At 34.1% G+C, this 230,686-nt stretch carries 214 protein-coding genes, 4 tRNA genes, 2 pseudogenes and 1 riboswitch (1 of these 221 cut by a window edge); of the genes and pseudogenes, 100 read left to right on the forward strand and 120 right to left on the reverse strand.

The window, feature by feature from the left end; genetic code table 11:
- Window positions 1-191 precede the first annotated feature (191 nt).
- The 7 genes from ACP7AQ_RS09350 to ACP7AQ_RS09380 all read left to right on the forward strand — a co-directional run bounded on the left by ACP7AQ_RS09350 (window position 192) and on the right by ACP7AQ_RS09380 (window position 8,728).
- Complete coding sequence (locus ACP7AQ_RS09350) at window positions 192-2,000, forward strand: AAA family ATPase (RefSeq protein ID WP_426095275.1); 1,809 nt, start codon at window positions 192-194, stop codon at window positions 1,998-2,000.
- A 189-nt stretch (window positions 2,001-2,189) separates the two neighbouring features.
- A complete protein-coding gene (locus ACP7AQ_RS09355; protein WP_426095276.1) occupies window positions 2,190-2,780 on the forward strand; it encodes an RDD family protein in 591 nt (196 codons plus the stop codon).
- Between the two features lie 240 nt (window positions 2,781-3,020).
- Window positions 3,021-4,559 (forward strand): IS1182 family transposase, encoded by a 1,539-nt coding sequence (locus ACP7AQ_RS09360; protein ID WP_426095277.1) that lies wholly within the window; start codon window positions 3,021-3,023, stop codon window positions 4,557-4,559.
- A gap of 116 nt (window positions 4,560-4,675) precedes the next feature.
- Window positions 4,676-5,326: a tetratricopeptide repeat protein gene (locus tag ACP7AQ_RS09365; RefSeq protein WP_426065366.1), complete on the forward strand. Its 651-nt coding sequence runs from the start codon at window positions 4,676-4,678 to the stop codon at window positions 5,324-5,326.
- A gap of 637 nt (window positions 5,327-5,963) precedes the next feature.
- Window positions 5,964-6,386, forward strand: a complete 423-nt coding sequence (locus ACP7AQ_RS09370; protein ID WP_426095278.1) for a DUF6585 family protein — start codon at window positions 5,964-5,966, stop codon at window positions 6,384-6,386.
- A 220-nt stretch (window positions 6,387-6,606) separates the two neighbouring features.
- The gene (locus ACP7AQ_RS09375; RefSeq protein WP_426095279.1) at window positions 6,607-8,172 is read left to right on the forward strand and encodes an IS1182 family transposase; all 1,566 of its coding nucleotides are present in this window, start codon (window positions 6,607-6,609) and stop codon (window positions 8,170-8,172) included.
- A gap of 73 nt (window positions 8,173-8,245) precedes the next feature.
- On the forward strand, window positions 8,246-8,728 hold the full coding sequence (locus tag ACP7AQ_RS09380; RefSeq protein ID WP_426095280.1) for a hypothetical protein: 483 nt from the start codon (window positions 8,246-8,248) through the stop codon (window positions 8,726-8,728).
- 238 nt (window positions 8,729-8,966) lie between these two features.
- Here the strand turns inward: ACP7AQ_RS09380 and ACP7AQ_RS09385 are convergent.
- Window positions 8,967-9,551 (reverse strand): annotated as a pseudogene (locus tag ACP7AQ_RS09385) (IS91 family transposase); the annotation flags it as partial.
- A gap of 353 nt (window positions 9,552-9,904) precedes the next feature.
- On the opposite strand from ACP7AQ_RS09385, the gene ACP7AQ_RS09390 reads away from it, so the two are divergent.
- The 3 genes from ACP7AQ_RS09390 (at window position 9,905) to ACP7AQ_RS09400 (ending at window position 11,699) form a co-directional block, all read left to right on the forward strand.
- On the forward strand, window positions 9,905-10,465 hold the full coding sequence (locus ACP7AQ_RS09390; RefSeq protein WP_426095281.1) for a DUF4386 domain-containing protein: 561 nt from the start codon (window positions 9,905-9,907) through the stop codon (window positions 10,463-10,465).
- Between the two features lie 689 nt (window positions 10,466-11,154).
- Window positions 11,155-11,400, forward strand: coding sequence for a type II toxin-antitoxin system ParD family antitoxin (locus ACP7AQ_RS09395; protein WP_426095282.1), 246 nt, complete (start codon window positions 11,155-11,157; stop codon window positions 11,398-11,400).
- Entirely contained in the window at window positions 11,400-11,699 is a 300-nt protein-coding gene (locus ACP7AQ_RS09400) for a type II toxin-antitoxin system RelE/ParE family toxin (RefSeq protein ID WP_426095283.1), read from the forward strand. The genes ACP7AQ_RS09395 and ACP7AQ_RS09400 overlap by 1 nt, the downstream gene beginning before the upstream one ends.
- 391 nt (window positions 11,700-12,090) lie before the next feature.
- Here ACP7AQ_RS09400 and ACP7AQ_RS09405 read toward each other — a convergent pair whose 3' ends face one another.
- Window positions 12,091-12,303 (reverse strand): group II intron maturase-specific domain-containing protein, encoded by a 213-nt coding sequence (locus tag ACP7AQ_RS09405; protein ID WP_426095284.1) that lies wholly within the window; start codon window positions 12,301-12,303, stop codon window positions 12,091-12,093.
- 620 nt (window positions 12,304-12,923) lie between these two features.
- On the opposite strand from ACP7AQ_RS09405, the gene ACP7AQ_RS09410 reads away from it, so the two are divergent.
- The 7 genes from ACP7AQ_RS09410 (at window position 12,924) to ACP7AQ_RS09440 (ending at window position 18,588) form a co-directional block, all read left to right on the forward strand.
- The gene (locus ACP7AQ_RS09410; protein ID WP_426095285.1) at window positions 12,924-13,055 is read left to right on the forward strand and encodes a hypothetical protein; all 132 of its coding nucleotides are present in this window, start codon (window positions 12,924-12,926) and stop codon (window positions 13,053-13,055) included.
- Window positions 13,033-13,728, forward strand: a complete 696-nt coding sequence (locus ACP7AQ_RS09415; protein WP_426095286.1) for an SMUG2 DNA glycosylase family protein — start codon at window positions 13,033-13,035, stop codon at window positions 13,726-13,728. The genes ACP7AQ_RS09410 and ACP7AQ_RS09415 overlap by 23 nt, the downstream gene beginning before the upstream one ends.
- Complete coding sequence (locus ACP7AQ_RS09420; protein WP_426095287.1) at window positions 13,725-14,261, forward strand: DUF488 family protein; 537 nt, start codon at window positions 13,725-13,727, stop codon at window positions 14,259-14,261. The genes ACP7AQ_RS09415 and ACP7AQ_RS09420 overlap by 4 nt, the downstream gene beginning before the upstream one ends.
- Window positions 14,262-14,283: 22 nt before the next feature.
- Window positions 14,284-14,493: a DUF2945 domain-containing protein gene (locus ACP7AQ_RS09425; RefSeq protein WP_426095288.1), complete on the forward strand. Its 210-nt coding sequence runs from the start codon at window positions 14,284-14,286 to the stop codon at window positions 14,491-14,493.
- A 272-nt stretch (window positions 14,494-14,765) separates the two neighbouring features.
- Window positions 14,766-17,453 carry a cation-translocating P-type ATPase gene (locus ACP7AQ_RS09430; RefSeq protein ID WP_426095289.1) on the forward strand — a complete coding sequence of 896 codons (2,688 nt, stop codon included), beginning with the start codon at window positions 14,766-14,768 and terminating at the stop codon, window positions 17,451-17,453.
- 51 nt (window positions 17,454-17,504) lie between these two features.
- Window positions 17,505-17,636, forward strand: coding sequence for a hypothetical protein (locus ACP7AQ_RS09435; protein WP_426095290.1), 132 nt, complete (start codon window positions 17,505-17,507; stop codon window positions 17,634-17,636).
- 574 nt (window positions 17,637-18,210) lie between these two features.
- Window positions 18,211-18,588, forward strand: coding sequence for a DUF2809 domain-containing protein (locus ACP7AQ_RS09440; protein ID WP_426095291.1), 378 nt, complete (start codon window positions 18,211-18,213; stop codon window positions 18,586-18,588).
- A gap of 581 nt (window positions 18,589-19,169) precedes the next feature.
- On the opposite strand, the gene ACP7AQ_RS09445 is transcribed toward ACP7AQ_RS09440, so the two are convergent.
- The gene (locus tag ACP7AQ_RS09445) at window positions 19,170-20,009 is read right to left on the reverse strand and encodes an alpha/beta hydrolase (protein WP_426095292.1); all 840 of its coding nucleotides are present in this window, start codon (window positions 20,007-20,009) and stop codon (window positions 19,170-19,172) included.
- 179 nt (window positions 20,010-20,188) lie between these two features.
- Complete coding sequence (locus tag ACP7AQ_RS09450; protein ID WP_426063607.1) at window positions 20,189-20,566, reverse strand: hypothetical protein; 378 nt, start codon at window positions 20,564-20,566, stop codon at window positions 20,189-20,191.
- Window positions 20,567-20,972: 406 nt separating this feature from the next.
- Between ACP7AQ_RS09450 and ACP7AQ_RS09455 the strand changes: the two genes are divergently transcribed.
- Both ACP7AQ_RS09455 and ACP7AQ_RS09460 read left to right on the forward strand, forming a co-directional pair.
- A complete protein-coding gene (locus ACP7AQ_RS09455) occupies window positions 20,973-21,257 on the forward strand; it encodes a rhodanese-like domain-containing protein (protein ID WP_426063606.1) in 285 nt (94 codons plus the stop codon).
- Between the two features lies 1 nt (window position 21,258).
- Window positions 21,259-21,576, forward strand: coding sequence for a rhodanese-like domain-containing protein (locus tag ACP7AQ_RS09460; protein ID WP_426092656.1), 318 nt, complete (start codon window positions 21,259-21,261; stop codon window positions 21,574-21,576).
- Window positions 21,577-21,841: 265 nt separating this feature from the next.
- Here the strand turns inward: ACP7AQ_RS09460 and ACP7AQ_RS09465 are convergent, their stop codons facing one another.
- The 3 genes from ACP7AQ_RS09465 to ACP7AQ_RS09475 form a co-directional block, all read right to left on the reverse strand.
- Complete coding sequence (locus ACP7AQ_RS09465; RefSeq protein ID WP_426095293.1) at window positions 21,842-22,936, reverse strand: alkene reductase; 1,095 nt, start codon at window positions 22,934-22,936, stop codon at window positions 21,842-21,844.
- A gap of 26 nt (window positions 22,937-22,962) precedes the next feature.
- Window positions 22,963-23,469 carry a hypothetical protein gene (locus ACP7AQ_RS09470; protein WP_426095294.1) on the reverse strand — a complete coding sequence of 169 codons (507 nt, stop codon included), beginning with the start codon at window positions 23,467-23,469 and terminating at the stop codon, window positions 22,963-22,965.
- Window positions 23,470-23,561: 92 nt separating this feature from the next.
- Window positions 23,562-24,143 (reverse strand): Crp/Fnr family transcriptional regulator, encoded by a 582-nt coding sequence (locus ACP7AQ_RS09475; RefSeq protein WP_426095295.1) that lies wholly within the window; start codon window positions 24,141-24,143, stop codon window positions 23,562-23,564.
- 151 nt (window positions 24,144-24,294) lie between these two features.
- On the opposite strand from ACP7AQ_RS09475, the gene ACP7AQ_RS09480 reads away from it, so the two are divergent.
- Together ACP7AQ_RS09480 and ACP7AQ_RS09485 are read left to right on the forward strand one after the other, a co-directional pair.
- The gene (locus tag ACP7AQ_RS09480; protein WP_426095296.1) at window positions 24,295-25,146 is read left to right on the forward strand and encodes a transketolase; all 852 of its coding nucleotides are present in this window, start codon (window positions 24,295-24,297) and stop codon (window positions 25,144-25,146) included.
- Between the two features lie 75 nt (window positions 25,147-25,221).
- A complete protein-coding gene (locus ACP7AQ_RS09485; RefSeq protein WP_426063599.1) occupies window positions 25,222-26,175 on the forward strand; it encodes a transketolase family protein in 954 nt (317 codons plus the stop codon).
- Window positions 26,176-26,245: 70 nt separating this feature from the next.
- On the opposite strand, the gene ACP7AQ_RS09490 is transcribed toward ACP7AQ_RS09485, so the two are convergent.
- Window positions 26,246-27,241: an FKBP-type peptidyl-prolyl cis-trans isomerase gene (locus tag ACP7AQ_RS09490; RefSeq protein WP_426095297.1), complete on the reverse strand. Its 996-nt coding sequence runs from the start codon at window positions 27,239-27,241 to the stop codon at window positions 26,246-26,248.
- Between the two features lie 79 nt (window positions 27,242-27,320).
- Here ACP7AQ_RS09490 and ACP7AQ_RS09495 point away from each other — a divergent pair, with 79 nt between their 5' ends.
- A complete protein-coding gene (locus tag ACP7AQ_RS09495) occupies window positions 27,321-27,710 on the forward strand; it encodes an RNA-binding S4 domain-containing protein (protein ID WP_426063597.1) in 390 nt (129 codons plus the stop codon).
- Between the two features lie 59 nt (window positions 27,711-27,769).
- Window positions 27,770-28,270, forward strand: coding sequence for a phosphoribosyltransferase family protein (locus ACP7AQ_RS09500; RefSeq protein ID WP_426063596.1), 501 nt, complete (start codon window positions 27,770-27,772; stop codon window positions 28,268-28,270).
- On the opposite strand, the gene ACP7AQ_RS09505 is transcribed toward ACP7AQ_RS09500, so the two are convergent.
- The gene (locus ACP7AQ_RS09505; protein WP_426095298.1) at window positions 28,262-28,780 is read right to left on the reverse strand and encodes a shikimate kinase; all 519 of its coding nucleotides are present in this window, start codon (window positions 28,778-28,780) and stop codon (window positions 28,262-28,264) included. The two genes, ACP7AQ_RS09500 and ACP7AQ_RS09505, sit on opposite strands and share 9 nt — an antisense overlap.
- A gap of 127 nt (window positions 28,781-28,907) precedes the next feature.
- Here ACP7AQ_RS09505 and ACP7AQ_RS09510 point away from each other — a divergent pair.
- The 3 genes from ACP7AQ_RS09510 to ACP7AQ_RS09520 all read left to right on the forward strand — a co-directional run bounded on the left by ACP7AQ_RS09510 (window position 28,908) and on the right by ACP7AQ_RS09520 (window position 29,218).
- Window positions 28,908-28,980, forward strand: a tRNA-Lys gene (locus ACP7AQ_RS09510).
- 39 nt (window positions 28,981-29,019) lie between these two features.
- A tRNA-Lys gene (locus ACP7AQ_RS09515) sits at window positions 29,020-29,092 on the forward strand.
- A 43-nt stretch (window positions 29,093-29,135) separates the two neighbouring features.
- Window positions 29,136-29,218, forward strand: a tRNA-Leu gene (locus tag ACP7AQ_RS09520).
- A gap of 149 nt (window positions 29,219-29,367) precedes the next feature.
- Here the strand turns inward: ACP7AQ_RS09520 and ACP7AQ_RS09525 are convergent.
- Entirely contained in the window at window positions 29,368-29,505 is a 138-nt protein-coding gene (locus tag ACP7AQ_RS09525) for a hypothetical protein (protein WP_426095299.1), read from the reverse strand.
- A 254-nt stretch (window positions 29,506-29,759) separates the two neighbouring features.
- Between ACP7AQ_RS09525 and ACP7AQ_RS09530 the strand changes: the two genes are divergently transcribed.
- Window positions 29,760-30,272 carry a tetratricopeptide repeat protein gene (locus ACP7AQ_RS09530; RefSeq protein WP_426095300.1) on the forward strand — a complete coding sequence of 171 codons (513 nt, stop codon included), beginning with the start codon at window positions 29,760-29,762 and terminating at the stop codon, window positions 30,270-30,272.
- Window positions 30,273-30,358: 86 nt separating this feature from the next.
- Here the strand turns inward: ACP7AQ_RS09530 and ACP7AQ_RS09535 are convergent, their stop codons facing one another.
- The 4 genes from ACP7AQ_RS09535 to ACP7AQ_RS09550 all read right to left on the reverse strand — a co-directional run bounded on the left by ACP7AQ_RS09535 (window position 30,359) and on the right by ACP7AQ_RS09550 (window position 32,563).
- Window positions 30,359-30,892 (reverse strand): DUF4252 domain-containing protein, encoded by a 534-nt coding sequence (locus tag ACP7AQ_RS09535; RefSeq protein WP_426095301.1) that lies wholly within the window; start codon window positions 30,890-30,892, stop codon window positions 30,359-30,361.
- Between the two features lies 1 nt (window position 30,893).
- Window positions 30,894-31,496, reverse strand: a complete 603-nt coding sequence (locus ACP7AQ_RS09540; protein WP_426095302.1) for a DUF4252 domain-containing protein — start codon at window positions 31,494-31,496, stop codon at window positions 30,894-30,896.
- 73 nt (window positions 31,497-31,569) lie between these two features.
- On the reverse strand, window positions 31,570-32,067 hold the full coding sequence (locus ACP7AQ_RS09545; RefSeq protein WP_426095303.1) for a hypothetical protein: 498 nt from the start codon (window positions 32,065-32,067) through the stop codon (window positions 31,570-31,572).
- Window positions 32,054-32,563 carry an RNA polymerase sigma factor gene (locus ACP7AQ_RS09550; protein ID WP_426092643.1) on the reverse strand — a complete coding sequence of 170 codons (510 nt, stop codon included), beginning with the start codon at window positions 32,561-32,563 and terminating at the stop codon, window positions 32,054-32,056. Before ACP7AQ_RS09550 ends, ACP7AQ_RS09545 begins: the two co-directional genes overlap by 14 nt.
- A 119-nt stretch (window positions 32,564-32,682) precedes the next feature.
- Here ACP7AQ_RS09550 and ACP7AQ_RS09555 point away from each other — a divergent pair, with 119 nt between their 5' ends.
- Both ACP7AQ_RS09555 and ACP7AQ_RS09560 read left to right on the forward strand, forming a co-directional pair.
- Window positions 32,683-34,134, forward strand: a complete 1,452-nt coding sequence (locus ACP7AQ_RS09555) for a S41 family peptidase (protein WP_426095304.1) — start codon at window positions 32,683-32,685, stop codon at window positions 34,132-34,134.
- A gap of 69 nt (window positions 34,135-34,203) precedes the next feature.
- Window positions 34,204-34,824: an N-acetylmuramoyl-L-alanine amidase family protein gene (locus tag ACP7AQ_RS09560; RefSeq protein ID WP_426095305.1), complete on the forward strand. Its 621-nt coding sequence runs from the start codon at window positions 34,204-34,206 to the stop codon at window positions 34,822-34,824.
- A 66-nt stretch (window positions 34,825-34,890) separates the two neighbouring features.
- Here ACP7AQ_RS09560 and ACP7AQ_RS09565 read toward each other — a convergent pair whose 3' ends face one another.
- The gene (locus ACP7AQ_RS09565) at window positions 34,891-36,846 is read right to left on the reverse strand and encodes a TonB-dependent receptor plug domain-containing protein (protein ID WP_426095306.1); all 1,956 of its coding nucleotides are present in this window, start codon (window positions 36,844-36,846) and stop codon (window positions 34,891-34,893) included.
- Between the two features lie 99 nt (window positions 36,847-36,945).
- A riboswitch (cobalamin riboswitch) is annotated at window positions 36,946-37,281 on the reverse strand.
- A gap of 82 nt (window positions 37,282-37,363) precedes the next feature.
- Here ACP7AQ_RS09565 and ACP7AQ_RS09570 point away from each other — a divergent pair.
- From ACP7AQ_RS09570 to ACP7AQ_RS09585, 4 genes are all read left to right on the forward strand, one after another.
- Window positions 37,364-38,506, forward strand: a complete 1,143-nt coding sequence (locus ACP7AQ_RS09570; RefSeq protein ID WP_426095307.1) for an ABC transporter substrate-binding protein — start codon at window positions 37,364-37,366, stop codon at window positions 38,504-38,506.
- Between the two features lies 1 nt (window position 38,507).
- The gene (locus ACP7AQ_RS09575) at window positions 38,508-39,536 is read left to right on the forward strand and encodes a FecCD family ABC transporter permease (protein ID WP_426095308.1); all 1,029 of its coding nucleotides are present in this window, start codon (window positions 38,508-38,510) and stop codon (window positions 39,534-39,536) included.
- A 62-nt stretch (window positions 39,537-39,598) separates the two neighbouring features.
- On the forward strand, window positions 39,599-39,982 hold the full coding sequence (locus tag ACP7AQ_RS09580) for a GxxExxY protein (protein ID WP_426095309.1): 384 nt from the start codon (window positions 39,599-39,601) through the stop codon (window positions 39,980-39,982).
- An 84-nt stretch (window positions 39,983-40,066) separates the two neighbouring features.
- Window positions 40,067-40,849: an ABC transporter ATP-binding protein gene (locus tag ACP7AQ_RS09585; RefSeq protein ID WP_426095310.1), complete on the forward strand. Its 783-nt coding sequence runs from the start codon at window positions 40,067-40,069 to the stop codon at window positions 40,847-40,849.
- On the opposite strand, the gene ACP7AQ_RS09590 is transcribed toward ACP7AQ_RS09585, so the two are convergent.
- Complete coding sequence (locus tag ACP7AQ_RS09590; RefSeq protein ID WP_426095311.1) at window positions 40,846-41,301, reverse strand: tRNA (cytidine(34)-2'-O)-methyltransferase; 456 nt, start codon at window positions 41,299-41,301, stop codon at window positions 40,846-40,848. The two genes, ACP7AQ_RS09585 and ACP7AQ_RS09590, sit on opposite strands and share 4 nt — an antisense overlap.
- Window positions 41,302-41,325: 24 nt before the next feature.
- Window positions 41,326-41,910: a pseudouridine synthase gene (locus tag ACP7AQ_RS09595; RefSeq protein WP_426095312.1), complete on the reverse strand. Its 585-nt coding sequence runs from the start codon at window positions 41,908-41,910 to the stop codon at window positions 41,326-41,328.
- Window positions 41,911-42,081: 171 nt separating this feature from the next.
- On the opposite strand from ACP7AQ_RS09595, the gene ACP7AQ_RS09600 reads away from it, so the two are divergent.
- The 6 genes from ACP7AQ_RS09600 to ACP7AQ_RS09625 all read left to right on the forward strand — a co-directional run bounded on the left by ACP7AQ_RS09600 (window position 42,082) and on the right by ACP7AQ_RS09625 (window position 49,290).
- Window positions 42,082-42,447: a hypothetical protein gene (locus ACP7AQ_RS09600; RefSeq protein WP_091206768.1), complete on the forward strand. Its 366-nt coding sequence runs from the start codon at window positions 42,082-42,084 to the stop codon at window positions 42,445-42,447.
- 211 nt (window positions 42,448-42,658) lie between these two features.
- Window positions 42,659-46,072 (forward strand): T9SS type A sorting domain-containing protein, encoded by a 3,414-nt coding sequence (locus tag ACP7AQ_RS09605; protein WP_426095313.1) that lies wholly within the window; start codon window positions 42,659-42,661, stop codon window positions 46,070-46,072.
- A 201-nt stretch (window positions 46,073-46,273) separates the two neighbouring features.
- Window positions 46,274-47,644, forward strand: a complete 1,371-nt coding sequence (gene rmuC / locus ACP7AQ_RS09610; RefSeq protein WP_426095314.1) for a DNA recombination protein RmuC — start codon at window positions 46,274-46,276, stop codon at window positions 47,642-47,644.
- A gap of 5 nt (window positions 47,645-47,649) precedes the next feature.
- Window positions 47,650-48,015 carry a 6-phosphogluconate dehydrogenase gene (locus ACP7AQ_RS09615; protein WP_426063572.1) on the forward strand — a complete coding sequence of 122 codons (366 nt, stop codon included), beginning with the start codon at window positions 47,650-47,652 and terminating at the stop codon, window positions 48,013-48,015.
- Window positions 48,016-48,561 carry an acyl-CoA thioesterase gene (locus ACP7AQ_RS09620; protein WP_426095315.1) on the forward strand — a complete coding sequence of 182 codons (546 nt, stop codon included), beginning with the start codon at window positions 48,016-48,018 and terminating at the stop codon, window positions 48,559-48,561. It abuts the gene before it with no gap.
- Window positions 48,562-48,750: 189 nt separating this feature from the next.
- The gene (locus tag ACP7AQ_RS09625) at window positions 48,751-49,290 is read left to right on the forward strand and encodes a YceI family protein (RefSeq protein ID WP_426095316.1); all 540 of its coding nucleotides are present in this window, start codon (window positions 48,751-48,753) and stop codon (window positions 49,288-49,290) included.
- A 2-nt stretch (window positions 49,291-49,292) separates the two neighbouring features.
- On the opposite strand, the gene ACP7AQ_RS09630 is transcribed toward ACP7AQ_RS09625, so the two are convergent.
- Complete coding sequence (locus ACP7AQ_RS09630; RefSeq protein ID WP_426095317.1) at window positions 49,293-50,207, reverse strand: TIGR01777 family oxidoreductase; 915 nt, start codon at window positions 50,205-50,207, stop codon at window positions 49,293-49,295.
- Window positions 50,208-50,324: 117 nt separating this feature from the next.
- Here ACP7AQ_RS09630 and ACP7AQ_RS09635 point away from each other — a divergent pair, with 117 nt between their 5' ends.
- From ACP7AQ_RS09635 to ACP7AQ_RS09675, 9 genes are all read left to right on the forward strand, one after another.
- Window positions 50,325-50,984, forward strand: coding sequence for a TetR family transcriptional regulator C-terminal domain-containing protein (locus ACP7AQ_RS09635; RefSeq protein ID WP_426095318.1), 660 nt, complete (start codon window positions 50,325-50,327; stop codon window positions 50,982-50,984).
- Entirely contained in the window at window positions 50,984-52,291 is a 1,308-nt protein-coding gene (locus ACP7AQ_RS09640; protein WP_426063563.1) for an ABC1 kinase family protein, read from the forward strand. The genes ACP7AQ_RS09635 and ACP7AQ_RS09640 overlap by 1 nt, the downstream gene beginning before the upstream one ends.
- A complete protein-coding gene (locus ACP7AQ_RS09645) occupies window positions 52,291-52,425 on the forward strand; it encodes a DUF2256 domain-containing protein (RefSeq protein WP_091206734.1) in 135 nt (44 codons plus the stop codon). Before ACP7AQ_RS09640 ends, ACP7AQ_RS09645 begins: the two co-directional genes overlap by 1 nt.
- Window positions 52,401-53,705: a DASH family cryptochrome gene (locus ACP7AQ_RS09650; protein WP_426063562.1), complete on the forward strand. Its 1,305-nt coding sequence runs from the start codon at window positions 52,401-52,403 to the stop codon at window positions 53,703-53,705. The genes ACP7AQ_RS09645 and ACP7AQ_RS09650 overlap by 25 nt, the downstream gene beginning before the upstream one ends.
- Before the next feature lie 7 nt (window positions 53,706-53,712).
- On the forward strand, window positions 53,713-55,197 hold the full coding sequence (locus ACP7AQ_RS09655; RefSeq protein ID WP_426095319.1) for a deoxyribodipyrimidine photo-lyase/cryptochrome family protein: 1,485 nt from the start codon (window positions 53,713-53,715) through the stop codon (window positions 55,195-55,197).
- Between the two features lie 40 nt (window positions 55,198-55,237).
- Window positions 55,238-55,522 (forward strand): TIGR03643 family protein, encoded by a 285-nt coding sequence (locus ACP7AQ_RS09660; protein WP_426063560.1) that lies wholly within the window; start codon window positions 55,238-55,240, stop codon window positions 55,520-55,522.
- A gap of 50 nt (window positions 55,523-55,572) precedes the next feature.
- Window positions 55,573-56,256, forward strand: a complete 684-nt coding sequence (locus tag ACP7AQ_RS09665; RefSeq protein WP_426095320.1) for an SDR family NAD(P)-dependent oxidoreductase — start codon at window positions 55,573-55,575, stop codon at window positions 56,254-56,256.
- 143 nt (window positions 56,257-56,399) lie between these two features.
- Window positions 56,400-57,011: a GTP cyclohydrolase I FolE gene (gene folE / locus ACP7AQ_RS09670; protein ID WP_244281805.1), complete on the forward strand. Its 612-nt coding sequence runs from the start codon at window positions 56,400-56,402 to the stop codon at window positions 57,009-57,011.
- Between the two features lie 139 nt (window positions 57,012-57,150).
- Window positions 57,151-58,569 carry an SDR family oxidoreductase gene (locus ACP7AQ_RS09675; RefSeq protein WP_426095321.1) on the forward strand — a complete coding sequence of 473 codons (1,419 nt, stop codon included), beginning with the start codon at window positions 57,151-57,153 and terminating at the stop codon, window positions 58,567-58,569.
- 79 nt (window positions 58,570-58,648) lie between these two features.
- Here the strand turns inward: ACP7AQ_RS09675 and ACP7AQ_RS09680 are convergent, their stop codons facing one another.
- From ACP7AQ_RS09680 to ACP7AQ_RS09710, 7 genes are all read right to left on the reverse strand, one after another.
- Window positions 58,649-59,944, reverse strand: coding sequence for a cryptochrome/photolyase family protein (locus tag ACP7AQ_RS09680; protein WP_426095322.1), 1,296 nt, complete (start codon window positions 59,942-59,944; stop codon window positions 58,649-58,651).
- The gene (locus ACP7AQ_RS09685; protein ID WP_426095323.1) at window positions 59,944-60,405 is read right to left on the reverse strand and encodes an SRPBCC family protein; all 462 of its coding nucleotides are present in this window, start codon (window positions 60,403-60,405) and stop codon (window positions 59,944-59,946) included. The genes ACP7AQ_RS09680 and ACP7AQ_RS09685 overlap by 1 nt, the downstream gene beginning before the upstream one ends.
- Before the next feature lie 186 nt (window positions 60,406-60,591).
- The gene (locus ACP7AQ_RS09690; RefSeq protein WP_426063555.1) at window positions 60,592-61,032 is read right to left on the reverse strand and encodes a sterol desaturase family protein; all 441 of its coding nucleotides are present in this window, start codon (window positions 61,030-61,032) and stop codon (window positions 60,592-60,594) included.
- 46 nt (window positions 61,033-61,078) lie between these two features.
- A complete protein-coding gene (locus ACP7AQ_RS09695; protein WP_426095324.1) occupies window positions 61,079-61,918 on the reverse strand; it encodes a phytoene/squalene synthase family protein in 840 nt (279 codons plus the stop codon).
- 1 nt (window position 61,919) lies between these two features.
- Entirely contained in the window at window positions 61,920-63,395 is a 1,476-nt protein-coding gene (locus ACP7AQ_RS09700; protein WP_426095325.1) for a phytoene desaturase family protein, read from the reverse strand.
- A 38-nt stretch (window positions 63,396-63,433) separates the two neighbouring features.
- Window positions 63,434-64,330: a MerR family transcriptional regulator gene (locus ACP7AQ_RS09705; protein WP_426063552.1), complete on the reverse strand. Its 897-nt coding sequence runs from the start codon at window positions 64,328-64,330 to the stop codon at window positions 63,434-63,436.
- Window positions 64,331-64,409: 79 nt separating this feature from the next.
- The gene (locus ACP7AQ_RS09710; protein WP_426095326.1) at window positions 64,410-65,360 is read right to left on the reverse strand and encodes an ion channel; all 951 of its coding nucleotides are present in this window, start codon (window positions 65,358-65,360) and stop codon (window positions 64,410-64,412) included.
- 231 nt (window positions 65,361-65,591) lie between these two features.
- Between ACP7AQ_RS09710 and ACP7AQ_RS09715 the strand changes: the two genes are divergently transcribed.
- The gene (locus ACP7AQ_RS09715; RefSeq protein ID WP_426095327.1) at window positions 65,592-66,227 is read left to right on the forward strand and encodes a phosphoribosyltransferase; all 636 of its coding nucleotides are present in this window, start codon (window positions 65,592-65,594) and stop codon (window positions 66,225-66,227) included.
- A 340-nt stretch (window positions 66,228-66,567) separates the two neighbouring features.
- Here the strand turns inward: ACP7AQ_RS09715 and ACP7AQ_RS09720 are convergent, their stop codons facing one another.
- Complete coding sequence (locus ACP7AQ_RS09720) at window positions 66,568-66,753, reverse strand: hypothetical protein (protein WP_426095328.1); 186 nt, start codon at window positions 66,751-66,753, stop codon at window positions 66,568-66,570.
- Window positions 66,754-67,106: 353 nt separating this feature from the next.
- Here ACP7AQ_RS09720 and ACP7AQ_RS09725 point away from each other — a divergent pair, with 353 nt between their 5' ends.
- The 5 genes from ACP7AQ_RS09725 (at window position 67,107) to ACP7AQ_RS09745 (ending at window position 75,310) form a co-directional block, all read left to right on the forward strand.
- Entirely contained in the window at window positions 67,107-67,997 is an 891-nt protein-coding gene (locus tag ACP7AQ_RS09725; RefSeq protein ID WP_426095329.1) for a dienelactone hydrolase family protein, read from the forward strand.
- A 624-nt stretch (window positions 67,998-68,621) separates the two neighbouring features.
- Window positions 68,622-70,157 (forward strand): CHRD domain-containing protein, encoded by a 1,536-nt coding sequence (locus ACP7AQ_RS09730; RefSeq protein ID WP_426095330.1) that lies wholly within the window; start codon window positions 68,622-68,624, stop codon window positions 70,155-70,157.
- 771 nt (window positions 70,158-70,928) lie between these two features.
- Complete coding sequence (gene lgt, locus ACP7AQ_RS09735; RefSeq protein WP_426095331.1) at window positions 70,929-71,756, forward strand: prolipoprotein diacylglyceryl transferase; 828 nt, start codon at window positions 70,929-70,931, stop codon at window positions 71,754-71,756.
- Window positions 71,757-72,658: 902 nt separating this feature from the next.
- Window positions 72,659-74,122 (forward strand): M28 family peptidase, encoded by a 1,464-nt coding sequence (locus ACP7AQ_RS09740; RefSeq protein WP_426095332.1) that lies wholly within the window; start codon window positions 72,659-72,661, stop codon window positions 74,120-74,122.
- 105 nt (window positions 74,123-74,227) lie between these two features.
- The gene (locus ACP7AQ_RS09745) at window positions 74,228-75,310 is read left to right on the forward strand and encodes an ATP-grasp domain-containing protein (RefSeq protein WP_426095333.1); all 1,083 of its coding nucleotides are present in this window, start codon (window positions 74,228-74,230) and stop codon (window positions 75,308-75,310) included.
- 225 nt (window positions 75,311-75,535) lie between these two features.
- Here the strand turns inward: ACP7AQ_RS09745 and carB are convergent, their stop codons facing one another.
- Together carB and rpmH are read right to left on the reverse strand one after the other, a co-directional pair.
- Window positions 75,536-78,388, reverse strand: a complete 2,853-nt coding sequence (gene carB, locus ACP7AQ_RS09750; protein ID WP_426095334.1) for a carbamoyl-phosphate synthase large subunit — start codon at window positions 78,386-78,388, stop codon at window positions 75,536-75,538.
- Between the two features lie 157 nt (window positions 78,389-78,545).
- Window positions 78,546-78,707, reverse strand: coding sequence for a 50S ribosomal protein L34 (gene rpmH / locus ACP7AQ_RS09755; protein ID WP_007136275.1), 162 nt, complete (start codon window positions 78,705-78,707; stop codon window positions 78,546-78,548).
- Window positions 78,708-78,870: 163 nt separating this feature from the next.
- Here rpmH and ACP7AQ_RS09760 point away from each other — a divergent pair, with 163 nt between their 5' ends.
- Entirely contained in the window at window positions 78,871-79,386 is a 516-nt protein-coding gene (locus tag ACP7AQ_RS09760) for a DUF2892 domain-containing protein (RefSeq protein ID WP_426063542.1), read from the forward strand.
- A gap of 131 nt (window positions 79,387-79,517) precedes the next feature.
- Here the strand turns inward: ACP7AQ_RS09760 and ACP7AQ_RS09765 are convergent, their stop codons facing one another.
- Window positions 79,518-80,411 (reverse strand): lytic transglycosylase domain-containing protein, encoded by an 894-nt coding sequence (locus ACP7AQ_RS09765; protein WP_426095335.1) that lies wholly within the window; start codon window positions 80,409-80,411, stop codon window positions 79,518-79,520.
- 41 nt (window positions 80,412-80,452) lie between these two features.
- Window positions 80,453-81,121 (reverse strand): alpha/beta fold hydrolase, encoded by a 669-nt coding sequence (locus tag ACP7AQ_RS09770; RefSeq protein ID WP_426092608.1) that lies wholly within the window; start codon window positions 81,119-81,121, stop codon window positions 80,453-80,455.
- 113 nt (window positions 81,122-81,234) lie between these two features.
- On the opposite strand from ACP7AQ_RS09770, the gene ACP7AQ_RS09775 reads away from it, so the two are divergent.
- Together ACP7AQ_RS09775 and ACP7AQ_RS09780 are read left to right on the forward strand one after the other, a co-directional pair.
- Window positions 81,235-81,957 (forward strand): pirin family protein, encoded by a 723-nt coding sequence (locus ACP7AQ_RS09775; protein WP_426095336.1) that lies wholly within the window; start codon window positions 81,235-81,237, stop codon window positions 81,955-81,957.
- A 23-nt stretch (window positions 81,958-81,980) separates the two neighbouring features.
- Complete coding sequence (locus tag ACP7AQ_RS09780) at window positions 81,981-82,265, forward strand: GNAT family N-acetyltransferase (protein ID WP_091206953.1); 285 nt, start codon at window positions 81,981-81,983, stop codon at window positions 82,263-82,265.
- A gap of 61 nt (window positions 82,266-82,326) precedes the next feature.
- Here the strand turns inward: ACP7AQ_RS09780 and ACP7AQ_RS09785 are convergent, their stop codons facing one another.
- Window positions 82,327-83,961: an ABC-F family ATP-binding cassette domain-containing protein gene (locus tag ACP7AQ_RS09785; protein ID WP_426095337.1), complete on the reverse strand. Its 1,635-nt coding sequence runs from the start codon at window positions 83,959-83,961 to the stop codon at window positions 82,327-82,329.
- 259 nt (window positions 83,962-84,220) lie between these two features.
- Between ACP7AQ_RS09785 and ACP7AQ_RS09790 the strand changes: the two genes are divergently transcribed.
- Window positions 84,221-84,754, forward strand: coding sequence for a murein L,D-transpeptidase catalytic domain family protein (locus ACP7AQ_RS09790; protein ID WP_426095338.1), 534 nt, complete (start codon window positions 84,221-84,223; stop codon window positions 84,752-84,754).
- Between the two features lie 79 nt (window positions 84,755-84,833).
- On the opposite strand, the gene ACP7AQ_RS09795 is transcribed toward ACP7AQ_RS09790, so the two are convergent.
- Window positions 84,834-86,009 carry a GlmU family protein gene (locus ACP7AQ_RS09795; RefSeq protein ID WP_426095339.1) on the reverse strand — a complete coding sequence of 392 codons (1,176 nt, stop codon included), beginning with the start codon at window positions 86,007-86,009 and terminating at the stop codon, window positions 84,834-84,836.
- Window positions 86,010-86,172: 163 nt separating this feature from the next.
- Complete coding sequence (locus ACP7AQ_RS09800) at window positions 86,173-86,424, reverse strand: type B 50S ribosomal protein L31 (protein ID WP_039109118.1); 252 nt, start codon at window positions 86,422-86,424, stop codon at window positions 86,173-86,175.
- Between the two features lie 240 nt (window positions 86,425-86,664).
- Between ACP7AQ_RS09800 and ACP7AQ_RS09805 the strand changes: the two genes are divergently transcribed.
- From ACP7AQ_RS09805 to ACP7AQ_RS09825, 5 genes are all read left to right on the forward strand, one after another.
- Window positions 86,665-87,195: a DUF4199 domain-containing protein gene (locus ACP7AQ_RS09805; protein ID WP_426095340.1), complete on the forward strand. Its 531-nt coding sequence runs from the start codon at window positions 86,665-86,667 to the stop codon at window positions 87,193-87,195.
- A 6-nt stretch (window positions 87,196-87,201) separates the two neighbouring features.
- A complete protein-coding gene (locus ACP7AQ_RS09810; RefSeq protein ID WP_426095341.1) occupies window positions 87,202-88,161 on the forward strand; it encodes a glycosyltransferase family 2 protein in 960 nt (319 codons plus the stop codon).
- A 193-nt stretch (window positions 88,162-88,354) separates the two neighbouring features.
- On the forward strand, window positions 88,355-90,082 hold the full coding sequence (locus tag ACP7AQ_RS09815; protein WP_426095342.1) for a phospho-sugar mutase: 1,728 nt from the start codon (window positions 88,355-88,357) through the stop codon (window positions 90,080-90,082).
- The gene (locus ACP7AQ_RS09820) at window positions 90,082-91,911 is read left to right on the forward strand and encodes an ABC transporter ATP-binding protein (protein ID WP_426095343.1); all 1,830 of its coding nucleotides are present in this window, start codon (window positions 90,082-90,084) and stop codon (window positions 91,909-91,911) included. The genes ACP7AQ_RS09815 and ACP7AQ_RS09820 overlap by 1 nt, the downstream gene beginning before the upstream one ends.
- A 75-nt stretch (window positions 91,912-91,986) precedes the next feature.
- A complete protein-coding gene (locus ACP7AQ_RS09825) occupies window positions 91,987-92,688 on the forward strand; it encodes a hypothetical protein (RefSeq protein ID WP_426095344.1) in 702 nt (233 codons plus the stop codon).
- A gap of 11 nt (window positions 92,689-92,699) precedes the next feature.
- On the opposite strand, the gene ACP7AQ_RS09830 is transcribed toward ACP7AQ_RS09825, so the two are convergent.
- The 3 genes from ACP7AQ_RS09830 to ACP7AQ_RS09840 all read right to left on the reverse strand — a co-directional run bounded on the left by ACP7AQ_RS09830 (window position 92,700) and on the right by ACP7AQ_RS09840 (window position 97,710).
- Window positions 92,700-93,422, reverse strand: a complete 723-nt coding sequence (locus tag ACP7AQ_RS09830) for a hypothetical protein (protein WP_426092597.1) — start codon at window positions 93,420-93,422, stop codon at window positions 92,700-92,702.
- Between the two features lie 109 nt (window positions 93,423-93,531).
- A complete protein-coding gene (locus ACP7AQ_RS09835) occupies window positions 93,532-96,000 on the reverse strand; it encodes a TonB-dependent receptor (protein WP_426095345.1) in 2,469 nt (822 codons plus the stop codon).
- Window positions 96,001-96,012: 12 nt separating this feature from the next.
- Window positions 96,013-97,710: a M23 family metallopeptidase gene (locus ACP7AQ_RS09840; RefSeq protein WP_426095346.1), complete on the reverse strand. Its 1,698-nt coding sequence runs from the start codon at window positions 97,708-97,710 to the stop codon at window positions 96,013-96,015.
- Between the two features lie 174 nt (window positions 97,711-97,884).
- Between ACP7AQ_RS09840 and ACP7AQ_RS09845 the strand changes: the two genes are divergently transcribed.
- The 3 genes from ACP7AQ_RS09845 (at window position 97,885) to rny (ending at window position 100,251) form a co-directional block, all read left to right on the forward strand.
- Complete coding sequence (locus ACP7AQ_RS09845; protein ID WP_426063526.1) at window positions 97,885-98,175, forward strand: hypothetical protein; 291 nt, start codon at window positions 97,885-97,887, stop codon at window positions 98,173-98,175.
- An 8-nt stretch (window positions 98,176-98,183) separates the two neighbouring features.
- On the forward strand, window positions 98,184-98,477 hold the full coding sequence (locus ACP7AQ_RS09850; protein ID WP_091203538.1) for a cell division protein ZapA: 294 nt from the start codon (window positions 98,184-98,186) through the stop codon (window positions 98,475-98,477).
- Window positions 98,478-98,685: 208 nt separating this feature from the next.
- Window positions 98,686-100,251 (forward strand): ribonuclease Y, encoded by a 1,566-nt coding sequence (gene rny / locus ACP7AQ_RS09855; RefSeq protein WP_426095347.1) that lies wholly within the window; start codon window positions 98,686-98,688, stop codon window positions 100,249-100,251.
- 79 nt (window positions 100,252-100,330) lie between these two features.
- Here rny and xerA read toward each other — a convergent pair whose 3' ends face one another.
- Both xerA and ACP7AQ_RS09865 read right to left on the reverse strand, forming a co-directional pair.
- Window positions 100,331-101,242: a site-specific tyrosine recombinase/integron integrase gene (gene xerA, locus ACP7AQ_RS09860; protein ID WP_426095348.1), complete on the reverse strand. Its 912-nt coding sequence runs from the start codon at window positions 101,240-101,242 to the stop codon at window positions 100,331-100,333.
- 76 nt (window positions 101,243-101,318) lie between these two features.
- Complete coding sequence (locus tag ACP7AQ_RS09865; protein WP_426095349.1) at window positions 101,319-101,909, reverse strand: hypothetical protein; 591 nt, start codon at window positions 101,907-101,909, stop codon at window positions 101,319-101,321.
- 422 nt (window positions 101,910-102,331) lie between these two features.
- Between ACP7AQ_RS09865 and ACP7AQ_RS09870 the strand changes: the two genes are divergently transcribed.
- The 3 genes from ACP7AQ_RS09870 (at window position 102,332) to ACP7AQ_RS09880 (ending at window position 106,053) form a co-directional block, all read left to right on the forward strand.
- Window positions 102,332-102,895, forward strand: a complete 564-nt coding sequence (locus tag ACP7AQ_RS09870; protein ID WP_426063523.1) for a porin family protein — start codon at window positions 102,332-102,334, stop codon at window positions 102,893-102,895.
- Between the two features lie 163 nt (window positions 102,896-103,058).
- On the forward strand, window positions 103,059-103,472 hold the full coding sequence (gene aroQ, locus ACP7AQ_RS09875) for a type II 3-dehydroquinate dehydratase (protein WP_426095350.1): 414 nt from the start codon (window positions 103,059-103,061) through the stop codon (window positions 103,470-103,472).
- Window positions 103,473-103,566: 94 nt separating this feature from the next.
- Entirely contained in the window at window positions 103,567-106,053 is a 2,487-nt protein-coding gene (locus ACP7AQ_RS09880) for a DUF5686 and carboxypeptidase regulatory-like domain-containing protein (protein ID WP_426095351.1), read from the forward strand.
- 157 nt (window positions 106,054-106,210) lie between these two features.
- Here ACP7AQ_RS09880 and ACP7AQ_RS09885 read toward each other — a convergent pair whose 3' ends face one another.
- From ACP7AQ_RS09885 to ACP7AQ_RS09900, 4 genes are all read right to left on the reverse strand, one after another.
- Complete coding sequence (locus ACP7AQ_RS09885; protein ID WP_426063520.1) at window positions 106,211-107,080, reverse strand: cation diffusion facilitator family transporter; 870 nt, start codon at window positions 107,078-107,080, stop codon at window positions 106,211-106,213.
- Between the two features lie 113 nt (window positions 107,081-107,193).
- Window positions 107,194-108,504 carry a UDP-N-acetylglucosamine 1-carboxyvinyltransferase gene (murA, locus tag ACP7AQ_RS09890; protein ID WP_426095352.1) on the reverse strand — a complete coding sequence of 437 codons (1,311 nt, stop codon included), beginning with the start codon at window positions 108,502-108,504 and terminating at the stop codon, window positions 107,194-107,196.
- A gap of 109 nt (window positions 108,505-108,613) precedes the next feature.
- Complete coding sequence (locus ACP7AQ_RS09895) at window positions 108,614-109,339, reverse strand: DUF4290 domain-containing protein (protein WP_091203548.1); 726 nt, start codon at window positions 109,337-109,339, stop codon at window positions 108,614-108,616.
- Between the two features lie 88 nt (window positions 109,340-109,427).
- A complete protein-coding gene (locus ACP7AQ_RS09900; RefSeq protein WP_426092589.1) occupies window positions 109,428-109,712 on the reverse strand; it encodes a DUF493 family protein in 285 nt (94 codons plus the stop codon).
- A 147-nt stretch (window positions 109,713-109,859) separates the two neighbouring features.
- Here ACP7AQ_RS09900 and ACP7AQ_RS09905 point away from each other — a divergent pair, with 147 nt between their 5' ends.
- The 5 genes from ACP7AQ_RS09905 to ACP7AQ_RS09925 all read left to right on the forward strand — a co-directional run bounded on the left by ACP7AQ_RS09905 (window position 109,860) and on the right by ACP7AQ_RS09925 (window position 114,432).
- Entirely contained in the window at window positions 109,860-110,399 is a 540-nt protein-coding gene (locus ACP7AQ_RS09905; RefSeq protein ID WP_426095353.1) for an AAA family ATPase, read from the forward strand.
- 59 nt (window positions 110,400-110,458) lie between these two features.
- Window positions 110,459-112,354 (forward strand): RecQ family ATP-dependent DNA helicase, encoded by a 1,896-nt coding sequence (locus tag ACP7AQ_RS09910; RefSeq protein ID WP_426095354.1) that lies wholly within the window; start codon window positions 110,459-110,461, stop codon window positions 112,352-112,354.
- The gene (gene fmt, locus ACP7AQ_RS09915; RefSeq protein ID WP_426095355.1) at window positions 112,354-113,301 is read left to right on the forward strand and encodes a methionyl-tRNA formyltransferase; all 948 of its coding nucleotides are present in this window, start codon (window positions 112,354-112,356) and stop codon (window positions 113,299-113,301) included. Before ACP7AQ_RS09910 ends, fmt begins: the two co-directional genes overlap by 1 nt.
- A 179-nt stretch (window positions 113,302-113,480) precedes the next feature.
- Window positions 113,481-113,753, forward strand: a complete 273-nt coding sequence (locus ACP7AQ_RS09920) for an HU family DNA-binding protein (protein ID WP_073017033.1) — start codon at window positions 113,481-113,483, stop codon at window positions 113,751-113,753.
- A gap of 118 nt (window positions 113,754-113,871) precedes the next feature.
- The gene (locus ACP7AQ_RS09925) at window positions 113,872-114,432 is read left to right on the forward strand and encodes a YqgE/AlgH family protein (protein ID WP_426063513.1); all 561 of its coding nucleotides are present in this window, start codon (window positions 113,872-113,874) and stop codon (window positions 114,430-114,432) included.
- On the opposite strand, the gene ACP7AQ_RS09930 is transcribed toward ACP7AQ_RS09925, so the two are convergent.
- Window positions 114,429-115,268, reverse strand: coding sequence for an aminotransferase class IV (locus tag ACP7AQ_RS09930; RefSeq protein ID WP_426095356.1), 840 nt, complete (start codon window positions 115,266-115,268; stop codon window positions 114,429-114,431). The genes ACP7AQ_RS09925 and ACP7AQ_RS09930 overlap by 4 nt on opposite strands.
- Window positions 115,269-115,322: 54 nt before the next feature.
- Complete coding sequence (locus ACP7AQ_RS09935; protein WP_091203555.1) at window positions 115,323-115,715, reverse strand: START-like domain-containing protein; 393 nt, start codon at window positions 115,713-115,715, stop codon at window positions 115,323-115,325.
- A gap of 154 nt (window positions 115,716-115,869) precedes the next feature.
- Here ACP7AQ_RS09935 and ACP7AQ_RS09940 point away from each other — a divergent pair.
- The 13 genes from ACP7AQ_RS09940 (at window position 115,870) to ACP7AQ_RS10000 (ending at window position 129,984) form a co-directional block, all read left to right on the forward strand.
- Window positions 115,870-115,943 (forward strand) — tRNA-Met (locus tag ACP7AQ_RS09940).
- A 52-nt stretch (window positions 115,944-115,995) separates the two neighbouring features.
- Window positions 115,996-117,345, forward strand: a complete 1,350-nt coding sequence (locus ACP7AQ_RS09945) for a tyrosine-type recombinase/integrase (RefSeq protein ID WP_426095357.1) — start codon at window positions 115,996-115,998, stop codon at window positions 117,343-117,345.
- A gap of 177 nt (window positions 117,346-117,522) precedes the next feature.
- On the forward strand, window positions 117,523-121,122 hold the full coding sequence (locus ACP7AQ_RS09950; RefSeq protein ID WP_426095358.1) for a DUF7149 domain-containing protein: 3,600 nt from the start codon (window positions 117,523-117,525) through the stop codon (window positions 121,120-121,122).
- Between the two features lie 14 nt (window positions 121,123-121,136).
- Window positions 121,137-122,297: a leucine-rich repeat domain-containing protein gene (locus ACP7AQ_RS09955; RefSeq protein WP_426095359.1), complete on the forward strand. Its 1,161-nt coding sequence runs from the start codon at window positions 121,137-121,139 to the stop codon at window positions 122,295-122,297.
- A 286-nt stretch (window positions 122,298-122,583) separates the two neighbouring features.
- Window positions 122,584-124,608, forward strand: a complete 2,025-nt coding sequence (locus ACP7AQ_RS09960; protein WP_426095360.1) for a hypothetical protein — start codon at window positions 122,584-122,586, stop codon at window positions 124,606-124,608.
- Between the two features lie 208 nt (window positions 124,609-124,816).
- Window positions 124,817-125,143: a hypothetical protein gene (locus tag ACP7AQ_RS09965; RefSeq protein ID WP_426095361.1), complete on the forward strand. Its 327-nt coding sequence runs from the start codon at window positions 124,817-124,819 to the stop codon at window positions 125,141-125,143.
- 8 nt (window positions 125,144-125,151) lie between these two features.
- Window positions 125,152-125,709, forward strand: coding sequence for a hypothetical protein (locus tag ACP7AQ_RS09970; RefSeq protein WP_426095362.1), 558 nt, complete (start codon window positions 125,152-125,154; stop codon window positions 125,707-125,709).
- A gap of 176 nt (window positions 125,710-125,885) precedes the next feature.
- Window positions 125,886-126,632: a hypothetical protein gene (locus ACP7AQ_RS09975; protein WP_426095363.1), complete on the forward strand. Its 747-nt coding sequence runs from the start codon at window positions 125,886-125,888 to the stop codon at window positions 126,630-126,632.
- A gap of 150 nt (window positions 126,633-126,782) precedes the next feature.
- On the forward strand, window positions 126,783-127,079 hold the full coding sequence (locus ACP7AQ_RS09980) for a helix-turn-helix domain-containing protein (RefSeq protein WP_426095364.1): 297 nt from the start codon (window positions 126,783-126,785) through the stop codon (window positions 127,077-127,079).
- 2 nt (window positions 127,080-127,081) lie between these two features.
- Window positions 127,082-127,570, forward strand: a complete 489-nt coding sequence (locus tag ACP7AQ_RS09985) for a hypothetical protein (RefSeq protein WP_426095365.1) — start codon at window positions 127,082-127,084, stop codon at window positions 127,568-127,570.
- Between the two features lie 87 nt (window positions 127,571-127,657).
- Window positions 127,658-128,719, forward strand: a complete 1,062-nt coding sequence (locus ACP7AQ_RS09990; protein ID WP_426095366.1) for an AAA family ATPase — start codon at window positions 127,658-127,660, stop codon at window positions 128,717-128,719.
- Entirely contained in the window at window positions 128,719-128,919 is a 201-nt protein-coding gene (locus ACP7AQ_RS09995; RefSeq protein WP_426095367.1) for a hypothetical protein, read from the forward strand. The genes ACP7AQ_RS09990 and ACP7AQ_RS09995 overlap by 1 nt, the downstream gene beginning before the upstream one ends.
- A gap of 66 nt (window positions 128,920-128,985) precedes the next feature.
- A complete protein-coding gene (locus tag ACP7AQ_RS10000; protein ID WP_426095368.1) occupies window positions 128,986-129,984 on the forward strand; it encodes a DUF6371 domain-containing protein in 999 nt (332 codons plus the stop codon).
- A gap of 25 nt (window positions 129,985-130,009) precedes the next feature.
- Here ACP7AQ_RS10000 and ACP7AQ_RS10005 read toward each other — a convergent pair whose 3' ends face one another.
- The 3 genes from ACP7AQ_RS10005 to ACP7AQ_RS10015 are packed head-to-tail and all read right to left on the reverse strand — an operon-like array spanning window position 130,010 to window position 132,422.
- Window positions 130,010-130,690: an endonuclease/exonuclease/phosphatase family protein gene (locus tag ACP7AQ_RS10005; RefSeq protein ID WP_426095369.1), complete on the reverse strand. Its 681-nt coding sequence runs from the start codon at window positions 130,688-130,690 to the stop codon at window positions 130,010-130,012.
- A 35-nt stretch (window positions 130,691-130,725) separates the two neighbouring features.
- Window positions 130,726-131,703 carry a nucleotidyl transferase AbiEii/AbiGii toxin family protein gene (locus ACP7AQ_RS10010; protein ID WP_426095370.1) on the reverse strand — a complete coding sequence of 326 codons (978 nt, stop codon included), beginning with the start codon at window positions 131,701-131,703 and terminating at the stop codon, window positions 130,726-130,728.
- Window positions 131,700-132,422, reverse strand: coding sequence for a DUF6088 family protein (locus ACP7AQ_RS10015; RefSeq protein WP_426095371.1), 723 nt, complete (start codon window positions 132,420-132,422; stop codon window positions 131,700-131,702). Before ACP7AQ_RS10015 ends, ACP7AQ_RS10010 begins: the two co-directional genes overlap by 4 nt.
- A gap of 1,144 nt (window positions 132,423-133,566) precedes the next feature.
- On the opposite strand from ACP7AQ_RS10015, the gene ACP7AQ_RS10020 reads away from it, so the two are divergent.
- The 6 genes from ACP7AQ_RS10020 (at window position 133,567) to ACP7AQ_RS10045 (ending at window position 143,705) form a co-directional block, all read left to right on the forward strand.
- A complete protein-coding gene (locus ACP7AQ_RS10020; protein ID WP_426095372.1) occupies window positions 133,567-134,544 on the forward strand; it encodes a FecR family protein in 978 nt (325 codons plus the stop codon).
- On the forward strand, window positions 134,534-135,142 hold the full coding sequence (locus ACP7AQ_RS10025; RefSeq protein WP_426095373.1) for an RNA polymerase sigma factor: 609 nt from the start codon (window positions 134,534-134,536) through the stop codon (window positions 135,140-135,142). Before ACP7AQ_RS10020 ends, ACP7AQ_RS10025 begins: the two co-directional genes overlap by 11 nt.
- Window positions 135,143-135,218: 76 nt before the next feature.
- Window positions 135,219-138,620, forward strand: coding sequence for a SusC/RagA family TonB-linked outer membrane protein (locus tag ACP7AQ_RS10030; RefSeq protein WP_426095374.1), 3,402 nt, complete (start codon window positions 135,219-135,221; stop codon window positions 138,618-138,620).
- Window positions 138,621-138,631: 11 nt separating this feature from the next.
- Window positions 138,632-140,296: a RagB/SusD family nutrient uptake outer membrane protein gene (locus tag ACP7AQ_RS10035; RefSeq protein ID WP_426095375.1), complete on the forward strand. Its 1,665-nt coding sequence runs from the start codon at window positions 138,632-138,634 to the stop codon at window positions 140,294-140,296.
- Window positions 140,297-140,351: 55 nt separating this feature from the next.
- Window positions 140,352-141,614 (forward strand): YdcF family protein, encoded by a 1,263-nt coding sequence (locus ACP7AQ_RS10040; RefSeq protein ID WP_426095376.1) that lies wholly within the window; start codon window positions 140,352-140,354, stop codon window positions 141,612-141,614.
- Between the two features lie 9 nt (window positions 141,615-141,623).
- Complete coding sequence (locus ACP7AQ_RS10045; protein ID WP_426095377.1) at window positions 141,624-143,705, forward strand: glycoside hydrolase domain-containing protein; 2,082 nt, start codon at window positions 141,624-141,626, stop codon at window positions 143,703-143,705.
- 33 nt (window positions 143,706-143,738) lie between these two features.
- Here the strand turns inward: ACP7AQ_RS10045 and ACP7AQ_RS10050 are convergent.
- The 3 genes and pseudogenes from ACP7AQ_RS10050 to ACP7AQ_RS10060 form a co-directional block, all read right to left on the reverse strand.
- Window positions 143,739-144,580: pseudogene (locus ACP7AQ_RS10050) on the reverse strand (IS982 family transposase).
- A 278-nt stretch (window positions 144,581-144,858) separates the two neighbouring features.
- Window positions 144,859-145,230, reverse strand: coding sequence for a nucleotide excision repair endonuclease (locus ACP7AQ_RS10055; RefSeq protein WP_426095378.1), 372 nt, complete (start codon window positions 145,228-145,230; stop codon window positions 144,859-144,861).
- A gap of 29 nt (window positions 145,231-145,259) precedes the next feature.
- A complete protein-coding gene (locus ACP7AQ_RS10060; RefSeq protein WP_426095379.1) occupies window positions 145,260-145,628 on the reverse strand; it encodes a hypothetical protein in 369 nt (122 codons plus the stop codon).
- A gap of 511 nt (window positions 145,629-146,139) precedes the next feature.
- Between ACP7AQ_RS10060 and ACP7AQ_RS10065 the strand changes: the two genes are divergently transcribed.
- Window positions 146,140-146,700, forward strand: coding sequence for a DUF6642 family protein (locus ACP7AQ_RS10065; protein ID WP_426095380.1), 561 nt, complete (start codon window positions 146,140-146,142; stop codon window positions 146,698-146,700).
- 538 nt (window positions 146,701-147,238) lie between these two features.
- On the opposite strand, the gene ACP7AQ_RS10070 is transcribed toward ACP7AQ_RS10065, so the two are convergent.
- Window positions 147,239-148,405, reverse strand: coding sequence for an acyl-CoA dehydrogenase family protein (locus tag ACP7AQ_RS10070; RefSeq protein ID WP_426095381.1), 1,167 nt, complete (start codon window positions 148,403-148,405; stop codon window positions 147,239-147,241).
- A gap of 286 nt (window positions 148,406-148,691) precedes the next feature.
- Here ACP7AQ_RS10070 and ACP7AQ_RS10075 point away from each other — a divergent pair, with 286 nt between their 5' ends.
- Window positions 148,692-149,432: a tyrosine-protein phosphatase gene (locus ACP7AQ_RS10075; protein ID WP_426095382.1), complete on the forward strand. Its 741-nt coding sequence runs from the start codon at window positions 148,692-148,694 to the stop codon at window positions 149,430-149,432.
- Window positions 149,433-149,780: 348 nt separating this feature from the next.
- On the opposite strand, the gene ACP7AQ_RS10080 is transcribed toward ACP7AQ_RS10075, so the two are convergent.
- From ACP7AQ_RS10080 to recR, 55 genes are all read right to left on the reverse strand, one after another.
- Window positions 149,781-151,715: a polysaccharide biosynthesis protein gene (locus ACP7AQ_RS10080; protein WP_426095383.1), complete on the reverse strand. Its 1,935-nt coding sequence runs from the start codon at window positions 151,713-151,715 to the stop codon at window positions 149,781-149,783.
- Between the two features lie 228 nt (window positions 151,716-151,943).
- A complete protein-coding gene (locus tag ACP7AQ_RS10085; RefSeq protein WP_426095384.1) occupies window positions 151,944-152,897 on the reverse strand; it encodes a UDP-GlcNAc--UDP-phosphate GlcNAc-1-phosphate transferase in 954 nt (317 codons plus the stop codon).
- A gap of 110 nt (window positions 152,898-153,007) precedes the next feature.
- Window positions 153,008-153,874 (reverse strand): glucose-1-phosphate thymidylyltransferase RfbA, encoded by an 867-nt coding sequence (gene rfbA / locus ACP7AQ_RS10090; RefSeq protein WP_426095385.1) that lies wholly within the window; start codon window positions 153,872-153,874, stop codon window positions 153,008-153,010.
- 239 nt (window positions 153,875-154,113) lie between these two features.
- Window positions 154,114-155,160, reverse strand: coding sequence for a dTDP-glucose 4,6-dehydratase (gene rfbB, locus ACP7AQ_RS10095; RefSeq protein WP_426095386.1), 1,047 nt, complete (start codon window positions 155,158-155,160; stop codon window positions 154,114-154,116).
- Between the two features lie 357 nt (window positions 155,161-155,517).
- A complete protein-coding gene (locus ACP7AQ_RS10100; RefSeq protein ID WP_426095424.1) occupies window positions 155,518-155,901 on the reverse strand; it encodes an SDR family oxidoreductase in 384 nt (127 codons plus the stop codon).
- A complete protein-coding gene (locus ACP7AQ_RS10105; protein WP_426095387.1) occupies window positions 155,902-156,048 on the reverse strand; it encodes a sugar nucleotide-binding protein in 147 nt (48 codons plus the stop codon).
- 489 nt (window positions 156,049-156,537) lie between these two features.
- Complete coding sequence (gene rfbC / locus ACP7AQ_RS10110) at window positions 156,538-157,086, reverse strand: dTDP-4-dehydrorhamnose 3,5-epimerase (protein WP_426063497.1); 549 nt, start codon at window positions 157,084-157,086, stop codon at window positions 156,538-156,540.
- Window positions 157,087-157,202: 116 nt separating this feature from the next.
- Complete coding sequence (locus tag ACP7AQ_RS10115; protein WP_426095388.1) at window positions 157,203-158,102, reverse strand: NAD-dependent epimerase/dehydratase family protein; 900 nt, start codon at window positions 158,100-158,102, stop codon at window positions 157,203-157,205.
- The gene (locus ACP7AQ_RS10120) at window positions 158,102-159,208 is read right to left on the reverse strand and encodes a glycosyltransferase (protein WP_426063495.1); all 1,107 of its coding nucleotides are present in this window, start codon (window positions 159,206-159,208) and stop codon (window positions 158,102-158,104) included. Before ACP7AQ_RS10120 ends, ACP7AQ_RS10115 begins: the two co-directional genes overlap by 1 nt.
- Before the next feature lie 312 nt (window positions 159,209-159,520).
- Window positions 159,521-160,258, reverse strand: coding sequence for a glycosyltransferase family 2 protein (locus tag ACP7AQ_RS10125; protein WP_426063494.1), 738 nt, complete (start codon window positions 160,256-160,258; stop codon window positions 159,521-159,523).
- An 18-nt stretch (window positions 160,259-160,276) separates the two neighbouring features.
- Complete coding sequence (locus tag ACP7AQ_RS10130) at window positions 160,277-161,464, reverse strand: EpsG family protein (protein WP_426095389.1); 1,188 nt, start codon at window positions 161,462-161,464, stop codon at window positions 160,277-160,279.
- Window positions 161,465-162,634, reverse strand: a complete 1,170-nt coding sequence (locus tag ACP7AQ_RS10135; protein ID WP_426063492.1) for a glycosyltransferase family 4 protein — start codon at window positions 162,632-162,634, stop codon at window positions 161,465-161,467.
- A 187-nt stretch (window positions 162,635-162,821) separates the two neighbouring features.
- Window positions 162,822-163,745 (reverse strand): glycosyltransferase family 2 protein, encoded by a 924-nt coding sequence (locus ACP7AQ_RS10140; RefSeq protein ID WP_426063491.1) that lies wholly within the window; start codon window positions 163,743-163,745, stop codon window positions 162,822-162,824.
- 21 nt (window positions 163,746-163,766) lie between these two features.
- The gene (locus tag ACP7AQ_RS10145; RefSeq protein WP_426063490.1) at window positions 163,767-164,618 is read right to left on the reverse strand and encodes a hypothetical protein; all 852 of its coding nucleotides are present in this window, start codon (window positions 164,616-164,618) and stop codon (window positions 163,767-163,769) included.
- A gap of 232 nt (window positions 164,619-164,850) precedes the next feature.
- Window positions 164,851-165,480 carry an acyltransferase gene (locus ACP7AQ_RS10150; RefSeq protein ID WP_426063489.1) on the reverse strand — a complete coding sequence of 210 codons (630 nt, stop codon included), beginning with the start codon at window positions 165,478-165,480 and terminating at the stop codon, window positions 164,851-164,853.
- Between the two features lie 525 nt (window positions 165,481-166,005).
- Window positions 166,006-167,535, reverse strand: coding sequence for a hypothetical protein (locus ACP7AQ_RS10155; protein WP_426095390.1), 1,530 nt, complete (start codon window positions 167,533-167,535; stop codon window positions 166,006-166,008).
- 3 nt (window positions 167,536-167,538) lie between these two features.
- Window positions 167,539-168,996: an O-antigen translocase gene (locus tag ACP7AQ_RS10160; protein ID WP_426095391.1), complete on the reverse strand. Its 1,458-nt coding sequence runs from the start codon at window positions 168,994-168,996 to the stop codon at window positions 167,539-167,541.
- A 29-nt stretch (window positions 168,997-169,025) separates the two neighbouring features.
- Complete coding sequence (locus ACP7AQ_RS10165; RefSeq protein ID WP_426095392.1) at window positions 169,026-170,141, reverse strand: DegT/DnrJ/EryC1/StrS family aminotransferase; 1,116 nt, start codon at window positions 170,139-170,141, stop codon at window positions 169,026-169,028.
- On the reverse strand, window positions 170,138-171,070 hold the full coding sequence (locus ACP7AQ_RS10170; protein WP_426095393.1) for a hypothetical protein: 933 nt from the start codon (window positions 171,068-171,070) through the stop codon (window positions 170,138-170,140). The genes ACP7AQ_RS10165 and ACP7AQ_RS10170 overlap by 4 nt, the downstream gene beginning before the upstream one ends.
- On the reverse strand, window positions 171,067-171,753 hold the full coding sequence (locus ACP7AQ_RS10175; protein WP_426095394.1) for an SDR family NAD(P)-dependent oxidoreductase: 687 nt from the start codon (window positions 171,751-171,753) through the stop codon (window positions 171,067-171,069). The genes ACP7AQ_RS10170 and ACP7AQ_RS10175 overlap by 4 nt, the downstream gene beginning before the upstream one ends.
- A 15-nt stretch (window positions 171,754-171,768) precedes the next feature.
- Window positions 171,769-172,761, reverse strand: a complete 993-nt coding sequence (locus tag ACP7AQ_RS10180) for a 3-oxoacyl-ACP synthase III family protein (RefSeq protein ID WP_426063482.1) — start codon at window positions 172,759-172,761, stop codon at window positions 171,769-171,771.
- The gene (locus ACP7AQ_RS10185; RefSeq protein WP_426063481.1) at window positions 172,745-173,173 is read right to left on the reverse strand and encodes a sugar 3,4-ketoisomerase; all 429 of its coding nucleotides are present in this window, start codon (window positions 173,171-173,173) and stop codon (window positions 172,745-172,747) included. Before ACP7AQ_RS10185 ends, ACP7AQ_RS10180 begins: the two co-directional genes overlap by 17 nt.
- Window positions 173,163-173,567 (reverse strand): sugar 3,4-ketoisomerase, encoded by a 405-nt coding sequence (locus tag ACP7AQ_RS10190; RefSeq protein ID WP_426063480.1) that lies wholly within the window; start codon window positions 173,565-173,567, stop codon window positions 173,163-173,165. The genes ACP7AQ_RS10185 and ACP7AQ_RS10190 overlap by 11 nt, the downstream gene beginning before the upstream one ends.
- Before the next feature lie 159 nt (window positions 173,568-173,726).
- Window positions 173,727-174,788, reverse strand: coding sequence for a lipopolysaccharide biosynthesis protein (locus ACP7AQ_RS10195; RefSeq protein ID WP_426063479.1), 1,062 nt, complete (start codon window positions 174,786-174,788; stop codon window positions 173,727-173,729).
- Between the two features lie 169 nt (window positions 174,789-174,957).
- Complete coding sequence (locus ACP7AQ_RS10200) at window positions 174,958-177,384, reverse strand: SLBB domain-containing protein (RefSeq protein ID WP_426063478.1); 2,427 nt, start codon at window positions 177,382-177,384, stop codon at window positions 174,958-174,960.
- A 397-nt stretch (window positions 177,385-177,781) separates the two neighbouring features.
- Window positions 177,782-180,139, reverse strand: a complete 2,358-nt coding sequence (locus ACP7AQ_RS10205) for a GumC family protein (RefSeq protein ID WP_426095395.1) — start codon at window positions 180,137-180,139, stop codon at window positions 177,782-177,784.
- Window positions 180,140-180,148: 9 nt separating this feature from the next.
- Entirely contained in the window at window positions 180,149-180,940 is a 792-nt protein-coding gene (locus ACP7AQ_RS10210; RefSeq protein ID WP_426095396.1) for a polysaccharide biosynthesis/export family protein, read from the reverse strand.
- A gap of 742 nt (window positions 180,941-181,682) precedes the next feature.
- Window positions 181,683-183,587, reverse strand: coding sequence for a polysaccharide biosynthesis protein (locus ACP7AQ_RS10215; RefSeq protein WP_426063624.1), 1,905 nt, complete (start codon window positions 183,585-183,587; stop codon window positions 181,683-181,685).
- Window positions 183,588-184,135: 548 nt separating this feature from the next.
- Entirely contained in the window at window positions 184,136-185,287 is a 1,152-nt protein-coding gene (locus ACP7AQ_RS10220) for a DegT/DnrJ/EryC1/StrS family aminotransferase (protein WP_426095397.1), read from the reverse strand.
- Window positions 185,280-185,891, reverse strand: a complete 612-nt coding sequence (locus ACP7AQ_RS10225) for an acetyltransferase (protein ID WP_426063623.1) — start codon at window positions 185,889-185,891, stop codon at window positions 185,280-185,282. The genes ACP7AQ_RS10220 and ACP7AQ_RS10225 overlap by 8 nt, the downstream gene beginning before the upstream one ends.
- Before the next feature lies 1 nt (window position 185,892).
- Window positions 185,893-186,495, reverse strand: coding sequence for a sugar transferase (locus tag ACP7AQ_RS10230; protein ID WP_426063474.1), 603 nt, complete (start codon window positions 186,493-186,495; stop codon window positions 185,893-185,895).
- The gene (locus ACP7AQ_RS10235) at window positions 186,488-188,809 is read right to left on the reverse strand and encodes a glycosyltransferase family 4 protein (protein ID WP_426095398.1); all 2,322 of its coding nucleotides are present in this window, start codon (window positions 188,807-188,809) and stop codon (window positions 186,488-186,490) included. Before ACP7AQ_RS10235 ends, ACP7AQ_RS10230 begins: the two co-directional genes overlap by 8 nt.
- A gap of 35 nt (window positions 188,810-188,844) precedes the next feature.
- Window positions 188,845-190,161: a hypothetical protein gene (locus ACP7AQ_RS10240; protein WP_426063472.1), complete on the reverse strand. Its 1,317-nt coding sequence runs from the start codon at window positions 190,159-190,161 to the stop codon at window positions 188,845-188,847.
- Window positions 190,162-190,164: 3 nt separating this feature from the next.
- Window positions 190,165-191,172, reverse strand: a complete 1,008-nt coding sequence (locus tag ACP7AQ_RS10245; RefSeq protein ID WP_426063471.1) for a glycosyltransferase family 2 protein — start codon at window positions 191,170-191,172, stop codon at window positions 190,165-190,167.
- 279 nt (window positions 191,173-191,451) lie between these two features.
- Window positions 191,452-191,946 carry an acyltransferase gene (locus ACP7AQ_RS10250; RefSeq protein WP_426095399.1) on the reverse strand — a complete coding sequence of 165 codons (495 nt, stop codon included), beginning with the start codon at window positions 191,944-191,946 and terminating at the stop codon, window positions 191,452-191,454.
- 186 nt (window positions 191,947-192,132) lie between these two features.
- Window positions 192,133-193,650 carry a lipopolysaccharide biosynthesis protein gene (locus ACP7AQ_RS10255; RefSeq protein WP_426063469.1) on the reverse strand — a complete coding sequence of 506 codons (1,518 nt, stop codon included), beginning with the start codon at window positions 193,648-193,650 and terminating at the stop codon, window positions 192,133-192,135.
- Complete coding sequence (locus tag ACP7AQ_RS10260) at window positions 193,643-194,692, reverse strand: acyltransferase family protein (RefSeq protein ID WP_426095400.1); 1,050 nt, start codon at window positions 194,690-194,692, stop codon at window positions 193,643-193,645. The genes ACP7AQ_RS10255 and ACP7AQ_RS10260 overlap by 8 nt, the downstream gene beginning before the upstream one ends.
- The gene (locus ACP7AQ_RS10265; RefSeq protein ID WP_426063467.1) at window positions 194,682-195,695 is read right to left on the reverse strand and encodes a hypothetical protein; all 1,014 of its coding nucleotides are present in this window, start codon (window positions 195,693-195,695) and stop codon (window positions 194,682-194,684) included. Before ACP7AQ_RS10265 ends, ACP7AQ_RS10260 begins: the two co-directional genes overlap by 11 nt.
- A gap of 3 nt (window positions 195,696-195,698) precedes the next feature.
- A complete protein-coding gene (locus ACP7AQ_RS10270) occupies window positions 195,699-196,832 on the reverse strand; it encodes a hypothetical protein (RefSeq protein WP_426095401.1) in 1,134 nt (377 codons plus the stop codon).
- 7 nt (window positions 196,833-196,839) lie between these two features.
- On the reverse strand, window positions 196,840-197,958 hold the full coding sequence (locus ACP7AQ_RS10275; RefSeq protein WP_426063465.1) for an EpsG family protein: 1,119 nt from the start codon (window positions 197,956-197,958) through the stop codon (window positions 196,840-196,842).
- Window positions 197,955-199,166 carry a glycosyltransferase gene (locus ACP7AQ_RS10280; protein WP_426063464.1) on the reverse strand — a complete coding sequence of 404 codons (1,212 nt, stop codon included), beginning with the start codon at window positions 199,164-199,166 and terminating at the stop codon, window positions 197,955-197,957. Before ACP7AQ_RS10280 ends, ACP7AQ_RS10275 begins: the two co-directional genes overlap by 4 nt.
- 22 nt (window positions 199,167-199,188) lie before the next feature.
- Window positions 199,189-200,331 carry a non-hydrolyzing UDP-N-acetylglucosamine 2-epimerase gene (gene wecB, locus ACP7AQ_RS10285; RefSeq protein WP_426063463.1) on the reverse strand — a complete coding sequence of 381 codons (1,143 nt, stop codon included), beginning with the start codon at window positions 200,329-200,331 and terminating at the stop codon, window positions 199,189-199,191.
- Between the two features lie 34 nt (window positions 200,332-200,365).
- On the reverse strand, window positions 200,366-201,484 hold the full coding sequence (locus ACP7AQ_RS10290; protein ID WP_426095402.1) for an NAD-dependent epimerase/dehydratase family protein: 1,119 nt from the start codon (window positions 201,482-201,484) through the stop codon (window positions 200,366-200,368).
- A gap of 3 nt (window positions 201,485-201,487) precedes the next feature.
- On the reverse strand, window positions 201,488-201,898 hold the full coding sequence (locus ACP7AQ_RS10295) for a WxcM-like domain-containing protein (protein WP_426095403.1): 411 nt from the start codon (window positions 201,896-201,898) through the stop codon (window positions 201,488-201,490).
- 25 nt (window positions 201,899-201,923) lie between these two features.
- The gene (locus tag ACP7AQ_RS10300; RefSeq protein WP_426095404.1) at window positions 201,924-202,955 is read right to left on the reverse strand and encodes a polysaccharide biosynthesis protein; all 1,032 of its coding nucleotides are present in this window, start codon (window positions 202,953-202,955) and stop codon (window positions 201,924-201,926) included.
- Between the two features lie 230 nt (window positions 202,956-203,185).
- On the reverse strand, window positions 203,186-204,361 hold the full coding sequence (gmd, locus tag ACP7AQ_RS10305) for a GDP-mannose 4,6-dehydratase (RefSeq protein ID WP_426095405.1): 1,176 nt from the start codon (window positions 204,359-204,361) through the stop codon (window positions 203,186-203,188).
- Window positions 204,362-204,411: 50 nt separating this feature from the next.
- Window positions 204,412-205,371 carry a GDP-L-fucose synthase family protein gene (locus tag ACP7AQ_RS10310; RefSeq protein ID WP_426095406.1) on the reverse strand — a complete coding sequence of 320 codons (960 nt, stop codon included), beginning with the start codon at window positions 205,369-205,371 and terminating at the stop codon, window positions 204,412-204,414.
- A complete protein-coding gene (locus ACP7AQ_RS10315; protein ID WP_426063457.1) occupies window positions 205,372-206,379 on the reverse strand; it encodes a mannose-1-phosphate guanylyltransferase in 1,008 nt (335 codons plus the stop codon).
- Window positions 206,380-206,420: 41 nt separating this feature from the next.
- Window positions 206,421-207,704 carry a nucleotide sugar dehydrogenase gene (locus tag ACP7AQ_RS10320; protein ID WP_426063456.1) on the reverse strand — a complete coding sequence of 428 codons (1,284 nt, stop codon included), beginning with the start codon at window positions 207,702-207,704 and terminating at the stop codon, window positions 206,421-206,423.
- 409 nt (window positions 207,705-208,113) lie between these two features.
- Window positions 208,114-208,581, reverse strand: a complete 468-nt coding sequence (locus tag ACP7AQ_RS10325; protein WP_426095407.1) for a UpxY family transcription antiterminator — start codon at window positions 208,579-208,581, stop codon at window positions 208,114-208,116.
- Window positions 208,582-208,831: 250 nt separating this feature from the next.
- Complete coding sequence (locus ACP7AQ_RS10330) at window positions 208,832-210,223, reverse strand: UDP-glucose 6-dehydrogenase (protein ID WP_426095408.1); 1,392 nt, start codon at window positions 210,221-210,223, stop codon at window positions 208,832-208,834.
- 120 nt (window positions 210,224-210,343) lie between these two features.
- Window positions 210,344-211,339 (reverse strand): SDR family oxidoreductase, encoded by a 996-nt coding sequence (locus ACP7AQ_RS10335; RefSeq protein ID WP_426095409.1) that lies wholly within the window; start codon window positions 211,337-211,339, stop codon window positions 210,344-210,346.
- 25 nt (window positions 211,340-211,364) lie between these two features.
- A complete protein-coding gene (locus ACP7AQ_RS10340) occupies window positions 211,365-213,833 on the reverse strand; it encodes a polysaccharide biosynthesis tyrosine autokinase (protein ID WP_426095410.1) in 2,469 nt (822 codons plus the stop codon).
- A gap of 16 nt (window positions 213,834-213,849) precedes the next feature.
- Window positions 213,850-214,641, reverse strand: a complete 792-nt coding sequence (locus ACP7AQ_RS10345) for a polysaccharide biosynthesis/export family protein (RefSeq protein WP_426095411.1) — start codon at window positions 214,639-214,641, stop codon at window positions 213,850-213,852.
- Between the two features lie 73 nt (window positions 214,642-214,714).
- Entirely contained in the window at window positions 214,715-215,335 is a 621-nt protein-coding gene (gene recR, locus ACP7AQ_RS10350) for a recombination mediator RecR (RefSeq protein ID WP_426095412.1), read from the reverse strand.
- A gap of 100 nt (window positions 215,336-215,435) precedes the next feature.
- Here recR and ACP7AQ_RS10355 point away from each other — a divergent pair, with 100 nt between their 5' ends.
- Window positions 215,436-216,944: a sodium:solute symporter gene (locus ACP7AQ_RS10355; RefSeq protein WP_426095413.1), complete on the forward strand. Its 1,509-nt coding sequence runs from the start codon at window positions 215,436-215,438 to the stop codon at window positions 216,942-216,944.
- Window positions 216,945-217,139: 195 nt separating this feature from the next.
- Here the strand turns inward: ACP7AQ_RS10355 and ACP7AQ_RS10360 are convergent, their stop codons facing one another.
- A complete protein-coding gene (locus ACP7AQ_RS10360; RefSeq protein ID WP_091173917.1) occupies window positions 217,140-217,505 on the reverse strand; it encodes a CoA-binding protein in 366 nt (121 codons plus the stop codon).
- 146 nt (window positions 217,506-217,651) lie between these two features.
- Between ACP7AQ_RS10360 and ACP7AQ_RS10365 the strand changes: the two genes are divergently transcribed.
- Entirely contained in the window at window positions 217,652-218,281 is a 630-nt protein-coding gene (locus ACP7AQ_RS10365; protein ID WP_091203649.1) for a MarC family NAAT transporter, read from the forward strand.
- 51 nt (window positions 218,282-218,332) lie between these two features.
- Here the strand turns inward: ACP7AQ_RS10365 and ctlX are convergent, their stop codons facing one another.
- From ctlX to eno, 4 genes are all read right to left on the reverse strand, one after another.
- Window positions 218,333-219,268, reverse strand: coding sequence for a citrulline utilization hydrolase CtlX (gene ctlX / locus ACP7AQ_RS10370; protein WP_426095414.1), 936 nt, complete (start codon window positions 219,266-219,268; stop codon window positions 218,333-218,335).
- Between the two features lie 68 nt (window positions 219,269-219,336).
- Entirely contained in the window at window positions 219,337-220,251 is a 915-nt protein-coding gene (locus ACP7AQ_RS10375; RefSeq protein ID WP_426095415.1) for a dimethylarginine dimethylaminohydrolase family protein, read from the reverse strand.
- 64 nt (window positions 220,252-220,315) lie between these two features.
- Complete coding sequence (locus ACP7AQ_RS10380) at window positions 220,316-221,599, reverse strand: citrate synthase (protein ID WP_426091876.1); 1,284 nt, start codon at window positions 221,597-221,599, stop codon at window positions 220,316-220,318.
- 156 nt (window positions 221,600-221,755) lie between these two features.
- Window positions 221,756-223,048, reverse strand: coding sequence for a phosphopyruvate hydratase (eno, locus tag ACP7AQ_RS10385; RefSeq protein ID WP_426063444.1), 1,293 nt, complete (start codon window positions 223,046-223,048; stop codon window positions 221,756-221,758).
- 385 nt (window positions 223,049-223,433) lie between these two features.
- Here eno and ACP7AQ_RS10390 point away from each other — a divergent pair, with 385 nt between their 5' ends.
- The 3 genes from ACP7AQ_RS10390 to ACP7AQ_RS10400 all read left to right on the forward strand — a co-directional run bounded on the left by ACP7AQ_RS10390 (window position 223,434) and on the right by ACP7AQ_RS10400 (window position 224,770).
- On the forward strand, window positions 223,434-223,646 hold the full coding sequence (locus tag ACP7AQ_RS10390) for a hypothetical protein (RefSeq protein WP_426095416.1): 213 nt from the start codon (window positions 223,434-223,436) through the stop codon (window positions 223,644-223,646).
- Between the two features lie 323 nt (window positions 223,647-223,969).
- Entirely contained in the window at window positions 223,970-224,137 is a 168-nt protein-coding gene (locus tag ACP7AQ_RS10395) for a hypothetical protein (protein ID WP_426095417.1), read from the forward strand.
- Window positions 224,138-224,443: 306 nt separating this feature from the next.
- On the forward strand, window positions 224,444-224,770 hold the full coding sequence (locus ACP7AQ_RS10400) for an erythromycin esterase family protein (protein ID WP_426095418.1): 327 nt from the start codon (window positions 224,444-224,446) through the stop codon (window positions 224,768-224,770).
- Window positions 224,771-224,847: 77 nt separating this feature from the next.
- Here ACP7AQ_RS10400 and carA read toward each other — a convergent pair whose 3' ends face one another.
- From carA to secY, 9 genes are all read right to left on the reverse strand, one after another.
- A complete protein-coding gene (gene carA / locus ACP7AQ_RS10405) occupies window positions 224,848-225,951 on the reverse strand; it encodes a glutamine-hydrolyzing carbamoyl-phosphate synthase small subunit (protein ID WP_426095419.1) in 1,104 nt (367 codons plus the stop codon).
- 343 nt (window positions 225,952-226,294) lie between these two features.
- Window positions 226,295-226,780: a 50S ribosomal protein L17 gene (gene rplQ / locus ACP7AQ_RS10410; RefSeq protein ID WP_131909663.1), complete on the reverse strand. Its 486-nt coding sequence runs from the start codon at window positions 226,778-226,780 to the stop codon at window positions 226,295-226,297.
- A gap of 31 nt (window positions 226,781-226,811) precedes the next feature.
- Window positions 226,812-227,804 (reverse strand): DNA-directed RNA polymerase subunit alpha, encoded by a 993-nt coding sequence (locus ACP7AQ_RS10415; protein ID WP_091203658.1) that lies wholly within the window; start codon window positions 227,802-227,804, stop codon window positions 226,812-226,814.
- Window positions 227,805-227,825: 21 nt separating this feature from the next.
- Window positions 227,826-228,431 carry a 30S ribosomal protein S4 gene (rpsD, locus tag ACP7AQ_RS10420; protein WP_426063440.1) on the reverse strand — a complete coding sequence of 202 codons (606 nt, stop codon included), beginning with the start codon at window positions 228,429-228,431 and terminating at the stop codon, window positions 227,826-227,828.
- A gap of 87 nt (window positions 228,432-228,518) precedes the next feature.
- A complete protein-coding gene (gene rpsK, locus ACP7AQ_RS10425; RefSeq protein WP_024981527.1) occupies window positions 228,519-228,902 on the reverse strand; it encodes a 30S ribosomal protein S11 in 384 nt (127 codons plus the stop codon).
- Window positions 228,903-228,910: 8 nt separating this feature from the next.
- On the reverse strand, window positions 228,911-229,285 hold the full coding sequence (rpsM, locus tag ACP7AQ_RS10430; RefSeq protein WP_091203660.1) for a 30S ribosomal protein S13: 375 nt from the start codon (window positions 229,283-229,285) through the stop codon (window positions 228,911-228,913).
- Window positions 229,286-229,287: 2 nt separating this feature from the next.
- Entirely contained in the window at window positions 229,288-229,404 is a 117-nt protein-coding gene (ykgO, locus tag ACP7AQ_RS10435; protein ID WP_008992256.1) for a type B 50S ribosomal protein L36, read from the reverse strand.
- 12 nt (window positions 229,405-229,416) lie between these two features.
- A complete protein-coding gene (gene infA, locus ACP7AQ_RS10440; RefSeq protein WP_007136545.1) occupies window positions 229,417-229,632 on the reverse strand; it encodes a translation initiation factor IF-1 in 216 nt (71 codons plus the stop codon).
- Window positions 229,633-229,636: 4 nt separating this feature from the next.
- Window positions 229,637-230,686, reverse strand: partial view of a preprotein translocase subunit SecY gene (secY, locus tag ACP7AQ_RS10445; protein ID WP_426063439.1) — the 3' portion only. It continues 297 nt past the right edge of the window; only the last 1,050 of its 1,347 coding nucleotides appear in the window; the start codon falls outside the window, past its right edge — the gene reads right to left on this strand; the stop codon is at window positions 229,637-229,639.

Consider the following 230,686-nt stretch of genomic DNA (forward strand, 5'->3'; position numbering starts at 1 on the left):
AAAGCTTTTTACGGACTGTTTTATTTTGATAATCCTAAACCGACTTTTCCCAGAAAGAATTTTAATTGTAGTTTAAATCACATATATTTACTCACTGATTAACAAAATACTGTTCGTTTAGAGGTTTTTAGACGAACTGACGTTGTAGGCAATGCAACCAATGCGCATAAAATCACTAAATCGATTAAACAATGAATTTAGAATCAATCAAACTCAAAAATTTCAGAGGTTATGCTGATGAAATTACAATACCTATTTCAAACTTGACAGCTTTCATTGGTAAAAATGATGCTGGAAAATCTACTATTCTCGAAGCGCTTGAGATCTTCTTTAATAATAAAATTGTGGTTTGTGAAAGAGAAGATTTGAGCAAAAATGCAGTTGGAAATAATATCGAAATCACCTGCATATTTAATGATTTTCCAGCTGAAATAATTATCGACGCAGCAGCACCAACAACCTTAGCAGCAGAACACCTATTAAATGTTGAAGGAAAATTAGAAATAAAAAAAGTTTTTCCAGCTACAGCTGCTAAACCTAAAGAAAAAATCTACATAGTTTGTAATCATCCTTCTGCTGCAAATGCTAACGATTTGTTGGAATTAAAAAAAGCAGAATTGAAGGCTCGAGCAAATAATTTGGGAATAGTTGCTGCTGCTTACAATGGGAATATTAACTCTTCAATAAGAGAAGCGATTTGGCAACATATTGGAGTTTTAAATTTAGCATCAACAGAATTGCTAATAGATAAAGAAGATTCTAAAAAAGTATATACTGCAATAGAAAATTACTTACCAATATATGCACTTTTTCAATCCGATCGACAAAGTAATGACGATGACAAAGAAGTGACCGATCCAATGAAAATTGCTGTGCAACAAGCACTTCAAGAATTAGAGGCAGAATTGACTTATATAAAAGAGCAAGTTCGTAATAAAGCAATTGAAACTGCTAACCGAACTTTAGTAAAATTAAAAGAAATGGCGCCAGATTTAGCCGACGAATTAATTCCTGAATTTAAAACAGACCCAAAGTTTGATACACAATTTAAACTTACAATTAAAGCAGAAGACGATATACCAATTAACAAACGTGGAAGCGGTGTCAGAAGATTGATATTGTTAAACTTTTTTAGAGCTGAAGCTGAAAAAAGAAGGCTAGGAAATGTGGGAGATAGAATAATATATGCATTCGAAGAACCTGAAACATCACAACATCCTAATCATCAAGAAATGCTAATAAAAGCATTTATAGAATTATCGAATGCGCCAAACACTCAAATCATTCTTACAACTCATACTCCAAGCTTAGCGGGACTTTTACCATTACCAAGTTTAAGATTTATAAATAAGGTTGGTATGGTAAGAACTGTAGAATCAGGAACTGATGAAGTTTTTCAAAAGATTGCTGATACATTGGGTCTTTTGCCTGATCCAATTTCTAAATCTGCAAAAGCAATATTATTAGTAGAAGGCAAATCCGATGTGAGCTTTGTAAATCATACTTCACAAACATTAAAAGATGCAGGACACTTGACGCATACTTTTTTAGAAAAAGAAATCGCAATTGTTCCAATTGGTGGCTGCGGAAATTTAAAGCATTGGAGAACTTTACAATTAGCAGAGCAATTTAATATTCCTTGGTGTATTCTTTTAGATTCTGACAAAGGAACAGTGGAAGAAGTAATAAATACTACTGCAGTAAATGATCTAAAAGCGCAAGGTATAAAAGCTTATGTTACTCGAAAACGAGAGCCGGAAAATTATTTACATTTATCAACTCTAGCTTTGCCTGCTGGTAGTACATTTACATTTAATGAGACAGACGATGCTAAACATTTAATTAGTGTTCAAAAATCGAAGAAAAAAGATCACGTGCTTGATACATATTGGCCTAATATGACTGCTGATTTAATTAGAAAAGTTGAAACTTACGACGATAATGGAACTGAAAGATATGAATTTACAGAAATGTTCACAGATTATATTAGTATTTGTTAAATGCACTGCCTACAACCGCTAGTAAGCAATAGTCGGGGATTTTTGATTATTGAAAGTTGATTTTGTACTTGGAAAATAGTGATTATCCGAAGTATTTGGATTATTAGCCCCGACCATCGCCTACTAGCAAGACGTTAGTGGCTATATTCCACCGAAAAAGGAGACAAATTTTAAAGAACAAAATACAGAATGGAAAATAATTTTACAAAAATAATGTCAAGCCGAACTGACGAAGAATTAATCAAAATTGTAACTGTTGATAGCGGAAAATATCAAGAACTAGCAGTTGAAATTGCTAAAAAAGAAATTGAATTGCGAAATATTGACGAAACTAAATTTAAAGCAATTTCTGAAAAAGTCGAAGTGCAAAAACAGAAACTTGAAAATGTTGAAAATAATTCTGTAAGTTCACTCATTAGATTTGTAAATTTCTTGTTTGACTTTATAGTAATATTTATTCTTTATGGAATGATTGTCTCTAATTTTGAACAATTTTTAAATCTAACAAGTAAAACTGAATTGATAATATACCGAATGGGAGGTTTAGTATTATTTTTTGCCATTTATTATATTCCGCTTGAGCACAAATATCAAAAAACTCTTGGAAAAATTATAACGAAAACTAAAGTTGTAAATTTAAAAGGAGAAAAAGCAGAACTTGGAGATATTATTAGCCGAACATTTTGCAGACTAATTCCATTTGATAGATTTTCATTCTTTTTTACAAGAAATGGGTTTCACGATGCAATATCAAAAACAAAAGTGATAAAAGACAACTAAATAATAAATACAGCCACTAACAGCCGTTACACGAGATTTGGGCATTAGGTTGAATTTAAAGATAGTTTTATACTTGGGAAATTTGTGTTTAACCGAAAAACCTCGCCTCTTTAATCCCAAACCTCGTGTAGCGCCAGAACGTCAAACTGTCTAATAACCTCTCTTCTTCCCATTAATTTATTTGTATGAAAAATAGGTCAAATAACTTGTGTAACTCGTTGGTTTTATGTAAATTTAGGAATGAAATTCATCAACGGAACCAACAGAAACCAACTCCCGCTTTTTGCTTCATCGATTGATGATGCCATTGCGCAAGACAATGAAATCAGGCTCATTGACCTTTTTGTAGACAGTCTTAAACTCGCTGATTTTGGATTTACTTTCGATTTTGTCGAAAACGGAAGACCTGCTTATCATCCTTCGGATTTACTCAAACTCTTTATTTACGGCTATCTCAATCGCATGCGTTCCTCCAGAACTTTGGAGAAAGAGTGCAATCGCAACATTGAACTCATTTGGCTTTTGAAAGGTTTGGTTCCTGACCACAACACCATTGCTAATTTTCGTAAAAACAATCCCAAAGCCATTGCGCGCGTTTTTCGGGCAACGGTAAAACTCGCCGCTCACTTTGAACTCATTGGCGGAAGCCTTGTTGCTGGTGATAGTACCAAACTCAGAGCACAAAACTCCAAGAAAAACAATTTTAATCCCAATAAAATAGAGCGTCACATTGCTTATATCGATGCTAGACTCGAAGAATATAACTTGGCTTTAGCTAAAGAAGATGATGATGTTCTGGAAAAACAAATTATTGAAAAGAAGATAAAAAAACACAGTATTCAAAAGCAAAAATACATCGGGTATCAAAACACCATCGATACTACAGCGGTTACCCAAATTTCGACTTCGGATCCAGATAGTCGCCAAATAATGACGCGAAACAACATCTCGGAAGTCGCCTATACGGTACAAACTACAGTGGATGCGCTGCATAACATTCCCATTGATTTCAAGGTGACCAATGAAAACGATTCCAAAGCCATGGGCGGCATGTTGCGCCGAAGCAAAACCATTTTGGGTCATGCTAATTTTATAGCCGTTTATGACAAAGGCTATCACACCGGCAGCGAATTTGACTACGCTAACCGTCTTGGTGTCGATGTTTTAGTCGCTATTCCTGGCGTATCTGCACACGCACCTGATTTGGCTTTTGATGTAGAATATTTTAAATACAACATAACCACCGATTCCTATACCTGTCCTGCCAATGAAACCCTAACGACCAACGGAAATTGGTACGCCAAAAAGAACGGCAAATCAATAACCCAGATGAAGCATTACAAAACTAATGCGTGTTTGACTTGTCAACTTTATAAAAAATGTACCAAAAATGTCAAAGGCAGACTCATTGAACGCTCCCAATACGCTGATTTAATTTTTCAAAATAAAGTACGAATCGAAAATAATTATGAAGTCTATCGCAGAAGGCAAGCCATAGTGGAACATCCATACGGTGTCATTAAAAGACAATGGGATTTTTATTATATCATGACCAAAAAAACCATCAAACGCGCCTCAGCCGATGTAGGATTGATTTTCTGTGCCTACAATCTGCGCCGAATTTTTAACCTGATTGACCACAGTCTATTAAAACAATATCTAAAAGTATTGGCTTTGTATTTTGGGGTTTTAACAGCAGTTTTTAACGCTTTTTACGGATTGTTTTGTTTTAAGAATGAAGAATGCTTTTTTCCAAAAAGAGTTTCAATTGTAGTTTAAATCATATATATTTACTTACTGATTAACTAAAATGAGTTCGTTTAAAGGTTTTTAGACGAACTGACGTTGGCATACATTTAAAAAAAACAGAAGGAGAAATCAAAATCTAAAATAGAATGAAGAAAATATTATTTTTAATACTTTTAAGTCAACTGAGTTGCAAATCACAAACAGATTGTCCCGAAGGAATAAATTTACTCCCAATGTATGGAGAAGTAAAAAAATGTGAACAACAGATTGAATTAGATAACGAATTTATTTTAGAATCTGAAAAACAATTCAAAGACAGAAAAAAAGCATCTGAATACTACGTGTCAAAAGGCTGGGAATATTTCTATAAAGATGATAATGATACATCTATGAAACGATTTAATCAGGCTTGGCTTTTAGATAAAACAAATCCACAAGTATATTGGGGTTTTGGAAACTTACTAGGCAAAAAAACCGAATTCGAGAAATCGGTCCAATACTTACAAAAATCAATCAAATTAGAACCAAACAACGCAAAAGTTTACGAATGTATATCAACGAGTTACGGCCAAATATTTTTCAAAACAAAAGATATTAAATATTTAAACCTAACAATTGAGAACTTAAAAAAAGCAATAAAAATTGAACCCAAAAATGGAAGAGCATTTGGACAATTAGCGAGTTCGTATGCTTATTTAATGCAGAAAGACAGTTTAGTTAAATACATAAAAAAAACTGATGAAATTGACTCTAAATTTGTTAATCCTGAAGTAAGAGAAATTGCGAAAAAGAAATAAACGTCTGCCAACAGCTGTTTTGAGCTAGCTGGAGTTCAGTGGAATTACCGTTTCGCATTAAGTTATCGTTAAGCCGAAAACTGAGCGTTTACGAACTTCCAGCCATCTCAAAGCAGCGAAACGTTATGTGCAATTGAGCGCTCGAGATCTGATAAATAGCCGTAAATTTGATTGAAAAGAGATAGAGTTTAGAAGCGGAAAAAAGAATTTATTTTTTCGTCAAGCCTTGCAAAAGAGATTTGCTGAAAATTTATTTTCAAAGCGAAGACGCTAAAAGGCTTGCTAAAGTTATAAGAAAAAAATCAGAAAATCAAGTGTTTTTTTTATTGTAACTGTTTAAACTCTAGATTTTTGCAAATTTTTGACTGAGATTTGAAAAAACTGCACCTATCCGACCAAAAGGATAAGATCAATATTTTTAAATCATTTATCTAGTTTTCTTTACCGCTCAACTGTTCCTGCTTTTCTTATCTCAATAGAGAAGAAAACAGCACATAACACGGGCTAAGCCCAATACTGCCCCAAAAGGCAGTACTAGGGCCTAGCCCGAGACCGTTATGCCTCATGCGGTAAGCAACGGAATAAATAAAATCAAATGGTAATTGAATCAAAATTTAGAAAATTGTTTTGCATCAGAATGGGAATTGGACTTTTCCTTTTTTTATTAATTTTTTCTTTTTGCTTAAATGGATTGAGAAATCCTGACGAAACCACAAAACAATCTTTAACTCTAGCATTTGTTGCGTTATCTTTTATAATATATCTTTCAATAGATTTATTTAAAGATTTTACTTTGAAAATTATGGAAAATGGTATTGAAAAAACTTCTCTAATATTCCGAACAAAACAATTTATTGCTTTTGATTCTATTTCAAGTGTAGATAGACAAAAAACAAGATTAAGAAGTACACGCGGAATCAATATATCTGATGGATATCATTATAGTATTTTGCAACTTAAAAATGGTAAAACTTTAATTATTTCTCCAGATAATTTTGAAAATTATACTGAAATCATAGAAGCTATAAAAAGTAGGATTGAATTGATGCACGTTGCATAACAGCTACTACAACGGATTTGGGCAATTGGCTTAATGGGAAGATTGTTTTGTGTTTGGAATATTAGTGATAATCCGAAATAATTTGCTTTATTTAGCCCGACCATCGCCTACTAGCAGGACGTCAAACTGTCTAATAACCTCCTTTCTCCCTGTTAAATAAATTGTATTAAAAATCGCTCAAATAACTTGCGCAACTCGTTGATTTTTTGTACATTTAAGTATGAAATTCATCAACGGAACCAATAGAAACCAACTCCCGCTTTTTGCCTCATCGATAGATGATGCCATTGCGCAAGACAATGAAATCAGGCTCATAGACCTTTTTGTAGACAGTCTTAAACTCGCTGATTTTGGATTTACTTTCGATTTTGTCGAAAACGGAAGACCTGCTTATCATCCTTCGGATTTACTCAAACTCTTTATTTACGGCTATCTCAATCGCATGCGTTCCTCCAGAACTTTGGAGAAAGAGTGCAATCGCAACATTGAACTCATTTGGCTTTTGAAAGGTTTGGTTCCTGACCACAACACCATTGCTAATTTTCGTAAAAACAATCCCAAAGCCATTGCGCGCGTTTTTCGGGCAACGGTAAAACTAGCCTCCCATTTTGAACTCATTGGCGGAAGCCTTGTTGCTGGTGATAGTACCAAACTCAGAGCACAAAACTCCAAGAAAAACAATTTTAATCCCAATAAAATAGAGCGTCACATTGCCTATATCGATGCTAGACTGCAAGAATATAACTTGGCTTTAGCTAAAGAAGAAGATGATGTTTTAGAAAAACAAATTATTGAAAAGAAGATAAAGAAACACAGTATTCAAAAGCAAAAATACATCGGGTATCAAAACACAATTGATGCTACTGGCGTTACCCAAATCTCGACATCGGATCCCGACAGTCGCCAAATCATGACTCGAAATAACATCTCGGAAGTGGCCTACACGGTACAAACTACAGTGGATGCGCTGCATAACATTCCAATTGATTTCAAGGTGACCAATGAAAACGATTCCAAAGCCATGGGCGGCATGTTGCGCCGAAGCAAAACCATTTTAGGTCATGCTAATTTTATAGCCGTTTATGACAAAGGCTATCACACCGGCAGCGAATTTGACTACGCTAACCGTCTTGGTGTCGATGTTTTAGTGGCTATTCCTGGCGTGTCTGCACACGCACCTGATACCGCTTTTGATGTAGAATATTTTAAATACAACAAAACTGCCCATTCTTATACCTGCCCTGCCCAGGAAACTCTGACCACCAACGGAAATTGGTACGCCAAAAAGAACGGCAAATCAATAACCAAAATGAAGCATTACAAAACCAATGCTTGTTTGAATTGCAAACTCTTTACAAAATGCACTAAAAATGCCAAAGGCAGACTTATTGAACGCTCCCAATACGCAGATTTGATTTATCAAAATAAAGTACGAATCGAAAACAATTATGAAACCTACCGCAGACGCCAAGCCATAGTGGAACATCCCTACGGTGTTATAAAACGCCAATGGGATTTTTATTATATCATGACCAAAAAAACCATCAAACGCGCCTCAGCCGATGTAGGATTAATTTTCTGTGCCTACAATCTGCGCCGAATTTTTAACCTGATTGACCACAGTCTATTAAAACAATATTTAAAAGTATTGGCTTTATATTTTGGGACTCTAAGAGCAATTTTTAAAGCTTTTTACGGACTGTTTTATTTTGATAATCCTAAACCGACTTTTCCCAGAAAGAATTTTAATTGTAGTTTAAATCACATATATTTACTCACTGATTAACAAAATACTGTTCGTTTAGAGGTTTTTAGACGAACTGACGTTAGCAGCAATTATAAACTACATTTTCGTAAATATGAACAAAGTATATTATTTCTTAATTGCATTCTTAATTTTAAGTTGTAATAGAAAGCCATCAGAAACCAAAAACACCAACAAAGTTGCCGAATTTGAAAATATTGTTGGAGTAGGTTATTTAAAACTGACAGCAGATTATGATGAATGTGGAGAATGGGGCGGACATCACGAAGAGATAAAAATTGTTCGTGCAGAAAAAAAACTTTTTGCCGAAATAACAAAAGATAGCGTTGACTGCAAAAATTTAACAAGCCGAAAAATTATCGAGAAAAAAAGAGTTGCTTTGAATGAAAATCATAAAAAAGCTATTTCTGATTATTTGCATGAACTTCTGAATAAAAGTTTAGAAGAACAAATTCCATATCATGCTGGTCAATGGTATTCCGCTGAAACAATCGATTCTACTTTAGTTTTAAATTATCACGACGCTGGAAATAATTGGAAAGGATTTATGAAACTAAAAGTAGAATTGTCTAAATAACTGCTGCTAACAGTTAGGGTTTCGTTGCGTGCGCAGCACCAACAATGAAACTCGTGTTGAACAGCCTGTCCCGTTTTTACGGGAGAACCGAGTACCTGCCGTCAACACTATGGAGTTATCGTAAAGATTGTAGCGGTATTTTCAAGAGGATTTTGTTCCTCTTTTTTTGCGGAGTGGTTTCAGCTAGTTTTTTCGTGTTTTCCTTCACTTTTGAGCATACGTCCCCCTGCCCATAAAATTAGCTTTTACAGAAACTTGAACTTTGGCTTCCGCCAAGATAACAAGCAGGCGGACCGCGCTGGTCAAAAACTGCTATTCGGTGTAAATTGCCTGTTTTACAACAAGGACACTTGGGTAAAAAGGGCTTCTTTTCTGCTTTTTCTAAAACTTTTACCTTAAGTTTTTCCTGTAAAAGTTTCAGCTTTTGACGCTTCCAAGTGCTGCTCAAAAAACCATAATGACGGATTTTCACACCCGAGCCCAAAGGGCGACCTGATGAAGTAAACCGTTTGGGCAAAATATGCAACGAAAACCGCCTGATAAATTCCTGATGAGTTAGTGTCATTTGTTTTTTAAAGCGCGCTACTCGGTAATCCTTGTAATCAAAAGTCACGTTCTGCTCGTCGATACTCTTAATTCTATTATTGCTGATGGCGATTTTATGGGTGTATCTTCCCAAATATTCCACCACCGACTTTGGACTTCCAAAAGGTTTCTTAGCAAATACTACCCATGGTTTTTGCCATAATCCCTGCCGGATTTGTTCGTATTGGATAGGCAATTTCGCCTTGAGTTTTTCGCAATATTTAGCTCTAAAAGCCTTTTACAACCCCGCGGCTGATGTTGGTTTGATTTGTTCAGTCTACAACCTGCGACGAATATTTAATTTAATCGACCAAAATCTATTAAAACAATATCTAAAAGTATTGGCTTTGTATTTTGGGGTTCTGACACCCTTTTTTAATGTTTTTTACGGATTGTTTTATTTTAAGAATGAAGAATGCTTTTTTTTAAAAAGAATTTTAATTGTAGTTTAACGCACATATATTTACTTGCTGATTAACTATAATGAGTTCGTATTGAGGTTTTTATACGAACTATTGTTATCGGTCATTGTAAAATCAGACCAATCCTAAAATGGGACAATAATGTAAACAATTATAATTGACAAATAAAATGAAAAACAATAACATTCAAATTGAAATAAAAAATGCAAAAATTATAGGTGCTTTTTTCCTATTTATATTTTTAGCATATGGTTTTGGACAATACTATTTTAAAAGTGATGTACTCTTTATAAAATATATTGGAGCTATACTCATACTACTGAACTCAACAATGGTTCTCTTAATTGGCATACTATTTAGAAAAACTTTACTACAATACAATGCCACAGTCGGAAATGTTTACTTATTTACAAGAATATTTGAAGCAATAGCCCTTGCAATTGTGGTTTTAAAATTATTTTTTAAAGTTAATATTTCAGATGATTTTGGATATTTCCTAGCGATGTTAGTTTTAGGTGTAGGTAGTATTCCAATGTGTTTAACTCTTTACAAACATCAAATTTCACCAACTTGGCTGGCACTTTGGGGAGTAATTGGATACACAATATTTGCTTTTGGTTTTCTAATGGAACTGTTTAATAAAGAATGGAGTATGTATCTTCTAATATTTGCTGGTTTGTGGGAAATAACTTTTGGTTTGTGGTTATTAATAAGAAAGAGAAAAAATTGAGAGGTAAAACAACTAACCGCTGAAAGCGGGTTTAAGAAAATGGCGGCTCAGTGGTTAATTAAACATAGGTGCTTCGTATTAAGTTTAGTGGTGGCAGACAGTTTAGTGCTTAGAAATCGCCAACTTCTCAAAGCGCCAAGACGTCAAACTATCTAATAACCTTTTTTTGATTCCTTGTGTTTTTTGTAATTAAAATCTTTCACATATTTTTTTTACTTGTTGATTTTTTGTATATCTAAATATCAAATTTATCAACGGAACCAACAGAAACCAACTCCCGCTTTTCGCCTCATCGATATATGATGCCATTGCGCAAGACAACGAAAACCGGCTCATTGACCTTTTTGTAGACAATCTTATACTTTCTGATTTTGACTTTACTTTCGATTTTGCCAAAAATAAACCAAAATCTATTAAAACGATATTTAAAAGTATTGGCTATGTATTTTTGGCTTTTAAAGCAAGTTTATTAACGCTTTTTACGGATTGTTTTGTTTTAAAAATGAAAAATACTTTTTTCCAAAAAGAATATTAATTGTAGTTTAAATCATATATATTTACTCACTGATTAACTAAAATGAGTTCGTTTGAAGGTTTTCAGACGAACTGACATTATCAGTAACTTTGTCAAAAAACTTAAAAAAAATTGTTTTTAATACCAATAATTGGTATTTTTGATAAAAAAAATCATGGCACGCAATACATCCATTTTACTAGGCGAATATTTTGAGAAATTCATAAACGAACAAATTGCTACAGGAAAATATAGTTCTGTCAGTGAAGTGGTTAGAACTGCTTTAAGAATATTTGAGTATGAAGAAACTAAGGCAAATTCTCTAATTAATGAACTGAAAATTGGAGAAAAAAGTACTAACCTTAAAAATTTTGACCGCAGTACGAATCTAGAAATGCTCAAAGCTAATTTTCAAAAATAATGTCAGAATATATCATTAGTGAAAAAGCATTGGAAGATATTAATAATATTTGGATTTACAACGCCGAAAATTGGTCTTTTGAACAAGCCGACAGATATTATAACGCAATAATTGATGAAATCGAATTTATCGTCCAAAAATTTGAATTGGCTAGTGACTTTGGAAAAATTAGAAAATCCTATAAATATTCAAAGGTAAAATCACATTTAATTTTCTTTAAAAAAAACATAAGTAATGAAATTGAAGTTGTTAGAGTTTTGCATGAAAGAATGGCTATAGAACACAGATTAAACGAGTAAATAAAAAAACTACTGTTAATCAAGTAGACGGCTCCGCCAGAAACTGACTGAGTGCGCCTCTCACACCGCCGTCCATAAGGGTCTCGTATACGGTGGTTCGCAAAGTGATGGGTTGAGTTCCATATAAATTTCCAACATTGATTGATAGCCTTTCTTCTTGAGCCGCAGTAGGGTAATTGAAGTGGTAAGAATTGGACTTTGAGCCATTCGCCATCCTCCTTTTACTCACGATTTATTATTATATTTTTGATATTCATGAATGCGGAGCATTTCTCGTTCTTCTCCGAGGATAAGCATGGTATTTGTCAATCTATAGTCGTAAGATTTTTCCTTTTGCGTTCGGGTTTAGCACATGGTTTATTTATTATTTTTTGGTATTCGTGATTTCCGCTTAGCTACAATTTTTCCAATGCGTCCAAATGCAGTAGCGCAGTCTATTGCGCAACCATCCATCAATATCTCGAAACTTTCCTTGAATACTCGTCCCGCGAAAATAGTTCAACCATCCTCGTTGGATTTGCTTCGCCAGTTCGCCTTTTAGGCTCAGGTCATTGATTTTTCGGATGAATTCCTCGAAACTTTTAGGTGCGATTTTGCGCGTCACCTATTTTAGACTCTTTTTAAGTTTTACCCACGCTTTGTCACCTACCGTTAATTGACCCAAGCCTGAAAGGCGAACTGGCGAAGCATACCTGCCCTTAAACCTTTATCATAGTTCGATGCAAACGAAAATCCCAGTATCGTGAACTGAATGGGTTTTCTAATCCCGCTCTTTTCCAGATTGATGGTCAGTTTCAGCTTGTCTCTCAGAAATAGAAAGATTGCGTTTCCAATAGAAAATGAATTATATAAAGAATTAAAAAAATTCTACAACACAGGATTATTTAATAATTCTATATACGTTGGATTCCCAGTATTTGACATATAACTGTGTGAAAAATGTAAATCTGAATACACAACTTACTCTGAAGTAAGATAATATTACAACTCATTATATTATGTAATTCTAAATGGAATTTTGAGAGAAAAATAAAAACGAACGCACAGTAGCGGTTTTGCCGGATTTGGGTTTTCGGCTTAATACTAAAATGGTTTTGTACTTGAATTAATAGTGTTTAATGAGAAGAAAATCTTAACTTAGACACAAACCTCTTGCAACAAAATAATATACCGGTCATTGTAAGTCAACATACTTGAATGTACCCAATCGACAACTCTAAAAAGATGGAATCAAACAGCAAAAACTTATATGCTACAATGGGAACTTTGCATCTTTCTACTTCGATAAATATATTGAAAGAGTTTGCAGGATATAAAAATAAAATAAATCATAATGACAAAAACCTTTGCAGATAAAGTGATTGATTTCAACCGCCATTTGAACTATTCAGGCAAATTACCAGAGGATTTTCAGGTGCTGAATCCTTACTTGGATAATCTTGAAACAATGGAAGTAATGCAACAGTTTTATCATAAATATTATAACGATTCACAACGCCGAAGATTTATTATTGGTATTAACCCGGGCCGTCACGGAGCTGGGATAACGGGTGTGCCATTTACGGATACCAAACGACTGGAAAGTGCCTGTGATATCAAAATGCAATCGGCGAATACGCACGAAATTTCTTCTGTTTTTATTTATGAGATGATTGCCGAATATGGTGGAGTAAAAAACTTCTACAAAGATTTTTACATCAACTCCCCTTTTCCTTTAGCAATTATCCGTCAAACAAAAGACGGCAAATGGCTTAATGCCAATTATTATGACGATCCTGTTCTTTTTGAAATGGTGAAAGATTTTATGATTATGTCCTTGAAAAAACATATCAGTCTGGGATTAGATACTTCGGAAGTTTTTGTGCTGGGGAAAAAAAATGCAGAATTTATCCAAAAGCTAAACAAAGAAGTAAAGTTATTTGACAATTTAAAAATTCTTGAACATCCGCGATATATCCAGCAATATAAATCCAAAGAAAAACAACAATATATTGACAAATATATTTTAGCATTGAACAATTCCAAATGATTAAATTAGAGACACATACCATCTATACCATAGGGCATTCTACTCATAGTCTGGATGAATTTTTAAATATGCTGCGGTCTTTTGACATTAAAATTCTTGCCGACATACGAAGTTTACCGGGCTCTCGCAGGTGTCCACAATTCGACATGGAAAACATAAAAATATCCTTAGAAGAAACCGGAATACAATATATACATCTGGCCGATTTGGGAGGAAGAAGGAAAATGAAAAAAGACTCAAAAAACAATCGGTGGAATAATGACTCTTTCAGAGGTTATGCCGATTATATGGAAACCAAAGAATTTGAAAATGCAATTGTGAAATTGGAAAATATCGCTTTGGAACAGCCCACGGCTTATATGTGCTCAGAAGCGGTTTGGTGGAGATGCCATCGTTCGATGGTGTCCGATTATTTAAAAGCAAAAGGTTGGGCGGTATTACATATTATGGCAACAGGGAAAGTTCAGGGACATAAATTCACTTCACCGGCAAGAATAGTTGATGGTAATGTATTTTATTATGATGAAAATTAGATTTACATTTAAAAATAAGTTCATGGAAACAAAATTTAAAATAAGCGACAAAGTAAGCTGGAATTCCGAAGCGGGGAGAGTTTCAGGAACTATCATTAGAATACATACCAAAGATTTCGATTACAAAGGTTATACACACCACGCTACGGAAGAAGAGCCTCAATATGAAATAAAAAGCATTAAGACGGATCATGTGGCAGCTCATAAAGGTTCTGCCCTTACTAAACTCTGAGAAAAATAATCAGAGAAACAAATTAAAAAAACAACGAACCGCCACTTTCAACTAAAACGGATTTGCAAAATTGGCTTAATAAAAAGTTGGTTTTGTAATTGGGATGATTTGCTTCGCCGATTCGCTATCGCTCGGGTGGAAGATCCGAAAATAGGGCTTAATTTAATCCAAAACCCGCTTTAGTACCAGAACATTATGCTGAATTGTTCCTTTAACGAGTAACAAACAACAACATAAAGGAAAACGACATTTCGAATCCTCAAACTCCACAAATGAAAATTAAATATCCGCAATCGTATCCTCATTCCTTCTCCGTAGAAGAAGTTGTGATCGCATTCCAAACTGATTCTGAATCAGGGTTAAGCCAACCCGAAGCAGAGAAAAGAACAAGAGAGTTTGGTCCGAATATTTATCAAGCTCAAAAGCAAAAAAGTATTTGGCTTATGATGCTTTTGCAATTTAAGAGCCCAATTGTCTATTTGTTATTCTTTGCTGTTGCTGTTACTTTTTATTTTCAAAATGTTATTGAAGCAATAGCCATTCTTGTGGTAATAATGGTAAATGCTGCAATAGGATTTTTAATGGAGTTGCAAGCACGCAATTCGATGAATGCGTTGAAGGAAATGGATGTAATACATTCGAAAGTTATCCGTGATGGAAAAGTTCAAGAGATTCCATCTGAAAAAATAGTTCCGGGAGATATAATAGTGTTGGAAGCTGGTGATGTAATTCCAGGTGATGCACATCTGATAGAATCCAATCAATTGCAGTGCGAGGAATCTTCTCTAACAGGAGAGTCACTTCCTACAGAAAAGAATACAGACAAACTTGCGAAAGATATTGCCCTTGGAGACCAATTCAACATGGTATTCAAAGGCACATCTGTTACAAATGGAAGCGGGAAAGCCGTTATAACAGGAATTGCCCAACATACTCAATTAGGCACCATCACTTCTTTAGTTGAAAGTTCTAAAGAAAAAGAAACACCGCTTGATAAAAAGATAGGAGCGTTAAGTAAAAAGTTAATATGGATTACGTTGGCAATGACAGGCATTTTTGCAATCACAGGAATTATTCAAGGCAAAGACTGGGTTCTGATTTTAGAGACTTCCATCGCTTTATCGGTTGCGGCTTTTCCAGAAGGGCTTCCTATTGTTGCCACAGTAGCTTTGGCTTATGGAATGCTTTTGATGGCAAAGCGAAATGCTATCGTTAAAAAATTATCGGCTGTAGAAACATTAGGAAGTAGCAATGTGATATTGACCGATAAGACAGGAACTTTAACAGAAAATAAAATATATGTAGATACTTTTTCTTTTCCCAATGAAAAAATAAAAGTTTCAATTAAAAACAATGTGCTGAGTTTTGCAGAAGGGAATATTAAAAAAAGTGAAGCTGAATTTCAAAAATTAATATTGATAGGTGCGTTATGTAACAATGCTTCACCAAAGAACGGAGATGACAAAACTGAATTGATAGGTGACCCGATAGAAATTGCTCTGGTACACCTCGCAGACGCATCAGGTTCTGCCACTGAAGAACTGAAACTACAATATGAAAGAACTGGTGAAATACCTTTTAGTTCTGACACAAAAATCATGGGTACTTTGCACAAAAATTCAAACGGATATTTTATAGCAGCTAAAGGTTCTGTAGAACATTTGTTGATAAAATGTAGTAAGATACAGACTGGAAACACCATACAAAACCTGAGCGAGGAAGAGCGAAAAAATATTTTGGCGCAATCTGAAGAGATGGCTGCCGATGGTTTGCGGGTACTGGCTTTTGCCTTTAACGAGGAAGGAGAAATTAATAAAGATGATTTTTTAAATTCATTAGTGTATGTAGCGATGATTGGATTCTTAGACCCTCCCCGATTGGATATTAAAGAAGCCATGTTGACTTGTCGTAAAGCAGGTATCAAGATTGTAATGATTACAGGCGATCATCCTTTAACAGCTCTTAATATTGCCAAAAAAGTAGGATTGGTAGATGAAAACGAACAAAATGCAATTACTGGAATAGATATGCCCGATATGGAATCGCTTTCAGATGAATGGAATAAAAAGATACTTTCCACGGCCGTATTTGCTCGTACCACTCCTAAACAAAAACTTGACATTGTAGCTACTTATCAAAAAGCAGGTAACATTGTAGCAATGACAGGTGATGGAGTAAATGATGCGCCTGCGCTTAAAAAATCAGACATTGGTATTGCTATGGGATTGAGAGGTACACAAGTGGCTAAAGAGACTGCCAGCATTATTCTTAAAGACGATTCGTTTAAATCCATTACACAGGCAGTATCACATGGAAGAGAGATATTCCAGAACATACAAAAGTTTGTGATATATCTCGTCTCATGTAATTTAAGTGAAATATTTATTGTGACTACTTTAGGTTTCGTTGTTCCTACCTCTACTTTACTTCCATTGCAAATCCTGTTCTTAAATATGGTAACGGATGTATTTCCGGCACTCGCACTCGGTTTAGGAAAAGGAGATAAAACCGTTATGGAACGACCACCAAGAGATCCTAAACTCCTTATTATATCTAATAGAGACTGGATTACTATTTCTTTATATGCTGCTGCCATGACCTTAGCAGTAATTATTGCTGTGGTTTATTGCAAACAAATTATTTCAACTGATTCCAAAATTATAAATAATGTCGCATTTATTACGCTTGCCTTTGCCCAACTGTTTCATGTATTCAATATGTCTTCCCCACATTCAAATTTTTTTGTGAATGAGATCACCAAAAATAAATTTGTATGGATAGCTCTTTTAATTTGCACCGCTCTAATGGTATTGGTTTTTGCTATACCTCAGATGCGTTCAGTACTCCGCTTGGACGTGCTGCCTGCTCAAGTGTGGCTAGTGTCAATTTTAGCTGGATTGATTCCATTGTTGTCAGTTCAGGTATATAAATTTATTTGGGAGAGAAGAAGTTCAAAATAAACCAACAACTAAAGTGGATTTCTAAAACATAGCTTATAACGCCAATTCAAAATGACAAAACAAGTTGAAAACAAAAAAACGCCGGCCTTTCACAGTTGTTTGGCAAAAGTGGCGGTTCATTGCTTCGTAAAAACATTTGTGGTTAATCAAACATTAGTTTCTCCGTATCAACATTTGTGGTAAAATCCGTCACCTTCACCAAGCCGCAACATGTTAATGGCAACCGGCACGCAACGAAAAAATGAATATACAGGAACTACGTAGTATAAATGTGCAGATTGAAACTTATCAATCAATTTTTTTGATACTAAAATGTGATCAAAAAATAGATTGTTTTGACATTTTCGGCAAATAAGAATTTGGATTGAAAAAAGGCACAATTGGAGAACTTAAATGTTTTGAAACTCAGCCGTTATTGATTAATTATGCAGAGAATAAAATTGTAAAGTTGCCAGCAGATTATTATTGCGGTTCCACAAGAAATTATGCTGCATTAAAAATGAAGTACAGGTAACTTGATTAGATTTACTTTAGTTGGCAATTGGAATGGACACAGTTTGCAAAACTGCGCTAACGATTATGGTAAATTCGGATAGCTGTTTCCAAATATTTACGGCGATGGCAAATAGCTTGAATATTGAGAAAATCAACAAAAATATTGATCCGAAATCTATGTGAAAATGCTGTTAAAAAAATTAAATGAAGTTTAAATTAAACAAATTTATACTCTGACTGACCAAATCGTTAAACTAAAAACATGTTTCAATTCAACCGCAACTATTTTGCGCTCACCATTTTGCTTTTTGTGATGGAAATTGCAATTGGTTTGTATGTGCACGACAACTTTATAAGACCTTATTTTGGCGATTTTTTAGTAGTGATTCTACTCTATTGTTTTCTGAAATCCTTTGTAAAAGTATCCGTTTGGGTAGCCGCAGCTCTTGTTTTACTTTTTTCATTTGCTATCGAAAGCGCACAATATTTAAATTTGGTTGAAAAATTAGGATTACAGCATTCAAAAATAGCTAAAGTTGTTCTTGGAAATTCTTTTGCGTGGATGGATTTGCTTGCATATACGTTGGGTATTTTGGCTGTGATTATCATGGAGAAAATTTTATTTAAAATGAAAGGCTAGAAAGCAATAATTACTTCGAGCTCATATTAAAAGAATCAAATTCTTGTAAAAATAAAGTACGTTTTTAAGAACCAATACTAAAAACTTTAAAAATATGATTCAAAAATTATTATCCCCAGCTTCTTAGTCTGCTCATGTAACGGATTGAAATTCGCGTTTTGCAAGACTACCATTTGGTTTATTGATGTTGGTCACGGTATTCCAAAAATGATGAAGCAAATCAATAACACAAAGTAATTTAGTGATCCAATTGGCATCATAGTGCCCGACTCATTGGCTTTAACTGTTTTTGCCGAAGATTTGTGCTCCGTAATAATTGTAAGATGATTTTGGACCAGACTGGCTTTAATTCCACTTATTATTACGATGGCAGTTGCCGTGTATAATGTTCAGATCAATGATGGACTAGAAACTATTGACTTAGCACCACTCTATTTTCTGTACTATTGCGCTCTGCTTTTTATGAGAAAGTGGTCAATATTCTGTTGATGCAATTTTGAAAAGAAAATCATAAACCAACTATTCTTGAAATTTTAATAGTACAACCTTAGTCATGCTGTTTTTAAGGTATATTTAAAGTTTTACTTTTTGTGCAATTTCATAAAAGCAATAATCTCATCAAAGCGTTTGCTCCAAGGCGAGAAATACTGAAGCACCATCGGGACATGCCTTTTGTTTAATTTAATTGGCTCCACATCAGGTTGGAAGGTTTGTAAAGCAACTAAAAAACGGCTATTGGCAATTTTTATGGAATTATAAGTTTTATCTCCTACATAAATTAAAAAGGGAGGCGCGTTTTTGTTTAAAAAATAGATTGGCGAAGCGTCTTTCCATTGCTCAGGATTTGCGGTCCAAGTGGTGAGATAATCGTCTTTTGCCGTTGGCGGATTTTCTTCCAAATAATTTTTCATATCTAATCCTGCCGCATCGTTGAGGATGATTCCAGCAATAGTTCCGGAAGCAATTCCGAACTTTGGATTCATAACCGCCAAAGCACCAAGATGCCCACCTGCAGAATGACCGTTAATATAAATCATATTGGGATTACCATTGTACTGGCTGATGTTCTTTTTTGTCCACTGGATTACGGACACAATCTGCCGTGCCATTTCATCATACGTAGCGTCAGGGCTTAACGTATAATCCGGGATAACAGTAATGACTCCTTTGCTGGCAAAATTCCTGCCCAGTAAATCATACGTTCCTTTCCTTCCACTATTCCAATTTCCTCCGTGCACAAAAATTAAAACAGGGACTTGCGCTGCACTTGATTTTCGCGGCACAAAAACATTCAGTCTGGGTACTTTTGAGCTATTTTTATCCACAGATTCTAAATACAAAATATCAGTACTTTTTTTCGCAGCGCAATTGACTAACATAAAAGCACTTAATAAAACGATAGTGAAGTAGGAGAAACGCATATTTTTTTTTACAAATATAAAATTAAAAAAAGTAGTCTGACACCGCTCATTCTACAAACACAAAACAAAAATCAATCAAAAAATACAAATACTTTTCTTATTTGACTTTTAAAACGCTGTGGTTCTAAACAAAAGAAGCTGCCTTTTGAGACAGCTTCTTCGTATTTATCTGTAATTGATTAGTTAAATTGTGAAGCCACATATTCAATTAAGCTTTCATCATTCATTTTATTAGAAGTACTTTGTTTAGTCTCTACATTTTTGTATTGTGGAGTTTCACCCAAATATTTAATGAATTGTTCCTGAGCTGTTCCAGGACCTGTTACATGTAATTCATCAACATTTTGCATGTGAGCAGTAATGCTTTTGAATAATTTATGAAGTGAATCTCTTTCAGCATTATTAGCTGCATTTTCATTTGAGTTACCACCCTGACCTTCTTCTTTTTCGTGTCCTAAAACTACGAAATCTCCAGAATCTACATTTTCTTTACCTACAATAATTGCATGATGTGAATCCATCCAAACTCCAAATTGTTTTTTACTTTTCTCTGACATTATTTTTTATTTATTTGTTTAATACTTTGTTTTTAAATCGTCAAAAAGTATGCCGTGAAAGCTTAAATACTTTTTCTTTTAAAAACAAGAAATTATTGTCAGTTATTCAGGCTCTGCCTTTAACAAAAAATTTAAGATTGACAGAAATAAATTGTAGGTAAAAATTAATGAAATATAGCTACCTTTATTATCGTCCTGTAATAAAAAATTGCTAACCAAAATATTCTGAAAGTAATGGATTTCTAAAATCATTATTTCTTTATTTTTTAATTTATTAATGGCGACTTAAAATAAAAAACTCAACATCTTTTTGTGTGACAAATGACACCAAAAACCAACTCTGTAATTGTAATTTTGTACCATGCAAACAGCTGTAAAAACGCGCAAATATCTTAAAAATAAAACTATGGAAGTATCAAAAATAATCAAAGAAAAACTGGGGACCATTGTCGATGTGCGCTCCTATGATGAATTTATGGGTGGCCATGTTGCAGGTTCATTCAATATTCCGTTGAATGAAATTCCGCATAGAATGCACGAAATACAGGAACTCAAAGCGCCTTTGATACTGTGTTGCGCCTCTGGAAATAGAAGTGGTCAGGCGCAAGTGTTTCTGACCGCACATGGTGTCGAGTGTTATAACGGCGGTTCGTGGCTGGATGTGAATTACCTTCAATCTCAATCTGAATAAAATGATAGAAAGACTCAAAAAATTATTCGGACTTGGTTCCAAAGTGAACTATCCGGAATTAGTGCAAAACGGAGCCATTATCGTTGATGTGCGCAGCAAAGCGGAATATTCCACGGGGCATATAAAAGATTCTATTAATATTCCTGTTGATGCGCTACGCAATAATCTCTACAAACTGAAAGATAAAAACCAACCTATAATTACGTGTTGCGCTTCAGGAATGCGAAGTGCTTCGGCAAAAAGTATTTTGAAATCAAATGGATATACAACAATTTATAATGGTGGTGGATGGAGCAGTCTCAGAAATAAAATAAGCTAAATAAAAAACTAATTTGTTAGCGATGAAGCTTGATGAAAAGAAAAAAAAAATGCAACATCGACAGGAATTGTAATGTCGACTATCAACAAACAAGCCTGCATAGCGTATACAATTACAAATATTAAATGATAATTTTAATATCAAAACAGCATTACTAACTGTTTTCCAATAAGTAAGAAGCCCGCTAAATGCGGGCTTCTTTGTGAATTATAATCTGACTTGAATAAAAATGTATTGTATTTTTTCAGCTAACGAAAAATTTCTATTATTCAGCCATGGCCGGATAATCAGTATATCCTTTCACTGTGTCAGTGTAAAACGTACTTTGGTCTGGTGTGTTTAATGGCGCATCAGCTTCAAAACGAGCCACTAAATCCGGATTCGCAATAAAGGGAACTCCATAAGCAACAAGATCAGCGTAACCGTCCTCGATAACTTTGATACCCGTTTCTTTATTAAAACTTTTATTGATGATTAAAGTTCCTTTATAAAACGGTCTGAAATGTTTGGCCACTTCAGTAACTGCAAAAGGTACATCATCCACTGGCGTAAAAGGCTCCGTTAAATGCACATACGCTAAACCATAATCATTTAAACGGTTTACAATATATTCATGCGTTGGAATTGTCTCTTTGTCCAGCATCATTCCCTGCGAATTGTGCAATGTAGGATTCAATCGAACGCCAACTTTGGAATAATCAATAACACCTTTTAAAGCGTCAAGAATATCAAATAGGATTCGGGATTTATTTTCAATTGAACCGCCGTATTCATCGATACGATGATTGGAATAACCATTAAAAAACTGTTGCAACAAATACCCGTTGGCAGCGTGCAATTCGATTCCGTCAAAACCTGCAGTCATCGCATTTTTTGCTCCGTTTTTAAAATCTAGAACGGTCTGTTTAATGTCTTCAATCGTCATTTCTTTTGGAGTCACCGTATCTACAAAACCATCTTTGGTGTAGGCTTTTGCATGAGGATTCAGCGCTGAAGGTGCGTGTGGTAATTCGCCATTATGTAAATCCGGATGCGACAATCGTCCCGTGTGCCACAATTGCGCGAATATAGTTCCTCCTTTTTCGTGTACTGATTTTGTAACCAGTTTCCAACCTTCAGTTTGTCCTGCACTGTAAATTCCAGGCACATTGATAAAACCAACTGCTTTTGTGCTTACAAACGTTCCCTCAGAAACAATTAAACCTGCTGTAGTTCTTTGCGCATAATATTCTGCTGTAAGCGCTGTAGCAACATTTCCTTCATTATTAGAACGGCTTCGCGTCATTGGCGCCATCACCATTCTGTTTTTTAAAGTACGGCTTCCTAATGTATAGGGTTGAAATAAAATTGATTTACTCATTTGATTTTTTGTTAAAAATTAGTAGTTTATGTATATGCAATACTGGCTTTCAAACCAATACTTGTAAAAAGAGTCCAAATAGTTTTTAAGGTTTCTTCATCATTTCCTTTTAAAAGAACGGAATTTTCTACTTCATCCATTGATTCGAAACTCTGAATAACTTTAGAAAAAGGAAATAAAAGCTGTAATTTGTCAAGAGTACTTTCAAAATCAATCGTATTCTTTTCGTTCACCAAAACAAGTACGATTTTACCCGTAGCGACTCTTTTGATTTTTTTAGTAAAATTATCATCAGTTGCCGCATCATTTGAAAGTATTATAATATCCGCCTCCCAGCTTGCATTAGTTGGACAAATCATCATCTCCGCATTTGCCTTTGGAAACTCTAAAAGTATTTGGGCATAAACATTATTCAGCACAACAGCATCATAATCAAACAACAAAACGGAATTGGTTTTGGCAATTTGCTTCGCTAAAAAAATACTTTTGGTTTCTGAAACTCCGAGGACTGCAAATGTTCTTCTATTTGACATGAACTTTTATTTTCAGGACAAATTTAAGGCTGTACGGCTTAAATAACAGTTGATGTAAAACAAGAAATTCTATTGATCTAAATCAATTTTAATTAACTCCGATTGTTAATTTGTTTGCGAACCCGACTCAATGTTTCGGGTTTAAGTCCAAGGTAGGAAGCGATCATGTGTTGGGGAACACGATTTACAATTCCGGGATAAGCAATTCCTAAATTGATATATTTTTCTTCGGCGGTTTCTGTTAAGGCTGAATTTATTCTGGCTTGATTTGCGATATAAGCATTTTGCAATAACAAGCGTTGGTATCTTTCGAACATGGGAATTTTATCCATCAAAGCTTCTCTGGCAGCTGTTGTCAGCAAAAGTAGTTCAGAATCTTCAAGTGCTTCAATGGTATAAATAGAGTTACTGTTGGTCAAAAAACTGGACAAATCAGTAATCCACCAGCCTTCAATTGCAAATTGTACGATGTGTTCATTTCCTTTTTCATCCATGGAAAAAGAGCGAAGAATTCCTTTTTCAATAAAGGCATTGTAGACGCAAATATCTCCTTCCTGCAACAAAGTCTGTTTTTTGCGCAACTTTTTAGGGATAAAAAAAGTTTTACACAACTCCATTTCTACTTGAGTCAGTATCACTTTTTCCTGAATGCTTTTGAATAATTGTTCAAACATGGCTGCAAGGTACTAAATACTCAATTATCCATGAAAAATTTTATTGTTGCTAAATTTATAATCTTTGATAACTATTAACAAATCTAAAAATGGAACCTTTTATTAATCAAATTATCTGATTATATTTGCGCAGTCTAATTTTAATACACAAATGAAACCGAACACACAACAATTAAACGATTTAACAATCCAAGTCAGAAGAGATATTCTTCGAATGGTACACGCAGTCAACTCAGGCCACCCAGGTGGTTCTTTAGGTTGCGCTGAATTTCTTGTAGTCTTATACCAAAATATAATGGAACGCAAAGAAGGTTTTGATATGAATGGTATTGAAGAAGATCTTTTCTTCCTTTCGAACGGGCATATTTCACCAGTGTTTTATAGCGTTTTGGCAAGAAGTGGTTATTTTCCGGTTTCAGAACTGGCTACTTTCCGTTTGATCAATTCGAGGTTACAAGGTCATCCAACTACACATGACGGATTACCTGGAATTCGTATTGCGTCTGGTTCTCTTGGACAAGGATTATCAGTAGGGATTGGAGCTGCTCAAGCAAAAAAATTAAATGGTGACAATCATATTATTTACACGCTTCACGGCGATGGTGAATTGCAGGAAGGTCAAAACTGGGAAGCAATCATGTATGCTTCTGCAAAAAAAGTGGACAACCTTATCGCTACAATCGATTTAAACGGAAAACAAATTGATGGTTCTACTGACGAAGTTTTAGCTATGGGAAGTGTCCGTGCTAAATTTGAAGCTTTTGATTGGGATGTTTTAGAAATTGAAAAAGGAAACGATATAGAAGCTATTATTGCTGGTATGAACGACGCCAAATCAAGAACTGGAAAAGGAAAACCAGTTTGTGTATTGTTGCACACTGAAATGGGTAATGGTGTAGATTTTATGATGTACAGTCACGCTTGGCACGGTAAAGCGCCTAATGATACGCAACTTGAAATTGCTTTAGGTCAAAATTACATTGGAGGAGAAAGCGACTATTAAATAATTATGAATTATAAATTATAAATTGTGAGTTCTCATAATCGTTTGATTTATAAATTATTCAATTAAGAAAAAATGAAGAAATATACAAATACAGGAAGTAAAGATACGCGTTCAGGTTTTGGAGCGGGAATGACTGAATTAGGTCAAAAAAACGAAAATGTTGTGGCACTTTGTGCAGATTTGATAGGCTCCTTAAAATTTGATGATTTCAAGAAAAACCATCCGGAGCGTTTTTTCCAAATTGGAATCGCGGAAGCCAACATGATTGGAATTGCCGCAGGTTTAACCATAGGAGGAAAAATTCCTTTTACCGGAACTTTCGCTAACTTTTCTACAGGAAGAGTGTACGATCAAATTCGTCAGTCGGTTGCGTATTCAGAGAAAAATGTGAAAATTTGTGCTTCACATGCCGGGTTAACTTTAGGAGAAGACGGTGCAACACACCAAATCCTTGAAGATATTGGTTTAATGAAAATGTTGCCGGGAATGACTGTGATTAATACGTGTGATTACAACCAGACAAAAGCAGCTACATTAGCTATTGCAGATCACCACGGTCCTGTTTATTTGCGTTTTGGTCGTCCGGTGGTGCCAAACTTTATGCCCGCTGATGAGCCTTTCGAAATAGGAAAAGCAATTGTTTTAACTGAAGGTTCTGATGTAACTATTGTAGCTACAGGACATTTAGTTTGGGAGGCGTTAATCGCGGCTGAAGCATTAGAAGCACAAGGAATTTCGGCTGAAGTAATCAATATTCATACGATCAAACCATTGGATGAAGAAGCTATTTTGAATTCATTGGCTAAAACAAAATGTATTGTTACCGCTGAGGAACATAATATTCTTGGTGGTCTTGGCGAAAGCATTTCCAGAGTCTTAGCCTTGAACAGTCCGTTACCGCAAGAATTTGTGGCGGTGAACGACAGCTTTGGAGAATCCGGAACACCAGAACAATTAATGGACAAATACAAATTGAACAATCAAGCGATTGTTGAAGCTGTAGAAAGAGTGATGAAAAGAAAATAATCTCTTCATTTAGTACCAAAAAAAAACAGTTCAATTTAGATTGAACTGTTTTTTTTTTAAATTGTATTTTTTAGTTACATTTCACTAAATGTCTTTTTATCCTTGCGGGATCGGTCGTGTTTCCGTTACATGCAGGAATAGCTTCAAAAGGAATCAAAACACCATTAGCATTTGTGATTTCAGTTTTGGTGCTCACACCATCACCATCATCATCCGTATCTAAAAAATTAGGAATTCCATCTTTATCAGTATCATCCGGATTTGCGACACCAGTTGCAAAAACACTCATATAACCATCTCCATCCAAATCCTCTTGAAAATTTTTAATTCCATCACCATCCGAATCAACTCTTCTAATTTCATATAATTTAATACTAAAAACCAATGGCGCATAAGCTGGAATAGAGCCATTTCCTGTATTATAATAACCTAATCCCGAAGGTATAAAAAGAACTCCCGCTCCAAAATCTTTGTAAGAAATGGTACCATCAGTATTAGATGAATATGTTCCTGATTTAAATTCCGGAAAAGATTGCTCCCAACCTTTAATAAGAGGGTCATTAGGATTATATAAGTAAAAAAACTGCTGCGGACTCTTAGCTTCTTCGAAAAAAGTAGCTGTTAACGTTTCAACTTCGGCAACTTTTTGACGGGACAAATAATCTCCTTTATAAGAAGTTAGTATCCCGTCCGTATTTGTAGGTGAGATTCCTGTTCCTTCTCTTAAAACCAAGTAATACAATGTATACGTAATGTCGTGAAGTTTTACAGGTCTACTCAAAAGTTTAGGATATGTAGGACTCTTCAAATAAGAATAGATAGAAGGTTGCGTTCCACCTGTTGCAATCTTAGTAAACGTAACATCTTGATCGTCTTGAAAACCGGCGTGGTTCACAACGGTAAAATAATATGTTTTTAAATACTCTTCAATATCCGTTAAATCAGTTGCATATTGCACTGCATAGTCTCTTGGTGGGGTGATTTCTGCTGGGGCATCATCCTTTGAACATGAAAATAAAGAGACGGTTGTAATTAATAGAATAAAATAATACTTAAATTTGTTCATTATAGCTAATTTTTTAAGTGCGCAAGATACAATATTGATTGATTTTTGTAAACTATTTAACTCCGATTTTAGAAAATTTATGAGAATAGATAAATATTTATGGTGCATGCGGTACTACAAAACCAGAAACATGGTTACCGAAGCCTGTAAGAAGAATCACGTAACGGTAAACGGTCTAGTTGCCAAACCTTCAAAGGAAGTTTTCCCTACTGATAAAATTACATTTAGAAAAGACCAAATTACCCAAATCATTACGGTTTTGGACATTCCTGAAAACCGTGTCGGGGCAAAATTAGTTGATATTTACAGGCGAAACGATACGCCGGCAGAAGCGTATCAACATCTTGAACTTTTAAAATTATCGAAAGAACACTATCGAAAAAATGGAACTGGAAGACCAACTAAAAAAGACCGAAGAGACATTGATGAATTTGGTAATGAAATAATTACTGACGACAGCACCGAATAAAAAACAGGACATAATCTAAGATCTCAATTGGCGGTAACTTTAAACAATAAACTAAAATAATGAGCAGAAATATCATCTTAACGAAACAAGAAATAGAGCATAAAATAAAAAGAATTGCGTACCAAATCTATGAAACCTTTGTAGACGAAGAAGAAATTGTAATTGCCGGAATTGCCACTAACGGTTTTATTTTTGCAAAAAAAATCGCATTGGTTCTGGAATCCATATCACCCATTAAAGTTTCGCTTTGCGAAGTACAAATCAACAAACAAAATCCGCAGTTGCCCATTTACACTTCCTTACTAAAAGAACAATACGCTAATAAAGGCTTAATTCTGGTTGACGATGTATTGAATTCAGGAACAACACTAATTTACGCAGTAAGGCATTTTATTGACGTTCCGTTGAAAAAATTCAAAACAGCGGTTCTCGTTGACAGAAACCACAAAAAGTATCCGGTAAAAGCAGATTTTAAGGGAATATCGCTTTCTACCTCATTACTGGAACATGTGCATGTTATTTTTGATCAAGACAATGATGATTGTGCGTATTTAAGCTAAAATAGCAACAATATCTAAAACCGTCTGATCAATGGTTTTATTATCAACTACCACTTTGTATTGCGCCTGATTGTAATAAAAGCTTCGATCAAAAAGATGTTTTGCAATAAACTCTTTCATTTCGTCCTCGCTTTTAGCGGCTATAAGAGGACGTTTGCTTTTATTAAGCTTCAATCTATTAAATAAAGTCTGAATTGACGCTTTAAGATAAATAGAAACAACATTATCGCCTTTTAACAACTCATGGTTATTGGCATAACACGGCGTACCTCCGCCCAATCCTACAATTAATTGCTCTGGCGAATTCAATAATTCGACAAAAACTTCATGTTCTAACTTTCTAAAATATATTTCTCCATGTTTCTCAAAAATGGTATTTATGGATAAATTTGCTCTCTCTTCAATTTTTTTATCCAAATCCACAAAAGGAATTCCGATATTTTTGGACAGATTATTTGCAATTGTGGACTTACCACAACCCATATAACCCAATAATATAATTTTTTTCATCTGAATAAAACCTTACAAATTAAGGTGTTGAGTAATTTTGTTTAAAAAAGACAAATTTATAATAAAATTGCTTTGAAAACTCCAAAATAAGTCCTTATATTTGCACCCGCGTTCAAGGAAAGAATATGACTCGATAGCTCAGTTGGTAGAGCACATCACTTTTAATGATGGGGTCCTGGGTTCGAGCCCCAGTCGGGTCACAATTTTAGTGATCAACACATAATTTTCTTGAAAGCATTGACTCGATAGCTCAGTTGGTAGAGCACATCACTTTTAATGATGGGGTCCTGGGTTCGAGCCCCAGTCGGGTCACAAAAAGGTCGAGTAATTTATTACTGGACCTTTTCTTTTTTAAGGCCACGTGGAGAAACGGTAGACTTGCCAGCTTGAGGGGCTGGTGCTCGCAAGGGCGTGCGGGTTCAAATCCCGCCGTGGTCACAAAGCAAAATGCTTCTAAAACAATCAAGTACACTTGAAGGTTTCAGAAGCATTTTGCTTTTTACAAAAAATCATTTTATGAAAAATAATCAGACGATATTCATAAGCAATTGTTTTTTTTCAATTTTAAAAAATATTTCCTAACGCATTTAAAAAAAAATAACCATCAAAATTCCCACGGACAGGCTTCCTGCAAAAAAGAAGAAAGTACCAATGTATAAAAATGTTGTATTGTTTTTTACTTTCATAGGTTTACTGCTTTGTCTTTCTGGTACTGTGTTTCCCATCTTTAGTGCTGTTTTAATTCGATAAATAATGATTCAATTTAAAATCTCAACTTATGCAAAATTACGGGTATAAAAAAGGTTCCACAATACCAACTTTTAGTGATTTTTTAATTGAATCTAAGATTGATAAAGGCTATTCAAAATAAAACTCATTTCTATTCGTTAACTAAATAACTAAAAAACAATTGTACCTTTATATAATTGTCACCCATTAATAATTAAAGAAATTCCCCCAATTTCAAACCTTAAATTTTATGAGAAAATTAGTCCTACTAGCATTATTATTATTATTAACTTCCTTATCGGGATGGAGTCAAAATCCAATCGCTTATGACTTATTTGACAAAGCGTTAAAGAAAGCAGAAGTGGGAAACAACAAAGGCGCCATCGATGATTACAGTAAAGCAATTCGAATTGATCCTTTATTCGCCTCGGCTTACCTAAACAGAGCTCTTTTGAAACAAAAATTAGGTGACATTAAAGGTGCTTTAAACGATGTAGACACAACAATAAAAGTAGAACCTAAAAGAAGTGATGCTTACACCACAAGAGCCGACATTAACTATAAAGCGAAGGATTACAAAAGTACGATCGAAGATTGCACCATGTCTATTAGTTTAAACGAAAAGGATTATATCGCGTATAATTTAAGAGGCCTTTCTAATTTTCATTCTAAAAACAAGAAAAATGCCTGTGCCGATTTTACCAAAGCAATCCAATTAGGCAGTCAGAGTGCCATAAAAAACAAAAAAATGTTTTGTAAATAAAAGGTTGACACAAATTATTTAAAATTTACTCCATAAAAAAAGCGTCTTGAAACTATCAAGACGCTTTTCATTAGCTGTAAACCCATTTATTTCATTAATTGCTGTAATGGTTTCAATTGTTCTAAATCGATGTTGGATTGTTGTAACACACTCATCATAGTCATTACACTGGTGGGGTTCATATCTTTGCCCAAAATTCTCACCACTGCAAAACCATTTTCTTTTTTATTGGCATAAAAAACAAATTCCTCGATATGTTCATCGGAACCAACAAAGCTAACCGAAGCACCTTCTTTGCCTGAACCAAATTTCATCAGTTGCTGATACTTTTTGTCTTGTAAAATCAAGTCAACTTTGGCGCGTTCCGTTTCAAACTCCGCCTTGTTGGTACCATTTAATTTGAAAGCCAGCACATTAATTTTGTCAAAGGATTTCAAAGCATCAATTTGTGCCACTGACAATTTTGTTTTATCCACATTCAAAATATCGGGAGAAACATCAAGTGCAACAAAATTTTTGTTTTCGGTGTTTTCAACAAAATACTTTTGCAAGGTTGGCTCCGAGCTGCAACTAATCAGGAACATACTGAAAATTAGTGCAATTCCATAGATCATTTTCATCTTATTTTTTACCTTTAGTTGCTTTCTTCAGGTCCTCGCCTCCAGGAATTCTCATCTTATCGGTAAGAATCGAAATTTCATTCAAATCGAAAGTACCGGTCAGAGACATCAGAACCGTATCGTCATTTTTAGCCCCTTCAATAAACATAAGTAATTCTTTTATTTGTGAATCAGTTGAACCTGATTTCACCAAAATTTTTATGTTTCTGCCATTCTCATTTACGCGCATCAACTCTTCCAAGCCGGCTGATTTGATGTACTTGTCGGCAACTAATTTCATTTCTCCCTCTACCCGAGTGCTTTTGGTAGTGAAAACTTTTAAATTATCAAGCTTTTTTATTAACGCCAAGTATTGTTGGGTTTCTTTGTCAGAAGCGTCAACTTTTACTTTACTCATCAAGTCAAACATTTTTTTATTGACAATAATTGAGGTTACATCATCTTGTCCGTCAAATTTATCGAAGGCTGTTTGCGCAAAAATTGGACTCGCAATAAAAACCAGTAATACGATGATTAAAAACTTTTTAGATGAACTTAGACGTGAGTTCTTTTGAATCTGTTTTGCTGGTATGCAAAAACTTGGATTGGGATTGATTGATTTCATTTTTTTAATTTGTTTACGATTATTTTAATTGATTGTAGCGTTTTACGCCGTGATTAATATTTTTCGGAAGATATTAAATGCCCCCGGATTTATTTTTTTGTTTTCTGAACACTTTATTTTTAGCAATTTGATACTCTTCAATATACTTTACACTTTCTATGCCAACGTTTACGTTATTCGACAATAAATACAACGCTTTTTGAGTCGCTTTGAAAGCTAGTTCAGGATCATCGTAAGTTCCCAAATCTTTACTTTTAGTCACCGTTTCCGAATCATAAAACATATACGTTCCTACTCCCATCAAAACAACAACCGAAGCCGCAATAGAGAACCAAGCTAAATTCCTTTTTTTATACTTGTTTTCTACCTTATGAATTTCGAATGCTGGAATTTCCTGCTTGTACTGCTGCCCTTTTGCAACAGCAAAATGTTTAAATAACGATGCATATTGTTGTAAATGTGGAGCAACCTCAGGTGACGCAAAATAATCCTGCAATTCTTGCTCGTCATTAATCGTGGTTTCCCCTTCAAAATATTTTTTTAGTAACGTTTCTGCTTTATATAATTCCATAATTGTGTGTTTTCGTCATGTATTCTCGTATCGTTTTTCGTGCTCTGGACAGTGAAACTCTAATGGCACTCTCCGTCATATCAAGCATTTTAGCCATTTCTTCAAATTCATATTGCTCAATGTCCCGGAGTTGAATGATCATTCGCTGCTGCTCCGGCAATTGACTTATACTTCTTTCAACCCAATTCAAACTATCATTATCTTCCAGTTTCTTGTCCAAAGCAGGAGCTGAATCTGTATAGTTACTAGAAACAATTTTCAGATTATCTGCTCGCTTGGATTTCAATTGATCTAAACAATAATTTTTTGTAATGGTCATCGCAAATGCCTCAATACTGCTATAACTGGAAAGCCCGCCATTCTTGCTCCATAATTTCACCAAAACTTCTTGAGTCGCATCTTCGGCTTCCTCGGTACTCACCAGCAATCGCTTGGCCAACCTGAAGACTTTGTCTTTGAAAGGAGCCACAATTAGCACAAACTCATTTTGGTTCATAAAAATTAGGTATTAAACTGATTATAGAATTAAGACGATTCAAATTTATTTTTGCAACATCGAACATAAAATAAAACTAAAGTTAGTATTTTTACGTTTATTAAGATTAAAACAAATATATGAGAACTGCATTCAAATTTACACTTTTATTATTCATCGCTACATTTGCATTCCAAAGTTGTCAGGACAATGATGATATTGCACCTCCAGCCAGTTTAGAAATCCAGGATTTCATCTGGAAAGGCATGAACCAATACTATTTATGGCAAGCTGATGTTCCAAATTTAGCAGATAACCGTTTTGCAGATCAAACTGCATTAAACACTTTTCTAAGAGGCTATCCGGTTTCTGAGGATTTATTTGCTGCTTTAAGAGTGAGTCCGTCTATTGATAAATTCAGTTGGATTGTAAGTGATTATTTGGAGCTCGAAGGAACTCTTCAAGGAACAACAAAAAACAACGGAATCGATTTTGGTTTAAGCTTTAAACCAGGAAGTACTACCGAAATATTTGGTTATGTTCGTTATGTTATTGCAAATTCAGATGCTTCTACTAAAAATATTAAGCGTGGTGATTTTTTTACGGCTGTAAATGGAACGCAACTGACGGTCAGCAATTATAAATCACTACTTTTTGGCGCCAACGAAAGTTACATGCTAAATCTTGCGGAATTCAACGGAACTACAATTGTTGGGAATGAAAAATCAGTCTCATTAACAAAAACAGTGCTTTCTGAAAATCCAATTTTAATCAATAAAGTAATCACTTCTGGTGCTCACAAAATAGGATATTTGATGTACAATGGTTTTTATGCCAATTATGACAAGCAGTTAAACGATGCTTTTGCTGCTCTAAAATCACAAGGAGTTACTGAATTAGTATTAGATTTAAGATACAATGGTGGTGGTTCCGTACAATCTGCGACACGATTGGCAAGTATGATTACAGGACAATTTACAGGAAAAGTTTTTGCAAAACAACAATGGAATGCGAAAATCAATGCCTATTTCGAAGCCGAAAATCCAAGTGCTTTATTCAATTATTTTACAGATAAAATTGAGTCAACAGCCATAAACAGTTTGAACTTGACAAAAGTTTACATCTTAACTAGTGCAAGTTCAGCATCAGCAAGCGAACTTGTAATTAATGGATTAGAACCTCACATTAACGTAATACAAATTGGTGATGTAACGGTAGGAAAAAATGTTGGATCTGTTACTCTTTATGATTCTCCAAGTTTTGGTTCAGAAAATAGAAATCCAAACCATAGATATGCGATGCAGCCTATTGTATTAAAAATTGTCAACTCTGTTGGGTTTGGAGATTATTTCAAAGGATTGCAACCTGATTTTTTAGTAAAAGAGACTTTGAGCACATTGGGCGTTCTTGGTGATACAGCTGAACCTTTATTAAACACAGCTATCGGAAAAATAACCGGGACATCACGTATGGCACGACAAAACCCAGGAAAAGAATTTGACTTTTTCACTGATGCAAAATCGATAAAAGGAATGCAAAACCAAATGTATATTGAGAAAGCACCAGAAGGACTTTTGAAAGCTTTGGAATAAAAATACAGTTACACAATAAATCTTACTTTTTGTAAGTTATTATTGAATAACCATTTAAGACAAAACCAAATGAAAAAAGCAATTCCGTTCTTTCTGACTTTTGCGACCATCATATCTTTTGCATTCGTAACAACACATACTGGAAAATCCAAACATATCAATGTTGTTATTGATGCTGGGCATGGCGGATCCGATTTTGGAGCTACTTCGAGCAGCAGCAATGAAAAACGAATTGTAGCCCAAATCACGGATAAAATCAAATTTTTGAATAAAAACGAAAATGTTACTATTCACCTCACGAGAATTGGAGATCAATTTCTTTCTTTGAGCGACCGTTCTGCACTGATTAATAAGATCAAACCTGATTTAGTTTTGTCATTGCATATCAATCAAAATTCAAATGTAGCAAAATCAGGAATGGAATTTTATGTTGCTACAGAGTCGATTGCGAACGAAAAGTCAAATGAAATTGCGGTTGAACTTCGCAACAAATTTATCCGCAATACTACTATAAAATCATCTGAAGTAAAGAAAGCTCCCTTTTATATTTTAAAAAAATCGGAAGTGCCGGCAGTACTTATTGAATTGGGTTATATGTCTAATCTTGACGACAGAGAATATTTAACAAATGATTTGCAACAAAACAAAATTGCAGCAACTATCGTAGCATTCATTTCAGAGTTGAAATAACAATACGTTACAAACAAGAAAAGGCTTTCATCACTGAAAGCCTTTTCTTGTTTACATAGATTCGAATTACAATTTGATATTCATACCTAATTTAAAATTTCTTCCTAAAGTATTATAGCCTACATTTTCAACAAAATCAGCGTTCAACATATTGCTTACCGCACCAAAAACGGACAATCTGTTTTTTACCAATTCATAACGAACAGAGGAATTTATTAACTGATACGAACCTAACACAATTTTTGTTGTAGCAAAGCTGTTCCCATCAAAAAAAGCATCATTTCTACTGTCTACATATTGATAATCTAGGTTCAAAAACAACCTGTTATTGATTTGAAAATCCAATGCTGAATTCACTTTATGTTTGGGAATCAATCGATCCAGTGCGCTATCCACTTGCGTAAAAGTATAATTTGAATTCCAGTGGATTTTTTCGCTCAAGGCAAAAGAGGCTTCGATTTCTACTCCTTTCGCTTTATTCAATCCGTCAATGTTAATGTAGTTCGAATCAAAAGTTACCGGATTAAAATAAAATCCGATAAAATTAGTTTGCTCACGGTAAAAAGCAACTGCATTCAGTTTTATTTTTTTATTCGATAGTAGCGTCTCAAAACCTGCCTCCAAAGTCCTGTTTTTCTCTGGTGTCAAATTGGAATTTCCATATTCAGAATACAATTGATACAAACTTGGCGTTACAAAAGCAGTGCTGTAAGATGCTAAAATCTTCAATGGAATGGTTTTAAAATCATACGATGGATTTACATTATAAACCAATTGATTGCCATATTGACTGTGAATATTCAACCGCGCTCCAGCATTCAAATTCAATCCAAAATCCGTGGTAAAAACACCCGTGACATAAGGATCAATCATGTTGAATTTAGTAGCTTCCTTCAAAATTCCACCGTAAGGAGTAATGCTGTTCATGTCATGAAACTGATATTGGGCTCCGGCAACTAGGAAAAACGATTCTGAAAATTCATATTTGTTATAACCATCTACGTTGACACTTCTAGATTCATACTCCGAAAATCCTGGCGTATTTGAATAAAAATCGAAGTCGTTATACGTTCGTACGATTTTGTTGAAGCTGGAGTTCATAACAAATTCCCCTTTGGAATATTTGTATTTTGGTAAAAAACCAAAACGAAATTGTTCCGATTCTGTGGAATTCAAATCGGTATCATTTGTACCAGTGTTATCAAAAGAAGCATCATAATCAGAGCCTACTTTATCATAATTACCGAAGAAATCTAATGTTAATTTTTCTGTAGCTTTATATCCTAACTTTGCAAGATAATTGATTCTGGAAAAACGGTCCTCTTCGTAATTGTCAGATGGATTTACAGGAGCAATCTGTGACATTCCACTTATTTCAGTGCTATTTAAAGACACAAAATAATTCACCTTGTTAGCATTTCCGTTGACCGAAAAACCTTGATTGTAATTTTGTAAGCTGGTTTTATCAGTATTTGCAGTATTATTGGTTCCCACATTTACATACGCATTCCCCTCAATAGATTTCTTGCCTGATTTTTTCAAGGTAATATTTATTACTCCAGTTGCAGCACCTGAACCATACAACGTGCTCGCTGCACCTTTCATAATTTCAACGCTTTCCACCTGCTCCACCGGAAGCAAACGCAAATCATATTCAAAACTAATTCCGGACGCATCATTCACCGGAATTCCATCAATAAGAATCAACACTTGATTGTTTTTTCCACCCCGAATGTAGTACCCTAAATTTTTGCCGGCAGCACTTTGGTTCCCGTTAATTTCTAATCCTGCTACAGAGCTTAAAATGTTTGCCAGGCTTTGTCCGGCTTTGTTTTTTAAATCCTCAGCTGTAATTTTAGTAATAACTTTTCCTGATTTTTCTTTTGCCAAAGCAAATTTGGAGTCGGAAACCACCACTTCTTTCAATTCACCTTCAGAAGAGATAGTTTGATTTTGTTGCGCAAAAGCACAAGTTGTCATTAGTACGAATAACGCACTAATACGAACGATTTTTTTGTTCATTTTATAAAACATAAAGTAACAGCTATTTTCTGCTACGTGACTAAAAATGGGGAGAAAAGCATAGAATTACCCATACCCAAACCTTTTTTCCCGAAAGTTTGATACTCGATGTAGTAGGCAGGTCTCCTGGCTTGCGTCTTGTTGTTTACCTTCTCATTCTTGATTTAGGGTTGTCGATTTTTCCTTTAGGATTTTTCAATCCCAATTCCCAAATCATAACTTCTTAAATTTTCGAACAATGGTTTTGTAGATAACAACAAGCTTGATAGCTTACAGTTGCGGGTACAGCCCAGGATTTTAAATTCTTTATTTAGGATTCTTGTTTTAGGATTTAACTCCTAAAATCTGAATCCTGAAATCTGTAATCTTTCACCTGATTCCCTTTTAATGCTGGTTTGAAAAATCAAAACAGCAACCTCATAACGGGTGCAAATATAGCTTTATGATTGGAATAAAAAATAAAATTTGATTTTTAAAACGGATTAAATATACCTTTGCAGTTCTTGAAAATTATTTTATGAACTCATATTTGTTAAAATTTACGCTCTTTTTATTTGTCGTCACTTTCGGTGGATGCAAACAAAATGACAAGACTTCCACTGTTGCAATTAAAACCTCAACTAATGAAGTTCAGTACGCGGAGGGTTTGGAAATCTATAAATACCAAGGCTACACAATTGTAAAAGTCACCCGACCTTGGCCAGAAGCCAAAGAAAATTTTACTTATGTTTTACAGGAAAAAAACGGCATTATTCCGGATAGTTTAAAAGAATTTTCCATCATTCCAATTCCAATACAATCGATTGTTGTTACCTCGACCACTCACATTCCGGCACTTGAAATGTTAGGCGTCGAAAATACTTTGGTTGGTTTCCCGAACACCAATTATATTTCATCTGAGAAAACCAGAAAACGCATTGATTCCGGAAAAGTAAAAGAAGTAGGAACCAATGAAACTTTAAACACCGAAGTTTTGATAGATATGGCTCCAAATGCCATCGTCAGTTTTGGTTTGAATGACAGTAATCCAACGCTCGATAATCTTCAAAAAAGCGGTTTGAAAGTACTGTTAAATGGCGATTGGGCAGAACAATCACCACTTGGAAAAGCGGAATGGATCAAGTTTTTTGGGGCCTTGTACGGATTAGATTCCAAAGCAAATACTATCTTTTCCGAAATTGAAAAGGAATACACAAACACTTTGGCTTTAGCCAAAAAAACAACATCAAAACCTACCGTTTTAAGTGGTGCAATGTTTCAGGATCAGTGGTATGTGCCTCAAGGTGACAGTTGGGCAGCATTGTTTTTAAAAGACGCATATTCAAATTATTTGTGGGCTGACTCAAAGGGAACTGGTAGTTTGCCTTTGCCTTTTGAAAAAATTTTAGAAAAAGCTAAAAATGCCGAATATTGGATTGCTCCCGGAGATTTTTCTTCGTTAAAACAAATGAGCGACAGTAATCCGCATTACAGTGAATTTACCTCTTTTAAAAATAAAAAAGTATATTCGTACGGCATAAACAAAGGTGCAAAAGGTGGAATTTTATATTTCGAATGGTCTCCTACCCGACCTGATTGGGTCCTGAAAGATTTGATTAAAATTTTTCATCCAGAGTTGCTACCAAATCACAAACTTTTTTTCTTTCAGAAATTAGAATAAATTGACCAGAACCAACCGAAATACAGTACTTTTTATCTTCCTGACCATCGGGATGTTTTTTTTATTTATCATAAACATCAGTTTAGGATCCGTTTCTATTCCTGTAAAAGATGTTTTTAGGAGTCTAACCGGTGAAAATGCGAGCAAAGAAACCTGGGAATATATCATAATTAATTACCGCTTACCAAAAGCCACTGCCGCTATTCTTGTTGGAATGGGATTATCCATCAGCGGCTTATTAATGCAAACACTATTTAGAAATCCATTGGCTGGGCCTTACGTACTTGGATTGAGTTCCGGTGCCAGTTTAGGTGTTGCAATCGTTATTTTAGGAGCAACACTGTTACCGCCATTTTTAGCGACAATTTTACTTTCTTCTTACGGGATTATTTTGGCATCAAGTCTGGGTAGTTTTACAGTTTTACTGGCTGTTTTAGCCGTTTCCCATCGGTTGCGAGATACCATGGCCATTTTAATTGTTGGACTAATGTTTGGAAGTTTGACTAGCGCCATTGTTGGAACGCTGACGTATTTTAGCACTGCAGAACAATTGCAGAAATTTACATTCTGGTCTTTAGGAAATCTTGGCAATTTGTCTTGGACCTCCATTTCTCTTTTGTCCATCTGTGTGGCCATTGGATTATTGCTAAGTTTATTCAGCATCAAACCTTTAAATTCCTTACTTCTGGGAGAAAATTATGCCAAAAGTTTAGGTTTAAATTATAAAAAATCACGACTGATTATCATTTTTGCCACAAGTATTTTGGCGGGTAGCATTACTGCTTTTGCAGGGCCAATTGCCTTTATAGGATTAGCTGTGCCACATATTGCAAAATTGGTTTTTCAGACCAGTAATCACACTATTTTATTTTGGAGCAGCATACTTTTCGGAGCGATTATCATGCTTATTTGCGACAGTATTTCGCAACTTCCCGGCAGTGATTTTACGTTGCCAATTAATGCTGTGACTTCCATATTTGGCGCACCGATTGTAATTTGGCTGTTAATTAGAAGAAAAACTTTTATTTAAACCATTTACTGTGAAATTTTTTAAACACATAGAAACATAGTAATTCAACTAAAAAAAATCAAATGTATACTAAAAAATATTTAGATGAATTAACTTATGAAATAATTGGTGCCGCTATCGAAGTTCATAAAACTATGGGTAAAGGATTGCTTGAGAGTGTTTATCATCAATGTATGAAAGAAGAATTATCACATAGAAAAATTAATTTTTTAACAGAGATGAAAGTCCCAATCATTTATAAAAACAAAGAACTAACAACCGATTTCCGATGTGATCTATTTATTGAAGATTGTTTAGTCGTTGAATTAAAATCTGTTTTAGAAATGAATTCTATATTTGAAGCGCAGCTTCTAACCTATATAAAACTCTTAAAAGCACCTAAAGGAATTATAATAAATTTTAACTGCTTCAATATTTTTAAAGAAGGACAAAAAAACTTACGTTAACGAGTATTTCAATCTTTTATCGTAAAAAATACAATTCTATGTTTCTATGTGTTTAAAATTTTATGAAGGAACTATCCAAATATAATGGAAAATAAAATCATCTTACAGGCTTCCCAAATCAGCATTGGTTATTCTCACAAAAAAGAAAATACCATTGTTGCTTCGAACATTAATTTGTCTTTAGAAAAAGGTAAACTGATTGCATTAATTGGTGCAAACGGAATTGGTAAATCAACGCTTTTACGAACTATAACCGGTATTCAAAAAACGATTTCAGGAACCGTTATGTTCAATGGGACAAACATTTATGAAATAGACGCTTTAACTTTAGCCCAAAATCTGAGTGTGGTTCTAACTGAAAAATTGCCTCCCAGTAATCTTACAGTTTTTGAATTGATTGCTTTGGGAAGACAGCCCTACACGAATTGGATTGGAAAATTAACCGCTGAAGATATCGTGAAAGTGAATGAAGCGATGGAATTGACGCAAATCAGTCATTTAGCGGCCAAAAGGCATTACGAAATTAGTGATGGGCAACTGCAAATAGTTTTAATTGCACGAGCTTTGGCGCAAGATACACCATTAATTATTTTAGATGAACCTACAACTCACTTGGATTTACTGCATAAAGTGGTATTGTTTAAACTCTTGAAAAAACTTACTCAGGAAACTCAAAAATGCATCCTTTTTTCTACTCATGATATCGACATGGCGATACAATTAAGTGACGAAATGATCATTATGACTCCGGAAAACATAGTTCAAGATCAACCTTGTAATTTTATTCTAAAAGGTACTTTTAATACCCTTTTCAAAGACGAGCATATTGTTTTTGATGCTGATAAAGGGAAATTTATAATTTCTTAAAACTTTAAACTAAGTTGTCTTTTTGCTTCGCCAATGACAAAGGCCACCGAATTTGCGATGTTGAAACTTCTGATCAATGAAGACATAGGAATCGTAAGATGATTCGGGAATTCGTTTAGAACAGCTTCACTCAAACCTTTGCTTTCTTTTCCAAAAACCAACCAGTCTCCATCCTGAAAATCAGTCTCCAAATACGATTTTTCAGCATGGGAACTCATCAGGAAAACTCGGGACAAATCAGGAATCTGGGCTTTCCATTCCGCTACATTTTGATATTCGGTTACATCCAGATGCACCCAATAATCCAAACCGGAACGTTTTAAGTTTTTATCATTAATAACAAATCCAAAAGGGTGAATTAAGTGTAAACGGCTTTCGGTGCCAACGCACAATCGGCCAATATTTCCAGTATTATTTGGTATTTCGGGTTCTACTAAAACGATATTTAACATTGTAATTATTGTTATTTCTTATTATTACTTCTCATTCAAATCGACTGCAAAATCAGGCACTTCTAAAACCTCTCCAGCCTGTAAATCATGGAGATGTACATTTCCTATTCGGACTCTAACTAAACGCAACGTAGGAAAACCAACAGCTGCGGTCATTTTTCGGACTTGACGAAACTTCCCTTCATAAACCGTTATTGATGCCCAGGAAGTTGGACCGTGACGTTCATCACGTATTTTTTTTCCTCTGGCTCCAAAAGCGGGGATTTCATTTATTAATGACGCTTTACAAGGTTTCGTTATATATTTCGTGCCATTAAAACCTATTTCGACACCTTTTTGCAATTGCTCAATCGCTTCCTGATTGATAATCCCATCGACTTGGACATAGTATTCCTTATCGACTTTCTTGCTCCGAATAATTTCGCTCATCATCCCATCAGTAGTCAGCAACAATAATCCTTCGGAATCTTCGTCAAGACGGCCTATTGCCATTGTTCCTTTGGGAAAATCATACAGTTCTCCCAGCAGTTTCTTTTTCCTTTTTAACTCGTAAATAAACTGACTTAAATATCCGTAAGGCTTGTGAATGATGAAGTGCAAATGGGACATTTTATTAAATTATTTGTGCGTGCAAAGATAGTTTTGTTTTCGCTGGATTAAAAACTGTGACACCATACATTTATTGGTTTAAACAAAACGCTATGTTAAATAATTCGATTATCTCGCAATAATGACGTACTATTATCAAAATTATTAGAATTAATTTTAAAATTACAGATTATGGAAAGCAACGATCTAGGTTCAAAGAAAACAAATAACAAGCAAAATACAAACGAGGGATTTAGTGGTCAGAATCTAGCCCAAAATACGAATCCTGAAGTATCTCATTTAAAATCAGAAGTGGAAACTGATTCACATGGAAATCAAAAAATTGTACAAAGAGCACGAAATATAGAAGGAACTTTAGAACAAAATGAGGATACTACTCCCAAAAATTTAAGTTCTGATACCGCAAATGTTTCTGAAGAACAAGCTAAAAAAATGGTAGAAAATAAAGATCATAATTCGGATATCACTCCTAATCGTTATCCAAATGAACATCCAGATAATAAGGAAGACAGAGGGAATATTAAACTGGATGATTAAAAATTGATTTTTTTTAAAAAGGCCAATATGAAAATCGATTCATATTGGCCTTTTTAATTTTTAAATATTTTAAAAAAGTAAAATAAGTGGATTTTATTAAGCTGTTATTTATGGATAACCTCTTTTACTTACGGTTTTTACTTGGTTAATTTTATAATATTCTCTTAACGTAAGATATATTATTTTTACCGCTTAATCCAATTGTAAAACTATGAAACACAATTACTATTTTAGGCATTTAGTAGCTTTTTTAAGTTTTTTTTGTTGCTTTTCGGCCTCCGTTTTTGCACAAGCAACATCTCCTGTAACCCAAGATTTACCTTTTTTTCAGAATTTTTTAACTTTAGATGCGGCCTCTGCTGCCTATCCCACAGGATTTCAAGGTTGGACAGCCAGTATAATACCGGGAAGCTCGTTTAACACCACAGCTACACAAGTTGCAGACAGAACATTAGTTGCCAGCAGTACAGCTGGAACAACGAGTGGAAACATCCACAATTATAACGGAAAAATTGGTTTTCTGAATACTGGTTCGTTAGATTTAGCTTTAGGATTTGCTTTCAAAACAGTTGATAGATCCAGAATTGCCGTAGAATATGATGCCATGGTAATTCGTAATCCCTATAACGGAACTACAAATTCTCGTATCAATGAATTAGTACTTCAATACAGAGTTGGTACTACCGATGTTTTTAGTACTTTATTACCAACTGTGTACTCTAGCGGTATAACTTCACAAACTGCGGGTACAACAGGACTAAACATTCAAAAAATCAAAGTTGTTCTGCCAACGGAATGCGACAATAAAGAAGTAGTTCAAATTCGATGGATATCAAGACAAGTTTCCGGTGGTGGTTCCCGCCCTTCGTTTGCCGTTGACAACATCAGTGTAAATAATGATGTTACGCCTGCTGTAAATGCGGATGGATTTCCAAAAATTAGCAACATCCTGTCTGATGGATTTGATTTTTCAACTCAATTAAACGAAACTGGAAAAACTTATTTTGTTGTATTACCATCAGGAAGTGCGGCCCCAGGCGCAGCACAGATAAAAGCAGGAACAAATGCTACTGATGCAGCGGCTTTACAAGCAGGTGTAATCGAAATTACATATGCTACTGTTGCGTATGTAAAAAACATCACGGGATTAACTTTGTCCACTGCTTATGTAGTGTATTCTATATCTGAAGATGCCAGTAGTAACATTCAAACTGAAAGCAACAAACTGAATGTAGTAACTTCCAGCGTCGTAGTTCCATCTTTATCAACTACTAAAACTGCTTTAGATTTTAGTTTTATTGAACAAAATTTCAGTTCAACTGCATTAAATTATCAGATTGAGGCGTTTAATATTACTGGAGCGGTAACCTTGACAGCATCCGGGAACTTTACAATTTCTAAGAATGAAACTACCAATTTTCAATCGGTATTGGTTTTTCCTGTACAAGATTTCAATAACAATAAAACTCCTGCCGTTTATGTGCGATTTACACCCTCTACAACTGGTGTATCTGCAGGACAAATCATTCATGAATCTACTGGCGCTTCCACAAAGACAGTGGCTTTATCAGGAACAGGAATTAATCCGTATATACAAGATTTTAATGATTCAAAGGTCCTAACAAACAGTGGTTGGACAGAATATAGTGTGGCCGGTGATAAGATTAAATGGGTGAGCACAAATACCCGCTTTAACAGTTCACCAGCTGCTGTACAAATGAATGGCTATTCAGAAACTGGAGTTAGTAAAGATTGGTTAATTTCTCCTAATTTACGTTTAGACACTTTTGACAAATTCCCATTATTGTCTTTTTATTCGCGTAAATTTTTTGCAGGAACACCACTTAAATTGATGGTTTCTGTTGATTATGATGGAAAAAGCAATCCGGAAACAGCAACTTGGACCGCTCTTGAAGGAGATTTTCCAACTACTACAGGAACATTCAAACAATCTCAATACATCAACCTACAAGCTTATAAAACCAATCATACTTATGTGGCTTGGATATATGAAACTATCGTTTCTAGCGGTTCTGATATTGCTGAATGGACAGTTGATGATGTAAAAATCTCTAATGAAGCCTCATTTTTAGCTTCAAATCCTAATTTTAATTTTGGAGAAGTAGCACCAAATACCGCTTCAACAAGCCAGTCGTTTGTTTTCATGGCTGGTGGTTACGGCGATATTGCAGTTACGGCTCCCGCTGATTACCAGTTGTCTGTTGACAACAGTAATTTTCAATCCAGTGTTGCGATTTCAGCTGCTGACGGAGTTGCTGGCAAAATAATTTATGCTCGTTTTTTCCCTTCGTCAAAAGCATTGAGTATTTCAGGGGCTTTGACAGTTGTTGGAACAGGATTGAACCAAGAAATAGGATCTTTCAAGGGTTCTTCATTTCCTAAAACAGAAACATTTGATATCGTAACCTACAACTTAGAATTTTTTGGAAGCAATGTAATCGGTTCAACGGGAACTGAATTTGGTCCAACTGATGATGCGTTACAAATTGAAAATGTAGCAAAAGTCATGAATACTTTAAATGCTGATGTTTATTCCGTTCAAGAGGTTTCGGATGATGCCGCTTTAGAGACATTAATACAAAAAATAAGCATCAACGGGAAAACTTTTGACAAAGTGATTTCTCCTGCTTGGTCCTATTCTTTCAATGCTCCTACACCTGACTTCCCTGCTCAAAAATTAGTAGTTCTTTACAATACTAAAACAACAACCGTAAAAAAGAGTCGAGTAATGTTCAGCAAACTTTTTGATGATATTCGTGCAGGAAATGCAACTTTACCCAATTACCCGGGCGGAAATAGTGCTAGTTTTTACTCCTCTGGTCGCTTACCGCAAATGGTTGAAATTGAAACTAATATTGACGGTGTGAAAAAAGACATAAAAATCATCAACATTCACGCCAGAGCAAATAGTGGCAGCGATATCGCAAGATACAATATGAGGAAATATGACGCTGAATTATTGAAAGACAGTTTAGACGTTCATTGCGCTGACGCCAATTTGATAATTTTAGGTGATTATAATGATGATGTGGATGCATCTGTAATTGCAGGAAACCCTTCTTCATACCAGAAAATGATTGAAGATGCAGCACGTTATAACCCTTTGACTTTAGAAATCAGTAAAGCAGGAGCTTTTAGCTTTTTGTCTTCAGGTGGCTTCTTAGATCACATTACAATTTCAAATGAGTTAACGACGGATTATGTTGCAAATTCAACTTCTGTTTACGACCCTCGGTTGGATGTGGCAAATTATGTCAATACCACTTCTGATCATGGTCCGGTGATCTCACGTTTTCAACTTAAAGCAGCTGCAGCCTTATCAACAAATGACTTTATTGCAACCAACGGATTGTCTGTAGTTACGTATCCAAATCCAGCTTCAGAATCGTTCAGTGTCGTAATTATTTCAGAAAATGCACACGACTTAAAGCTTAACATTTATGATGTTTCAGGCAGATCGATGGGACATACAATTAAATTAAAAGGCGTTAACAGCGAAAATGCAACTCGAATAGACATTGCTAAATTGCCAGCTGGAATATATATTTACACCCTTTCCAATGGTAATAAAGTCGTTTTCAAAGACAAAATAGTAAAAAAATAAAATATCAGTTTTAGCATTCAAAAAGAGCCAGATTTCAAAAATGAAATCTGGCTTTTTTATTTAATATGTTTTAAAATTCAGCCGGCTTGAGTCATCGCAATTAATACCTTTCTATAAAAAAAACTTACATTAGTATTTTGATTTCCGAAAGGAAACTAGGAAACTTTTGTTTATTTTTACAAGCTTACAAAAAGAAATTCTATGTCAAATATGTTTCCGTTTTTATTAATTTTTATTGTTGCGCTAGCCGTAGGTGTTTTCATTGGCAAACTGATTTTCTCTGCTCGATTCCAATCGGAAAAAATCAGTTTAGAAGAAAAACTGATTGCATTTACTTCCCAATTCAATCAACTGAAAGAACAGATTACAGCTGATAAAACCACTTTCGAAAAGCGATTAGAAAACACCAATGCTGAGAAAGAAAGCATTCGAAGTGAAAAAGACAGTTTAGCCATTCAACTTTCAAAAAAAGAAGTTGATTTTGAGAATCTTTGGGAACGCAACAAAGAGCAAAAAGAAGAAGTGGAAAAACTACAAGAAAAATTCACCAAGGAATTTGAGAATCTTGCCAATAAAATATTAGAAGAAAAGTCTAATAAATTTACGGAACAGAACAAGGAAAACATGAAGAATATCTTGACACCTTTGCAGGATAAAATTCAATTGTTCGAAAAGAAAGTTGAAGATACTCATAAAGAAAGCATTGATTATCATGCGGCTTTGCGCCAACAAATTCTGGGCTTACGAGAAATGAATATCCAGATGAGCAAGGAAACCATTAATCTGACTAAGGCATTGAAGGGCGACAGCAAGATGCAGGGAAATTGGGGAGAATTAGTTTTGGAACGCGTTCTTGAAAAATCAGGACTGGAAAAAGGCCGTGAATATGAAGTGCAACAGGCCTTCACAACCGAAGATGGCAACCGTGTTTTTCCTGACGTTGTCATTAATCTGCCTGATGGCAAAAAGATGATTGTCGATTCTAAAGTTTCTTTGACCGCTTATGAAAAATACATCAATGAAGAAGATGATATTTTAAAAATCAATTATTTAAAAGAGCACGTTACTTCCATCAAACGCCACGTAGAACAATTGGGCAGTAAAAATTACCACGATTTATACCAAATAGAAAGTCCGGATTTTGTCTTATTATTTATTCCTATTGAACCCGCGTTTGCGATGGCGCTAAATGAAGATACGAATTTGTACAATAAAGCATTTGAAAAAAACATTGTAATTGTTACACCTGCGACTTTATTGGCGACTTTACGGACTATTGACAGCATGTGGACCAATCAGAAACAACAGGAAAACGCATTCGAAATTGCACGACAAGCGGGCGCTTTGTACGATAAATTTGAAGGTTTTGTGGCAGATTTAATCAAAATTGGTAAAAAAATAGACGAGAGCAAAATAGAATACAGCGGCGCGATGAATAAACTCGTGGAAGGAAAAGGAAACTTGATTGTCAGTGTTGAAAAATTAAAAAAAATGGGAGCAAAAGCAAAGAAAGCGCTTCCAGAAAGCATATTAAACCGAGCAGAAAAAGACGAAAATCAATTATTAAACTAAACAAAATGAGAAAATTTTTAATGATTACCACCGTAGTAATAGTACTTTTTATTGTAGGTTACTTTACTTTTTTATATTATGCCACGTACAGCGAAGGAGTTCGTTCTGGCGAATTAATAAAGGTGAGCAATAAAGGAGTGGCTTTCAAAACATGGGAAGGGGAACTAAGCCAGGGAATTTCCGGCGCACAAATATTTTCTTTTTCAGTACTGGACAGCGAGAAAAAAGTAATTGCCGATTTACAGGAATATGAAGGACAGTATGTACAGGTAAATTATGTAGAACGTTACCGAACATTTCCGTGGTGGGGCGATACGCGCTATTTTATCACAGAAGTCAAAAAAGTAAATTCTCCATTTAAAATAAAATAGATGAATCGAACCTTTAAAACAGTAGCTTCCTCAGACATTAGTATTTCAGAATTAATGTTGCCTTCGCATACTAATTTTAGCGGCAAAATTCACGGAGGCTATATCTTATCCCTGCTGGATCAGATCGCTTTTGCTTGTGCTTCTAAATTTTCAGGAAATTATTGCGTAACCGCATCGGTAGATACCGTAAATTTCTTGAAACCTATAGAAGTGGGAGAACTTGTAACAATGAAAGCCAGTGTTAATTATGTTGGGACCAGTTCGATGATTATTGGGATTCGGGTAGAAGCAGAAAATATACAGACCGGAAAAATCAAACATTGCAATTCGTCATATTTTACGATGGTTGCCAAAGATAATGATGGTAAAAGTATGCTGGTTCCAGGCTTAATCCTGTTAAATATGAATGATGTTCGTCGCTTTTTTAATTGCATCAAACAAATAGCGCTAAAAAAGGAAAGAGACCTCCACGAGGAAGAATTTGATTATAACTCAAAAGAAGCCTTAGAAAGTTTAAAAAAATATAATATTAAGTTGGAATTCTAACAAACCAATCTTTGTTATTAAAGCAGTTTAAAGTTAAAATCTTTTAAATTTAAACTTAGAATTTTATTAAAATTTCTGATTAAAAAAAGTTGGTATAATTTAAGTCATTGCACAGATATTTTAGTGGTTGAATGCTTTTATTTCATCTGCTTTTTTTGTAATTTTAAGTAATGTAATTCATAAATCGTTATGAAAAAAATTACACTAATAGTACTTCTCATCATTACAATTGCAACTTCTGCTCAAGAAAAAATGGTCTCATACATGGGAATCACAAACTTTGAGGCCTCCATTCCTTTATTTGAAGAAGTAAAAGCCGTAAATGATAAAACAACCTGTATTTTAATAACAAAAACAGGTGAAATAGCTTGTTGGGTGAATATTAAAGACTTTAAATTTAAAAGAGATTTGATGCGCGAGCATTTCAACAAAAATTACATGGAAAGCAATCGTTTTCCCAGGGCTGTTTTTAAAGGTAAAATTGATAAATTTGATCTAAAAAGCCTTACCTCAGAATCCAATCCCTGTCAAATTTCAGGTAAAATAACCCTTCGCGGGCGAACTAAAAAAATTGTAATTAACGGCACCCTAAAAAAAGTAGCTACGGGAATTGAACTTTATTCCGCATTTCCATTGAATACAGATGATTTCAACATTGAAATTCCATTTATAGTGCGCAGCAAAATCTCAAAAAACGTCAACACACAACTTATTTGTGTCTTACAATAAAGCTATTTCGTTAAACAATTCCTTAAAGCTTCTTCTAAATTTTTAAATTTAAATTCGAAACCAGTTTGTTGAATTTTCCCTGAAGAAATTCTTCTTCCAGTTAAGACAATAACAGCCATTTCTCCCATAACTAATTTTAAAACATAAGCCGGAACATTGGGCAACCAAATAGAATAGCCAAAAATACCCGCTAATGTTGTAGAAAAAAGAGTGTTGGTGGTATTATCCGTTATGGCAGCGTTGTACGGCCCTTCCATACTTGGATCTGAAACTGCTTGCAGGTAGATGTTACATAAATCGTCTACATGAATCCATGGCATGTATTGCTGTCCGGAACCCAATGCAGAACCCAATCGAAACTTAAATAAGGGAATAAGTTTTTTCAAAAAGCCATCATCTTTTCCTAACACTAGTCCAGTGCGAATCTTGACGGTACGGATACTTAGATTTTCGATAAAATCCAGAGAATCTTCCCATTTTTGACACGTATAACCTAAGAAATCATTTGCAGGCGGCATGTCTTCCGCACAAATCTCATCTCCGTTTACAGCGCCATAAATTCCAACTGCAGAAGCTGAGATAAAGGCGTCCAGTTTTTTATTGTTCTTTTTCAAAACGGAGAACAACAATTGAGTTGATTTTTCCCGACTATCGATAATTGCTGCTTTTCGTTTGGCTGTCCACCTTTTCGCGGCAATATTTTCCCCTGCCAAGTGAATGATGTAATCCGCGTTCAAAACTGCCTGTTCATCTATAGTCTGCTTCGTAACATCCCATTTATAATAAAAAACATCTCCTTTATTTTGTTGTTCACCCCGACTTAATATGGAAACAGAATAACCTTTAGCTACCAATAAAGCAGTCAAATTTCTTCCAATAAATCCCGAACCACCGCTTATTAATACATTTTTTTTCATGATATTGTAAAACTAATGATTTATAATGATATAAAATTATATTAAATTTTGTTTAACTTTATTAATATATCGTTAAACATTTTGTACCTTTATACTTTAATTTGAAAAACACTAAGAATGGCTATTAAGAAAACGACAATAACAAAAGACAAAATAGTTTCAATGTACATGAATTATGTACTTGATCATAGCGAAAAACCCAAGTCAGTCTATCATTTTACAAAAGTGAATAATTTTATCGAAGCGGAATTCTATGCATTTTTTGGAACTATAGAAAGTATTGAGAAAGAAATTTTCAAAATGTTTACTGAAAAAACAATCGAGTTACTAAATAAGAATAAAGAATACGAGATGTATGACATGAAAAGCAAAATGCTTAGTTTTTACTTTACCTTTTTCGAAATATTGACTGCCAATAGAAGCTACGTCGTTTTTGTTCTAAAAGAGCACAACAATCAGTTGAAAAAACTAATGCAATTATCTGGACTCAGAAACAGCTTCAAAAACTTTCTGACTGAAATCATTTCTGATGACTTTAGAACGCAACAAGAAAAGCTCCAAAATTTCCAAGAGAAAACATTTCAGGAAACATCATGGATTCAACTTTTATTGACATTGAAATTTTGGCTGGATGATTCTTCACCTTCGTTCGAAAAAACAGACATTTATATTGAAAAATCGGTGAAAGTGACTTTTGAATTAATGAACATTGCTCCTATTGACAGCTTAATCGATTTTGGAAAATTTATTTTCAAAGAAAAAATTTACAACAAGTAATGAAAACAATAGACTACATCCCTACATCAAAAATTGAAAGAGCGACAAAACTGGTGCAAACCGGTGCAAAAGTTGGTGTAAACTACCTCAAATACTACGGAGAAAAAATGGTTAATTCTGATTTGACCCGTGATAAATTAAATGAAGACAATGCCGAAGATATTTATGACGGATTAAAGAGTTTAAAAGGAAGCGCGCTCAAAGTTGCACAAATGTTGAGCATGGACAAAAGTTTTTTGCCTCAGGCTTACGTGGAGAAATTTTCACTTTCGCAATTTTCAGTTCCACCACTATCGGCGCCATTGGTACTGAAAACATTCAAGACAAATTTTGGTAAAACTCCTTATGAAATCTTTGATGAATTTAACGCCAATTCTAAGAATGCTGCAAGCATTGGGCAAGTTCATGTCGCAGTAAAAGATGGTAAAAAACTCGCGGTAAAAATTCAATATCCCGGAGTTGCCAACAGTATTTCTTCGGATTTAGCGATGGTAAAACCCATCGCAGTGAGAATGTTTAACCTTCAGGGGAAAGATTCTGATAAATATTTTAAGGAAGTCGAGGACAAATTGATTGAGGAAACCAATTATTTATTGGAATTAAAACAAAGCCAAGAAGTAGTTGCTGCCTGTAAAAAAATTCAAAATTTAGTGTTTCCAAATTACTATCCTGAATTCTCCTCAGAGAAAATTATCACAATGGACTGGATGAGCGGCAAGCACCTTTCAGAATTTACAAAAATAAATACCGATCAGGAAGTAGCCAATAGAATTGGTCAAGCATTATGGGATTTTTACATGTACCAAATTCATGTTTTGAAAAAGGTACACGCTGATCCGCATCCGGGAAATTTCTTGGTGAATGAAGAAAATCAATTAGTGGCACTGGATTTTGGTTGCATGAAACAAATTCCAAATGACTTTTACACTCCTTATTTTGAATTGATTGACAAAAAAGTAATAAATAGTCCTAAACTGTTCAATGCAAAGTTGTTTGAATTGGAAATTTTACGTGTGGATGATTCGAAAGAAGAAGTGGCTTATTTCACGGAATTATTTTATGATTTGTTATCACTGTTTACAAAACCTTTTCAAGAAGAAACATTCGATTTTTCGGATGAGACTTTTTTTGAAAGCATAGCGGCTTTAGGTGAACGTTTTTCAAAAGATACCAATCTACGAAAAATGAACGGCAATCGAGGTTCTAAACATTTTATTTACATGAACCGAACGTTTTTTGGGTTGTATAATTTGATGTTTGATTTAAAAGCGAAAATCGTTGTCAATGAATTTGAAAAATATAAATAGTGAAAAAGGAGCATCTTCCTTCAAAAATGTGTTTGGTATGTAACCGACCATTTACTTGGCGGAAAAAATGGGAAAAAGTTTGGGACGAAGTAAAATATTGTAGCGAAAAATGCAAAAGAAACAAAAAGGGTTAGTTTGGTTTAGAAATGATTTAAGAGTTCACGATAACGAATCGTTGACGAATGCTATTAGTGAAAATAATACTGTGCTTGCAGTGTATTGTTTCGATCCAAGGCATTTTGAAAAGACAGGTTTTGGATTCAAAAAAACAGAAAAGTTTCGCGCAAAATTCCTGATTGAATCTGTAAAGGAATTGAAACAAAATCTGGAAAAATTGAATATTCCGCTTTTGGTTTATCACCAAAAACCGGAAGATGTTATTCCGAAAATTATCGCTCTAAATGAAATTAGTGCTGTTTATTTTCAAGAGGAATGGACGAGTGAAGAAATGGAAGTTTTAGAGAATATTAAAGCTAAAGTTCCAGATTCAGTATCTTTCAAGAGCACTTACAATCAATTCTTGTTTCATCCAGATGCGATTCCGTTCGATATTCAAAAGATTCCAAATGTTTTTACACAATTCAGGAACCAATGTGAGAAATCGACGAAAATCCGACCTGAATTTAAAGTGCAAACGCTGTCTAAAGAAAATTGGATTACAAACACAACAGCAATTCCTACAATGGAAATACTGGGATTTACTGATTTTGAAACAGATTCCAGAACCGCATTCCCTTTTGCTGGCGGTGAAGACGAAGCGCAAAAACGCTTGCAGAATTATTTTTGGGAAACCAAAAAATTAAGCGTTTATAAATTGACCCGCAACGGATTAATTGGAACTGATTTTAGTTCGAAGTTTTCTCCTTGGTTGGCAAACGGTTCCATTTCGGCGAAAACTATTTATTGGGAAATTATAAAATATGAACAACAAATTGGGAAAAATGATTCGACTTACTGGCTGATATTCGAACTGATTTGGAGGGATTATTTTAAATACATTTCGTTGAAAAATGGCAATTCTATTTTTAAAATTGGAGGAATTTTAGATAAAAATTACGATTGGAAAAATAATACATCTGCCATAAACAATTGGATCAACGGTACCACACATGAGCCGTTTGTTAATGCCAATATGATTGAACTGCGGGAAACAGGCTGGATGAGCAATCGCGGCAGACAAAATGTAGGTTCCTATTTTGCAAAGAATCTGTTGTTAGACTGGCGTATCGGAGCTGCGTATTTTGAAGCAATGCTCATTGATTACGATGTTCACAGCAATTACGGAAACTGGATGTATGTTTCAGGAGTAGGCAACGATCCTAGAGATCGAAAATTTAATATAAAATTACAAGCCGAAAATTACGACGGACAATCAAAGTTCCAAAAATTATGGCTGCAACAACAATTATTTTAAAAAGTAAATGAATACAAACAAGAAACATATCAATGTGGTTTGGTTTAAGAGAGACCTTCGTTTAGCGGATAACGAAGCAATTTTTAATGCAACAAGAACAGATATACCCACTTTGTTGCTTTACGTATTCGAAAAATCTTTAGAAAACGATTCACATTACAGTTCAAGACATTGGAATTTCATCAAGCAATCACTTGTTGACATCAACAAACAATTGGAACAATCAAACACGCAAGTATTAGCAGTGTCTTCGGAGGTGCTTCAGGTTTTTAATATACTCGAAGAAACATACAAAATTGAAACGGTGTATTCACATCAGGAAACCGGTTTGAAAATTACGTACGAAAGGGACAAAACCTTTAAACGTTTTTGTAAAAACAATCAAATCAATTGGGTTGAAAACACCAATAACGGTATATTCAGGGCTTTAAGAAACAGGACAAACTGGGTTTCAAAATGGGAAAAATACATGAATGAACCGCAATTTATTTTTGATTCCAAAGCAGAAAATTTCCTTGATACAGAAGCGATTAGTGAACTGGAAAAAGTATTTGAAAAGACGAATCTAGAAACTGTTCCGGATACTATTTTCCAAAAGGGAGGCAGCACCATGGCTGGTAAATATTTACAAAACTTCTTTGAAGAACGCTACCTCAATTACAGTTCGCATATTTCAAAACCTTTATTGGCTCGAAAAAGCTGCAGCAGATTATCACCATACATAGCTTGGGGAAATTTATCTTCCAGACAAGTTTTGCAAAAATCGGCAACCTTCAGATTGACGTCTAACCATAAAAAGCAAATCGATTCATTTGTTTCAAGACTTACTTGGCAGGCACATTTCATCCAAAAATTCGAAATGGAAGAAGTTATGGAGTTTGAAAGTGTCAATAAAGGTTTCCATTCGTTAAAAAAGAAAGTGAATGAAAATTATATTGAAGCTTGGAAAACAGGACAAACAGGCTTCCCATTAATTGATGCTTGCATGCGCTGTTTGAATGAAACGGGCTATTTAAACTTTAGAATGCGTGCCATGTTAGTATCTTTTTTCACGCATAATTTATGGCAGCCTTGGCAAGAAGCTACACAACATTTATCACAAATGTTTTTGGATTTTGAGCCCGGAATACATTTTCCGCAGTTGCAAATGCAGGCTGGTGAAACCGGAATCAATATGTTACGTATCTACAATCCAATTAAAAATAGTTACGAACACGATCCTGATGGTGAATTTATAAAAAAATGGGTGCCCGAATTGCGCAATTTACCACGTGCATTTGTACATGAACCTTATAAAATGACCTATTTAGACCAAAGGTTTAATGACTTTGAAGTGGGTATCAATTATCCGAAACCAATTGTAAATATGGAACGAACGAGAAAATTTGCCAGTGATTTTTTATGGAAAATGAAAAAAAATCCATTGGTAAAAGAGGAAAGTTTCCGCATCCTAAAGTTACACACCATGGCTGATATAGGCGACAGCGAATAATTTTAAGAAATCAATAGCAATATCAAATAAACAAAATACCGTGACTATAAAAAAAGAACTTACTGATTTAGACAAAGACCGAATCATAGAAATGGCTTGGGAAGACCGAACTACTTTTGATGCTATCTTATTGCAATTTGGATTAAAAGAACAAGAAGTGATCGACTTGATGCGTACCGAAATGAAACCATCTAGTTTTAAAATGTGGCGTGAAAGAGTACAAGGTCGCAAAACAAAGCATGAAAAGTTAAGAGATTTTCGAGAAGGTCGGTTTAAGTGTACGATGCAAAGACAAATTAACAATAACAAGATTTCCAAGCGATAGAGCTTAGTGTTCAATGAGCAGTAATCTGTTAAAATAATAACATATAAAAAATGAAAAATATAGTAATCATTGGCGGTAGTAAAGGAATTGGTAGTGCTATTTTGTTGCAACAATTAGAGACAAACTTGGTTTACAACATCAGCAGAAACGCACCTGTTATCACACATCCCAACCTAAAACATTTTTCCGTGGATGTTTTAAAAGATACACTTCCAGATATAGAAGCTGTAGATACCTTAATTTATTGTCCGGGTTCCATCAATTTAAAACCTATTGGAAGCCTGAGCATAGATGATTTTAGAAACGATTTTGAAATTAATGTGATTGGAGCTGTAAAAACCATTCAGAAATATTTACCTATTTTAAGGAATGGGACTAATCCTTCGATTGTTTTGTTCAGCACGGTCGCTGCAAAATTGGGAATGCCGTTTCATGCCAGTATTGCTACTGCAAAAGCGGGAGTGGAAGGATTAGTAAAATCGCTGGGAGCAGAACTGGCATCGGTAGTACGCATCAATGCCATTGCTCCCACGATTACCGAAACAACACTTGCAGCAGGTATTTTGAGAAATGATCGAATGAAGGAAAATATGGTAGAACGCCACCCTATGAAAGGCTATCTAAAACCGGAAGAAGTAGCGAACATGGCCAATTTTCTAATTTCAGAAAATGCCAAATCTATTTCAGGTCAAGTTTTCGAAATGGATTATGGAATCGTAACTTTTAAAATTTAAATATAAATTAAAAGCTATCAGATAGCGTCTTTTTTACCATTAAGGAATAAAGGAGAAGTGCTTCCTTTTTAGTAATTCCTCAATGTTTATAAAAACATCCAATAAAATAATTAGCCAAACTTAAAATTGAAATACAGCATACCATGATAAAAGAAATGAAAAGTTACGAAAAAATCGAACAATATGATACTGAAATAACGCAAGCATTAGCAGATAACTACAAAGTAATTATTGAAAATTTAGGCGAAGATGTTACTCGCGAAGGTCTTGAAAAAACACCCGAACGTGTAGCTAAAGCCATGCAATATTTAACTCATGGTTACGGATTAGATCCATTAGAGATATTAAAATCGGCTATGTTTACCGAAGATCATAAACAAATGATTGTGGTAAAAGATATCGAAGTGTACTCCATGTGCGAACACCACATGTTACCATTTTTTGGAAAAGCACACGTAGCGTATATTCCAAACGGGAAAATTGTGGGATTGAGTAAAATCCCGAGAGTCGTGGATGCTTTTGCCAGAAGAATGCAAGTGCAGGAAAGATTGACGGACCAAATTAAAAACTGTATTCAGGATGCTTTAAACCCACTTGGAGTAGCAGTAGTGATTGAAGCGCAACACATGTGCATGCAAATGCGTGGTATTCAAAAACAGAACTCAGTTACAACGACATCCTCTTTTACAGGAGCTTTCGAGAAAGACAAAACAAGAAAAGAATTCATTAGCTTACTTTCTAACAAATTGAGTTAAATTTAATTATTAACAGATCAGGTTTCTCATTAACTAAAAATAGCTCACACATTAAATTGATTATACAAATTGTAACCGATGTTTTAATTGGTTTAAAATGCGATTTAATCCGTGTAACATATAGCAAAAAATACAAACCATGAAAATTCTCTTAACAGGCGCAACAGGTTACATCGGGAAGCGACTTTTACCACTGCTGATAGCGCAAGGACACGATATAATTTGTTGTGTGAGAGATAAAAACAGGTTTTATTGTCCTGTTGAATTTCAAAAAAATGTTACGGTAATTGAAGTTGACTTTCTGAAGCAAGAAACATTGACCGCTATTCCTGCGGCTATTGATGCAGCTTATTATCTGATTCATTCTATGTCGGGATCCGCATCCAATTTTGATGAATTAGAAAGTGAATCGGCATTGAATTTCGTGCAACGGCTGAATGAAACTGCAGCCAAACAAGTTATTTATTTGAGCGGAATTGTCAATGACAAATCGCTTTCGAAACATTTATCTTCCAGAAAAAAAGTGGAAGAAATTTTAAATACAGGAACTTTCGCCACAACCACTTTACGAGCTGGAATTATTGTTGGTTCTGGGAGCGCATCGTTCGAAATTATTCGGGATTTAGTGAATAAACTTCCCATTATGATTACGCCAAAATGGCTCAATACTAAATGCCAACCCATTGCAATTCCTGATGTTCTTGAATTTTTATCCAAATCATTATTAAATCCTGTAACATACAATCAGAGTTTTGATATTGGCGGACCGGATATTTTAACATATAAAGAAATGCTTTTGGGTTTTGCTGAAGCCAAAAAATTAAAGCGATGGATATTTACAATTCCTGTAATGACGCCAAAATTATCCTCGTATTGGTTGTATTTTGTCACCTCAACATCTTACAGGCTCGCGTCAGCTCTGGTCAGCAGCATGAAAGTGGAAGTCGTTTGTAGTGATAACCGAATAAATGATTTATTGCATGTAACCCCAATGTCGTACAAACAAGCATTATCTCGTGCTTTGATAAAAGTAGACGAAGACAAAGTAGCTTCAAGCTGGAAAGATTCCTTAATAAGCGGACGTTTTAACAGTAACATGTCGGAATACTTGAAAGTTCCAAAAAAGAATTGCTTTATCGACCGACGCAAAATGGAAATCATCGACCGGGATTTTACCATCAGAAGGATTTGGTCAATCGGTGGTGATACGGGTTGGTATTATGGCGATTGGTTGTGGGATTTACGAGGATTTATTGACAAATTATACGGTGGCGTGGGTTCCCGAAGAGGAAGAACGAACCGACATGATATTCATTCCGGAGATGCTTTGGATTTTTGGCGCGTTTTGTATGCCAACAAAGAAGAAGGAAAATTAATTTTGTTTGCCGAAATGAAACTTCCGGGTGAAGCTTGGTTAGAATTCAAAATTATCGGAAATACTTTATATCAATCCGCAACTTTCAGACCTGAAGGTATTTGGGGGAAGTTATACTGGTATTCTGTTTTGCCTTTTCACGGATTTATCTTTAACGGAATGCTTCAGAAATTAATTAAATAATTTTCTTTTTTAAACATATAAGTCATGTACGTTTTTAGATAATGTTTTAAAACTTAAATGACTTATATGTTAAATCCTTTTACTTTAAAATTCCCGCTTTGTAAGTTGCAATTGCTCTGTCTCTTGCCATTGCGTGCTCTACCATTGGTTTTCCATAACCTAAATCGAATTCTTTAATCCATTTGCGGATGTAAATTCCTTTTTCATCGAATTTTTTTTGTTGTATCTCCGGATTGAAAACACGAAAGTAAGGTGCGGCATCACAACCGGTTCCGGCTGCCCATTGCCAGTTGCCAACATTGGCAGACATATCGTAATCCAATAATTTCTCCGCAAAATAGGCTTCTCCCCATTGCCACTGAATCATTAAATGTTTGCACAAGAAACTCGCTACTACCATGCGGACTCTGTTGTGCATGTAACCGGTTTCATTGAGCTGACGCATTCCGGCATCAACCATTGGATACCCTGTTGTTCCCGTACACCAACGTTTAAAGTCAGCTTCGTCATTGCGCCATTGAATCCCATCATAAGCCGCTTTAAAGTTTTGCGTAACTACTTTTGGAAAACTAAATAATATTTGCATGAAGAATTCTCTCCAAATCAACTCACTCAAAAATACATCGTTTTTATGAAATGCCCAATTGACTAATTTTCGGACGCTTACAGTTCCAAAACGCAAATGTGGTGACAAATGAGAGGTTTTATCCAAGGCCGGAAAATCTCTTATTTCTTGATAATTTGATATAAATTTTAGGTTATGAGGCTTTACTTTTGAGGAACTCTCTTCAAAACCTATTTGTTCCAAAGTAGGAAAAGCAAAACTGTGTTTGTGGAAATTAGAAAAATGTACTTCGGTGTCGTATTCCTGAACCGGAGTCATTGATTTGTATTTTTCTAACCATTTGTTTTTAAATGGAGTGTAAACCGTGTATGGTAGTCCATCTGCTTTTGTGATTTCTTTTTCTTCAAATATAACTTGGTCTTTATAAGAATAAGTAATGATTTCATTTGTTTCTAAGAATTCTCGAATTGCCGTGTCACGTTGTATTGCGTAAGGTTCGTAATCTTTGTTAAAGAAAACTTCTTTGACGTCAAATTCTTGTAAAAGAGACTGCCAAACATCCAAGGTTTTTCCTTTTTTGATTAAAAGTGAACTTCCTGTTTCCTGTAATTGCGCATTTATTTTACTAAGTGATTCGTAAATAAATCCTACTCGGGCATCGTTTTTTGGTAAACTGTCTAAAATGGAATCATCAAAAATAAATAATGGTATTACCAAATATTTAGACTGTAAGGCTTGAAATAAACCAAAGTTGTCTTCCAGACGCAAATCGCGTCTGAACCAAAAAACAGAAACTTGTTGTTTGCTCATTACTTTGAATTAAACATTTCGTCCACTGCAGTAACGCGATAAGCGAAAATGGATTTCAATTTATTTTTTACGACCAACGTATTCATGATTCGACCCAGAAAACCAAGCGGCAATCCGTAATGCACCACATCCGTCATTTTGGTTCCGTTTGTTGTTGCTTCAAAGAAATGCTTATGATGCCAAAAACTGTAAGGACCAAAACGTTGTTCGTCTATGAAATAACTATTTTCCTTTACTTGAGTAATTAAAGTCATCCAAGACAAAGTGACTCCAAAAAGTGGTGTTACTTTATATTGAATAATTTGCCCTGGATACATGGATTTATGATCGTAATCCGTGATTTGAAAACCCATTCCTTCTGGTGTGATCTTCTGAAGATTTTTTGGATTCGAAAAAAAAGCCCAGCATTCTTCGACAGTTGCATTTACGTGCTGAACGGTTTCTTGTTTGTATATTTTCATGGTTGTGTTTTAAAGATAAATACCTTCATGGAACACTGAGTTCGCGTGAGGGATAAAAGTGGAGCTCTTTTTATGACTACCCTGTCAGGGTTCAAAACCCTGACAGGGTGGTGATAAAAAAGCGGGAACGGATAGCCCGACCCAACTGTAACGCTAGTGAAAGTGAGGTCACGCCCCAATTACTCTTTAAATTTTGTAGTATTTGAAAGGTACGAAAAGCATTCCGAAACATTCTCCGTACTCTTTGCCCAAATGTTTGTGATGTATTTTATGGGCTTTTCGCAAACCGATTAAATACTTGTTATTGGTGTGTTTGAACCACTTAAACCGTTGATGGATTAAGACATCATGGATCATGAAATAACACAGACCGTAAAACATAATTCCCAGTCCGATGAAGAATTTATAGTTCAAACCTCCTTCGACACCATAATAAAACAGAACGATACTTGGAACAGCAAAAATTACAAAAAAGATATCATTCCGTTCAAAAACATTCGCATATTTAGGTTCATGATGATCCGCATGGAAGTACCACATTGATCCGTGCATTACATATTTATGGGTGCACCAGGTTACGCATTCCATTATTAAAAAAGTACCTAGAAAAATCAAGAAAAATATCATTTTGTTATGTATTTAAGTGTAACAATTTTTTAAAATAAGTTGTCATTTAAACTAACTTTAATTTATAAGACACAAAAGATTTTGCCAGCAAACCGGCTTTGGTGTAGTTAGAAACTCGGATTCTTGCACTTCCTATTTCGTGACAAGGCGTGTTTTCTAACTTTTTTAATAGTTTTTTGTAGTACACAAACGCTGTATACACGCCAAACTTAGCTTCAATAGGAAGTTTTATAATTCCTTCGTAAGCCACTCTGAAATCTTCTTCGATTTCATTGATGATAGCCGTTTTCGCATTTTCATCAAAAGAATTCAAGTCAACTCCGGGAAAATAATTGCGGTTCAAAACCAAATTATCGTCCTTTAAATCTCGCAGGAAATTTACTTTCTGGAACGCAGAACCTAACCGCATCGCTTCACCTTTCAGTTGCTCATATCGTTTATTATCCCCGGCCACAAAAACCTTTAGACACATTAAACCAACGACATCCGCAGAACCGTAAATGTAGGCGTCATACTCTAATTTACTGTGATAATCTGATTTGATCAAATCTAATTTCATACTTTTTAGAAAAGCCTGAATAAGGTCGTCCGTTATATTATACCGTTTAACCGTGTGCTGGAAAGAGTTTAATATCGGATTTAGACTTATTCCTCTTTCAAAGGCTTTGTAATACTCATCTTCAAACTCAGTGATTAAACTTTCTTTATCATAACCATGGAAGGTATCCACGATTTCATCCGCAAAACGAACAAAACCATAAATGCTATAAATGGCATCCCTTATACTTGGCGACAGCATATATACCGCCAAAGAGAAAGAGGTACTGTAATTTTTAGTAACTAACTTGCTACATTTAAAAGATACATCATCAAATAATTCCTTCATACTATTGTTCTGAAAATTGCTTATTAATTAATTCCGATACTAATTTTCCAGAAATTAGTGCTGGTGGAACGCCTGGTCCCGGCACGGTCAATTGACCGGTAAAATATAAATTCTTAACTTTTTTGCTCTTTAACTTTGGTCTCAAAAATGCGGTTTGCATTAAAGTATTTGCCATTCCGTAAGCATTTCCTTTGTACGAATTGTATTCTGACACAAAATCATTTTTACAGAATGATTGTTTAAAAATAATATTATTTTTTACACTTTGTTGTGTTAAAGTTTCAAAACGATGCATTATTTTTTCAAAATATTCTTCTCTCAAGGACTCAGTATCATTGATTCCCGGAGCCAAAGGTACCAGAAAAAAGCCAGATTCCATTCCTTCCGGAGCGGCAGTTTTATCGGTCACCGAAGGAAAATTTGCATAAAACAACGGTTCTTTTGGCCACTGCGGTTCATCATAAATATCTTTGGCGTGTTGGTAAAAATCAACATCAAAAAACAATGCATGATGCGAAATGTTTTCAATTTTTTTGTTGAAACCTACATAAAACAATAACGATGAAGGTGCGAAAACTCTGCTGTCCCAATATTTCTCAGAATACGCTCGGTGTTCCTGATTCAACAAGGTTTCGGTGTGATGGTAATCTGCACCGCTCAAAATCAAATCGGAAGCAATGATTTCACCATTGACCTGAATGGCTACTGCTGTTTTATTTTCGACTATAATTTTTTCGATGTTGGAATTGGTTTGAAATTTCACTCCCAATTCTAACGCTAAATTTTCAATTCCTCTCACGACATCAAACATTCCTGTTTTGGGGTGCCAAGTTCCCAAACCGAAGTCGGCGTAATTCATAAAACTGTAAAACGACGGCGTATCCGAAGGTTTGGCTCCCAGAAACAATACGGGAAATTCCAGAATCTGAATTAGTCTTTCATTCTTAAATTTTTTACGAACATCTTTACTAACAGTGCTTAGAAATTGTCCCACTTTCATGGCTGTTTCCACAGTTATTAATTCGAGTGCTGAAACGCCCGGACGGTACACTAAATCTTTGATCGCGATATCATAATTGCTTTTGGCCTCAGCCATAAAGTCATTCAGCAATTTGCCGCTGCCTTTTTCGATAGCCTCAAAAGCAAGTGTAATATCCGCTAAATTGTCTGCTATTGTTATGAAATCATCAATTCCGTAATACACTCGGTAGGCAGGAGACAATTTTATGAGTTCATAATAATCCGTGGTTTTTTTTCCAAAATCAGCAAAGAAACGTTCGAAAACGTCTGGCATCCAATACCAACTTGGCCCCATGTCAAAAGTAAATCCTTCTCTCTTTAATTGTCGTGCTCGTCCGCCTACAGCATCATTTTTTTCATATATTGTGACATCGTGGCCGCTCTGTGCTAAATACGCCGCAGCTGCTAATGCAGAGAACCCAGAACCTATAATCGTAATCTTTTTTATTTTCTTCATTTGTTTAGCAAATATACGAATTGTTTAAACAAGAACAGTTAAATCCAGTCGACTAATTCCGTAATTGAATTAAAAATTGTAATTCGCTCCGAAACTTCTTCTTTTTTAATAAACTCAACCATTCGTCCAATATACCATAATTCAGTGGTATCATCCAACAACTCATCAGACATTTTTTGAATGTAACTGTCGATAATATCTTTTTCGGGTTGCACCGTAAGGTACGATACAAAAACAATGGAATTAAAATGCTTTTTCAAATCTTTCAGATTTTCAATCGGCATACTTTCCCCTAAATATATCGTCTTGTAGCCATTCAACAGAATTTCATAATTAAGATACATTAATCCTAATTCGTGGATTTCATTCATAGGAAGTGACAAAACGAAAACTTTATCGAGTTTGGTTTGTTTTAAAATCTGAAGCTTTTCAGTATTGATTAAAAGTTTTTGTTTAATTAAATAGCTGATAAAATGTTCGTGAGCAGGCGTTATAGTATCAGACTGCCACAACAATCCAAGTTCATTCATTAAAGGAATGAAAACTTGATGAAAAATTTCTTTGAATGATTTTTCCGCAATCAACCAATTATAGGTATTAAAAAATAGCTCTTGGTCAAAGTTCATCATTGCCATTTTGAACTCACTAATAGCGTGACTTTTGGCTGTTTTACTCGATATTATTTCGCGTACTAAAGACGGTATTTTTTCTTGTGGATAAGTCGCTATTTTTGAAATTTTATAACCATAATCATGTAATAATGTGATGTTTAATAGTTTTTGCAAACTCACCAAATCATATAATCGGATATTTGTATCAGTACGCATCGGCTGAAGGATATCATACCTTTTCTCCCAAATTCGTATCGTATGCGCTTTGATCCCTGAAAGGTTTTCAAGATCTTTTATACTAAACACACTTTTTATATTGTTCATCTTTTGTCTAAATTTATTAAACAAATGTAAAATATTAATTTAACATTCTGCTCAAAATAAATAAAAACTATGCGTAATACTATAAATCAACGTTGTTGTAAACATTTAACTTATCCAAATTAAGAATTGTTCTTGAATTGTCGGCACTTCTGGTGTACATCGGTTCAAATTGGGCACCGTAAATAACCTCGTCAAAAGTATACGAGGTGCGAGCGGCAACAGTATTACTAAACATATCGTCAAAGGTTTTTATAAAGACGAGTATCTCACCATTGGTTGTTTTAAAATCAGCTGCCGTGAATTTATAAAGCGGACTGTCTTCTGTAATTGGATGTACTAAGGTCCAACTTAAAGTCAATGCATTTATCTTGTCCAATTCTAATTCCAACGCGTAGAATTTATTGGTCCTTCTCCCGTTTTCCTCCACGCTCATCCCAAGAGTTATTTTGGCTTCAGCATCCGTGAAATTTGTATTTTTAAATGGTGTGGTTCTAATCATCAAACCGGTAATTTCTCCATATGGTGCAATTACAGCGTTATGGGAAAACTTCAAAAAAGCGGTAGGCTTACTAAATCGGCCAAAAAATAAACCCGTAGCAATGGCAAAACTTAATAACCCTATCAGCGCTTCGGCAGCAGAAAGCGCACTGGCTAAAAAACCGCTAGGACTTATATGCCCGTAACCCACTGTGGTAAAGGTTTGTGCACTGAAAAAATAAGCCTGTCCAAATTTGACCCATTCATTATCTGTAGTTGAAATCCCATTCAGATGTTCGATTCCAATTCCGTAATAAATAGAAGCAAATACAAAATTGATAGCCACGTAAAACGAGAGAATGATCAGTATAAATTTCCACCCTTGCATATCAATCATAGTGTGATACCAACTGATGCGATGCAAAAAATGCATTCCCTGTTTCTCTACATTAGCCGTCCCATTTTTATTAACGAAACGTCCGCCATAATTATTGGCGTTGGTTCCAAAACCTGTATTCTTATCAGCTTTTGCTTTGGCATTTATTGTATTCAAGGGAAGATTTTTTTTAATAATTATTTGCTAGTAAATTTAGTTAAAATCCCGTTCAAAAAAAGATGCTTTTTCCAGTTAAATTAAAATTCATGTAAGACCCAAACTAATCGAGAAAATTTCCATTCGAGATTCCACTATTAAATACAAAAAAACTGGTATAAAATATAAAACTACTTGAAAATCAGTACCTTTATATTTATTATTTATAATAATTATTAAAAACTAAATAGAATGAATAACGAGCTACTAAAAGATAGAATTGAGGCTGGATTATTGCTTTCTGAAAAATTAAAAAAATACCAAGATACAAATAGCGTAATTCTTGCCGTTCCCAGAGGTGGCGTTCCTGTGGGAATCGTAATTTCAAAAACCTTACATCTTCCTCTGGATATTGTACTTGCAAAAAAAATTGGTCATCCTTCTAATAAAGAATTTGCGATCGGGGCTGTTTCCATGGACTCCATGATTCTTGATGAGCATTCAGACGTCCCTAAAAAGTTTATCGACGATGAAATTATTAGACTCCGACAACAACTGGATGAAAAATATGGACGCTACATGGGCAACAGAAAACCGCTTGATCTCGAAAATAAAAACGTGATTTTAGTAGATGATGGTATTGCGACAGGAAATACGCTACTCTCCTGTATCACCATGTTGCGAAAAAAAAATCCTTCGAAAATAATCGTTGCTGTTCCAGTAATACCCTATGATACTGTGCCCGTATTTGAAAAAAATGCTGATGAGTTAATTTATTTGACTGCTTCTAAATATTTTAGGGGAGTTGGTAGTTTTTATGAAGAGTTTAACCAGGTGGAAGATGAAGAAGTGATTCAAATGCTGCGCTTAGGTACAACAACTGAGTAAGGCGATCTTACAGTTTGTAACATAATTAAAATTAGAAATCATGGAAAAATTAGATTTGGATATTGCTTTATCCAGAGTGACATAAAAAGGAGATTTGATACGACTGGAAATTGCGACCGGAATCGATTTGTTCCCTTACGAAAGAGGCAGCAACGTACCCAACCCCGAAATAGAATGGTAGCAGAACTTATTTAGCAATAAAACATGGGCAGTGTCCTTTTTGATTTACTCAACGAAGAAGAAAATGAAATGCACAAAAATCACTTTCATATTGATTTTCTGAATGACTCTTTGATTGAAACGACACAATCGATACTGCAATAAGACAAAACCAGCAAACTTACCATCGTTTTTTTGGGGCACGTACAAAAGCCACATCTGCATTCCGTACAACAACACATTCCAACGAAAAAATTAAAGCTGTGGTTTCCGATGGCGGGCGTCTGGATTTAGTCATAACCGAATTGCCGCTCTTTACTGCTCCCACTACATTTATTGTAGGAAGTCTTGACACTACGGTAATCATGATGAACAAAATGGCTTAAAAAAACTGAAATCAATAAAACAATTAACTGTAGTTTCCAATGCCAACCATCCTTTTGAAGAAGCCGGTTAAGTACAGGAATTGCTGGTTGTTTTTTTGAAAAATAAACTATAAAATTTGCGTAAATCCAAATTATCAGCGTCCTTAAAACATGCATTTATTGTATTACCAAAACGCCAATCTTGCGACCTCTCTTTGTGGTTATAAAAAAATATACCACAAAGCAATTAGAATTCCATTTTGCCTTGTTGTAACTGATTGCTCTAAAAAATGAAATTACTGTCCTGTAAAACAATCACTTTTTTTCCTAATTTAGTTGAATCAAAAAAAATGCTATGAAAGAAATAACCAAAAAAGATATCAGTCAGGAAATATTTGACTTATACGACGACTATGCCCACAATAAAATTGAAAGAAGACAATTTGTCGAGAAACTTTCCCTTTTTGCGGTAGGAACACTCACGCTTCCGTCACTTCTGAGTTTTATGACGCCCAATTACGTGGATTCTATCTTAATCAAGCCAGACGATCCAAGACTACAATCAGAATTTATAACTTACGATTCTCCTAAAGGCGGTGGAACGATCAAAGGACTTTTATCGCAACCTACCGCAACCAAAAAGAAACTACCGGGAATCATTGTCGTACATGAAAACCGCGGACTGAATCCGTATATTGAAGATGTAGGACGAAGAGCCGCTGTGGAAGGCTTCATTACTTTAGCACCGGATGCATTATCGCCTCTGGGCGGTTACCCCGGAAATGATGATGCAGGAAGGGAATTACAAAAAAAACGGACCCGTGAAGAAATGCTCGAAGATTTCATTGCAGCTTACAAATACCTAAAATCGCACAAAGATTGTAATGGACATATAGGTGTGGTAGGATTTTGTTTTGGCGGCTGGATTGCCAATATGATGGCGGTCAAAATACCAAAATTATGTGCCGCAGTTCCGTATTACGGAGGACAGCCCACTGCAGCAGAAGCTGAAAAAATAAAAACGCCAATCATGGTGCACTATGCCGGTTTAGACACCCGGGTAAATGAAGGTTGGCCCGCTTACGAAGCCATCCTTAAAAAAAACAAAGTAGAACATGTCGCTTATTTCTATGAAGGTGTGAATCATGGTTTTCATAACAATACGACTCCCAGATACGATGAAAAAGCCGCAACTTTATCGTGGACAAGAACGATAGATTTTTTCAAGGAGAAATTGAAAAAATAATTTTATTTTTTAAAGTCCCTTGATCGGGGCTTTTTTTTGGAATTAATTTTAATTATTTGCGAAGAAAACATTAAGTAAATTGAACTATCTTTTAACAAGTGGGCAAAGTCCATGAAGATAAAGATGAGCAAAGGGCCTGAGTTCATTGCTAAAATAACCAGAGGCTAAAGCGAGGTGCATCGCATCGGTTTCTATTATATCCATTTGGGGAATCCCACCCAAAACGACTGCATAAAACGTTTCTTAGGCCGTTACAGCAGTGGGTCTAAAATGAGTTCATCTTTGATTACATAGACCGGTTCAGCGAAACGGCAGAATCATGGAACAGGATTATAACTCCAAAAAGCCCCGCGAATCTCTTCGAGGCAAGTCGAAGGTACAACAGGCCGAATTTAATGTTTCTGGACGTTAGTTCCAGAAGGATTAAAAACGATACCTTTTTTGAAGTTTTGAACAAGCACCAAATTCTAATTTGGAAGCCATTCCAAATTCAGTTAAATAAATCATGACTTATTATTATTATTATTATTATTATGTTAAATAAATCACAAATTTACAAATATTAAGAAACAATTATAATTATTTTTGTTTAATCTTTACATAAAAAAACTAAACAAAAAGACTATGAAAAATTTTAGCAAATTATTTTCCTTATTGTGTTTTCTAGTAGTTAGCACAACTTTTTTTATTGGATGTAGTGATGACGACACTTCACCACAACTCACTGGGGAATCTAAACAATTCAACTTGTACACTAAATCAAACCCTGCTATCAGCGGAACCGTTACGTTTTCGAAAAGAAATGATAATGCTACGCTTATTACTGTTCAATTAAGCGGCACAAATGCTAGTGGAAGTCATCCAGCACACATCCATGCTGGTACAGCAGCAGAAAGTGGAGCCATTTTACTCGACCTAACTTCTGTTACTGGAAGTACCGGCAAAAGTGAAACGGTTGTTACAGCTTTGAATAATGGCTCGCCCGTCACTTACGAGCAGTTAATTACTTTAGATGGTTATGTTAATACCCACCTTAGCGGAACCGATCTTGCAACATTGATAGCGCAAGGCGACATTGGTATTAATGAACTCACAAGTACCAGCAAAACGTATACCTTAAGTGCCGTTTCTAATAGTGCCATAAGTGGTACAGCGAAATTTACCAAAAGGGTAAGCGGTAAAGCTTTGGTAAGTATTGCGCTAACGGGAACAACTCCAGGAGTTAGTTCTATTGCACATATTCACGTTAACACTGTCGCTCAAACGGGCGGTGTGGTAGTAGATCTTACATCAGTAACTGGATCGACCGGAAAAAGTGATACTAGTGTAAACAAACTTAATACTGGAGCTGCCATAACTTATGATGAGCTTTTGAATTTTAATGGATATATAAATGTTCATGAAAGTGCTACCGCTTTATCAACATTAATCGCACAAGGTGATATTGGTAAGAACGAACTTACTAATACCAGTAAAACCTACACGCTAAATGCTGTTTCTAACAACGCCATAAGCGGCACAGCAAAATTTACAAAAAGGGTGAGTGGTGAAACTTTAGTAAGTATTTCCTTGACTGGCACAACTGCTGGAGTTAGTTCTCCCGCACACATCCATCTAAATACTGCGGCTCAGGGAGGAGCTATAGCTATCGACCTTACATCGATCATCGGTGCTACTGGAAAGAGTGAGACCAGTGTGAGTAAACTCAATAATGGAACCACCATTACCTATGAGGAGCTTCTAAATTTTAATGGATACATAAATGTTCATCAAAGCGCTAGTAATCTAACAACCATAATTGCTCAGGGCAACATTGGAGCTAATGCAGTAAATTCGAATATTGTAAATTACAACATAACCAATTCAGGTTCTTCATCTTACGTATTTAATGGTGGAGGGTTGACGAATGGAAGTAATCCAAATTTGACTTTGCAAAGAGGTAAAACGTATAGTTTTACTATGAATACACCAGGACATCCTTTCTTAATAAAGACCGTCCAAACGACCGGCAGTGCAAGCGCTTACAACAACGGTGTTACTAATAATGGTGCTTCGAGTGGTGTCATATCTTTTACTGTACCCAGTGATGCACCAAACACATTATATTACATCTGTGAGTTTCATTCCTCAATGACAGGTATTATAACAATTACCAATTAAGTAAAAAAAAGTATTCAAATAAAGCCAGTGCAGATGTACTGGCTTTATTTATTGAAATTATCCCGTCTTAAAATAAGTAGCCCCATCACTAACCTATTTCCGAAAACTATCGAAAACCTCAGTAATAAATGCACATTTTTATGCTTAAATATTAGTGACAAATTACTGTTTCATATTTGGTAAATAGATTTTTAAATATTAGCACTTATTGCATGATAACAAATTCACTCTTACAATCAAAAACTACATAATTGATTCTACCCGCTCTCCAAAGTGCTACTTGAACTATGCTGGCCAAATGCCTCCGACTTTGACTCTCGCTCTCCGAAGTGCTACTTGGTTTACGCTGGGCAAATGTCTCCGACTTTGATCGATAATGATAATCTACTAAAACTAAATACAATCTTATAAAAAAAGCCCTACACGGGGCTTTTTTTATATATAAACCCAGATACCATGAAAAAGCCGCAACTTTGTCGTGGATAAGAACCATTGATTTTTTCAAGGAGAAATTGAAGAAATAATAATTATAAGTTTTCATATTTAAAAGTCCCGGTAATGGGACTTTTTTAAATCTATTTTTTTTAAAAAAATATTACATAAAAATAAGGGAGTTAGAAATTTGTTTACATTTGAAAATAAATAAAATCTGACGTTTATTCGACAAAGCCATCCAATTTAGGGATGATAAGTCTGATGTCGTCATTACTATATACTATTTGGTGGCAAGTTTACCAAAATATCGCAAAAAATAGAAATTAATAAAAAAATATGATTGCATTGTACATAAATTGGGATTTTGACTCTGAAATAATAAACATTTACGGTTTTCCATTAAAATATTACGGACTTTTATTTGCTTGTGGTTTGGTTTTATGTATGTACATCCTAAAAAGAATTTTTAAAAGAGAAAACTTAAAAGATAGTGCACACGAAGCATTGTTTGTTTATGGAATAATTGGAATTTTTGTCGGAGCGAGATTAGGACATTGTTTATTTTACGACTTTGATTATTATTCAAAAAACTTATTAGAAATTATTTTACCTATTAAGAAAACTCTAAACGGAGAATACAAATTTATTGGCTTTGCAGGTTTAGCAAGTCACGGAGGTACAGTTGGATTAATTATTTCACTCTATCTATATTCAAAAAAATATGAAATAAGCTATCTTAAAACACTGGACTTGATTGCAATTGTTGCGCCACTTGGAGCAACATTTATAAGACTTGCAAATTTAATGAACTCTGAAATGATTGGCAATCCGACTTCAATGCCATGGGCATTTATTTTTAAACGTGTTGACAATATACCAAGGCATCCAGCTCAACTTTATGAAGCAATTTCATATTTAATGATTTTTATTATCGTTTTCACTATTTACAACACTAAAAACATAAAGTTAGGAAATGGTTTTTTGTTTGGTTTAACAATAACTTTAATATTTGTAATGAGAATTTTAATAGAATTTCTAAAAATAAATCAAGTAGAATTTGAAAAAGGAATGAGTTTAAATATGGGGCAAATATTGAGTATTCCTTTTGTGTTATTGGGATTATACTTTGTAGCTTTTAATTTACTTAAAAACCAACCTAAATAAAAAAACCAGTCACCAACAGCGGTTTTGACCTAGTGTGTGATTTATTGGAATTACCGTTTCGCATCAACTCTTCTGCAAAGCCGAAAATTGAAAGGTTACGAATTTCCCACCATCTCAAAGCAGCTGGAACTCAAACTCTCTAACAACCTTCTTTTTGATTGCTTACATTTTTTGTATTAAAAATCGCTTAAATTATTTGCGCAACCCCGATACCGCTTATATCACACAATCGTTAGCGCAGTTTTGTAAACTGTGCCCAGAACAATAGACAAAGCGTTAAATTCGAGTTTTAAAAATTTTCCAGATGCTGTCCAATATTTTACTGCTTTACAATCTAACTGCTCAATAATTATAACTAGAAACGGAAAATACTTTAAGCATTCTACAATTCCAATTATGACAGCTGAGGAATATTTATTTAGCATTATATAAACCGACTACTGCCAAAAGCTAGACTTCGTTGCGTCTATAGCACCAACAATAAAACTCTTGCTGTTTTGCGTAATCGAAACATGAAATCAAACAAATGAATCCTGAATTAAATTTATTACTAACAAGAGAAGGTTTAGATATGAGCGACGACCTTAATGCTCCTAATAAACGGTTAAGAAACCAGGATACAAAATAAAGTCCCAAATAGAATCGTTATGCGACACATTTCTTAGTAAACGAAACGGATTTACGTTATATTCGGGAATTATTAGAGCGCAATAGTAGAAAAACTCACAGCCAATGAAGTACCAAAAGCATTCAGCAAATAAAAAGTCATTTTGATGATTTGTAATAAAACATTATCTATACATTTGGAAAGGCTAGGCTATTCAACAGTGATTACAGACAGGCTGCCATTACTTGCAGATCCTTTACGATTTTAAACTTTTCAATTTTTAAAAATAAACCTTATGAAATCCAAACAAATTCTTCTTTTAATATTATTTATTTCCACTTCGCTTTTTGCGCAAAGCACAGCACCACAATTAGATAAAATTAAGCAGCAAAATCTAAAAGATGATTTATATGAACTGGCGGGTGACGCCTTTCGGGGACGAAGAGGAGGAGAACTTGGCGAAATGCGAGCTTCTGTTTGGGTGGCTCAAAAGGCCCGTGAAGCTGGCCTTAAACCAGCAGGCGAAGATGGAACCTACTTCCAGTTCTTTAATCTGAAACGCAGCCGTGTGGCCAATAGTAGTGCTGTTAGTGTAAATGGTAAAGCACTTGATCTTTGGAAAGAGATTTGGCCAACTAATTTGGTTGACACTGTCCTAGAAGGCTCCGTAGTTTGGTTAGACAAAATACCGGATAATACTGTCGATCTGAAAGGCAAAATTGTAGCTATGAATATTATGCCTCCAACCCCCGTTATTCAAGACTGGGTGAGCCTCTGGCAATATCGTTATACCGCTTCTGCCATGAATCAGCAGGGAAAAGAACTCCTCAGCCGCGGTGTTACTGCTATCATTTTTGTTGCTGATGATACTGTAGAATCACTTATTTCGTTTACGGGATTTCATTATCAAGAAGGAAGTTATGGAATTGAAGGTGCCGAATCCTCTACTGCAGCTACGGTACCAATTATGTTGGCAAGTAAACAGTTAAAAAATATATTTTCTAAACAAGGCGCTTATTTAAAAACTAATTTGAAGGTAGAGAATTTTGACTATCCTTCTATTAATGTTGTTGCAAAGGTTGATGGAACTGATCCTAAACTGAAAGAGGAATATGTTTTATTCAGCGGTCACCAGGACCATGACGGAGTAGGACCTGCTGTTAACGGTGATCCTATCTGGAACGGTGCTGATGATAATGCATCAGTAACGGTAGCGATGCTTGCAATAGGGAATGCGTGGAGTACACAACCCGCTAAGCGATCGGCTTTATTTGTGTGGCACGGATCTGAGGAAAGAGGTTTATTGGGTTCTCGCTATTTTGTTAGCCATCCCACCGTTAAACTGCCCTCCATAGTTGCTGTTTTAAATGGCGATATGATAGGACGCAATGCATCTGATTCTGCGGCGCTATTAGGCGTAACAGAACCTCATCTTAATTCTTCTGACCTTGTAGCTATCACTTTAGCAGCTAATAAAAGTATTGCCAACTTCAAAGTAGATACTTCTTGGGATGCTGCAGATCACCCAGAAAATTGGTACTTCCGAAGCGATCATCTTCCCTATGCTCAAGCTAATGTTCCAGCAATATTTTTCACCACCTTATTACACCCTGACTACCATACCCCCTTCGATAGCCCAGATAAAATTGACTACGTAAAACTTACTAAGATGACAAAGTGGATTTATGAAACCGGATGGAGAGTTGCTGAAAGTGCCAAACGTCCTGCTTTAACTATTGAAATAAAAAGTAAAAAATAACTAACTATTATGTTCTTAATAGACAAGCCATTTGTTTCCGATTTTCTTATCAAAACAATAAAAGATAATAATTATAAAATAATCGCAACCAAAGTAGCAAAAGAATTGGTAAAAGATGATTCTTTGGCGTGGATAGCCGAAGAGGAAGCAATCGCTTTACTAAAAAATAATCCAGAAATTTCTCTTTATAGCAATTCAGAGAACGCATTAGCTTGGATCGATCAAAATTATGGAGAAAGTGAATTATCAAGTCAATTACAAGTTTTAAAAAATAAAGTAAAGTTTAGAGAACTTATAAAAGAGTTATTTCCCGACTTTTATTTTAAGCAAATAAGTATTGAAGAAATCCAACGATTGTCCGATGATGAAATTCGGTTCCCTTTTGTAATTAAACCTGCTGTTGGTTTCTTTAGCATAGGAGTTCATATAGTAGAAAATGAGAAAGACTGGATAAAAGCTAAAAGTGAGTTACAACCGGATAAACTTAAAAGTATATTTCCTGAAAATGTATTAAACACAAGTAATTTTATTATTGAAGAATTTATTCGTGGAGAAGAATATGCAATCGATTATTATTACGACAATAATGGAGATGCTGTTTTGTTAAACGTTTTACACCACCTCTTTTCATCCGGAACAGACACAAGTGATCGGGTTTATTTAACATCCAAAGCAATCATTGAAAAGTATAAAATTGATCTTGAATGTTTTTTAAGTAAAATTGGTAAAGAGTTACATTTAAAAAATTTCCCGGCTCATGCAGAAGTCCGCATAGATGAAAATGGAAAAATAATCCCCATCGAAGTAAACCCTTTACGCTTTGGTGGATTTTGCACCACGGCCGACCTTCTAGGAGTAACTTTAGGATTTAATGAATACAAATGCTTTTGTGAAAACAAAAAACCAGACTGGGATACTATATTTAAAGGAAAAGAGAATAAAACATTTAGTGTCATTGTTTTGGATAATAATTCAGGAATAATCCCTTCGGATATTTTAAGATTTAACTATTCAGATCTTGCTAAAGATTTTGAAAAACCAGTATTAATTAGAGAATTAGATATAAATAAATATCCTGTTTTTGGATTTGCTTTTATTGAAAGTACAGCTAATAATCAAAAAGAATTAAATGATATTCTGACCTCTGATTTAAGAAAATATATAGTATCGAAAGAAGGAAAATTTTAAAGTGAACATGCTAACTTAGCCATCATAGAAAGTTAAGAAATAATCTTAATTTTAATCTATGAAACAAGTGCGTAAAATTTACGAAAAAGCTTTCAAAAAAAAAGCTGTCCAAAGCTAGACTTGGTTGCGTGGCACAATAAAAGCATCCGCACTATTTTACCTTTCAGCAAATTCCACAAAAAAAGCCCCAAACGGGGCTTTTTACATATAACAAAATTCAAGTTTTTATTTACTCAAATACATTTTTCTTCTCGAATACAATTCATAGAACTGATCGTCTTTCAAGTCATCAATAAACAAGATGCTTTCCCCTGTTGATTTCATTTCCGGTCCTAATGCTTTGTTCACATTATGGAATTTACTGAAAGAGAAAACCGGTTGCTTGATAGCATATCCTTTCAACTGTGGGTTGAAAGTAAAGTCGGTTACTTTATTGTGACCTAACATTACTTTAGTCGCATAGTTCACATACGGCTCTCCGTAAGCTTTTGCAATAAATGGAACCGTACGAGACGCTCTAGGATTGGCTTCAATGATGTAAACGATATCATCTTTTATCGCAAACTGTATATTAATTAAACCAACCGTTCTCAAAGCCAACGCAATATTCTTGGTATGGTCTTTTATTTGTTGCATTACAAATTCCCCCAAGTTAAACGGCGGCAAAGTGGCGTTACTATCTCCAGAGTGTACTCCGCAAGGTTCGATGTGCTCCATAATTCCTATGATGTACACATTTTCGCCATCGCAAATTGCATCGGCCTCTGCTTCTATTGCGCCATCCAAATAATGGTCTAAAAGCAATTTATTTCCTGGAATCGTTTTCAATAAATTGATAACGTGCTCTTCTAATTCTTGTTTGTTGATTACAATTTTCATTCCCTGACCACCCAACACATACGAGGGACGAATCAATAATGGAAAGTCCAAAACATCTGCTAGAGCAGAAGCTTCGTCAGCAGTTTCTGCAATTCCAAATTGTGGAAAAGGAATTTTTAAATCGGTTAACAATTCTGAGAAACGTCCTCTGTCTTCGGCTAAATCCAAAGCATCAAAGCTCGTTCCTATTATTTTAATACCGTATTTAGATAGTTTTTCGGCCAATTTCAAAGCCGTTTGACCACCTAATTGAACGATTACGCCTTCTGGTTTTTCATGTTGGATAATATCGTAGATATGTTCCCAGAAAACGGGTTCAAAATACAATTTATCGGCTGTATCAAAATCAGTCGAAACCGTTTCCGGATTACAGTTAATCATGATGGTTTCATAGCCACATTCTTTGGCAGCAAGCACACCGTGAACGCAAGAGTAATCAAATTCGATTCCTTGTCCAATTCTATTTGGGCCAGACCCAAGAACAATTATTTTCTTTTTATCAGTAACAGTACTTTCGTTGTCCACGTAACGAGTACCGTCCGCTTTTTCTATTTCGGCTTCAAAAGTTGAATAGTAATAAGGCGTTTTTGCTTTGAACTCCGCCGCACAAGTATCTACTAATTTAAACACACGATTGATGTTCATTGTAGTTCGCAACGTATGCACTTGGCTTTCTAAACAACCTACCATGTGCGCGATTTGTCTGTCGGCAAAACCTTTTTGTTTCGCTTCCAATAACAATTCTCTTGGCAAAGAATCAACTTTATAATTTGAAATTTCTTTTTCTAACGTATAAAGCTCTTCATATTGTTTTAAGAACCACATATCAATTTTAGTGATTTCATGAATACGACTCAATGGAATTCCCAGCGCGATAGCATCGTAAATCACAAAAACACGATCCCAACTCGCAAAAGTCAGTTTCTCGATAATCTGTTCGTAGTTCGTGTATCCTTTTCCGTCAGCACCCAAACCATTTCTTTTGATTTCCAAGGATTGCGTTGCTTTGTGCAAGGCTTCTTGGAACGAACGTCCAATTCCCATAACCTCACCTACTGATTTCATTTGAAGCCCCAAAGTTCGGTCAGCTCCTTCGAATTTATCAAAGTTCCAACGAGGAATTTTTACAATCACATAATCCAAAGTTGGTTCGAATAATGCCGAAGTCGATTTAGTAATTTGATTTTGCAGTTCATCTAAGTTGTACCCCAAAGCTAGTTTGGAAGCAATTTTTGCAATTGGATAACCCGTTGCTTTTGATGCCAAAGCAGAAGAACGAGAAACACGAGGATTGATTTCAATCGCTACAATGTCTTCTTTATCGTCGGGCGAAACGGCAAACTGCACGTTACAACCTCCAGCAAAATTTCCGATGCTACGCATCATCAATATTGCATAGTCACGCATTCTTTGAAAAGTCGTGTCAGACAAAGTCATTGCTGGCGCAACAGTGATGGAATCTCCGGTGTGAATTCCCATTGGATCCATATTTTCGATCGAACAAATAATAACAACATTGTCATTTTTATCTCTCAAAAGCTCCAATTCATATTCTTTCCAACCCATCAAAGCCTTATCAATCAAGACTTCGTGAATAGGAGAAGCTTCTAAACCTCTAGTTAAGAGTTCATTAAAGTCTTCTTTTTTATAAACGATAGCTGCTCCTGTTCCGCCTAAAGTAAAGGACGGACGAATTACTAATGGGAAACCAAATTCCTGAGCAATTTCTTTTCCTCTCAGATAAGACGTACATATTTCTGCCGGAGCAGATGGCACACCTATTTTTTTAAGCAATTGTTTGAACTGTTCTCTGTCTTCGGTAATATTGATAGCGTTTACATCAACACCAATTAATTTTACGCCAAAATCCTGCCAAATCCCTTTTTCATCGGCTTCTAAACAAAGATTTAAAGCCGTTTGCCCTCCCATCGTAGGTAAAACTGCATCAATCTGAGGATGTTCCTTTAAAATTTGAATAATTGATTTTGTCGTTAAGGGCAATAAATAAATATGATCCGCCATTGAAGGATCGGTCATAATCGTTGCCGGATTGGAGTTTATTAAAATAACTTCAATTCCTTCTTCACGAATAGAACGTGCAGATTGTGATCCCGCATAATCAAATTCACATGCTTGACCAATAACAATAGGACCTGAACCTATTATTAAAACTGATTTTATGGATGTATCTTTTGGCATTGTATAGTGATATTGTGTTGTGTAGTTGTTGTTTTGAAAAGATTAAAATTACTGAACTCAAATCTTTTAACTGTAAATCTTAAACATTTTTTAACGAATAGGTATAAAAAAAGGCGATACTAAAAAAAGTAACGCCTTATTTATGTTTATACAAACATTATTTTTTGTGTCTTGGTTCGCAAGAAACAGTCAATTTATGTCTTCCTTTAGCTCTTCTTCTAGCAAGAACTTTTCTTCCATTCGCAGAAGCCATTCTGTCCATAAATCCGTGCTTATTTCTTCTTTTTCTTTTCGATGGTTGAAACGTTCTTTTGCTCATTGCTTTGTATCTTTAAAATCTTATTTATATGTCTTCTTATTTTGAATAACCGTTATTCTAAAACCGAGTGCAAATATACAAAGACTTTTTTTCCTCACAAGTAGTTTTGTAAAAATATTTTCATTTCATTTTACTATATTTGTGATCTTAAAATAATCACACTATGTTTCACAGAAATATTAAACTTATTATCGCCGGACTTATCATCGCTACTGGCATTTGGCAATTCACAGAAAGCAATATCGGTAATGGAATCTTCCTAATATTATTAAGTGCAATTCCTATATTCCTTTACTTCAAAAACGAATTCATCTTATTGGCTTTCTTAAAACTAAGAAAACAAGATTTTGAAGGTGCCCAAAAATGGTTGGCGTACATCAAAAACCCCGAAACAGCTTTAGTACAAAAACAACAAGGCTATTTCAATTACTTGCACGGAATTATGCTTTCACAAACAAATATCAACAAAGCGGAAAAATATTTCAGAAAAGCAATTGAGTTAGGATTATCAATGGATATGGATTTGGCTGTAGCCAAATTAAACTTAGCCGGAGTTGCCATGACACGCAGAAGAAAATTAGAAGCTACTTCCCTATTGAATGAAGCTAAAAAATTAGACAAACAGAATATGTTGAAAGATCAGATCACAATGATGAAAGATCAGATGAAAAAAATATAATTTATACAACTACAGAAAAAGGGTCAAATGATAACACATTTGACCCTTTTTTTATAGTTTAAGCATTGAAGTCAACGATTTTATAACTCCACTTATATTTTCTTAAATGCCTGATATCGTTTAAAAAATAATTAATACCCTTTTAGAGGAATTTCAATTTGGTATTTTTTACCAGTATCATTTATTAATTTGGTTTCCCTGAGCCAAGGATTGTGTATTTTCAAAATCTTATAATTAATCCCTTGTCCTTTTGCAAATGCCGCCAAATCTGTAATCGAACTGTCAATTTCGATTTTCTTGGTTGGCAAAATTTCATACAAATCACCCGGAAGTATATTAAACTCATATTTTACCTGATTCTTCATGATCTCTTTCAAAGCTAAAATCCTAAAAACATAGCGAGACGTTTCTTCCGTAAGCAGCAAATCATAATAGTCAGACACTTTTTGGATTCCAATTTGTTTATTGACACCTGACATTCCCCCATTGTATGAGGCTGCCGCCAAAGTCCAGCTTCCAAATTTTCCTTTGGCACTCAAAAAATAACTGCAAGCTGCTTCCGTCGATTTTTCAAGGTCATAGCGCTGATCTACATTTTCAGTCACTTCCATTCCGCGTTCCTTTGCTGTATCCGGCATGAATTGCCAAACTCCCCGTGCTCCAGCTGGCGAAACTGCATTCACCAATCCGCTTTCAATTACTGCCAAGTATTTGAAATCGTCCGGAATACCATTCTTTTTCAAAATAGGCTCAATTACCGGAAAAGCGCGATTGGCTCTTTTTATCGCTAAAATTGTGGACGCGTGTAAATTCACATTCACCAGCAATTCCCGATCAAAACGTTCCATTACATCTGATATTTTTAATGGTGTTTCCTCACCGGCAAAGTCTAATTTCACAGGAAAATTAGAAACAATTCCATCTTCAATATTTTTTTGTTTTGCATCATTTGTTGTAGCAAAAACAAATAGGCCACTCGCAAATACTACGGTACTTATTACCGCTACTTTATTAATTAATTTCATCTTTTTCATTTTTATCCTTTCATATCGTTATTAAAGTGTGATTACTTCATTTTTGCCCCCAATATAATCGAAGGTAAATTTTCGTTCAACCATTTGTATTTATTCAAAATCATGATGTGCGTCCCGCCTTTTACAACGATACAATTCTTAATATATTTTATAGGAAACACATCATCCGCATCACCGTGAATGTGAATTACGTTTTCATCAACAACGGTTCTATCCCATAAAATCACTTGCTCCACAGCCCAATTTAAATACCGAATATCCCTAACGGAAAGGAATTTCTCATATAATTTGAGCCGTTGATTTACTTTTTCACCAAAAGAAAACTTAGCCAGACTTTCGATATTTGCAAATAAACTCATCGGAATGAGTTTATAGGCTTTGGTGGTTTTAGCAATTTTTAGTCTTCGAGGAAATTCAGAATTACATCGTACACTCGAAATAATGATAACTTTGCGTGCGTCCACATATTTTGCCATTTCCTGAACTAAGATTCCACCAAAAGAAACACCAATCAAAACGGGATTTTTATGCTTTATTTTCTTTGTAATTCTCTGGGCATAATGCGTTAATGATTCATTGTCCAGCGGAATCTCCCACTCTAACAAATGGATTTCAAATGTGTCTTCGGGAAGTACAATACGCTCAAAAATAGCAGCACTTGACGCCAAACCAGGCATTAGATACACGGGGATTTTAATCATAATTGTTTTAACGATTTTATAACAAAATTTAGTCTTTTTATAGCGAATTTTGTATAAAATTAATTTTTTTATTCAAACCCCATCCGCTTTTTACTTTATATTATCAATAATTTATGACAACGCAACTATTTGAATCAAATACAAGAGGCAAGGCCGATTTTGGATGGCTTAAAGCCAATTTCTCTTTTTCGTTCGGCAATTATTTTAACCCTGAGCGTTTACAATTTGGAATGTTACGCGTTTTAAATGACGACACCATTGCTGGAGGTACAGGTTTTGGTACTCATAGTCACGCCAATATGGAAATCATTACCATTCCACTCGAAGGCGGCTTAGCGCACAAGGACAGTATGGGAAATGAAGGCGTCATTCGTTTTGGAGAAGTCCAAGTAATGAGTGCGGGATCCGGAGTGGAACATTCTGAACTGAATGCGAGTCAGAGCGAAGAGGCAAAAACTTTACAACTATGGATTTTTCCTGACTTAGAAAACGTGCCACCAAGATACGACCAGAAATCATTTGATATTGAGAATCAAATTAATACCTTTGTAAACATTGTTTCGCCAAATGATCAAAATGATGGCAACGCACTTTGGGTTTACCAGAAAACCTTTTTCCATTTAGGAATATTCGAGAGCAATACCAGCGTTACTTACAAAGTACGAATTCCTAAAAACGGTGTTTATTTATTTTTAATTGAAGGCGAAATAGAGGTTAACAACAACGTTTTGAAGGCAAGAGATGCCATGGGAATTACAGATTTTGACGCATTTAAAATCAAGATCAGTACCAAATCAAAAATACTTTTGGTAGAGGTACCAATGAATCAGAGTTAATTATTATGGATGCAGCAAGCACTATGGAAATCAAAGACAATACTTTTTCAAGACAATTTGAAACTTTAGTCGATCAAGGATTAGTTTCTGTTGAATATTCTTTTCAGGAAAAAAAGATATTTTTAACCAAAATAAATGTTCCGGAAACGTTCGAAGATGAAGAATTTATTTCTAATTTCCTGAAAAACATAATGGAAATTGCGATTGAACGAAAATTGAAAGTGGTTCCTATTCTTCCAAAAATAGTAGTGTTTTTCAAAAAAAATCCTGTTTACAAAGAGTTGCTTCCGCCGGGAATTAGACTTTAACAAAAAGCGGCTGTATTCTAAAAATACAGCCGCTTTTTGATTTACAAAGATTCCAACAGAATTATTTTTCTATCTCTCGCATGCTTTCCATTTTCTTATTAGCCAAGAAACCGGCAATATCTTCAAAATGTTCTACCACTCTTTTGTTTCCAAATTCGAAAACCTTTGTCGCTAACCCGTCCAGGAAATCCCTGTCGTGAGAAACTAAAATCAAGGTTCCGTCAAAATCGCGCAAAGCATCTTTGATAATGTCTTTGGTTTTCATATCCAAGTGATTCGAAGGCTCATCGAGAATCAATAAATTGACTGGTTCCAACAATAATTTTATCATCGCCAAACGCGTTTTTTCCCCACCGGAAAGCACTTTTACTTTTTTGGTAATATCATCACCCTGAAACATGAAAGCACCCAGGATATCTTTGATTTTAGTTCGAACATCACCCACGGCAATATCATCAATGGTTTCAAAAATAGTGGCATTTTCGTCTAACAACGAAGCTTGGTTTTGGGCAAAATAACCAATTTTCGCGTTATGTCCAATTTCTAAACTACCGCCATTTATTTCAATTTCTTTCATAATGGCTTTGATCATCGTTGATTTTCCTTCCCCATTTTTCCCAACGAAAGCTACTTTTTCGCCTCTTTCAATCACCATATTTGCATTCGAAAAAACAACATGATCGCCATACGATTTTGACAAATCTTTTACAATCACAGGATATTGTCCGGAACGGGCAGCAGGAGGAAATTTTAGTTTTAAAGCAGAAGTATCCACCTCATCCACCTGAACTATAACAAGCTTTTCTAACATCTTAACACGAGACTGAACGGCATCCGTTTTAGAAAAAGTTCCCTTGAAACGGTCAATAAAAGTCCTGTTATCGGCAATCATGCGCTGTTGCTCGTCATACGCTTTTTGCTGATGCACACGTCTGTCTTTTCTAAGTTCTAAATAATGAGAATATTTGGCTTTATAATCATAAATACGTCCCATTGTAACTTCAATGGTACGATTCGTAATATTATCTACAAAAGCTTTATCGTGAGAAATCACAACAACAGCTTTGGCTGAATTAATCAAAAAATCCTCTAACCATTGAATACTTTCAATATCCATGTGGTTGGTTGGCTCATCCAGTAGTATTAAGTCTGGTTTTTGCAAGAGGATTTTGGCCAATTCGATTCGCATTCTCCACCCTCCGGAAAATTCTGAAGTTTGACGATTAAAATCTTCGCGAACAAATCCCAAACCGATTAGAATTTTTTCAACTTCGGCTTCATAATTTACTTCTTCTATCGCATAGAATTTCTCACTTAAGTCAGAAACTCTTTCGATTAATTTCATGTAAGCATCACTTTCATAATCGGTACGAATCGTCAATTGCTCATTGATTTCGTCGATCTCTGCTTTCATATGGAAAATCTCACCAAACGCTTTTGACGTTTCTTCCATCACCGTTGCTCCGTCCGTAGATAATAAATGCTGAGGCAAATAGGCCACAACAGCATCTTTTGGTGCCGAAATATTCCCTGTCGAAGGTTTGCTTTGACCTGCAATAATTTTAAGAAGCGTCGATTTTCCGGCTCCATTTTTACCCATAAGGGCAATTTTATCATTTTCATTTATAGCAAAAGAAACATCGCTAAAAAGTGCAGTGCCACCAAATTGCACCGAAATATCGTTAACTGTAATCATTTAAATTATAAGATTTTTAGATAATTGGATTATCAGATTTTAAAAATGCAAATATAGATTAATTCAGGAAGAAGCCAATTGATTAAGTTACAACAATAAAAATTTTAAAACATTGAAATATAAAATTTAATCGACTTACAATAATATTCTTTTTTCATAGTTTTACATTTGATAATCAAACGGTTAAAAAAACTAAACTGGTAGTAAAACGACACACTTGAATTATTCAGATTACAGGAAATACGCTAAAAAGAACTCTATGAAAAAGACATTACTATTAATTCTTTTATGCTCTTTTAATTTTATTACGGCACAAGAAAATGACGAAATTGTAAAAAAGGCAAACGAGATACAAACAAAATGGGGATATAAAGCCAAAAATAAAAACATCATAACCCTAATTGATTTTTCAAAATCAATAGAGGAATCCCGACTTTACGTTATTGATTTAAAAAACCGTAAAATACTCCTGACCACTAATGTTGATCATGGATCCGGCTCCGGAACAGGATTAAAACCTCAATCTTTTAGTAATAATGTAGGAAGCAACGCAACTTCATTAGGATGTTACGTAACTCTACAAACGTATAAAGGAATGTGGGGCTATTCATTAAAATTAAACGGCCTAGAAAGTGACAAAAATTCGAATGCTTTAAAAAGAAATATTGTAGTCCATTCGTCTAAAAGAATGTATAGCAAATTCAGCTTGGGTTGCTTTTCTGTTCCGGACCAGAATGCTAACACTCTGATTGACTTAATAAAAGATGGTTCGTTAGTGTATGCCTACCAATAATCAGTTCATTTATTTTTATCTGTAAAATAACGTAAGCCTCAATCAAGAGGCTTACGTTATTTTATATATGATGCAGAAATTATTCTTTTCTCCATTTTTTAGTTTCCTCAAAAACATATTCTAAAATTGCCGCTTCTCTTTCATCAAAATCTACGTTTCGGCGGCTCATCACCAACCGAGCAGTTTCAAACGCTTTTTTTGTGATATAAGTCGTGAATCCTGAAGCACCGCCCCAAGAAAAACTTGGCACAAAGTTGCGCGGAAATCCACTGCCAAAAATATTTGCGCTTACTCCCACTACTGTTCCTGTATTGAACATCGTATTAATACCACATTTGCTATGGTCGCCCATCATCAATCCGCAAAACTGAAGACCTGTTTTAGCAAAACCTTCCGTTTCATAGCTCCACAATTTTACTTCTTCGTAATTGTTTTTTAGATTCGAATTGTTACTATCGGCTCCGACGTTACACCATTCACCGAGAACAGAATTCCCTAAAAATCCATCATGTCCTTTATTAGAATAACCAAATAAAACGGAATTATTGACTTCGCCTCCAATTCTTGAATGCGGACCTACAGTTGTTGCTCCGTAGACTTTGGCACCCATTTTTACAGTTGCATTTTCGCACAAGGCAAAAGGACCTCTGATTACCGAACCTTCCATGATTTCTGAATCTTTACCTATGTATATTGGACCTGTAGAAGCATTTAGAGTAACAAACTCTAATTTTGCACCTTCTTCTATAAATATATTTTCGGAAGCGATGACGTTGACACTTTTGGGAATAGGCTGCGATCTTCTGTCTTCAGTCAAGTATTCAAAATCTTCTCGTATTGCCGCATCATTTTTAGAAAAAATGTCCCAAGTATTATGTACCGTCAAACATTCCTCGTTGTACTCTAAAATTTCATAAGTATCAAAATCTACTTCTTCCTGTTCTTCCGAAGTGTAAAAAGCAATCACTTCATCGCCTTTAAAAATAGCCTGATTCGGTTCCAGATTACTTACCATCTCAATCAAAACATCATTAGGAAGAAAGGACGCATTTATCATTACATTTACCTCTAACTCTACCATTGGAAATTTTTCTGATAAATATTCCTCTGTCAATGTGGTGGTGGTAGAACCCAGACGCATTTCCCATTTTTGACGAATCGTCATGATACCAATAAGAATATCTGCAACAGGACGCGTGAAAGTAAAAGGCAATAAGGCATTTCTGGAAGGTCCGTCAAAAAGTATGTAATTCATAAAATTGTTTATTTGTTGATTCAGTTATTTGTTGATTAGAAATTAGTTCAAACAACTTTCTTTTTTATTATATCGTCTTCAAAGTTACAAAGTTTTAAAATAAATAAAATAAAAAAAGCCTTCCGAAAAGAAAGGCTTTACTATAATTATGAACAAGTTAAAATTATTTAACGTGTTTAGCGTATTTAGTTTTGAATTTATCAATACGTCCTGCAGTATCAATAAGTTTAGATTTACCTGTGTAAAAAGGGTGAGAAGTTCTAGAGATCTCCATTTTTACAACTGGGTATTCAACACCATCAACTGTTAATGTTTCTCTTGTATCTGCAGTAGATTTAGTAATAAAAACTTCGTCATTTGACATGTCTTTAAATGCAACTAATCTGTAATTTTCTGGGTGAATTCCTTTTTTCATCTTGTTAATCTTTTTTATTTGTTAATTATAATTTGTCTTGAAGCTTTTCTTCTAACAGAAAAGGTATAAACCCCTTATAACTTTTTGTTTTACAATATTATTTTGAGTCTGCAAATTTACAATTTTTTTCCAATAATCAAATATTTGTCTCACTTTTTTTATATAATCGTAAAAAGTGATTTTTAGCTCCGAATATATTGGGAATTGTTATATTTGTGGATTAATTCTAAAACAACAACAATGATAAATGAAATTATTAAAAAGAATGGAATAACCTTTGGAGTAACAATTGGAATTGTTTCTGCATTAATCACTTCAACAATTTACGCTATTGATTTAAATTTGTTTACTTCTTGGTGGATTGGAGTCTTAAGTATTTTGGTTTATCTTACATTGGGAATTGTTTTACTTTCGAAAACAAAAAAAGAGCTGAACAATGTTTTCTCTTTTAAGGATGCTTTTACGACTTACTTTATAGCTACACTAATAGGTATTTTAATTTCAACTTTTTTTAATGTTCTTTTATTCAATTTCATTGATCCTTCTGCCAAAGAGACTTTAAGTGAATTAATGATTAAATACACTGTCAATATGATGCAAAAATTTGGCACACCGGCATCAGCCATTAATGAAGCTATTGCAAAATTAAAAGAAAATAATCCTTATTCTACATTAGAATTACTAAAAGGATCTGTTTTTAGTATTGTTTTTAGTTCAATTTTCGGATTAATTTTGGCAGCATTCTTTAAAAGCAAAACTACACAAGAATAAAAATTAATGAATTTATCAATACTCATACCGCTTCTTAATGAAGAGGAATCACTTAATGAACTCTATAATTGGATCATCAAAGTGATGCATTCTCATAATTATACGTATGAAATCATTTTTCTGGATGATGGAAGCACCGATAATTCATGGAATATTATAGAAGGATTTGCCCAAGAAAACCCTCATGTAAAAGGCGTTCGTTTCATGAAAAATTTTGGAAAATCACAAGCGTTGCATGCTGGTTTTGCAAAAGCGCAAGGTGATGTTATAATTACAATGGATGCTGACTTGCAAGACAGCCCAGAGGAAATTCCGGGATTGTATGATATGATTACCAATGGGAAATATGATTTAGTTTCCGGATGGAAAAAGAAACGCTACGACTCCGTAGTGGCAAAAAACCTGCCCTCTAAATTATTCAATTGGGCGGCGAGAAAAACATCGGGAGTGGAATTGAATGATTTCAACTGTGGACTGAAAGCCTACAAAAATATTGTGGTAAAAAATATTGAAGTTTCGGGCGAAATGCACCGATACATTCCGGTTTTGGCAAAAAATGCCGGTTTTGGAAAAATTGGCGAAAAAGTAGTGCAGCATCAAGCCAGAAAATATGGTGAAACTAAATTTGGGATGGAACGTTTCATTAACGGTTTCCTGGATTTAATAACTATTTGGTTTCTTTCAAGATTTGGAAAAAGACCGATGCATTTATTCGGCGCCATGGGATCGTTAATGTTTATTATTGGGGTTTTGCTTGCCGGATATATTGGTATTTCAAAACTATACCATATGTATAATGACATGCGCTACAGCCTGGTAACGAACAATCCTTGGTTTTATATCGCGCTTACCACAATGGTTTTGGGAACACAATTATTTTTGGCTGGATTTCTTGGCGAAATAATTTTGCGCACAAAAAATAATGAAGAGCGTTATAAAATATCAAGTGAAGTTAATTTTTTATAGTTTCAACTAAAACTAAATGAAAAGATAATTTTTCTCGTGTAACTAATAACTAGCCCTGATAGTAGCGGCATCCTTTTTCTTTTTTTTCTTTAAAAAAAGAAAAAGATACAGCGGATAGCAGGATATTGCTCCTAAAAACAAAACAACTGGATTTAAATTTTAATTACGAATTTAGAAACTAAAAAACTATAGCATGGAGATCAAACAAAATATATTGGACGCAGTAAATGAGTGGCTTACGCCAATATTTGACACCGCTACACAAGAAGAGATTAAAGAATTGATGATTACCTCGGCTACAGAACTGGAAGAGCGTTTTTATAAAAATCTTGAATTTGGAACTGGTGGAATGCGAGGAGTTATGGGTGTAGGAAACAATCGCATCAATAAATATACGCTAGGAAAAACTACGCAAGGACTTTCTGATTACTTGCATACTGCATTTCCTAACCAACCTTTGAAAGCGGTTATTGCTTACGATTGCCGTCATAATAGCGATACTTTGGCCAAATTAGTTGCGGATGTTTTCTCAGCTAACGGAATCGAAGTGTATTTGTTTTCGGAATTGAGACCCACACCGGAATTGTCATTTGCGGTAAAACATTTAGGTTGTCAATGCGGAATAGTTCTAACTGCCTCTCACAATCCCCCGGAATATAACGGGTACAAAGTATACTGGCAAGATGGTGGACAAATTGTGCCACCGGAAGATGAGGGAATCATCTCTGTTATCGAGAATTTAAATTACAATCAAATCAAGTTTACTGCCAATGAAGACTTGATAGATTATATTGATACCGAAGTTGATGAAGCTTTTATCAAATCGACTATCGAGAATGCCAGCTTTGGAACTTCGGCTGACGCCAAAGAAAATCTGAATATTGTTTTCACCTCTTTGCATGGGACTTCCATAACCTTAATGCCTGATACTTTATCATCTGCGGGTTACACGAATGTGAATATTGTTGAAGAACAAAGAGTGCCGAATGGTGATTTCCCAACTGTAAAATCTCCAAATCCAGAGGAGCCAGAAGCACTGACAATGGCATTGGCTTTGGCTGATAAAACAAATTCGGATATTGTTATTGGGACTGATCCTGACTGTGACCGTTTAGGAATTGCCGTTAGAAACAACGAAGGCAAAATGATATTGCTAAACGGAAATCAAACCATGATTTTGATGACTGCATTTTTATTGGAACAATGGAAAAAAGCAGGGAAAATTAATGGGAAACAGTTTGTAGGTTCTACAATCGTTTCGACACCTATGATGATGGAACTAGCGACAAATTACGATGTAGAATGCAAAGTGGGTTTGACTGGTTTCAAATGGATTGCTAAGATGATCAAGGATTTTCCTGAGTTGGAATTCATAGGTGGTGGCGAAGAAAGTTTTGGTTATATGGTAGGTGATGCCGTACGCGATAAAGATGCTGTTGCGGCTACTTTATTGATTTGTGAACTTGCGGCTCAAGCCAAAGCTAAAGGAAGCACGGTTTACAAAGAATTACTACAACTGTATGTTGATAACGGTTTTTATAAAGAATACTTAGTTTCATTGACTAAAAAAGGAATGGATGGTTTGCAGGAAATCAATCAGATGATGATTGACATGAGAGAAAATCCATTGAAAGAAATCAACGGACAACGTGTGATTATGCTGGAAGATTACCAATCATCGATAGCGAAAAATTTGCTTACGGATGAGGAAACCAAAATGAATATTCCAAAATCAAACGTATTGATTTACTACACGGAAGATGGTTCTAAAATTTGCGCCAGACCAAGCGGAACGGAACCTAAAATAAAATTTTACATCAGTGTAAATACAGAATTGGAATCAGTTGAAGATTTCAAAGATGTAGAAAGCATTTTAAACGAAAAGATTAAAAATATTATTATTGCAATGCAATTGAACTAATGGACAGAAATTTAATAAAATTAATTCCTTTTACTAAACCGTACAAAACTCATATTATTTGGAATGTGATATACAACGTTCTTTATGCCTTGTTCAGCACTATTTCTATGTTGACTCTGCTTCCGGTACTTCAAGTACTTTTTGGCAAAGTCAAAACCATTGAAAAAGAGCCAATTTATACCGGAATTGGAAATATAAAAGATTACGGAACTGATCTTTTGTATTTTAAAATAACTGAATTAACAAAAGACAACAGTCCTCAGTTTGCCCTTTTGCTTGTCGTTTCTTTGGTAATCATCACTTTTTTATTCAAAAATTTGTTTAATTACCTCGCATCACATCACATCATGCATCTCAAAAATGGCGTATTACGCGATTTACGAAAAGCAATGTATGACAAAATAATTGAATTACCCATATCCTACTATTCAGAGAAAAGAAAAGGAGATATTATGGCGCGAATGCTGGGTGATGTCAACGAGGTTCAAAATTCTTTTTTTTCGATACTGGAACTGATTGTAAAAGAACCATTAACGATTGTATTTGCAATAGTCACCATGTTTTTTATAAGCGTAGAACTTACGTTTTTTGTTTTGGTTTTTATTCCGATTTCGGGATTTATAATTTCAAAAATCGCTAAAAATTTGAGAGCACAATCCTTACAGGCACAAAAAGAAAGTGGATTTCTGATTTCAATAGTAGATGAAAGTTTGGGCGGTTTGAAAGTAATTAAAAGCTATAATGCAGAACCTAATTTTAAAAACAGATTCAACGGTTCGGTAACCCGATTATTGCATTTATCAAATAGCATAGGAGACAAAAATAATTTGGCAACGCCATTAAGTGAATTTTTAGGCATCACAACAATAGCTGCCTTGTTATGGTATGGTGGCAACTTAGTGTTAATTGACAAAACTCTTGAAGGCGCTGCTTTTATTGTTTTTCTTACGTTGGCCTTCAATATTCTAACTCCTGCCAAAGCCATTTCAAAAGCATCTTATGCCGTGAAAAATGGTTTAGCTGCCGCAGAACGGGTTTTTGAAGTTTTAGAAGTTGAAAATGAAATCATTTCAAAAGCAAATGCCATAGAAAAAAATACATTCGATTCGAACATAACCCTCAAAAACATTGACTTTAAATACGAAAAAGAAAATGTTTTGAAAGACTTTACGCTTGAAGTCAAAAAAGGACAAACGGTGGCTCTTGTCGGGCAATCTGGGAGCGGAAAAAGTACCATTGCTAATTTGCTCACCCGTTTTTATGACACAAGTGAAGGCGAAATCACCATTGACGGAACAAACATAAAAGATTTTAGTTTAAAATCACTTCGAGGTTTGATGGGCTTGGTTACACAGGACAGCATTTTATTTAATGACACGATCAAAGCCAATGTCGCATTGGGAAAAATAGACGCTACAGATGAGGAGATTATTGAAGCGTTAAAAATTGCCAATGCCTATGAATTTGTTAAAGATTTACCGTTCGGGATTCATACTAACATAGGAGACAGCGGAAACAAACTTTCCGGTGGCCAAAAACAGCGCTTATCTATTGCCAGGGCTGTTTTGAAAAACCCTCCGATTATGATTCTCGATGAAGCTACATCAGCCTTAGATACTGAAAGCGAAAAGTTCGTGCAAGTAGCATTAGAAAACATGATGCAAAACAGAACTTCCATTGTTATTGCGCACCGCCTTTCTACAATTCAAAAAGCAGATTTGATTGTGGTGATGCAAAAAGGAAAAATAGTGGAGCAAGGAAAGCACGACGAACTAATTGCATTGAATGGCATGTATAATAAATTAGTGTCTATGCAATCTTTCGAATAACGATGAAGAACACCGTTTTTCGTGACCATTAAAATCTTTAAAGTATATTATTTTTTAAATCTTTAAGTCTGAAAAATGTACATCACCAATCCAAACATAAAACTTCCTGAAGATCCAGATACTGTTGTTTGGAAATACCTGGACTTATCTAAGTTTTTAGATTTATTGATGTCCGACAAATTATTCATGTCACGGTCGGATAAATTCGAAGATCAATATGAAGGTACTTTTAGCGAACCTACTTTCGAGGAAATAAAAAAACTTTCGATTGACAAGCCTGACTTTTTGAACTATTACAAAACACATCGGGAAAAAGTAGCCATCAGCAGCTGGCACATCAATGAATATGAATCGTTCGCCATGTGGCAAATTTTCACACAAAACAGTGAAGGTCTAGCAATTCAGTCTACAATTGGGCGTTTGCAAAAATCGCTTATTCCTGAAATAAATTTCAAGCAATATATTGGGGAAGTAAATTATATCGATTACAAAAAAGAACACATTCCGTTTGACGATATGTTTTTCCCTTTTTTATTCAAACGAAAAAGTTTTCAGTATGAAGGCGAAGTACGCATTATCACTGACATTGGCGAAAGCGATATAAAAATAAATGATGGATTAAAAATTAATGTAGACATCAATCAGTTAATCGAAAAAATTTACATTCATCCCAAATCCGAAAACTGGTATAAAAACCTGGTCATTCAGTTAGTAAAACAACTTGGTTTTGATTTCACGATTGAGAAATCAGACTTGGAAAGTGATATTTTGATTTAAAATCAGTGTTTCTAAACTGGCTCATATCCAATTATTTTCCATTCCTTTTTTGACAAATCGATATAGTAATAATTCACCACATCTTTCTTATCAAATTCGCCGTTTTTATTGGTATCCTCAACCGTTCTATAGTACAGACGATTATTAGAACCAATCAATTTCCAATCAATTAATTCCTGAAAATCAGAAGATATTTTAGTGAATTTCTCGCCGCTTATTTCGCTTAAATACAATGCTTTAATATCACTTGTATCTAATTTTCCATCTTTATTTGTATCCATATCAACCATCGTGTATACCATAATTTGATTATTGGTATTATCAGCAACCGACTTCAGATACGTAGCTGTTTGAATCAAAACAGGTTTGTCTGTTAATTTCCTGATGGAATCCGAATCAACTTTTTGAAATTTTAAATTCTGCAGAAAACCAGTAATTTCAAATTCGCCATAATTTGATATGGTAAAACTCAAATCATTAACACTGGAAGAACCATACCTCGATTTTATCCCTTTTTCACGAATGCTTAAATCCGCCACAGGATGAATCAAATAATCCGTTCCTTCCATTTGAAGTGGTAAATCGGCAATTTGAATCTGGGTTGAATCAGCTTTGGCAAGTTCTTTTGCTCTATTTGTTCCATCATAAGTAACTTTTGGTTTTTCAACCTCCTCTTTACAACTGGCTAAAAGCAAAAATGCAACTCCTAATATTGTGATAGATAATTTTTTCATGTTGTTGTACTATTATAATTCAAATGTAGTCATTTTTAAAAATGGTAATGGCATTCAATACTTGATTTAACGAATTAAAATTGGGTTAAACTTTAGTAATTCTTTACGGTTATAACTTCGCAGTCAATTTCACATTAAAAACTCTGGTAGTCATATAATTGGGAATTGCATATTGATTTTTAGAATATACATCGCGAACCCAAGTATTCGTAATGGCATTTTGGTTGTCAAAAAGATTAAAAATCTCTAAACCTATCGCCAACTCTTTAAAATCTTTAAACCAACCCGTATTCTTTTTTACGGTTGTATTATCGATAAAAACTTTGGAGAAACCTACATCCACACGGCGGTAATCATTCAACCTGTTTTGATACAGATAAGGATCGGCATACGACGGCGAACCTCCCGGCAATCCAGTATTGTAAATTAAATTTAGGTACAATTTTATACTTGGAATATTAGGCATATAATCTTGAAACAAAAGCCCAAATTTTAATCTTTGGTCTGTAGGTCTGGCAATATACCCTCTGTCTTTGCTGTTTTCTTCTGTTTTTAAATAACCAAAACTAAACCAAGATTCTGTTCCTGGCACAAATTCCCCATTCAAGCGAACGTCTAATCCTTGCGCATACGCTGTTGCATTATTGTTGGCAGCGTAACGAATGCGAACATTGTCAATGGTGTACGTATTTACATCTGTCAACGATTTATAATACAACTCCGAAACCAATTTAAAAGGACGTTCCCACATTTTGAAACTATAATCATTCCCAAAAACAAAATGAACAGATTGTTGCGCCTTCGTATTGGGTTGCACGATTCCCTCAGCATCTCTCAATTCCCTGTAAAATGGCGGCTGATGGTATAAACCTCCCGAAAGTCTGAAAACCAAATCTTTCTCCCAATCTGGTTTTATCGCAAATTGTGCTCTTGGACTAAAAGTAACCTGTGATTTTCCTGTTACAGTAGCGCCTATAACTTCCCAATTGTGCATGCGAACTCCGGCATTATACCAAACTTTACTAGAACCAATATTCGATTTCAAACTCCATTGACCATAGCCTGAAAATCTGTTGATAGAATTAAAATTAGTTGCTCGGATATTTTGATATGGAACAAGCGGTCCAGTGTAAGGCGAATACGGTTGATCATTTTTAGGCAAATCAATAATTGGTGGATTCAGTGAAAAACCAGCCGAATCAATAATCTCCCACTCTATTATTCTGTCACGAATAGATTCTCGTGTATATTTTATGCCCCATTCAAATTGGTTTTCTTTCCAATCGTGGAATCCTTTTATCTCAGTATTTACAATTAAGGCATCCAAATCATTTCTTGCATGACTCAACTGAGAACCAATTCCTCTTGTAAAAGCAACTTCTCCAAACGTTTCTGATCCAATACTGGAATCCACTTCGCCTAAACGGTATTGGGCGAAAATATCAAAATATTCTTGTTCTAAAGTCTGAAAAACAGAACCGATAAATTTCAAAGTAAAGTTATCCGAAAGATTGAAAGTTGTCTTTAAAGCTCCAAAATAAGTATCGTATTTATCTTTTTCCTGACCTTCATAAAAAACAGTCAGTGCCATAGGATTATCGATCGTTCCAAAATTAGTCTGCCTCGTCAATGGCTGATATTGGTATTTATTTTGAGAAATATTCCCCAGAAAACTCCATTGCCATTTAGCCGAAGACTGATAGCTTATATTGGTTTGAATATCCGCAAAGGATGGCGTAAAATTTGTTTGCGTTTCTTGGCTTTTTACCAAAAGGCTGTTGTTGCGGTATCTGACTCCCGCTACTGCAGACCACTTTTTATCGTTGGAAACCGCATCAACAGAGAGACTTCCTCCAAGAAAACTCGCTTCGAGGCTTGCGCCAAATCTAACCGGCTTCCTGTAAGTAATATCTAAAACAGAGGATAATTTATCTCCAAACTTCGCCTGAAAACCACCCGCCGAGAAATCAACATTTTGTACTAAATCTGTATTGGTAAAACTCAATCCTTCTTGTTGTCCAGACCGAATCAAAAACGGGCGATAGACTTCAATTTCATTTACATAGACCAAATTCTCGTCGTAATTCCCACCGCGCACCGCGTATTGGGTACTCAATTCATTATTAGAATTTACTCCGGGCAAGGTTTTTAAAATGTTTTCGATACCAGCATTAGCGCCCGGAATTTTTCGGATCATTTCAGGCTCAATTACAGTAACACCCTGAATTAACTTTCTGTTATTCGATGTCACTATCACTTCACCCATTTGTTCTTCCTGATCGCTCATCACTGGGTTGAACTCTTTTTGTTCATTGGAATCCAAAGAAAAAGCAATCGTAATTTTTTTTAAAGAGACGTGCGTAAAAACTAACGTTACTTTTTGGTTCGCAGGGACTTTTAGATCATAAAATCCATTTTTATTGGAGTGAGTGCCAACATTGGAATACGAAACATTTACGTTTTCTACCGGTTGATTGTTTTTGTCCAAAATAACTCCTTTTATTCTAGCCGTTTGGGCCAATAAAGTTAGGCTTGCGAAGCAAAAAAAGAAAACAAAAATTAATTTATTAGTCCTCAAGTGATTTGGTTTTTATTTTTTTAAGCTTATGAAAAAGCGAGTTTCAAAGACTGTCGAATTTCCTACATTATCCACCACCACAAGTTTTAAATCATTGGCACCATCAGCAACAATTCCATCACTGAAATAATGAGTTAATTTTCTGGTTTTATTATCGTATTCGAATAATACCCATTTTCCGTTTAAATAGCCATTGTATGATTTTATGCCTGACAATTCATCGTAAATGGAAAGCTGAATTGTTTTTTGCTCGCTAATCCATTTTCCTTCTATGGGAATAGCAATGCTTATTTTTGGCGCGACCATATCCGAAACCAATGCATATTTACCTAAAATTTTAACCTTCGTATTGAAAACGCTATCCTTTCTGTAGGTGGGATTGTAATTTATTTTTTTTCCTTCGATTCTGCCGATAAACATTTTTTCTCTTTGCGCTTCAGTTGATTTTGTGTCTTCAATTGAAACTGTAAAATTCGTATGTGCAGGAATCGTGTCATCGTGTAAAAATAATGTATCATTTTTTACATCAAAATTTAGATCAAAATCTTCATAAAAAGTCCCCGCAGGAAAGAAAACCGACATATTCTCTAACGCAAAATTACTGTCTTTGTTTGCTCTTACAAAATAATTAGATTGAATTGACTCCTTTAGGATTACAGTAGGCAGAACATCATATTTGATTGGAATGGCTATCGTTTTTTTATTTCCAAAGAAATCCGAAACTTCAATACGATATTGCGATGCTAAATTAGGACTTACTTGTAAAATCCCTTTATTTTCATCGGCTTGAATGAAACTCAAATTATATGGGTTTTTCATGAATAATTTCTGAACCCGTTGCTTCATTTTCTTGTATCGCGAATAATCAATTAGCGCATTGATGTAACGCATATCATCAAATGAATAGGTATTAAATTCGTATCCGAAGTTTGATTTACCATTATAAAAAGACTGCACTTTATACACTCCGTTATTATTAAACGAAACGTCATCAGTGTCATAAGCCGAAATGCCAAAACCTATCGCGCCATTGGCCACCACTTTATCCGATAAATAGGTCCCATCTTTTTGCAACGAGACATTCAGTAATAAAGGTCGCTTTGAATTATTGACTGTGGTTTGGGAATCTAAAGGGTACACATAAACTCCTGATATGATGGGCTTCTTCGTGTCTTTTAAAAATTTATTAAAACCAAAAAGCATCGGGTTGATAATAAACTCAGTTTTAGAATCCCGAAATTCAAAATGCAAATGTGGTCCTTCTGAAGCTCCTGTATTTCCAGAAAAAGCAATGATTTCGCCTTTTTTCACCACCATTTCACCAGGCTTAAAAAACATTTCGATTTCAAACGATTGTTCTGCATATTGTGTTTTCTTAATGTAGTTCTCTATTTCACCGTTGGCAATTTTCAAATGCCCATAAACGGAGGTAAAACCATTCGGATGATTTACGTAAATTGTTTTTCCGTTACCAAATGTAGATATCTTTATTCTTGACACGTAACCATCGGCCACAGCGTATACTTTTAATCCTTCTTTTTGTTGCGTTCTCAAATCAAAACCTGCATGAAAATGATTGGGCCTTAACTCTCCAAAATTCCCGGATAATTGCATCGGAATATCCAAAGGTGATCTGAAATACTCTTTTGGATAATCAACTTGCGCAAAAACAGCCGTACAAAACAGTAAAAAAATCAAAGGAAATCTCATGGTTTACATTTTTGCTAAGATAAAAAAAGTATTCAAATCATCACTAAAAAAAACAGTTCGTAACCATTTGTAAAACTGATATTTAATTAATTTAATGCAAAAAAAATAATAAAATATTGCAAAATTAAAAAGGAATACTAACTTTGTATGATTATGTAATGAATAAGATATATAATGAGTGCGATTGCAGAAATTATTGATACTCTTGAAAATAAAGTCGAAAAACTTTTCAATAAAATGAAAAGTTTAGAGAAAAATAATCAAGATTTGAAAAACGAATTAATAAAAACTGCATCCATAATACAAAGTCAATCACAAGAGATTGAAGCGCTAAAAACGCAGTATGAAACTCTAAAAGTCGCAAATTCATTACTAGGCAGTGACGATAATAAAAGAGATACAAAGCTTAAAATAAATTCATTAATTCGCGAAATTGATTACTGTATAGCGCAGCTATCCGATTAATAAAAGATATGGACGAAAAGCTTAAAATTAAAATATCAATCGCAGATAGAGTTTACCCGTTAACGGTTGATTTCTCTCAGGAAGAAGGTCTTAGAAGCGCTTCGAAAAAGATTGATAAAATGATTAAGCAATTTGAAGAAAATTACGCTGTTCGTGACAAACAAGATGTTTTGGCAATGTGTGCCTTACAATTTGCGTCACAAACAGAACAAAAACAAATTGATAATGCCATTGACGGAGAAGCTACAATTGAAAGAATAAAAAAAATCAATGCGGTTTTAGATCAATATCTCGACAAATAAACGTTCTTTACAAAAACTAAGATACTGCCTACATTAGTTCATATTTGGTAAACTCAACACTAACAATTTAGAATGAGCAAATCATCACTACTAAAGCATGCCACGCTCCGGCGAGGAAACTTGAACAGTGAGTTAGCTCAAAACTTGTCTTTTCGAGTTTATTCAATCACTCTAATGTAGGCTTTTTTATACATAAATTTTAACAAACATGGACAACATATTAACGATTATTATTTCAGGAATTATAGGTATTGCGGGAGGTTTTGCTATCGCCAAATTGATAGAAAAAAGCAATATTTCAAACTTAATTAAAAATTCAAAAAAAGAGGCTGCATCCATTTTAAAAGATGCTAACCTGGAAGCTGAAAACATTAAAAAAGATAAAATTCTACAAGCAAAAGAGAAATTTATTGAATTGAAATCAGAGCATGAACAAGTTATTTTATCACGTGATAAAAAAGTTGCTGAAATAGAAAAAAGAGTTCGAGATAAAGAATCGCAAATATCTAACGAGTTATCAAAAGCTAAGAAGGTAAATGATGACTTTGAATCTAAAACTTTAGAATACACAACTAAAATTGAAAATCTAGATAAAAAACAAGTTGAAGTTGATAAATTACATAAAAGTCAATTGCAACAGTTAGAAGTTATATCTGGTTTATCTGCCGAAGAAGCTAAAGATCAATTGGTAGAAGGATTAAAAGCAGAAGCTAAAAGCAAAGCAATGTCGCATATTCAAGATACTATTGAAGAGGCAAAATTGACAGCACAACAAGAAGCTAAAAAAATCATCATCAATACCATTCAACGAGTAGGAACTGAAGAAGCAGTAGAAAACTGTGTTTCGGTATTCAACATTGAATCAGATGATGTAAAAGGTAGAATTATTGGTCGTGAAGGAAGAAATATTCGCGCACTGGAAGCTGCAACCGGAGTAGAGATTATTGTAGATGACACACCGGAAGCGATTATCCTTTCTTGTTTTGATCCTGTACGTAGAGAAATTGCACGATTGGCATTACATAAACTAGTTACTGACGGTAGAATTCACCCGGCCCGTATTGAAGAAGTAGTAGCAAAAACTGCTAAACAAATTGACGATGAAATTATAGAAGTCGGTAAACGTACCGTTATCGATTTAGGAATTCACGGATTACATCCTGAATTGATTAAAGTCGTAGGACGTATGAAATACCGTTCTTCTTACGGACAGAATTTATTGCAACACTCCCGTGAAGTTTCTAAGCTGTGTGGAATCATGGCTGCTGAACTTGGACTTAACGTAAAATTGGCCAAAAGAGCGGGTTTATTACACGATATTGGTAAAGTTCCAGACGCCGAAAGTGATTTACCACACGCTTTATTAGGAATGCAGTGGGCGGAGAAATACGGTGAAAAAGAAGAGGTTTGTAACGCTATTGGAGCGCATCACGATGAAATTGAAATGAAATCATTATTGTCACCAATCATTCAGGTTTGTGATGCTATTTCCGGAGCTAGACCGGGAGCAAGAAGACAAGTATTGGATTCTTACATCCAACGTTTGAAAGACCTTGAAGAAGTGGCTTATGGATTCAGCGGCGTGAAAAATGCTTATGCTATTCAAGCTGGTCGAGAACTCCGAGTAATTGTAGAAAGCGAAAAAGTTTCCGATGAAAATGCTGCAAGCTTATCTTTTGATATCTCACAAAAAATACAAACAGAAATGACTTATCCTGGACAGGTCAAAGTAACTGTTATACGTGAAACAAGAGCGGTAAATATTGCTAAATAAAATAAAGGCAATCTTCAAAATAGAAAGACGTATTGATGTAAAATCGATACGTCTTTTTTTATTTTATAATTAAGTAATGTTATTTGTCGTCCAACAATTTCCTTGGATGAAATGTATTCAGAACTTGTGCTAGAAACCTTCTGTCAAGGTGCACATATATCTCTGTGGTAGTTATGGATTCATGACCCAGCATCAACTGTATCGAACGCAAATCAGCACCGTTTTCAAGAAGATGGGTCGCAAAAGAATGACGTAAAGTATGTGGACTGATTGTTTTATAAAGATCAATTTTGACAGCCAAGTTCTTGATAATCGTAAAAATCATAGCTCGTGTCAATTGTTTTCCTCTTCTATTTAAAAATAATGTGTCTTCAAAACCCCTTTGAATCGTAAGATTTTTTCGAATAGTATTCCTATACATCTGAATGTATTTTTGCGTAAAATCACTGATTGGAACAAAACGCTGTTTATTCCCTTTCCCTGTTATTTTGATAAAACCTTCATCAAAAAATAAATCCGATATTTTTAATGCAACTAATTCCGAAACCCGAATTCCGCAACCATAAAGGGTTTCGACCATTGCACGGTTGCGCTCTCCTTCATTAGAGCTTAAATCAACAGCTGCGATAAGTCGATCAATCTCTTCTACAGATAAAGTATCCGGAAGTTTTCGTCCTGTTTTAGGTGTTTCAATTAGTTCTAACGGATTGTCAATTCTATAATCTTCAAAAATCAAATAGCTGAAAAAACTTTTTAGACCGGAAATAATTCTGGCTTGTGAACGCGGATTGACTTCTTTTGCAACGTTATAAATAAACTGCTGCACGGCTTCATCACTAATATTAATTGGGGAAACATCGATTTCATTTGTCTCTAAAAAAAGGCACAAACGTTCAATATCAAAAGAATAGTTTTCTACTGTATTCTTTGATAAACCGCGTTCAATTTTCAAATACGATTGATAATTTTTTATGTAGCTATCCCAATTCATGGTTACAAAGAAACACTTTTTGAGCGTAAAAAAACCACTCCGAAGAGTGGTTTTTAAGTATTTTGATGCGAAAAAATTATTTTCCCCATTTGCCACCACCCACATAAAATCCTAAATGGATTCCTACATAGGAATTAGCTACAGTTCCCTTATTATTGCCATTAATATCTTGTAAAGTAGATTTAGGCACTAAATTATACTCTAGTCCCATTCTGAATTTCCCCCACTCAAAACCACCTCGTACCAATGCTCCCACTTTACCTGTTGCATCTACATTTACATCAGTAGAATTATTCGTATCATCAAACTGTACATTTGCGATACTATAATATCCCGCGCCAGCTCCTATGTAAGGAACAAAAGACTTCCCTGACGCATTAAAATAATAATCATAAGTGGCCACATATGAGCCGTTAGCTGAGGCTTTTGCACTAGTAGTGGCACCAGAATCATTTACATCGCGAACAATCGCAGCTACTCCTATTCTTAAACCAACATTCATATTATCTTTGATGTTGTATTTTGGTTCCAAAGATAAAAGTATACCGCCACCACCATTGGTAGGTACAATTCCCAAATCCAGACCAACTCTAAAACCGCCTTCTTTTTGTGCATAGCCACTGCAACTCAATAAAGCAATAAATACCGACAAAATAATTTTTTTCATTTTTTTTTTAATTTGTTATTAATAAGGATATAAAAGTATATTAATTTTAAAGTAATACACTTCCTACCATTACAAGTTATTAACATTCTTATTGAAAATTTACCGTCAACGTCAAGGTACTTTTGACACAATTATTTTTATTTAATTACAGCTATCAGTAAAATAATAATAAAAAAACATTTAAAATAATCAAAAATAGATATACCGATAAACGACTGTATTGCATTAATTTAAAACAAAAAAAGCTTAGTTTATATTTAAATTTTCTGCAATAGGAACTTTAAATAATAATTTGTCAATATTTTTGGACTAATATTTGCGTTAAGAGTTGGTAGATAAATAAGACAATAATTATTCAACAAAATAGTTTTAATCAAGAGTCCCATTTCAATAAATACTAATTAATATTAAAAAAACAAATTATGAAAAAAATAATTCTAGCAGCAGTAGTTTTACTCGCAGCATCAGTAGACATGCAAGCACAATTGGTTAAATTTGGATTAAAAGGTGGTATAAACTACGCCAATCAATCAGGAAGTAACATCACCGTAAATAGTGACAATTATAATACTGACGCTATTACCAGTTACCATGCAGGTTTGGTAGCTGAACTTAAATTAACCGATGGCTTTTCTATACAACCCGAGTTACTGTACTCTACGCAGGGAGCAACTTATAAAAATGCATTTGAAGAATTCAAAAACGAATTAGGCTACTTATCCATTCCTGTTTTAGCAAAAATACATTTTAACAAGACCGTCAGTTTAGATCTTGGACCACAGGCTTCCTTTTTGTTGAGTGAAAGAAATGAATTTGATGTAAAAAATGCTGAAACATTTGAATTTGGAGTAGCCGGAGGTTTAACTTTAAATGTAACAAAAAACATTTTTCTACAAGGTCGCTACGTTTTAGGACTAACAGAAGCTTCAAAAGAGGCAGAAGTAAAGAACTCAGTGCTTCAGATCTCAGCGGGATTTACATTCTAGAAATAATAAAATTAAATTTATTAAAACCGTTCTATAAATTGGAACGGTTTTTTTATTTTTACCAAAACAGGAATTATGAAATGAGCATATCGGAGATGTAATGAAAACCAGATAAATCATATGCGAATTCCATATTCAAATAAAAAACAAATATTAACTACGTATGAAAATCAGCATCATCAACGGACCAAACCTTAATCTTCTTGGCAAACGTGAACCAGAAGTTTACGGAAGTCAAACTTTTGAAGAATATTTCACCACCTTACAAATAAAATTTCCTTCAGTAGAATTCACTTATTTTCAAAGTAATATTGAAGGCGAGTTAATTGATAAAATTCAGAAATTTGGTTTTTCATTCGATGGCATTATCTTGAATGCCGGAGCATACACGCACACTTCTATCGGAATCGGCGACGCTATCAAGGCCATTACTACGCCTGTTATTGAAGTCCATATTTCGAATACATTTTCCCGTGAAAGTTTTAGACATCAATCCTACATTTCAGGAAATGCCAAAGGTGTTATTTTAGGTTTTGGTTTAAAAAGTTACGAGTTAGCAGTACAGTCTTTTTTATAGTTTTAAATTATAATTACCTCCCAAATAAATCTTTAACAAATAATTAATACGCTATTTTTAAACTTCTATTATTTTTGTGAAAGAAAAAACTTTCATGCAAAAACATTACCTACTACTGCTTTTCTTAGTTTCATTTGTTAGCAATGCACAAATAAAAGGAACTGTCACGGACGAAAAAGGAAACCCATTACCTTTTGTCACTATTTTTCAGGAAGACACTTACAATGGGACCACTTCAAATGAACGAGGAAACTATGAATTTAATTTAAAGAAAAAAGAAAAACAAACGGTTGTCTTTCAATTTTTAGGTTTTAAAACCCAAAAAATAATAATACAAACTGATAAATTGCCTTATTCATTAAATATAAAAATGGAGGAAGAAAGTTTTTCACTGAATGAAGTGATTATTAATAAGAAAAACAATCCCGCTTTGGCGATTATAAAAAATGCTATTGCCAGCAGAAAAGTAAACACTTTAAAAACCAACCGATTCAACGCTGACTTTTATTCCAGAGGTATTTTTAAATTAAAAAATGCCCCGAAAAAAATATTAGGCCAAAAAATTGGTGACTTTGATGGCGCTTTAGATTCTACCGGAACCGGCATTATTTCCTTATCGGAAACCTTTTCGAAAATAGCTTTTGAAAAACCCAACAACTTAAAAGAAGTTGTTACTGCCTCAAAAGTAAGTGGCAGAGATAATGGTTACAGCTACAATACTGCCAGATCTTCATTCTACGACTTTTATGACAATACCATAGATTTTGGTGTCCAAATGATTTCTCCAATAGCAAACAACGCTTTCAATTACTATAATTACACCTTAGAAAGCACGTTTTTTGACGAGAATAAAAATATGATCAACAAAATAAAAGTGATGTCAAAGCGTGACAGCGAGCCCGTTTTTGAAGGATACATTTATATAGTGGAAGATTCCTGGGCGGTTTACGCAGTTGATCTGGATATAAAAGGCTACAGAATGAAAGAGGAATTTGTCGATGTGATGACCTTAAAACAAAATTTCAGCTACAACAGCAGCAATAAAATTTGGGCAAAAAACACACAAAGTCTCGAAATTACAGCAGGCGCTTTTGGGATAAAATTTACCGGAAAATACAATTACGTGTACAGCAATTACGAATTTATAGATGCTTTTGCTGCCAAAACATTTACAAATGAAATTACGCGCATAGAAATAAATGCCAATAAAAAAGACAGCTTGTTCTGGAATTCTAACAGACCCATTCCGTTAACAATTGAAGAAAGCACTGATTATGTTAGAAAAGATAGCATTTACAAGGTTCGAAATTCAGAAAAATACTTGGATTCAATAGATGCAAAAGAAAATAAATTTAAATTATTAAAGGTACTGACCGGTTACACGTATAAGAATAGTGCAGAAAAACACAGTTTTAGTTACGAAGGATTATTGAATCTTGGTTCACTAAGCTTCAATACCGTACAAGGGTATAATTTTGATTCTGGGTTTCGATACACCAACAGGAAAAATCAGGAAAATAGAGGAATATACACTTCCATCAGTACTAAACTTAATTACGGTTTCGCTGAAGATCGTTTGCGTGTCACCGGACAATTTATCCACCGGTTCAACAATCAAAATTTTGCTACCTTATATATGATGGGCGGAAGTTCCTTAAAGCAATTTAATACGAATGATCCTATTAGTAAAACTGTAAACACGATTAGTTCATTAATTTTTAAGAACAATTTTATGAAGTTGTATAATCTGGAATCGGTGGCAATTGGCTACAGCCAGGATATTGCAAATGGAGTGAACCTGAATGGAAAGTTAGAGTATCAGCAACGCAAACCATTATTCAATAATACTGATTTTTCTTTGTTCAACAAGGACGATTTATACACGTCGAATAATCCTTTAGCACCAAATGATTTCACAACTCCAGCTTTTGATAAACACCATTTGACAAAAGTAAATTTGCTTGCAAAAATCAATTTTGGAAACAAGTATTCTTCCCGTCCTGATGGGAAATTTAACATCCGAAATGAAAAATTTCCAACTCTATATTTAGGCTATGAAAAAGCAATTGCAGCCAATGAAAAGAAATATGAGTTCGACCATTTCAACACCAGACTAACGTATGATTTGACATTAGGAAATAAAGGAGTTGTAGGGTTGAATCTAAAAGCGGGAAAGTTTTTGAATGCGGACAATATTGCTTTTATAGACTTCAAGCATTTCAATGGAAACCAAACCCATATTGGACAATCAGCGCGTTATTTGAATGTATTTAACTTGCTCCCATATTATTCTAACAGTACGAATGACAGCTATTTTGAAGCGCATATTGAATACAATGACAAAGGCTATATCATGAATAAAATACCATTGTTGAACAAACTAAAATCAACTTTGATACTGGGTGCTCATGCACTTTCTACACCCAATAACAAACCTTATACTGAAATGACAGTTGGGCTGGACAATTTAGGTTTTGGTAAATTTAAAATGCTTCGTGTAGATTATGTTCGTTCGTACCAAAATGGTTTTCAAGGTGACGGAGTTGTTTTTGGGCTTAAGTTTTTGAACATATTGGAGTAAAAAAATAATTTTAATGATTGAGTCCTATTGTCAGTTCGAGCGAAATCGAGAACCATTATTGCATCTTGACTGCGTTTGATGTAACAAAATCCCAACAAATTAAGAAAGGCACCAGAAAATAGTTTCGGTGCCTTTTTTTATTTTATTTGATTAATAACTAATCATTTGGTTCCACATGAATCAACACATGTCCCAGTTCCGGAATTTCTTCCTGCAAAGTGTCTTTTAGTTTATGTGCCAGATCGTGTCCTTCTTTCACAGTAATATTTGAATCAACTGTCGCATGTAAATCCACATGATATTGCATACCAGCTTTTCGAATAAAACATTTCTCGGTATCAATAATTCCGTCCACTTGAATTGAAACCATTCGGATTTGTTCTATCAAATCATCGTATAAATGTTCATCCATTATTTCGCCCAAAGCGGGTCTAAAAATAAGGTAACTGTTATAAAGTATGAATCCTGAAGCAAAAAGTGCCGCCCAATCATCAGCAGATTCATAACCATTTCCTAAAATCAAAGCAATAGAAATCCCAAGAAACGCCGCAACAGATGTTATTGCATCGCTGCGATGGTGCCAAGCATCAGCTCTTAGTGACGAACTATTGGTTTCAATACTGCGTTTCATCACTATTCGAAAAGAATATTCTTTCCAAACAATGATTGCCCCAAGAACTAATAATGTCCACGGTTTTGGCAATTGATGTGGCGTTCCAATATTGATAATACTTTCATAAGCAATAATAGTTGCCGAAGTAATCAAAAAACCTACAACCAAAAAAGTAATCAATGGTTCTGCCCTGCCGTGTCCGTAAGGATGGTTTTTATCCGCTGGTCTGTTGGAATATTTGATTCCGAACAGGACTAAAAATGAAGAAAAAATATCAGTAGTTGATTCAATTGCGTCTGCAATTAATGCATACGAATTTCCAAAAAAACCTGCCAGACCTTTTATAATGGCCAAAGATGTATTTCCAATTATACTAAAATAAGTCGCTTTTATCGCTGTTTGTTCGCTTGACATGTATTTTATTTATAGATGAATGGAAACTAAAATCGTTTAAATAAACCGAATTGAATTTTAGATTTAAATCCTTTCTAGCTTACTTAAACGATATTTTTTTTGATTTATGTTATTTATGCTCTAACAATATTAGCACCAATGGCTCTCAATCGTTCATCAATACGCTCGTACCCTCTATCAATTTGTTCAATATTTTGAATAGTACTGGTTCCTTTCGCAGAAAGCGCTGCAATCAATAATGAGATTCCCGCACGAATATCTGGTGATGACATTGTGGTTGCTTTAAGTTGAGATTTAAAATCGTGCCCCATAACAACAGCACGGTGCGGATCACACAACATAATTTTTGCTCCCATATCAATCAGTTTATCAACAAAAAACAATCTGCTTTCAAACATTTTTTGGTGAATTAAAACATCACCTCTTGCTTGGGTGGCAACTACTAAGACGATGCTTAACAAATCTGGGGTAAATCCGGGCCAGGGCGCATCAGCAATTGTCAAAATAGAACCGTCAATATCTGTTTTCACTTCATACCCATCTACGTGAGCAGGAATGTAAATATCATCTCCACGACGTTCCAATGTAATCCCAAGTTTTCGAAACGTATTAGGGATTACTCCAAGATTATCCCAACTTACATCCTTTATCGTAATTTCCGATTTTGTCATAGCAGCCAGACCAATCCAGCTACCAATTTCAATCATATCCGGAAGAATTCTGTGCTCGCAACCGCCTAAACTTTCAACTCCTTCAATAGTCAATAAGTTAGATCCAACACCTGTAATTTTAGCTCCCATGCAATTTAGCATCTTGCACAATTGTTGCAAGTAAGGCTCGCAAGCAGCATTATAAACGGTTGTTTTTCCTTTGGCCAAAACTGCAGCCATAACAATATTAGCGGTTCCGGTTACAGATGCTTCGTCTAATAACATATCGGCACCTTTTAATCCTTTTGGTGCTTCAACGCCATAAAAATGATCTTCTCTATTGTAACGGAATTTGGCACCAAGATTCATGAATCCTTCAAAGTGAGTATCCAATCTTCTGCGACCTATTTTATCACCGCCTGGTTTAGGGATATATCCTTTTCCAAATCGTGCCAAAAGTGGTCCAACAATCATAATAGAACCTCTTAGAGACCCACCTTCTTTCTTGAATGCCTCGGTTTCCAGATAGTTTATGTTCACTTCATCCGCTTGAAAAGTATACGATCCTGATCCTGTTTTTTGGATTTTAACACCTAAATTTCCTAAAAGCGTAATTAGTTTGTTGATATCTATAATATCGGGAATATTATTGATAATCACTTTTTCCGGTGTTAAAAGAACGGCACATAAAATTTGTAGCGCTTCGTTTTTAGCTCCTTGTGGCGTGATATCTCCTTTGAGACTAATGCCTCCTTCTATTTTGAAAATTCCCATTTTTTACAATTATGAGTTATAAATTATTTAGATACGAGTTAAAAAGTTACGAGTAAAAAGTTATTTCTTAAAAAATTAATAACCTAAATACTCTTAATTTATAACTGATTTACAAAGGTTTTCTGTTTTGATTTTTGTGAACTGGATTTGGTTTTCCAGTTTTCGTATTCTTGTTACTAAGAATTTTTGGTTGGCCAACCGGTAAGATTTTATTCGAAACCCGTTTGTTGGTTCGCAATAAATCGGTGGTATTTAATAATTCCTCTGTACTTTGAATCAAATTCAATTTTCCGTCGGAAAGTTCATATAAATGTTCGAAAATTACATCATCTTTCACAGTGTCTTTATTCCAACTTAAATACGATTTTTTCATGTGATTGGCAATCACTTTCACCAAAGCACTTTTCATCTCGCCATCTTCCCATTTATTGGCCACATCAATCATATATTTGATATTGTTGCCGTAAAATCTGTATTTTGGAAAATTCTGTGGGTATTTTAAAACATCGGGTTTCAATTGCAACACTTCACGCGATGGAATTGGATAAGGTGAATCAGCCACTAATTTAAAATCAGACATGATAAAAATCTGATCCCACAATTTATGCTGAAAATCAGGAACATCACGCAAATGTGGATTCAAACTTCCCATCACCTGAATAATGTATTTTGCCGCTTTGTTGCGTTCTACATCATCTTCAATTTTAGTCGCCTGATCAATCAATTTCTGCAAATGACGGCCGTACTCCGGAATAATCAAATGCGATCTCTCGGCATTGTATTCCAAATGATGCACGACATCGTTCGAGTTTTCTTTAATATATTTTGAATTCATATTCGAATGTATCTATTTTGATTCCTATGCTTTTTTTTCGAAAATTAAATCCATTCGAAGGCAGCAAATCAAAAATTTTATGTTGTATTTAAAGGGAAATAATACCGTCTATTGTAGAAACTTCTAAGTATTTATCTACTATTTCTTGCGAATTTTTCATAGTAACATCAACCGATATGCTAGTGAATTTTCCTGTTTTGGATTTTGTAGTTTTAATAACTGCGCCCATACAATCAAATGCCAATTCCACTCGTTCAATGTTATCATTTTCTGTTGGTACAATAAATTTAAATAAGTACTCTGCTGGCCATGTATTGCTCATATCCAACTCTACTTTTAATCTATCATAAAATTCTTCAGTCTTCTTATCCATTTTTTATTTAAAAATAAAGGCAAATATACGGTTTCAAACGTAAATTATGAATTTTGAATTATGATTTTTTGTCTAATCGCATTTTAACCGCAATGATTTTTTCAAATCCCAATTAGTTTAAGTAAATTTGCGCCTTATTTTTTAAAAGTGCAAAAAGAAATCATAGTTATCATTGGCGGTCCAGGAACAGGTAAAACCACTATTATCGACGGATTGGTCGCTAAAGGACATTGTTGTTATCCCGAAATTTCCCGCGAGGTAACTTTGGAAGCAAAAAAGCAAGGAATCGAGCAATTGTTCCTTGAAAAACCATTGTTATTCAGTGAATTACTTCTTGAAGGAAGAAAAAAACAGTTTCAAAATGCTGTAAAAGAGTCTCATGAAGTGGTATTTATCGACAGAGGAATTCCGGATGTTTTGGCCTATATGCATTATATTGGCGATAGTTATCCCGCTACTTTTGATGCCGCATGCCGCGAACATACCTATTCAAAAATCTTCATTCTTCCTCCTTGGGAGGAAATTTACATCAGCGATGACGAACGTTACGAAAACTTCGAACAAGCGAAACTCATCTATAATCATCTAACTGAAACTTACCAGAATTACGGTTACGAACTCATAGAAGTTCCAAAAGACACCATGGATAAAAGAATTCTTTTTATCTTAGATGAAATTTCCAGATAGTCTGCAGGTTTAGGATTTATGCTTTGGACTGTTTTTCAATGAAATGAAATCTATACCCTATGCAAGAAGCAGTAGCTATTCTTCAAAAATATTGGAAACACGACAAATTCAGGTCGCTACAATACGAAATCATCGATTCCGTTTTAAGCGGTCATGATACCTTTGCATTGATGCCAACCGGCGGCGGAAAATCAGTTTGTTTTCAGATTCCGGCTATGATGAATGAAGGTATTTGCTTGGTCATTTCGCCTTTGGTAGCACTGATGAAAGATCAAGTAGCCAATTTGCAAAAGCGAAACATCAAAGCCATAGCTTTGACAGGCGGAATACGATCTGAGGAAATGATTGATTTACTGGACAATTGCCAATTCGGAAATTACAAATTCCTTTATTTATCACCAGAACGTCTACAATCCGACTGGATTTTGGAACGAATAAAAAATCTTCCCATTAATTTAATCACCATAGATGAAGCGCATTGCGTCTCACAATGGGGACATGATTTCCGGCCAGCTTATTTAAAAATTTCGGAACTAAAAAAGCATTTTCCAAAAGTGCCCTTTTTAGCATTGACAGCCACCGCTACGCCAAGAGTTAAAGAAGATATTATCATTGAGTTGGGATTAGATAAACCACAGATTTTCGAGAAATCATTTGCCAGGGAAAATATTGCTTACATGATTTTTGAGGTCGAGGATAAACTGTTCCGAATAGAGCAAATTTTGAAAAAAAATCCACAACCGTCTATAATATATGTACGAAACAGAAAATCGTGCCTGGATATTTCCTCGCAATTGAATTCATTAGGATTTAAAGCTACGTATTATCACGGCGGACTTTCGTCCAAAGAAAAAGACAAAAACATGCAATCTTGGATGACCGAAGAAGTGCAGGTAATTGTGGCTACCAATGCCTTTGGAATGGGAATTGACAAAGCCAATGTAAAAACGGTAATCCACATTCAGCTTCCGGAAAATATGGAAAATTATTATCAGGAAGCGGGACGTGCGGGACGAAATGGAGAAAGAGCCTTTGCTGTTTTATTGACCAGTCCCTCCGATAGTATTCAGGCTCAAAGCCAATTTATAAACATTCTTCCCGATAAAAAGTTCTTGAATCTAATGTATGTCAAGCTCTGCAACTATTTTCAAATTGCTTACGGAGAAGGGATCAACGAACAGTTCACCTTCAATTTACATCATTTTTGTTTAAAATATGAATTCCCAACACTGAAAACGTACAATGCAATGCAATTTCTGGACCGACAAGGAATTATTAGCCTGTCCCAAGAATTTTCAGAAAAAATCACGTTGCAGTTTCTGATTCCTTCCAAAGAAGTGATTCGGTACATGAGTTTAAATCCGAACGACGAGGAAATTATTTTAGCCATTTTGCGCACTTATCCCGGAATTTATGAAATGCAAACCGCATTCAACCTGCAACTGATTGCCAAAAAATCAAATCATAAGGAAACTGAAATTCAGGCTGTTTTACATAAATTAAAAGAAAAAAAAATTATAGAATACCATTCGAAAAATAATGACGCCACATTAATTTTCAATGAAGTTCGCGAAGATGAAAGGACCATCAGTCGGGTCTCAAAATATTTAGAGAATCAAAATCAGTTAAAAAAAGAGCAGCTGCAATCGGTAATTCATTTCATCAGTGAGAAAAAAGTATGCAAGAACAAGTTGATTCTAAATTATTTTGGCGAAAAAACAACTGTTGATTGTGGGATTTGCTCGTTTTGCATTACAAAGAATATAAAGAAAAAAGATATCACGTTGCTTTCAAGAGAAATAATTGCTTTATTGCAAGCCGAAGATTTAAATTCGAGAGACATTCAAAACAAAACTAAAAACAGTGCGGACGAAGTTATCGGTGTACTCAAGGATTTATTAGAAAACAACACGATTTTGGTTAAACCAAATAACAAATATACTTTAAGATCATAATGGAAAAATTACGAATTGTTTTTATGGGAACTCCCGAATTTGCAGTAGGGATTTTAGATACCATAATCAAGAATAACTACGATGTTGTAGGCATTATTACCGCTGCAGACAAACCAGCAGGTCGTGGACAAAAATTAAAATATTCAGCAGTAAAAGAATACGCGCTGAGTCATAATCTACCTTTATTGCAGCCTTTAAACCTAAAAGACGAGGCTTTTTTAGCTGAATTGAAAACATTGAATGCTAATTTACAAATTGTAGTCGCCTTTAGAATGTTGCCAAAAGTTGTTTGGGAAATGCCATTTTTAGGAACTTTTAATCTTCATGCTTCACTCCTGCCGAATTATCGCGGCGCCGCACCCATAAATTGGGCAATTATAAATGGGGAAACTAAAACGGGTGTCACCACTTTTTTTATCGACGATAAAATTGATACTGGGGCGATAATCTTAAGTTCGGAAATCCCAATAGATGAAAATGAAAATGCGGGAAACTTGCACGACCGATTAATAGAATTAGGCAGCAAGACTGTTATTGACACTTTAAAAATGATTGAAAAAGGAAATGTATCTACAGTTATTCAAAAAGATACTGCCGATATAAAAACAGCTTACAAACTCAACAAAGAGAATTGCAAAATAGATTGGACAAAATCAGCTCAGGAGATAAACAATCTGATTCGAGGCTTGAGTCCGTATCCCGCGGCTTGGTGCTTCTTTGGAGACAAGAATGAGGAATGGAATGTAAAAATATACGATGCTACTATAATTTCTGAGGAGCATAATTATGCTGTTGGGAGTTTGATTTGTAGCAAAAAAGAAATGAAAATTGCGGTAAAAAACGGATTTATCCAAATACTTAATTTACAGTTTCCGGGCAAAAAGAAAATGAATACAACAGAATTATTGAATGGAATTGCTTTTTCAGCCGATGCAAAAGCCTATTAACACCAATAAAAACGGGTGTTTATACACTTTAATCAGAAATTATCATTGATTTATCAACAAAAAAAATAAGTTATCAACAAAATAAACTAAATTAACATAAAACGCTTGCAAGGAACGTATTTCCTACTAAATTTGTGTATTAACAATTTTTTTTAACCAACAATTAATAACTATTCATTATGAACAAATCAGAATTAATCGATGCTATCGCTGCAGACGCAGGAATTACAAAAGCTGCTGCAAAATTAGCTTTAGAGTCATTTTTAGGAAACGTAGGGGGTACTTTGAAAAAAGGTGGAAGAGTATCTTTAGTAGGTTTCGGATCATGGTCTGTTTCTGCTAGAGCTGCTAGAGACGGTAGAAATCCTCAAACAGGAAAAACTATCCAAATCGCTGCTAAAAATGTAGTGAAATTTAAGGCAGGTGCAGAATTAGAAGGTGCGGTAAACTAATTTTTGTCTCCCTTATATAATCAAAACCTTCCATCTGGAAGGTTTTTTTATACGTTTCAACGATTTTATTTGGCACTCTTATAATAAAAAACTTAAATTTAATAAAAAATCCAATCCAATGATTACAGACAAATTAAAAAAAGGATATTTGCTTATCGCAGAGCCTACGATAATTGGGGATTTATCATTCAATAGATCAGTAATTTTATTAGCTGACTATAACGAAGAAGGATCCGTTGGTTTTATTATTAATAAACCATTGAAGTACACCATCCACGATTTGATTCCGGATGTTGACGCACGATTTAAGATTTATAACGGTGGCCCGGTGGAACAAGACAACCTATATTTTATACATAACATTCCAGAACTAATTCCTAACAGTATTGAAATATCGAATGGAATTTATTGGGGTGGCGATTTTGAATCGACAAAAGAACTCATAAATAAAGGAGAAATAAGCAAAGACAATATCCGATTCTTTTTAGGATATACTGGTTGGGATGAAAAACAATTAGAATCAGAAATGGAAAACAATTCCTGGATTATCACTTCCAATAGCTATGAGAACAAGATAATTGGAAAATCAGCGACTCATTTCTGGAAAGAACAAATCATGGAATTAGGTGGGGAATACCTCATCTGGTCAAACGCTCCAGAAAATCCATACTTAAATTAGGTACTACTTATCATTTCGTTAAGTTTCTCTAACAGTTGAAGAGATATTTTCGTGGTGAAAGTTTTTTTACGATATTGTGTTATTGGTTGTATTCCTTTTATAACATTAGTTAAAAATAATTCATCTGCTTTTTGAAGATCAAATGGAGAGATTACCTCTTCTACAACGTCTAAATTTTCTATCTTCTTTGCTAAACTTAGGATCTGCTTTCTCATAATCCCATTTAAGCAGCCTTCAGAAACTGGTGGGGTAATCAATTTATTACCCATCAGCATAAAGATATTTCCTTGAAGTGCTTCAATTATATTCTTACTGTCATTAAGCAATAAACAATTATCTAACCCATTTTCATTTGCAAAAATACTTCCCGTTATATTGATGATTTTATTAGTCGTTTTGATAGACGACAGCAATTGTTTTGTGATGTAAAAATCTTTGTATAAATCTACTTCATATTCCTTTTTTTCGATTGAATATAGCCTGTTTTCAAGTGCTACAGCGTAAATTAAAAAAGAAATCGTATTATTTTGTGGTAAATAATATCCTCCATCGTTTCTATACACTGTAATTCTGGCACGAGAAGAGGACGTCAGTCCATTTTTATTAACTAAAATAAGGATTTGTTCTTCCAGAAACTCCATTGTAAAATTCATGGGGATTTCCATTCGAACAACTCGCATGGAAGACATGAGTCTAAAATAATGATCCTCCAGAAAAAGAATTTTATTGTTTATTATTTTAACTGTTTCAAAAACTCCGTCGCCATATAGAAAAGCACGGTTGTGTGTCAAAATATTGGCATCCTCAGACACAATAGTTCCATTAAAATTAATCATAAAAAAAGCCCTAAATTTTATTCAGGGCAAATATAAGTTATAAAAAATGATTTTTTACACAGAACCTATTAGATGTTTCAAATCAGAAATTTGATTTTCCCACAACAATGTTGCTTCATCGACTTCATCTTTAAGAGCAAAATCAACTACCATTAAAGAAACGTCTTTCGTGAGTTCATCTACCAAGATATGTAGTTCAAAAAAGTACTCGGTATCCTTACTATTTTCATCTACCCACTTAAATTTCACTTTTTCACCTGTTTTTTTTGAGGCTAGTCTTGCTTTTTCTTCGGAGTCATTCCAAATAAAAGTAAAAAATTCACCACGAGAATTCACATTATCGGCAAACCACTCAGACAAACCGGATGGAGTCGATATGTATTGATACAACAACTGAGGCGAGGAATTTATGGGGAACTCGATTTCATAACGTACTTTTTGATCCATGAGCTACATTTAATTTTTCGGAAATATATAGAATATAACTACATAAAAAAAGTGTTTTGAAAAATATTTTTTTTTATTAAAAATATGCTTGCAAGCTCTAATATTATTTTTATATTTGCACCCGCATTCAGGGCTGGCTTACCACCCTAATAATGGCGAGATAGCTCAGTTGGTTAGAGCGCAGGATTCATAACCCTGAGGTCCCGAGTTCAAATCTCGGTCTCGCTACAGACTCAAAGTCAAGGAAATCACGGATTAGTGTCAACTAATCCGTTTTTTTATGTCTAAACTTTTGTTACTTTTACTGGCAGTACACGATACAGTACACGATTTGCCAATGAAAACCAACTATTCTGAACCTAAAATCTTTACTGGAAAAGTCGATGTTTCCAAATGGAACAAGCTTTCAAAACAAGAACAAAACGAGGCTATTTCGAAAGAATGGTACGTGTATTTTTCATTTAGAAATCCCCAAACAGGAAAGTTGGAACGTCAAACTAATGTAAAATTAGAAGCCAACAGAATAAAAACTGCAAAAGAAAGGTCTGAGTATTTGAAAACGGTTCAGCAGAATTTATCCATTCTTTTGAAAAAAGGCTACAACCCGTATCAAGACAACACTAAATTGAACAACAAATATTTCAACAAAGTTGATATAGTCCACAAAAGCGAAACCTTAAATCCAAAGAAGGAAATTGCTCAAGTAAGCACATCAATTATAGTTGAAAAAGAGAAAACCATTGGAGAAGCTTTTGAATTCGGTTTAAAAAACAAGATTAATGTTTTAGGAAAAGCTTCTTATAGCAATTATCAGGGAAGAATAAAACGATTTTTAGCTTGGCTGGACAATAATGAAATCAAATCTAGTAGTGGGATTTCAACATTGAATAAAAAGATACTGAATGAGTATTTGAATTTTATCTTGGAGACTTCAAGAGCAACCAATCGGAATAACACTAGAGCCGATTTAAGTTCATTGATACAAGTTTTAGTTGACAATGAATTAATGAGTACTAATTTTGTAAAAAGTATTAGCATACTTAAAGCTACACCTGAGAGAAACAAAACTTATTCGGTAAAACAAGAAAGCGATATTCTAAACTATTTAAAAGTAAACGATCCTATTGTACTTCTTTATACGCAATTTATAATTTATAATTTATTAAGACCAATTGAAGTAAACAGGCTTAAAATTGATGATCTGGATCTTGAAGGGAAAAAATTATTTGTGAAAGCAAAAAATAAAGCCGTTAAAGTTAAAATCATTCCACAAAAAATTATTGATTTATTGCCCGATTTTTCACAGATGAATAAAAATCATTATCTATTCACACCTACAATAATTGGAGGAGAATGGGAAGCTGAAGAAAATAATCGAAGAGATTATTTTTCAAAAAGATTTAAAGTTGTTAAAGATCATTTTGGTTTAAATGATGATTACGGACTGTATAGTTTCAGACACACATCCATAACTAATTTGTACAAAGAATTCATCAAAACATTAACTCCTAATGAAACTAAAAGCAAATTAATGGAAATCACTGGGCATCAAACGATGCAAGCCCTGGAAAAATACCTGCGGGATATTGATGCAGCATTGCCAGAGGATTACTCCCATTTATTGAAATAAGAAACCTTTTCAGAAGCCATTCTTTTATTTCCAAAATGAGGAAAGCCGTAAAGAACTATCTTAACAGATAACTACATTTGAAAACAATAACAAATAGTCAGATAAATAGTATGGCGCTAATTGTAGTTGTCCTTTTTAAATAGTAAGTTTGATAACTAAGAATTCTGAAATATACTCATGAATACAATACTTCTAGAACCTCGTAAAGCACTCAACAAAGCTTTTCTCAAAATCAAACCAAACCGTACTCATATTGAGAGTTTTAAAACGAATTTGATACAAATTTTAGATTCAATCAATGAAAAGGAAAGCGAAGAGTTTCATAAAAATTTAGTGATTGATTTCCTGAAAAAAACCTATTACGATCCCAGCTATTCTGTGAATACAAAAGGACGTAATGATTTAGTGATTCACAACGGGAAAGATGCCAAAACAAATGTTGGAGTAATCATTGAAGCCAAAAGTCCAGTCAACAAAACAGAGATGATTACTGTTACAAACTTGAATGGAAAAGCCTTACAAGAGCTAGTTTTGTATTACATGCGGGAACGCATCACCCATAAAAACACCGAGTTAAAACATTTAGTTGTCACTAATATTCACGAATGGTTTGTTTTTGATGCACAACTCTTCAACAAATTATTTGCAGAAAACAAAGCTTTCACAAAACAATTTGTTGATTTTGAAGAGGGGCGATTATCTGGTAAAACAACGGATTATTTTTACAAAGAAATCGCAAAGCCTTTTATTGAAAACGTACAAAACACGATAGAATTTGCTCATTTTGACATTCGTAAATATGATAAACCGTTGCGAAATGTAGACAAGGAAGATGATAAACTCCTAGTGGCTCTTTTTAAATTACTTTCTCCGGAGCATTTATTGAAGTTATCTTTTGCGAATGACAGCAATTCGCTGGACAAGAATTTTTATAGTGAATTACTTCATATCATTGGTTTAACCGAAGTAAAAGAAGGAGGTAAAAAACTAATTGAACGCCACAAACAAGGAAAAAGAAATTCTGGTTCCCTGCTTGAAAATGCTATTGAGCAACTAGATAGTTTAGATAAAATATCCAGATTACAAAACCCAAAACAATACGGAGAGACTAATGAAGAACGGCTTTTTACGGTCGCGCTAGAACTGACTATTTCTTGGGTGAATCGTATATTGTTTTTGAAATTATTAGAAGCGCAATTGATTACCTACCACAAAGGAGACAAAAGCTATTCTTTTTTGAATTCCCATTTAATAAAAGACTATGACAACCTTAATAGCTTATTCTTTCAGGTTTTGGCAAAAAAACCAGAAGACCGAAACGAAAGAGTATTCAATGATTTTGCAAAAGTACCCTATTTAAATAGTTCTCTGTTTGAACCAACAGATTTAGAGCATGAAACCTTGTTTATTTCACAACTGGAAGATAATAACACTTTGCCGCTGCTCCCTGCAACTGTCATTAAAGACAATTTAGGTAAGAAAAATACAGGTACTAAAAAAGCTTTGGATTATTTCTTTTCGTTCCTTGATGCTTATGACTTTGCTAGTGAAGGAAGTGAGGACATACAGGAAGATAACAAAACCCTGATTAATGCGTCAGTCTTAGGATTGATTTTTGAAAAAATCAACGGCTACAAAGACGGTTCGTTCTTTACACCTAGTTTCATTACAATGTACATGTGTAAAGAAACGATTCGTAGAGCCGTGGTACAAAAGTTCAATGAAACCAAAAATTGGGATTGCAACGATTTTGATTCCCTTTATGATAAAATTGAAGACAGAAAAGAAGCTAACGAAATTATAAACAGCCTAAAAATATGTGATCCTGCAGTGGGGTCCGGACACTTCTTAGTTTCAGCTTTAAATGAAATTATTGCTATTAAAAATGATTTACGGGTTTTGCAAGACCATAATGGAAACCGACTCAAAGAATACCATTTTGAAGTAGTCAATGATGAATTGATCGTTACTGACGAAGATGCCATTCCTTTCTCCTACAATCCTAAGAATAAAGAAAGCCAACGCATACAGGAAACTTTGTTTCAGGAAAAGCAATCCATTATAGAAAACTGTTTGTTTGGTGTAGATATTAACCCAAACTCAGTAAAAATTTGCCGTTTGCGTTTGTGGATTGAATTATTAAAAAATGCCTATTATAAAACCAACTCTAATGAACTGGAGACATTACCCAACATTGATATTAATATAAAATGTGGAAACTCTCTAATTTCTCGTTTTGAATTAAATGCTGATTTGAAAAAAGCCTTGAAGCAAAGCAAATGGAATATTGATAGTTACAAACTGGCTGTTGCTACGTACCGCAATGCCGAAAGCAAGGAACAAAAAAGGGAAATGGAGCGCTTAATAGGCGACATAAAAAGCAATTTCAGGAGTGAAATAGGCACAAACGACCCGAAGAAACTGAAACTCGAAAAGTTAAAAGGCGAACTTTTTAATTACACCCAACAAGTAGGACTTTTTGAAAGAAGCAAAAAAGAGCAAACCGAGTGGAACAAAAAAGTAAACGTTCTTGGCACTGATATTAACACGCTGGACGCGGAAATCGAGGAAATCAAATCGAACAAGATTTACGAGAATGCCTTTGAATGGCGTTTTGAATTTCCTGATGTATTGAATGACGAGGGTGATTTTGTGGGATTCGATGTTGTGATTGGAAATCCGCCGTATATCGGACTTGAAGAATTTGATGATGCCACAAAACAAACATTCAGGACAAAATATAACTTAGTTGAACGTAAATATGAAACTTCTGTTTTGTTTATAATACAAGGTTTGAGATTAGTTAAAAAAAATAGTTTACTATGCTACATAGCACCACTAACTTGGCAAACAGGTGAAAACTATTCAAAACTCAGAGAAAAACTTTTCTCTGACTGGGGATTAAGAAAAATTATAAATTTACCATTTAACATCTTTGCCGATGCTTATGTGGATACATGTATTTATTTAATGTCTAATTCTCCAAGCCCAAATTATGATATATATTCATATAAGAAATCAGAGAATCATGATGAACTAAAAAATATCGCATTTAATAACATTGAAACATCATTGGTACTTGCACCAAAATTCAAAATTATTTTAAATCCTGATGTTTTTAAAATTATAAAAAGACTCGACCTCAACAATTTTGAATTTTTAGATAATATCAGTATTTCAACACAAGGACTATCTCCAAGTGCTTTTCCTGTATCTATTGAAGATGATGAAAAATATAATTTTCCATTTTTAAAGGAAGGAAATGCATATAATTATTGTTTCAATATTTTAGAAACATATCCAACTAGTTTGAGAGGAATGGATTCTCTTTTGCCTTTTTACGAAAAAAAAGAAAAAATATTAATTCGACGAATCATCAATAGACAAGATAGATTAACTGTTGGATTTACAGAAAAAAAGATAGTATTCAAAAAAGACATCAACCCTTTTATTGTAACTGATAAAGATTTTTCAACTAAGTATGTTTTATCAATATTAGCAAGTAAGTTTATTTCTTATTTATATATTAATATTTCTGCAATAGCATTAAAGGATGATTTTAGGCAAACTACATTAACCGAACTTCGAGAACTTTTAATACCAAAAATATCAATTGTTAAACAAAGTGAATTTATAGAATTGGCAGATCGAATTCTTTTACTAAAATCCCAAGACCCAAAAGCCGAAACCCAAGACCTAGAACAAGAAATAGATGCTATGGTTTATGAGTTATATGGCTTGAGCGAGGAAGAAATTAAAATTATAGAAAACAGTTAAAATTTAAAAAAATTATGAAAATTAGAACATTATTTATCAATTGCTTATCCATTTTAAGTTTGGTTTTTTCGGGATGCTCCAATTCTGACAGCGATTCTGCCATCATTAGCACTGATAAAAATTGTAATCAAATTGTAAACATTCCAGATGCCAATTTTAAGGCAAAACTATTAGCGGCAACAGCGTCATTAAATAATGTTGTTGCATCAAATTTAGAAGGTTTTGTGTGTAAAATTGATGCCAATGACGATGGAATTATCCAAGTTTGTGAAGCCGAAAATATTAGCGAACTCACAGTAGATAATACCAATATCTCTTCATTGGAAGGTTTGCTTTCTTTTCGCAATCTTAAAAGCCTCTCTTGTAGATACAATAAAATCATAACTTTAGACGTATCGAGTTTGAAGCAATTACATTCTATATATATTAGCAGTAACTCGCTTACGAATTTGAATGTAAAAGGTTTAAGCAACTTAAAATTACTTTGGTGCGATCAAAATCAATTGACGACACTCGATTTGAGTGCTTCCACATTATTAGAAGCCTTGCGGTTTGACAATAACAAAATCATTACTTTGAACATCAGTAATTCAAAAAACATCACTGAACTGAGAGGTTCGAATAATTTATTGACAAGCCTAAATGTAAGTCATTTAAAGAATTTAAATCAATTGTATATCTCCGACAATTTATTGACTTCTCTAGATGTTAAAGATCTTGCCAATTTAACTTCTTTACAATGTTCCAATAATAAAATGACTTCATTGAATGCTTCCAATTGTGTAAAATTAATGGATATAACATGTAGCCAAAACGAATTAACTACAATAAATTTAAGCAATTGCAGCACTCTTAATTATTTAAGATGTACTACTAATAAATTAACCACAATCAATTTGAATGGTTTAACAGAATTAACAAATTTAGACATATCAAACAATCTCTTAACCACCTTGGATATTCGGTATTGCCCTATCCTAAGCTATTTAAGCATCTATAATATGAGCCAATTAGAAAATCTAGTCTTAAAAAACGGTAGCAAATTGACCAATTATTTTTTCGCAAATAACCCAAAACTGAGCTCGATTTGTTGCGATGCCTCTGAAGTAACTGAGGTTCAAAATCAAGTGGCAATTTATGGTTATAATTGTGTTGTGAATACTACTTGTTTCTAGGTAATGGTTTACGAGTTGTGTGGTTTGAGGGAGGAAGAGATAAAGATTGTGGAAGGAAGCTAATAAATTATTAAAAAACACATTATAAAGTTTAAGTATCTTTATTAGTTACTTATCTTGTTTTAAATCAGTTTTTTAAATTTTAATAATGATCTTGCTAATATCAATTTTGATAAGAATTGCAACCAAATGCTAAATACGCTTGATCTAAATTTTAAAGGCAAATTATTATCAGGTTTATTTAAAAAAGAAATACAATAAAAAATAATTATTTAAAAAGTATAAAATGGATTTGAATCAATTGTATTCATTAAGAAGAGATTTTACGGTTATTGGAGTTACTGGAAGGACTGGTTCTGGGTGTTCTATTGTATCAAATATTTTAGAGAGTAGCATAGATGCATTAAAAAATGAAATTAGAGATGTTGATCAGATTGAAGATAAAATTTTTCAAAGAAAATATTCAATTTGTAAAAACTATATTGAACACAAAAATAATTGGATTCCATTTGAAGTAATTAAATATAAAGATGTTTTACTATTTTATATAATTAATAGATATGGAGGCGATTTAAACAAAATGAAAGAGTTACTTTCAAAATATTATTTAGAAAAAAAAGGAGATAACAATAAAATTGAAGTTAAAAATATTTTAAATAAAATAATTAATCTCAATAAAACTGAAGAATATAGATTACTAGTTGAAGAAATTAAAGAATTTAAAGATTTTAAAAAGTCATTTCATGAAATTGAGCTGGAAAAATTAAATAGATTATTTTTCGAACCGTCATTTAAAAATTATGCTAATGAAATGTTCAAAGTATTAGAAGAAAATGGATATTATAAAAGAACACTTTTATTGCATAGAATTTCTTGTAACATTCGAAGTACAGGAGATCCAATTGGTGATGATGATAGTGATATTAAAAACATTTATTCAATTGCATTCTTATTAAATAAATTAATTAAAGCTAGAAAGAATTACAATAAAGAAATAAGACCAACTAGGATTGTTATTGACTCCTTAAGAAATTCATTAGAAATAATGTTTTTTAAAGAACGGTATTCTGCGTTTTATATGATTGCAACTAAAGATATTTTAAATAATGCTGAAATAAGAGTCAATGAACGACTCGAACAAAAAATTCCTAATGAAATTGAAAGAGAAATTTTAGTAAAAAAACTTTTCGAACTTGATGAAATTGAATATAAAACTACTGATTTTTCAAAAGGAAAATTTTCATCACCCGATGTAGAAAATTGCATTCAAAAAAGTGACTATCATATTTTTAATTTAAAAAAGAAGCAGCTTGATTTATACAAAATTACTATTAATGATAATCTAAATGGCTTTTTGACAAGAGAGGAACAAGTAATGAAATTTATTTCTCTGATTTCACAGCCTGGTTTAATTACTCCAAGTTCTTCTGAAAGAAATATGCAAATGGCTAATACTGCCAAATTAAATTCTGGATGTATTTCAAGAAAAGTTGGTGCTGTTATTACTGATGAAAAATTTTATGTAAAATCAACTGGGTGGAATGACGTTGCAAAAGGTCATACACCTTGCAATTTGAGAGAAGTAAATGATTTTATAAAAAGCAAAAATAACATTGAAGATTTTAATAATAATCCTCATTATAGTGAGTTTGAAAAAGGTAACGTTTCAAAATTATCTGATTTTAAATATAAAAATGAAGTTCCGGGAAATTTTAAAGAGGCGTTGATAGATTATTTTGATAAAGATTATATAAAAAATGTTGAACATTTAAACGGTAAAAATTGTTCCTTTTGTTTTAAAACTGTCCATAATCATTATGAGGGTGAAGCAAATCAAGTTCATACTAGATCTCTTCATGCAGAAGAAAATGCAATGCTACAAATCACAAAACTTGGGGGACAGGGAGTTGAGAATGGTATTTTATTTACAACAGCAAGTCCATGTGAATTGTGTTCAAAAAAAGCATATCAGCTTGGAATTAAGAAAATATATTATATTGATCCATATCCTGGTATATCTTATGATCAAATTTTGAATGGAGGTAAAACAGAAAGCAGACCTAAAATGATTCCTTTCTCTGGAGCTATTGGAAATGCCTATCATAAATTTTACGAACCATTTATGTCATATAAAGATGAAATTTCTTTAACATTAGATTTAAAACCTAAAAACAAATTGGGAATACAATTTAAAAATATTTTAAAGAAAATAAATTCACCTGAAATAGAAGAATATATAAATGATAAAAATGGGAATATCTCAGATGATGATGTAAAAAGATTAATTATTGAAGGTCTTAAAAAAATTTAAATATAATTGTAAAAAAAATCTTTAAAGCCCCTATTAACTATACCAGATGCAAAAACACTCAATAAACCAACATTAAATAGAAACCCTTTTAACGTGGGTAAAATCAGGAGAAATTGCCATTGAAAATGGAAGACTACAAAGAACTCTTAATTCAGCGTAGGAAACTAATCGCAGAAAAAATTAAAAACTATTATTTTACACTTTAAGAATGGCACAATTTTACACTGGAGAAGCACTTGCTGACAAATTATATGATATTATATGGAATGCGAAAAAGGAATTATTAATCCTTTCGCCCTTTATTCATTTAGATGATTATTGTAAAGAGGTGTTTAAAAACTATAAACACGACCCCGATCTAGAAGTAGTCCTTGTTTTTGGAAAAAATGAAAGGGAAGCTGGTAAAAGTTTAAATAAAAACGATTTAGATTTCTTTAAAGAGTTCAAAAATATTACCATTATCTACTGCAAAGATTTACATGCTAAGTTTTATTCAAATGAAAAAGAAGGGCTACTTACCTCCCTGAACTATTAGATAAATGCATGATCAAAAACATTGAATATGGTATACATTTTAATAATTCCTTAAATCCAATTGACAAACTATATTCAGAAACTGTGGGATATACAAACGATGTCATTTTGTCTAATCCTTGTGTTTATGTGAAAAGGCCCAATTTCAAAAAGGAACTATTTGGATTAAAAAAAACATATTTATCATCAGAAGTATTATGGGATGTCACAGATGAACTATATCAAAACAGAAAATTTTCAGAAAAACTATATGATGATTTTAAAGGCGAAATAAATATCTCAAAACAGATAAAACCAAATCGTGAAGAATTTCAGAATAATGCCACTGAATACAAAAAAGAATTTAGTAGACCCACAGTGTTTGATAATTCCAATTCCTACCAAAAAGAACATGGTTATTGTATAAGAACTGGAGTAAAAATTCCTTTTGATGTTAAACGACCATTTTCGCTAGATGCCTACCATTCTTGGGCTAATTTTGAAAACTGGAATTATAGAGAAAATTATTGTCATAAAACCGGTGAAAACTCAAATGGAAGAACTTCAATGGCAAAACCGGTACTTTAATAAAACTAAGTAGTATAAACTCCCTTAATAAGTAATAAAAAAAACTAATGTAATAAATTATGAACTTAGAACCCATTTATGATGAAATGAAATGGAACATAATAAAACGATTCATTTTTTATATGCCAAATAATAAATACTCAAAAATGCTATTTGACAATGAAACACTTTCTGAAATGGATCAAAAAATATTCTACATCAATAGTGATAAAAAAGTAAATGAATACCCAAATATAAATCCTTTAGATTTTTATGACAAAGAAAAATTGCTTCAAAACAACTTTTTTAAGCTACTTGAATTAAAAAGTCAGATGGATAAGGATGCTTTTATATTATTCTATAGGACCTATCTAAACAAATTAGAAGGATTTATAAATATTGCTGACCTAGTAAGAAATTATATTCAGCGAGACATTGCAGATTGTAATAAAACTGTTTGGACTTACGTCAATTTTAACTTCGGGATTTTAACCGATCATAGAGAATCGATTATGGGTATTGTTCCAAGTAAAGAAGAGGTTAAATCAAAAAGTGAAAATTTTGATTTAAGTATTTTGGAAGGGTTGCCTATTGAAATTAAAAATGATTTTAAATTGGAGAGCATAAAAAATGTAAATATCCCTTTTATTACCTTTATAAGGCACGAAAACAAGATTGCAATAGAAAGAATAATAAAAGTCCACTATTCTGATTTAAGAGGTGTTTCGCTGAGATATTTGATTGAGTTCTTAAAAGAGGAAGGAGTGCTTTTTTTGAACCATGGGGACGCAATGAAGTTATATAAATCTATAAAAATACTTTTTGGTGAGAAAAACATTGGAGCGTACACAAGTATTTTTGATAATAAAGTTTTTTCAATCACCGATCAAAAATATTTAAACAGTAAATCATCATTCATAAAAACATTTAAAGATATTTTGTAAAACATGATTTTTTCCGTTCTCTGTCTGAACCAGTCTGAAACTCCCTGAATACAGGGAGTTTCAGACTGGTTTTTTTGTTTAAGCATTTGTTTATTAGAAATATTTGTAAATAAAATTTAATACAAATTAATTAAACTAATAAACAAAAAAATGAACACACAGCAATTTTTACAATCATTCAAAGCCCTCCAATCAGAGGTTAAAGAACTCAAAACTCTTCAACAAAGAGTACTTCTTTTCTTAGAAAATCATAGCGGTAGCAAAGCAGAAATTCCTTTATTAATAGAGGAAAGGGTTTCAGTAAAGGAAACTTGCCAAATTTTACGTTGCTCCGAAGTCACGCTTTGGAAATTGAGAAAGGACGGTACCCTACCCTACACTCGACACAAAAGAACCATTCGATTCAAGAAAATTGACATTCTTAATTATCTAAACCAAAAACGATAATTATGAAATCCGATATTTTAAACGTGCGTATTCCTGAAAAATTGAGGAATACACTAATCGATGACTCAGATCAAAAAGGTATATCGTTATCTGACAATGTCAGAGACATTTTATCGACATATAGTGTGGAACTCCAAAGTGAAGAAGTTGATAATCAAACCTTATTCGATAACAACTTTCCAAATTCAAACGAATTTATCTATCTAATCTCTTGGATATATGAAAAAAGTAGAGATCCTATTAACTGGGGATTAAAAAATGATTTGGAGGATCTAAAAAAAATTGTACTAGAGGTCATTAAGAATGATCGCTTTCCAAATGATCTAAAGCGAGAATTCGAAAAAGTACTTCTGGATATCCTAAGATTAATAAGTGAATTTGGTACCGGAAACAATCAGTTTCGATTTTGTGAATTGTATTCAAACGATGCTTTTGACTATGTAATCTTAAGGGACTATATCAATAACAGAGTGTTTGAAAATAGAATCTAATTGCAATAGACTTTGTATTACAGATTGTATGACAAAGTGTATTACGTTTTGTCATACAATCTGTAATACAATAAAAAAACAACCAAAATGAACACAAAAATCATAGATATATCAAATCATACAGCAGTATTGAAGTCAGAACTTGAAGCCGATTTAAAAATTAATTCTAAAAATATAAAGGTAAACAATACTTCTGCTAGCAATTGCTTCAACATAAAACCAATGAATGACTGGATCGATGATGCAAAAAATCGTCCAATACCTGAAATGCTCTTCAGTGAGTTTTGGTATGAAAACGAAATCTGTATTTTATTTGCTGACACCAACTTAGGAAAATCAATTTTGGCCCTTCAATTGTCTAATGCATTAAGTAAAGGAATTAGTATTGAAGGTTTCAAAATGGAGATACAAGCTCAAAAAGTATTGTATTTTGATTTTGAGCTATCAGATAAACAAGTAGAAAACAGATATTCTAATCAATTTTCTGAACATTATGTGTTCAGCCCAAATTTATTGCGAGTTGAAATAAATCCTGAACAAGAAATTCCTGCGGGGTTTAAAGATTTTGATGCGTTTCTATGTCATTCCTTAGAACTAGCTGCAATAGAAAATGATACCAAAATTATTGTTATAGACAATTTAACGTATTTAAAAACAGAAACCGAAAAAGCGAAAGATGCTTTGCCTTTAATGAAATTTTTAAATAGTATAAAGAAAAAATACAATTTATCAATATTAGTCTTAGCACATACTCCAAAACGTGATGCCTCCAAACCTTTAACTAAAAATGACTTATCTGGAAGCAAGATGCTAATGAACTTTTGCGACAGCTGCTTTGCTATAGGCGAAAGCGCACAAGAAACAGGATTGCGCTATATCAAGCAAATTAAACAACGAAATACAGAAATGATATACGACACCAACAATGTTATTGTGTGCAAAATTGAAAAAGAGACCAACTTCTTAAAATTTGTTTTTATGGGTTATGAGAATGAATTAGACCATTTAAAACCCCGAAATAATGAGGATCGATTAAATGAAATTTTAGAACTGATAAAACAAGGTCTTCCTAACACACAGATTGCTGAAAAACTGGGAATCAGTGAAGGAACTGTTCGAAATATTTTAAAAAAAATAGAAAATAATTAATGACCGCAAATCTAGCATATCAAATAATAATGGCGCTCCCTGAAAACGAGCGTGAATTGCTATTTGATATGATAGATCCCCACATGAAAAAATTTGACTTAGAAGAATTGCTTTCAGATGAGCTCCCAAAAAAAATTTCAGAAAAAGAAATGATGTTACGATTGATTGAAACTTGTTTTAGTAAAGTTAAAAACTCGTAACACTCGTAATGTTCGCAACCTCTACGAAAATTACGAGTGTTACGAATTAAAAAATAAAATAAAAAAATGTATAAATATTCTCTTGATAAATCCAGTAAAAAATTTATTTGCCCAAATTGTAGTAAAAAAAAATATGTGAAATATGTCGACAATGAAAGTAATGCGTATTTAGAAGATGGATCCGGTCGATGTGACAATGATAGCAGCTGTAAGCATCATCAATACCCTAATAAAAATTGTGTGATTTCAGAATTTATAAAACCAATAATCACAAGACAAGCCTCTACTTTACAATCTGATTTATTGGTTTTATGCAGCAGGAATTTTAATGAAAATAATTTGATTCAATTTTTGAAAATTTATTTTTCAGAAGAAGCAGTTCAGTCGGTTATTCTGAAATACAGACTAGGAACATCAAAGCATTGGCTTGGTTCAACAATTTTTTGGCAAATCGATCCTCAAAATAAAATAATGACAGGAAAAGTGATGCTTTTTAATATTAAAACAGGCAAAAGAGTAAAAACACCTTTCAACCATATTCACTGGGTTCATAAACTTTTAAAATTAGAGGATTATGTTTTACAACAATGCTTATTTGGGCTGCATTTAATCAATGAATCACCAAAAAAGGGAATTGCCATAGTAGAGTCAGAAAAGACGGCTTTGATTATGAGCTTATTCTTGCCAGATTATATTTGGATGGCAACAGGCAGCAAAAGTAATTTTAAAAAAGAAATGCTTTTACCTTTAAAAAACCACCCTATTTTGGCTTATCCAGATAAATCAGAATATGATGATTGGAACAAAATAGCATTAGAACTACAAAAAGAAGGTTTTAAAATTAGAAGCAGTCGTTATATTGAGGATAAAGATGTTTCAGTTGGAACAGATTTAGCTGATATTTATCTTGAAAGCAGAACGAACAATTCTATTAAAGTTCAAAAACAACTCACTAAAACAGAAATTGAAGTTAATAGATTAGCGAAAATTAATCCTGCAATTATTAACCTTATTAAAACTTTTGATTTATTGGATAATGAACATAATGAGATGAACATTGATTGATAAGATGTTAATCAAATCTTTTTGATTATTTATTTATAGTCATACATATACCAAAATGATCACTTAACTTCTTATCTACATTAAACATTTCCACTTTAATACCTCTATTTCCAATAAACTTTTTTGACATTAAAATATGATCAATATTGTCCTTTAAATTTCCTGTTGACCTATCCATATCAAATTCTTCAATTAAGGTATTTAGTTTATCACGGTACTTTCTACTTGGATATATCCAACCCGAAAGCGAAATGTTTAAATCGCCTACAATACAAACATTTTTATTGCCGAAAATTTTATTAAAATCTGATTGTTGTTTACTAAAATCTTTAACGAAGCGGTCTTTATCTCCACTATAACCGAAAATTCCAATTATAGTTCCATAGACAATTAACTCCCCAAAATCAGTCTCAATTTCTATCGCTAAACATGTAAATTCATCTATGGTTTGGATTATGCTTTTTATTGGGTACTTTGAGTAAATACTAACCCTGTTTTCTCCTTCTCTATAAAAATTGACCTTGTCTTGATTCCTTGTCAAAGGAGTTGTATGATATTCAAAATAATCCTCCCCCAAATCAATTAACGTTGAATTAGTTTCAGTCAAAACAATAAGATCAGCATCATAACTTTTTATCAATTGAATAATAGGCTTTAATTTTGATAAAATCAGTAATCTTTCGATATTGAAATTTATTATTTTCATATGGAGTTGTTTTTCTTGTAATACCACTATTTTTTTTAGACTGTAATATTCCAAGTTATTATTATCAACCGCTCTTTTATTATTTTCAAAGTAGCGAGAACAGCTTCTTCTTTTGGTAAGTCTCCATAAACCAAATTTTTAAAATCAGTCGTATAAGTTACTTTTAACTCATCCCAAACCGTATCCAATTCTTTAAAAACAAGCGAATCAACAGGATGATTCTCTAACCATTTATTGTTGTTTTTAAAACTTATTACATCGTCATTGGCTACGGTCAATAACATTTTTTCGAATTCCGGTGAATAAAAAAAATCAACCAATTCTTTTTGCTGTAATAATTGATGTAAGTCATAAGCATGTCTTATCTTTTTCTTTAAATCTTCAATAGGGTATTCCGTGTAGGAAAACCGAACAAGGCTCATTATTTTTTCACAAAGAGTCCTCACAGATTCTAATACCAATACTTCAAAAGGCAGTAATCCGTTTTGTTTAGCAATTTCAGTTTGACCATTATTAATCATCATATTCCCTATATAGGAATTGACATTCCTTCTCGTATAAGGTTCAAAATATCCTAGCCAAGTAGCCTCGATAATGATTACATCTCTTACTTGTCCATAATTACCCTTAAATTCTTTTGCATAAGTATGTGCCGTTTTCCGGTTCATTCCCATTTTATGAGTTACTTCGTCTACCACAACTTCTGGTAATACTGCATTTATAACTTCACTAATTTTCTTAATTTTATTCGTTAGCTTATTATTAGTTTCTCCATCATGTCTCAATACAACAAGATCTATATCCTCCGAAAATCGTTCTATCAGATTAAAACATTTTGAAAGTGCAGTTCCGCCTTTAAATATGGTGTGTTTACCAATTTCATCATGAAAAATAGTATGCAAAGCAAAGGTAACCCAGTAATCTTTTTCAACATATATTTCTGGAATATTCATTTGTTGACTTGTAAACTGCACCGCCTGCCTGAAAAGTTGTTTATTTTCGTGTAGTTTCATATAATATTCCATTTTTCAGTTTGACTCAATATTTTATTAACTGATAATTTATACTTAGTGATAGGGTTTAATGTCTTGTAAAGTAGATCCGCAAAAGTACTTTCATTCAATTCATCCAACATCGCTCCTAAAAGTGCTTTTGCCGCTGGTGGATATTTAAGAGCTAAACGCACCATTGTGGTTTTGTCTTTATCAGATAAATCTTTAATAATAGCTAATAATCGTTTACAAGAAAATTCAAGATTACTATCAGGAATTTTTCTTATATAACGAATGGCATCCAACAATTGCAGCAAAGGAATATTCTCTTTGGTAATTGTATTTTTTTGTTTGACAAATGAAATTGTATAACGTTCTCGTTTAAAGGCAGAGCGAACTTCATTTTTTCCTATTTGGATGGTATTGCTAACTTGGGTAGTAAGACCTAACTGATTATAAATACTAAACCCCGTTAAGTATCCCGTTATTTTACCATCATTTTCCATCAAGTCCTTCACAGTTTGAGCTTGATTAGGCTCCAATTTACCAAAAGGAGTATTTTCAGGTTTATAATATTTTCCCTTAGAAAGTTTAGCTATTTTTCCCGATTCAGCCATTCTATTGAGTGTTTTAATGACTGCTTCTTTTTTACTCACCTCAGTAACAAAGTCTGCATAGGTGAATACATATCCTTTAGGGAGCCTATCTATTGTAAACGATATATATTCAGATGTTTTCATAAATTATTAATACTGCAAATATAAATAATTTGTCCAGTTTATTTTACAAAAAACTGGACATTTTTAAAATAAATTTGGATAGTTCCGCTATAGTTCATACCTTTAAACTTGTTTCATGGTATGAACCATAGCATAAATATTGCATAATTCCGTCTTATTACAATCAATTTTTACAGAATTCAAGATCTTCTTCTTTATGTAAAATCCACCTCGGATTACCCCAAATTTTACTTTTCAATCAATATTTTCATCCTAAAAATAAATTGTTAAAATAAACAAATTAACATTAATTGATTTTTATTAATTTAACTAAAATTTTAATATTAACCGTGCACGAATCCGTAAACGATTACTTAGTTTTCAAGTCCTGTAACAGCATATAACTAGGTATTTATTTGGTAAAAATATCAAATTCATAACTTTGAGGTCCCGAGTTCAAATCTCGGTCGCCTACCAAAACAGACCCTTAAACAACAACTGTTTAAAGGTTTTTTTACGTTAAAATATTTCCAAATTATCTAAAATAATTTTTGAGAGTGCGGAATTAGATTGAGGAACTTTATCAAAACAACTTAGTTTCTTTACTCTTTATAAAGCCAGTGATAAAATTTAAGTATCAAAAATAGCTTTTTTGCATCATCATGATTGAAACTGTAGTTAATATTTCTATATGATTTTGGATAAATTAATAATCAAGTGATAAATACATTCCTTAAACTTTCCAAAACGATCACTTTTCCTATTCAACTTTTCCGAAATAAGTAAACACATTTGAAAGGTATTAATAATTTCATCCTCCTAACATTACGTTGTTCTGTCTCTACGTCAATAAGTAGTCTTTCCCTTTTTTTATTCCCAATAGTAAATTTTATGGTTAGGGAAAATCGATGCTTAGCCTTCGCCTCAAGTTAACCTATGAAAATACTTTGTTATTCAGGCTAAATCACTTTTAAATTCAATTATCCTTTCAATAAGATTGATTTTTATACCAAATCGAATAGGCTACAACATCTTGAGTAAGGGTGTAAAAATCAACCTGACTAAACACTTTAACGATTCATTAACAATATCGAGTTGATTTGATGGTATTGAAAACTAGGGGTATTTCTCTTATTTTGACTCCTATAAGTAAAGGGAAATATTTATGCTGAATGTTAGTCAGAAGGAAAAAAAATGTGTGCGGTATCTTGCCAATGAAATGTCAAAAGCAGAGCGATCCGTATTTGAAATTGAATTGTCTTTAGATGATGATCTCCTTGCTATTTTTGAAAATTTTCAAACCATTTGGATTAGTTATCCTAATAGTGAATTGCCAAAACAAACGATTTCCTTTGAAAAAATACTGAATCAATATAATAAACCAGAAAAACATAAATCCGTAAATATTTCCAAAAAAAATAAGGTAGTACTCTCGATGGCTTTCCTTTTGGTTTTTTGTCTGGGCTTTTATTTCATTGGAATGACAAAATCTGAATATACTAATCATAGAATCGCACCGAAAGGTCAGCGGCTTACTTTTATTTTACCGGATAGCAGTACTGTTATTTTAAATTCGGGCAGTGAAGTAAAATATTTCAACGATTTTAGGGAACAAAGAGGTATTTGGTTAAAAGGAGAAGCTTTTTTTAAAGTGACAAAAAATAGTGATTCCCCTTTCATTGTCCATACTAATGATTTTAATGTGAAAGTTTTAGGAACCGAGTTTAATATTAACAGCAATACCATTGATCAAACGGTTTCTTTAGCAAAAGGAAAGGTAAATATAGTTCTCAAAGAAAGTAAGGATGAAATTAACCTTTTACCAAATGAAGAATTGGTTTGGAATGCCAAAACCAAAGCCGTTATCAAAAGGAACTTTGACGTTAATAAGGTTGCTGCATGGAAAGACAATATACTCTTTCTGGACGATGAGAAATTCGAAGATGCACTCCCAAAAATCAATCAATTTTATGGAGTAAATTTTATTATCAAGGACGTTTTCATTGCAAATAAGCGTATAAAAGGTGCTTTTAAAAACCAGACCATTGATGAATTTATAACTTCTCTAGAGTTTATTTCAGATGTGAGTATTAAAAAAACCATTAAAAATAACATTGAGATAAGTAAGAGCCATGAAAATTAATCAAACAAAAATGGGCAGTAGTGAATGCTTTTCCGACGATTATTTATTTCAGCAAATTCAGAATGGACAATATGAGGCGATGCAACTTTTCTTTAATAGATATTATACTCCTTTGTGTCGTTTTGGATCTAATTATGAATCGAACCCTTGTCTTGTCGAAGAAAAAGTCGCTGATATTTTTATTCAGTTGTGGACCAACAGAAATATTCTTGATAAAATTAAAAACCCTAAATCTTATATCTATGTAATAGTAAAAAACAGTTTAAAAACAGTACGGAAATCAGAAAAGTTTTACCAACAAATTGACGAAGAAAAAACTATAAATTTTATGTTTTCGCCTAGTAGGGAACAAGAGATTATTGAAAATGAACAAAAAGAAATAAATACCAATTTGATACGTGAAATATTAGATATTATTCCTAAAAAATCGCGTCAGGCTTTTGAACTCAGCAGAATTGATGGTTTAAAATATAAAGAAATTGCGGAAATTTTAAACGTCGCTCCTAAAACGGTTGAAAATCATATAGCTATTGCGCTTAAATACATTAGTAAAGCTTTGGAATCCTATAAAAAGAGAGGCTTGTTAAACTCTATCTAATAATTAGTTGAAAAAACTGATTTTTTTAAGACCAGTTTTAGTTTGTTAAAAACAATAATAAATAATTATACATAAAATGAAACAAAAAATTATACTAACCTTATCCTTATTACTACTATTTGGTGTTGGGGTCACTTATTCAAAAACTTCGAAAACAAGTATTGTCGAAGAAAATAGAGCTAAAAAAGAAAAGATCAATTTAAACTTAAAAGACGCTTCTGTAAAGCAAATTTTCACTCTTATAGAACAGCAGATAAACAATAAGTTTATATATATGTCAGACCAAAATTTTCTTCAAAAGAAAATTTCTATTTCCATATATAATCAAGATTTAAATCAAGTATTAGCGGTTTTAAAAACCAAAGTGAGTCTTGATTTTAAGATCACTAAAAACGGTGTTTTGGTAAAAGAATTGATTGAGATTACTCCAAAAAGCACTGCAAAAAAGAATCAGGAAAACCGAAAAATCACTGGTGCGGTTTTAGATGAATCTAATTTGCCTATTCCCGGAGCTTCTGTATTTGTAGCAGGAACAACTATAGCGACAAGCACTGATTTTGACGGGAAATTCACGATTAATGTTCCTGCAAATACAACGATTTTGTCGATTAGTTATATCGGATTTGAGACTAAAGAAATCAATATTGAAAACCAGACAGAAATAAAAGTCATGCTTTTTGAATCGGCTTCTCAATTAGACGAAGTTGTAGTAGTGGGTTATGGTACAGAACAACGAAGAAATGTGACCGGCTCAGTCTCTTCGGTAAAAATGAAAGAGATTGTATCACAGCCTAAAGCGAATGTAACTGAAATGCTGGAAGGTCGTTTGCCCGGAGTTCAAATCATGAGTGACAATAGCCCTGGAGGAGGTTCGTCTATACGGGTACGCGGGTTTAGCACCATTAACAATAATGATCCGTTAATAATTATTGATGGGGTCCCTGCTTCCAATGGTTTAAATGGGATCAATCCAGCCGATATAGCAACGCTTCAAGTATTAAAGGATGCTGCTTCGTCTTCAATTTATGGTTCTCGTGCCGCTAATGGAGTTGTCGTACTAACCACTAAAAAAGGAGGGAAAAGTGGTAAAACTGAAATACAATTTGATGGGTATTCCGGTGTTCAATCAGCCTTTAATTTACCTACGATGTTGAATGCGCAACAGTATGGAGATTTACTTTGGCAAGCAACTAAAAATGATAATAAAATACCAGCTAGTGGTGTTTATGGTAGTAATCCCAACGCACCAACAATTCCAGCTTTTCTTAACGCTGCCAATACGATTCCCAGTGGTGATGTAAAATGGATTGATGAAATCATGCGACCTGCAGCGGTTCATTCCTATAATTTATCGCTGTCAAAAGGAGATGAAAAAAGTCAACATGCTTTTACACTTGGATATTTTAATCAGGAAGGAATTATAAAGCACACTGGATTTGAGCGTTTTTCTGCGCGATTTAATTCTAGTTATAAAGTAAAAGATTTTCTGACTATTGGCGAAAACTTTACGGCTTCTTATTCCGAGCAAGTTGCAACAGGAACTAATAGCTCTTTGGGAAGTATTGTTTACAATGCTCTACAGTTTCCTTCGATTGTTCCGGTGTATGATATAAACGGAAATTTTGCGGGTAACCCAATCAATGATATTTCGAATCCATTAGGAAGTTTAACGCGGGCCAAAGACAATAACCAAAAGCGAATTCAGGCTTTAGGGAATGTATTTGCCAGTGTAAAAATTAGTGATTTTACTTTTAAAACTTCTTTGGGACTGGACTTTCAAAATTTTAATTACAGAGATTTTTCACCTGTTTTTAATGAGATTCTTTCGCAAAATGTAAAAAATGCGTTAACGACAAGCAACAATTTTAATTATCAACTTACGATATCCAATACTTTAAATTATCAAAAACAATTTGGTCAACACAATCTGGATGTTCTTTTAGGGCAAGAAGCGATAAAATATTATTATGAAGGTTTTGGTGCTTCTCGCCAAAATTTCCTGTATGAAGATCCAAATTTCAGATACTTAAGTTACGGAACTGAAAATCAGTTAAACACGGGAACTGCAAATGAATGGGCTTTGAACTCCTATTTTGGTCGGGTAAATTACAATTTCAATCAAAAATATATTGTAAGTGCTACCGTTAGAAGGGATGGAACTTCAAGATTAGCCAATAACAACTGGGGCACTTTTCCGGCAGTTTCTGGGGGATGGAGATTAGATAAGGAAGAATTTTTTGATTTTGGAGATACGTTTACTTCATTTTTACTTCGTGCCAGTTGGGGACAAACTGGGAATCAACAATTGCCTTCCTATTCTACGGTTGATAGTTATTCCAATAACAATAATTATTCTGATTATGCCATTGGAGGTCAAAATGTGATTTCAACAGGATTAACACAAACGCGAGTTTCAAATGCTAATTTATCTTGGGAAACTACTACTCAAAAAACAATTGGGTTGGATCTTGGTTTTTTTAATAATAAATTAAATGTTACGGCAGAATATTACAACAAAGAGACCAATGATATTCTGGTCTATAATGTAATTCCATTAACTAATGGAGGTACAAATGACGGACAATGGATTAATGACGGGCAAATGAAAAACCGCGGTTTTGAATTGGATTTAAACTATGCCGATAAAATTAGTGATTTCTCCTATGATCTTTCTTTAAATTTGACGGGATACAAAAATGAATTGACCACTTTGAATAGTGTTGCCTATTTAGGAATTCCTAGTTCTTCCTTGCATACAGTAAATTTTGGTCAGGAAATATCCAGAAGTGCCGTTGGACAACCTATTGGATCTTTTTATGGATTTGTTTCCGAAGGCTTATTTCGCAGTCAACAAGAAATTGCCGATTATGGGATGCAGCCCAATGCGCAAGCAGGAGATCTTAAATTTAAAGATGTAAATGGTGATGGAGTAATTAACAATAATGACAGAGCTTTTATTGGTTCTCCTCATCCAGATATCATGTTGGGTTTTAATATCAATTTGAAATACAAACAGTTTGATTTAGGAATGTTTTTTAACGGAAGTTTTGGAAACGATATTTATAATCTAACAAAATACAAAACTAATTTCTTTAATCAGGCTGCTTACAATAAAGATAGTGCATTATTAGGCGCCTGGACGATTGACAATCCTAATTCTTCTATTCCAAGATTGTCTTTAGATGACAGAAATAACAACATTCGACCTTCTTCGTATTATGTAGAAGATGGTTCGTATTTTAAACTAAACAATTTACAAATGGGTTATACTTTTGCTCCAGAAGTTCTAGCCGGAATGAAATTACGTTTGTATGGACAGGCGAGTAATGTATTTACGATTACCAAATATAGCGGTTTGACACCACAAATTGGGCTGCAAAGTTATTCTTCAAGCAACCGAAATCTAGATATCGGTATCGATAGAGGAATTTATCCCACTTCACGAACATTTACTTTTGGCTGTAATTTAAACTTTTAAATTTAAAAACGATGCGAATAAAAAACACAATAAAAATAGTAGCTTTTCTGGTTTTAGGACTTCAAATGAGTTCTTGTTCTGATACATTTTTAGAAGAAGTTACATACGGTGAAGTTGATCCTTCCGAAATGACGAAGCCGGCTAATGTAGAACGCGCCATTATATCAGCGTACAGCGTTTTAAACGGACAAATTGACGGAGCCTCAAATGCCCTTAATTCACCAAGTTCGAATTGGAGTTTTGGAGATGTCACTTCGGACGACAGTTACAAAGGCGGTGGTGGAACTGGAGATCAGAACAATATTCACCAAATGGAAATTTACAACGAAAATTCAACGACGCTGGATATAGAACGTAAATGGGTGGCACTTTACGAAGGGGTGAAACGGGCAAATGAAGCCATGCGTTTATTACATGCCTCGTCTGAATTTGAAGCCAGTTTGAAAGTCAAACGAATGGCAGAATTGCGATTCTTAAGAGGTCATTTTTATTTTGAGTTAAAAAAAATATACAATCGCATTCCGTATATTGATGAAACGGCATCTTCAGTGGCTGATTATGCCAAATCCAATACGACTTTCAGCTCAGATGAATTATGGACTAAAATCGAGAATGATTTTCAATTGGCTAATGCCGATTTGCCAGTTACACAAACAGAGTTGGGACGACCAACCAAAATTGCGGCTAAAGCTTATTTGGCTAAATGTTATGTTTTTCAAAACAAATGGCAATTGGCTTACGACGCTACTGCTGAAATAATGACTAGTAATTATGGCTTACTAGCTGATTTTCAGCAAATATTTTTACCAGAAAATGATAATAATAAGGAAGTCATTTTTGCTATTCAACATTCTGTAAAAGATGGTCAACCTAGTTCGTACAACGGAAGTATTGGAGATCGTTTATCGGCGCCAGGAGGTCCATTTTATTCTCAATATGGTTTTCACCGTCCTACACAGAATCTGGTGAATGCCTTTAAAACCGATGCTAACGGTTTGCCATTGGAAAACAACATCAACGTTGTATCTAGTGATAATGTAGATCCACGTATCGATGTTACAATAGGACGTCCGGGAATCCCTTATAAGGATTTAGGCATTTTATACCAAGACAGCTGGGCAAGAGATTTGGCAACGTATGGTGCCTTTGCTCCTAAAAAGCGAATTGTTTCTGCTAAATCTGCTTTTCACGTTACTGTTTGGCCTTATGTAAATGCTCTGAACTACTATATTATTAGATATGCTGAGGTTGTTTTATGGAGAGCAGAGGCCGTTGTAGAAATTGGAAAAATAGATGATGCGCGAATTTTAGTGAATCAAATTCGGAATCGTGCCGCTAATTCTGCTTATGTAAAAACATTAGATGGAAGCGCAAATGCTGCAAATTACAATGTTAAACCGTATAACATTATTTGGACCGATAAAATTGCTGCAAGAGCAGCGGTACATTTAGAAACCCGTTTAGAATTGGCTATGGAAGGCCACCGTTTCTTTAATTTGGTTCGATGGGGAGAAGCAGATACTGTTCTAAATAAGTATCTAACCGTAGAGAAAACAAGAAGAACGCATTTGACAAATGCTGTGTTTACCAAAGGGAAAAACGAATATTTTCCGATACCACAGCGCTACATTGATGCATTGCCAATAGGTACAGTAACCCAAAATAAAGGCTTTTAAAAAATTAAAATAAATTGGGCAATTAAAAAGATTGCCCAATTTTTTATTAAAAAAGATGAGAAAAATAATTTACCTGTTACTTGCGCTTATTTATATTTCAGGCTACAGCCAAAAAGAAAAAGGATTTGGACTAGATTATCCCTCTTCTAAATCGGGTTCGGTGATTCAGGACAAGAATTTTTATTTGTTGACTGCTATTCAAAACGATAAAGCCGTTAGTCAACTGCTAGAAAAGAATAGTGTTTTCAAAACAATTTTTGAGAATCATCAGCAAGAGATTGGAAACAAACTAACGTCTTGCAAAGACAGTCTTTCCTGCTTAATCAATGGGTATCAATTTGAAGAAAAAGAACTCAAAAATATTGATGAGGAACTTCAAATTTTGATGAAAGACGAAAAGGTACTTCAAGATTTTGTAAAAAATAATTTGCGTAATTCTGGGAAATACGAGAATTTTAAAAACAGTACCAATACGGAATTATTACTAAAAGCATGGCAACTTTGTGCTCAGGGAATGAATCGTATCATGAAGGTATATGGTCTTGGGGAAGCCCCGCAATATGCTAAAATGGATTCGGTTTCTTATGATGTACGGTCTGAATTTTACAAAGGATCTGTTTTTTTGTGGTCTGATTTTCTTCACAATAAGAAGCCGAAAGGAAATACGCTGTTTTTTCAGGAAAGTCTGGAATTCAGTTTGTCGCTTTTGTATATGAACCATCGAGATGAAGTGGCTCGCTACGAACCTTTGGAAGAAAAGGAGAATAAGAAGACAATTGCCCATATAAAAAAAATTGATTTTGATGCTTTTGATTACGCTTCTGTTTTAATTTTGGGTAACGGACCGGAAAATTATCAAGACCGATTGTCCGCCATTGGAAAACTAAATCTGCAATTGGGTGTGCTGGAATATGAAGCCAAGAAAGCTCCTTTAATTATTGTTTCCGGAGGTCATACTCATCCATTTAGAGCTACTTTTTGTGAAGCGATCGAAATGAAAAAAGAACTGATGGACGTGCATCATATTTCCGAAGAAAATATTCTTATTGATCCTTTTGCGAGACATACCACAACTAATTTGCGTAATGCAGCCAGATTAATGATTGCATATCAAATGCCGCTTGACAAAAAAAGTATCGTCGTTACAAATAGTAACCATAGTAATTATGTGGGAAATGCAAATTTTAATGCGCGTTGTATGGAAGAATTGGGTTATTTGCCCGCAGTTATTTTAAAAAGATTAAATTCGACTGCGATAGAATTTCTACCCAATGCGGAATCCTTGCATCAAAATCCAATTGATCCATTGGATCCATAAATATATATTATGAAAAAAATATTAGTTTTAGGATTAGCAATCGTTACAGTAGCTTGCCAGTCTTTAAAAAATAATAGTGCTAATTTGGCATCATCGCCAGTAGAAAAAGTAAATGTCTTTTTAGGTACTTCTGGCGATCACGGACAAATGTCTCCATCTGCTTCTTCTCCCTTCAATATGATGAGTATAGGCCCGCAAACTTATCCACATATTCATTCTGGTTACGAGCATCTGGCCAAAGAATTTTTGGGATTTACCCATAGCCGTATCGAAGGAGTGGGTTGTTTGGGAAGTGGAGGAAATTTATTAATCAAACCAATTTTGGGTAATGATTCCAATACGTTATTGCTAAAAAAACAAGAATCAGCTTCACCGGGTTTTTATCAGGTAGCATTCGAAAATGGAATTCAGGCTCAAATGAGTGTGAAACATAATTTTGGAATGCATCATTATCAATTTCCGCGGAAGGGAGCGGGGCTGCATATTGATTTATCGCACGCTTTTGTAAATCGATTTGTAGCCGAAGAGCATGTAATTGGAACAAAAAACATCAGTGGCTGGATCGATACCCAAACCACTTGTGATAAGGGAATATATCGCATTTATTATGTGCTGGAATTCTCTAATTTGGGAACAATAACAAAAATTGCCGATCATCAGTATCGTGTTGAAGCTAATGCAGATGACAAGGAAATGGTCGTTCGTGTCGGTTTTTCCTCTGTGAGTACGGCTTTCGCCAAAGGAAAAATAGAAACGATGCCGATACAGGATTTAGCTGTGCAAACAACTGCAGAGTGGAACGATCATTTAAATAGAATAGAAGTTGATGGCGAAAAAGATCGGGAAGAATTGTTTTATTCACTTTTGTACCGAGGATTACAAGCGCCGTTTTTAGTTTCAGAAACGGACGGCACTTACAAGGCGATTGACGGTTCCATTCAAAAATCCAACAGCCCTGTATACAATGGCTGGGCTATTTGGGATAATTATCGCGAGCAATTGCCCATGCTTTCATTGGCTTATCCGGAACGTTTTGGACCCATAGTAAAATCTATTGCAAATTTGTATCCGTATGGGAAAAATAATTGGGCAACAAAGCACGAATCCTCACCCACAGTGCGCACAGAACACGCGATTGTGGTTTTATTAGACGGGTATAAAAAAGGATATCCGGTAGATTTTAACACCATAAAAGATTCCCTAATCGCAGAAGTGGATCGATTGGAATACAACACACCTGACAAGGCTTTGGAATCTTCTTACGACAGTTGGGCGCTTTCGGAAATCCTGAAGATTACCAAAGACTCCTTATTGAGTGCCAAGTATTTGAATAAAGCGTTAGGCTATAAACGCTATTGGGAAAAAGATTTCGCTGATTTGTCGCTGAAAGATATCGATAAAATGCCTGCGCGTGGCATGTATCAAGGTACGGTCTGGCAATATCGCTGGTTTGTTCCTTTTGATGTGTCAGGTCTCAAAAAATTAACAGGTGGAGAAGTTTCTTTTTTAAAGCAATTGGATCAGTTTTTTGCTGAGGACAATTACAACCATGCGAATCAGCCAGATTTACAAGTTCCGGGCCTGTATAATGCGAGTTCCCAACCTTGGAAATCACAAAAACTGTTTCGGAATATTATGTTGGATACGGTCGTTCAGGCTTATTTTAATGAAAACAGTAAAGGCGTTGATTCCTACATTGGAAGGATCTATAAGAACGAACCTCAAGCCTATGTACGCACTATGGATGATGATGCCGGTACGATGTCCTCCTGGTTTGTTATGCGAAGTATAAGTTTGTCTCCGGCAAATATTGGAAGCCCGATATATTACTTAACCGCTCCGATCTTTAAGAACGTAAAATTAAATTTGGAAAACGGAAAATCATTTCACATCAAAGTTAGTAATTACAATAAAGATCACTTTTATATTCAATCGGTTCGTTTAAATGGTCAGGCATTATTTAGGAATTGGTTGACGCAGGAAGAGATCATTAATGGCGGAACCCTAATCATTGAAACAGGTGCATTACCTAATAAAAATTGGGGAATAGAGGAACAGTGGATTTCAAAAATGGGGTTATCAACTGACTAATTAAAAAAGTGTTATGTAACCCGTAGTGTCTAATTAAATTATTTGTGTTTTAATATTATTAATTGTTCAATCAAAAAAAAATTATTGATGAATTGTACCAAAGTTAACGCTGCTATTTTAGCCAAAATTCTTGTTTTAAAACCTTTAAAAGATTTCGGATAATTTCTTCTAATCATAAATTGGTCGCACAATTGAGAAAATAAAGTTTCAATCCTTTTTCTTGATTTTCTATCGATATTTGGTTGTTTTTTATATCCTTTTTGATTTTTTCTCAATGATGTTTCCAATTTGATATTTGCACTTTCAAACAAGTCTAATTGTTGTGCTGCAGACAAATAACCTCTGTCCCCCAGTAGCACACAATTAGATAATTGATATTTTAAATCTTTTAACAAATGTACATCGTGAACAATTGCTTTTGTAATATCTATTGATTGAAAAACTCCTGAAATACTACAAACTTCATGAATTTTATAACCATAAAACCAAGTATTTTGTGATGCACAAAAACCTTTATCAGGCGCAGTGTGAAAGTCATCTTTACATATTTTTATTCTGTTATGTCTAGCCATTTTACAAATCTCAAGTGTCATACTGGATACTGTAAAATAGTTTTCAAATTAAATAAATTTTGAGTACAAATGTTGTCTGAGTTTTTCAGTAAAATGGAATAACTTTTTTCTCCTTTTATTGTATTGACTTCGCTTCATTAAATTAGGAATTTCTCCTTTTTGTAATTGATTAAAAAATGAATTTTCACCATCAATAGACATATCTTCAGAAGTTAGGCTCAATGCAACTATTTCTAGATCAGATATTTTAAATCTTCTTCCAGCTCGAATTTCTATATTTTAAACAATATTAAAAGAAGTAATAACTTCTAAAACTCTAAAATAATTTTTTACTATATTAACTTAGATATTGGGTTGTTTGTCGACATCACGACACTAAAAATCAGCGTCTTGACCAATATCTAATCACTTTATTTTACTTCAAAATAATTGCACCCAACTGGTTAATCAACAATTACAGCAAGGCAAAAAGATAATATTTAGTTTAAATTTCTAATGGAGATATTACTTTTGTGTGTTTTTAGGTAAAATGCACAATAAAGCAATAAAATTTCACAGTACCTTGTTTTAATTAATTGAATCTAATACCCATTTCTATCTTCACTTTGGTAAAGACCATGTTTAAGCATAAAGCGTTTGAGCGCACGATTGTATGCTGTCAATAGTTTTTTGATTTCTACACATTCTACTACTAGTGCCATTAATTGCGTAGCACAAATTTCAAATGATACACTACAAATTTCTCGTGAAAAATTTTGTCTTTGTAAACTTATATTCTTGCAAGCGAAATGAGAAGCTACTCGTTTTTTAAAATTAACCGCTTTTCCAACATAAATAACTGTTTTCACTGCATTATAAAAATAATAAACACCCGTTCTTTTGCGCAATTTAAGAAAATCATCCGGTGGTAGATTAGGAGATAAAAGCTGATCTTGTGCTGTTTTTTTAATCATTTGATCAATGTGACCCACTTAATCGCATATTAGTAATTTAGAAAACAACATAGAGGCTGCATCTGCATCAACTGCAGCACGATGCGTATTCTTTCGCGATATATCCAAGCTTTGTCATAATAATACGAGGCGTCCTCATAATTAAAAAGTTGTTTAGATGAAATCCCCAACTGATTAAACGCCGATGCTTGATAAAGTAAATTCCCTTGTGAGTAAGGCAAGACTTCGATTAGATTTTTTTCGCTCCCTACATAATCCCCAAAAACCTCTTGAATAACAGCCATTTGAACTAAATTATAGACAATTATTAGACTATCGTTTTCTAACTCAGATAAAATTTTGGAACGGTTATAAAAATAAAAAGCACTATCCAACTTTTGATTTGCATAATTTGTCATTCCTAAGTCTAAACTTTCTCGCCTGAATGCTATTTTCTGTTGTGGTATCTTCAGTCGGTAATGAGGCTTTAGTCTTTGAAGTTTCTTGACAAATAAAAAATAAAAAGTAGTAAAGAAACAAAAAACGGGAGACGCAAAATAATAGTAACTTTTTCAGAAAGCAGTACTTTCTAAATAATATTCCGATATTAAATTATGGACAATCAATTTGGCGGTGGCATTATTATGCTAAAATTATCCTCGCCAACTAAATTATTTTTTATTTTTAAAACAAATAAAACAGCAATCCGTTAACAACTATTTATTATTAAATGTTAACAACGAATTTTATTCTGCAGTAATTTTACAAAATGAAATTATAAAGTCGGCAAACAAGTAATCCGCAGAAAACATATTAACTTTTGGAATAAACGTTAATTGTTTTTATCCTTTAAAAAATGTCACTAATTAAAGTTTTGTATTTCAAAAAAATAGTCGTTCGTAATAAAATCATCTCAATAAACTAAAATTCATGGATTCTGATACCTTTATTTTCTGCCTTGAAGCAGTTCCTGATGTAGACATAAATAAGACAACTGAAGTGGTCAAAAACTTAGAGCAATTAGCTTTTGAACAAGGCATTACAAGCATTTATAAAACATGTGATTCTATTGAAGGATTAGAAGAAAGTTTAAATTCTCTGCTTTATGAAGACCATAATTTTACCAATTATGAAATCATTTACTTCGTAATGCAAGGCGAAGGAAATACTATTTGCCTGAATGAATATTATTATAGCTTAGAAGAAATAGCCGAACTCTTTGAAGGAAAAATGAAAGGAAAAATTCTGCATTTTGCAAACGCAAAAGTACTGGACTTAAGCCCAGATGAGGCGCAATATTTTTTAGATGTTACAGGAGCACGCGCAGTTTCCGGTTATGGGGCTTCCCACCAAAACATAACCAGCAGTTCCCTTGATAAACTTTTCTTTTGCTTGTTTGAAGAACAAGATGACATCATAGAAATTGTAGAAGAATTACATCAAAAAAACTATGCTCTTTGCAAACTTCTCGATTTTAGATTGTATTATTAGCAGAACTAGTATTATTTTTTATTGAGGTGTAAACTTATTATAATGTCTTGATATAAAACTTTTTGAGTATTCACAACTGTGTTTAAAAGTAGGTCAAAGATGTTTTCCTTATAAATTAACCTATCAATACGGTCACTAAACTCGTCTACATACTTCTGAAAATGCACTTTATGAACTTAAGAAAAAGTACTTCTCAACCAAGATTTCACACGATAAATTGTAGTGTTTAATTCTTTTCAAGATTTGCCTTTGTCACTTATTATCTGTTTCAAATCAAACTCTTTTTTTAACGGATCATATCCAGTCCATTTGTCTGTTTTCATTGATGCAGATTTGCAAATGTGTTTATTAAATATTTTGCCTAATTATTTACACGAATAATCTTCAAGCTGGTCACAATGTAATCTTTACATTCCGCCAGTATCATTGGTTCTAACGACGATTATTAATTTCTTTTTTTTGAATCATCGCTCCTTCCTTATTTGAGCCCTTCTCGCCAACCAAGAATCTTGTTTATTATATAACATCAATTTACTCATCACAGATCTTTAAACAATCCGCGAGCAATGACTATTTTCATAATTTCATTTGTTCCGGCATAAATACGTGCCACACGGTTATCAGCATACATACGAGCAATTGGATAGTCCCACATATAGCCATAACCACCATACAATTGCAAACATTCATCGACGACCTTCCCGCACATGTCGGTTGCCGAATATTTAATCATCGAAGCACTTTCTGTTGTCAATTTATGATCTACTAATAATTCGATACATCGATCTAAAAAAGCCTGATGTATTTGAAGTTGGGTAGCACATTCCGCAAGTTTAAATTGGGTGTTTTGAAATCCGGAAATAGGGCTCTCAAAAGCGGTTCGTTGCTTGGTATAGCTTATAGTATTTTCGATAGCACCTTCAGCGGTAGCAACCGCCGTAATCCCAACAGTAAGTCGCTCTCGAGCCAGTTCCCGCATCATAATTTTGAATCCTGCTTTTTCATCTCCCAGCCTGTTCTCCTTTGGAACTTTAACATTATCAAAAAACAACGCGGACGTATCTTGTGATTTCATTCCAATCTTTTTGAAGGGAACTCCTTTATGAAAGCCTTCCATTGTTGATTCTAAAATAAGTAACGTAACACCCTCCTCATCCGAATTATGATTGGTTTTGACAGCCACGACAGCCATATCACACATAAATCCATTGGTGATAAATGTTTTTTGACCATTTACCAAGTAGTGATCTCCTTTATCTTCTGCCGTTGTTCGAAGGGCTTTCAAATCACTCCCGCAACTAGGTTCCGTCATTCCTATTGCAGTAATAACTTCTCCTTTGGCCATCAACGGCAAATATTTTTGTTTTTGTGACTCGGTTCCATAATATAATAAATAAGGCGCTACAATGTCGGAGTGCAATGAAAACCCGGGACCGGTTATTCCTTTTTTGGCAAACGCTTCAATTAACAAAGCATTAAATGTAAAATCCAATCCTCCTCCCCCATATTCTTCAGGCATATCCACACACAACAATCCTAATTCCCCCGCTCGTTTCCATATTTCACGGGATACCATCCCATTTTTCTCCCATTCATCTAAATGATCTATAATATCATTCGAAATGAATTCTTGAATCATCTCTTGCATCATTTTATGCTCTTCGGAGGCATAAATTTTTCGTTCCATTACTATATTTTGTAACATTTTAATACAGTTTTTAGTTTATAAAATACTTGAACTGATGCTGATATTGGAAAAATTAAAAAAAGTAATTCCCAATTTGCATCTTGAAAAAGATTTCGCTATCTAAAGTTACATAAATTTTGGATTCAAAAACGTTTCAGTAAACTAATCATAAGTTACTGAATCACAATCCAATTAAAAAAGCTGCTAGACTTCTCTGAAATACCAATACCTTTTCAATCACGGTGGTCAAAAGCTGACACTAAACAAAATCTTAATACTAAAAACTTTTTGCTACTTTTGTACCATGTTTTCACTATTCAAATCAAAATCTGTACTGAAAGACTTAATTCCGGAGCATCATATTGACATCCATTCCCACCTGTTACCCGGAATTGATGATGGCGCCAGAATATTTGAAGATACGCTCCGACTGATAAAAGCACTGCAGGGATTCGGTATTTCCGAATTTATCACCACACCACACATTATACAACATGTTTGGGACAATACTCACGAACAAATTCTCGCCAAGAGAGCAAGCACATTGGCTGAATTGGAAAAAAATGCAATAACAGTTCCCTTCAAAGCAGCGGCCGAGTATTTGATGGATGATCAATTTGTGCGTCTTTTTCAATCGGGTGATTTATTGACCCTAAAAGACAAATATGTGCTGGTGGAAATGTCGTACATCAATGCACCAATCCAATTATACTCGATACTTTTCGATTTACAGGTAGCAGGATACATACCGGTATTGGCACATCCTGAACGCTACCTTTTCTACCACAGTAATTTTAATGAATACGTAAAATTAAAAAGAGCAGGTTGTTTGTTCCAACTTAACCTATTATCCACCGTGGGGTATTATGGCGGTGCTATTACTAAAATAGCAGAAGAATTGTTGCAAAAAGGGATGTACACTTACGTAGGAACGGATGTGCATCATGACAACCATATCGCTGCCTTTAATCAAAAAGTAGCCATCAAAGACACAACCCCGTTGAAAGAAGCGATAGAGAACAATCAGTTTTTTAAATTTGGATAAACTAAAGTAGATCTAATGATTTTAAAAGTAAGTTTGACCCTTTCCAAACTGATATCAGCTACCTTTTTAAATCTGTTTAAAACTTGGATCAAAACGAAAAGAAATCTTTTTTATAAAACGGAGGAGTACCACATGAATTACTAAATCCAAAACTACTTTTTAAAGACCTTTTTAAAAACAGCAAATACAACCTCTCACATTCGTATAAATTCGTGAAATTCGTTGCGAAAAATTTGAAGAATAAAACCTGCTAAAACTCCGGTCTGAACTACTATTAATACCATAAAAAAAGGTTGTAAAGCACCTATACTTTACAACCTTTCTGGTGCAACATTCCTAAATAAAATTCTACTTATCCAATAATTCAAAAGTAGAATTCATGCTCTTAAACTCAGGTACAATTTGCTTCATTTGGGCGACCATTCGGTCATTGTCAAATTGATTGGCTGACACAATAAGTTCATCTATAGCATGATTTAGTAGATTAAAATCATCTAAAACCTCCTCCGCTATCATAATTTTTTCGTGATACGTGGGTAGGGTTTTTGAAGTATTATTCAACAATTCTTCATATAATTTTTCGCCCGGTCTCAATCCGACTATGGCTATTTTGATGTCTTTTTCAGGGGTAAAACCGGCCAGTTTAATCATCTTTCTCGCCAAGTCAATAATTTTGACGGGTTTACCCATATCAAAAATATAAATCTCTCCTCCATTACCCATAGCTCCAGCTTCCAAAACCAATTGACATGCTTCAGGAATAGTCATAAAATACCGGATAATATCAGGATGCGTAATGGTAATAGGGCCGCCGCTGGCAATTTGCTTTGTAAACAAAGGAACTACGGAACCATTCGACCCCAATACGTTTCCAAATCGTGTCGTAATAAATTTAGTAGTCTTTTTTTCTCCGTCATTCGCATTTTTGAATTGCAGGGATTGCACATACTTTTCGGCGATTCGCTTGCTGGCACCCATCACGTTACTGGGGTTCACAGCTTTATCAGTGGAAATCATTACAAATTTTTTGACTTTATACAAGCACGATAAATCGGCGAGATTTTTGGTTCCCTCAATATTGGTAAGAATCGCTTGTGAAGGATTTTCTTCCATTAAAGGCACATGTTTATACGCCGCTGCATGATAGACAACCTGAGGCAAGTGGGTTTTAAAAATACTGTTTAATACTTCTTTATTTCTTACATCAGCAATAATGGTGACTATGGTAGTAGAGGAAACATGACTTTGTATTTCTAAAGATAAATGATGCAGGGGCGTTTCGGCATGATCCAAAATAAGTATTGTTTTAGGATTAAAGCTGATTACCTGCCGTACGATTTCACTTCCAATAGATCCTGCCGCACCACTGATTAAAATGACCTTATCTTTAAGTTGTTTTGAAATTAATTTACTATCCAAAAGTATCGGTTTTCTTTCCAGCAAATCTTCAATTTGAATCGTTTTTATTTTTTGAGAAATCTCTTTTTGATTTTCCCAATCGGAAATCAATGGCACAGTATAAACGCTGTAATTAAACTCTAAACATTGATCTACAATAAGCAATTGTTCTTCTTTTGATAAACTTTTATCTGCAATAATTACGGCCTGAGCATTAATGGAGCGCATCAACGGGGGTAATTTTTTCTTTTTGAACAAAATCGGCAGGTCCATAATACGCTTAGCCGTATTTTGATTGTTTTTATCTACAAATCCAACAATTTTAAATCGGGTGGGAGTTTCAAATTTTAAGGCATTCGCAACCGAAATAGCATTGGCATCTGTACCGTAAATGATTGCTCTTATTAATTTATTGGTTCCTTTGACAGAGAAAAAAAATTCAAATAACTGTTTGATTAAAATACGGTATAAAAATAATCCGCAAAAAGAAAATACAATATTGATGAACAAGGCGGTATTTAAAAACGCTTTGACACCAAAGAAAAATTCATACAGGAAGTTAAAAAGCAAAAATATGAAGAGTACTCCAAGTTGAGAAAACAAAATCTTTACAGCGTCAATATAGGAAGAATGACGAATAATTCCGGAATACGTTCTAAAAATCCAAAAAAAGAAAATATTCACCCCAAAAAAAAGAAACAAGAATTTAATGGGATTTGGTGTAATAACAAAATTTAATCCTGTTCCCCTAAAAAGCATAATGGTAAGAAAACAAGACAATACTAACACTATGACATCGATCAGTACGACGATCCATCTGGGCAAATAACTTAAATTAGACAGGCTAAATTTCAAATTTTCTCTGGATAAAAAATTTGGTTTCATAACGGATGAGTTTGTGTTTTTAATAGTACTCAAAATAGTATTTTAAAAGGTTGTGCTGGTAATATAGAAATAGTTTTTCAACTTGATTACAAAAAGGAAACAAAATTAAAACTAACTAGTCGTAAACTTAGAAATACGCTGGTAATTCACCGATTTTATAATAATATTAAAACAAATGTCAAAAAGAATATTAAACTAATTGAAAAAAATATGACAAGAGACAATTGTTTACGACTTTCTAAGAATCATTTTCCGATGAACGAACGAACGGATAAGGATATAAAGCAAGGTCAAAACTGCTAAAATTATAAGAACAAATGACAAAGATAATTGTCCTCTGGCATCCATAAAAACAACTAGTCCATTAATAATCAGTTGCAGTACCGCATAAATAAAAGCCACTACAATTTGATAGTGTCCCATTTCATTGGCAAGATATTGGTACAAATGAGAACGATGCGGTTGAAATATGTTTTCTTTCTTCATCAATCGGCTGACAATCGTGACAACAGCATCAATACCATAAACGGAGAAGAAAAGAATATACCCCACTTGTCCGGTGACAAATATAGTTTTTATCATAAAATACCCTAAAAACAACGCCATACTAATACTTCCCACATCACCTGCAAAGGTTTTCGCTTTATTCCGAACATTAAAAATTCCGAAAGCAATACAAGCTAATCCCATCGTTAGCAATAAGGGCAAATGGGCACTGTGAATGGGCAAAAAAGAAAAACTGAGTAGTGCTGCCATTGCATACAAAACTGTTATTCCATTGATGCCGTCCATGAAATTAAAAGCGTTAACCCAGCCGATCATCAATACGAGTAAAATGGGCAAGATCCATAAAGGCTGGTAAAACAAATTGAGTTCAAAAAAAACCAATCCGACAGCAATAAGGTGTGCTAAAAATCGAGGCAGCTGTGGTAGCGGTCTCATGTCATCGATAAAACTGACCACGCCCACTAATACAACTGCAGCAGTCAAGGGCCAGGAAACATATCCCATAAAAAATGCGATAAATGTCGCAATAGGAAAAATGATACCGCCACCTCTCAAAGTGACAGCCGTATGTGACGATCTGGTATTGGGTGTATCAATAATGTGACATGCCTCTGCTATTTTAAAATAAAGAAGTTCTATGCTTACAAATAAAAGAATCAGTAGAATGTATTCCATTTTCAATGAGAAGTAGTGTAGTGAAGGCAGGTAAAGTAGAAGATATTAAGAATCAAACACCTTAAAATTAAGGCATTTAAAATACAACAAATTCTAGTCTGCTTGTTTTATTATTTGTTTTTCAATAATCCCAAAAGATACTCTCCGTAACCGGATTTCTTTAATGGTTCTGCCAAATCTTTCAACTGTTGCTCTGTAATGAAACCTTGTCTCCATGCAATCTCTTCGATACAGCCTACTTTAAGTCCCTGACGTTCTTCGATTACCTGAACAAATTGTCCGGCTTGCATCAAACTATTAAAAGTTCCGGTATCTAACCAGGCTGTACCTCTGCTTAAAATCCCAACTTTCAATGCCCCTTTTTCTAAATAAACTTTGTTGACATCTGTGATTTCATATTCCCCACGCGCACTTGGTTGAATATTCTTGGCAATTTCAACAACTGAATTGTCATAAAAATAAAGTCCCGGTACGGCATAATTGGATTTAGGCTCCAGTGGTTTTTCTTCGATTGAAAGTGCCTTAAAATCCGCATCAAATTCAACCACACCGTACCGTTCCGGATCCGAAACGTGATAGGCGAATACCACTCCACCATCTGGATTGGTGTTGGATTGCAATAATTCATCCATATTAGAACCAAAGAAAATATTGTCCCCAAGAACCAGTGCTACACTGTCAGAACCTATAAATTCTTCCCCAATAACAAATGCTTGCGCAAGACCATTAGGCAAAGCCTGTTCCGCATAGCTAAAACGACACCCAATAGAGGACCCATCGCCCAATAACTTTTTAAAATTAGGCAAATCGTGAGGCGTAGAAATAATTAATATTTCGTTAATTCCTGCCATCATCAAAGTGGATAACGGATAATAAATCATCGGTTTGTCATACACGGGCATCATTTGTTTACTCATTGCTAAAGTCAATGGATGCAAACGGGTTCCGGAACCTCCGGCTAAAATAATTCCTTTCATAAATGTTAAATTTATTATTTATTAATCATTTTTGCTATCGCTATTTAGGCATTGGTGTTTGCTTGCACAAACTCATTTTTAATGCCGATTTCATATTAATATAATTATAGTGTTTTGACTCTGAACTTTGAATAGGTTAATTATCATTACCTAAAATCTGAATTCTCAATAAATAATTGATAACTTACTACTGAACACTAATACCTCAAAACTAACTTCTAAAATCTGAACATTAAAAACTAATTATACTGTTTCTTGTAATAAGTCGCATACTCACCAGAAGTGATATTATTCAACCAGGTTTGATTTTCCAAATACCAGTTAACCGTTTTTTCCAAACCTTGCTCAAAAGTAACCGAAGGCTTCCATCCCAATTCTGTATTGATTTTACTGGCGTCAATAGCGTAGCGCAAATCATGGCCAGGGCGGTCCTTAACATACGCAATTAACTGTTCTGAAGTTCCTTGGGCTCTTCCTAATTTGTCATCCATTATTTTGCAAAGCAATTTGACCAAATCGATATTCTGCCATTCATTAAAACCGCCAATATTATAAGTATCGTGGTTTTTTCCCTCATGGAATACCAAATCAATCGCTACAGCATGATCCTCAACAAAAAGCCAGTCGCGGGTATATTTTCCATCACCATAAACCGGTAAAGGTTTATTCTGGATAATGTTATTGATAAACAAAGGAACTAATTTTTCCGGAAAATGAAAAGGGCCATAATTATTGGAACAATTGGTCAACACATAAGGCAAACCGTACGTTTCACCATACGCTCTTACAAAGTGGTCTGAACTCGCTTTAGAGGCAGAGTACGGGGAATTTGGATCATAAGCAGTGGTTTCTGTAAAGAGTCCTTCGGCACCCAAACTACCATAAACCTCATCGGTACTGATATGGTAAAAACGCTTTCCTTCATAATTGCCTTGCCAAGTTGCTTTGGCGGCATTCAACAAATTCATCGTTCCAATCACGTTTGTTTTTACAAAAGAAAGCGGATCCGTTATGGAACGATCTACATGTGATTCAGCTGCTAAATGCAAAACACCATCAAATTGATGTTCCTCAAACAATTGATCAATAAAAGCGGCATCAACAATATCCCCTTTGATAAAAGTATAATTGGAAGCTGCTTCTATGTCAACTATATTCTCTAGATTTCCTGCATAAGTAAGCGCATCTAAATTAAAAATTTGATACTGTGGATACTTGTTTACAAAAAGTCGTACCACATGAGACCCTATAAAACCGGCACCACCGGTAATTACTATTTTTTTCATTTTATTTTGATGTTTTAATTAGTTTTAAACACGTAGTAACTTTTTTTGTTAACTCTTAAATCATATTAAAAAGCAATTTCCTGTTTTCAGCTATATTTGCCGCTGGAGCGAAAGGAAAACTGCGAGCATGATCTCCTCTCATTGTTTATTATTTTAAAACAACTGATCACTTCTAACTACTCAACAACATTATACATTTCTCTAAACTAACTTAATATTCAGTCACGGAAAGCCCGAACGTATTTTTTATTTTGCTTTTATCCAATAAAGAAAGGGCTGGTCGTTTTGCCGGTGCTGGATAATTAACGGTGGGAATTCCGTTAATTTCGCAGTCAAAACCACCAATTTCCTGTATCGCTAAAGCAAATTAATACCAACTGATTCCGCCCTCATTAGAAAAATTATAAATCCCGGACTGACAATTATCGTGTGTGTGTCAGTAGTCAAGATGGCTTGTGCCAAATCATTGGCATAAGTAGGACTTCCTATCTGATCAGCTACAACATTCAGATGATCTCGCTCTAGCATCAATTTTGACATTGTTTTGACAAAATTAGCGCCAACACTGGAATAAACCCAAGAGGTGCGGATTATAATCGCATCCGGATTTTGTTGTAAGCATGCCTTTTCACCCGCTAATTTGGTGACACCACATACATTAATGGGTTTCGTTGGTTCATTTTTGTTTAATGCGGTGGCTGCCGTTCCGTTAAAAACATAATCAGTAAGTATGTGTATCAGTTAACACAAGTTGCCATGGCTCCATTTTGCAACAACAGCTATTGATTGATGATTGAGCATGTAAGCCAATTCAACTTCAGTTTCGGCTTTGTCCACTACAATGTGTGCGGCAAAATTAATAATAATCTGAGAATTAAGAAAATTCAATTGCTTTGCTAACTGTTCTTAACTACACAAATCTAGCTCTTGACGGTCCGTAAAAATTCATTCAAATTGTGAATATATTTTTGACTACCGGGTTAATTCAGAAGTAAACTGTTCTTTCGATCCGGTTACTAAAATTTTTTTTATTTTATTTTTTTTTGCACTCAAGCATTAGGATTTCAAGTGTATTTTATACTGTAGCAATAGTTTGATGCACAAACGATTTGTATTTTTTTTTTAAATATGGATTCAGATTACGGTGAAATTCAACAGTCTGAATTGCAATTTTTACGACTAAACACTGAACACTTCCAGTCATATAATTTAGAATACTCCACATCTTCTTTGTGAACTTTGCAATTCAATTATCAATAGTACAGACAACTTGAAACTTTAAACTTTATACTTTTATAAACTTTGAACGTTAAACTCTTAGAAAGACTTTGCTAACACAAAAACTTTGTGCCTTTTAAGAACTTTGCGGTTAAACGTTTAAAACTCCCAGTCAATGGAATCAAATTCCGGCAATATCAAATCCTTATCAGAAACAAGTACTTCATCCGGAAGCAATTGCCAATCAATGGCCAAAGTACGATCATCATAGCGGATACCTCTTTCACTATTTTTATCATACGCACCATCAACTTTATACAGCACGGAAGCTGTGTCACTCAAAACCGAAAAACCATGCGCAAACCCATGAGGCACCATTAATTGTTTTTTATTTTCGGCACTCAAAACTACGCTAAAATGCTGCCCGTAAGTACTTGAATTTTTTCTTAAATCTACCGCTACATCGAGAATTTCTCCTTGCAACACACGTACTAATTTAGCCTGTGCAAAAGGATTAATTTGCAAATGCAAACCTCGAATTACTCCTTTGGTAGAGAAGGACTGATTGTCTTGTATAAATTCATAATCTATCCCATTTTCTAAAAATCTGGCTCGATTGTAAGCTTCGAAGAAATACCCGCGCGAATCTTCAAAAACAGTTGGCGTGATTAGGATTAAATCGTGTATTGGGGTTTTTTCGAAAATCATTTTTATTTAATTAACATTTAATATTGAAGAGGACTTTGTTTTATAATTGAATACAAATGGCCTCTAGTTATGTTTTTTTTTGTCAGGTGAGGCAAAGTTGAGACCAAAACAAAAATTTATTTTTTAAAGGAAGTAAATGTTTTAAGTAAACCTTCTTTTGAGGCAATAGGCAAAGGCTTTCCTATCGCTTTAATAATTTTTTTATTACTTACGACATAATTTTCAGTCAGTTTTTGCAAACGTTCCGTATTAAGGGGTAAGTGCAAGTGATCTCCCAATTTGGCGATGCCTTTTATCCAAGGAGATGGGATAGCTATAATTCTGCTTTGTTCGCCTAAACTACTCCCTAATAAAGTAATAAGCTCGTTGGTCGATAATGCTATATCATCCGAAACCTGATAAATTCCGGAGGGTATCATCGCATTTTCTAATAATTCTTGAACTACAAAACAAAGATTTTCAATACTCAAAAAAGAACGTTCGTTTTTAAAATCGCCCAAAGGCCATGGCAATCTTTTAGAAACCAACTGATACAATAAATTCAAATTCCCTTTGTTTCCCGGACCATGAATCATACAAGGTCTAAGGATATAAACTCTTTTCCCATTCGGTAATTCCTGAGATAAAAGATATTGTTCGGCCTGCTGTTTGGCTATCCCGTAATGGGTTTTAGGATTTGGCATTGCTTCTTCCGTTAGGATTCCGTCGATGGCATCTGCTACCGCTTTTACAGTACTCATAAATATAAAAACAGAAGCTGTTGATGCTAAAAACGAATCGAACAATTGTTTGGTTAACTCAAAATTAGCTTCGTAATAATCCGTTGGATTAGACACCTTTTTTAAATCGTGTGCTTTGCCGGCCAGATGAATAATGGCATCGCAGGCCAAATCAAATCGCTGATTGGCCACATAACGTACTCTCATAGCATGGACATCATGTGCATCTTTCAAATACTCTTGAAGATTATATCCGACAAATCCCGAAGCGCCTGTAATTATAATTGAATTACGCATTAATTTGTATATAAACGTAAATAGGCTTCTGACATTTTCTCCCTGGAAAATAGTTTCACCCTATCTAGTGCATTTGAAGAAAAAAATTCATACAATGGTTTATTGTTAATTATTTTTTCTATCGCCTTTTGTAAAGCTGCTGAATTTTTTGGTGCCACTGTAATTCCCGAATAATCATCTGTGGAAACAAAAGGAACTCCTGAATCTAAACGGGTATTGATAACCGGTAAACCATTTGCCATTGCTTCCAATTGCACTACGCCGAAAGCTTCCGCTTCATTAATGCTCGGCAAAATAAACAAATCAGAAGAATGGTACACTTGCGCTAATTTTTCGTCACTGGCATTGGCAATAAAACAAACTTTATCCCTGATCCTTAAGGCATCTACTAATTCTTCCAAATTAGCCTGCTCTTCCCCATTACCAATAACAGTCAGTTTTACATTTAAAGTCTCGATTGCTTTTATTAAGTATTCAACGCCTTTGTATTTCCTCAATTTACCAACAAAAAGCAACTGAAAACATCGGTTTTCAGGATATTTTTTACTTTGAGAAAAGGAATATTTGGGATCAAAACTCAATGGAATAACGGTAACTTTCTGTTTGTATCTTTGTAAGATATCAGATGCTTCAAAAAGTTGTGGTGATGTTACCACTATTGCATCCGCTCTTTCCAGTAATTTTTCAGTCATTGGATTATACATCTTTTCAATCCAGCTCCATCTAGAGTTTTTAATATTGGCATGCCAAGTAATTATAAATTTTTTATTAGCCATGTTTTTCAAATACCGCAGTAAAGTGAACTCCATCGTCGGAAAAGGATAATGATGATGAATCACATCGTGATCCTGTATTAATTTTTTTAAGGAGGGATATCTTAAATTAAGTGGCTGGCTTTTCAAGTAAAAAGGGGTCGCTTCTTTGATCACTTTAATCCTATCATATCGTTTAGTGTCCTTACTAAAATTCCTCAAATGATTGTTGGAATAAACCGTAAAGTCAGATGCATCTGAAATAGCAACAACACCTTCAACTATATTTTTAACCACTGATTCCATCCCACCCTGACAGGGATCATAATATTTAACGATGTTCAATATTTTCATTACGTATGGTAACTATTTTTTATTACTATTTCCTCATTCGGCGTATCCCCAATCTCATGATGGAGGTCTTTCCTTTCCAATGCGCTGCAACTTTCTCTTTAATCTGTATTTTTATTATTTGCAACAGGGTCGATTCAAAATGTTGTTCCTCTTTACAATTGGCATCCACTATACTCTATTACTCCTCAAAATTGCTACCTGTCTCATAATCCCTTCCTTCTTAAACTACATTTTTTTCACTAAATAAAAAAATATATTGTTTGCTAGCGTCAAAGACAATGCTATAGAGCAATAATCATCCTTATTTCTGTTTTAAACAAGCCTTCTTAGATATTGAAGAATAAATTCCACCCGATAGCTTATTTTAAAATTTAAACTGTTTTCACTTTTCATCCCTGAAGCAGTTACTGCAGCACTATGACGTTGATATCGAATTAATTTCTTCTCTAGAAAGGCCACTTTACCATTTCTTTCTGCAATAAGGCCAATCCAAATATCATGGGCAATAAGATTATTTGGAAATGGCAACGACTTCAATAATATATTTCGATCAAAAATCATACAGCAGCCCAAATAGGAATTTTTGATTATATTTTTAAAAAAACCTGTTTGTGATTTTACTTTTTCAAAATAGGACGGGGCTATTACCGTACCAGATTCATCCACGACAGTGGCATCATGAACAACAAGATTACACTTTTTACCTTTTAATAGTAAAATACAATCTTCTACTTTATTGTCTTCCCAAACATCATCCTGATCGGATAAAAAAATGTAATCGCCGGTAGCATAGGTGAGCGCATTCTCAAAATTTTTGGTGACCTGATAGGATTTACTTTGTTTAGCGGGTTGGAGCTGGCTTAAATCATTATGCACCAGTTTGATCCTTGAATCTGAAAAAGCCAATATAATGTTGATGGTCTCATCAGAAGAACCATCATCAGAAATGATTATTTCATCCGTCTCGGACAACTGTTTTAGGATACTTGCTAGTTGTACTTTAATAAATTTGTCCCCATTAAAGGTGGCCATACAGACTGAAATTCTCATGTTCTTCATTTTATGCTATTATTCTTCATTCTTTTCTTTCCATTTTATCAAAAGATTATCTTCATCACTAGGTGTCACAAAAAAGTAATTGCGATATGGCACTAGTACACTTTTAGTCATAGGGTTAGAAATAATTCTGGAAAAACGAATGGTCGGAAAAATTAATATTAACAATACATAGGGAAAATAAAGTGCCTTTGGGATAAATTTAATTAAATAAACAAAAACAAAAGCAACACCAAAATAAAAATAATATGAAAACCGATCTGCTATATCCTTGGAGTCCGAGAAGAATATATTGATTATTATGAAAATAAAAAAGGAATTGATAAAAAATCGCATTTTATAATTATTAAAATCAATTTTTTCATAATTAGCAGACAGCAATAAAAGGTATATAGCATACAGCAGCCCTACTATACTAATGGAACTTTGCGCTTCCACCGTAGTTGAATTTAAATACAATTTTTGTGCAAATATCAGTTCGGGAAAATAGTTACTTAATCTTTCCAATATGGTAGTAACAAAGGAAAAATGGGTGATCATTGTGATTAAATGCAACCCAAAAAGAACCAAGATAAACACTCTGCTAAATTTTATTTTAAAAATGAAATAAAGAGGTATGAAAATCAGTGCGCTGACATGAAATAAAGAACCCAAAACATTTAAAAGGAAATATTTAAAAAAACTGTTATTAATATATTTAATACTCAATAGGAAAATATAGAAAGCGATGGACTGCCTTAAAATATCAAATTCCCGAAACATGGTAAAAGAAATGAAAGTTGCTAAAAATAAAAATTTATAGGTTACAGTTTCTTCTTTCCATGTAACGTAAAACAATACGGTGTAACAAAATAGAGAGACAATTACGGTCAACGCTTGCAAACTACTGCTTGTCTCCGAGTTAAAAACCATATTGATTAGGGAGATTAAAATCTTAAAACCATATTCAATACCTTTTTCCCCCTGAAAATTAGTGGCATTTCCCGACAAAACATCCCAAAAGGGTTCGATCCCGCGGATTATGTTATTGTAATTATACCAGTCATTGGCCATCTTATAACGAAACCCTATAAAAAAAAAAACTACGAACCAAAAAATAAAAAAAAGCAATTTCTCTATTTTTTCAAACGACTCAATCTTAATTAAATTGAATAATGAAATAATAAATAGGAAACTGAAAAATAAAATATATGGAATCATTTAACGCCTTGCTAAAAGTTGAGTGTACAGATTTACCAGCAATTGGCTGTTTCGCGAAACAGCTGCATTATCGGTAGGTAAAGCAAGCGTATTTATTGATTGGGAATCCGTTAGAAATTGCACAAGGCAATTTTCCAGCCCTTTTTCATCGTTCAAATCATAAACATACCCCTTGCCCCCGTCGTTTATGTATTCAGAAAGCGCTCCAACATTAGACACAATTACGGGTGTTTCAAAAGCGGCAGCAGTCATCAGCACACCACTCTGGGTCGCATCTCTGTAAGGGCAAATTAAAACATCGGCTTGTTTAAATAATGATTTGATTTCAGTTTCAGCTATAAATCGATTGATGGTAATCAACGATGAAGAACCGACCAATTCTTCTGGTAAATGGTAAGAATAATTACCTTTACCAGCGACCACAAGTTTAATCTGCGGGAAGTTTTGAACCACTTTAGAAAAAGCGCTTAGCAACTCGTCAATTCCTTTGTAAGGGGATAGTCTTCCAAAGAACAAAAGTACTTTTTCATTAGGTAGCTTATTGATCTCTGGTATCTTTTTAGTGCCTAATGCCTCATAGCAATAGTACGGAACCAGTCTTAAATCGGCAACCGGTACTTTGGGATGAAATACTTTTTCAAACAACAGTCTGCTATATTCAGAAAAAGTGGCGAAAGCAGCAATCTTACTAAAAAGAATTTTACGCATGATTACATAGCCCGCATTTTGTTCCCCTGAATGGGCAACTGGATCGTGGACATTCAATACAATCTTTCTGTTTTTCAGCAGTAGTGCAAAAGCCAGCATTCGCCCAGATATATCATCAAAATGAACGAGCTGTGGTTTAATACGTTTTAGCTGTTGGAGCAGCGCCATCGTAATCCTTACGATACTCATTCCAATTTTTGGAGGAAAAAAGACAAAATGGACAGATTGACAACCTTCAAAATAATGTTCGAACAACTTCACATTTTCAATTTTGTCTTTTATCGCTTCGAATGGATAAATTCCGTCGAGAACAAAACCCTCTTTTAATTTAAAAATGGTATGGTTAGGCGCATGCAAACTCACACAAACCATTACATGCAAATTAACATGCTGTTTCAAATCATTTATTTGTTCTGCAGAATAATCCAGTAAAGGAGGAGAACAGATATATAAGATATTCATTAGTATCGAAGTTAAACTTTAAAACTATATTAGGACCGCTCAATCAGCAGCATAATGAAATAGTATAGTAGGTACCGATTTTTATTTCAATTTAATGCTTGATCAGGACTGAAATAAAAATTTGCCAGCATTGCATTTTGAAATGACTCAATCTGAATTTTTATTTGAACATTCCAATCAGCATTCATTATTTTTTACATTTCTGGTAGAGATGGTATTCATACTGGTTTACTTTTAGACAAGATAACCAATAAGAAACCCGTTCGTGATTACCGCTGACTTTAAATAGAATGATTCTTGTCCATGCCGTTAAAAGAAATAGAAAAAAAGAAACGGATATCCATTCTTTTTTTCCAGTTTTCTCAAAGTAAATGTATTTACTTTTTATCATGCGGCGCATGGTGTTTTCTTTAATCGTTTCGGAAGCGCCTTCCAGATGAATAATTTTGGCTTTTGGAACGGACGCTACTGTATATCCTTGCTTTTTAATTCTCCAGGTTAACTCTGTCTCCTCATAATACATAAAAAAATCCGGATCAAAAGAACCCACTTCCTCGAGAACTTTTTTTCGAATCATCATGTCAGCACCCGTGACATATCCATTTAAAATCAAATTTTGATCAGAATGGTTGAAAATACTATTTATTCCATACCGAAACTTTGAAAAAACACTTCCCAAAAGAACTTGCGCATCCGTAGATATGCCAGGCATCAATTGACAATACGAGTCGGTAGGCCTTTGATTGGCATCATATAAATTAGCTCCGCAAATCGCTACGGAACTGTTTGCATCCAAATAGTTGCTAAGAATCGCAATCGCATTATTAATTAAAATAGTATCCGAATTCAGCAGGAAAATATATTCTCCCTTGGCTTTTTGTATTCCTAAATTATTGGCTCGTCCAAATCCAATATTCGCACCGCTTTGAATAAAATTGATTCCCGGGAATTTATTTCTGATCACAGCTTCTGAACCATCATGGGAATCATTATCAACTACAAGTATTTCAAATGCAAGATTCTTCGTTTTTTGATAAATGGAATAAATACAGTCAACCAGCAAATCTTTTGTATTGTAATTAACTATTATAATCGAAACGGTAATTTTCATTTAATACTGTTTAATTTGAAATTAGGGTTTACAAAATCTATCTTTTCTTTTTCCCCTAATGCCATCCATAAAACCATAAAACAAAGCGATTGATTTATCCATTTTATTATTTTCAGACAATAATACTTTTACAAATCTGTAAATCCCATATTCTTTAACAATTACGTTCTTCAAGTCTGTTCCAATCTGCTGGGGATATTGCTTCCATAACAAAATATGGTTGCATAAAATGGAGTATGTCCTGAAAGGCGAATAGCCTAAAGTAGTAAAACCAAAAATTGATTTTTGATGATTGCCATAGATTTGATGTAAAAGGCAGTGTGTATCCACTACTGTCTTATAGCCCTTCAAATTCGCTCTGAAACAAATTTCATTATCCACACAGTCAATTTTATAATCTTCTCTAAAACCGCCTATTTCCTGTATTAAGTTAACATTGTAAATGGAACCAGAAGTTATGCACCAGCTGGTATGTAAAAAATCATTCTGACAAGCAAACGTACTGTTTGGATTGACACCATAAATGGCATTATTATTTCCTAAATTTAATTGTATCCTGTTTTTATATAATTTAAAGCCACCGTCTTCAAATAAACTATCCTGATCCATAGTAAGCAAATGAGTATATTGATTTGCGATACACCATGCAATCGCCTGATTCAATGGGTAAGCAATAAATTCATTTTTTCCGGTAGAAAGTTGTTGTATCTTCTCTTCATATCCGGGCAAATCAATTATCAATGGCGCACAAATACGGTTAGGAGTATTGTCCCAAAGGATTAATGCATCCACATCGGCAATATACCGAAGGATATTTTTTTTTAAATCATTTAAATTAGGGTAGTAAACAACTACAATTGCTGCTAATTTCATGAAGATATTAATTATTTTTTATGCGAAAATAAGACTGGTAAAAACGAACACTTGATGGCAATTTAAAGCGGCAAGTCTAAAATAGAGATCAATTTTTATTCAATGACGTAATTTACATTTCGACGAAATAGAAGATAAAATAAAGGTATTAAATGAGAAAGTCAATTAATCAAGCATTTTTTAATCATCAGTTCGATTGTTCATACGATTTAGCTCTTCTTTTTTTAAATTATTAGATTTCTCGTACAATTCGAGCTGGATTTCCTGCAGCGACACAATTTCTTGGAATTGATCTAGTTACGACAGCATTTGCTCCAATTATAGAGTTTTCTCCAATAGTTACTCCAGGCAGAACAACTACTCCTTCTCCCAACCAAACATTATCTTCAATAACTACAGGTCCTTTGCTGTACAATTTTCTCAGCGATGGTGGTAATAATAAAGCTTCTTTTGTTATTTCACCATGAAAATGATCACTTATATAAACTTTACTTGCCATTAATACATTATTGCCAATTGTAATCTTGTTGATTGCACCAATATGGCAATCATGCTGTATCGAAACATAATTTCCTATTTTGATTTCAGGAGCAAATCTATCTCCTAAAACTTCCTCAAAAGCATGTAAATGCAAACGTTTTTGACAAGAAAAACCTTCACCTACAGAAATATGCTTCCCTCCATGTAAATATAAAGGATACGAAATTAAAAAACCTTCCCCAACTATTTTAAATTCCCGTAAAAACCAAAGTGAATATAATTGATTAAATCTTAATGAGAAGTTTAAAGATAATTCTGGAGAAAAAATATAGGAGAAAAAATAGAGCGTTCTTGCTATAATTTTTTTTACAAATCGTTTCATCTTATTAAATTTTTAAATTAAAACACCTTTTATATAGTATGAAATAAAATTACTATCCACGTGTTTTTTAATTACAAATAAGTATATTTTTAATTATAAAAATAATAGAGCAGAATCATATAATAATTTATTTCTTATAAATTATTAAAATTACTGATTTATCTTACGTTTTTATAATCTAAATAATACCCATAATATTATGAAGTTCAATAATAATTTATCAAACTTTCTTTTATCTTTTTAAAAAAATATTTGACTTAGAACAATCTATCGCTATTTTCTAAAAAAACTATACCAAAAGTTTTACATAAATGTAAAAAAACAATAAGTAAACTAGTTGGGTAAAATTGTTTAAAACGTCAGTTCGAGTGTTTTGTGTGAAGTATAATGGAACAAAAAATGTATCAAGAACCGTTTTTAATAAAACTTTTTTAATCTCCTTATAATTTCATTTAGAAAATCATTTGAACAGACTAAAATTATCATCAAAAAATGTTTATACCTAACAGGTTAATTACTATTATTTTAGGCGTTTTTCATATTAAAATCGACCTTTCTTTTATTAAAAAACTTTCCAATAATTGTCCAGCTTTTAGCGGAAAAAATAAACGATATGGATTGCTTGGGAAATAACAGTAATGACTGAAATTTAAATTGAGAAACAATCAGGTAATTAAATTGTTTCAGGTATTTATTTTCGTTTTCTATGTACAGGTCTAAAAATACCTTATAATCAATAACTTCTTTTACAAACGGGTTTTCCATTCTATTCAAAGAAACTAATTTTCTCAAATGCTCTGAAAATTCCTTTTCTGTAATAATGTGTTTCTTATTCTCGTTCCCTTTTTTTTCCCTGTAGAATTTACTTTCAATCATTTTTAAAGCTTCAGCTGTAAAAGAATCTAAAGTTGTGTGGGTAATTTTAAAATCCGAATTAGTATTCCAATTTATGAACCCCTCGGCAAAATTAGATGGTATATCATCCGATGTGTAGGATAAAATCGGCTTGGCTAAAGATGCTGCATATTGTCCCATTAATCCACCGGTCAAGGGATAAGTACTTAAATAAATATCACAATGTTCAAAAACATGGGTTATATCAGGTCGAGAACCTAATAAAAATAAACGTCTTTCATATTTATTATCTGAAATAAATTGTTTTATTGGGCCATCATGTCCGTGTCCTGCTAATAGTATTACAATTTTTGAATCTAATTCTATAAGAAGTTTTAATAAATTTAAAAAAAAATCTGACTTGCCGTACATCTTATAATATGATCCCCCTGTAAATATTTTAATAGCATCATCAGCTATTTGTGAAGGAAAGCCAATAAACGGTTTACATTGCATTATTGGATAATAAGGCTGAATAAGCAATTGATCTTCAGACAAATTTCTTTTCTCATACGATACAGTACAACCATAATTCCTGAATTCTAGGGAATAATCAATACATTTTGTACCCAACCAAAAAGCATGATCGGTTAAATTCACCAAATATCGTGCAACCTCTTTTAAACTGTTCCAAACACCGATAGCTACAACGCTGGAAGGGTTTAGATGAAGAAATGCTTTTTCAGGTTTAAAATCAATAATCTTATTATAAATGCAGTTGATTTTCTCAGTTTTTGTTAAAGAGTGATCTACCACAAACAACTCTGCTTTTGAGTAAGATTTAATCTCACTCATAATTTGTTTAGAATGCGACAAATCATCTCCTTCAAAAATAAATAGCAATTCGACTCCCCAGCTAATCAAAGCACGCAAGTATTGTTGTGTCAATCCTCTGTTGTCTAATGCAAACACGTCATAAAAAACAATCCTTCCTTGAATTGGAATAAAAACTGATCTTTCAGCAATAATTACATCAGAAATTGCAACCAAAAGATTTTCTAAAACTTCATCTGCATACTTCCAGTTAAAAGAATATGCGACATGAGCGGCTGCTTCTATATATTGTAATGAGAGTTCGTAATTTTTATTATCAAATTCTTTTAATGCTAATAATTTGATTTTATCAAAAACATTTTGAATTTCTTGAATAGAAGTTTCCATAATTTATTTTTTTATTCTATTATGCAAAAAATTATTCAAAACCGTCTTGATTCCCAACTTCTTATCCAATTCATTATAGGAATTCCAAACTGAACATAAAATCAAAATAGAACCCGCCATGTAGGAAAAAGGCTTATCAACAAACTGTACTACTCCAAAACAACTAATCGCTAATAAAAACTGAGTAGCGAAAATTCTTAAAAAGGAACTGTCAAATGAAAACTGATATTTAATTTTGCTTAAGATAAAAACTTGGAAAAAATAAATAAAATAAGCTACAAAAAATGAAACTCCCAAACCTGTTAATCCCCAAAAATAATAACCAGCTAAGTCAAATAGCAAGACATACGCACTAGCAAAAAGCTCATTCCAAAAAAACAATTTCGATTCTCCCTTAGCTAATAATATAAATGAAATAGACCATGCTGCTGCCTTAAAAAATGTAGCTACTGCTAACCACAAAACCATTTGCTCAATAGCTACAAATTTAGTGGAGTATAAAACAATAATTATTAGTTTGATAAAAACCAAGAACATCATAATAATGGGTCCTAAAATCAAAATAGAAATCTCAGCTTGTTGATTAATGGTTTTTTTACACAACTCATTTGATGACGCTACTGCCGATAATCTTGGAAAATAATCGGTAGCCATAGCAGTAAAAACTAATCCAACATAGGTATTTATAATAGCAAAACCCGCAGTAAACAACCCAACTTGGCCAACACCGCCTCTACTACTAATAAACAACTGAATTATATAGGTGTTCGCAGTTACAAATAAACCAGTAAGACTAATCATAAAACCCATTTTTAGCATGTTTTTCCCCTCGGAAAAAGCTAATGCCTTAGTCAACTGAACTTTGGTGATTTCAACTTTTCTCGCAAAATACCAAGAAATAGCAAACGAAACCATTGATGCTATAATTAAAGTGGAAACAATACCGTCTACACCAAAAAAGTAATATAAAGGAACCGTCACTATTAAACCAATAACACTACCTGTAAGACTTGCCTTTGCTAAATATTGTATTTTCTGCATTCCTTGCAGCACGACCAATTGTCCTACATTGAGCTGATTGAATAACAATGTGATTGAAATTAAAGCAAAAGACCAAATATAATTGCTGTTTCCAAAAGTAAGCTGACTCAGCCAAGGTGAGAGCACCAAAACAATCAATGTACCTGCAGCCCCTGTTACCCAAACCCATCTCTTTAGAACATTTACAACCAAACCAACACGCGAATTATCCCCACTACTGTTGGCAGCCGATACATCTCTTACGGCACTGCTTCCTAGTCCGAAACTAGTAATTCCGCCTATCAAACTTGTTGTCGAAGTAAGTAATCCTACCACTCCCATACCAACAGAACCAAGAAAAAGGGCAATGAATTTAGAACGAATAATAGATATTAAAATAGTAAAAACCTGAACTCCTCCAAATATGGAAGTGGCTTTCATTATATTTCGATAAGAGGATTGATTTTCACTCATAACTGCTCTACAGCTGCGTAGTTATTTAAAACTTCTACCATCTTCTCCACTTCTTCTGTACTCATCACAGGACTTATTGGTAAACTTAGTACATCAGTATGAATCAGCTCGGTAATTGGCAGAGAGATGCTGGATAAACTGGAATAACAACTTTGTTGATGAGGCGGAATGGGATAATGAATTAATGTTTGAATACCATTTTCCTTTAAATAATACTGCAACTTATTACGATCAGCAGTTCGAATCACAAAAAGATGCCAAACATGTTCATCCGCATTCCCAGCTTGTGGGAGTATTATTTTAGAATTTTTTATGTTTTTCAAATAATAATCTGCTATTTTTTGTCGGCGCTTTGTTTCCGTATCCACATAACGCAGTTTGACATTCAAAAATGCAGCCTGCATTTCATCCATTCTACTGTTTAATCCTTGATATTGATTAACATATTTTTCAGCTGAACCATAATTAGCCAAGGTACGAATCACTTTTGCTAATTCTGGATCCTTTGCAGTTACAGCTCCTGAGTCGCCTAAAGCACCTAAATTTTTACCAGGATAAAAACTAAAACCAGCAGCATCACCCAAGTTCCCTGTTCTTACACCTTTCCAACGTGCTCCAATTGCTTGAGCATTATCTTCAATTAGTTTTAAATTATACTTTTTTGCCAGTATTTCCAACTCTTCATTCCAACAAACACAACCATATAAGTGGACCACAATTATGGCTTTGGTCTTTGAAGTAATTTTGCTTTCAATTAAATTGATATCTAAATTAAAAGTAGTTAAATTTGGCTCCACTAAAATTGGCACTAAGTTATTGTCCGTAACAGCCAATACTGAAGCGATATAAGTATTGGCAGGAACAATTACTTCGTCACCAGCTTCCATCACACCCAATTCGATATAGGCTTTAAAAATCAATCGTAAAGCGTCTAATCCATTAGCAACTGCTACTGAATGACCGCCTTCCTGAAAAACCTCTAAATTTTTTTCAAATTCTTTTACCCGTTCTCCCAGTAAATACCAACCACTGTCAATAACATCAGCGGCAACTTGTTTCAATTCTGCAGCATACTGTGCATTTATTTTTTGTAAATCTAAAAATTTAATCATGATGTAAATGTTAATATATGTATGCATTTACCATACTTGCAGCCTAGCTTCTCGTAAGTATGAATTACTGCTCTGTTAGTTGTTGCAGGATGCATGAAGGCATACTCCGCTCCAATTGATTTTAAATGATAGGCCATTTCACTAATCAGTTTAAGATACCAACCTTTACACGTTTCTGAGGAAACTGAAGAAAGCACCATTTTAGAAACTTTTTCACCAATAGCATCCCAATCGTTAAAAAGATAATTCGCAGTCAAAAAGGCATCCGAAGGAACTCCTGTTGTTGAAGGGACCATAGTGAAATCAGAAAATCCCTTTACAGATTCCTCTATATAAGTTGCTAGGAATTCATCGGCCTTACTCAAATCAAATACGGTTTCAGCATGAAACCTATCATAATCATTTCGCATTTCTCTGGCAACTCTTTTTAAATTTGGGATGTCTTCCAATACTGCAGATCGTACGTCATATCTTTCATAGGAATACTTTTTTAAATCCAAATAATAAGTTAATCTATTCTCCACTAATTTAAATCCGCTTTCGTTTAAGGCCTGAATAGTGAATATATCTTCGCTTGGAATTTCGGAAAAACAATACTTGTCTTTCTCTTTAAAAAAATCCTGTACAAAAATTTTTGTCGCACTTTTTAATATTTTATAATCCTTATGGGCATATAAAACATATAATAATTTATAGGTCGGCAAATTAAAATAATCCGAATCCCATTTTAAAAATTTTACAATAAAGAAATGTTGCTCACCTAAAACATCAATTTGTAAGGTCTGTACAGTTTCATCAACAAGATATTTTTCTATTTCATTGACTAAACTATGCTGAAATATTTTTTCCTTATCGGGCTTAGGAAAAAAGCTAAATGGAGAGTAATGATAAAGAATCTCTTTTCTTGCAAAAATTAAATCTAAAATCATATAATGCCACCATTAATATTAATTTCCGTACCATTGATGTATTCAGTCTTACGCAAATATTCGATAGTGTTAAAAATGTCAGCTGGCTTACACAATTTATTGGAGGGTATTCTTTTTTTAATATCTTCTAAAAATCTCTCCGGTACTTCACTGATCATTCCCAACTCAGAATAACCTAAGTTAATGTTATTTATAGTTATGCCTTTACTTGCATTCTCTACGGCTATTGATTTAGACATACCAAAGAGTGCCGACTTAGAAGCCGCATAAGCACTAATTCCAGGCGATGGTAATGCTGCCACAACTGAACCAAAATTTATAATTCTTCCAAATGATTGTTCCCTCATGAAAGGAAGCACACTACTGATCATATTAAAAGTGCCTATTAAATTAACTTCAATAACTTCTCTCCATTTTTGGATGTCTGCTTTATGCGCAAATGAATTATAATTAATGCCAGCACAATTAATCAAAGTAATATCTTTTAGATCGTGTTGGTTTTGCTCAATCCAACTTTTGATTTCACTGTCTTTTGTGGTATCTACTTTAAAAAATACTGTTTTGGGATGAAAACTTTCTGTAAAAGTAGAATTATATATTCCAAAAACATCATTGTTTTTTTTGCTGTATTCTTCACACAAATACTTTCCAATGCCTTTAGAGGCTCCTGTTATTATAATCATATAATTATTTTTAAATTACGCCCATTTAATAATCGCGGCCCCATAAGTCCATCCACTGCCAACCGCGGCAAATAAAATAGTAGATCCTTTTTTTATTTTACCGGATTGAAATGTTTCATGCAATAAAATAGGAATGGTTCCTCCGGAAGTATTCGCATATTTATCCATATTTGTCATTACTTTTTCAAAAGGCAACCCTAAAATTTCAGCTGTTTTTTGAAGTATTTTAATACTTGGCTGATGAGGAATCATCAAATCAATGTCGGCTATAGTTAAATTGGTATCCGCTAATACCTGATTTATTGCAATGGGTAATACTTTTGTGGCGGTATCATAAACTGCTTTGCCATTCATTTGGAAATAATGCAAATTATTATCTATCGTATTTTGATTGGCTGGAAATTCAGAACCACCTGCTGGAATCGTAAACTCATATTTACCCCTTCCGTCAGTATATAACCTGTAAGCTAAAAACCCTTCATTTTCTGAAGCACTGGTTAAAACCGCAGCACCTGCGCCATCTCCAAAAAAAACGGCATCCCTTCTTTTCCAATCGATAATTTTAGAGAATGTATCTGCCCCAATCACCAAAACATTACTGTAAACGCCACTGGCAATATATTGAGAAGCTACAGACATTGCGAATAAAAAACCACTACAAACAGCTGCTATATCGAATGCTACCGCATTATAAGCCTGTAGTTTATCTTGTACAATCGAAGCAGTTGATGGTGCTAAACGATCTGGAGTCGAAGTAGCTACAATAATCAATTCAATATCATCTTTATTCAATCCGGCATTTTTAATAGCCATTTCACCTGCTAATGCCGCTAGATCACTTGTACACTGACTGTCCTGAGCTATACGCCGTTCATGTATCCCTAAATTTTCAAAAATCCATTCACTGTTAGTATCAATTGTTTTTTCTAAATCTGAATTCGCAATTCTATTTTCAGGAACATAAGCTCCTGTACCAATTATCTTAACTGTTCTAACCAACTGCTTCATTTATGTATGTTTTATAATCGTCAAAATTCCGTATATAATCACTTTCATTATATTCATGGGAAGCTAATACCAAACAAATTGAACCACTGGAGAAGTTGATTTCAGAAGCCCAAATTCCGGGCGGAATATGCAAACCTAAATCGGGACGGTTTAACAAAACCTGCCTTTTTGTTTGCCCATCATCTAATAAAACTTCAAAACTTCCACTTCCAGCGACTAAAAACTGATGACAATCTTTATGAGCATGTGCTCCTCGAGATTCGCCACCTGGAATATCATATAAATAAAAAATTCTCTTTATATCAAAAGGAATTTCAAAATTATTATTAACAGCGGTGATATGACCATTTCGATCGCCAATTTGTTTTAAATGCAAAAGATTACACTCAAAAACACTATTTTTAGTATTCATTCGGCAACTTTTTAAAATTCTCAAAATCTCTGATGTAATCTTCTTGAGAAAAAGGCTCACTGGAAACATGTAATGCGAGAGCATTTGTAGAAAAATTTTCTATGTGCCTCCACGTTTTAGCTGGTAAATAAAGACCATAATAACTTCTGTTTAGGGAGAATTTTTCAGTAGTGCCATTACAATTGGTAATAAAAACATCAAAACTTCCGCTTAAGGCCACAATGATTTCTTGCTGCTTAAAATAAGCATGCCCTCCTCTAATTCCACCACCAGGAACATCATAAGTCCAAAAAACCCTTTGAATTTCAAAAGGAATTTGACTAGGATTTTGCATAAAAGTTAAATTACCTCTGGGATCTTGAATTTTTGGAAAGTCAATAAGTATTGGTTTCATCGTATTTTGATTTCAAATTTTCAATTATACACCTGCATTATTTATAAATTTTTAAATTTATCTTATCTCTATCGATTAATTTTATCGGTATCAAAAAAAATTAATCTTTCTTCAAATTAGGATTGAATTAAAACAGATTGAATAAATTGAAAACTCCGACTATTTTAATTCTTTCAAAATTCGTCTAATAACCAATACCAATACTGTTAGCATACCAGCCAAAATTCCGCCTAAAATAATCCCTTTTGCTTTCCCGAATCTTTCCTTAGGCAAAGGTAAAATAGGACGGTCCACCACCTGTATTAAAGGAGTTTCTTTTCGCAGGGTAACTTTAGCCAATTCAGTTTGTTTGACCAGCTCCGTCAATATAGCAGTGTTAGCCTGAACATCAACCTGTCTTCTTGCGGAAGGGGCACGACGAACATTTAAGGCCGGATTTAAATTAAAAGTATTATCGTTTGCTATCGCTACTCCGGTAATCGCTCCATTAAGTTCCCGACGAATCGAATCCGTTTGCCTTTCGAGTATAGCCATATTCAATCTGGACTTTTTACTTTTAGAATCAACATAAAAATCCGATACTTTTTTAGCCAGGGCTTCTGAAAAATACTTGGCAAACAATTCATTAGTAGAAATTACGTCAATGCTTATAATAGAAACTTTTTTATCTTTTTGGGCAACCATTAGGCCATTTTTAGACAAATCGCTATATACTACACCAAGAATACTGTCATGCACGCGTGTAAAATACTTGCGGTCGGTATTTGGAATAAATTGTATATCCTTAAACTTGGGTTTATCATTCCATTGATCTCTCCATCCTTCATTTCTAATGTACATCTCCGCCAAAGAAATCGTATCAATACCTGCTAAAACAGAAGTTAGTAGAGTTTGCTCCACCATCGAGCGAGATTTAAATAACTCCGTCAAATTTGCTCCTGCGAAAACGCTTCCGCCACCGCTGCCACCAAGATCTAAACCAAGGGAACTCGCTAATCCAATAGCACCTCCTAATCCGCCTCCTGATTTTTCATCTTCAAGCGCAAAAGATAACGTGGCAGTATATATTGGCTTCCTAATGTAAGAGTAGGCGACACCCAAAGAACTTCCTATAAGAACCATCAGGAAAAGTATTTTCCATTGAGAAAGCAAATAGAAGAACCATTCCTTACCCTTCTCGATTAATTCTTTTAACGTAATTTGGTCGTTTTGTTCGTTCATTTTTTCAAGATTTTACGCTTGTATTTTATTTATTATTAAAATGTGTATTTTAAGTAGTGTCGATAAAAGTCCGTTGTATGTTTTTATTTTTCTTCCTTTTGGGTTGGTGTAAAACGATTGAGATTAGTAACCTGCAAACTGGTCCTTAAATACTGGTTGGTGAAAACTATTACCTCAATATCGCAATTATAACCCCTGCCAAACTCGCCAATACTCCAGCTATACTAACAAACTCGCCCGTACTCATTTTTTTTGTCTCAGGTTTTTCAGGCACTATAATTTGTGAACCGGGAGTGACTTTAGGATAAGATCGTATAAATAAAAATGAATGTGCCACTGCCGCTTTCCCATTTGGATAAATGATGTACGCCTTTTTTTTCCAACCTTTTGCATCAACACCTCCTGCGGCGTTCACATAGTAATTGAATCCTTTGCCACCATCATAGGGAATTTCTGAAGTCAATAAGACATTTCCAGTAACTTTTACGCCTTCATTAAATGCGACCACTTCTATTTCATCGCCAGAAAATAAAGTGACATTGGTACTGCTTTTTGGATTTTTCACAATTGCTTTCCAATCTACTGGAATGGTAGCATATTTTAAGTCCTCCTTTAATTTTTTTTCTAATTTGGCTTGGATACTATCTTTTTTACCTAAGTTTAGATTCACATTTTCCAAATCTTCTATTTGTTTTGCCTGAATAGGTCTTTTTATTCTCACTCCCTCTACATTGGCAACGGAGGTCAATCCACCTGCTCTTTGAATAACGTCATATACGCGATCTTTTTTGTTTGCCAACACATATTTTCCGGCATAATGTACAGCTCCGGTTACCGTAACCATCTCCGGTTTATCGTACACCGCCATTTTTCGGATATTAACCACATCAAAAGGAAGCAAAGTAAAGTTTTTTGCCTGTTCATTGTTGCCCGCAATAATTTCTATGTTAAACAATTCTGCTTTATTGGGATTAGTATCATCAATTTCCTCTGAAATGATCATTCGCGCGACCTCAACTCTTTTAGAAGCCGAACCTGTTAAACCACCAGCCTGCACTAATAAATCATTCAATGTTAAATTATCATAATATTGGTATATTCCTGGTTTTTTTATCTCACCATCAATGGTTATCTTGAGTTCTTCTTCAAAATCCAAAATAGAATATACAGTGATCACGTCCTCCCGTTTTAGAGGAATATCAGAATCAAGATCACCGATTAAAGCCTTATCCAAATTGACATTGACAATTTCTGTAGTCAAATCCGATTGCAATCGAATAATTCTCGCCCTATTGGTATACGCATCTTCTTTTAAACCATCTGCTTTACTGATTAAGTCAGAAACGCGCATCCCTTCGTAAAAAGAATAGGTATCGGGCCTGAAAACAGCGCCTTCTATTTTAATTCGGTTTTCGAAGCGGTTTAAAATTTTAGAAACTCGGAACACATCTCCGGAAAGGGGTTTATAACTATCAAATTCAGACTCCTTGATATCCGTTACTTTAAATTCCTTATTTGTTTTTTGCAACACATTTACAGATGCAGTATAGGCAAATTCATTAAAACCGGAAGCAAAAGTAAGCAAGTTAGAAAAGGTTTCTCCTTTCTTCATTTCAAAAATTCCGGGACGTTTGACTTGCCCTTCTACAGTAACCCTTTGATTATAGGCTGGGATTCGGATGACGTCATTGTCTTTTAGCCCGACATTATCGGATTGGTCACCATTCACAAGAAAACGATATAAATCGACATTGCGATAGACAACATTATTTCGCAACAACTCAATATTTCGGTAACTGCCATTCTTCCCAGGGCCACCACCCAAAAATAACGCGTTATAAACCGTAGCCAAAGAAGAAATGGAATAATTTCCCGGCTGTTTGCTGCCTATGATCGTTACTCGTATAGTTCGAATTCGATTCAGACTAATACCTACTTGCGATTGCCCAGAGGCTACAGTACTGTAAACACGAGCAATGGCCGCTTTTATTTTTTGAGTGGCCGCTTCAATAGTCATTCCTGAAACAGCAATTTGGCCAACATACTGAATGTTAACTTTACCTTCCATTGTAACTGGCACCGACGCAGTAAATTCCTGCACACCATATACACTTACTTGCAATTCATCGCCAGGTCCCAAAACATAATTCACAGGGGTGGCCAGTTTTAAATTGGGTTCAAAATTTAACGTGGGAGTATCAAACAGTTCAGATCCGAAAATTAAGGCATTTAAAGTATCCTTAACTTTTATATTACTAATTTTTTCTTGCTTTCGGGTGAGCTCTTTGGAATCAACGGTACCATTCAAAGAACTGCTGTTGTCTGAACTGGGAGTATCTGAAACAGTTTCCAAACGAATTCTTAGTTTACGAAATTCATTTGCTGACATTCCTTTTGACAATGCCAGCTGCTCCGCTTGAGCAACCGAAATACTGTTGGCTTGCAATTGATTTTTTAACTTGACGATATCCGCATTGGATAAATTATCTACTTGAATTGAACCTAAATCGGTGCCGACAAACAAATCCTGAGCCGAAACACCAGAAGTATGAAGCATCAATAATACAAATACTGTTGCAATAAGTATTTTTTTCATAATTATTTTAAAGTTTTAAGACTACCAGTCGTGCGTGATGAGATGATATTGATGTTTTTAAAAATAGTTTTCATTCGCCATAGGATACGGCTTCGCCGCTGCAATCCACATAGCAGATTACCATCTTTTCAAGATTTTTACAAAGTTAAAGTAAAAATAAAGGAAAATCTATCGTTTCAGTAGGAAATGTACATCAAAAATTGATTTTTTAATTTACATTTTAGTAACAATAACAAACTCACATATTTAATTGCGGCAAAAATAAAATTAATTGTATTAACATGACCAAAAACTGTGAATTCTATAACTAATCTACTTATTAAATAAAAAAAAGTTTACAAAAAAATAATTTGTAAACTTTTACTTAAAATTAAACTAAAACAATAAATTTATTAAATTAGAGTATTTTTTTATACCAGGGCTCTTTTTCAACTTTTACACCATAACCGTACCCATATCCATAACCTTTCGTAGAATCGGTATCATTAAGCAGTAAGCACATATTTGGTAATTTTTGTTCTTTATATAAGGTGTTGGCAATATTCAGCATGCGTTTCTCTAATACATTAGCACGAGCCACATAAATAAAACAATCTGCATATTTAGCAATTAATAACGTATCGGTTACTAAACTGACCGGAGCCGTATCCACTATTATATAATCGTATTGTTTTTTTACAATTTCAAAAAGTGTATCCACTTTCTTATTCATTAGCATCTCTGCAGGATTAGGAGGTATTACACCTGCAGGTAATACATGAAAATCATCAAATCCATCATGTTTAACAATTAAATCTCCCAAGACTAAATCTTTAGAAGTCAAATAATTAGTCAATCCACGATCCGGCAATGTCAAATATTCATCCAACCTTGGGTTTCTGATATCCATTCCAATCAATAATACTTTTTTACCAGACAAGGCGAAAGTCGCAGCCAGATTAGCCGAAACGAAAGTCTTGCCCTCTTTTGGAAAAGTAGACGTTAAAAAAATAGTTTTAGCCTGACCCTCCGGAACTTTAGTTAGCATAAATTCCAAATTCGTTCGGATGATTCGCAACGCCTCTGCCGAACTACTGCGGCTTTCTGATTTTATGATTTCCGAAGGACTACCGGATTTAGGCACATCGCCTATAAATGGAATTAATGTTTTGCCTTCTAAGTCCAAACGACTTTTTATTTTCGTGTCCAATAAATCCATCAAGTAAATAATTCCAAATGGAACAAGAAGACCTAATAATAATGCGGCCAAATAAATTATGTTTTTTTTCGGAGCCACCGGAATCTTTGATCCTTTGGCAGCATCAATCACTCTGGCATTAGGTTCTGTTGCTGACAGTGAAATAGCGGTCTCTTCCCTTTTTTGCAACAAATACAAATACAATTCCTCTTTTACTTTTTGTTGTCTGGCAATAACTCTAAACTGACGTTCCTGCACTGGTATTTTTCCCAATTTAGAATTCAAAAATCCTTCCTGACTGTTCAAATTTCTCTTTTGAATGCTTAAATTTGATTGCATGCGACTCAAACTCGAAGCCACACTAGATTTTAAAGATGACAGTTGTTGGTCTATTTTAATAACAGTTGGATTAGCTTCGGTTGCCGATTTCATAATTCGATTCCTATCTAAAACCAATTGATTGTACGAACCAATCATTTCTGTTGCTTCACCACTGACAATATTGGCAGGCAACAGGTCCGATTTTTTACTTTTCTTCATAAAGTCCAGCATTGAAGAGATAATATTCAATTGGATATCTGCTTCTACTCCTTTCTTATCATACTCGCTTGAACCTTCAATAAAAAGCTTCGCTTCCGTTTCGATATCCGTTAACTGATTCGTATTTTTAAAACTCTGAACGTCCTGCTCCACACCTTCCAACTCTTCAGTAATTAATTTCAATCTGTTTGCAATAAACTTTGAAGTGTTTTCAGAAATTAAATTCTTATCCGCCACAGCATTTTCATTATAGTTTTGCACCAGAATATCCAAGAAATCCTCCGCTTTGGTCAACACGGGATCAATTAAAGAGATTTCAACGACACTGCTTGTTTTACTTAATGGATTAACCTTTAATCTTGATTTGAAACTTTCCACTGTGTTCTCAAGAGGAGAGTGTACGATTATAATTGTAATATTATTGTCAGCAATTGTTTGAGAATGTTTAGGCGATTTATTAATAACTAAAGTACCGTACTTTGTTTTGATAGGCTGACCATGCTTAAATACGTTGTTATTATCAATTAAAATTCTCTTTTCCGGTGATAAATCATCCAGCTCAAAGGTATTGGATGTCACTGCTACATATTTAAACTCCATTTTATTTTCAAAAAAACCAGGCTTCTGATCAATAAAATTGACCATAATAGGGGAATTCTGGTATACTTCAGCTTTTATTACATTTCCTTCAACAATAAAAGCCGTATTCAAATTCAATTTTTTTACAACACTTTCAATTAATGTTCTTGATCTTAAAATTTCTACCTCATTGTCTAAGTTATTTTTAATACCGCCCCCTATACCCATATCAGCGAAAGCTGAAAGTTCAGAAAGCATCCCCCCCTTCTTTTCATCTTTTACTAAAATAGTAGTAGCAGCCTGGTATTGCGGTGTGTAATATCTAAGATAAATGTATGCGATTAATAAACTAAAAAAAACACCTAAGACAAACCATTTCCAGTGGGAAGCATATTGATCAACAATAGCTTTTAGTTGAAAATCCTGTTCTTGATTTTCGTTTAACATGTTATTTTCCATTGAAACTATTTATTTTGAAAAGGTGATAATTAATGTAATTAAAGTAATCAGCAAAGAGGAAACAGAAATAATTACCCCGGTGTTTGGTCCTACTGCTGCAGCATTGATTCTACTCTTATTGGGTTCTATATACACGACATCATTTTGTGCCAAATAGTAAAACGGAGAATTGATAAATTCCGTCTTGGTGATATCCACTCTATTATAGGATTTGACTCCATCAATTTCCCGAATGATTAAAATACTATTCCTTTTACCATAAATTGTCAGATCTCCTGCTTTACTCAAGGCTTCAATCAACGTAATTCTTTCGGAAGCAACACTGTAGCTACCAGGAGCAGTAACTTCACCTTGAACCGAATATTTAAAATTCATGATACGAAAGTTAATTATTGGATTTTTGATAAACATAGCAATTTTGTCTTGCAGGATTTTAAGAACTTCCGAACGAGTGAATCCGCTTATTTTTAACTTCCCCACAATAGGAAAATCGATAAACCCATTAGCATCCACCAAATATAATTGTGTCGACTGTTGTCCAATAGCATCTGGTCTGTCAGCTGTAGGTATTGATAAAGTAGTTAAATTAAAAGGAATGGCTATTTCAGGGTCTTCCGCAGACACGATAATCATCAATAAGTCATCGGGTTGTATTTTAATTTCATACGATGTTGATTTTTCTTGCGACTGTAATGTATCAATGTCTTGATAATAAATGATGTCTTTTTTTGAAGCGCAAGAGAAAAATAACACTAAAAACAAAAATGGAATTGTTTTTTTTAGTAAAAAAAAGTATTTCATGTAATTTTATTTTTTTAAAGGGGCAAATATATACATTAACACGTTGGATGTAATTAGTTTTATTTAATATTTTTTTTGAGACTATCAGTGTAGAAAAACTTCTTTTGCTACCAATTCAAAAGATTTTGGCAGATTTATTTTCACTAGGCGGTTCGTAAAGGCTGTAATCGATAAAATTCGTGCCTAAAAACAGCAATTACTAATGCCAGTTAACAATTTTAAAATTTTACAACATATCGCAGAACGGGAAAAATTTATTTATTCAATCAATTAAAATATGTAGCCAAAATTAGTAACGAAAACTACTTAGCAACTGTGCCTGTTAATTCAATAAAAATATGCAATACAAGCCAACTTAATGTATTGCAATCTGTAAAAATATTTGTTGAAAATTACTATTCCACATCAATAACTAAGAACTGGAAATTCTAATAAAAAGCAGCAAAGCGAGTTATATTTATTTTCTGCCATAAGTTCAAAGATTAAATTCTATTAATCCGTGCCCCAAATCAGAAGCCACTATCACTTCCGAACATATTTTAAAAGTCAATTACAATCCTCAGAGCGTATTAAATCTATTTCTTCAATTAGTGAAAATCCGCTAAATCCATGGCCAAAATAAACAACTCCCAGCACATACGAGGAGTTTTCAAAATCTAAAATTAGTCCTAAAAGCGAGCAAGATGTATTGCATCCAAGTTACTGTTGCTTTAATAAAAAAATGAAATCAATCCAAAAAAAGTTAATCTTTTTGATCTAACACTTCATAAGCCGAATTCATACTTTTGAATTCAGGTACTATCTTCTTCATTTGAGCCACTATCGCATCATTGGCAAACAAATCTGCCAGACGAATCAATTCATTAATATCGACATGCAGCGATTCAAACTCTTCCTGAATTTCTTGTGCAATCATAATTTTAGCATGATGCGTTGCAATCGACTTTGAAGTATCATTTAGCAACTCTTCATATAGTTTCTCCCCAGGTCTCAACCCAACAATATCAATCTTGATGTCTTTATCCGGAATGAATCCTGCTAATTTAATCATCTTTCGTGCCAAATCAATAATCTTAACTGGTTTACCCATATCAAAAATATAAATTTCACCGCCATTCCCCATCGCTCCAGCCTCCAAAACCAATTGACAAGCCTCAGGAATAGTCATAAAATAACGGATGATATCTACATGAGTAATGGTAAGTGGGCCGCCTTCGGCGATTTGCTTGGTAAACAAAGGGACAACAGAACCGTTTGAACCCAACACATTTCCAAAACGGGTAGTAATAAATTTAGTAGCATTAGATCCTTTCTCTTTTTGGTCTTTAAACTGCAGGGATTGTACATACTTTTCAGCAATTCTTTTACTGGCACCCATTACATTACTGGGGTTTACCGCTTTATCGGTAGATACCATTACAAATTTTTTGACATCGTACAAACAAGCTAAATCAGCCAAATTTTTAGTCCCCTTTATATTGGTGAAAATTGCCTGACAAGGATTTTCTTCCATCAGCGGCACGTGTTTATAAGCAGCAGCATGAAAAACAACTTCGGGACGGTAAGTTGCAAAAAGCGTATCCATCGCTGCTCGATTTCTAATATCTCCAATAACGGTTCGGATTTTGGCACGGGTAACAATACTGTCCGTTTCTAATTTGAGATGGTGCAACGGCGTTTCAGCCTGATCCAATATAATGATTTTTTTAGGATCAAATAGCAAAACCTGTCGAGCAATTTCACTCCCTATAGAACCGGCCGCTCCCGAAATCAATATTACTTTGCCTTTCAACTGATTTGAAATGGACTTGTTGTCCAATATAATTGGTTTTCTTTCAAGAAGATCTTCAATTTGAATGGTCTTTACTTTTTGGGAAATCTCTTTTTGATTTTCCCAATCCGAAATTAAGGGTACGGTGTAAACCTTGTAATTGTATTCCAAACACTGGTCTACAATGATAAGTTGTTCGTCTTTTGACAATCCCTTATCAGCAATGATAACGCCTTCCGCTGCTACCGAACGCATCAAAGCAGGCAACTTTTTCTTTTGCACTAAAATAGGAAGATCCAACATGCGTTTGGAAGCATTCTTATTTTTTTTATCGACAAATCCCACAATTTTAAAACGGGAAGGTGTTTCAAATTTTAACGCGTTAGCAACCGATATTGCATTGGCATCGGTTCCGTAAATGACAGTTCGTATTAATTCTGAATTGCTCTTTTCAGAAAAATATACTTCAAATGTTTGCTTGACCACAACTCGATATAAAAACAAGCCGCAAAAAGAAAGAACAATATTGATAAAAATAGCAGTATTCAAAAAGGCTTTTGTGCCAAGGATAATCTCGTGTAAAAAATTAAAAGCAAGAAAAGCAATTAAAACGGCCGATTGTGAAAACAATAATTTAACCGCATCAATATTAGAAGAATGTCGGATAATTCCGGAATACGTGCGAAATAGCCAGAAAAAAAACAAATTTATTCCAAAAAAAGAACTGATGAAAATGATAGTATGAGGCGTCGTTATATAATCCAAACCTGTACCTTTAAAGAGAAGAAAAGTAAAAAAGAACGATAACAGCAAAACCATCAAATCAATGCCAACAATGATCCAGCGGGGCAAATAACCCAAATTATGAATATTCAATCTAAGGTTCGTTTTGAAAAAAACGTCAGTAACAAACTGTGCTGCTTTTTTATTTACAGGAGTACTCAAAGTAATTTATCTTTTTTAAAGTGATACGTCTTGAATAATGAATAAAAATCAAATATCGGAAATAAAATAAAGTCTCAAACAAACACTTTTTTTACATACAAACGATAAAACACACTGACCGTATAACTCATAGTTTAACAATTGCAACAAATGGTTTTTTTTTATTTTTTTATTCTTGTAGATCGTTAATAAGCCAGGCTGCTAAGTGATAATCGAAACAATTAGTAATAACCGATCTGTGTAATTAAATAAAATTAAGAATTTCAAAAAAGATATAAAAACACCAACTTCGACTTAAGTAACTGCCATATCAAAACGTAGAAAAAAGAATCGAATAACTCAATTCTGAGTCCGTAAAGGTATGATTTACTATATAAAGTTAAACGTCTTAATAGAAATACTTAAAAACTATGATTCGATGTGTTTAAAAAATTAAACGTAGTGAGTTACAAGAATCACTAATAATAATAGAAAATAAACTATGCCTTCTGACCAAACAACTTGGCCAAAACACTCTGAATTCTATTCCTGTCTTCTTCCGTTAAATTGGAACCTGACGGCAGACAGAGTCCATTTTCAAACAGCGTTTCAGCCACTTTTTTTCCATAATACGGACACTGCTGAAAAATAGGTTGCAAATGCATTGGTTTCCATAACGGTCGGGATTCAATATTTTCAGCTTCTAGTGCCAATCGCATCGTTTCTCTGGTCATTCCATTCGCCATTTCAGGATCAACCAATACAGCACTCAACCAATAATTAGCAAAATAATCATTATTAGGTACGGTAAACACAGTAATACCACCTACATCTTTAAAAACAGTGACATAAAAATCATGCATGGCCCTGCGTTGAACAACATGTTCGTCTAAAACTTCCATTTGGCCTCTACCAATACCGGCACAAACGTTGCTCATGCGGTAATTGTATCCTATTTCGCTATGCTGGTAGTGTGGTGCATCATCTCTGGATTGAGTAGCAAAAAAAATAGCCCTTTCTTTTAAAGCTACAGTAGGCATTACAATGGCTCCTCCTCCTGAAGTGGTAATGATTTTGTTTCCATTAAAGGACAAAACCCCAATATCTCCAAAAGTGCCACATTTCCTCCTTTTATAGCTGCTGCCCAAGGCCTCGGCAGCATCCTCTAAAATAGGAATTGCATACTCATCGGCAACGGCCCTAATCGCTTCAATTTGGAAGGGCACACCATACAGATGAACTGCTATAATGGCTTTAGGTTTCTTACCTTTTGTGATACGGTCTTTAATGGCTACTTCCAACGCTATTGGGCATAAATTCCAAGTATCCAATTCACTGTCAACAAAAACTGGAGTTGCCCCCTGATAAAAAATAGGATTAACTGAAGCAGAAAACGTCATACTTTGACAGATCACCTCATCCCCTGAGGTCACACCTAATAGAACCAGACCCAAGTGAATGGCTGCTGTACCAGAGCTTAAAACACCAACAGCAACTTCACCCTTAGATAAATATTTCTCTAAATCTTTTTCTAAACCGGTTACATTCGGTCCAAGTGGGGCTACCCAATTCGTATCGAAAGCCTCTTGTACATACTTCTGCTCACTCCCGCCCATGTGAGGGGAGGAAAGCCATATTTTTGATTTATTCATATTCTACGTTGTATTTTATAATTTTACCTGGATTCCCCACCACTACTGCGTAATCAGGGACATTATGAATGAGTACTGCTCCGGCGCCTATTGTTGACCATTTTCCAATTTTGATTCCTTGAATCACTGATGCTCCTATTCCTATATGCGTTCCTTCGCCAATTGTAACATTTCCTGCTACGGATGCATTAGGTGAAACATGCACAAAGTTAGCAATTTTGCAATCGTGCTCAATTACAGCCGAAGTATTGATTATACAATGCTCTCCGATGAACGCATCTGAATTTACTATCGCACCTGCCATAATAACCGTACCCTCGCCAACAGTTGCCCGTTTGGAGACGATGGCTTGAGAATGCACTGCAGTTGGATAAATGGCACACAAATAATTAACAATTTTTTTTCTAGTTCTGTTATTTCCTATCGACACGATAAACTGTTTATCCGAAAAAGTGCCAACACTCTTTGTATTGAAAACAGGGATGCCACAAAGCTCTTCCTGATTAGGATAATCATCAACTATTCCGTTAATCGTTAAATCTTGTAAAGAAGTTATAATGTCGATTATAACTTTACAATGCCCACTGGCGCCAAATAAATACATATCAATTTCCATTAAAACGTTCTGTCGTAGCTGTATTTTCTGTGTTTATTCCTTCTCTGACTAATACTTTTTTAATAGTTAAAAAAAATATTTTTAAGTCTAAAAAAAAAGAGATGTGTTCCACGTACCAAATATCATATTTAAATTTTTGTTCCCAACTGATCGCATTACGACCATTGACTTGTGCCCATCCAGTTATGCCAGGATTTACTTCATGCCGTCTTTGTTGCGTAATATCGTACAAGGGCAAATATTCGGGCAGTAAAGGTCTGGGTCCAATCAAACTCATGTCTCCTTTAATTACATTCAATAATTGAGGAATTTCATCCAAAGAGGTTTTGCGCACAAAGCTTCCCATTTTTGTCAACCTTTCGGCATCGGATAGCAGATTTCCGGCTAAATCTTTCTTGTCGTTCATCGTCTTGAACTTAATAATTTTGAAAACGGAGCCGTTTAATCCCGGACGTAATTGAAAAAAGAATGGTTTGCCCTCATTTGCAAAATATAAAGCAATCGTAACAAATACCAATAAAGGGCTCAACACTCCTAATCCAAATAGGGCAAGCATAAAATCCAATATTCTTTTAAAAAAGAGTTTATACATTTTGTTCTAATCTTTTATATTCTGCTAAAATAGCTTCCCAAACCATTTTTTGTTTGTAGCGGGAAACGATCATCGCTCGGGCATTTAGTTGCAAGTTGGTTCTAAAATTAATGTCATCTGCCATTTTTTGCATTGCCTGATATAGATAATTTGAATCTTTAACCGGAATAATTGCGCCGTTTTCATCTTCAATTATGATTTCATTACAACCATTGATATTAGTAACAATACTCGGCAATCCCATAGCTCCGGCCTGCATTACTACATTTGGAAAACCCTCACGGTAACTTGGAAAAGTTAAACAGTGGCTGATTGCAAGATAGGGCCGTACGTCTTTTTGGAAACCAACGGATCTGATCTTATTGTTAGTTATTATTTCTTCTAAGGTTTCTTTTTTTAATGGATCTAAGTCTGACTCAAGAGGACCAACCAAAATCAATTTAACCCTTTCTCGTTCCGAGGAAACTTTTTTAAAACCCTTAATCAATTCATTGATGCCTTTGTCGCTTACCAGACGTCCCACGAAAATAAAAACAAAGTCCTCAGCATGTATCCCTAAACTATTTTTTAAGTCTCGATTTTGTTGCGCTGAAAAATTTTCCGGATTAAAATAAGCGGTATCTATCCCGTTTACATTTCCATTGGCAATGATATTTAATGGTTTAGTTGTGACTTTAAATTTTATTAAATCATTCTTCACCCCTTGCCCTTCAGGATATATATTGGTAGCAAATTGGCATAACAATTTATCCATCGCTATTAATAATTTTTGCTTAAAACCGGTTCTCGTAGGAAAAATTAGACCTGTAAACGTATGCATTCTAATGGGCACCTTTGCAAAGTAAGCTGCTGTCATACTTAATAAACCTGCTTTTGGAGTTATGGAATGCACTATTAATGGATTTTCTTTTTTAAATAGCCAATACAACTGCCACAATGATTTCAAATCTTTAAAAATACTGATTTTTCGCTGCATATTTAGACCTTTGACCCTAACACCTTCTCTACTGGCTACCGCATCCAGATGCTCATCGGTTCCAGATACTGCTAAAACTTCATAGTTGTTTTGCAAAAAAGACAATTGGCCTTTAAGCAAATAATCTAAAGAAACAGCCACGGTGGAAGTGCGGATGAGTTTATTTTTTATCTTTTCATTTGACAGTGTAACTTCTAGATTTTTATACTCTGCCAAAATAGCATCCCAAACCATTTGTTGTTCGTATCGGGAAACAATCATACGGCGGGTATTTTGTTGCAATTGATTTCTGAAATCAAACTCTCTCACCATTTTTTTCATCGCTTTATAAACAGCAATGCCATCTTTAACAGGAATGATAATACCGTTTTTGCCCTCGATGATGATTTCATTACAACCATTAATATCAGTTACAATGCTCGGCAAACCCATGGCTCCGGCCTGCATCACCACATTGGGAAACCCTTCGCGGTAACTAGGGAAAACTAATACATTTGAAATAGCAAAATAGGGTCTGACATCATTCTGAAAACCAACGGATATAATATGTCTATTGACGGCAATTTCTTTTAAGGTTTCTGGAGCCAATGGATCTAATCCTGATTCTAAGGGACCTACCAATAACAACTTGACCGTTGTATTTTCTGCAGAAAGTTTTTTGAATGCCCGTATTAATTCATTGATGCCCTTGTCGCCTACCAGCCGTCCAACGAAAATAAAAACAAAATCCTCCGGACTTATTCCTAAATGACTTTTTAAAGATTTATTCTCGTTATTAGAAAAAATTTCTGAATCAAAATAGGCCGTATTTATACCGTTTGAACTCCCGTTTCCAATTACTTTTAGTTTTTCCGGTTTGCAAAATCTTTCCTGAATTACAATCTCTTTTAAACCGAAAGAATTAGGATAAATTCTTGTTGCGCAAGCATAAGTTATTTTCTCAACCAAATTCAATATTACACGTTTAAATCCGGTAGTTTCTAACAAAGGTAATCCTGCAATGGTATGTAACCGATTAGGCACACCCGCTAATTTAGCCGCAATCATTCCAAGAGTACCTGCTTTAGGTGTATGGGTATGAACGATAAACGGTTTTTCTTTTTTGAAATATCTGTACAATCGCCACACCGCTTTTACGTCCAGCAATGGGGTGATTCTACGGGTCATTTCGACATCGTATACTTCAATATCTTCTAAATGTCCAACTTGCTTTAAATACTCTTTATCTGAAGATACACCCACTACAACGTAGTGCTGATTCATAAAGCGCAATTGGTTTTCCAATAAGATTTCTAATGAAATTGGAACGGTAGTGATGCGGATGAGTTTTTTTTTCATTTAGTAAAGTTTCAATTTTGAAACAAAATTAAAAATTACATATTATTTGAAGTTGCAACAAATACTAAATCATTATATAAACCATTTCTAATTTTTTCGAACTGATGATTTTTCTTTCCTAATTCAAAACCCCTAATTGCATAATCAAATATCAGCTGTTTGTTACCAATAAGATTGTTTAACTGATTATAAATCTGATTCACATCTGTAATCACAATTGCCACATCGTTTTCCATTAGATATTCTATTGCACCCGTTTTTTCCCAACCTACAGCAACTATACATCGTCCGGCTTCCAGATAATCGACAATCTTTGTTGAGAAAGATAATCTAGCACTATTTCTTTCTGAGAGTTTAAATGACTCTACATGGACCAGGATGTCCGAATCCCGCTGTACATCCTTAACTTTTGTAGAAGGAATACCTCCCATAAAACAAATGGCATCAATCAACTTCAATTTTTCCATAGCAGAAGCCGATAAATGTGTTTGTGAATAAATATAGAGCTGTGCTATTAGACCATCACAATTAATAAGCTGTAAGGCTTCCCCAATTTTAGCAAGTGATTTCCATCTACCCATTCCTAAATTACCTGTATATATTATTTTAATTGGATGATTTAATATCTTTTTTTGATGAGAAAAATCATCAAAATCACCTCCTTTAAATAAAACTTTACACTTATTACCGAAAATTGCATTGTACTCGTTTTTTTGAGTTTCCGTAATGGTGTATAATATTTCACACTGGTCAATAGCTTTTTTCACATATGCTCTTTTTATAAAACGATCTATCCAAAATAAGGGAGATAAAGAAAAATGTTTAAGCGTATAGCAATCATCCGAGATATAACCCACCATTTTGACTCCTGCCTTCATTTGAGCATATAACCCAATAGTATTCATATAAGTAGAATAATATATTGGTAAGAAAATTAAATCTGGCTGAAAATTTGTTATAAAATCATCCAAAGGTTTCGATTTCCATTTCCCGGTGCTCCAAACTAGGTCACGAATCCAAAAAAATATTTGCCAACGAAGTATCTTTAATTTATTAACAAATTTCATCTCACTATTAGAAAGCATGGTGTCCGGAAAATTTTCATTCACCGAAGTAAAAATCTGTTTCCCCGAAAACTTTTGCTTTCCCAATAAAGTCCTTACTATTCCTTTTTCGGTAATCTGAAAAAAATGTTTTGCCACTTTTGTGTTGGGGAGGCCAAACAGGCAATAAATATTGGCAATTTCATAATTGGGGTTGCCTCCAAAAATATTAGAAAAACTGCTGCCAAAACTATTATTATCATCCCAAGGAGTGCTCGAAATAATTAAAATTTTTATTTGTTTGTCCATTAATTAGTATCTAAAACCTTTTTTATTTAGATAAATATAAAAATTTAATATATGAGAAGTTATATTGAAACCAAACATCTTATATAATTTCGAAACTTGATTAGTCTTGTAGTTAACATTGTACTCTAAGAGCCATGTTAACGAACTCATCCCCTTTTCGATCTCTTCTCTTTCCATTTTTTTTTTCAATGACTTTACTGCCCCCATTAAGATTCCATATTGATAGGCACAATAACCTAACAACAAGTATTTTTGTCGACCATCTATATTGTTTAACGAAAAATAATTCGCCCATTTGGTAATGATATGTAATAAATCTTTTGCATTTTTATAACCAAAAGTTGCAGTTACTGACCCTTCTCTTACGCGATAGGCATAATATAAATTGTTGATTGCGAAAAAATGTTTTGCGGATAACATTAATTTGAAATTCCAATCAATATCTTCTCCAACTAATCCTTTTTCAAAAAAAATAGCATTCTCAATTAATATTGATTTCCTTATTAATCTCTGATAAGCACTAATTATAAACCGTCCCTCTCCAATAAAATACGAGAGAACTTCTGTTTTACTTTTATTATCTATTTTTTTTAAATCAAATTCTTTATCTTTTATAATTTTAGTCGGATTGTTTTCATAAAAAGTAAGTCTTCCAAAAAATATAATATCTACTCTTTTATTTTTGTTTACAGTTTCGATTAATTTATTAACCAAATTGGTGTCAACCCAGTAATCATCACTATCCAAAAAAAGTATATATTCCCCATTAGAGGCTTTTAATCCAAAATTACGAGCATCTGATGCACCTCCGTTTTTTTTATGAATCACTTTTACCCGATTGTCTTTATAAGTAAATTCATCACATATAGTTGGACAATTATCTGGTGATCCATCATCAACCAAAATTATTTCAAGATTTTGGTAGATTTGGTTCAAAACACTTTCCACACATTGGTGCAAATAGGCTTCTACCTTATAAACCGGAATGATAACACTTATTAACGGATTCATATTTATTTATATTTACGTAAAATGTGATTAATACCTTAGCTATTATTTTCACATCCTAACTTTAATTGAACAACTCTAAAAATAATTAGAGCAAATTCTATTATTTGGAATTTCATCTCTACAGTACAAATTGGCAATTTCATCTTGTTTCCAGTTCTGAAACAAATTGTATAAGGAATTAACATTCGTATCATCCCATACATTACTACTAATTACCAGAAATTTTTGTTTCATTAATGTTTAATTTTTATTTAAACATGTCATTTCAAAAGAAACAAACTAAATTCTTTCTCTTAACCAGGAAATTTGCTCTTTGAATACTTTCGCTAAAACACCTGCAATAATACAATTTTTAATCTCAAATACTTTGTTTACCAATGCACCTGAACCAACTATTGAATTATCAGAAACCAATGAACCTTTAGTTAAAACTGCTTTATTTCCAATCCAGACATGATTTCCTACTTTAATATTTTGAGAGCTATTAATTCTAATTCCTTCATTGTTTAGAATAGAATGACTATCCCCTGTTCTTATAGTAACTTCACTTGAGATCATACAATCCTCACCTATAATTATATTGCAACCTTCGATTGTTGCAAATTCTGCGTTTTCTTCAACTGTACTGTAACTACCCATCTCAATTTTTTTCTTATCATCTTCTATCCAAAATTTCGCTCCTTTTATAACACAATTTTTATGAATTTCAATTGTGTTGTTGTTCCCGTAAATTTTAATAATACCCTCAAATCGGACGCCTTCATTAATGTACAAACAATTATTATTTCCGAAAACTTATATGTCTGCCTTTTTTAGAAGAGCAGTAGTTGCATAAAAATTATTATTACCCTTAATCCTCACTTTATTATTTCCAAATAATTTCAAACTTAAAAAACATCATAATTTCCAAATGGATGATGAATTTTTGACGATATTTTTTAATTTACTTATCATAATCCATTATACAAATGGATTAAAACGAGTTAAGATTTCTTTTATCAATTGCTTTTCATCCATTCTTAGTGCCACAAGCCACATCATAATACCGTAGAAAAAAGTCAATAGAATAATTTTACTACCAAACAAGAAAAAGTTATTCGCTATAAAAAAATAGTTTAATCCAAATCCAAAAATAAAAGTTAAAAATAACGGGATTAACATGTTCAAAAAACATTCTTTAAAAAATCTCGGTATTTCTAATTTTATTACTTTCCAGTATATATAATTCATTCCTACAACATGACATAACATTGTTGCGGTAAATATCCCAATAGCACAACCAAAAGCACCATAATGAGGTGCTAAAACAACAGAAACTACTACACTTAAAAGTGCTGCGGTAACAAACATTATTGCTCTGTATTTCAATTCATTTTTAACAAAAAGATAGGTATAGGCTATTTCCTGTGTTAAAGTAATAAAACCTGGCGCTATGAGTAAAACAAAAATATAATATGATTCTTTAAAATCATTTCCCATCCAAAGTTGTATAAATTCCTTACCTAGAGTAATTAATCCAATCATTAATAAGCCCATCAGAACCAATTGAATTCTGCCCACACGTATCATTAAATTTGTAATTTCATGCAGGTTATTCTCTTCTGTATCCAAACGGGAAACTTTTGGCAAAAACAAACCGTTTAAAGCATGAGCAAAAGTCCATGTATAGCCTTCAATAATAATACCAATTGAAAAAATAGCAATTTGAGTAGTTCCTGAAAATATTCCTAAAATTAAAGGAGCAATATTGATTAATAATCGTTGGGCTATACCAATGACAGAAATCCAAAAAGAAAATTTAAATAGTTCTTTTAACAATGATTTGCTTTTGTAGCTAAAATCGATTTTTATTCTGGTAGTTTTAGATAAATAAATAAACTTTATTACAATTATTAGCAACCCAACAGCAGCATTAATAGCAACTAAGGCAAAAAGCTTGTATCCCAAAATTAAGGCTATAATCATAAAAACAACAACCCCTAATTTACTTATAACGTCACATATCTTTAATAGTACAAATCGTTCGTAAGCAATCAGAACTCCATCCAACGGCATAAAAGGGAAAGATAACAAACTAAACCCGCCCGCAATTATAAAAACTATTTTGAATTTATCAATCTCTAAGGAACTAAGTTCAACAAATATATTCTGAATAAAAAAATAAATAAGTACTAATGTCAATAAAATAAAAGCATTAATCACAAGATAGAATTTTGAAGTTAACCCCAAAATCTGATTAATTTTTAATGAATCACCTTCTAATTTATATTTTGTTAAAAACCGGGCTATGGTCTGACCTAATCCAAAATCCATTACAAAATAAGACAAAAAAGCAGTAACTAAGATATACAACCCGTAGTCAGATTTACCAATTTGTTTAATCATCCAGGGGGTATAAACAAAACCAATTATGATATTAAGAACAATTGCAGCATAAGAGATTAAAGCCCCAAGCCTTATTTGTCGTGAGCTATCCATGACTAGGACTATTATTATAGTTTAGTTTTTTAATATTTTTTTTAACTTTATCAATTCTAATCCCCAATAACAAACAATACCAATTTTCTAAATTAATTTTTTCAGAAAAGGATCTGCCTATCAAAAGCAAAGCACAATTAAATCCCAAGAATATAAATGGATTAATAAATTCCATAATTGGCGTATGAATTAGAAATTTACGTATGGGAAAAGTTAAAAAGTGTGTCAAATATATTGCGAAAGTTAATTCTGCTATATTATGTACAAATTTATTATTCAACCATGTAATAGTAGAAAGCGAAAAAATAAAAATCACTCCTAATAATTCAAGAGGAATAGCTAGTTTTGAAAAGTATCCCGCATAAGCAGGTTCAAGATAAAAGCCAATAATCAATGACAAAATATATGTCGCTGTTATAATGATGATATTTCTTTTGAGAAATACCATAATATTTTTTAGATTATTTTTTAATAAAATCCCAATTGAGAAAAATCCAATCCAATTAAACACATTAAGATAATTATTAATTTCAACAACTTTAAAATACTTAAAGAAAAGATAGTCAAAAACTCCAAAACTAGTTGCTAAAAGTGATGCAAGATTCAGTAAAACAAACAAAACAAGGTATGTTTTTTTATTAAAAAAACTTAAAAATAAATAACATAGCATCAGCATTGAAAGATAATACAAATAGGTCTCATGGCCAACAATCCACTTCATCCAATCCTGAAAATTAAAATTATGACCAATTAAAAATAATATTGTTCCGGTGAATACCCAAGGCACTACAATTGAGGTGATTTTATTTTTAAAAAAAGATTTAACTCCATATTTTTCAACATTAAAATAATACCCCGCAATAATTAAAAAAGTGATTACGCCAATAGCACCAATCCTTTCGGTTACATTACTGTAGAAATAATAGTCTGTATTTCTTGAATGGGCCATTATTACTGAAATTATAGCAATACATTTAGCCACATTCATAGATGAATTAATATTCAAACCTTCATATTTATTATCCGCTATTTTATCTGGCATTCAGTCTTCTTTTAACTCCATTAACTATACTTTTATACTCTCCTGCTCTTACCCTGTAAAAAACTGATTCGCAGAAGCGATACCATTTTACTAACGGGTAACCATTAGCCATAATTCTGTTTAGTTTTTTTTCATAATTAACATCTTCTATTACATATTTTGGATGTTTTAAAGGAAAAGGAATTTCTTGTGGAGTCATATAAAATATTTTTTTTATCCCCTTAGGAAGAATATCCATAGAGGTAGCCCCATGCGTTGCGTTAGAATCAATACCAATATTAGAAATCATATTATATTTAGGCACTATATTCAATCTGCTGTTTAAAATAGCTGCAGAGCCAAATAAAGATTCATAATGCGCTTTACCGCTTGTTTTATGATTAGTACAATTATTAATGAAATTTTTATACGCCTTTTTATCTAAAACTCCTTTAATATTTTGTTTTGCATATTCATCATTAAGAAAGTCATAATGTTCTTCCCATTTATTAAAAACCCTACGCCAGGAAGCCCAACCCGTAATTGAACCCGATTTAGAAAAAGTATAACTGTATGGTGTATCATGATAAGTCCCCATTTGATTCATACCGCATATCATATTAATACGTTCATCGTTTTTATAAACTACCAACAATTCTTTACAATAAGGAAAAAAACTTTGTGATGGTACATCATCATCTTCTAAAACAATTCCCGACTCTTCATTTGAAAAAAACCATTGCTGGGAAATAAATTCAGACGGATCACATCCAAAATTTTTTTCCTGGTACATGTACTTCACCTCGCATTCCCAATCAATTTTAGATACAATTTCACGACATAATTTAATATTTTCGACATCATCAGGTCTATTCTCGCGGGCACCATCCTGATACAAATACAATTTTGACGGTCTCGCAATTTTTATTTGTTCAAAAACTTTCCCGAGAGGATTAGGTCTTGCAAAAAAAAGTATTAATACAGGTATATCAATCAAATAAGGTTTTATAATTGTTTTGTCCATAATTTATTCTAATAGTTTTTTTAAATCACTGATGAATTCTCTATCTAATTTTTTAATAATATTGATATTATTATTTGGTGTTGTTATATTGATTTTCTTTATAGCTTCTGCAATTGCTTGCGTTGTATCTTTGTAATAGAAAACAATATCATTACCTATTTTTGAATCCATTACACATTCAACACCGCAAGAGACAACTCGCAGTCCCAAACCCATGTAGGATAAAATTTTACTTGGAAATGAAGTTTCAAGATATTTACCATCCATTTTTTGAGTACTGAGACCAATATGACATTTTTGACAATATTTAATGTAATCTGAGCCAGATAATGTTCCATCAAAAATTATTTTACATTTTGATATTTTATTAATTTCGTTAATTCTAATTAATAAAGTTTTAACATCCCCAAATCCAATAATATGCAGCACATAATCTTCGTTAAGATAAAGTGCGCTTTCTACGGCGTTAAATGCACCCGCTTTAACTTTGTCTATAATTCCGGCGTATAAAAGATGAATTTTGTTGTCATTTATTGGATGTGCTAGCACTTCATTTACATTGTAATTTCCATAGATAATAATGTTTTTTTTAGAATCGCCAATTTTACTGACTAATAAATCAGAGGAAAACAAAAATGAATCAGCTATTTGAAATATTTTTTTTTCTAATTTATCGAAATAAGGGTGTAAAGAAGTCACATCGCTATAGATCTCCTCGACTTCAAGGATGAGTTTAAATCTTTTCAACTTTTTAGCCAAAATTATTGGCAAAGATATCCAAGGCGAATGGTACACAATTATTTTCTCGTCCCTTTTAACACTCTTTACTAACCAGAAAAACAGCCATAACAATGAATAAATAATTTTGACAATTCTTGTAAATTTATTGGAAGTTCCAAAACTCGATACTAATGTTAATTTTTTATTATCATTTAATTGGATGGTTGAGGTTTTTTGAATTTTAAAGTTTTTTATAGAATCATCCATCCAAGAAGGCGAAATCACATGTACTTGAAAACCTACATTATTAATCGAATTGCAAATATAATCCATTTTGTTTGTGGCTGATAGCGCACTTACTCTTTTACATTTAGAATTAGGTAAATCATAAAAACCTATATATTTTATTTCTTTCATAAGGTGATTAATCATAAAGTTTTTCCAATTTCATTTCCTGCCAAAAAAACTTATATTCCATATTTAAATTAGCTTTAATAAAAAAAGAAAGAAGTATAATTATTGATATTGAATATATGAAACTTCTGTGTTTTTTATCAAATGAATCAAAGGACCTTAATATTAAGGGTATTAATAAAAGTATAAAAATTGAAAAATATTGAACTACCCTCATATAACCATGAATTTCAAAGACTAATGATAAAAATAATATCCCTACCATTAAACCTGCATAATAGTTTTTCACTCCTTTGTCTAAAACTATTATTTTGTTGTACCTAATTAACGATAAAACTGCAATAAACAACATTAAAACTACAAAAGTTACAGGTTTATACTCTTCTAAATGCTCATATTCCTCATATGAATTTAAAAACACAGATATAAATTTTGCCATAATACTACTAAACCCCATTAAAATTGGAAATAATAGTAAAACAATCCAAAAAGGAATTTTAATATTTTTGATATACGACAAAAAATACAAAAGAATAAAAACCAAGCATGACTTGTGAATTGTAGACGCTATCAAAATTATAACAACAAAAGGAATCAATCTTTTTCTCTTTAAAAATTCAAAAGCAAAAAATGTTCCTGCTGTTGCTAAAGTCTGTCTGTGGCCAGTAATTGAAAAAAAAGAATAAAACAAAACAGAATATATAACAAAAGCAATTATGGAATCTTTTAATTTTGTCGTGTTTTTGTATATAAAATTCCCCAATGCCGTGAAAAAAATAACAGCGATTACTAAAAGAAAGATTTGATATTCATTCGTAAATACTTGTACTAATTTCTCAAAGGCCACATATCCTATGTCTTTGCCCTCTCCAAGCTCATAAAAATTAAATATAGCTTTATAAATATCCCCCCAGGAACTTCTCTTAACATCCTCAAAATATAAAAAGTATGTATATGTATCACTACCTACTGCCACATTTCTTAAACCCGACTGAAGTATTAAGATAAAACAAATTACCTTAATATATTTTTTTCTGTTACTACCACTATTAATATCCTGATTAGATCCTTGAGAGTATATGAATCCAAAGAGAAGAATTAGGAATATTACAATTAAATTAATAATCATATTGCAATCCTATTTTTATAAACTGCTATAGTTTGATTAATATTTATCGTATAATTAAAATGATCCATAACATGTTTTCTACATTTAGCAGAGTAGAATTTTTTCTTATTAATTTCAATCTTATTAATTGCTTCTAAAACTTGGTCTACATTTCTTTTTTCAACTACATAACCACAGCCTTCGCCTATAATTTCAGGACAAGCTGTTGAATTATATACAATAGCTGGCGTTCCACAACTTAGTGCTTCCGCAATTACTTTTCCAAAGGTATCTTCTGTTGAAAGATGAATATAAGCATCCGCAAAGCTATAAAGAGCCGCTAACTTTTCTTTACCATGCACATAGTTAATAGAAACACAATTTTTGGGTAATAATGCCAGTTTATCAACTTTTCCAATAACTATTATTTGGGTATTTGCTTCAATTTTATCCGCAAACTCCAATAAATCTTGCCATTTAACATCTTCGATATGCCATGCCGCACTAACTACAATTATTGAAAACTTAATTTCATCTAATCCATATTCATTATTGAATTTTGATTTTTCTGACGGCTTAAAAACCTCAAAATCAATCCAATTATAAATTGGGACAATCGGATATTTATTTAAAAAAGATTTACTTACTTCACCTGCCAACCAATTAGAAACCGGAATTATGGTCATGTTTTCGATACTTGTAAACCACTCCCTTTTGTCATCAAACATTATACTAGACTTGTCGAAGAAAAGGCTTGACGGATATTTTTGAACCTGAGGACAATTATTACAATGGGTTTGCCATTTATAACAAGCCACATCAGTATAATGGGCACATTTTCCTGTAAATGCCCAACAATCATGAAGCGTCCAGACCACTGGTTTTTGTATTTCTTTTAAATAATCAAATAAAATTTTAAGGTTTAAATAATTACCATGCAGATTGTGTAAATGAATTACATCTGGATTATAATTTTCTATGAATTTTACTAACTTTTTGGTTCCGCCATGAGTAAAATACCCTTGTTTACCAAAAATCCGAGAACCTATATTATGTAAATGATTTTCTAAAACGGTCCCTATTTTGAAACTGTTTTTATATGCAGAAGATAATTGTCCGTACGCAATGTAACTTTCATGCCCTTGATTTTCGAGCATACCAGCGATATCCACACAGATAGAACCTGTGCTGCCGTAACCGGAAACCGAATTGATCATTAGGACTTTCATTATTCTCTTTTAACTTCCTATTTTATTCGTTTTTTCTCCATACCACACGATTAATATAATCAGTATAACTAATAATAATGCGAATCATTTTCTCCGACACATTCGGCATCGAATAATCAGCAACGGATCTGAAATTGCGTTCGGCACCTGTTTTTTGGTATTGCAATTGTACCAAACCCTGCATGATTCTTTCCGGACTCAATCCCACCATCATTACCGAAGCTTCTTCCATGGCCTCTGGTCTTTCATGGGCATCTCTCAGGTTTAAAGCCCTGAAATTTAAAACAGATGATTCTTCTGAAATGGTTCCGCTATCTGATAAAACCGCAAAAGATTTCATCTGCAAGGCATTAAAATCATTAAATCCTAAAGGTTTTAAGAATTGGACATTCGTATGCATTTTAATATTTTTATTTTCTATCATATTACGAGTACGCGGATGTGTGCTAACAATAATTGGATAATTGTATTTTTCAGCAATTAAATTTAAGCTATCCATCAAACCTTGAAAGTTTTTCTCACTATTGATATTTTCTTCCCGATGGGATGACACTACAAAAAACTTACCTTCTTGAAGCTCCAATCTTTCCAAAACGTCAGAAGATTCTATAGAAGGTAAATAATGATTCAAAACTTCAAACATCGGCGAACCGGTTTTAATGATTCTGTCAGCGGACAAACCTTCTCTCAATAAATATTCTCTGGCAATATCACTGTAGGTCAAATTAATATCGGAAACATGATCCACAATCTTACGATTGGTTTCTTCAGGAACTCTTTGGTCAAAACAACGGTTCCCAGCTTCCATGTGGAAAATGGGGATCTGTCTCTTTTTTGCAGGAATGGCACACAAGCAGCTATTCGTATCGCCTAAAATTAAAAAAGCATCTGGTTTTTCACTTTCCAATAATGGATCAATCTTTATCAAAATCTGACCTATAGTTTCAGTAGCAGTGGCTCCGGCGGCATCCAGAAAAAAATCGGGCTTCCGAATGGCTAAGTCATCAAAAAAAATTTGATTTAATTCATAATCATAATTTTGACCTGTATGAACCATGATATGTTCTATGGCATCGGAAGCATCTAAAGCGGCCATTACTCTTGACAGTCGTATAATTTCCGGGCGCGTTCCGACAACGGTCATTACTTTAAGTCTTGATTTCATTTATATCGAAGATAAAATTTTATTTCATTTTTATTTAAACATTTTCAAAATAGGTGTCCGGATCAGTTGGATCATAAAATTCATTGATCCAGAAATTGGTATATAAAACCTCATCTCCAATATTTTTAATATTATGAGTAAACCAGATCGGCATGTCTACATACGCAGGTTCCGCTCCATCGAGATAAAAATCCAATACTTCATCTGTTCCTATACGACGCAACTGAATTAATGCTTTTCCTTTTATCACTGCAAAACGTTCTATTTTACGCGTATGATAATGGTTTCCTCTGGTAATTCCCGGAACCGTTGTTGAGAAAGATACTTGTCCTCCAATTCCCAATCGCATCACTTCCACAAATGAACCTCTGGGATCAATATGCTGGATGAATTTTACGGGAAAGTAGGTGGCAATATCCATATAACAACGAAAAGTATTGAACAAATTCAATTCAAAGGTATTGTTGATTGTGGGTATTTCCCCTTTATCCTGATAATGTGTTTTGTAATTTTCCAATAAAACAAGTAGCCCAGACACCTTAGATTCTGATGTATGAGCAACTAAAACTTCATCTTTTCCTATTCCGCTTCTAATTTCTTTTAGGATTTTGGCTATCAATTCCCCAACATAAATTAGCTTCACCTCCCCGTCAACCTCAATTTTTGGCGTTTCATTATGAGATAATTTGTGGCAGAACGTCGCCACCACAGAGTTGTAATTTGGATGTCCGAAAGGGCCAAAAACATTTGGGATAATCAGTCCGGTAAATTTACCACCTGTTTTTTTAGCCCAATTGATCATCAACTCCCTTCCTTCTTTTTTAGATTTTCCGTACAAATTATCTCTTTCTTCCTGCGTAGACGATGAAAAAAGCACATGTGCTTTACTCTTTGTAGCGGACAAAGCATTTGTCAATTTCTTTACCAAACCCAGATTGGTATCATAAATTACTTGCGGGTCATTATGCCGATTCATGGCAGCTAAATGAACTATAACATCACATTGTGATACAAAGCCATTTAATTGATTATCCTCTTCAAAAAATTCTTTTTGAAAATCAACTCTGTCAAATTCTTCAGGAAATAACCCTAAAGTATTGTACAAATGCGTACCTACAAATCCGGCCTGACCAGTAATTCCTACTTTTAACATAATTTACTTTTTTTCCTGAAAGTAATCCGACTCAAATCGGAATTCGTCTTTTACTTCTCCTAATGAATAATCCGCAAGCACCAACAATTTTGAATCTGGTTCCAGCGACTGAATACTGCTCACATATCCTGGAGGAATGTGAAGCACATCAAGTTTTTTTGCATTTAATATAAAAACTAACCGCTCCAGATCTTTGGAAGGATTATCCCAATGGTCAATCGCAATCAACTGGATTCTAAAAGAACCATACATAACCGAAAACCATCGCTGTTCAATTTGATGTCCTTGCCAGGCCCGAACAAAATCAATGTTGTGATTTTCTATTGCATACATTCTTTTGATTGCCGAGAGATTGACATCATTATTATAAAACAGCGTGCCTCTAGAATCGATATGACTACCACCTTTTGTCATTTCTGGAATCATTTTATCTTTAGAATTACTCTGGCATTTGAGCCACATTTTCTCCAAAAACCTCTTTCTTAATTAGTGACAGATTTATTAACAATTTTTTCATTCCTTCAACTCCCAACTGTTCTGTGTTGTGAGAATGATAATCTTCAATTATAGAAACGTCCTGTTCTCCCTCCGAAAAATATTGAGCATAATTCAAATCGCGGTTGTCTGCCGGAATTCTATAGAAATCGCCCATATCTTGTGCTTTTACCATTTCTTCACGAGTACACAATGTTTCATATAATTTCTCCCCATGACGTGTTCCGATTATTTTTATTTCATTTTTGGCATTACATAGTTCTTTTAATGCTTGTGCTAAGTCCCCGATTGTTCCTGCCGGTGCTTTGTTGACAAATAAATCTCCGGCATTACCATGCTCAAAAGCAAACAAAACCAACTCTACCGCCTCCTCTAAAGACATGAGGAAACGAGTCATCTTAGGATCCGTGATCGTGATGGTTTTACCTTCCTGAATTTGTTTTAAAAACAACGGAATAACCGAGCCTCTGGATGCCATTACATTTCCGTAACGGGTTAAACAAACCGTGGTATCAGTAGTATTTCTCGATGCTGCGATTGCCACTTTTTCCATTAAGGCTTTAGAAATTCCCATCGCATTAATCGGATAGGCCGCTTTGTCGGTGCTTAAGCAAATTACTTTTTTTACTTTATTGGCTGAAGCGGCATCAATGACATTCTGGGTTCCAAACACATTTGTTTTTGTCGCTTCCAATGGAAAAAACTCACAGGAAGGAACTTGCTTTAGGGCAGCTGCATGAAATACATAATCCACTCCACGCATCGCTCTTTCTATACTTGTATAATCACGTACATCGCCAATATAAAACTTGAGTTTATCATTTTTTAATTGGTTGCGCATATCATCCTGTTTTTTTTCATCACGAGAAAAAATTCGGATTTCTTTAAAATGATCCGTAAATAAAAAACGATTTAATACCGCATTTCCAAAGGACCCAGTGCCTCCAGTGATCATTAAAATTTTATCTTTTAACATATTGGATTGTTTAAAATTTATGTATTTTTTTTTAATAAATTTAGATCAGAATTTTTACCCTCTCTTTCAAAACAACAAAAATATTTGTTGACTTATTACTGTCAGGATTGATTTTTCAATCAAAAATAAATTACTACACTACATCATTTTTTAATTAAATAGTATTTTGACTGATATTAGCAAAATTTTTATAAACAAGTTGAACTTCTCTTAATCAATTAAACTTTTCATTACTCAAAATAATTCAACGTTTTAAACCCTCCATCTTTTAAATACTGGTCTTTCTGCATCAATTTCAAATCAGATTGCATCATGTCCTTAACTAAGGCTGGCAAATCATATTTACATTTCCATCCCAATTTAGTTCGGGCTTTGGTAGGATCACCAATTAACAAATCTACCTCAGTAGGCCTAAAATATTTAGGATCTACCGCTAATACTTCTTTTCCAATCTGAGGAAGTTGGTCAGTGGTCGTTGTTCGTCCTTCGTTGCTGGGATTAACAATACTATAATATTTCTCAACATCAATACTGTCAATAATCCCTACTTCATTTACTCCTTCCCCTTCAAAACGAAGTGTAATTCCTGTTTCTGCAAAACTCATCTTTACAAAATCGCGTACGGGTGTAGTTTTACCTGTTGCAATTACCCAATCCTCAGCTTCATCAGCTTGTAAAATCATCCACATCATACGAACATAATCTTTAGCATGACCCCAATCACGTTTCGCATCCAAGTTTCCTAAGTATAATTTATCTTGTAAACCTAAAGCGATTCTAGAAGTCGCTCTAGTAATTTTACGAGTTACGAAAGTTTCCCCACGTATTGGCGATTCATGATTAAACAAAATACCGTTACAGGCATACATTCCGTAAGCTTCTCTGTAATTTACGGTAATCCAAAAAGCATACATCTTGGCTACTGCATATGGTGAACGTGGGTAAAAAGGAGTCGTTTCGGATTGCGGTACTTCTTGTACTTTACCATATAATTCAGAAGTCGAGGCCTGATAAATACGTGTCTTTTTTTCTAATCCTAATAAACGAACCGCATCCAAAATACGTAATGTTCCCAGTCCATCTGCATTTCCAGTATACTCCGGTGTTTCAAAAGAAACCGCTACATGGCTCATGGCGGCCAAATTATAAATTTCATCAGGCTGAATTTCCTGAATCAAACGAATTAAATTGGTCCCATCGGTCATGTCCCCATAATGCAAAAAGAAATTACGGTGGTCTACATGCGGATCTTGATACAAATGATCAATACGATCGGTGTTAAATAACGAAGAACGTCTTTTTAATCCATGAACGATATATCCTTTTTTAAGTAAAAATTCGCTTAAATATGCTCCGTCTTGTCCCGTTACTCCGGTAATAAATGCTGTTTTTTGTTTAGTATCCATATTTTTTTGTTCGGTGTTCGGTCAACGATGGACGATAAACGTTCACCGATTTACATTTTCACTTCCTTAAATCGATCTATATTTTCTAAAAACCAATTGTATGTTTTCTGTATACCTTCTTCCAACCGCACCTGATGTTTCCATCCCAAAGCGTGCATTTTAGCTATGTCCATTAACTTTCTTGGAGTACCGTCCGGTTTACTGGCATCCCAAATGATTTCTCCTTGATGTTCCGTTATTTTTTGGATAATTTCGGCCAACTGTCTGATGGTCAAATCCTCTCCTGTTCCCACATTGTATAAATATTCTGGAAGTTTATTTTCCAAAGCAAAAATAACTGCAGCAGCCATATCATCCACAAAAAGAAACTCTCTCATAGGTGTTCCGCTACCCCAAAGAGCAACAGGAGCATGATTGTTTTTCTTGGCTTCATGAAATTTGCGAATCATCGCTGGTAAAACATGGGATGTATTTAAATCAAAATTGTCATGGGTACCGTATAAATTTGTCGGCATTAAACTTACATAATCCTTTCCAAATTGTTTGCGAATGGCTTCGCAAGCCTTAACACCGGCGATTTTTGCGATGGCATACCATTCGTTCGTAAGCTCCAAAGTGCCGGTTAGCAAGTACTCCTCTTTTAAAGGTTGCGGCGCCAATTTTGGATAAATACAAGAACTCCCTAAAAAAATAAACTTCGCAACTCCGGATTTAAAAGCGGAATCGATTAGATTATTCTGGATCTGCATGTTCTCCATAATAAATTGGTAGGGATAATCATTGTTGGCCCAAATACCGCCGACACGAGCTGCGGCATCAATGATTACCTCCGGTTTTTCGGCAGCAATAAAATCCGAAACCGCTTGCTGATTTCTTAAATCTAAATCAGTACTTGAAACTCCCATTAAATTAGTATAGCCTTTAGCTGTCAAAATTCTCCAAATAGCACTTCCTACCATGCCATTATGACCTGCTATATATATTTTAGAATCTTTGTTTACTACGATCATTTAATTTAACAAATCTGAATTTTGTTTTTCCAGAGCACTATAAACATTTTTTACATCCTGAGAACACTCTTTTTGAAGAATTAAATTAGCGGTCTGAGTGTAAACAAAAATAGTATTTTTTACCCCTACAAAAGCAGTGTAATTAGTAGTACCAATGACCATATTCCCATTTGTGTCGACCGCATGTCCAGTAGCGGCCAAATAATCATAAACCGATTCGAAAGAACCCAAATCAGACCAAACGAAGGTCGAAGGAACAACTTTTATCTTCTTACTACGCTCCATCACAGCGTAATCAACACTGATTGACGGAATATCCATCGATAAGGCCAAATCTAAATTTCCATCAATATTGGCGTCCCAGGCTATTTTTGATTTTTCATATACTTCAGGAGCAAACAATTTTAATTCTTCCAAAAAAACGCCTGCTTTAAAACAAAACATCCCACTGTTCCAGAGAAAATTCCCTTTGGAAATAAAATCAGTCGCAGTAACTTTATTGGGCTTTTCACGAAAGGATACAACATCGTCTCCTTTTCTTTCAATATAGCCATAACCCGTCTCTGGTTTAATTGGGACAATCCCAAAAGTGACAATAAAACCGTTGGAAGCTTTTTCAATGGCCTCCTGAATGGCTTTATTATACTGTTCCATGTCATCGATAATATGATCCGATGGCGTCACAATTAAAATGGCCTCCGAATCAGAAGCCAACGCAGCAAAAGCAATGGCTGCAGCCGTATTTCTTGGAGTAGATTCTATAATATCAATGTAAGAAGTATTCGATTTCTCTAAAACCTGTCTGCTCAAATGGCAGTTATCAATGTTGCCAACAACCATAACCTGATCCACTAAAGTACGATTGCGTTCTACAGTCATTTCAAATAAAGACTTACCTTCAAATAAATCTAAATATTGCTTGGGTTGGCTTTTTCTGGATAAAGGCCACAATCGGCTTCCCACTCCACCGGTAAGAATAACATGCGTGATTGAATGATTATTTTCCATATTTTTGTGTGCTTACACTGTTATACTTTTGTACCTGCACTTTACAACCTTCCATCCGCCACTTTTCCTAAAATACCTTTGACATCGTATAACAAACTGTTCTCATTTTGCAATTTGGAGAAATCGATAGCTAGGAATTCACGATGTGCGACACCTAAAACAACCGCATCAAATTTTTCCTTTGGTAAAATAGCAGTGGTCATTAAACGGTATTCATGCTGTACTTCTGAAGGATTAGCTAAGGGGTCATAAATAGTAATAGCAATTCCATAATCGGTCAAAGCCGTTATGACATCGACAATTTTTGTGTTGCGAACATCAGGACAGTTTTCTTTAAAAGTTATACCAAGCATAAGTAAGGTAGCACCATTTACCGAAATTCCTTTTTTGATCATCAATTTTACAATCTGTGAAGCCACATAATCGCCCATACTGTCATTCAATCGACGTCCTGCTAAGATAATTTCTGGATGGTAACCAAATTCTTGTGCGCGTTGCGCCAAATAATAGGGGTCTACACCGATGCAGTGCCCGCCGACTAGACCCGGTTTGAAAGGAAGAAAATTCCATTTCGTACCAGCTGCTTCTAAAACGGCATGAGTATCAATTTGCATCAGATTAAAAATTTTAGCCAATTCATTGACAAAAGCAATGTTAATATCCCGTTGGGAGTTTTCAATCACTTTAGCGGCTTCGGCTACTTTGATGGAGGGTGCCAAATGGGTACCTGCGGTGATTACTGATTTATATAAGGCATCTACTTTTTGGCCAATTTGCGGTGTTGAACCTGAAGTTATTTTTAAAATTTTTTCTACCGTATGCTCTTTATCACCGGGATTGATGCGTTCAGGAGAATACCCGACAAAAAAATCAACATTAAATTCCAGTCCGGAAACTTTTTCTAAAACGGGCACACATTCTTCTTCTGTCGCTCCAGGATACACGGTAGATTCATAAATAACGATATCTCCTTTTTTCAAAACTTTACCTACCGTTTCACTTGATTTATATAATGGAGTCAAATCTGGACGATTGTTTTTATCGACAGGAGTTGGAACCGTTATTATATAATAAGTACAGTTGGCTATTGCAGCTATGTCGGTGGTGCAATACAACCCGATAGAATCGCTTGGTTCTTGTAACAATACTTGTTGTAAAACTGAGTCCGATACTTCAAAAGTGGAATCAGTGCCGGACTGCAACGAAGCAACTCGGGACTGATTAATATCAAATCCGGTAACAGCATGCTGCGTCGCAAACAATCGGGCCAATGGCAAACCCACATAACCCAAACCAATTACCGCTATTTTTTTGATGGAATTCATTTTTAAATTATAATCCTAAACCTTTTAATAATAATAATAATAATTTTAACGATTGTTTACTCTAGTGCACCGCTACGCACTCCTTACTCACACAAAACGGAGCAGGAATCTAGTTAAATTAAGGAGGCAAATATAGCAACAATCAGTAAGTAAAAAGAACACTTCATAGCAATTGAACATTAAAAATCGCCAGTTGCTGTAAATTAACGTACAAGCAGCTGAAAATCAATAGTTAAGTATGTTTCTTTAATTCAATTTTAATTTTATTTTTCGATCTAAAAAACAGTTTTTACCACTTTTTAGCCCGCCTTACAGATTTACTCAAGTAATAAAAGTCTTATTTTATTCGTACAAAGTTCAATTTCCTGTAAAAGATAAAAAAAGGTCATGTAACGCAAAAAACAAACACCTACTGCTTTATTTTCATTTTCAAGACACATCCTAAAGATTCCAAAACCAGCACATAATGTGTATTGGTCATTTCTTGAATGGTAGCTGTTTGTGCGGAGAATGGTCCTGATTCCAATTGTATGGAATCCCCAACTTGATAAGACGAAACGGCAACATCAATTGTATCGGACGTATTGAGCCATTTTTTTATAACTTCAATTTCTTCATTACGGACAACAGCCGGTTTTCCCAACCAAAATAAATACCGCACTACACCTACACATTCAAAAACAGCATTGCGTTCCCCTTCAGCTACCTGAACAAAAACATAGGAATTAAAAAGAGGAACTTCCACTTTTTTCTTTCGGTCAGACCATTGTCGCATTTGTGTAACCAATGGACAATAACATTCAATTCCTCTCTTTTGTAATTGTTCTGCAACTTTCTTCTCCCATTTGGGCTTTGTATACACTACATACCAATTCATCTCCTTTATTTTTTACAATACAATTAGTATTCCGCGTCAAATTTGAAAGTAAACGCTTCTAAATTATAACACACCCTGAATCATTAATATCCCTGAACCCATGACGCTATCGCTTACCGTTCTGAAATTCTTTATCTGTAACTATGCTGTTTGTTGCTTTGCCTCTGTTAAACTCTTTGTCAATATTTTTTTTTCAGTGCTTTTGATCTCTTCATTATTCTGGCCCATTATTTCTTTACAACTAATATCTTTAGGAACCGATAGCTTGGTATACAAAACCAATAGCTTTCAAATCAGGACCATTCAACAAATTTCTACCATCAAAGATAAAAGCGGGCTTTTGCATCGAATCATAAATTTTTTGCCAGTCATACTGAGTGAATTCGTCCCACTCCGTGAGTATAGCAATAGCATGTGCGTTTTGGCAGGCTTCATAAGGATCCGTAAAAGAACTGATGCTGTTGGCATTGCGTTCCACATTTCTTGTTTCTAAATAATTTAAATCATCTATAATTTTTTTATTCGAAACTTTTGGATCGTAAACAGCAATATTTGCATGTTCGTTAATCAAATCATCGGCAACGTAAATAGCCGCAGATTCTCTGGTGTCATTCGTATCTTTCTTGAACGCCCAACCCAAAAAAGTAATTTTTTTATCCGAAACTGTATTGTAAAGCGTTTGTACAATGGTATTGGAGAAGCGTCTTTTTTGATGATCATTCATAATGATTACTTGCTCCCAATAATCGGCCACTTCGTTTAAACCGTATGATTTTGCGATGTAAACTAAATTTAAAATGTCTTTTTGAAAACAAGAACCTCCAAAACCAACGGAAGCTTTTAGAAATTTCGACCCAATCCTGCTGTCCATTCCGATAGCTTTTGCTACTTCATTGACATCAGCTCCTGTTTTTTCACAAAGTTCTGACATGGCATTGATCGAAGAAATACGTTGTGCCAAAAAAGCATTGGCGGTAAGCTTAGACAGTTCAGAAGACCAAACATTAGTAGTTAATATTTTATCCGAAGCAACCCAATTCGAATATACATCAACTAAGGCCTGTATCGCTTTTTTACCTTCCTCTGAAGCATCACCTCCAATAAGGATTCGATCGGGATTTAATAAATCAGAAACCGCTGTTCCTTCCGCTAAAAATTCTGGATTGGACAAAATTTGAAACTGCACTCCATTACCGGTATTGTCAAGAATACTTTTAATTGCTTCTGCGGTTCGAACCGGTAGAGTAGATTTTTCTACCACTATTTTATTGTCTTTAGCTACGCGCGCAATTTGTCGGGCACACAACTCTATATATTTTAAATCAGCAGCCATGCCTTTTCCTTTTCCATACGTTTTAGTAGGCGTATTTACAGATATAAAAATAATCTGAGCTTCATCTATGGCTTTGTCAACGGCAGTGGAAAAAAATAAATTCCTTCCTCTTGCTTCCGCAACAATGGTATCCAATCCCGGTTCATAAATAGGAATATTTGAAGTGTCTTTATCATTCCAGGCGGCAATGCGCTCTTCATTCAAATCGACTACTGTTACTTGTATGTGTGGACATTTTTGAGCAATGACGGCCATCGTTGGACCACCAACATACCCTGCCCCAATGCAACAAATTTTTGTAATTTCCATTCTCTTATTTTTTATGCTCAATTATACCTTTATATATTTTTAAACGTCATCTTTTCAACAAATATTATCTCATTATCCTCTGCTTACCTCTTAAGGTACCTTAACAATGAAGATCCCTAACTATTCACTTTTCTCCCGCAAATTCTCCCAGTACCATTGCACCGCTGCTCGCAATCCTTCTTGCATAGAATATTTTGGATCGTATCCAAGCAACGTTTTCGCTTTCTCAATACTGGCCAAGGAATGCGGAATATCTCCTGCTCGGTTTGGACCATATTCAATAGCAACATTTCCTATTTTTGGATCTTGTTCGGATAAAAATTCTTTCAGATAATCCACCAAATTATTCAACGTATTTCTATCGCCATAAGCCGTATTATAGACAGTATTAATTGCCTCCGGATTTTGGGTCAACATTGCCAATTCATTCATTTGAATGACATTATCAATATAAGTAAAATCACGGGAATAATTTCCATCCCCATTTATTCTTGGACTTTCGTGCTGCATTAACTGCATCACAAATTTCGGTATAACGGCAGCATAAGCGCCATTAGGATCCTGCTTTTTTCCAAAAACATTAAAATAACGCAGACCAATAGTTTCTAAACCATACGTTTTACTAAAAATTTCTGCATACAACTCGTTCACATATTTCGTAATAGCATACGGAGATAGCGGTTTCCCAATCACAGCTTCAACCTTGGGCAAAGCTTCTGAATCCCCGTAAGTCGAAGAACTTGCAGCGTACACGAAACGTTTTACTTTCTCGTCTTTTGCCGCCACCAACATATTCAAAAATCCGGAAACATTCACATCATTCGTGGTAGCCGGATCATTTATAGACCGTGGCACAGAACCTAAAGCCGCTTGATGCAAAACATAATCTACTCCTTTTACTGCGGTGGCACAATCTATCGCGTTCCGAATATCGCCTTCAATCAAAGAAAAATTGGGATGATTTATAAAATCTTTTAAATTATGCCTGTGACCTGTGGCAAAATTATCTAAACAAACCACTTTATACCCTTTTGACAAAAAATAATCACAAAGATTAGAACCTATGAATCCCGCCCCTCCAGTAATTAAAATCGCTTTTTGTATTTGCTCTTTCATTTCGTTTTGTCTTAAATTCTAGCTGTTACTTTGTTGGTTTTTTTAATATTTTTTGGGCTACCTTTTGGTATATGCTCTTTGGTTTTTCCTCTTCATAATAGCCATTCGCATACGTTCCGTACCCATATCCATAACCGTATCCATACCCATAACCCGTTCCGTATTTTGCTTTATTTTCCAAACCGTTTAAGATAATGCTGGTATTGTTTAACTCCCCACGTTTCACTCGATTGTTCAATAAAGTAATCATATCCTTTTTAGTGAAATTCTGTCTGACAATGTAAAGCGTCACATCGGAGTATTGTGCCAATTCTAACGCATCAGAAACCAAACCAACAGGCGGAGTATCCAATATAATATAATCGTACTTTTTCTTCAATTCTTCAATTAATTCTTTCATGCCCTCACTCAAGATCATTTCAGCCGGATTCGGCGGAATAGGTCCTGATAAAATAACATCCAAATAAGGAATATGGGTATGATTTATAATCTCATCAACTGTTTTTTGTTTAATTAAATAATTAACTACCCCTACTTCATTGGATAAGTTAAACTCTGAAGCTAACCTAGGTTTTCTTAAATCCAACCCGATAACTACTGTTTTCTTTTCACTTAAAGCAAAAACTGTCGCAATATTTATCGAACAAAACGTCTTCCCTTCACCACTCACCGAAGAGGTAATCATCAAAGTCTTAGCACCATCTACATTTTGCTGCTTATATAAAAACTGAAGCGAGGAACGAATCGCTCTGAAGGATTCCGATAAAGCAGATTTAGGTTTGTCATAAACAGCTAAATTCGTATGCTCCCTATTGACACCAACGACTCCAATCAATGGTATTTTTGTCATTTTGCTGATATCTTCCGTATTTTGAATCGAGTTATTAATAAAGAAAACGGCAAAAACAAAAATCAACGGAAACAAAATTCCCAGAAATAATGCCAAAACATAATTAACAGAAGTTTTTGGACCGATTAATCCTCCTCCAACATCTTTTGCAGGATCAATAAAATGAACGTCTGACAAATTCGCTGCTTTCACAATATCCGCTTCGCTTCTTTTTTGAAGAAAGGTGCTGTAAATATTATCGCTTAAATCATACTTCCTCTTAATCTTAATAAGCTCTTGTTGATCCTCTGGAAGTTGTTTTATGGTACTTTCAGTTTCATTTATTTTACTGCTGACCACTGCTAAATCATACTGCAAAGCTGATTTGGCGGTAGCTATATTTTCTAAAAGTACATTTTTAACGGCTTCCATTTGATTGTCAAAATCCTTGAAAATCTTATCACTTTTTACCGCATAAGCCATTTCAGATCTTTGCGTAGATAACGCGATTAATTTAGAAACATTGACAACGATATTTGGATCTTCGATTCCAGCTACAGATGGTGCCGGAAGTTTAGCATAATTCACGCTGTTTTTCAGGTACGCCTTTAAAGAGTTGTAATACGCCACTTTACGATTAACCTCATCTTTTTTGACATCAAATTCTAAAATCTTTTCTGAAAATTTAGCGCCACCTTCCTCAATATCATAGATATTTTTACCTTTTCTAAAAGTTTTCAACTCATTCCCGGTTTCCTTCAATTGGGATTCCATCGTAACCAATGTGCTGTCAATAAAAGCAATTGTATTGGTTGCAAATTGATTCTTACTATCTAATTGTCGTTTGATAAGCATTTTAACAGTCGAATTCAAATACTCAACCATTCTTGCTTTATTGGTTCCTTGCATTCCTAAAGTGATGATGGAACCACCTTTATCATCTGATTGCACACTTATGCCTTTGTATCCGGATACGGTTCCGTTAAAATCATTAAACTGCACAAAATACTCGTTCCCTTTATAAAAACCAGGATTATCGTTTATTTGTAATTTCCAATTCAAAAAAGGTAACGAGACTTTTTGCCCTACTTTATATTTTTTAACAAATTCACCGGTTTCAACGGCGGTGTTACTATACGAATTATTGGAATACGTAATTATTGAAACGCTTGGATTCTCAAATGGAATTCTGATTTCATATTCACTTTCACTTAAAAACTTGATTCCAATAAGTGTTCCCGCAAGTTGTCCTTTGGATTTATCAATATTTACAGTAAAAGGAACAGCGCCATAAGCGTCGACCAAATTATATTTGCCTTGAGTCAAATAGCTAATGTAATATTGTAGCTTATCTACTACCAATTCATTATGAGAACGGGATTGTAATGTTGTAGAAATAGTCTGAACCTGATCCGAAGTACCGCCCCAATTAAAAACCAAACTCGTATTTGACGTAAAAAGAGGATTGCTCTCTTCCTTTACAGCAATAAGCGTTTCCATACCGTAGATTTTTTCTTTACGAATATTAACTTGATATGCAACCGTAAAAGTGATTAGCAAACTGAGTAAAAACCACTTCCAGTAACTTCCGATTTTTATTAAAAACCCTTTAAAGTCAAAGCTGACTTGATTTTCAAAAATCGAAAAATCTTTTATATCTAACATATTTCAATCGCGGTTTTTAATTTTTTAATAGTAAGAAAGTCGTCGTGGCTAAAGAAAGCAAAGTAATAATAGTTCCCAGCGATTCTATACCCGTTTTTCCGGTCCCCCAAGTTTTCTGTTTGAGCGGCTTTATATAAACATAATCATTAGGCTGCAAGTAAAAATAAGGGGATTTCATCACATTTATATCGGTAAGATCTAAATCATGCATTTCAACTCCCGTTGGTGTTTTCCGCATGATTGTCACTGCTTTTCTGTCTCCGGTTATGGTGATATCTCCAGCATTAGCAATAGCTTCCATAATATTTACGTGTTCCTGAAATAATGTTTTCGTCCCTGGACCACCTATTTCCCCGTTGATTGTATATCGAAAACCCGCCAATTTTACAGTCACAAAAATATTCGCTTCCTTATTAAAATACTCCGCTAATAATTGCTTTTCTAATCGTATTCTGACTTCATCCAGCGTGTAACCAATCACATTCAAATCTCCCAAAACAGGAACTCTTATATTCCCGTGATCGTCCACAGTAAATCCATCAAAATACAACCCCGACTCAGATTTTCCTGCTGCAGCACCTTCATTCGAAGGGCTAAAAATAGCGACTAACTTCGGATCTATCGCTTTTATATTAATACTCAAAACGTCATTAATTTGCAATCTATACGGCTTTGTTTCTATCGCTGCAATTGTGGCTTCCGCTTGTGAGCTATCTTTTTTCTGAAGATAAATTAAATCTTTGGTAGGTATACAAGATGAAAGCAACACACTAATAACTAACAACAAATAGAGTACGAATTTGCTCATTTTCAATATTTTTTAAGCGACAAATATAGCTTTTCATTTACGATTTAAAAAGTATCGCTATTCTTTAAATGGATTAATTATTTTTAAAAGACTTTTCAAACGGAACTCTTTGCAAAATACTCCTTCCCAAGGTAACTTCATCCGCATATTCCAGTTCATCGCCTACCGAAATTCCTCTGGCGATTGTTGATATTATAATTTCACAATCGGCAATTTGTTTGTAGATGTAAAAATTAGTCGTATCCCCCTCCATCGTGGAACTTAAAGCAAAAATAATCTCGTTGACACTTCCTGATTTTACTTTTTCGACTAAAGTTGTAATATTCAACTGACTGGGACCAACGCCATCAATGGGCGAAATTTTACCGCCCAAAACATGGTAAATACCCCTAAACTGACCTGTATTTTCGATTGCCATAACATCGCGAATATCCTCCACAACGCAAATAATTTGATGATTTCTGGTTTTGTTAGCGCAAATTTCGCACATCACGTTATCCGAAATATTATGACAACTGCTACAATATTTAATATCTTCACGCATAGCGATCAAGGCTTGCGACAGAAATCCTGTTTGCTCTTTGGGTTGCTTTAATAAATGCAACACCAACCGCAGTGCAGTTCTTTTGCCAATTCCTGGCAGCTGAGACATTTCGTTAACTGCTTTTTCTATTAATTTTGAAGAAAATTCCATAAAGGCAAAAGTAGTTAATTTGTCCCAATCGTTAGGGATAGATATTTTGAAAATTTGAGGATTATTTATGTAATTTGGTCAAATACAATATTCATATAATATGACTCCATTCGCTATTCTGTCGCTAATTGTAATCTACTTCGGAATTCTTTTTTTGATTTCGCATTTTGTAAGCAGAAAAGACAGCGGAAATGATGCTTTTTTTAAAGCCAATAAAAATTCAAAATGGTATTTAGTTGCTTTTGGAATGATTGGAACGGCACTTTCGGGAGTGACTTTTATTTCGGTACCGGGAGAAGTAGGTTCTCCAAATGGGGAGCAATTCAAATATTTTCAATTTGTTCTCGGTAATGCGATTGGTTTCGTTATTATTGCAAAAGTACTGCTGCCGTTGTATTATCGGATGAATTTAACTTCTATTTACGGTTACATCGAGCACCGATTAGGAATTTATTCTTATAAAACGGCCGCAACCATTTTCCTGATTAGCAGAACAATTGGGTCTGCATTTAGATTGTATCTTGTTGTTATTGTTTTGCAACGCTTTGTTTTTGACTTTTACGGAATCCCGTTTGCAGTTACGGTTTTAATTTCGCTGGCTTTGATATTTGCTTATACGTATCGAGGCGGATTGAAAACGATTATAATTACCGATACTTTACAAACCTTTTTCTTAGTATCCTCTGTTTTTTTGACGATTTTCTTTATTTGCAGAAGTTTAAACTTAAATGTTTTCGAAGCATTTGAAGCAGTAAAAAACAGCAATTATTCTAAGGTATTCTTCTTTGAAGATTTTGTATCGAGTAAGTTTCATTTTGTAAAACAAATTCTGGGAGGAATCTTTGTAACCATTGCCATGGTGGGCTTGGATCAGGATTTAATGCAGAAAAACCTGAGTTGCAAAAACATTGGCGAAGCCCAAAAAAACATGTTTACGTTCACCGGAATATTTGTAGGTATCAATATCTTTTTCCTCAGCGTAGGTGCTTTACTTTATATTTATGCGGCTAAAAACGGAATAGAAGTTCCAACTGATTTAGTTACCGGAAAACCCAGAACCGATTTACTTTTCCCAGAAATTGCGTTTAACCATTTGACACTGATTCCATCCGTGATTTTCTTGTTGGGATTAACAGCCGCCACATTTGCAACAACGGATTCTGCCTTGACAGCGTTGACAACTTCGTTTTGTGTTGATTTTTTAGGAATGGATAAAATAGAAAATTTAAACAAGCCAAACGTAGTTCGAAACAGACATCTTGTACATATTGCCTTTTCGTTTTTAATGTTTCTGGTGATTATTTTCTTTAATGCTATCAATGACAGCTCTGTAGTAGGAATGATTTTTAGAGTTGCGTCCTACACGTATGGTCCGCTTTTGGGATTGTATTGTTTTGGATTGTTTGTAAAATCAAAAACCGTCAAAGACAAATTTGTTCCAATCGTTTGCTTATTGTCTCCAGCGCTGACGTACTTTATCAGCGAAAATTCGAAGACTTTATTTGGAGGATATGTTTTCGATAACGAATTGATTATCGTAAACGGACTGATCACTTTTCTTGGATTGTTGTTGATTAGCAAACCTGCAATTATGGATACAAGATTTTAAGATATTTTATGGAGCTGTCTTTTTAAATCTCAAATTTCTTGCGCCCTAGCCTTGATCGAAATGGAAATCCTTTTGATAAAAAACAGTAATTTTTTCTTATAAAAAAAGAGCGACCAACGGAAGCTCTTGATTTATTTAGAAAAATACTGTTTTGTTCAAAAGATTGAAATGGATAGCAGGAAAAGCTTCAAAAAACTAATACTGATTGGTAGCTAACAAGACTAACGTGCAAGCTACTTCTACTTTAATATCATTTAGTTTCAACAATTGGTAAAATTCCGGATTCTCAGTTCCTGGATTGAAAATAACACGTTTAGGTTTAGCCTCGACGATATAATTGTAATAATCGCGCTGACGTGTAGGGTTTAAATATAGGGTAACGGTATCGATGTTTTTTAATGGAATGGCTTTTGTCTGGATTTTCACACCGGCAACTTCGCCTGCATTTTGGCCTAATGCGAGAACGGAATGCCCTTTTTCTACTAACATATTCACGGCTTTAAAGGCGTAGCGTTCTGGTTTAGTCGTCGCTCCAAGAACCAATGTTTTTTTATTCTTCATGATTTTCTCTGATTGTATTTGGCAAAAGTAATCAAAAAGGTTTACCCGTTTGATAATTTTAAGCTTTAGTTGTAGCAGCAATAAAAAACATTGCCCTAACATTAAAAAACAAAAAAAGAGTATTTTTACACCCTTAAAAATAAAATATGGATCTTTTTATTTACCTGTTTGTTGCCCTCTTTTCTGTTTTAAACCCCATAGGTACCGTTCCTATTTTTGTGGGACTTACACAACATGACACTAAAAAAGAGCGTTCCCGAATTTCTTTGTGGACAGCAATAAATGTATTTATCATTCTTATTGTCTCATTTTTTATCGGGCAATATGTATTACTTTTTTTTGGAATCAGTATTGATGCGCTCCGGATAGCGGGTGGAATTATTATTGTAAGTTCCGGTTTTTCTTTACTTTCGGGAAAATTCACGAAGAAACGAGGTATTAACAAAAAAGCAGAAACTGACGCGCAACAAAGAAACGACATTGCTTTGACGCCACTTGCAATCCCAATGCTTGCCGGCCCTGGCTCTATTTCTTTGCTTATTGCTTTTTATCAGGAACACAATACGACTATGGAGATAATTATCTCTTCCATTGCTATTCTTGCCATTGCTGTTACAATATTTATCATTCTTAAAAGCGCTCATTATTTAGCAAAAATACTTGGAGCTTCAGGAATTGTTGCGATATCAAGAATTGTAGGTTTCATTGTAATTGCGATAGGAATACAATATATCGTAAGCGCTATTATCAATATTATAAAAGGAAATCTCTCTTAAATTAAAGCAATAAAAAAACCGGATAAGATTTAGAATCGTATCCGGTTTTTTCTATTTTCTTGGCAAGAAAATCTCTGCCATCATGCATCTGGCGCTTCCTCCGCCACAAGCTTCGATAGTATCCAAACTTGAACTCAAAATTTCAGCATGTTTTTCTAATTCTTCTACTTGTTTTGGCGTTAAACTTTGATGTGCAGCTGCACTCATAACCAAATACCGTTTATCATTTGCTCCACGAACTTCAAGCATATTACCCGCAAAATTATTCATTTGGGCTTCGGTAATCAAAATGATTTCTTTTCCGTTTTCTTTCAGATTGTCCAGAACCATTTTGCGTTCTTTTTTATCATCGATACAATCCGAGCAAATTACCGCAAAAGTATCTCCCAAGCACATCATCACATTGGTATGGTAAATCAGTTTTCGTTCTGAATCAACCGTTTGAAAAGCTTCAAAAATCACTGGTGCATAATCAAAATCCTCGCAGAATTCTATAAATAATTCCTCATCCGCTCTGGGAGATAATGCGCAATACGCTTTAGCATTGGCTCTGTCCAAAAGTAAACTTCCTGTTCCTTCCAAGAAAAATCCATCTTCTTCAGCGGAAGTGTAATCTATAATATTATGAATTACGAAACCTTTTTCTTCCAGTAAATCTAAAATTTCTTCGCGACGTTCATGACGACGATTTTCGGCAAACATCGGATATAAAGCTACATCGCCATTCTCGTGAAAAGAAATCCAGTTGTTTGGGAAAATACTGTCAGGAGTATTTGGTTCCAACGTATCATCAACAACAGTAACATCAACACCAACTGCTGTCAGTTTCTCGACAAAAGCATCAAATTCTTGTTGCGCTTTGGCATTTACCGTTGCCGGCAAAAGTCCGTCCAATACTTTTTGATAATAATTATTTACTGCCGTTTGTTCGTTCATTCTAAACGCAACCGGGCGAATCATCAATATGGAATTTGTGGTTTGTTTCATGATTATTTAATTTTTATTTTATTATGAACACGTAGCGTAGAGACGCACTGCAGTGCGTCTCTACTTTATCAATCTCTTATTAAAGGTAAGGTAGAACATCTTAATAATCCTTCTTGTTTTGCGATTTCTGAATATGGAATTTCTTCCACAACAAAACTGTTTGCACGCAACCAATTGTTAAGTCGTGTAAAATTTCTTTCTGAAACAACAACATCAGTGTCAATAGAAAAAACATTAGAATTCATGTCATACATTTCGTCTCTGGTAATATGAAATAGGTTTTCTTTTCCAAAAAGGTTTACCAAAAATAAATAATCGGCTTCTTCTCGGAATCCGTTTTTGTAGATAATCCCTTTGTCACTCCCCACCGGCTGAAAACAACAATCCAAATGCAACGCATTGTCACGAGCTTCAATTTTAGATTTTACCAAATCAAATTCTTTTACAATTTTATTTGGGAATAAATCTTTAATGTATTGAACACCTGCCATGTTTGTTCGAGCCGTAATATAATCGTTGTAGTCACTTCCTTTGTACGTTCCAATAAAAATATAATCGTTCCACAACATTACATCACCACCTTCGATGTGAACTTCCTCTGGAGGGCGCGCCACTTTTTTGGGGTTAATTTGGTCAATTATATATTGGATAGCATCTAATTCTCTTTCTCTATCCGGCAAAATATTCGACTTGACAAAAGTATCATCAATTACAAAACCAATATCTCTAGTAAAAATCTGATTATAATTTTTAATCATTTCGGGACGATAGACGGTCACATTATACTTTTTAAATACGGTATTAAATGGTTCCATTTCATTCACCATGTCATGCTCCTGAGGATAGGTTCCTGCTAAAATATGTTCTAATGATTTAGGATCATACGCTTCTTCAACCGTCGGCGTAAGTCCATTGTTGACTGCTGAACCCAAAACTACAGCTCTGAGTTTCGAAGTTTCATTCTTTATATTTAACTCTAACATGTATTTTTAGCTTTTGGCAAATATAAAAAAAGCTTCACAAATTAGTGAAGCTTTTGAACTGATTTTATCTTTTATCTGTTGGTACAAAATCCCTCAAAGGGTGACCTGTATAGATTTGTCTTGGCCTTCCGATAGGCTCCTTATTTTCACGCATTTCTTTCCATTGTGCTATCCAACCCGGTAAACGGCCTATGGCGAACATCACTGTAAACATATCAGTAGGAATTCCTAAAGCTCTGTAAATAATTCCAGAATAGAAATCTACATTAGGATATAAATTTCTTGACTTAAAATATTCATCTTCTAAAGCTGCTTCTTCTAATTTTTTAGCAATTGCAAGAATTGGATCTTCAACTCCTAAAGTTGCCAAAACTTCATTAGCTGCTTTTTTGATGATTTTTGCTCTTGGATCAAAATTCTTGTAAACTCTGTGACCAAATCCCATCAATCTAAAAGGATCATTTTTGTCTTTGGCTTTAGCCATGTATTTATCAGCATCCCCACCATTTCTGTGGATTTCTTCTAACATTTCAAGAACTGCTTGATTTGCTCCTCCGTGTAATGGTCCCCAAAGTGCGGAAACTCCAGCAGATATTGACGCAAATAATCCTGCGTGAGAAGATCCTACCATTCTAACTGTAGAAGTTGAACAGTTTTGCTCATGATCTCCGTGAAGAATAAACAATTTATCCAATGCATCTATAACGACAGGATTTGCAGTGTATGGTTGTGTAGGTAATTCAAACATTAAACGCATGAAGTTTTCTACATAACCTTTTGTATTATCGTAATAATTTAAAGGATAACCCATGCTTTTTCTATAAGTCCAAGTTGCAATAACAAGGAATTTACCCATAGTCTTACACACTGCCTCGTACATTTCTTTCTCATTATCAACATTTACCGATTTAGGGTTGAATGCTGTTAAGGCACTTGTCAAAGCAGCTAAAACACCCATTGGATGCGCTGTTTTAGGAAAACCATCAATGATGTTTTTCATTTCTTCATTGACCAATGTGTATTTTCTGATATCCGTTTCAAATTGCGCTAACTGCTCAACAGTTGGCAATTCTCCAAAAATTAAAAGGTAAGAAACTTCCAGAAAATCTGCTTTATCTGCTAAATCTTCAATCGAATATCCTCTGTAACGAAGAATTCCTAATTCTCCATCTAAAAAAGTGATGTCACTTTTACAAGAGCCTGAATTTTTATACCCAGGATCCAATGTTATTATACCGGATAAATCACGTAATTTGTTAATATCGATGGCAACTTCATTTTCACTTCCTACAATTATAGGCAGTTCAATTTTCTTCCCATCAATTTCTAATGTTGCTGTTTTTGACATAATATAATTGAAAATAAACTTTTAAAATAATAATTTCTCAAATCTAAGGAATTAAACACTAATTAAAAAGAGAATAACACAATGAAATTGTTAAATATTACAAAAAAAAGCCACTCACGCAAGGCGAATGGCTTTCTGTAAAAAGATCGTAAGAATTTATTTTATTTTAAAAGCAGCCTTACCAGGGAAATACGCTGAATTCCCTAATTCCTCTTCAATTCTCAATAATTGATTGTATTTTGCCATACGATCAGAACGAGAAGCAGAACCAGTTTTAATTTGACCACAGTTCAAAGCTACTGCTAAATCTGCAATTGTGTTATCTTCTGTCTCTCCAGAACGGTGTGACATTACTGAAGTATAACCTGCATTTTTAGCCATATTAACTGCTGCAATAGTTTCAGTCAAAGTTCCAATTTGGTTTACTTTGATAAGAATTGAATTCGCAATTCCTTTTTCGATACCAGTAGACAAACGCTCCACATTAGTAACAAATAAATCATCGCCAACTAATTGCACTTTATCACCAATTCTTTCCGTAAGCAATTTCCATCCATCCCAGTCATTCTCATCCATTCCATCTTCAATAGAAATGATAGGATATTTTGCTGCTAATTGCGTTAAATACTCCACTTGCTCTTCAGAAGATCTAATTTTACCTGTTTCTCCTTCAAATTTAGTGTAATCGTATTTTCCATTTACATAAAATTCTGCAGCAGCACAATCTAAAGCAATCATGATTTCGTCTCCAAAAGTATATCCAGCAGTTTCAACCGCTTTTTTGATAGTATCCAAAGCATCTTCCGTTCCTCCAGCAAGATTTGGCGCAAAACCTCCTTCGTCACCCACAGCAGTAGAAAGGCCTCTGTCGTGTAATACTTTTTTCAAGCTATGAAAAATTTCAGTTCCCATTTGCATTGCATGTGAAAACGAAGTTGCTTTCACCGGGAAAATCATAAATTCTTGAAACGCAATAGGCGCATCAGAATGGGAACCTCCGTTTATAATATTCATCATTGGTACTGGTAATGTATTCGCTGAAACACCACCTACGTATCTGTATAAAGGCAATCCCAATTCATTAGCAGCCGCTTTGGCTACAGCCAATGAAACTCCTAAAATTGCATTTGCTCCTAAGTTTGATTTATTTGGAGTTCCATCTAAATCGATCATCGTTTGGTCAATCAGATTTTGTTCGAAAACAGAAACTCCAACAAGTTCTTCAGAAATAATGGTATTTACATTTTTCACTGCATTCAAAACTCCTTTTCCAAGAAATGCTTTTCCTCCATCACGTAATTCTACTGCTTCATGTTCACCGGTTGACGCTCCAGATGGTACTGCGGCTCTTCCTAAAACTCCATTGTCCGTAATTACATCTACCTCAATTGTAGGATTTCCTCTTGAATCAAAAATTTGTCTTGCGTGAATTTTGATAATTATACTCATAATACTAAATTTTTTAAATTTTGAAATACAAATATATTCTATCTTTTGGAATCATTTTATGAAAATAATGAATGTTATTAACGAAAACGTTATAATTTTTTTACAAACAAAACATTTCTGTTTTTTTAGAATTTATTTTTACTTAATCTGCTATTTTTTTCTTTTCTATTCAAATAAAATTACAAAAGCAATAATCCATACAATTTAATTGAAAAAATTACATGTAATTAAAGAACAAGCAAACAATTAAACAAGTAAAAAGTATAACTACTTGTTTATTAGTAGTTTCTTTAAATTATTGTGTTTTTTGTTTAGCTATAAATCCACTTTATTGGAATATCAATTAGATAGTATTATGCATATTCAATCCATAAAATAAAATGTGATGGAAACTTTAAAAAACTCAAAAAATGCAATAAATTCTACCGAATTTATTGCAGTGCTGAATAGAACTTCCTTACCATTGGAAAATTCAGAAGATTTAAAACTATCACTCAACTATATCGGAGTGGCAAAATATGTTCTTTTGCGAGAAGCATCACATGGAACACTTGAATATTATACTTGGAGTGCAAAAATAACACAACGGCTAGTTTAAGAAAGAGGATTCTCTTTTGTAGGAGTTGAAGGTGAAAGGCCGGATGGCTATCGCTTGTACCAGTTTGTAAAAGGATATTTAGATTCCGGAAAAGAAATTCTTAGCGTTATAAATGAATTCAAAAGGTAGCCAGCTTAAATGTGGACTAATTGCGAAGAAGCATGTTATATAGATTAGCTGAAAAGCTAAAATGAAAATTTATCCGCCAAAAAAAGAATTGGGTTTAACGGTTAAGACGTTTATAGTTGCAGAGAGTATAAAAAGTTTATAATGCAGTATTTCGAGAAAAATGATCCAAAAGCACTTGCTGTAGCAAAAAAGCAATGGAATGCTTTAAGCCTTTTGGAAAACATGAAGGACAATCGTATGCTAAGGCATCCTCTTTTGTTCCGGAATTATGTGAAAAAGAAATCCTAAACATGCTGAAAGAAATCGTAAAAAACATCACTAACTACAACCACGATGTAGAAAATACTTTGAGCAAAGAATAAAATGCATACATTACCAGAAATGCAAAAAAATATTATCGAGCAGTGATCAAAAGAGGATAGGATTCTTGGAATTTTCGTGACGAACATGTAGTTTCAATCATTGATCCTCTAATGAAATTTTACGAAAAAGATTTAAAAAATTATAATTTGTGAACACAACACGCAGACTGGTGATGCACGACCTACAGATATGGCATCGGAGTGAACGATCAATGTAGGACGACTATTAAGAAAACGATATGGAACCGTCGCAGTTGTTGCAGGAGCATTTGGATTATTTCAGTGAAGTGCTGTTTCCAGAAGAGAATGGGGCGATTCTATGCGAAAATAAAAACTCCACAAGCTATCAATGTAAGCTGGGAATATGCCTTTAACGCAGCTAATAACAACCAAAACAGATTTTTACTGATGAATAAAATAATGAGAAAAAATATTTTATTTTCAACAATAGACCAACGTGCAATTGGCGTGGTTTACGATACAAAACACGAAAGATTTGGAAATTATTTTTCTTCCATATTTCCAGAGAGAAATGATGCATTCATTTTTACAAATAAAACAAATGAACTACATTCCATAAATATTGAGTTTAATGAAAATAAAAAATCTAAAAACTATCGTTTCGATATGTAAATTACAAAACTAAAAAAGGGTTTGACTATAAATTAAGTCAAACCCTTTTTTGTTACATCCGTATCGAGAACATTTAATTACTGTCCTTTAATATTTTCAATAAATTGATCGAATAAATAAGAGGAATCATGTGGTCCAGGACTTGCTTCAGGATGATATTGAACTGAGAAACAATTTTTGTTTTTCATTCGCATTCCCGCAACAGTTCCATCGTTTAAATGAAGATGTGTAATCTCTAAATCAGGATGATTGTCAAGCTCTTCTTTATTTACAGCAAAACCATGATTTTGCGAAGTGATTTCCCCTTTTCCAGTAATCAAATTTTTCACGGGGTGATTTATACCTCGATGACCATTGAACATTTTATAAGTTGAAATTCCATTTGCCAAACCAATTACTTGGTGTCCCAAACAAATTCCGAATAAAGGTTTATTATTTTCCAAAATCTCTTTAGCCACTTGAATAGCTCCCGAAAGTGGTTCAGGATCACCAGGGCCGTTTGACAAGAAATAACCATCCGGATTAAATTCAGCTAAATCTTGATATGATGAATTATAAGGATATACTTTGATATAGCAATCTCTTTTAGCAAGGTTGCGAAGAATATTTGTTTTAATTCCTAAGTCAAGAGCTGAGATTTTATAGGTTGCATTTTCATCTCCAAAAAAGTAAGGTTCTGTTGTAGAAACTTTAGAAGCTAATTCTAAACCTTTCATATTAGGAACTTTTGCCAAAGTAATTTTTAGTTCTTCTAATGGAGTTTCATCTGTACAAATTATGGCATTCATAGCACCGTTGTCACGGATATAGCTTACTAAAGCACGTGTATCTACATCAGATATACAGATAAGATTTTGTTTTATAAAATAATCCTCTAAACTTCCTGAAGCATCTACACGAGAATAATTGAAGCTAAAGTTTTTACAAACTAAACCAGCAATTTTTATGCTTTGCGACTCAACTTCAGCATCATTTACGCCATAATTTCCAATATGCGCATTCGTAGCAACCATTAGTTGACCAAAGTAAGATGGATCTGTAAATATTTCTTGGTAACCTGTCATTCCTGTATTAAAACAAACTTCTCCAAAAGTAGTTCCGCTAATTCCAATAGATTTTCCGTGGAATATGGTTCCGTCACTTAATAAAAGGATTGCTTTTTGTCGTGTTGTATATTTCATTCTTTGATTTCTATTAATTTTTTAATAGTCTCATGCAACTCGAGCAAACTTGTTTCATGAGTAGTTAAATATTTTGCAAATTTAATTCTTTAAAACAGCGAATGCAATGTTTTATAAAAATTTATGTTTTTTAAGTTTTCTTAGGTACCGAAAAGGTTTTAAAATAGCCCCGATTAAAGTGGAAATCCTTTTTCTTTTTTCTTTAAAAAAGAAAAAGATTGCAACGGAAAGCGGGAGGACTAGTTTTAAAAAACTCTAAATATCGTGCTTCGAAATACATCAAAAAAAAAGGATAAACTATAAATAGCTTATCCTTGATTTTATTGAATGATTATTTTCATAATTACTCAGCAGTCTCTGTAGTTGTTTCAGTTTCGGCAGCTGGTGCTTCCGTAGCTTCATCTTTCTTAGCTTTACCACCACGACGGCTTTTTGCTTTCTTAACTTCTTTTTTACCACCATTGTAAAGCTCATTGAAATCTACCAATTCGATCATTGCCATATCAGCATTATCTCCTAAACGATTTCCAACTTTAATGATACGAGTGTATCCACCTGGACGGTCTCCTACTTTAGCAGCTACGTCTCTGAACAAGTCAGTTACAGCATATTTGCTACGTAAGTAAGCAAAAACGATACGACGATTGTGAGTCGTATCCGCTTTAGATTTTGTTATAAGCGGCTCAACAAATTGTTTAAGCGCTTTTGCTTTAGCGACAGTGGTGTTAATACGTTTGTGCTCGATAAGAGAACAAGCCATATTAGCTAACATAGATTTTCTATGCGCAGTCTGTCTGCTTAAGTGATTGAATTTTTTTCCGTGTCTCATTGCTATGTAAATTTAAACCTTGCGGCTTAGATTATTCTTTATCTAGTTTATATTTTGCTAAATCCATACCGAAGTTTAAATTTTTAACTGCAACAAGTTCATCAAGTTCAGTTAAAGATTTTTTACCAAAATTACGGAATTTCATTAGGTCATTTTTATTGAACGATACTAAATCACCAAGTGTATCAACTTCAGCCGCTTTCAAACAATTTAATGCTCTAACAGAAAGATCCATATCAACAAGCTTCGTTTTAAGCAATTGTCTCATGTGTAATGATTCTTCATCATATGATTCTGTTTGTGCAATTTCGTCAGCCTCAAGTGTAATTCTTTCGTCAGAGAACAACATAAAATGGTGTATTAAAACTTTTGCAGCTTCAGTAAGAGCATCTTTTGGATTGATTGAACCATCAGTTTTGATTTCAAAAACTAATTTTTCATAATCTGTTTTTTGCTCTACACGAAAGTTTTCAATTGCATACTTTACATTCTTTACCGGAGTAAAAATGGAGTCAGTAAAAATAGTTCCAATTGCAGCATTCTGTTTTTTGTTCTCTTCAGCAGGAACATATCCTCTACCTTTTTCGATAGTTAAATCGAAATTTAGTTTGATTTTACTGTCTAAATTACAGATAACAAGTTCCGGATTCAAAACTTGGAAACCTGAAATAAATTTTTGAAAATCACCAGCTGTTAATTGATCTTTACCTGAAACAGATATAGTAACTGATTCATTATCGATATCTTCAATTTGACGTTTGAAACGTACTTGTTTTAGATTAAGGATAATTTCGGTAACGTCTTCAACAACTCCTGGAATAGTAGAAAATTCATGATCTACACCTTCAATGCGAACAGATGTAATTGCATAACCTTCTAATGCTGAAAGCAAAACTCTTCTAAGTGCATTACCAACGGTCAATCCGTAACCAGGTTCTAAAGGTCTGAATTCAAACTTACCTTCAAAATCGGTTGAATCGATCATGATAACTTTATCGGGCTTCTGAAAATTAAATATTGCCATAAATTTCGACTAAGTCAATTATTATTTGTTGTACAACTCTACGATTAATTGTTCTTTAATGTTTTCTGGGATTTGAAGTCTCGCAGGTACAGAAACAAAAGTACCTTCTTTGATATCACTATTCCAAGTAATCCATTCATAAACATGACTTGAATTAGATAAAGAACGTTCGATAGCTTCTAAAGACTTAGATTTTTCACGAACAGCAACTTTATCACCAGGTTTAAGGTGGTAAGAAGCAATATTTACAACATCACCGTTGACAGTGATATGTCTGTGAGAAACAAGTTGTCTAGCGCCTCTTCTAGAAGGAGCAATACCCATTCTAAAAACAACGTTATCTAATCTTGCCTCACATAATTGTAAAAGAACCTCACCAGTAACACCTTTAGTAGCTGATGCTTTTTTAAATAAACCTCTGAATTGTTTTTCTAAAATTCCGTAAGAATATTTAGCTTTTTGTTTTTCCATTAACTGGATAGCAAATTCAGATTTTTTACCTCTTTTTTTAGCCATCCCGTGTTGTCCGGGTGGATAATTTCTTTTTTCGAAAGCTTTATCGTCTCCGAAAATTGCTTCGCCGAATTTACGGGCGATTCTTGTACTTGGACCAGTATATCTTGCCATTTTAAATTGTTTAAGGTAGAGATTATGAATTCAGGTCTTATCCTTCGATAATCGTTATTCTACCCAGGTTATACTAAAAATATATTATTAAACTCTACGTCTTTTAGGAGGACGACATCCATTGTGAGGCATTGGAGTGACATCGATAATCTCTGTAACTTCAATTCCACCATTATGCAAAGAACGAATAGCAGACTCACGCCCGTTTCCTGGTCCTTTAACATAAACTTTTACTTTTTTAAGTCCAGCCTCAAGAGCTACTTTGCTACAATCTTCTGCTGCCATTTGGGCTGCGTATGGAGTGTTCTTTTTAGAACCTCTAAAACCCATTTTACCAGCTGACGACCAAGAAATAACTTCACCTTTTTTGTTTGTCAAAGAAATGATAATGTTATTGAAGGTAGCAGAAATATGAGCCTCTCCCGTTGATTCAACGATAACTTTACGTTTTTTTGCAGTTGCTTTAGCCATATTACTTATTATTTAGTTGCTTTTTTCTTATTAGCAACAGTTTTTCTTTTACCTTTTCTTGTTCTAGAGTTGTTTTTAGTTCTTTGTCCTCTTAAAGGAAGACCAGTTCTATGACGGATACCTCTGTAACAACCAATATCCATTAAACGCTTGATGTTTAAAGAAACTTCAGAACGTAATTCTCCTTCAATTTTAAAAGTTGATACCGCTTCACGAATTGCTCCGATCTCGTCATCATTCCAATCTTGAACTTTTTTATCTTGGCTAACTTGAGCTTTTTCTAAAATCTCAACAGCTCTACTTTTTCCTAATCCAAAGATGTAGGTAAGTGCTATAACACCTCTCTTATTTTTTGGGATATCTACCCCTGCTATTCTTGCCATAATTATCCTTGTCTTTGTTTAAATCTAGGATTCTTTTTGTTTATTACGTACAATCTCCCTTTTCTTCGCACAATCTTGCACTCGGGACTTCTCTTTTTTACTGAAGCTCTAACTTTCATTTTGAATATCCTTTAATATCTATAAGTAATTCTTGCTTTTGACAAATCGTAAGGGCTCATTTCTAGTTTCACTTTATCACCAGGTAATAATTTGATGTAATGCATACGCATTTTTCCAGATATGTGGGCAATTACAATATGTCCGTTTTCTAATTCCACACGGAACATCGCATTTGATAATGCTTCAATGATTGATCCGTCTTGTTCTATTGCTGATTGTTTTGCCATAAAGTTAAGCTACTGCTTTTCTATTTTTACCACTTTTCATTAAACCGTCATAATGTCTGTTCAACAAATATGAATTGATTTGCTGCATTGTGTCTATGGCAACTCCAACCATAATTATTAATGAAGTACCTCCAAAAAACATTGCCCAAGATTGTTGAACATCCATAACACTTACAATTATAGCTGGGAACACAGCGATTAGAGCAAGAAATAAAGATCCTGGAAAAGTAATTAAAGACATCACTTTATCAAGATAATCAGATGTTTCAACTCCTGGTCTGATACCTGGAATAAACCCACCGCTTCTCTTTAAATCATCAGACATCTTATTAGTAGGCACAGTAATGGCCGTGTAGAAGAAAGTAAATACAATTATTAAAGTTGCAAATACAAAATTATACCAAAAACCAAACATATTACTAAAAGCGCCAACGACAGATTGTGATGCGTCAGATTTAGACAACCCAGCTAAAGCAGCTGGTATAAACATAATTGCTTGTGCAAATATTATCGGCATAACCCCTGAAGCGTTAAGCTTTAAAGGAATCCATTGTCTATTGCCATTCAACATGTCTTGTTCGAAATCACCTGAAGTAGTGCGACGAGCATATTGAACAGGAATCCTTCTGACCGCCATTACTAAAAGTACACAACAAATAATAACCAATAACCAGATGATGATTTCGATAACCAACAACATTGGACCACCATTATTATTGGTAACCCTTGTTGTAAACTCCTGAATAAAGGCTTGAGGTAATCTAGCCAATATACCAACCATGATCAACAATGATATACCATTTCCAATTCCTTTATCTGTAATCTTTTCACCCAACCACATGGCAAAAATTGTACCTGTAACTAAGATAACTACTGAGGAAAATAAGAATTCAAAAGAATTGAATCCTAATAAAAATGCATTACTGGGTAATGTTCTATATAAATTGTAGATGTAAGTTGGACCTTGAACTAAAGTAATCCCTATTGTCAACCAACGAGTAATTTGATTAATCTTTTTTCTGCCACTCTCTCCATCACTTTGAAGTTTTTGCAA

Origin of the sequence: Flavobacterium sp. DSR2-3-3 (genome assembly GCF_049896585.1) — a bacterium.
Lineage (GTDB): Bacteria > Bacteroidota > Bacteroidia > Flavobacteriales > Flavobacteriaceae > Flavobacterium.

Excerpts from the sequence above, each read along its gene's own strand:
- ACP7AQ_RS09350 (WP_426095275.1), top strand. The coding sequence starts at position 192 with ATGAATTTAGAATCAATCAAACTCAAAAATTTCAGAGGTTATGCTGAT.
- ACP7AQ_RS09355 (WP_426095276.1), top strand. The coding sequence starts at position 2,190 with ATGGAAAATAATTTTACAAAAATAATGTCAAGCCGAACTGACGAAGAA.
- ACP7AQ_RS09360 (WP_426095277.1), top strand. The coding sequence starts at position 3,021 with ATGAAATTCATCAACGGAACCAACAGAAACCAACTCCCGCTTTTTGCT.
- ACP7AQ_RS09365 (WP_426065366.1), top strand. The coding sequence starts at position 4,676 with ATGAAGAAAATATTATTTTTAATACTTTTAAGTCAACTGAGTTGCAAA.
- ACP7AQ_RS09370 (WP_426095278.1), top strand. The coding sequence starts at position 5,964 with ATGGGAATTGGACTTTTCCTTTTTTTATTAATTTTTTCTTTTTGCTTA.
- ACP7AQ_RS09375 (WP_426095279.1), top strand. The coding sequence starts at position 6,607 with ATGAAATTCATCAACGGAACCAATAGAAACCAACTCCCGCTTTTTGCC.
- ACP7AQ_RS09380 (WP_426095280.1), top strand. The coding sequence starts at position 8,246 with ATGAACAAAGTATATTATTTCTTAATTGCATTCTTAATTTTAAGTTGT.
- ACP7AQ_RS09390 (WP_426095281.1), top strand. The coding sequence starts at position 9,905 with ATGAAAAACAATAACATTCAAATTGAAATAAAAAATGCAAAAATTATA.
- ACP7AQ_RS09395 (WP_426095282.1), top strand. The coding sequence starts at position 11,155 with ATGGCACGCAATACATCCATTTTACTAGGCGAATATTTTGAGAAATTC.
- ACP7AQ_RS09400 (WP_426095283.1), top strand. The coding sequence starts at position 11,400 with ATGTCAGAATATATCATTAGTGAAAAAGCATTGGAAGATATTAATAAT.
- ACP7AQ_RS09410 (WP_426095285.1), top strand. The coding sequence starts at position 12,924 with ATGGAATCAAACAGCAAAAACTTATATGCTACAATGGGAACTTTGCAT.
- ACP7AQ_RS09415 (WP_426095286.1), top strand. The coding sequence starts at position 13,033 with ATGACAAAAACCTTTGCAGATAAAGTGATTGATTTCAACCGCCATTTG.
- ACP7AQ_RS09420 (WP_426095287.1), top strand. The coding sequence starts at position 13,725 with ATGATTAAATTAGAGACACATACCATCTATACCATAGGGCATTCTACT.
- ACP7AQ_RS09425 (WP_426095288.1), top strand. The coding sequence starts at position 14,284 with ATGGAAACAAAATTTAAAATAAGCGACAAAGTAAGCTGGAATTCCGAA.
- ACP7AQ_RS09430 (WP_426095289.1), top strand. The coding sequence starts at position 14,766 with ATGAAAATTAAATATCCGCAATCGTATCCTCATTCCTTCTCCGTAGAA.
- ACP7AQ_RS09435 (WP_426095290.1), top strand. The coding sequence starts at position 17,505 with ATGACAAAACAAGTTGAAAACAAAAAAACGCCGGCCTTTCACAGTTGT.
- ACP7AQ_RS09440 (WP_426095291.1), top strand. The coding sequence starts at position 18,211 with ATGTTTCAATTCAACCGCAACTATTTTGCGCTCACCATTTTGCTTTTT.
- ACP7AQ_RS09445 (WP_426095292.1), bottom strand. The coding sequence starts at position 20,009 with ATGCGTTTCTCCTACTTCACTATCGTTTTATTAAGTGCTTTTATGTTA.
- ACP7AQ_RS09450 (WP_426063607.1), bottom strand. The coding sequence starts at position 20,566 with ATGTCAGAGAAAAGTAAAAAACAATTTGGAGTTTGGATGGATTCACAT.
- ACP7AQ_RS09455 (WP_426063606.1), top strand. The coding sequence starts at position 20,973 with ATGGAAGTATCAAAAATAATCAAAGAAAAACTGGGGACCATTGTCGAT.
- ACP7AQ_RS09460 (WP_426092656.1), top strand. The coding sequence starts at position 21,259 with ATGATAGAAAGACTCAAAAAATTATTCGGACTTGGTTCCAAAGTGAAC.
- ACP7AQ_RS09465 (WP_426095293.1), bottom strand. The coding sequence starts at position 22,936 with ATGAGTAAATCAATTTTATTTCAACCCTATACATTAGGAAGCCGTACT.
- ACP7AQ_RS09470 (WP_426095294.1), bottom strand. The coding sequence starts at position 23,469 with ATGTCAAATAGAAGAACATTTGCAGTCCTCGGAGTTTCAGAAACCAAA.
- ACP7AQ_RS09475 (WP_426095295.1), bottom strand. The coding sequence starts at position 24,143 with ATGTTTGAACAATTATTCAAAAGCATTCAGGAAAAAGTGATACTGACT.
- ACP7AQ_RS09480 (WP_426095296.1), top strand. The coding sequence starts at position 24,295 with ATGAAACCGAACACACAACAATTAAACGATTTAACAATCCAAGTCAGA.
- ACP7AQ_RS09485 (WP_426063599.1), top strand. The coding sequence starts at position 25,222 with ATGAAGAAATATACAAATACAGGAAGTAAAGATACGCGTTCAGGTTTT.
- ACP7AQ_RS09490 (WP_426095297.1), bottom strand. The coding sequence starts at position 27,241 with ATGAACAAATTTAAGTATTATTTTATTCTATTAATTACAACCGTCTCT.
- ACP7AQ_RS09495 (WP_426063597.1), top strand. The coding sequence starts at position 27,321 with ATGAGAATAGATAAATATTTATGGTGCATGCGGTACTACAAAACCAGA.
- ACP7AQ_RS09500 (WP_426063596.1), top strand. The coding sequence starts at position 27,770 with ATGAGCAGAAATATCATCTTAACGAAACAAGAAATAGAGCATAAAATA.
- ACP7AQ_RS09505 (WP_426095298.1), bottom strand. The coding sequence starts at position 28,780 with ATGAAAAAAATTATATTATTGGGTTATATGGGTTGTGGTAAGTCCACA.
- ACP7AQ_RS09525 (WP_426095299.1), bottom strand. The coding sequence starts at position 29,505 with ATGGGAAACACAGTACCAGAAAGACAAAGCAGTAAACCTATGAAAGTA.
- ACP7AQ_RS09530 (WP_426095300.1), top strand. The coding sequence starts at position 29,760 with ATGAGAAAATTAGTCCTACTAGCATTATTATTATTATTAACTTCCTTA.
- ACP7AQ_RS09535 (WP_426095301.1), bottom strand. The coding sequence starts at position 30,892 with ATGAAAATGATCTATGGAATTGCACTAATTTTCAGTATGTTCCTGATT.
- ACP7AQ_RS09540 (WP_426095302.1), bottom strand. The coding sequence starts at position 31,496 with ATGAAATCAATCAATCCCAATCCAAGTTTTTGCATACCAGCAAAACAG.
- ACP7AQ_RS09545 (WP_426095303.1), bottom strand. The coding sequence starts at position 32,067 with ATGGAATTATATAAAGCAGAAACGTTACTAAAAAAATATTTTGAAGGG.
- ACP7AQ_RS09550 (WP_426092643.1), bottom strand. The coding sequence starts at position 32,563 with ATGAACCAAAATGAGTTTGTGCTAATTGTGGCTCCTTTCAAAGACAAA.
- ACP7AQ_RS09555 (WP_426095304.1), top strand. The coding sequence starts at position 32,683 with ATGAGAACTGCATTCAAATTTACACTTTTATTATTCATCGCTACATTT.
- ACP7AQ_RS09560 (WP_426095305.1), top strand. The coding sequence starts at position 34,204 with ATGAAAAAAGCAATTCCGTTCTTTCTGACTTTTGCGACCATCATATCT.
- ACP7AQ_RS09565 (WP_426095306.1), bottom strand. The coding sequence starts at position 36,846 with ATGAACAAAAAAATCGTTCGTATTAGTGCGTTATTCGTACTAATGACA.
- ACP7AQ_RS09570 (WP_426095307.1), top strand. The coding sequence starts at position 37,364 with ATGAACTCATATTTGTTAAAATTTACGCTCTTTTTATTTGTCGTCACT.
- ACP7AQ_RS09580 (WP_426095309.1), top strand. The coding sequence starts at position 39,599 with ATGTATACTAAAAAATATTTAGATGAATTAACTTATGAAATAATTGGT.
- ACP7AQ_RS09585 (WP_426095310.1), top strand. The coding sequence starts at position 40,067 with ATGGAAAATAAAATCATCTTACAGGCTTCCCAAATCAGCATTGGTTAT.
- ACP7AQ_RS09590 (WP_426095311.1), bottom strand. The coding sequence starts at position 41,301 with ATGTTAAATATCGTTTTAGTAGAACCCGAAATACCAAATAATACTGGA.
- ACP7AQ_RS09595 (WP_426095312.1), bottom strand. The coding sequence starts at position 41,910 with ATGTCCCATTTGCACTTCATCATTCACAAGCCTTACGGATATTTAAGT.
- ACP7AQ_RS09600 (WP_091206768.1), top strand. The coding sequence starts at position 42,082 with ATGGAAAGCAACGATCTAGGTTCAAAGAAAACAAATAACAAGCAAAAT.
- ACP7AQ_RS09605 (WP_426095313.1), top strand. The coding sequence starts at position 42,659 with ATGAAACACAATTACTATTTTAGGCATTTAGTAGCTTTTTTAAGTTTT.
- rmuC (WP_426095314.1), top strand. The coding sequence starts at position 46,274 with ATGTCAAATATGTTTCCGTTTTTATTAATTTTTATTGTTGCGCTAGCC.
- ACP7AQ_RS09615 (WP_426063572.1), top strand. The coding sequence starts at position 47,650 with ATGAGAAAATTTTTAATGATTACCACCGTAGTAATAGTACTTTTTATT.
- ACP7AQ_RS09620 (WP_426095315.1), top strand. The coding sequence starts at position 48,016 with ATGAATCGAACCTTTAAAACAGTAGCTTCCTCAGACATTAGTATTTCA.
- ACP7AQ_RS09625 (WP_426095316.1), top strand. The coding sequence starts at position 48,751 with ATGAAAAAAATTACACTAATAGTACTTCTCATCATTACAATTGCAACT.
- ACP7AQ_RS09630 (WP_426095317.1), bottom strand. The coding sequence starts at position 50,207 with ATGAAAAAAAATGTATTAATAAGCGGTGGTTCGGGATTTATTGGAAGA.
- ACP7AQ_RS09635 (WP_426095318.1), top strand. The coding sequence starts at position 50,325 with ATGGCTATTAAGAAAACGACAATAACAAAAGACAAAATAGTTTCAATG.
- ACP7AQ_RS09640 (WP_426063563.1), top strand. The coding sequence starts at position 50,984 with ATGAAAACAATAGACTACATCCCTACATCAAAAATTGAAAGAGCGACA.
- ACP7AQ_RS09650 (WP_426063562.1), top strand. The coding sequence starts at position 52,401 with ATGCAAAAGAAACAAAAAGGGTTAGTTTGGTTTAGAAATGATTTAAGA.
- ACP7AQ_RS09655 (WP_426095319.1), top strand. The coding sequence starts at position 53,713 with ATGAATACAAACAAGAAACATATCAATGTGGTTTGGTTTAAGAGAGAC.
- ACP7AQ_RS09665 (WP_426095320.1), top strand. The coding sequence starts at position 55,573 with ATGAAAAATATAGTAATCATTGGCGGTAGTAAAGGAATTGGTAGTGCT.
- folE (WP_244281805.1), top strand. The coding sequence starts at position 56,400 with ATGATAAAAGAAATGAAAAGTTACGAAAAAATCGAACAATATGATACT.
- ACP7AQ_RS09675 (WP_426095321.1), top strand. The coding sequence starts at position 57,151 with ATGAAAATTCTCTTAACAGGCGCAACAGGTTACATCGGGAAGCGACTT.
- ACP7AQ_RS09680 (WP_426095322.1), bottom strand. The coding sequence starts at position 59,944 with ATGAGCAAACAACAAGTTTCTGTTTTTTGGTTCAGACGCGATTTGCGT.
- ACP7AQ_RS09685 (WP_426095323.1), bottom strand. The coding sequence starts at position 60,405 with ATGAAAATATACAAACAAGAAACCGTTCAGCACGTAAATGCAACTGTC.
- ACP7AQ_RS09690 (WP_426063555.1), bottom strand. The coding sequence starts at position 61,032 with ATGATATTTTTCTTGATTTTTCTAGGTACTTTTTTAATAATGGAATGC.
- ACP7AQ_RS09695 (WP_426095324.1), bottom strand. The coding sequence starts at position 61,918 with ATGAAGGAATTATTTGATGATGTATCTTTTAAATGTAGCAAGTTAGTT.
- ACP7AQ_RS09700 (WP_426095325.1), bottom strand. The coding sequence starts at position 63,395 with ATGAAGAAAATAAAAAAGATTACGATTATAGGTTCTGGGTTCTCTGCA.
- ACP7AQ_RS09705 (WP_426063552.1), bottom strand. The coding sequence starts at position 64,330 with ATGAACAATATAAAAAGTGTGTTTAGTATAAAAGATCTTGAAAACCTT.
- ACP7AQ_RS09715 (WP_426095327.1), top strand. The coding sequence starts at position 65,592 with ATGAATAACGAGCTACTAAAAGATAGAATTGAGGCTGGATTATTGCTT.
- ACP7AQ_RS09720 (WP_426095328.1), bottom strand. The coding sequence starts at position 66,753 with ATGATTACCGTAGTGTCAAGACTTCCTACAATAAATGTAGTGGGAGCA.
- ACP7AQ_RS09725 (WP_426095329.1), top strand. The coding sequence starts at position 67,107 with ATGAAAGAAATAACCAAAAAAGATATCAGTCAGGAAATATTTGACTTA.
- ACP7AQ_RS09730 (WP_426095330.1), top strand. The coding sequence starts at position 68,622 with ATGAAAAATTTTAGCAAATTATTTTCCTTATTGTGTTTTCTAGTAGTT.
- lgt (WP_426095331.1), top strand. The coding sequence starts at position 70,929 with ATGATTGCATTGTACATAAATTGGGATTTTGACTCTGAAATAATAAAC.
- ACP7AQ_RS09740 (WP_426095332.1), top strand. The coding sequence starts at position 72,659 with ATGAAATCCAAACAAATTCTTCTTTTAATATTATTTATTTCCACTTCG.
- carB (WP_426095334.1), bottom strand. The coding sequence starts at position 78,388 with ATGCCAAAAGATACATCCATAAAATCAGTTTTAATAATAGGTTCAGGT.
- rpmH (WP_007136275.1), bottom strand. The coding sequence starts at position 78,707 with ATGAGCAAAAGAACGTTTCAACCATCGAAAAGAAAAAGAAGAAATAAG.
- ACP7AQ_RS09760 (WP_426063542.1), top strand. The coding sequence starts at position 78,871 with ATGTTTCACAGAAATATTAAACTTATTATCGCCGGACTTATCATCGCT.
- ACP7AQ_RS09765 (WP_426095335.1), bottom strand. The coding sequence starts at position 80,411 with ATGAAATTAATTAATAAAGTAGCGGTAATAAGTACCGTAGTATTTGCG.
- ACP7AQ_RS09770 (WP_426092608.1), bottom strand. The coding sequence starts at position 81,121 with ATGATTAAAATCCCCGTGTATCTAATGCCTGGTTTGGCGTCAAGTGCT.
- ACP7AQ_RS09775 (WP_426095336.1), top strand. The coding sequence starts at position 81,235 with ATGACAACGCAACTATTTGAATCAAATACAAGAGGCAAGGCCGATTTT.
- ACP7AQ_RS09780 (WP_091206953.1), top strand. The coding sequence starts at position 81,981 with ATGGAAATCAAAGACAATACTTTTTCAAGACAATTTGAAACTTTAGTC.
- ACP7AQ_RS09785 (WP_426095337.1), bottom strand. The coding sequence starts at position 83,961 with ATGATTACAGTTAACGATATTTCGGTGCAATTTGGTGGCACTGCACTT.
- ACP7AQ_RS09790 (WP_426095338.1), top strand. The coding sequence starts at position 84,221 with ATGAAAAAGACATTACTATTAATTCTTTTATGCTCTTTTAATTTTATT.
- ACP7AQ_RS09795 (WP_426095339.1), bottom strand. The coding sequence starts at position 86,009 with ATGAATTACATACTTTTTGACGGACCTTCCAGAAATGCCTTATTGCCT.
- ACP7AQ_RS09800 (WP_039109118.1), bottom strand. The coding sequence starts at position 86,424 with ATGAAAAAAGGAATTCACCCAGAAAATTACAGATTAGTTGCATTTAAA.
- ACP7AQ_RS09805 (WP_426095340.1), top strand. The coding sequence starts at position 86,665 with ATGATAAATGAAATTATTAAAAAGAATGGAATAACCTTTGGAGTAACA.
- ACP7AQ_RS09810 (WP_426095341.1), top strand. The coding sequence starts at position 87,202 with ATGAATTTATCAATACTCATACCGCTTCTTAATGAAGAGGAATCACTT.
- ACP7AQ_RS09815 (WP_426095342.1), top strand. The coding sequence starts at position 88,355 with ATGGAGATCAAACAAAATATATTGGACGCAGTAAATGAGTGGCTTACG.
- ACP7AQ_RS09820 (WP_426095343.1), top strand. The coding sequence starts at position 90,082 with ATGGACAGAAATTTAATAAAATTAATTCCTTTTACTAAACCGTACAAA.
- ACP7AQ_RS09825 (WP_426095344.1), top strand. The coding sequence starts at position 91,987 with ATGTACATCACCAATCCAAACATAAAACTTCCTGAAGATCCAGATACT.
- ACP7AQ_RS09830 (WP_426092597.1), bottom strand. The coding sequence starts at position 93,422 with ATGAAAAAATTATCTATCACAATATTAGGAGTTGCATTTTTGCTTTTA.
- ACP7AQ_RS09840 (WP_426095346.1), bottom strand. The coding sequence starts at position 97,710 with ATGAGATTTCCTTTGATTTTTTTACTGTTTTGTACGGCTGTTTTTGCG.
- ACP7AQ_RS09845 (WP_426063526.1), top strand. The coding sequence starts at position 97,885 with ATGAGTGCGATTGCAGAAATTATTGATACTCTTGAAAATAAAGTCGAA.
- ACP7AQ_RS09850 (WP_091203538.1), top strand. The coding sequence starts at position 98,184 with ATGGACGAAAAGCTTAAAATTAAAATATCAATCGCAGATAGAGTTTAC.
- rny (WP_426095347.1), top strand. The coding sequence starts at position 98,686 with ATGGACAACATATTAACGATTATTATTTCAGGAATTATAGGTATTGCG.
- xerA (WP_426095348.1), bottom strand. The coding sequence starts at position 101,242 with ATGAATTGGGATAGCTACATAAAAAATTATCAATCGTATTTGAAAATT.
- ACP7AQ_RS09865 (WP_426095349.1), bottom strand. The coding sequence starts at position 101,909 with ATGAAAAAAATTATTTTGTCGGTATTTATTGCTTTATTGAGTTGCAGT.
- ACP7AQ_RS09870 (WP_426063523.1), top strand. The coding sequence starts at position 102,332 with ATGAAAAAAATAATTCTAGCAGCAGTAGTTTTACTCGCAGCATCAGTA.
- aroQ (WP_426095350.1), top strand. The coding sequence starts at position 103,059 with ATGAAAATCAGCATCATCAACGGACCAAACCTTAATCTTCTTGGCAAA.
- ACP7AQ_RS09880 (WP_426095351.1), top strand. The coding sequence starts at position 103,567 with ATGCAAAAACATTACCTACTACTGCTTTTCTTAGTTTCATTTGTTAGC.
- ACP7AQ_RS09885 (WP_426063520.1), bottom strand. The coding sequence starts at position 107,080 with ATGTCAAGCGAACAAACAGCGATAAAAGCGACTTATTTTAGTATAATT.
- murA (WP_426095352.1), bottom strand. The coding sequence starts at position 108,504 with ATGGGAATTTTCAAAATAGAAGGAGGCATTAGTCTCAAAGGAGATATC.
- ACP7AQ_RS09895 (WP_091203548.1), bottom strand. The coding sequence starts at position 109,339 with ATGAATTCAAAATATATTAAAGAAAACTCGAACGATGTCGTGCATCAT.
- ACP7AQ_RS09900 (WP_426092589.1), bottom strand. The coding sequence starts at position 109,712 with ATGGATAAGAAGACTGAAGAATTTTATGATAGATTAAAAGTAGAGTTG.
- ACP7AQ_RS09910 (WP_426095354.1), top strand. The coding sequence starts at position 110,459 with ATGCAAGAAGCAGTAGCTATTCTTCAAAAATATTGGAAACACGACAAA.
- fmt (WP_426095355.1), top strand. The coding sequence starts at position 112,354 with ATGGAAAAATTACGAATTGTTTTTATGGGAACTCCCGAATTTGCAGTA.
- ACP7AQ_RS09920 (WP_073017033.1), top strand. The coding sequence starts at position 113,481 with ATGAACAAATCAGAATTAATCGATGCTATCGCTGCAGACGCAGGAATT.
- ACP7AQ_RS09925 (WP_426063513.1), top strand. The coding sequence starts at position 113,872 with ATGATTACAGACAAATTAAAAAAAGGATATTTGCTTATCGCAGAGCCT.
- ACP7AQ_RS09930 (WP_426095356.1), bottom strand. The coding sequence starts at position 115,268 with ATGATTAATTTTAATGGAACTATTGTGTCTGAGGATGCCAATATTTTG.
- ACP7AQ_RS09935 (WP_091203555.1), bottom strand. The coding sequence starts at position 115,715 with ATGGATCAAAAAGTACGTTATGAAATCGAGTTCCCCATAAATTCCTCG.
- ACP7AQ_RS09945 (WP_426095357.1), top strand. The coding sequence starts at position 115,996 with ATGTCTAAACTTTTGTTACTTTTACTGGCAGTACACGATACAGTACAC.
- ACP7AQ_RS09950 (WP_426095358.1), top strand. The coding sequence starts at position 117,523 with ATGAATACAATACTTCTAGAACCTCGTAAAGCACTCAACAAAGCTTTT.
- ACP7AQ_RS09955 (WP_426095359.1), top strand. The coding sequence starts at position 121,137 with ATGAAAATTAGAACATTATTTATCAATTGCTTATCCATTTTAAGTTTG.
- ACP7AQ_RS09960 (WP_426095360.1), top strand. The coding sequence starts at position 122,584 with ATGGATTTGAATCAATTGTATTCATTAAGAAGAGATTTTACGGTTATT.
- ACP7AQ_RS09965 (WP_426095361.1), top strand. The coding sequence starts at position 124,817 with ATGGCACAATTTTACACTGGAGAAGCACTTGCTGACAAATTATATGAT.
- ACP7AQ_RS09970 (WP_426095362.1), top strand. The coding sequence starts at position 125,152 with ATGATCAAAAACATTGAATATGGTATACATTTTAATAATTCCTTAAAT.
- ACP7AQ_RS09975 (WP_426095363.1), top strand. The coding sequence starts at position 125,886 with ATGGATCAAAAAATATTCTACATCAATAGTGATAAAAAAGTAAATGAA.
- ACP7AQ_RS09980 (WP_426095364.1), top strand. The coding sequence starts at position 126,783 with ATGAACACACAGCAATTTTTACAATCATTCAAAGCCCTCCAATCAGAG.
- ACP7AQ_RS09985 (WP_426095365.1), top strand. The coding sequence starts at position 127,082 with ATGAAATCCGATATTTTAAACGTGCGTATTCCTGAAAAATTGAGGAAT.
- ACP7AQ_RS09990 (WP_426095366.1), top strand. The coding sequence starts at position 127,658 with ATGAACACAAAAATCATAGATATATCAAATCATACAGCAGTATTGAAG.
- ACP7AQ_RS09995 (WP_426095367.1), top strand. The coding sequence starts at position 128,719 with ATGACCGCAAATCTAGCATATCAAATAATAATGGCGCTCCCTGAAAAC.
- ACP7AQ_RS10000 (WP_426095368.1), top strand. The coding sequence starts at position 128,986 with ATGTATAAATATTCTCTTGATAAATCCAGTAAAAAATTTATTTGCCCA.
- ACP7AQ_RS10005 (WP_426095369.1), bottom strand. The coding sequence starts at position 130,690 with ATGAAAATAATAAATTTCAATATCGAAAGATTACTGATTTTATCAAAA.
- ACP7AQ_RS10010 (WP_426095370.1), bottom strand. The coding sequence starts at position 131,703 with ATGAAACTACACGAAAATAAACAACTTTTCAGGCAGGCGGTGCAGTTT.
- ACP7AQ_RS10015 (WP_426095371.1), bottom strand. The coding sequence starts at position 132,422 with ATGAAAACATCTGAATATATATCGTTTACAATAGATAGGCTCCCTAAA.
- ACP7AQ_RS10020 (WP_426095372.1), top strand. The coding sequence starts at position 133,567 with ATGCTGAATGTTAGTCAGAAGGAAAAAAAATGTGTGCGGTATCTTGCC.
- ACP7AQ_RS10025 (WP_426095373.1), top strand. The coding sequence starts at position 134,534 with ATGAAAATTAATCAAACAAAAATGGGCAGTAGTGAATGCTTTTCCGAC.
- ACP7AQ_RS10030 (WP_426095374.1), top strand. The coding sequence starts at position 135,219 with ATGAAACAAAAAATTATACTAACCTTATCCTTATTACTACTATTTGGT.
- ACP7AQ_RS10035 (WP_426095375.1), top strand. The coding sequence starts at position 138,632 with ATGCGAATAAAAAACACAATAAAAATAGTAGCTTTTCTGGTTTTAGGA.
- ACP7AQ_RS10040 (WP_426095376.1), top strand. The coding sequence starts at position 140,352 with ATGAGAAAAATAATTTACCTGTTACTTGCGCTTATTTATATTTCAGGC.
- ACP7AQ_RS10045 (WP_426095377.1), top strand. The coding sequence starts at position 141,624 with ATGAAAAAAATATTAGTTTTAGGATTAGCAATCGTTACAGTAGCTTGC.
- ACP7AQ_RS10055 (WP_426095378.1), bottom strand. The coding sequence starts at position 145,230 with ATGATTAAAAAAACAGCACAAGATCAGCTTTTATCTCCTAATCTACCA.
- ACP7AQ_RS10060 (WP_426095379.1), bottom strand. The coding sequence starts at position 145,628 with ATGACAAATTATGCAAATCAAAAGTTGGATAGTGCTTTTTATTTTTAT.
- ACP7AQ_RS10065 (WP_426095380.1), top strand. The coding sequence starts at position 146,140 with ATGGATTCTGATACCTTTATTTTCTGCCTTGAAGCAGTTCCTGATGTA.
- ACP7AQ_RS10070 (WP_426095381.1), bottom strand. The coding sequence starts at position 148,405 with ATGTTACAAAATATAGTAATGGAACGAAAAATTTATGCCTCCGAAGAG.
- ACP7AQ_RS10075 (WP_426095382.1), top strand. The coding sequence starts at position 148,692 with ATGTTTTCACTATTCAAATCAAAATCTGTACTGAAAGACTTAATTCCG.
- ACP7AQ_RS10080 (WP_426095383.1), bottom strand. The coding sequence starts at position 151,715 with ATGAAACCAAATTTTTTATCCAGAGAAAATTTGAAATTTAGCCTGTCT.
- ACP7AQ_RS10085 (WP_426095384.1), bottom strand. The coding sequence starts at position 152,897 with ATGGAATACATTCTACTGATTCTTTTATTTGTAAGCATAGAACTTCTT.
- rfbA (WP_426095385.1), bottom strand. The coding sequence starts at position 153,874 with ATGAAAGGAATTATTTTAGCCGGAGGTTCCGGAACCCGTTTGCATCCA.
- rfbB (WP_426095386.1), bottom strand. The coding sequence starts at position 155,160 with ATGAAAAAAATAGTAATTACCGGTGGTGCCGGTTTTATAGGGTCTCAT.
- rfbC (WP_426063497.1), bottom strand. The coding sequence starts at position 157,086 with ATGATTTTCGAAAAAACCCCAATACACGATTTAATCCTAATCACGCCA.
- ACP7AQ_RS10115 (WP_426095388.1), bottom strand. The coding sequence starts at position 158,102 with ATGCGTAATTCAATTATAATTACAGGCGCTTCGGGATTTGTCGGATAT.
- ACP7AQ_RS10120 (WP_426063495.1), bottom strand. The coding sequence starts at position 159,208 with ATGAAAATATTGAACATCGTTAAATATTATGATCCCTGTCAGGGTGGG.
- ACP7AQ_RS10125 (WP_426063494.1), bottom strand. The coding sequence starts at position 160,258 with ATGAGAATTTCAGTCTGTATGGCCACCTTTAATGGGGACAAATTTATT.
- ACP7AQ_RS10130 (WP_426095389.1), bottom strand. The coding sequence starts at position 161,464 with ATGATTCCATATATTTTATTTTTCAGTTTCCTATTTATTATTTCATTA.
- ACP7AQ_RS10135 (WP_426063492.1), bottom strand. The coding sequence starts at position 162,634 with ATGAATATCTTATATATCTGTTCTCCTCCTTTACTGGATTATTCTGCA.
- ACP7AQ_RS10140 (WP_426063491.1), bottom strand. The coding sequence starts at position 163,745 with ATGAAAATTACCGTTTCGATTATAATAGTTAATTACAATACAAAAGAT.
- ACP7AQ_RS10145 (WP_426063490.1), bottom strand. The coding sequence starts at position 164,618 with ATGAAATTAGCAGCAATTGTAGTTGTTTACTACCCTAATTTAAATGAT.
- ACP7AQ_RS10150 (WP_426063489.1), bottom strand. The coding sequence starts at position 165,480 with ATGAAACGATTTGTAAAAAAAATTATAGCAAGAACGCTCTATTTTTTC.
- ACP7AQ_RS10155 (WP_426095390.1), bottom strand. The coding sequence starts at position 167,535 with ATGGAAACTTCTATTCAAGAAATTCAAAATGTTTTTGATAAAATCAAA.
- ACP7AQ_RS10160 (WP_426095391.1), bottom strand. The coding sequence starts at position 168,996 with ATGAAAGCCACTTCCATATTTGGAGGAGTTCAGGTTTTTACTATTTTA.
- ACP7AQ_RS10165 (WP_426095392.1), bottom strand. The coding sequence starts at position 170,141 with ATGATTAAATTTTTAGATTTACAAAAAATAAATGCACAGTATGCTGCA.
- ACP7AQ_RS10170 (WP_426095393.1), bottom strand. The coding sequence starts at position 171,070 with ATGATTTTAGATTTAATTTTTGCAAGAAAAGAGATTCTTTATCATTAC.
- ACP7AQ_RS10175 (WP_426095394.1), bottom strand. The coding sequence starts at position 171,753 with ATGATTATAATAACAGGAGCCTCTAAAGGCATTGGAAAGTATTTGTGT.
- ACP7AQ_RS10180 (WP_426063482.1), bottom strand. The coding sequence starts at position 172,761 with ATGAAGCAGTTGGTTAGAACAGTTAAGATAATTGGTACAGGAGCTTAT.
- ACP7AQ_RS10185 (WP_426063481.1), bottom strand. The coding sequence starts at position 173,173 with ATGAATACTAAAAATAGTGTTTTTGAGTGTAATCTTTTGCATTTAAAA.
- ACP7AQ_RS10190 (WP_426063480.1), bottom strand. The coding sequence starts at position 173,567 with ATGAAACCAATACTTATTGACTTTCCAAAAATTCAAGATCCCAGAGGT.
- ACP7AQ_RS10195 (WP_426063479.1), bottom strand. The coding sequence starts at position 174,788 with ATGAACGAACAAAACGACCAAATTACGTTAAAAGAATTAATCGAGAAG.
- ACP7AQ_RS10200 (WP_426063478.1), bottom strand. The coding sequence starts at position 177,384 with ATGAAAAAAATACTTATTGCAACAGTATTTGTATTATTGATGCTTCAT.
- ACP7AQ_RS10205 (WP_426095395.1), bottom strand. The coding sequence starts at position 180,139 with ATGGAAAATAACATGTTAAACGAAAATCAAGAACAGGATTTTCAACTA.
- ACP7AQ_RS10210 (WP_426095396.1), bottom strand. The coding sequence starts at position 180,940 with ATGAAATACTTTTTTTTACTAAAAAAAACAATTCCATTTTTGTTTTTA.
- ACP7AQ_RS10220 (WP_426095397.1), bottom strand. The coding sequence starts at position 185,287 with ATGAATAAATCAAAAATATGGCTTTCCTCCCCTCACATGGGCGGGAGT.
- ACP7AQ_RS10225 (WP_426063623.1), bottom strand. The coding sequence starts at position 185,891 with ATGTATTTATTTGGCGCCAGTGGGCATTGTAAAGTTATAATCGACATT.
- ACP7AQ_RS10230 (WP_426063474.1), bottom strand. The coding sequence starts at position 186,495 with ATGTATAAACTCTTTTTTAAAAGAATATTGGATTTTATGCTTGCCCTA.
- ACP7AQ_RS10235 (WP_426095398.1), bottom strand. The coding sequence starts at position 188,809 with ATGAAAAAAAAACTCATCCGCATCACTACCGTTCCAATTTCATTAGAA.
- ACP7AQ_RS10240 (WP_426063472.1), bottom strand. The coding sequence starts at position 190,161 with ATGGACAAACAAATAAAAATTTTAATTATTTCGAGCACTCCTTGGGAT.
- ACP7AQ_RS10245 (WP_426063471.1), bottom strand. The coding sequence starts at position 191,172 with ATGAATCCGTTAATAAGTGTTATCATTCCGGTTTATAAGGTAGAAGCC.
- ACP7AQ_RS10255 (WP_426063469.1), bottom strand. The coding sequence starts at position 193,650 with ATGGATAGCTCACGACAAATAAGGCTTGGGGCTTTAATCTCTTATGCT.
- ACP7AQ_RS10260 (WP_426095400.1), bottom strand. The coding sequence starts at position 194,692 with ATGCCAGATAAAATAGCGGATAATAAATATGAAGGTTTGAATATTAAT.
- ACP7AQ_RS10265 (WP_426063467.1), bottom strand. The coding sequence starts at position 195,695 with ATGGACAAAACAATTATAAAACCTTATTTGATTGATATACCTGTATTA.
- ACP7AQ_RS10270 (WP_426095401.1), bottom strand. The coding sequence starts at position 196,832 with ATGAAAGAAATAAAATATATAGGTTTTTATGATTTACCTAATTCTAAA.
- ACP7AQ_RS10275 (WP_426063465.1), bottom strand. The coding sequence starts at position 197,958 with ATGATTATTAATTTAATTGTAATATTCCTAATTCTTCTCTTTGGATTC.
- ACP7AQ_RS10280 (WP_426063464.1), bottom strand. The coding sequence starts at position 199,166 with ATGAAAGTCCTAATGATCAATTCGGTTTCCGGTTACGGCAGCACAGGT.
- wecB (WP_426063463.1), bottom strand. The coding sequence starts at position 200,331 with ATGAAATCAAGACTTAAAGTAATGACCGTTGTCGGAACGCGCCCGGAA.
- ACP7AQ_RS10290 (WP_426095402.1), bottom strand. The coding sequence starts at position 201,484 with ATGTTAAAAGTAGGAATTACTGGTCAGGCCGGATTTGTAGGTACGCAT.
- ACP7AQ_RS10295 (WP_426095403.1), bottom strand. The coding sequence starts at position 201,898 with ATGACAAAAGGTGGTAGTCATATCGATTCTAGAGGCACGCTGTTTTAT.
- ACP7AQ_RS10300 (WP_426095404.1), bottom strand. The coding sequence starts at position 202,955 with ATGTTAAAAGATAAAATTTTAATGATCACTGGAGGCACTGGGTCCTTT.
- gmd (WP_426095405.1), bottom strand. The coding sequence starts at position 204,361 with ATGGATACTAAACAAAAAACAGCATTTATTACCGGAGTAACGGGACAA.
- ACP7AQ_RS10310 (WP_426095406.1), bottom strand. The coding sequence starts at position 205,371 with ATGATCGTAGTAAACAAAGATTCTAAAATATATATAGCAGGTCATAAT.
- ACP7AQ_RS10315 (WP_426063457.1), bottom strand. The coding sequence starts at position 206,379 with ATGGAAAATAATCATTCAATCACGCATGTTATTCTTACCGGTGGAGTG.
- ACP7AQ_RS10320 (WP_426063456.1), bottom strand. The coding sequence starts at position 207,704 with ATGAATTCCATCAAAAAAATAGCGGTAATTGGTTTGGGTTATGTGGGT.
- ACP7AQ_RS10325 (WP_426095407.1), bottom strand. The coding sequence starts at position 208,581 with ATGAATTGGTATGTAGTGTATACAAAGCCCAAATGGGAGAAGAAAGTT.
- ACP7AQ_RS10330 (WP_426095408.1), bottom strand. The coding sequence starts at position 210,223 with ATGGAAATTACAAAAATTTGTTGCATTGGGGCAGGGTATGTTGGTGGT.
- ACP7AQ_RS10335 (WP_426095409.1), bottom strand. The coding sequence starts at position 211,339 with ATGAAAGAGCAAATACAAAAAGCGATTTTAATTACTGGAGGGGCGGGA.
- ACP7AQ_RS10340 (WP_426095410.1), bottom strand. The coding sequence starts at position 213,833 with ATGTTAGATATAAAAGATTTTTCGATTTTTGAAAATCAAGTCAGCTTT.
- ACP7AQ_RS10345 (WP_426095411.1), bottom strand. The coding sequence starts at position 214,641 with ATGAGCAAATTCGTACTCTATTTGTTGTTAGTTATTAGTGTGTTGCTT.
- recR (WP_426095412.1), bottom strand. The coding sequence starts at position 215,335 with ATGGAATTTTCTTCAAAATTAATAGAAAAAGCAGTTAACGAAATGTCT.
- ACP7AQ_RS10355 (WP_426095413.1), top strand. The coding sequence starts at position 215,436 with ATGACTCCATTCGCTATTCTGTCGCTAATTGTAATCTACTTCGGAATT.
- ACP7AQ_RS10360 (WP_091173917.1), bottom strand. The coding sequence starts at position 217,505 with ATGAAGAATAAAAAAACATTGGTTCTTGGAGCGACGACTAAACCAGAA.
- ACP7AQ_RS10365 (WP_091203649.1), top strand. The coding sequence starts at position 217,652 with ATGGATCTTTTTATTTACCTGTTTGTTGCCCTCTTTTCTGTTTTAAAC.
- ctlX (WP_426095414.1), bottom strand. The coding sequence starts at position 219,268 with ATGAAACAAACCACAAATTCCATATTGATGATTCGCCCGGTTGCGTTT.
- ACP7AQ_RS10375 (WP_426095415.1), bottom strand. The coding sequence starts at position 220,251 with ATGTTAGAGTTAAATATAAAGAATGAAACTTCGAAACTCAGAGCTGTA.
- ACP7AQ_RS10380 (WP_426091876.1), bottom strand. The coding sequence starts at position 221,599 with ATGTCAAAAACAGCAACATTAGAAATTGATGGGAAGAAAATTGAACTG.
- eno (WP_426063444.1), bottom strand. The coding sequence starts at position 223,048 with ATGAGTATAATTATCAAAATTCACGCAAGACAAATTTTTGATTCAAGA.
- ACP7AQ_RS10390 (WP_426095416.1), top strand. The coding sequence starts at position 223,434 with ATGGAAACTTTAAAAAACTCAAAAAATGCAATAAATTCTACCGAATTT.
- ACP7AQ_RS10395 (WP_426095417.1), top strand. The coding sequence starts at position 223,970 with ATGGAATGCTTTAAGCCTTTTGGAAAACATGAAGGACAATCGTATGCT.
- ACP7AQ_RS10400 (WP_426095418.1), top strand. The coding sequence starts at position 224,444 with ATGGGGCGATTCTATGCGAAAATAAAAACTCCACAAGCTATCAATGTA.
- carA (WP_426095419.1), bottom strand. The coding sequence starts at position 225,951 with ATGAAATATACAACACGACAAAAAGCAATCCTTTTATTAAGTGACGGA.
- rplQ (WP_131909663.1), bottom strand. The coding sequence starts at position 226,780 with ATGAGACACGGAAAAAAATTCAATCACTTAAGCAGACAGACTGCGCAT.
- ACP7AQ_RS10415 (WP_091203658.1), bottom strand. The coding sequence starts at position 227,804 with ATGGCAATATTTAATTTTCAGAAGCCCGATAAAGTTATCATGATCGAT.
- rpsD (WP_426063440.1), bottom strand. The coding sequence starts at position 228,431 with ATGGCAAGATATACTGGTCCAAGTACAAGAATCGCCCGTAAATTCGGC.
- rpsK (WP_024981527.1), bottom strand. The coding sequence starts at position 228,902 with ATGGCTAAAGCAACTGCAAAAAAACGTAAAGTTATCGTTGAATCAACG.
- rpsM (WP_091203660.1), bottom strand. The coding sequence starts at position 229,285 with ATGGCAAGAATAGCAGGGGTAGATATCCCAAAAAATAAGAGAGGTGTT.
- ykgO (WP_008992256.1), bottom strand. The coding sequence starts at position 229,404 with ATGAAAGTTAGAGCTTCAGTAAAAAAGAGAAGTCCCGAGTGCAAGATT.
- infA (WP_007136545.1), bottom strand. The coding sequence starts at position 229,632 with ATGGCAAAACAATCAGCAATAGAACAAGACGGATCAATCATTGAAGCA.